General features: G+C 62.8%; 205 protein-coding genes and 2 tRNA genes (1 of these 207 only partly in view). 47 read left to right on the forward strand and 160 right to left on the reverse strand.

Features of this window, described 5'->3' with window-relative positions; all coding sequences use genetic code 11:
- Window positions 1-304 (forward strand): IS3 family transposase (locus tag HMPREF0762_RS07520; protein WP_006363029.1); only part of this gene is annotated, 304 nt, incomplete at its 5' end.
- 626 nt (window positions 305-930) lie between these two features.
- On the opposite strand, the gene HMPREF0762_RS07525 is transcribed toward HMPREF0762_RS07520, so the two are convergent.
- Both HMPREF0762_RS07525 and HMPREF0762_RS07530 read right to left on the reverse strand, forming a co-directional pair.
- Window positions 931-2067, reverse strand: a complete 1137-nt coding sequence (locus HMPREF0762_RS07525; protein ID WP_006363032.1) for an N-acetylmuramoyl-L-alanine amidase family protein — start codon at window positions 2065-2067, stop codon at window positions 931-933.
- A gap of 361 nt (window positions 2068-2428) precedes the next feature.
- Window positions 2429-3634, reverse strand: coding sequence for an N-acetylmuramoyl-L-alanine amidase family protein (locus HMPREF0762_RS07530; protein ID WP_006363033.1), 1206 nt, complete (start codon window positions 3632-3634; stop codon window positions 2429-2431).
- A 295-nt stretch (window positions 3635-3929) separates the two neighbouring features.
- Here HMPREF0762_RS07530 and HMPREF0762_RS07535 point away from each other — a divergent pair, with 295 nt between their 5' ends.
- Both HMPREF0762_RS07535 and HMPREF0762_RS07540 read left to right on the forward strand, forming a co-directional pair.
- On the forward strand, window positions 3930-5294 hold the full coding sequence (locus HMPREF0762_RS07535; RefSeq protein ID WP_115314242.1) for a CDP-glycerol glycerophosphotransferase family protein: 1365 nt from the start codon (window positions 3930-3932) through the stop codon (window positions 5292-5294).
- Window positions 5295-6611 carry a CDP-glycerol glycerophosphotransferase family protein gene (locus tag HMPREF0762_RS07540; RefSeq protein WP_006363035.1) on the forward strand — a complete coding sequence of 439 codons (1317 nt, stop codon included), beginning with the start codon at window positions 5295-5297 and terminating at the stop codon, window positions 6609-6611.
- Window positions 6612-6707: 96 nt separating this feature from the next.
- On the opposite strand, the gene HMPREF0762_RS07545 is transcribed toward HMPREF0762_RS07540, so the two are convergent.
- The 6 genes from HMPREF0762_RS07545 to HMPREF0762_RS07570 all read right to left on the reverse strand — a co-directional run bounded on the left by HMPREF0762_RS07545 (window position 6708) and on the right by HMPREF0762_RS07570 (window position 12801).
- A complete protein-coding gene (locus HMPREF0762_RS07545; RefSeq protein ID WP_006363036.1) occupies window positions 6708-7733 on the reverse strand; it encodes a zinc-binding dehydrogenase in 1026 nt (341 codons plus the stop codon).
- Window positions 7734-8441, reverse strand: coding sequence for an IspD/TarI family cytidylyltransferase (locus HMPREF0762_RS07550; RefSeq protein ID WP_006363037.1), 708 nt, complete (start codon window positions 8439-8441; stop codon window positions 7734-7736).
- Between the two features lie 95 nt (window positions 8442-8536).
- Entirely contained in the window at window positions 8537-9655 is a 1119-nt protein-coding gene (locus HMPREF0762_RS07555) for an exonuclease/endonuclease/phosphatase family protein (protein ID WP_006363038.1), read from the reverse strand.
- Window positions 9656-9892: 237 nt separating this feature from the next.
- A complete protein-coding gene (locus HMPREF0762_RS07560; protein ID WP_040619440.1) occupies window positions 9893-10519 on the reverse strand; it encodes a class I SAM-dependent methyltransferase in 627 nt (208 codons plus the stop codon).
- 86 nt (window positions 10520-10605) lie between these two features.
- Window positions 10606-12048, reverse strand: a complete 1443-nt coding sequence (locus tag HMPREF0762_RS07565; protein WP_040619441.1) for a DUF4013 domain-containing protein — start codon at window positions 12046-12048, stop codon at window positions 10606-10608.
- A 219-nt stretch (window positions 12049-12267) separates the two neighbouring features.
- Window positions 12268-12801 (reverse strand): adenine phosphoribosyltransferase, encoded by a 534-nt coding sequence (locus HMPREF0762_RS07570; RefSeq protein ID WP_006363042.1) that lies wholly within the window; start codon window positions 12799-12801, stop codon window positions 12268-12270.
- Between the two features lie 219 nt (window positions 12802-13020).
- Here HMPREF0762_RS07570 and HMPREF0762_RS09270 point away from each other — a divergent pair, with 219 nt between their 5' ends.
- The gene (locus HMPREF0762_RS09270) at window positions 13021-13161 is read left to right on the forward strand and encodes a hypothetical protein (RefSeq protein ID WP_156784560.1); all 141 of its coding nucleotides are present in this window, start codon (window positions 13021-13023) and stop codon (window positions 13159-13161) included.
- A 180-nt stretch (window positions 13162-13341) separates the two neighbouring features.
- Entirely contained in the window at window positions 13342-14640 is a 1299-nt protein-coding gene (locus HMPREF0762_RS07580; RefSeq protein ID WP_006363045.1) for an O-acetylhomoserine aminocarboxypropyltransferase/cysteine synthase family protein, read from the forward strand.
- A gap of 82 nt (window positions 14641-14722) precedes the next feature.
- Here the strand turns inward: HMPREF0762_RS07580 and mnmA are convergent, their stop codons facing one another.
- Window positions 14723-15811 carry a tRNA 2-thiouridine(34) synthase MnmA gene (gene mnmA, locus HMPREF0762_RS07585; RefSeq protein WP_006363046.1) on the reverse strand — a complete coding sequence of 363 codons (1089 nt, stop codon included), beginning with the start codon at window positions 15809-15811 and terminating at the stop codon, window positions 14723-14725.
- Window positions 15812-16039: 228 nt separating this feature from the next.
- On the reverse strand, window positions 16040-16969 hold the full coding sequence (gene cysK, locus HMPREF0762_RS07595) for a cysteine synthase A (RefSeq protein ID WP_006363049.1): 930 nt from the start codon (window positions 16967-16969) through the stop codon (window positions 16040-16042).
- Window positions 16970-17176: 207 nt separating this feature from the next.
- On the opposite strand from cysK, the gene HMPREF0762_RS07600 reads away from it, so the two are divergent.
- Window positions 17177-17608, forward strand: coding sequence for an RrF2 family transcriptional regulator (locus tag HMPREF0762_RS07600; protein WP_009076442.1), 432 nt, complete (start codon window positions 17177-17179; stop codon window positions 17606-17608).
- Window positions 17609-17748: 140 nt separating this feature from the next.
- On the opposite strand, the gene HMPREF0762_RS07605 is transcribed toward HMPREF0762_RS07600, so the two are convergent.
- Complete coding sequence (locus HMPREF0762_RS07605) at window positions 17749-18087, reverse strand: helix-turn-helix transcriptional regulator (protein ID WP_006363052.1); 339 nt, start codon at window positions 18085-18087, stop codon at window positions 17749-17751.
- A gap of 148 nt (window positions 18088-18235) precedes the next feature.
- On the opposite strand from HMPREF0762_RS07605, the gene HMPREF0762_RS07610 reads away from it, so the two are divergent.
- Entirely contained in the window at window positions 18236-18448 is a 213-nt protein-coding gene (locus HMPREF0762_RS07610) for a helix-turn-helix domain-containing protein (protein WP_009076072.1), read from the forward strand.
- A gap of 171 nt (window positions 18449-18619) precedes the next feature.
- On the opposite strand, the gene HMPREF0762_RS07615 is transcribed toward HMPREF0762_RS07610, so the two are convergent.
- The 6 genes from HMPREF0762_RS07615 to HMPREF0762_RS07640 form a co-directional block, all read right to left on the reverse strand.
- On the reverse strand, window positions 18620-19357 hold the full coding sequence (locus HMPREF0762_RS07615; protein ID WP_115314241.1) for an RloB family protein: 738 nt from the start codon (window positions 19355-19357) through the stop codon (window positions 18620-18622).
- Window positions 19333-20622, reverse strand: coding sequence for an AAA family ATPase (locus HMPREF0762_RS07620; RefSeq protein ID WP_006363055.1), 1290 nt, complete (start codon window positions 20620-20622; stop codon window positions 19333-19335). The genes HMPREF0762_RS07615 and HMPREF0762_RS07620 overlap by 25 nt, the downstream gene beginning before the upstream one ends.
- A 209-nt stretch (window positions 20623-20831) precedes the next feature.
- Window positions 20832-21476, reverse strand: coding sequence for an anaerobic ribonucleoside-triphosphate reductase activating protein (gene nrdG, locus HMPREF0762_RS07625; protein ID WP_006363056.1), 645 nt, complete (start codon window positions 21474-21476; stop codon window positions 20832-20834).
- Between the two features lie 37 nt (window positions 21477-21513).
- Window positions 21514-23736: an anaerobic ribonucleoside-triphosphate reductase gene (nrdD, locus tag HMPREF0762_RS07630; protein WP_006363058.1), complete on the reverse strand. Its 2223-nt coding sequence runs from the start codon at window positions 23734-23736 to the stop codon at window positions 21514-21516.
- 400 nt (window positions 23737-24136) lie between these two features.
- Complete coding sequence (locus HMPREF0762_RS07635; RefSeq protein WP_040619447.1) at window positions 24137-24805, reverse strand: hypothetical protein; 669 nt, start codon at window positions 24803-24805, stop codon at window positions 24137-24139.
- Window positions 24806-24996: 191 nt separating this feature from the next.
- Window positions 24997-25425, reverse strand: coding sequence for an arginine repressor (locus HMPREF0762_RS07640; RefSeq protein WP_009076386.1), 429 nt, complete (start codon window positions 25423-25425; stop codon window positions 24997-24999).
- 173 nt (window positions 25426-25598) lie between these two features.
- Here HMPREF0762_RS07640 and HMPREF0762_RS07645 point away from each other — a divergent pair, with 173 nt between their 5' ends.
- Together HMPREF0762_RS07645 and HMPREF0762_RS07650 are read left to right on the forward strand one after the other, a co-directional pair.
- A complete protein-coding gene (locus HMPREF0762_RS07645; protein WP_006363063.1) occupies window positions 25599-26870 on the forward strand; it encodes a glutamate-cysteine ligase family protein in 1272 nt (423 codons plus the stop codon).
- A gap of 208 nt (window positions 26871-27078) precedes the next feature.
- Window positions 27079-28308 (forward strand): CapA family protein, encoded by a 1230-nt coding sequence (locus HMPREF0762_RS07650; RefSeq protein WP_006363064.1) that lies wholly within the window; start codon window positions 27079-27081, stop codon window positions 28306-28308.
- A gap of 380 nt (window positions 28309-28688) precedes the next feature.
- Here the strand turns inward: HMPREF0762_RS07650 and HMPREF0762_RS07660 are convergent, their stop codons facing one another.
- On the reverse strand, window positions 28689-28871 hold the full coding sequence (locus tag HMPREF0762_RS07660) for a hypothetical protein (RefSeq protein WP_006363066.1): 183 nt from the start codon (window positions 28869-28871) through the stop codon (window positions 28689-28691).
- 167 nt (window positions 28872-29038) lie between these two features.
- Between HMPREF0762_RS07660 and HMPREF0762_RS07665 the strand changes: the two genes are divergently transcribed.
- On the forward strand, window positions 29039-29338 hold the full coding sequence (locus HMPREF0762_RS07665) for a type II toxin-antitoxin system Phd/YefM family antitoxin (RefSeq protein ID WP_245935523.1): 300 nt from the start codon (window positions 29039-29041) through the stop codon (window positions 29336-29338).
- Window positions 29331-29657 (forward strand): type II toxin-antitoxin system RelE/ParE family toxin, encoded by a 327-nt coding sequence (locus HMPREF0762_RS07670; protein WP_006363068.1) that lies wholly within the window; start codon window positions 29331-29333, stop codon window positions 29655-29657. Before HMPREF0762_RS07665 ends, HMPREF0762_RS07670 begins: the two co-directional genes overlap by 8 nt.
- A gap of 22 nt (window positions 29658-29679) precedes the next feature.
- Here the strand turns inward: HMPREF0762_RS07670 and HMPREF0762_RS07675 are convergent, their stop codons facing one another.
- From HMPREF0762_RS07675 to fdrA, 5 genes are all read right to left on the reverse strand, one after another.
- Entirely contained in the window at window positions 29680-30489 is an 810-nt protein-coding gene (locus tag HMPREF0762_RS07675) for an oxamate carbamoyltransferase subunit AllH family protein (protein ID WP_245935522.1), read from the reverse strand.
- 310 nt (window positions 30490-30799) lie between these two features.
- Window positions 30800-31486 (reverse strand): hypothetical protein, encoded by a 687-nt coding sequence (locus tag HMPREF0762_RS07680; RefSeq protein ID WP_006363070.1) that lies wholly within the window; start codon window positions 31484-31486, stop codon window positions 30800-30802.
- Between the two features lie 13 nt (window positions 31487-31499).
- Complete coding sequence (locus HMPREF0762_RS07685; protein ID WP_006363071.1) at window positions 31500-32195, reverse strand: DUF5058 family protein; 696 nt, start codon at window positions 32193-32195, stop codon at window positions 31500-31502.
- Window positions 32196-32204: 9 nt separating this feature from the next.
- Window positions 32205-33629, reverse strand: a complete 1425-nt coding sequence (locus HMPREF0762_RS07690) for a YlbE family protein (protein WP_006363072.1) — start codon at window positions 33627-33629, stop codon at window positions 32205-32207.
- The gene (fdrA, locus tag HMPREF0762_RS07695; protein ID WP_040619451.1) at window positions 33629-35149 is read right to left on the reverse strand and encodes an acyl-CoA synthetase FdrA; all 1521 of its coding nucleotides are present in this window, start codon (window positions 35147-35149) and stop codon (window positions 33629-33631) included. Before fdrA ends, HMPREF0762_RS07690 begins: the two co-directional genes overlap by 1 nt.
- Before the next feature lie 287 nt (window positions 35150-35436).
- Between fdrA and HMPREF0762_RS07700 the strand changes: the two genes are divergently transcribed.
- From HMPREF0762_RS07700 to HMPREF0762_RS07715, 5 genes are all read left to right on the forward strand, one after another.
- Entirely contained in the window at window positions 35437-36408 is a 972-nt protein-coding gene (locus tag HMPREF0762_RS07700; RefSeq protein WP_006363075.1) for a LysR family transcriptional regulator, read from the forward strand.
- A gap of 37 nt (window positions 36409-36445) precedes the next feature.
- Window positions 36446-37741 (forward strand): MFS transporter, encoded by a 1296-nt coding sequence (locus tag HMPREF0762_RS07705; RefSeq protein WP_040619453.1) that lies wholly within the window; start codon window positions 36446-36448, stop codon window positions 37739-37741.
- 594 nt (window positions 37742-38335) lie between these two features.
- A complete protein-coding gene (locus HMPREF0762_RS09275) occupies window positions 38336-38503 on the forward strand; it encodes a hypothetical protein (RefSeq protein ID WP_156784561.1) in 168 nt (55 codons plus the stop codon).
- On the forward strand, window positions 38500-39420 hold the full coding sequence (locus tag HMPREF0762_RS09495; RefSeq protein WP_006363078.1) for an IS3 family transposase: 921 nt from the start codon (window positions 38500-38502) through the stop codon (window positions 39418-39420). Before HMPREF0762_RS09275 ends, HMPREF0762_RS09495 begins: the two co-directional genes overlap by 4 nt.
- A gap of 145 nt (window positions 39421-39565) precedes the next feature.
- Window positions 39566-41137, forward strand: a complete 1572-nt coding sequence (locus HMPREF0762_RS07715) for an AAA family ATPase (RefSeq protein ID WP_006363079.1) — start codon at window positions 39566-39568, stop codon at window positions 41135-41137.
- Between the two features lie 322 nt (window positions 41138-41459).
- Here the strand turns inward: HMPREF0762_RS07715 and HMPREF0762_RS09445 are convergent, their stop codons facing one another.
- From HMPREF0762_RS09445 to HMPREF0762_RS07725, 3 genes are all read right to left on the reverse strand, one after another.
- The gene (locus HMPREF0762_RS09445) at window positions 41460-41729 is read right to left on the reverse strand and encodes an ATP-binding protein (RefSeq protein WP_006363080.1); all 270 of its coding nucleotides are present in this window, start codon (window positions 41727-41729) and stop codon (window positions 41460-41462) included.
- 125 nt (window positions 41730-41854) lie between these two features.
- Complete coding sequence (locus HMPREF0762_RS09450; protein WP_006363081.1) at window positions 41855-42100, reverse strand: ATP-binding protein; 246 nt, start codon at window positions 42098-42100, stop codon at window positions 41855-41857.
- A 602-nt stretch (window positions 42101-42702) separates the two neighbouring features.
- The gene (locus HMPREF0762_RS07725; protein WP_040619456.1) at window positions 42703-43209 is read right to left on the reverse strand and encodes a hypothetical protein; all 507 of its coding nucleotides are present in this window, start codon (window positions 43207-43209) and stop codon (window positions 42703-42705) included.
- Between the two features lie 210 nt (window positions 43210-43419).
- Here HMPREF0762_RS07725 and HMPREF0762_RS07730 point away from each other — a divergent pair, with 210 nt between their 5' ends.
- Window positions 43420-44307, forward strand: a complete 888-nt coding sequence (locus tag HMPREF0762_RS07730; RefSeq protein ID WP_006363084.1) for an IS30 family transposase — start codon at window positions 43420-43422, stop codon at window positions 44305-44307.
- Between the two features lie 364 nt (window positions 44308-44671).
- Here HMPREF0762_RS07730 and HMPREF0762_RS09280 read toward each other — a convergent pair whose 3' ends face one another.
- From HMPREF0762_RS09280 to HMPREF0762_RS07930, 40 genes are all read right to left on the reverse strand, one after another.
- Window positions 44672-45226, reverse strand: a complete 555-nt coding sequence (locus tag HMPREF0762_RS09280; protein ID WP_147286823.1) for a hypothetical protein — start codon at window positions 45224-45226, stop codon at window positions 44672-44674.
- 192 nt (window positions 45227-45418) lie between these two features.
- Entirely contained in the window at window positions 45419-47875 is a 2457-nt protein-coding gene (gene pheT, locus HMPREF0762_RS07735; protein ID WP_006363085.1) for a phenylalanine--tRNA ligase subunit beta, read from the reverse strand.
- Window positions 47876-47889: 14 nt separating this feature from the next.
- Window positions 47890-48951, reverse strand: coding sequence for a phenylalanine--tRNA ligase subunit alpha (pheS, locus tag HMPREF0762_RS07740; protein WP_006363086.1), 1062 nt, complete (start codon window positions 48949-48951; stop codon window positions 47890-47892).
- 500 nt (window positions 48952-49451) lie between these two features.
- The gene (gene rpmE / locus HMPREF0762_RS07745) at window positions 49452-49943 is read right to left on the reverse strand and encodes a 50S ribosomal protein L31 (protein ID WP_006363087.1); all 492 of its coding nucleotides are present in this window, start codon (window positions 49941-49943) and stop codon (window positions 49452-49454) included.
- Window positions 49944-50195: 252 nt separating this feature from the next.
- On the reverse strand, window positions 50196-52268 hold the full coding sequence (locus HMPREF0762_RS07750) for a class I tRNA ligase family protein (RefSeq protein ID WP_115314240.1): 2073 nt from the start codon (window positions 52266-52268) through the stop codon (window positions 50196-50198).
- A 153-nt stretch (window positions 52269-52421) separates the two neighbouring features.
- Window positions 52422-53642 (reverse strand): signal peptide peptidase SppA, encoded by a 1221-nt coding sequence (gene sppA / locus HMPREF0762_RS07755; protein ID WP_006363090.1) that lies wholly within the window; start codon window positions 53640-53642, stop codon window positions 52422-52424.
- Between the two features lie 56 nt (window positions 53643-53698).
- On the reverse strand, window positions 53699-55447 hold the full coding sequence (locus tag HMPREF0762_RS07760; RefSeq protein WP_006363091.1) for a phospho-sugar mutase: 1749 nt from the start codon (window positions 55445-55447) through the stop codon (window positions 53699-53701).
- Window positions 55448-55667: 220 nt separating this feature from the next.
- The gene (locus HMPREF0762_RS07770; RefSeq protein ID WP_006363092.1) at window positions 55668-56294 is read right to left on the reverse strand and encodes an adenylate kinase; all 627 of its coding nucleotides are present in this window, start codon (window positions 56292-56294) and stop codon (window positions 55668-55670) included.
- Between the two features lie 109 nt (window positions 56295-56403).
- Window positions 56404-57174 (reverse strand): type III pantothenate kinase, encoded by a 771-nt coding sequence (locus HMPREF0762_RS07775; RefSeq protein ID WP_040619570.1) that lies wholly within the window; start codon window positions 57172-57174, stop codon window positions 56404-56406.
- Between the two features lie 147 nt (window positions 57175-57321).
- The gene (coaBC, locus tag HMPREF0762_RS07780) at window positions 57322-58521 is read right to left on the reverse strand and encodes a bifunctional phosphopantothenoylcysteine decarboxylase/phosphopantothenate--cysteine ligase CoaBC (protein ID WP_006363094.1); all 1200 of its coding nucleotides are present in this window, start codon (window positions 58519-58521) and stop codon (window positions 57322-57324) included.
- Window positions 58522-58648: 127 nt separating this feature from the next.
- Complete coding sequence (gene secY, locus HMPREF0762_RS07785; protein ID WP_006363095.1) at window positions 58649-59932, reverse strand: preprotein translocase subunit SecY; 1284 nt, start codon at window positions 59930-59932, stop codon at window positions 58649-58651.
- Complete coding sequence (gene rplO, locus HMPREF0762_RS07790; protein WP_006363096.1) at window positions 59926-60375, reverse strand: 50S ribosomal protein L15; 450 nt, start codon at window positions 60373-60375, stop codon at window positions 59926-59928. The genes secY and rplO overlap by 7 nt, the downstream gene beginning before the upstream one ends.
- A 221-nt stretch (window positions 60376-60596) precedes the next feature.
- On the reverse strand, window positions 60597-60788 hold the full coding sequence (gene rpmD, locus HMPREF0762_RS07795; RefSeq protein ID WP_006363097.1) for a 50S ribosomal protein L30: 192 nt from the start codon (window positions 60786-60788) through the stop codon (window positions 60597-60599).
- A 6-nt stretch (window positions 60789-60794) separates the two neighbouring features.
- Complete coding sequence (gene rpsE, locus HMPREF0762_RS07800) at window positions 60795-61334, reverse strand: 30S ribosomal protein S5 (RefSeq protein WP_006363098.1); 540 nt, start codon at window positions 61332-61334, stop codon at window positions 60795-60797.
- A gap of 15 nt (window positions 61335-61349) precedes the next feature.
- On the reverse strand, window positions 61350-61718 hold the full coding sequence (rplR, locus tag HMPREF0762_RS07805; RefSeq protein WP_006363099.1) for a 50S ribosomal protein L18: 369 nt from the start codon (window positions 61716-61718) through the stop codon (window positions 61350-61352).
- A gap of 20 nt (window positions 61719-61738) precedes the next feature.
- Complete coding sequence (rplF, locus tag HMPREF0762_RS07810; protein ID WP_006363100.1) at window positions 61739-62284, reverse strand: 50S ribosomal protein L6; 546 nt, start codon at window positions 62282-62284, stop codon at window positions 61739-61741.
- 20 nt (window positions 62285-62304) lie between these two features.
- Window positions 62305-62703: a 30S ribosomal protein S8 gene (gene rpsH, locus HMPREF0762_RS07815; RefSeq protein ID WP_006363101.1), complete on the reverse strand. Its 399-nt coding sequence runs from the start codon at window positions 62701-62703 to the stop codon at window positions 62305-62307.
- Between the two features lie 104 nt (window positions 62704-62807).
- Complete coding sequence (locus HMPREF0762_RS07820; protein ID WP_006363102.1) at window positions 62808-62993, reverse strand: type Z 30S ribosomal protein S14; 186 nt, start codon at window positions 62991-62993, stop codon at window positions 62808-62810.
- A 75-nt stretch (window positions 62994-63068) separates the two neighbouring features.
- Window positions 63069-63614 carry a 50S ribosomal protein L5 gene (gene rplE / locus HMPREF0762_RS07825; protein ID WP_006363103.1) on the reverse strand — a complete coding sequence of 182 codons (546 nt, stop codon included), beginning with the start codon at window positions 63612-63614 and terminating at the stop codon, window positions 63069-63071.
- A 121-nt stretch (window positions 63615-63735) separates the two neighbouring features.
- A complete protein-coding gene (rplX, locus tag HMPREF0762_RS07830; RefSeq protein ID WP_006363104.1) occupies window positions 63736-64056 on the reverse strand; it encodes a 50S ribosomal protein L24 in 321 nt (106 codons plus the stop codon).
- A 16-nt stretch (window positions 64057-64072) separates the two neighbouring features.
- On the reverse strand, window positions 64073-64441 hold the full coding sequence (rplN, locus tag HMPREF0762_RS07835; RefSeq protein ID WP_006363105.1) for a 50S ribosomal protein L14: 369 nt from the start codon (window positions 64439-64441) through the stop codon (window positions 64073-64075).
- A 41-nt stretch (window positions 64442-64482) separates the two neighbouring features.
- Window positions 64483-64746 (reverse strand): 30S ribosomal protein S17, encoded by a 264-nt coding sequence (gene rpsQ, locus HMPREF0762_RS07840; protein ID WP_006363106.1) that lies wholly within the window; start codon window positions 64744-64746, stop codon window positions 64483-64485.
- A 15-nt stretch (window positions 64747-64761) separates the two neighbouring features.
- The gene (rpmC, locus tag HMPREF0762_RS07845; RefSeq protein WP_006363107.1) at window positions 64762-64971 is read right to left on the reverse strand and encodes a 50S ribosomal protein L29; all 210 of its coding nucleotides are present in this window, start codon (window positions 64969-64971) and stop codon (window positions 64762-64764) included.
- Window positions 64971-65393 carry a 50S ribosomal protein L16 gene (rplP, locus tag HMPREF0762_RS07850; protein ID WP_006363108.1) on the reverse strand — a complete coding sequence of 141 codons (423 nt, stop codon included), beginning with the start codon at window positions 65391-65393 and terminating at the stop codon, window positions 64971-64973. Before rplP ends, rpmC begins: the two co-directional genes overlap by 1 nt.
- Window positions 65393-66106: a 30S ribosomal protein S3 gene (gene rpsC, locus HMPREF0762_RS07855; protein WP_006363109.1), complete on the reverse strand. Its 714-nt coding sequence runs from the start codon at window positions 66104-66106 to the stop codon at window positions 65393-65395. Before rpsC ends, rplP begins: the two co-directional genes overlap by 1 nt.
- A gap of 4 nt (window positions 66107-66110) precedes the next feature.
- Complete coding sequence (gene rplV / locus HMPREF0762_RS07860) at window positions 66111-66452, reverse strand: 50S ribosomal protein L22 (protein ID WP_006363110.1); 342 nt, start codon at window positions 66450-66452, stop codon at window positions 66111-66113.
- 15 nt (window positions 66453-66467) lie between these two features.
- Window positions 66468-66734: a 30S ribosomal protein S19 gene (rpsS, locus tag HMPREF0762_RS07865; RefSeq protein ID WP_009076267.1), complete on the reverse strand. Its 267-nt coding sequence runs from the start codon at window positions 66732-66734 to the stop codon at window positions 66468-66470.
- Window positions 66735-66761: 27 nt separating this feature from the next.
- A complete protein-coding gene (gene rplB, locus HMPREF0762_RS07870) occupies window positions 66762-67592 on the reverse strand; it encodes a 50S ribosomal protein L2 (RefSeq protein ID WP_006363112.1) in 831 nt (276 codons plus the stop codon).
- A 396-nt stretch (window positions 67593-67988) separates the two neighbouring features.
- The gene (locus HMPREF0762_RS07875) at window positions 67989-70505 is read right to left on the reverse strand and encodes a DNA topoisomerase I (protein WP_006363114.1); all 2517 of its coding nucleotides are present in this window, start codon (window positions 70503-70505) and stop codon (window positions 67989-67991) included.
- A gap of 221 nt (window positions 70506-70726) precedes the next feature.
- On the reverse strand, window positions 70727-71020 hold the full coding sequence (locus HMPREF0762_RS07880) for a C-type lectin-like domain-containing protein (RefSeq protein WP_006363116.1): 294 nt from the start codon (window positions 71018-71020) through the stop codon (window positions 70727-70729).
- Window positions 71021-71146: 126 nt separating this feature from the next.
- Window positions 71147-72562 carry a U32 family peptidase gene (locus tag HMPREF0762_RS07885; RefSeq protein ID WP_040619572.1) on the reverse strand — a complete coding sequence of 472 codons (1416 nt, stop codon included), beginning with the start codon at window positions 72560-72562 and terminating at the stop codon, window positions 71147-71149.
- Window positions 72563-72705: 143 nt separating this feature from the next.
- Window positions 72706-74448 (reverse strand): proline--tRNA ligase, encoded by a 1743-nt coding sequence (locus tag HMPREF0762_RS07890; protein WP_040619460.1) that lies wholly within the window; start codon window positions 74446-74448, stop codon window positions 72706-72708.
- A 118-nt stretch (window positions 74449-74566) separates the two neighbouring features.
- On the reverse strand, window positions 74567-75643 hold the full coding sequence (gene ispG / locus HMPREF0762_RS07895; protein WP_006363119.1) for a flavodoxin-dependent (E)-4-hydroxy-3-methylbut-2-enyl-diphosphate synthase: 1077 nt from the start codon (window positions 75641-75643) through the stop codon (window positions 74567-74569).
- 61 nt (window positions 75644-75704) lie between these two features.
- Window positions 75705-76775, reverse strand: a complete 1071-nt coding sequence (locus tag HMPREF0762_RS07900; protein ID WP_006363120.1) for a site-2 protease family protein — start codon at window positions 76773-76775, stop codon at window positions 75705-75707.
- An 18-nt stretch (window positions 76776-76793) separates the two neighbouring features.
- Window positions 76794-77987, reverse strand: a complete 1194-nt coding sequence (dxr, locus tag HMPREF0762_RS07905; RefSeq protein WP_006363121.1) for a 1-deoxy-D-xylulose-5-phosphate reductoisomerase — start codon at window positions 77985-77987, stop codon at window positions 76794-76796.
- A complete protein-coding gene (locus HMPREF0762_RS07910; RefSeq protein ID WP_006363122.1) occupies window positions 77977-78843 on the reverse strand; it encodes a phosphatidate cytidylyltransferase in 867 nt (288 codons plus the stop codon). Before HMPREF0762_RS07910 ends, dxr begins: the two co-directional genes overlap by 11 nt.
- Window positions 78840-79619 (reverse strand): isoprenyl transferase, encoded by a 780-nt coding sequence (locus HMPREF0762_RS07915; protein ID WP_006363123.1) that lies wholly within the window; start codon window positions 79617-79619, stop codon window positions 78840-78842. The genes HMPREF0762_RS07910 and HMPREF0762_RS07915 overlap by 4 nt, the downstream gene beginning before the upstream one ends.
- A 43-nt stretch (window positions 79620-79662) precedes the next feature.
- On the reverse strand, window positions 79663-80223 hold the full coding sequence (frr, locus tag HMPREF0762_RS07920) for a ribosome recycling factor (RefSeq protein WP_006363124.1): 561 nt from the start codon (window positions 80221-80223) through the stop codon (window positions 79663-79665).
- A gap of 11 nt (window positions 80224-80234) precedes the next feature.
- Window positions 80235-80951 carry a UMP kinase gene (pyrH, locus tag HMPREF0762_RS07925; protein WP_006363125.1) on the reverse strand — a complete coding sequence of 239 codons (717 nt, stop codon included), beginning with the start codon at window positions 80949-80951 and terminating at the stop codon, window positions 80235-80237.
- A 120-nt stretch (window positions 80952-81071) separates the two neighbouring features.
- Entirely contained in the window at window positions 81072-82646 is a 1575-nt protein-coding gene (locus tag HMPREF0762_RS07930) for a S1C family serine protease (protein ID WP_040619574.1), read from the reverse strand.
- Window positions 82647-82875: 229 nt separating this feature from the next.
- Here HMPREF0762_RS07930 and HMPREF0762_RS07935 point away from each other — a divergent pair, with 229 nt between their 5' ends.
- A complete protein-coding gene (locus tag HMPREF0762_RS07935) occupies window positions 82876-83097 on the forward strand; it encodes an acyl carrier protein (protein ID WP_006363127.1) in 222 nt (73 codons plus the stop codon).
- A 36-nt stretch (window positions 83098-83133) separates the two neighbouring features.
- Window positions 83134-84306, forward strand: coding sequence for an NAD(P)-dependent malic enzyme (locus HMPREF0762_RS07940; RefSeq protein WP_006363128.1), 1173 nt, complete (start codon window positions 83134-83136; stop codon window positions 84304-84306).
- A gap of 215 nt (window positions 84307-84521) precedes the next feature.
- Here the strand turns inward: HMPREF0762_RS07940 and rho are convergent, their stop codons facing one another.
- From rho to gatC, 6 genes are all read right to left on the reverse strand, one after another.
- Window positions 84522-86699, reverse strand: a complete 2178-nt coding sequence (gene rho, locus HMPREF0762_RS07945) for a transcription termination factor Rho (protein ID WP_006363130.1) — start codon at window positions 86697-86699, stop codon at window positions 84522-84524.
- Window positions 86696-87376 carry a fructose-6-phosphate aldolase gene (gene fsa / locus HMPREF0762_RS07950; RefSeq protein WP_040619581.1) on the reverse strand — a complete coding sequence of 227 codons (681 nt, stop codon included), beginning with the start codon at window positions 87374-87376 and terminating at the stop codon, window positions 86696-86698. Before fsa ends, rho begins: the two co-directional genes overlap by 4 nt.
- A gap of 391 nt (window positions 87377-87767) precedes the next feature.
- The gene (locus HMPREF0762_RS07955) at window positions 87768-88193 is read right to left on the reverse strand and encodes an FKBP-type peptidyl-prolyl cis-trans isomerase (protein WP_006363133.1); all 426 of its coding nucleotides are present in this window, start codon (window positions 88191-88193) and stop codon (window positions 87768-87770) included.
- A gap of 92 nt (window positions 88194-88285) precedes the next feature.
- On the reverse strand, window positions 88286-89854 hold the full coding sequence (gene gatB / locus HMPREF0762_RS07960; protein WP_040619462.1) for an Asp-tRNA(Asn)/Glu-tRNA(Gln) amidotransferase subunit GatB: 1569 nt from the start codon (window positions 89852-89854) through the stop codon (window positions 88286-88288).
- Window position 89855: 1 nt separating this feature from the next.
- Window positions 89856-91337, reverse strand: a complete 1482-nt coding sequence (gene gatA, locus HMPREF0762_RS07965; protein ID WP_006363135.1) for an Asp-tRNA(Asn)/Glu-tRNA(Gln) amidotransferase subunit GatA — start codon at window positions 91335-91337, stop codon at window positions 89856-89858.
- Window positions 91337-91648 carry an Asp-tRNA(Asn)/Glu-tRNA(Gln) amidotransferase subunit GatC gene (gene gatC / locus HMPREF0762_RS07970; protein ID WP_040619464.1) on the reverse strand — a complete coding sequence of 104 codons (312 nt, stop codon included), beginning with the start codon at window positions 91646-91648 and terminating at the stop codon, window positions 91337-91339. Before gatC ends, gatA begins: the two co-directional genes overlap by 1 nt.
- Window positions 91649-91846: 198 nt before the next feature.
- Between gatC and HMPREF0762_RS07975 the strand changes: the two genes are divergently transcribed.
- Complete coding sequence (locus HMPREF0762_RS07975; protein ID WP_006363137.1) at window positions 91847-92890, forward strand: glycoside hydrolase 5 family protein; 1044 nt, start codon at window positions 91847-91849, stop codon at window positions 92888-92890.
- 33 nt (window positions 92891-92923) lie between these two features.
- Here HMPREF0762_RS07975 and recQ read toward each other — a convergent pair whose 3' ends face one another.
- From recQ to rlmD, 3 genes are all read right to left on the reverse strand, one after another.
- Window positions 92924-94861 (reverse strand): DNA helicase RecQ, encoded by a 1938-nt coding sequence (gene recQ / locus HMPREF0762_RS07980; RefSeq protein ID WP_211204470.1) that lies wholly within the window; start codon window positions 94859-94861, stop codon window positions 92924-92926.
- Between the two features lie 3 nt (window positions 94862-94864).
- Complete coding sequence (ychF, locus tag HMPREF0762_RS07985) at window positions 94865-95929, reverse strand: redox-regulated ATPase YchF (RefSeq protein WP_006363139.1); 1065 nt, start codon at window positions 95927-95929, stop codon at window positions 94865-94867.
- Window positions 95930-96173: 244 nt separating this feature from the next.
- On the reverse strand, window positions 96174-97379 hold the full coding sequence (rlmD, locus tag HMPREF0762_RS07990; RefSeq protein ID WP_322785208.1) for a 23S rRNA (uracil(1939)-C(5))-methyltransferase RlmD: 1206 nt from the start codon (window positions 97377-97379) through the stop codon (window positions 96174-96176).
- Window positions 97380-97536: 157 nt separating this feature from the next.
- Between rlmD and HMPREF0762_RS07995 the strand changes: the two genes are divergently transcribed.
- From HMPREF0762_RS07995 to HMPREF0762_RS08010, 4 genes are all read left to right on the forward strand, one after another.
- Window positions 97537-97908 carry a phage holin family protein gene (locus tag HMPREF0762_RS07995; protein ID WP_006363141.1) on the forward strand — a complete coding sequence of 124 codons (372 nt, stop codon included), beginning with the start codon at window positions 97537-97539 and terminating at the stop codon, window positions 97906-97908.
- A gap of 312 nt (window positions 97909-98220) precedes the next feature.
- Window positions 98221-99015 carry a dimethylarginine dimethylaminohydrolase family protein gene (locus tag HMPREF0762_RS08000; RefSeq protein WP_006363142.1) on the forward strand — a complete coding sequence of 265 codons (795 nt, stop codon included), beginning with the start codon at window positions 98221-98223 and terminating at the stop codon, window positions 99013-99015.
- 284 nt (window positions 99016-99299) lie between these two features.
- Window positions 99300-100601, forward strand: coding sequence for a Y-family DNA polymerase (locus tag HMPREF0762_RS08005; protein ID WP_006363144.1), 1302 nt, complete (start codon window positions 99300-99302; stop codon window positions 100599-100601).
- A gap of 261 nt (window positions 100602-100862) precedes the next feature.
- Entirely contained in the window at window positions 100863-103028 is a 2166-nt protein-coding gene (locus HMPREF0762_RS08010; RefSeq protein ID WP_006363146.1) for a DEAD/DEAH box helicase, read from the forward strand.
- Window positions 103029-103251: 223 nt separating this feature from the next.
- On the opposite strand, the gene HMPREF0762_RS08015 is transcribed toward HMPREF0762_RS08010, so the two are convergent.
- Window positions 103252-104367, reverse strand: a complete 1116-nt coding sequence (locus HMPREF0762_RS08015; RefSeq protein WP_050759705.1) for an ABC transporter substrate-binding protein — start codon at window positions 104365-104367, stop codon at window positions 103252-103254.
- A gap of 151 nt (window positions 104368-104518) precedes the next feature.
- On the opposite strand from HMPREF0762_RS08015, the gene HMPREF0762_RS08020 reads away from it, so the two are divergent.
- Together HMPREF0762_RS08020 and HMPREF0762_RS08025 are read left to right on the forward strand one after the other, a co-directional pair.
- On the forward strand, window positions 104519-105637 hold the full coding sequence (locus HMPREF0762_RS08020; RefSeq protein ID WP_006363148.1) for a FecCD family ABC transporter permease: 1119 nt from the start codon (window positions 104519-104521) through the stop codon (window positions 105635-105637).
- Window positions 105638-105661: 24 nt separating this feature from the next.
- A complete protein-coding gene (locus HMPREF0762_RS08025; protein ID WP_006363149.1) occupies window positions 105662-106447 on the forward strand; it encodes an ABC transporter ATP-binding protein in 786 nt (261 codons plus the stop codon).
- A gap of 249 nt (window positions 106448-106696) precedes the next feature.
- On the opposite strand, the gene fusA is transcribed toward HMPREF0762_RS08025, so the two are convergent.
- The 4 genes from fusA to HMPREF0762_RS08045 all read right to left on the reverse strand — a co-directional run bounded on the left by fusA (window position 106697) and on the right by HMPREF0762_RS08045 (window position 111832).
- Window positions 106697-108766 carry an elongation factor G gene (gene fusA / locus HMPREF0762_RS08030; protein ID WP_006363151.1) on the reverse strand — a complete coding sequence of 690 codons (2070 nt, stop codon included), beginning with the start codon at window positions 108764-108766 and terminating at the stop codon, window positions 106697-106699.
- A gap of 173 nt (window positions 108767-108939) precedes the next feature.
- Window positions 108940-109701: a TM2 domain-containing protein gene (locus HMPREF0762_RS08035; protein ID WP_006363152.1), complete on the reverse strand. Its 762-nt coding sequence runs from the start codon at window positions 109699-109701 to the stop codon at window positions 108940-108942.
- Window positions 109702-109958: 257 nt separating this feature from the next.
- Window positions 109959-111203 (reverse strand): MFS transporter, encoded by a 1245-nt coding sequence (locus HMPREF0762_RS08040; protein WP_040619468.1) that lies wholly within the window; start codon window positions 111201-111203, stop codon window positions 109959-109961.
- 224 nt (window positions 111204-111427) lie between these two features.
- Window positions 111428-111832 (reverse strand): heavy-metal-associated domain-containing protein, encoded by a 405-nt coding sequence (locus tag HMPREF0762_RS08045; RefSeq protein WP_006363155.1) that lies wholly within the window; start codon window positions 111830-111832, stop codon window positions 111428-111430.
- A 425-nt stretch (window positions 111833-112257) separates the two neighbouring features.
- On the opposite strand from HMPREF0762_RS08045, the gene HMPREF0762_RS08050 reads away from it, so the two are divergent.
- Window positions 112258-112491 carry a DUF6110 family protein gene (locus tag HMPREF0762_RS08050; RefSeq protein WP_006363156.1) on the forward strand — a complete coding sequence of 78 codons (234 nt, stop codon included), beginning with the start codon at window positions 112258-112260 and terminating at the stop codon, window positions 112489-112491.
- A gap of 120 nt (window positions 112492-112611) precedes the next feature.
- Window positions 112612-114738 carry a heavy metal translocating P-type ATPase gene (locus HMPREF0762_RS08055; RefSeq protein ID WP_006363157.1) on the forward strand — a complete coding sequence of 709 codons (2127 nt, stop codon included), beginning with the start codon at window positions 112612-112614 and terminating at the stop codon, window positions 114736-114738.
- Between the two features lie 156 nt (window positions 114739-114894).
- On the opposite strand, the gene HMPREF0762_RS08060 is transcribed toward HMPREF0762_RS08055, so the two are convergent.
- The 7 genes from HMPREF0762_RS08060 to HMPREF0762_RS08090 form a co-directional block, all read right to left on the reverse strand.
- Window positions 114895-115377: a hypothetical protein gene (locus HMPREF0762_RS08060; protein ID WP_006363158.1), complete on the reverse strand. Its 483-nt coding sequence runs from the start codon at window positions 115375-115377 to the stop codon at window positions 114895-114897.
- A 34-nt stretch (window positions 115378-115411) separates the two neighbouring features.
- On the reverse strand, window positions 115412-116779 hold the full coding sequence (locus HMPREF0762_RS08065; protein ID WP_006363159.1) for an MFS transporter: 1368 nt from the start codon (window positions 116777-116779) through the stop codon (window positions 115412-115414).
- A gap of 124 nt (window positions 116780-116903) precedes the next feature.
- Entirely contained in the window at window positions 116904-118460 is a 1557-nt protein-coding gene (locus tag HMPREF0762_RS08070; protein WP_006363160.1) for a crotonobetaine/carnitine-CoA ligase, read from the reverse strand.
- Window positions 118461-118542: 82 nt separating this feature from the next.
- Complete coding sequence (caiB, locus tag HMPREF0762_RS08075; protein ID WP_006363161.1) at window positions 118543-119754, reverse strand: L-carnitine CoA-transferase; 1212 nt, start codon at window positions 119752-119754, stop codon at window positions 118543-118545.
- Between the two features lie 118 nt (window positions 119755-119872).
- A complete protein-coding gene (gene caiA / locus HMPREF0762_RS08080; protein ID WP_006363162.1) occupies window positions 119873-121021 on the reverse strand; it encodes a crotonobetainyl-CoA dehydrogenase in 1149 nt (382 codons plus the stop codon).
- A gap of 95 nt (window positions 121022-121116) precedes the next feature.
- The gene (gene aes, locus HMPREF0762_RS08085) at window positions 121117-122097 is read right to left on the reverse strand and encodes an acetyl esterase (protein WP_006363163.1); all 981 of its coding nucleotides are present in this window, start codon (window positions 122095-122097) and stop codon (window positions 121117-121119) included.
- A 73-nt stretch (window positions 122098-122170) separates the two neighbouring features.
- A complete protein-coding gene (locus tag HMPREF0762_RS08090) occupies window positions 122171-123460 on the reverse strand; it encodes an MFS transporter (RefSeq protein WP_006363164.1) in 1290 nt (429 codons plus the stop codon).
- Between the two features lie 747 nt (window positions 123461-124207).
- Here HMPREF0762_RS08090 and HMPREF0762_RS08100 point away from each other — a divergent pair.
- The gene (locus HMPREF0762_RS08100) at window positions 124208-125764 is read left to right on the forward strand and encodes a helix-turn-helix transcriptional regulator (protein WP_006363166.1); all 1557 of its coding nucleotides are present in this window, start codon (window positions 124208-124210) and stop codon (window positions 125762-125764) included.
- A gap of 335 nt (window positions 125765-126099) precedes the next feature.
- On the opposite strand, the gene HMPREF0762_RS08110 is transcribed toward HMPREF0762_RS08100, so the two are convergent.
- The 32 genes from HMPREF0762_RS08110 to infA all read right to left on the reverse strand — a co-directional run bounded on the left by HMPREF0762_RS08110 (window position 126100) and on the right by infA (window position 156689).
- On the reverse strand, window positions 126100-126885 hold the full coding sequence (locus tag HMPREF0762_RS08110; RefSeq protein WP_006363169.1) for an enoyl-CoA hydratase/isomerase family protein: 786 nt from the start codon (window positions 126883-126885) through the stop codon (window positions 126100-126102).
- A gap of 192 nt (window positions 126886-127077) precedes the next feature.
- Window positions 127078-127563, reverse strand: coding sequence for a rhodanese-like domain-containing protein (locus tag HMPREF0762_RS08115; RefSeq protein ID WP_006363170.1), 486 nt, complete (start codon window positions 127561-127563; stop codon window positions 127078-127080).
- 142 nt (window positions 127564-127705) lie between these two features.
- A complete protein-coding gene (locus HMPREF0762_RS08120; protein WP_006363171.1) occupies window positions 127706-130426 on the reverse strand; it encodes a DUF3825 domain-containing protein in 2721 nt (906 codons plus the stop codon).
- 82 nt (window positions 130427-130508) lie between these two features.
- Window positions 130509-130979, reverse strand: coding sequence for a 23S rRNA (pseudouridine(1915)-N(3))-methyltransferase RlmH (rlmH, locus tag HMPREF0762_RS08125; RefSeq protein ID WP_006363172.1), 471 nt, complete (start codon window positions 130977-130979; stop codon window positions 130509-130511).
- Window positions 130976-131557 (reverse strand): NYN domain-containing protein, encoded by a 582-nt coding sequence (locus HMPREF0762_RS08130; protein ID WP_006363173.1) that lies wholly within the window; start codon window positions 131555-131557, stop codon window positions 130976-130978. Before HMPREF0762_RS08130 ends, rlmH begins: the two co-directional genes overlap by 4 nt.
- Before the next feature lie 6 nt (window positions 131558-131563).
- Window positions 131564-132355 carry a 23S rRNA (guanosine(2251)-2'-O)-methyltransferase RlmB gene (gene rlmB / locus HMPREF0762_RS08135; RefSeq protein WP_006363174.1) on the reverse strand — a complete coding sequence of 264 codons (792 nt, stop codon included), beginning with the start codon at window positions 132353-132355 and terminating at the stop codon, window positions 131564-131566.
- Complete coding sequence (cysS, locus tag HMPREF0762_RS08140; RefSeq protein ID WP_040619470.1) at window positions 132356-133861, reverse strand: cysteine--tRNA ligase; 1506 nt, start codon at window positions 133859-133861, stop codon at window positions 132356-132358. It lies immediately after the preceding gene.
- A 141-nt stretch (window positions 133862-134002) separates the two neighbouring features.
- Window positions 134003-134503, reverse strand: coding sequence for a 2-C-methyl-D-erythritol 2,4-cyclodiphosphate synthase (gene ispF / locus HMPREF0762_RS08145; protein ID WP_040619471.1), 501 nt, complete (start codon window positions 134501-134503; stop codon window positions 134003-134005).
- A gap of 12 nt (window positions 134504-134515) precedes the next feature.
- Window positions 134516-135349 carry a 2-C-methyl-D-erythritol 4-phosphate cytidylyltransferase gene (gene ispD / locus HMPREF0762_RS08150; protein ID WP_006363178.1) on the reverse strand — a complete coding sequence of 278 codons (834 nt, stop codon included), beginning with the start codon at window positions 135347-135349 and terminating at the stop codon, window positions 134516-134518.
- A 111-nt stretch (window positions 135350-135460) separates the two neighbouring features.
- Window positions 135461-138058: an ATP-dependent Clp protease ATP-binding subunit gene (locus HMPREF0762_RS08155; protein WP_040619472.1), complete on the reverse strand. Its 2598-nt coding sequence runs from the start codon at window positions 138056-138058 to the stop codon at window positions 135461-135463.
- 364 nt (window positions 138059-138422) lie between these two features.
- Complete coding sequence (gene lysS / locus HMPREF0762_RS08160; RefSeq protein WP_040619473.1) at window positions 138423-139931, reverse strand: lysine--tRNA ligase; 1509 nt, start codon at window positions 139929-139931, stop codon at window positions 138423-138425.
- 102 nt (window positions 139932-140033) lie between these two features.
- Window positions 140034-140501, reverse strand: a complete 468-nt coding sequence (gene greA / locus HMPREF0762_RS08165; RefSeq protein ID WP_174222057.1) for a transcription elongation factor GreA — start codon at window positions 140499-140501, stop codon at window positions 140034-140036.
- Window positions 140502-140600: 99 nt separating this feature from the next.
- Window positions 140601-140861 carry a twin-arginine translocase TatA/TatE family subunit gene (gene tatA, locus HMPREF0762_RS08170; protein ID WP_006363183.1) on the reverse strand — a complete coding sequence of 87 codons (261 nt, stop codon included), beginning with the start codon at window positions 140859-140861 and terminating at the stop codon, window positions 140601-140603.
- A gap of 61 nt (window positions 140862-140922) precedes the next feature.
- A tRNA-Pro gene (locus tag HMPREF0762_RS08175) sits at window positions 140923-140999 on the reverse strand.
- 112 nt (window positions 141000-141111) lie between these two features.
- On the reverse strand, window positions 141112-142392 hold the full coding sequence (locus tag HMPREF0762_RS08180) for a coiled-coil domain-containing protein (protein WP_006363185.1): 1281 nt from the start codon (window positions 142390-142392) through the stop codon (window positions 141112-141114).
- 541 nt (window positions 142393-142933) lie between these two features.
- A complete protein-coding gene (locus HMPREF0762_RS08185) occupies window positions 142934-144085 on the reverse strand; it encodes a coiled-coil domain-containing protein (protein WP_040619474.1) in 1152 nt (383 codons plus the stop codon).
- A 143-nt stretch (window positions 144086-144228) separates the two neighbouring features.
- On the reverse strand, window positions 144229-144972 hold the full coding sequence (locus HMPREF0762_RS08190; protein ID WP_006363189.1) for a peptidoglycan-binding domain-containing protein: 744 nt from the start codon (window positions 144970-144972) through the stop codon (window positions 144229-144231).
- 56 nt (window positions 144973-145028) lie between these two features.
- Entirely contained in the window at window positions 145029-146090 is a 1062-nt protein-coding gene (locus HMPREF0762_RS08195) for a polyprenyl synthetase family protein (RefSeq protein WP_006363190.1), read from the reverse strand.
- A gap of 79 nt (window positions 146091-146169) precedes the next feature.
- Window positions 146170-146254 (reverse strand) — tRNA-Leu (locus HMPREF0762_RS08200).
- 52 nt (window positions 146255-146306) lie between these two features.
- Entirely contained in the window at window positions 146307-147296 is a 990-nt protein-coding gene (locus HMPREF0762_RS08205) for a Ppx/GppA phosphatase family protein (RefSeq protein WP_050759706.1), read from the reverse strand.
- 44 nt (window positions 147297-147340) lie between these two features.
- Complete coding sequence (locus HMPREF0762_RS08210) at window positions 147341-148249, reverse strand: FtsB family cell division protein (protein ID WP_006363192.1); 909 nt, start codon at window positions 148247-148249, stop codon at window positions 147341-147343.
- 335 nt (window positions 148250-148584) lie between these two features.
- Complete coding sequence (locus HMPREF0762_RS08215) at window positions 148585-150054, reverse strand: basic amino acid/polyamine antiporter (protein ID WP_039993392.1); 1470 nt, start codon at window positions 150052-150054, stop codon at window positions 148585-148587.
- A 401-nt stretch (window positions 150055-150455) separates the two neighbouring features.
- On the reverse strand, window positions 150456-151757 hold the full coding sequence (gene eno / locus HMPREF0762_RS08220) for a phosphopyruvate hydratase (protein ID WP_006363196.1): 1302 nt from the start codon (window positions 151755-151757) through the stop codon (window positions 150456-150458).
- 53 nt (window positions 151758-151810) lie between these two features.
- Window positions 151811-152509 (reverse strand): energy-coupling factor transporter transmembrane component T family protein, encoded by a 699-nt coding sequence (locus tag HMPREF0762_RS08225; protein ID WP_006363197.1) that lies wholly within the window; start codon window positions 152507-152509, stop codon window positions 151811-151813.
- Between the two features lie 27 nt (window positions 152510-152536).
- The gene (locus HMPREF0762_RS08230; protein WP_009078025.1) at window positions 152537-152893 is read right to left on the reverse strand and encodes a hypothetical protein; all 357 of its coding nucleotides are present in this window, start codon (window positions 152891-152893) and stop codon (window positions 152537-152539) included.
- A 164-nt stretch (window positions 152894-153057) separates the two neighbouring features.
- Window positions 153058-153684: a 50S ribosomal protein L17 gene (gene rplQ / locus HMPREF0762_RS09515; protein ID WP_006363199.1), complete on the reverse strand. Its 627-nt coding sequence runs from the start codon at window positions 153682-153684 to the stop codon at window positions 153058-153060.
- Between the two features lie 15 nt (window positions 153685-153699).
- Complete coding sequence (locus tag HMPREF0762_RS08240) at window positions 153700-154653, reverse strand: DNA-directed RNA polymerase subunit alpha (protein ID WP_006363200.1); 954 nt, start codon at window positions 154651-154653, stop codon at window positions 153700-153702.
- A 35-nt stretch (window positions 154654-154688) separates the two neighbouring features.
- The gene (gene rpsD, locus HMPREF0762_RS08245; protein WP_006363201.1) at window positions 154689-155285 is read right to left on the reverse strand and encodes a 30S ribosomal protein S4; all 597 of its coding nucleotides are present in this window, start codon (window positions 155283-155285) and stop codon (window positions 154689-154691) included.
- Between the two features lie 21 nt (window positions 155286-155306).
- Window positions 155307-155702, reverse strand: coding sequence for a 30S ribosomal protein S11 (rpsK, locus tag HMPREF0762_RS08250; RefSeq protein WP_006363202.1), 396 nt, complete (start codon window positions 155700-155702; stop codon window positions 155307-155309).
- A gap of 12 nt (window positions 155703-155714) precedes the next feature.
- Window positions 155715-156083 carry a 30S ribosomal protein S13 gene (rpsM, locus tag HMPREF0762_RS08255; RefSeq protein WP_006363203.1) on the reverse strand — a complete coding sequence of 123 codons (369 nt, stop codon included), beginning with the start codon at window positions 156081-156083 and terminating at the stop codon, window positions 155715-155717.
- A 22-nt stretch (window positions 156084-156105) separates the two neighbouring features.
- The gene (gene rpmJ, locus HMPREF0762_RS08260; RefSeq protein ID WP_006363204.1) at window positions 156106-156219 is read right to left on the reverse strand and encodes a 50S ribosomal protein L36; all 114 of its coding nucleotides are present in this window, start codon (window positions 156217-156219) and stop codon (window positions 156106-156108) included.
- Window positions 156220-156470: 251 nt separating this feature from the next.
- Complete coding sequence (gene infA, locus HMPREF0762_RS08265; protein ID WP_006363206.1) at window positions 156471-156689, reverse strand: translation initiation factor IF-1; 219 nt, start codon at window positions 156687-156689, stop codon at window positions 156471-156473.
- A 193-nt stretch (window positions 156690-156882) separates the two neighbouring features.
- Between infA and HMPREF0762_RS08270 the strand changes: the two genes are divergently transcribed.
- Window positions 156883-157326: a universal stress protein gene (locus HMPREF0762_RS08270; RefSeq protein ID WP_006363207.1), complete on the forward strand. Its 444-nt coding sequence runs from the start codon at window positions 156883-156885 to the stop codon at window positions 157324-157326.
- A gap of 214 nt (window positions 157327-157540) precedes the next feature.
- Here HMPREF0762_RS08270 and tsaE read toward each other — a convergent pair whose 3' ends face one another.
- From tsaE to HMPREF0762_RS08330, 12 genes are all read right to left on the reverse strand, one after another.
- Entirely contained in the window at window positions 157541-158008 is a 468-nt protein-coding gene (gene tsaE / locus HMPREF0762_RS08275) for a tRNA (adenosine(37)-N6)-threonylcarbamoyltransferase complex ATPase subunit type 1 TsaE (RefSeq protein WP_006363208.1), read from the reverse strand.
- Window positions 158009-158087: 79 nt separating this feature from the next.
- The gene (locus HMPREF0762_RS08280; RefSeq protein ID WP_174222056.1) at window positions 158088-159029 is read right to left on the reverse strand and encodes a beta/alpha barrel domain-containing protein; all 942 of its coding nucleotides are present in this window, start codon (window positions 159027-159029) and stop codon (window positions 158088-158090) included.
- A 122-nt stretch (window positions 159030-159151) separates the two neighbouring features.
- On the reverse strand, window positions 159152-159958 hold the full coding sequence (gene nadE / locus HMPREF0762_RS08285) for an NAD(+) synthase (RefSeq protein ID WP_006363210.1): 807 nt from the start codon (window positions 159956-159958) through the stop codon (window positions 159152-159154).
- Between the two features lie 24 nt (window positions 159959-159982).
- Window positions 159983-160636, reverse strand: coding sequence for a hydrogenase nickel incorporation protein HypB (hypB, locus tag HMPREF0762_RS08290; protein WP_006363211.1), 654 nt, complete (start codon window positions 160634-160636; stop codon window positions 159983-159985).
- 10 nt (window positions 160637-160646) lie between these two features.
- On the reverse strand, window positions 160647-161003 hold the full coding sequence (locus tag HMPREF0762_RS08295) for a hydrogenase maturation nickel metallochaperone HypA/HybF (protein ID WP_006363212.1): 357 nt from the start codon (window positions 161001-161003) through the stop codon (window positions 160647-160649).
- A 160-nt stretch (window positions 161004-161163) separates the two neighbouring features.
- A complete protein-coding gene (gene tatC / locus HMPREF0762_RS08300; RefSeq protein ID WP_006363213.1) occupies window positions 161164-162018 on the reverse strand; it encodes a twin-arginine translocase subunit TatC in 855 nt (284 codons plus the stop codon).
- The gene (locus HMPREF0762_RS08305; RefSeq protein ID WP_006363214.1) at window positions 162018-162614 is read right to left on the reverse strand and encodes a Sec-independent protein translocase subunit TatA/TatB; all 597 of its coding nucleotides are present in this window, start codon (window positions 162612-162614) and stop codon (window positions 162018-162020) included. Before HMPREF0762_RS08305 ends, tatC begins: the two co-directional genes overlap by 1 nt.
- Before the next feature lie 180 nt (window positions 162615-162794).
- Window positions 162795-163508, reverse strand: coding sequence for a response regulator transcription factor (locus HMPREF0762_RS08310; protein WP_006363216.1), 714 nt, complete (start codon window positions 163506-163508; stop codon window positions 162795-162797).
- Entirely contained in the window at window positions 163505-165232 is a 1728-nt protein-coding gene (locus tag HMPREF0762_RS08315) for an ATP-binding protein (protein ID WP_006363218.1), read from the reverse strand. Before HMPREF0762_RS08315 ends, HMPREF0762_RS08310 begins: the two co-directional genes overlap by 4 nt.
- 6 nt (window positions 165233-165238) lie before the next feature.
- Window positions 165239-165934, reverse strand: a complete 696-nt coding sequence (locus tag HMPREF0762_RS08320; RefSeq protein ID WP_006363221.1) for a TorD/DmsD family molecular chaperone — start codon at window positions 165932-165934, stop codon at window positions 165239-165241.
- A 98-nt stretch (window positions 165935-166032) separates the two neighbouring features.
- Complete coding sequence (locus tag HMPREF0762_RS08325) at window positions 166033-166650, reverse strand: 4Fe-4S dicluster domain-containing protein (RefSeq protein ID WP_006363223.1); 618 nt, start codon at window positions 166648-166650, stop codon at window positions 166033-166035.
- Between the two features lie 15 nt (window positions 166651-166665).
- Window positions 166666-169323: a DMSO/selenate family reductase complex A subunit gene (locus HMPREF0762_RS08330; RefSeq protein WP_040619476.1), complete on the reverse strand. Its 2658-nt coding sequence runs from the start codon at window positions 169321-169323 to the stop codon at window positions 166666-166668.
- Between the two features lie 296 nt (window positions 169324-169619).
- Here HMPREF0762_RS08330 and HMPREF0762_RS08335 point away from each other — a divergent pair, with 296 nt between their 5' ends.
- From HMPREF0762_RS08335 to HMPREF0762_RS08345, 3 genes are read left to right on the forward strand one after another with little or no spacing between them, the layout of a single operon-like run.
- A complete protein-coding gene (locus HMPREF0762_RS08335; RefSeq protein ID WP_006363227.1) occupies window positions 169620-171104 on the forward strand; it encodes an efflux RND transporter periplasmic adaptor subunit in 1485 nt (494 codons plus the stop codon).
- A gap of 10 nt (window positions 171105-171114) precedes the next feature.
- Window positions 171115-171909: an ABC transporter ATP-binding protein gene (locus HMPREF0762_RS08340; protein ID WP_006363228.1), complete on the forward strand. Its 795-nt coding sequence runs from the start codon at window positions 171115-171117 to the stop codon at window positions 171907-171909.
- Complete coding sequence (locus HMPREF0762_RS08345; RefSeq protein WP_006363229.1) at window positions 171906-173102, forward strand: ABC transporter permease; 1197 nt, start codon at window positions 171906-171908, stop codon at window positions 173100-173102. The genes HMPREF0762_RS08340 and HMPREF0762_RS08345 overlap by 4 nt, the downstream gene beginning before the upstream one ends.
- A gap of 134 nt (window positions 173103-173236) precedes the next feature.
- On the opposite strand, the gene HMPREF0762_RS08350 is transcribed toward HMPREF0762_RS08345, so the two are convergent.
- From HMPREF0762_RS08350 to hisS, 9 genes are all read right to left on the reverse strand, one after another.
- Window positions 173237-174874 (reverse strand): InlB B-repeat-containing protein, encoded by a 1638-nt coding sequence (locus HMPREF0762_RS08350; protein WP_006363231.1) that lies wholly within the window; start codon window positions 174872-174874, stop codon window positions 173237-173239.
- 49 nt (window positions 174875-174923) lie between these two features.
- On the reverse strand, window positions 174924-175958 hold the full coding sequence (locus HMPREF0762_RS08355; RefSeq protein ID WP_006363232.1) for a restriction endonuclease: 1035 nt from the start codon (window positions 175956-175958) through the stop codon (window positions 174924-174926).
- Window positions 175959-176016: 58 nt separating this feature from the next.
- Window positions 176017-176700, reverse strand: coding sequence for a winged helix-turn-helix domain-containing protein (locus HMPREF0762_RS08360; RefSeq protein ID WP_006363233.1), 684 nt, complete (start codon window positions 176698-176700; stop codon window positions 176017-176019).
- 12 nt (window positions 176701-176712) lie between these two features.
- A complete protein-coding gene (locus tag HMPREF0762_RS08365) occupies window positions 176713-178047 on the reverse strand; it encodes a glutamine synthetase family protein (protein ID WP_006363234.1) in 1335 nt (444 codons plus the stop codon).
- Complete coding sequence (locus tag HMPREF0762_RS08370) at window positions 178044-178823, reverse strand: type 1 glutamine amidotransferase (RefSeq protein WP_040619478.1); 780 nt, start codon at window positions 178821-178823, stop codon at window positions 178044-178046. Before HMPREF0762_RS08370 ends, HMPREF0762_RS08365 begins: the two co-directional genes overlap by 4 nt.
- A gap of 1 nt (window position 178824) precedes the next feature.
- Window positions 178825-180228, reverse strand: a complete 1404-nt coding sequence (locus HMPREF0762_RS08375; protein ID WP_006363236.1) for a Mur ligase family protein — start codon at window positions 180226-180228, stop codon at window positions 178825-178827.
- 10 nt (window positions 180229-180238) lie between these two features.
- Window positions 180239-182332 carry a glutamine synthetase III family protein gene (locus HMPREF0762_RS08380; RefSeq protein WP_006363237.1) on the reverse strand — a complete coding sequence of 698 codons (2094 nt, stop codon included), beginning with the start codon at window positions 182330-182332 and terminating at the stop codon, window positions 180239-180241.
- 147 nt (window positions 182333-182479) lie between these two features.
- On the reverse strand, window positions 182480-184258 hold the full coding sequence (aspS, locus tag HMPREF0762_RS08385; RefSeq protein ID WP_006363238.1) for an aspartate--tRNA ligase: 1779 nt from the start codon (window positions 184256-184258) through the stop codon (window positions 182480-182482).
- Between the two features lie 77 nt (window positions 184259-184335).
- The gene (hisS, locus tag HMPREF0762_RS08390; protein WP_006363239.1) at window positions 184336-185700 is read right to left on the reverse strand and encodes a histidine--tRNA ligase; all 1365 of its coding nucleotides are present in this window, start codon (window positions 185698-185700) and stop codon (window positions 184336-184338) included.
- A gap of 581 nt (window positions 185701-186281) precedes the next feature.
- Between hisS and HMPREF0762_RS09365 the strand changes: the two genes are divergently transcribed.
- On the forward strand, window positions 186282-186533 hold the full coding sequence (locus HMPREF0762_RS09365) for a hypothetical protein (protein ID WP_006363241.1): 252 nt from the start codon (window positions 186282-186284) through the stop codon (window positions 186531-186533).
- A gap of 115 nt (window positions 186534-186648) precedes the next feature.
- Here the strand turns inward: HMPREF0762_RS09365 and HMPREF0762_RS08405 are convergent, their stop codons facing one another.
- Entirely contained in the window at window positions 186649-189642 is a 2994-nt protein-coding gene (locus tag HMPREF0762_RS08405) for an insulinase family protein (protein WP_006363242.1), read from the reverse strand.
- A gap of 169 nt (window positions 189643-189811) precedes the next feature.
- Here HMPREF0762_RS08405 and HMPREF0762_RS08410 point away from each other — a divergent pair, with 169 nt between their 5' ends.
- On the forward strand, window positions 189812-190660 hold the full coding sequence (locus HMPREF0762_RS08410) for a SurA N-terminal domain-containing protein (RefSeq protein WP_006363243.1): 849 nt from the start codon (window positions 189812-189814) through the stop codon (window positions 190658-190660).
- 140 nt (window positions 190661-190800) lie between these two features.
- On the opposite strand, the gene HMPREF0762_RS08415 is transcribed toward HMPREF0762_RS08410, so the two are convergent.
- The 8 genes from HMPREF0762_RS08415 to glmM form a co-directional block, all read right to left on the reverse strand.
- The gene (locus HMPREF0762_RS08415; protein WP_009077795.1) at window positions 190801-191427 is read right to left on the reverse strand and encodes a DUF47 domain-containing protein; all 627 of its coding nucleotides are present in this window, start codon (window positions 191425-191427) and stop codon (window positions 190801-190803) included.
- Between the two features lie 304 nt (window positions 191428-191731).
- On the reverse strand, window positions 191732-192427 hold the full coding sequence (locus tag HMPREF0762_RS08420; RefSeq protein WP_040619484.1) for an MBL fold metallo-hydrolase: 696 nt from the start codon (window positions 192425-192427) through the stop codon (window positions 191732-191734).
- 81 nt (window positions 192428-192508) lie between these two features.
- Window positions 192509-194851, reverse strand: coding sequence for a RelA/SpoT family protein (locus HMPREF0762_RS08425; RefSeq protein WP_006363247.1), 2343 nt, complete (start codon window positions 194849-194851; stop codon window positions 192509-192511).
- A 14-nt stretch (window positions 194852-194865) separates the two neighbouring features.
- Window positions 194866-198177 (reverse strand): single-stranded-DNA-specific exonuclease RecJ, encoded by a 3312-nt coding sequence (recJ, locus tag HMPREF0762_RS08430; protein ID WP_040619586.1) that lies wholly within the window; start codon window positions 198175-198177, stop codon window positions 194866-194868.
- A gap of 86 nt (window positions 198178-198263) precedes the next feature.
- Window positions 198264-198821 carry an aminoacyl-tRNA hydrolase gene (gene pth, locus HMPREF0762_RS08435; RefSeq protein ID WP_006363249.1) on the reverse strand — a complete coding sequence of 186 codons (558 nt, stop codon included), beginning with the start codon at window positions 198819-198821 and terminating at the stop codon, window positions 198264-198266.
- 8 nt (window positions 198822-198829) lie between these two features.
- On the reverse strand, window positions 198830-199786 hold the full coding sequence (locus tag HMPREF0762_RS08440; RefSeq protein WP_006363250.1) for a ribose-phosphate diphosphokinase: 957 nt from the start codon (window positions 199784-199786) through the stop codon (window positions 198830-198832).
- A gap of 64 nt (window positions 199787-199850) precedes the next feature.
- A complete protein-coding gene (gene glmU / locus HMPREF0762_RS08445; protein ID WP_006363251.1) occupies window positions 199851-201275 on the reverse strand; it encodes a bifunctional UDP-N-acetylglucosamine diphosphorylase/glucosamine-1-phosphate N-acetyltransferase GlmU in 1425 nt (474 codons plus the stop codon).
- 66 nt (window positions 201276-201341) lie between these two features.
- Window positions 201342-202688 (reverse strand): phosphoglucosamine mutase, encoded by a 1347-nt coding sequence (gene glmM, locus HMPREF0762_RS08450; protein WP_006363252.1) that lies wholly within the window; start codon window positions 202686-202688, stop codon window positions 201342-201344.
- 241 nt (window positions 202689-202929) lie between these two features.
- Between glmM and HMPREF0762_RS08455 the strand changes: the two genes are divergently transcribed.
- Entirely contained in the window at window positions 202930-203388 is a 459-nt protein-coding gene (locus tag HMPREF0762_RS08455; RefSeq protein WP_006363253.1) for an S-ribosylhomocysteine lyase, read from the forward strand.
- Window positions 203389-203531: 143 nt separating this feature from the next.
- Here the strand turns inward: HMPREF0762_RS08455 and HMPREF0762_RS08460 are convergent, their stop codons facing one another.
- Entirely contained in the window at window positions 203532-205295 is a 1764-nt protein-coding gene (locus tag HMPREF0762_RS08460; RefSeq protein ID WP_245935518.1) for an FAD-dependent oxidoreductase, read from the reverse strand.
- 166 nt (window positions 205296-205461) lie between these two features.
- Between HMPREF0762_RS08460 and HMPREF0762_RS08465 the strand changes: the two genes are divergently transcribed.
- On the forward strand, window positions 205462-205731 hold the full coding sequence (locus tag HMPREF0762_RS08465) for a response regulator transcription factor (RefSeq protein WP_006363255.1): 270 nt from the start codon (window positions 205462-205464) through the stop codon (window positions 205729-205731).
- Between the two features lie 69 nt (window positions 205732-205800).
- A complete protein-coding gene (locus HMPREF0762_RS08470) occupies window positions 205801-206478 on the forward strand; it encodes a Crp/Fnr family transcriptional regulator (RefSeq protein WP_006363256.1) in 678 nt (225 codons plus the stop codon).
- Here HMPREF0762_RS08470 and HMPREF0762_RS08475 read toward each other — a convergent pair.
- From HMPREF0762_RS08475 to rplM, 3 genes are all read right to left on the reverse strand, one after another.
- A complete protein-coding gene (locus tag HMPREF0762_RS08475; protein WP_006363257.1) occupies window positions 206435-209608 on the reverse strand; it encodes an FAD-binding and (Fe-S)-binding domain-containing protein in 3174 nt (1057 codons plus the stop codon). The genes HMPREF0762_RS08470 and HMPREF0762_RS08475 overlap by 44 nt on opposite strands.
- 344 nt (window positions 209609-209952) lie before the next feature.
- The gene (gene rpsI, locus HMPREF0762_RS08480) at window positions 209953-210345 is read right to left on the reverse strand and encodes a 30S ribosomal protein S9 (protein ID WP_006363259.1); all 393 of its coding nucleotides are present in this window, start codon (window positions 210343-210345) and stop codon (window positions 209953-209955) included.
- Window positions 210346-210347: 2 nt separating this feature from the next.
- Window positions 210348-210785: a 50S ribosomal protein L13 gene (gene rplM / locus HMPREF0762_RS08485; protein ID WP_039993404.1), complete on the reverse strand. Its 438-nt coding sequence runs from the start codon at window positions 210783-210785 to the stop codon at window positions 210348-210350.
- Between the two features lie 602 nt (window positions 210786-211387).
- On the opposite strand from rplM, the gene HMPREF0762_RS08490 reads away from it, so the two are divergent.
- The 4 genes from HMPREF0762_RS08490 to HMPREF0762_RS08505 are packed head-to-tail and all read left to right on the forward strand — an operon-like array spanning window position 211388 to window position 216126.
- Window positions 211388-212527 (forward strand): N-acetyl-gamma-glutamyl-phosphate reductase, encoded by a 1140-nt coding sequence (locus HMPREF0762_RS08490; RefSeq protein WP_006363263.1) that lies wholly within the window; start codon window positions 211388-211390, stop codon window positions 212525-212527.
- The gene (gene argJ, locus HMPREF0762_RS08495; RefSeq protein WP_006363264.1) at window positions 212524-213837 is read left to right on the forward strand and encodes a bifunctional glutamate N-acetyltransferase/amino-acid acetyltransferase ArgJ; all 1314 of its coding nucleotides are present in this window, start codon (window positions 212524-212526) and stop codon (window positions 213835-213837) included. The genes HMPREF0762_RS08490 and argJ overlap by 4 nt, the downstream gene beginning before the upstream one ends.
- Before the next feature lie 18 nt (window positions 213838-213855).
- Window positions 213856-214824: an acetylglutamate kinase gene (argB, locus tag HMPREF0762_RS08500; protein ID WP_006363265.1), complete on the forward strand. Its 969-nt coding sequence runs from the start codon at window positions 213856-213858 to the stop codon at window positions 214822-214824.
- A gap of 9 nt (window positions 214825-214833) precedes the next feature.
- Complete coding sequence (locus HMPREF0762_RS08505) at window positions 214834-216126, forward strand: aspartate aminotransferase family protein (RefSeq protein ID WP_006363266.1); 1293 nt, start codon at window positions 214834-214836, stop codon at window positions 216124-216126.
- A gap of 162 nt (window positions 216127-216288) precedes the next feature.
- Here the strand turns inward: HMPREF0762_RS08505 and HMPREF0762_RS08510 are convergent, their stop codons facing one another.
- The 3 genes from HMPREF0762_RS08510 to HMPREF0762_RS08520 all read right to left on the reverse strand — a co-directional run bounded on the left by HMPREF0762_RS08510 (window position 216289) and on the right by HMPREF0762_RS08520 (window position 219552).
- The gene (locus tag HMPREF0762_RS08510) at window positions 216289-217635 is read right to left on the reverse strand and encodes a C1 family peptidase (protein ID WP_169305438.1); all 1347 of its coding nucleotides are present in this window, start codon (window positions 217633-217635) and stop codon (window positions 216289-216291) included.
- Between the two features lie 197 nt (window positions 217636-217832).
- A complete protein-coding gene (locus HMPREF0762_RS08515; protein ID WP_006363268.1) occupies window positions 217833-218426 on the reverse strand; it encodes a cysteine hydrolase family protein in 594 nt (197 codons plus the stop codon).
- A gap of 151 nt (window positions 218427-218577) precedes the next feature.
- Window positions 218578-219552, reverse strand: a complete 975-nt coding sequence (locus HMPREF0762_RS08520) for a zinc ribbon domain-containing protein (protein ID WP_006363269.1) — start codon at window positions 219550-219552, stop codon at window positions 218578-218580.
- Between the two features lie 365 nt (window positions 219553-219917).
- On the opposite strand from HMPREF0762_RS08520, the gene HMPREF0762_RS08525 reads away from it, so the two are divergent.
- Entirely contained in the window at window positions 219918-221399 is a 1482-nt protein-coding gene (locus HMPREF0762_RS08525) for a DUF1846 domain-containing protein (RefSeq protein ID WP_006363271.1), read from the forward strand.
- 25 nt (window positions 221400-221424) lie between these two features.
- Here HMPREF0762_RS08525 and HMPREF0762_RS08530 read toward each other — a convergent pair whose 3' ends face one another.
- From HMPREF0762_RS08530 to HMPREF0762_RS08540, 3 genes are all read right to left on the reverse strand, one after another.
- Window positions 221425-222312, reverse strand: a complete 888-nt coding sequence (locus HMPREF0762_RS08530) for a proline iminopeptidase-family hydrolase (RefSeq protein ID WP_040619491.1) — start codon at window positions 222310-222312, stop codon at window positions 221425-221427.
- A gap of 103 nt (window positions 222313-222415) precedes the next feature.
- Window positions 222416-222877 carry a MarR family winged helix-turn-helix transcriptional regulator gene (locus tag HMPREF0762_RS08535; protein ID WP_006363273.1) on the reverse strand — a complete coding sequence of 154 codons (462 nt, stop codon included), beginning with the start codon at window positions 222875-222877 and terminating at the stop codon, window positions 222416-222418.
- A 109-nt stretch (window positions 222878-222986) separates the two neighbouring features.
- Window positions 222987-223526: a glutathione peroxidase gene (locus HMPREF0762_RS08540; protein ID WP_040619493.1), complete on the reverse strand. Its 540-nt coding sequence runs from the start codon at window positions 223524-223526 to the stop codon at window positions 222987-222989.
- 314 nt (window positions 223527-223840) lie between these two features.
- Here HMPREF0762_RS08540 and HMPREF0762_RS08550 point away from each other — a divergent pair, with 314 nt between their 5' ends.
- Window positions 223841-224992, forward strand: a complete 1152-nt coding sequence (locus HMPREF0762_RS08550) for a hypothetical protein (RefSeq protein WP_006363276.1) — start codon at window positions 223841-223843, stop codon at window positions 224990-224992.
- Window positions 224993-225001: 9 nt separating this feature from the next.
- Window positions 225002-226078, forward strand: a complete 1077-nt coding sequence (locus HMPREF0762_RS08555) for a metallophosphoesterase family protein (protein WP_006363277.1) — start codon at window positions 225002-225004, stop codon at window positions 226076-226078.
- Window positions 226079-226087: 9 nt separating this feature from the next.
- Here the strand turns inward: HMPREF0762_RS08555 and HMPREF0762_RS08560 are convergent, their stop codons facing one another.
- On the reverse strand, window positions 226088-228664 hold the full coding sequence (locus HMPREF0762_RS08560) for a tetratricopeptide repeat protein (RefSeq protein WP_006363278.1): 2577 nt from the start codon (window positions 228662-228664) through the stop codon (window positions 226088-226090).
- 244 nt (window positions 228665-228908) lie between these two features.
- Here HMPREF0762_RS08560 and HMPREF0762_RS08565 point away from each other — a divergent pair, with 244 nt between their 5' ends.
- A complete protein-coding gene (locus HMPREF0762_RS08565) occupies window positions 228909-230552 on the forward strand; it encodes a class I adenylate-forming enzyme family protein (RefSeq protein WP_006363280.1) in 1644 nt (547 codons plus the stop codon).
- Between the two features lie 13 nt (window positions 230553-230565).
- Window positions 230566-230686 carry the start of a phosphoribosylformylglycinamidine synthase gene (locus HMPREF0762_RS08570; protein WP_006363281.1) on the forward strand. It continues 3605 nt past the right edge of the window, so 121 of the gene's 3726 nt are visible here — the first part of the coding sequence; it begins with the start codon at window positions 230566-230568; the stop codon falls past the right edge of the window.

A 230686-nucleotide genomic window follows, 5' to 3' on the forward strand; every position in this document is an offset into this window, starting at 1 on the left:
CGTCCATTCCGATCGCGGCGGCCACTACCGCTGGCCGGGATGGGTCTCTATCTGCGAGCGGCACGGGCTGGCGCGCTCCATGTCGCGCAAGGGGTGCACGCCCGACAACGCCGCGATGGAGGGGTTCTTCGGCAGGCTGAAGAACGAGTTCTTCTACTACCGCGACTGGCGCGGCGTGAGCGTCGACGGATTCGTCGCGAGGCTGGAGTCCTACCTCGAGTACTACCGGAGGGACAGGATCAGGGAATCGCTTGGGTGGCTGAGCCCGGACGAGTATCGGAGGAAGCTCGGATACGCCGTGTAGGCGGTCCAAGAAATCGTCCGCATCCCCAAACAGCGATTTTTTGTCATCGGCATCGAATTCGATGGTCGAAAAGGGGCTATACCCCCCTTTTTTTCGGACGGAACTTGATGCAGTCGCCAACACGATGCATCGGGGTGGCCGATACCCCCTTTTTACCGCGCGCGACGCATCGAAAGCCGATGTCGGCGACCTAGGATTGCTCGACGTCTGATTCGGTGACGACGAGCCGGACCTCCCATTGCACCATCAAGCTGCCGTCGGCCGTACGGGTTTTCACCGAAGGTTTCTTCCAAGATCCTTGCTGCGGAAGACGGCATGCTCGCTCACCTATAGGAACACGCAATGTCGTCAGAACGTGCAGCGCTATCGGAGTCAGAACATACTACAGCGCTATCGAGATACGCAATGTCGTCAGAACTCGCAGCGCTATCGGAGCATGCAGCGCCGGGATATGCAACGCTGCCAGAACGCGCAACGCCATCGGAACATACGACGCTATCGAACCGAGAAAAAAAGGAACGGCCCCGGTGCACTACCGAGGCCGTTGTCGAAACACGATCTTGGGGCAATCCCCCTCCGCAGGCGATTATCCGCAATCGCCGCACGAGTTGCCGAATTCCTCTCGACTACCCGATCCACACGCCGTTGGATGCGAAGAAGTACCACGTCCCTTTAATCTTGTGCCAGCCCGTAGCCATGCGGCCGGAGCCCTTGAAGTAGTACCAGTCGCCCTTGATCTTCTCCCAGCCGGTGTCCATGCGGCCGTTGTCGGCGAAATGATACCAGTCGCCGCCGCGCTTGAGCCAGCCGGTCTGCACGTATCCGTGCTCGTCCGTGAAGAACCAGTAGCCGCCGAGCGCGAACCAGCCGTTCGGATTACCGGAGTCCTCGTTCCAGGCCAGCAGATTTCCATCCCACATCATCCGAATCTCACCCGAGGCGGCGCCGTTGGACGCGAAGAAGATATCTGCATATTCGATGGCTTCCCCTGTTCCATACAGCCTCTGCCAGCCGGTGAGCATGCGCCCGGATTTGTCGAAGAGGTACCAGCGTCCGTCAATCATCTGATATCCCGTATGCATGCCCCATTCGGAATCCAGGCAATACCAGTAACCGCCGACCTTCTGCCAACCCGTGAGCATGCGCCCGGACTTGTCGAAGAGATACCAATTCCCGACGATCTTCTTCCAGCTCGTCGCCATGTGCCCATATTCATCGACGTAATAGACGCTATCCTCTAGGTGGAGAAACTCATTGGCATGCATGAACCCGTAGTCCGTATCGAGGTAGAACCAGTAGCCGCTGGGCTTCTGCCAACCCGTGAGCATGCGCCCGGACTCGTCGAAGAGATACCAGAGCTCGTTGTACTCCCACCACCCGGTCACCATATGCCCGTGCTCGTCGAAACCGTAGGTATGATCACCGATATCGAGAATTGCGTAAGCATACATGAACCCGTAATCCGGATCGAGGTAGAACCAGTAGCCGCCGGGCTTCTGCCAACCCGTGAGCATGTTCCCGTCGTCGTCGTAGAGGTACCAGTAATCGCCGATCCTCTGCCAACCCGTGAGCACCTTGTCGCCCGCACGCTGCATCTCCGCGCCGTCGGCGGCGGGCTCGTCGGCGAACGCCGGCGCAGGGGCCGCGCACAGGACGGCGGCCGCTAAGAACGCGAAGACCGCCGCAGCGAAGGACACCCTCGAGAAGAAGCTCCCTTTGCTTTCCGAACGCGACATATCGAGCCGCACATCATCGCACGTCATGGCAATCGCCCTCCTTGCCCCGCATCCCCGTCGGCGCCGGCCGGAGCCGGATCCGAGCCCTTCGAGCCGTAAACAGATCGACCGAAGCTACGGCTCCCCTAATGTAATGATAGACCACGTGCAGGAAAGTCGGGGCTAGTCCGCATCCCGTTTCGGCAGATGGACGCATAAAATGGACGCGCGACCCATAGCGCCCTGCGCCCATGGGACATACGGCCATCCTACGGCAAAGCTTGACGCGACGATGCATGATGCACATGTGTCAGAGAAAGACGAGAACGGCGTCTCTCCCAAAAGAAGAGACGCCGGACGGAAACGATCGAATCAACTTGCAAGAAGCATCCGTTGCGGATGCCGGATGTTACTCGACGAGCACGCCGTTGGATGTAAAGAAGTACCACGTCCCATTAATCCTGTGCCAGCCCGTCGCCATGCGGCCGGAGCCCTTGAAGTAGTACCAGTCGCCCTTGATCTTCTCCCAGCCGGTGTCCATGCGGCCGGACGACGCAAGATGGTACCAATCGTCGTCGTCCTCGAGCCAACCGGTGTCCATGCGGCCGGAAGAGCCGAGATGGTACCAGCTGCCGCCGTCCTTGATCCAGCCTGTGTCCATGCGGCCGTTGCCGGCCATGTGATACCAGTTGCCGCCGCGCTTGAGCCAGCCGGTCTGCGCGATGCCCTCCTTGTCCGAGAAGAACCAGGAGCCGCCGATTTCGGACCAGCCGGTCAAGGTCTTGAGGGTTTCGTCGGAAACCAGAAGCTTCCCATCCTTCGTCGTCCTGATCATGCCCGATGCAGCGCCATTGGATTCGAAGAACACGTCCGCGTATTTTGCATCGGGGAATTTCTCATTGACCTTCTGCCAACCGGTAAGCATGTACCCGGAATCGGCGAAGAAGTACATCTTTCCACCGATCTTCTTGTATCCGGTGACCATGCTGCCGCCTTCAGGATGGAGGTAATACCAGAGGTCGCCGATCTTCTGCCATTCGAAGAGCATATGTCCCTGGTCGTTGAAGTAATACCAGTCCTCATAGATCTTCTGCCAGCCGGTCACCATGAGTCCATCTTTATCGAAGTAATAGAGGTCACCACCTATGCTGAACACACCGTCGGCATACATGAAGCCCTTTTCCGGATCCAAGTAGAACCAATACTTACCAGGCTTATACCAGCCGGTGACCATGTGCCCATTTTTATCGTAGCAATACCATTTTCCATCAACCTGATGCCAGCCCTCATGCTTGGCATCGGCGACCGCGGCCGCTTCGGGCTCGATGGCCGCATCGGCCGCAGCCTTGGCAGCGGGCTTATCGGCCTCGTCGTTGTCGGCGGCTTCTCGCTTGCCAGCGCCATCAGGTTCGTCGGCAGCAGGCCTGTCGGCAGCATCAGCCGCGGCGGCAGACCCGCCGGCAGTGCCGGCCGCGGCATCGGCGGCAGGTTCATCGGCAACGCCGGCCACGGCGGCCGCGCCTACAGCCGCGGCACCATCAGGCTCGTCGGCGAGCGCCGAAGCCGGAGCTGCGCACAGGACGACCATCGCGGCCGTCAGGACCGCGAACGTCATCGCATGGATAGGATTCTTTGAAAACGGATGTTCGGCACGTTCCGAACGGGGCACGTCGAGTCGTACATCGTCATATCTCATGGCGATTACCTTTCTATATGTCTCGTGTCTCGGTCGAACTTCGAGCTGAAATCGGCGTCTCTAGGCCGTCAGCCCTTGAAAACCGCAGCCTCTGCACCTCGATGCCATCCGTGCGAAGGCGCGATCCCGGCTAGAATACGCGAATCGCGCTGAAAGATGAACTCACCTATAATTCAATCCGCATGTTTTCCTTTTCATGATCGAGGCACCCCTCATGAGCATTCCTCAAAAGCTCCGCTCCGTCGCGAAGCGCATCGCCAAGGATTCCCTTTTCGGCCGGCGCATTCCCGCCGCATATCGCGCGACGGCCCAGGCGCCCGTCGATCCGCACAAGGTCGTCTTCCTCGAAAACAAAGATGACGACCTGCCTGACAGCTTCGCGCTCGTCGAACGATGCGCACGCGAGCGCTACGGGCTCGACACCGTCTTCATCTCGCTGCATGAAACGAGCGTGCCCCGCACGCGGTACTTCGAGAACTGCGTGGCCGCCGCACGGGAGATAGCCACGGCCCGCTACGTCTTCCTCAACGACGCATCGCAACTCGCAAGCTGCCTGCCCCTTCGCCCCGAAACGAAGATCGCCCAGCTCTGGCATGCCTGCGGCGCCTTCAAGAAATGGGGCATGTCCACAGCCGGTCTCGCCTTCGGCGGCACGCGCGAAGAGCTGCTGCGTCATCCCTACTACGGGAACCTGTCGCTTGTGACCGTCTCGAGTCCCGACGTTGCCTGGGCCTACGCCGAAGCCATGGTGCTCGAGGATACGCCCGGCATCATCAAGCCCCTCGGCGTCAGCCGCACCGACGTATTCTTCGACGACGCGTTCCTCGCCGGCGCCCGTGCGCGGCTCGAACACGCGTTTCCGCAGGCCGAAGGCAAGAAGGTCATCCTGTACGCGCCGACGTTCCGCGGACATGTGAGCAACGCGACCGGACCCGACGCGCTTGACGTCCGTGCGCTCATGCATGCGATCGGCGACGAATACGTGCTGGTCGTCAAGCATCATCCTTTCGTGAAGCATCCGACGCCCATTCCCGACGATTGCCAGGATTTCGCCTTCCTCGACGACGGCAGCCTGCCTATCGACGTGCTTCTCAGCTGCGCCGACGTCTGCATCTCCGATTATTCGTCGCTCGTGTTCGAGTATTCGCTTTTCGGGCGACCTATGGCATTCTTCGCCTACGATCTGGATGAATACAAGGATTGGCGCAATTTCTACTACGACTACGACGAGCTTACGCCCGGCCCCGTGCTGGCCACGAACGAGGAACTCATCGACTACCTGACGCACGTGGACGAGCGCTTCGACGCCGCGCAGGTTGAGGCCTTCCGCGCGAAATTCATGAGCGCCTGCGACGGCCATGCAACCGAACGCATCTGCACCGAGATGTTCGGGGATGCGCCTGCTCAAGACGATGGGCGGAATGGCGAAGAAGCCCGGAGCAATGCGGCTCCCCGACATGCTGGCGCACCGAGCGAACCGCATGGATCATCCGGCTTTTCGAACGCCGAAGCCCCCGACGCGTCCCGTATGTCGCGCGCATCATCAAGCAATGCCGCAGCGGTAGAGAGGCGAGCCTGAATGAAACACGCCGCCATCGCCTGCGCCCGCATCGTCTACAACGGCCTTTACCAGCTCTTCTGCTTGATGTTCACGCGCCGGAACGAAGTGCTGTTCGCCTCGCGCCAGTCGAACAGCCCCAGCAAGGATTTCAAAATCCTGGCCGAACGCTTCGAAGCCGGCGGATGGAAGCCGGCCACGATCACGCGCACGTTCAAGGCGAAGCATGCGATAGCCTACGGCGCTTCGACCATCCGTCAGCTCTATCACCTGGCTCGATGCCGCGCATGCATCGTAGACGGCTACAACCCGGCCGTAAGCCTCGTGAACATGCGCTGCGAAACAAGCGGACGATCGGGCATTCAGGCGAACGCCGATCGCGACGTGCTGGACACTCTCCCGAGCGACGGCCTCGACGACCCGTGCGACCTTCCGAACGGCCACGTAGCGACGACCACCTCACGGGCCAAGGTCGCCCAAAACGGCGCACATGCCGGCACGCCCGACAGCCCGCACGCGCCCATCCACGACGAATTCCCCGAACGCCCCCTGGTCATGCAGATCTGGCATGCATACGGTGCCTACAAGAAATTCGGCTACCAGGCCATCGGCACGCGCGAAGGCCGCTCGCTCGCCGCTGCGCAAGCCGTGCGCATGCATCGCAACTATTCCTGGATCCTCTGCAGCGGCGCATGCAACCGCGGCGTGTACGCGCAGGCGTTCTCCTATCCCGTGGAGCGCGTCGCAGCGCTCGGACGCCCCAGCTTCGACGAGCACGACGAGCTGCGTCGACAGGAGGAAGAGGCCGACCGCGCACGGCGCGAGGAAGGCGCGCGGACAGTCATCCTCTTCGCTCCCACCCTGCGCCGTTCCGACGAATCCCAACACCCCTTCGTCGAGCTCTACGACCATGCGGACGAAGCGCTCGCAGACGTGGATGCCGAATTCCGCTGGTCGTTCCACCCGATCGAGAACCGCGGGCACATCGGGCCGAGCGGCATCGCGTCGCTTATCGGCACAGACATCGTGGTGACTGACTACTCGTCGATCATGTACGAAGGCGCGCTTCTCGGCAAGAAGGTCGTATTCTACGTTCCCGACCTCGATGAATACCTGGAATCCCCCGGACTCAACTTCAACCCGCTCGCCATCGCACCGGGCATAACCTGCACGAGCGAATCCGAGCTCGTCGCGCTTCTCGAGCGCCTGGCGAACAACCCTGGATCCTATGACCGCCAAGCGCTCGACCGCCTGATCGGCGACACGTTCGTGCACCCAGGCGATTCCACGACCGATGCCATCTTCGCATTCATCGAAGCGCATTCGTCCACGCGTTAGGACAGGCACACCAGTTCGATTCGCAGGAGATAACGCTTTAAAAAGGCTTGCAATCCGATGCGCCTCGCGCCTTCACGCGTCGGCGCAATGCATCGCTTAGATATGCCAGCGCATGACCGTCTTGCCGAGACGCTTCTGGATGTCACCCTCGAAGGCCGCCGTCGCATCGGCGATGGAGCGCACGTCGAAGACCTGCCCCACGATGCGTTCGAGGTATGCCGGCACCGACGGCTGCGCCCGGTACAGATCGAGCGTTTCCTGGAAGTCGATGCGCCCCGAACGACTGCTGCCGAACACGCGCAGCCCCTTTTCGAGCACCATGCGCGTGTTGATGGGCACGGCGTTTTCGCTTACGCCCATGAGCGCGATGCAGCCTTCGGGCTGGATATGGTCGATCGCCTGGTCGATGGCGCTCTGCGACCCCAAGCCGCCGGCGCATTCGAACGCATGGGCGACGATGAGGTCGGCGGGAATCGCGTTCGTCAAATACGTGCCGTCGACGAACGTGAAATCGGCAAGCTTGTCCTCGTTGCGGCCGAACACGTAGACCGCGGCGCGAGGAAAGCGCTTCTTGATCAGAAGGGCCGTGATGAAGCCGACGTTGCCGTCGCCCCAGACGCCCACCGACGAGCGATCCGCGTGGGCGAACGCGTCATAGCGTGAAATCGTATGCGTCGCCACGGACACGAGCTCGGTGAAAGCCGCAACGTCTTTGTCGATGCCTTCGGGCAAGGCCACCACGCGATCGGGCACGGTGCGTACGAGCTCCTGCATGAAGCCGTCGGCGCTCGATGCGCGAAACTTGCTCGTGCGCAGGTAGTTCTCGGCGATGACCTCATGAGATTCGCACGGAAGATTCGGAATCATGACGACGGCGTCGCCAGGCGCGTAGGTGCCGGTGTTGTCCAGCACCACTTCCCCGATGGATTCATGGATAAGCGCCATCGGAAGCTTCTCGGCCATGATGGCGGCACCGCGCGTTCCTTGGTAGTAGCGCTGATCCGCGTTGCAGATAGACAGGTGCGTCGGGCGCACGAGCAAGGTGCCTTCATCGATGCTCTCGTCGCGCACAAGCATCTCGAAGCGGCGCGGCGCGGTCAGCTGATACACGGTGTTCAGCATTTAATCCTCGATCCCCAGGAGCGCCTGCGCGATCTTGAGATCGGTCGGATAGGTGATCTTGATGTTGGATGCGGCACCGGGCACGAGCGCGACCTTCCGATCGCGCAGGACGAAGATCTTGCATGCATCGGTCAGAATGGCGCGCTCCTCGTTCGAAAGCGAGGCGTACAGGCTCTTGAGCGCACCGATCTTGAAGGTCTGCGGCGTCTGACCTTGGAACATGCGGCTTCGTTCGGGAACCGCGTCTATCACCGTGCCGTCGACGCTTTCGACGATGGTGTCGGTGGCGGGAATCACGGTGTCGCAGGCATCGTGGGAGGCCATGGCGTCAAGGTTGTCCTTGATGATGCGGTAGGTGACGAACGGACGCACCGAATCGTGCGTGACGAGCACGGCGTCGTCGTCGATGCCGAAGGCGTCTTCGATATAGGCGATGGCGTTCATGATGGTGTCGTTGCGCCGCTCTCCGCCGGCGATGACGACCAGCCGGTCGCTTTTTCCCACGTAGGTGCGCAGGATGTCTTTGGTCGGTTCCACCCAGGCATCGGGGCAGAGCACGATGACCTTCTCGAATTCAGGCATGATCAGGAACTTTTCGACCGTGTACGCGATGATGGGCTTCTTGTCCAGGAGCAGATACTGCTTGGGCTTGTCCTGATTGCCCATGCGCGTGCCGCGGCCTCCCGCCAGAATTGCAGCGAAGTTCATGATGCGTCCTTTCCTGCCCCGTCCGAGAATCAGTCGCCTATTGTATCCCAAGCATGCGGAGATGCTTCGCGTCATGCTCCCGCCGCCGTCGGCTTCTATTCGTTGAGCGAGAACGTGAGCTTGACGGGGTTGTGGTCGCTGAATTCGAATCCCGTATCGATGTTCTCGGCCGCGGCCGTCACGTTGTCCGACACGATGAAGCCGTCGATCGTGGTCGTGTACGTCACGCCCTTCTGATACGGGATGTCGTCGCCGCGGCACGTCGGGACATCGGCAAGGTTGCTCGCCTCGACGACCGAATAGCCTTCGGCCAGATCCTCGGAGGAAAGCGTCGCGACCCAGCTCGGCACCTGCTGCTCGGAAGGATACATCTCAAGGCTGCCGCACAGCGCGTGGTTCCAGTCGCCGCCTGCGATAACGTAGTTGCCCGCTTCGTATTCTTCTTTGAGTACCTGATTGAGCATCGCAAGCTGCTGGGCGCGGACCGTGCCGCCCTCGTCGTACGCGGACATATGGCTGTTAATGAGCACGAGCTCCTTGCCGTTGTCCACGGGAATGCGAAGGACCTCGAAGCAACGGTCGAGATCGAAGAACTTGGCGGGGAACGCATCCGACACCGGATAGCTGCGACGCACCGCGCTTGCGACGTGCGCGTCGGTCATCGTGAGGAGGCCGGCATTCACGATGCCGTGCGGGTCGGTCAGCGGATACGCCAGAAACGCGCTATGGAAGTTCGCCGCGTAGGTCGATCCGTAGCCGGGCATGACGCCCTTGATGGCATCGACCTGATTCACATGATAGCTGCGCGTCGAATCGACGTCCGCCTCCTGGAACAGAGCGAAATCGGGATCGAGGGCCTGGGTGGTCGCGATGGCGCCCTGGGTGCAGGCTTCGACGCTTTCCTTGCTCACGGCCGTGCCATGCGTGCCTTTCTTCGGCGTTCCGTCGGCCATGACGCCTTCGTCCATGAAGAACGTGTAGTCGGGCGTATACGCCCCGAACCCGATGTTGTACGTGGTCGCGGTGTATTCCGTTCCCGCCGACAGCGTCTGCAGGACGTTGGAATCCGTGACGAGACGTTCGTTGTCGTCGATCCGATAGTAGGTGATCTGCATATACGCGACATAGCACCCGACGACGAGCATGATGAACACCAGAAGCGTCGAGATGATCTTGAGCACGGCCCTGAGCGCCGCTCCAAGCGGTTTCGTCATGAACGACCCTTTCCCTTTCCTGCATGCAATGCGTCACCATTCTATATGACGAACACGCAGCATGAACGGAAACGAAGGGACGAGCACGCCGAGCCGCGCCGAAAAGCTGAAATCGGACGGGGCGGATATTGATCCTCGCGTAGGAATACAGCAGGGTGGGCAAGCGTACGCACCGAGCTCTTGAATCGGTACGAAGCGCCAGAAGGACACGGCAGGCCGAAAGTATTGGGGATCCGATCAGGCGCGACGGGCCAGCACGACCATCCAACGTTCGCTCGGATGCGTGCGCACCTCGATGCGGTCGAATCCCGCTTCCTCTAGGAGGGCTGCAAGATCGTCGCCCGTATACATCGACATCCCCGAAAACGATGCGGCCATCTCGCGGTCGGATTCGGCCGTGCCGTCCACCTCGTTCGAGATCATGAACGTGCCGCCGCGACGAAGCACGCGCGCGACCTCGGAAAGCGATCGGCGGATATCGGGCCAGAAATACACGGTCTCGAACGCGGTCGCCACATCGAAGGATGCATCGGCGAAGGGAAGCGCCATCACGTCGCCTTCGACGATACGGCAGGAACCCTGCGCAATGGCCCGTGCATTGAACGAGCGCGATTTATCGACGCTCGTCGGAGCGTAATCGACGCCGGTCACGCTGCCGCGCGGACAGCGCTCGAGCAGACGCGCGACATTTGCGCCGCCGCCGCAGCCGATATCGATCGCATCGGCCGTATCATCGATCGAAAGCTGCGTGAAGCTCCATGCGGAAAGCATCGCGTGACGGCCGCCGTTCATGCGCTCGAGCATGGTCAGGCCGCCCTCCCCTTCGGGACGCGCGGGATTCTGGTCGGGAGGAAGCGCAGACATGGAAATCATCTCCTTATTCGCAGAAAGACGCCGACCGCAACGGAGCGGACGGCGTCTTGGAAGGACATGAGCAACGAGTCGGAAGGTTATTTGCCCGTCTCGTCGGAAGAGGACGCGTCATGAGGTGCAGACGCATCTCCTTCGCCGGCATCCGCATCGACAGGCGACGACGCTGCGGCCGGAGGCGTCGGCGGAACCGCGGGCGCTGCGGCCTGCACGTCGGTGCCGGCCGGAACCGATGCCTGCGCTGGGGGCTCGGGCGCCGAAGGAGCGGCGGGAGCCTGCGCTGCCGAAGCAGGGGCCGTCTGAGGGTCGGTCGGAGAAGCCGGAGCAACCTGTTCAGGAGCAGCCTGTGCGACCGAAGCGACCGGAGCGGTCTGATTTGCCGGAGCAGCTTGAGATTCGGCCGACTCAGGAGCCGCGGCCTGCGGTTGCGGCGCGGAAGCCGCCGTCTGCGGTGCGGCAGCCTGCTGCTGAGGCTGTGCGAAGCCTTGATCCTGCGCGAACGGCTGGTAGCCGCCTTGGGGCTGCTGGTACTGCTGCCCGTATGCCTGCTGCTGATACGGATTCGGCTGCGGCTGGGCATCCTGCTGCGGCTGGCCGCCCTGGGGCTGCTGGTACTGGTTCGGCTGCTGCCATGCGCCGGTCGGGGCGTATCCACCCGGGAGCGGAGCGTCCTGAGGACCCCAGGACGGAACGTTGAACTGCGACGTCCAATAGCCGAGGGCGCGCGTCGTGATCATCTGGAGCCAAACGCTCACGCACATGAGCGCGTATATGAGAAGCGTGAAGACGAGCATGAACACCAGGAAGCCGGCGCCGGCGCTCGCGATCGCCGTCATGATTTCGGAATCGGACATGGTTCCCGAAGACGCGTTGATCACGGGAACGAGAATCGACATCAGGAAGGTGAAGCAGACGATGAAGAACACGAGGCCGAATATGAGACCGAAAATAAGGCCGAACAGGAGGTTCATCGCGAAGATGCGCACGATGCCGTTCGTGTCGCGCTTCAGCATGCTCCAGTCGTTCTTGATATTGAAGCCTGCGGACAGCGAGTCGTAGATGCTGATGCGCATGCTGCCGGCCCAGCCTATGAATTCCACAAGCACGTAGAGCGCAAGGGAGACGAGCGAGAGCAGGAACCCGAGCGCCATGGCGCCGCCGGAAACGGGCGGCACCGACCCGTAATACGACCCGCCGGCCAGCAGCGCGAAGTACCCGCTGTTCGTCAGCATATCGCTGAAGGTCGAGATGATGCCGGGAATGAGCCCGAGCACGAACATGAACACGAAGATGAGCCCGCCGCGCGCCCAGAGCCGCGTATCGTTGTTGCCGAAGATCGTGCGCGGCAGAGGATTGCGCACGTTCCATGCGGCCTCGCGTGCCCATCCATAGAGGAAACCGTTCTGAACGATGGTGCCGAGGATCGGGATCATATCGAGAAGGCCCAGCTTGAGCACGTTCTTGAACCAGCCGGGCGAGTTCTTCACGTCGTTCCATGCGGTCTGGAAGTACTTGATCTGCACTGCGACCACTTCCTTTCTCGTGGCGATGCATGCTGTCCGATCTTCGACGTCGAAAGCCGGCCGCCGAAGGCCGAACGCACGGCGCGGATCGCCTTACAGGGTTGATGATGCTGCCACTATACCGCAGGAGACGAGGTCATCAAGGCCTTGACACCGTATCGATACCGTTTCTTGAAACACCTGTTCACATATGCTTTTCAAAGCATGGGAGGGAGGCGCCTACCTGACCTTCACGAGCGAGAAGACGTCGGCATCCGTCGCGCGTGAAATGCAGGTGCGCGGCTCGAGGAATTCAAGCTCCATCAGGAACCCGAGGCCCGCGAGACGTGCGCCGAACTTCTGCACCAGGCGGATCTGCGCGACGGCCGTGCCGCCGGTCGCCACCAGATCGTCCACCAGAAGGACCACGTCGTCGGCGCACAGCGCATCCGCATGGATTTCCAGACGGTCGACGCCGTATTCAAGCTCATATTCCTCGGAAAGCGTCGCGCGCGGAAGCTTGCCCGGCTTGCGAGCGGGAACGAATCCGGCGTTCAAGCGATACGCCACAGGTGCGCCGATCATGAAGCCGCGCGCCTCTGCGCCGACGACCTTCGTGACGCCTGCATCCTTGAAATGGTCGGCGATCGCGTCGATGACGGCCGAGAATCCTTCCCCATCGGCCAGAAGCGGCGTGATGTCCTTGAAGACGACGCCCGGCTCGGGGTAATCGGGAATGCTGGCGATCTTGCTCTCGAAGTCGAATGCGACCATGAGAATCCTTTCGGGACGCGAAGCCCGCGCGAAGCGGCGCCCATCGGCGAATCAAACCGCGCCATTGTACTACGACTCCGTTCGCACGCGGACCGCCCTTCGTCTCGATCCCGATTGTGAAGACTCCTCCGCATGTTCTTAAAACCTATTGACCTTATTGGTTAGTGGGTTATTGTGTCGTCATCACAGGACGGCACGACGCTCGGAAGGAGGCATCGCATGACCGAGAAGTTCAACACGCTCAACCGAGGCTGCTACGCCACGCACGACATGATCTTCATGCGCGCATCGATGCCTTGCAGGCGAATGCCCTGCTCCCGAGCGAATCTTGCAGTCCTCTTGAGCGAAATCTCCGCCTGAGGGCCGCGCGCGCCGATAGGCATCGGCGAGACCTCGTTCGGGAGGCATACGGGCGCTGCTCCCGGCCTTCCGCATTCATTCGAATCGGATTCGTGGCAGCCGGGAACGCGACCGGGCGCACTGCTTCGCCCTTTTCCCTTTGCATCATGACGAACGATTTCGCATTCGGAGGAACGAACCATGACTGAATACCGATTCGAGACCAAGGCCCTGCATGTCGGGCAGGAACAGGCCGATCCCGCATCCGACTCCCGCGCGGTGCCCATCTACCAAACCACGTCGTACGTCTTCCGCAGCGCGCAGCACGCCGCCGACCGCTTCGGGCTGCGCGATGCCGGCAACATCTACGGACGCCTGACCAATTCCACCCAAGGCGTCTTCGAAGACCGCATCGCGGCGCTCGAAGGAGGCGTGGCCGGGCTTGCCGTGGCATCCGGCGCGGCGGCGATCGCCTACGTCATCCAGGCCCTCGCCCGCGGCGGCGACCACGTGGTCGCGCAGAAGACCATCTACGGCGGCACGGCCAACCTGCTCAAGCACACGCTGGCGCCGTTCGGCATCGACACATCGTTCGTGGATGCCCAGAACCTCGCGGAAGTCGAATCCGCCATCCGAGACACCACCAAGCTCGTCTTCATCGAAACGCTCGGCAACCCGAATTCCGACATCCCCGACGTCGACGCCATCGCGAAGATCGCCCACGCGCACGGCATTCCCGTGGCCGTGGACAACACCTTCGGCACGCCGTACCTGTTCCGCCCTATCGAGCACGGCGCCGACATCGTCATCCATTCCGCCACGAAGTTCATCGGCGGACACGGCACCACGCTCGGCGGCGTGATCGTGGACGGCGGCACCTTCGACTGGGCTGCGTCGGGACGCTTCCCGCAGTTCTCCGAGCCGAACGCCTCCTATCACGGCGTGTCGTTCGTCCAAGCCGCCGGACCGGCGGCGCTCGCCGCCTATATACGCGCCATCCTGCTGCGCGACACCGGGGCCTGCATCTCGCCGTTCAACGCCTGGCTCCTGCTCCAGGGAACCGAAACGCTTGCCGTGCGCCTCGACCGCCATATCGAGAACACGAAGAAAGTCGTCGAATACCTGGCGGCCCAGCCCCTGGTCGAAAAGCTCAACCACCCGAGCCTTCCCGGACATCCCGACCACGAGCTCTACGAGCGCTACTTCCCCGATGGAGGCGCGTCGATCTTCACGTTCGAGATCAAGGGAGGCAAGGAAGCCGCATATGCGTTCATCGACAACCTGAAGATCTTCTCGCTGCTCGCGAACGTCGCCGACGTCAAGAGCCTCGTCGTGCATCCCTACGACACCACCCATGCCGAGCTCACCGCCGAAGAGCTCGCGGACGCAGTCATCACGCAGGCCACCATCCGCCTGTCCATCGGCATCGAAGCCGCCGAAGACATCATCGGCGATCTTGACCAGGCGTTCCAAGCCGTCTCCGACATCGTGGCGGCATAGGCCGGGAATTTCCGAAGGGAGAGGTCGAGCGGACATCCCCGTTCGACCTCTCTTCATTCCCGTCTCGTATGCGCAGAGCCGATCAGAACGTCGAGGCGACGGTGCCGCCGCCGATGACCTCATCGCCCTGATAGACGACGACGGCCTGGCCGGGCGCCGCGAGGCGCGCGGGCGACGCGTAGACGATGCGGACCGTGCCGTCCTGCCTGCGCTCCACGCGCGCCGGATGCGGAGTCTGGCGATAGTGCGTCTTGACCATGACCTCGAAAGATGCGAGATCCTCGGGATCGGCGACCCAATTCCAGTCGTCGGCGACGCACCCGTCGGACAGCAGGGAATCCTTCGGCCCGACGACGAGCGCGTGATCCCGCGCGTCTTTCGCCACCACGTACAGAGGCCCCGATGCGGCGATGCCGATGCCCTTGCGCTGCCCCACGGTGAACGACTCGATGCCCGAATGCCGTCCGATCACCGCGCCCGCCTCATCGCGGATTTCTCCCGGCTGCGGCGTATGGCCGGAATAGCGTTCCAGAAAGCCGACGTAGTCGCCGTCGGGAATGAAGCAGATATCCTGGCTTTCAGGCTTGTCTGCATTGATGAAGCCCTGTTCGGCGGCGATCGCGCGCACCTCGGACTTGCGCATGCCGCCGAGCGGCAGCAGCGTGTGCGCCAGCTGGTACTGCGTGAGCGAATAGAGCACATAGCTCTGGTCTTTCGACGCATCGGCGCCGCGCACGAGGGCGAATCGGTCGCCGCGGCGCACGATCTGCGCGTAGTGGCCCGTCGCCACATAGTCGCACCCCAGGTCGAGCGCCCGTTCAAGCATGCTTCCGAACTTCAGTCGGCGATTGCAGTCGATGCACGGGTTCGGCGTGCGCGCCGTTTCGTACGCGCGTACGAACGGCTTGATGACGGCGTCTTCGAAACGATCGGTGAAATCGATCGTGCGATGGGCTATGCCCAAACGGCGCGCGACGCTTTTGGCATCCTCGACGTCGTCCAGGCTGCAACAGGTACGGCTCGCGCACGAGCGCGCGTCGCGGCCGGGCAGGTCGCTGCCATGCAGGCGCATCGTGGCACCGATGACTTCGTATCCCTGCTGTTTGAGCACGTATGCGGTAACGCTCGAATCGACGCCGCCGCTCATGCCCACCATGACGCGCTTCGTCATCGGCGAACCGCTCCTTCCCCGGGCAGGCTGCTCGGATTGCCCCATGATGCCTCGAGGGCGCACGCGAAGGCTACGCGCACCTCAGGACGCGGCGGCATCGAAGCCGCATGATCCACGCATATCATCATGTGAAGCCTCCTTTCCCTGCCGCATCGCATTCCGCGCATCAAACCATGCGGGAATCGTGCGGAACGCCCGTCATAATCCGCCGAACACCCGAATACCTCCCTATTCGGCGAACAGCGGCGTGGACAGGTACCGCTCGCCCGTATCGGGAAGGAGCGCGACGATGGTCTTGCCCTCGTTTTCCGGACGCTTCGCAAGCTCGACGGCGGCCCAGACCGCAGCGCCCGAGGATATGCCCACGAGCACGCCTTCCAGGCGGCCGATCTCGCGCCCGGTTTCGAAGGCGTCGTCGTTTTCGACCTTGACGACCTCGTCGTAGACGGACGTGTCCAGCACATCGGGCACGAAGCCCGCGCCGATACCCTGGATCTTATGGGAGCCGGACGTGCCTTCGGACAGGACCGGAGAGCTTGCCGGTTCGACGGCGACGACCTTGACGGCGGAATTCTGCTCCTTGAGGTACGCGCCCGTGCCCGTCACCGTGCCGCCGGTGCCGACGCCTGCGACGAAGATGTCGACCGTGCCGTCGGTGTCCGCCCAGATTTCAGGACCGGTCGTGGCCTTATGGACCGCCGGATTCGCAGGGTTGACGAACTGGCCGGCCAAAAAGCTGTTCGGCATCTGGTCGGCGAGTTCCTGCGCCTTCGCGATGGCGCCCTTCATGCCCTTCGAGCCGTCGGTCAGGACGAGCTGCGCCCCGTAGGCCTTCATGAGCAGGCGACGCTCGACGCTCATGGTCTCGGGCATCGTGATGACGACCTTGTACCCGCGCGCGGCGGCCACGGAAGCGAGGCCGACGCCGGTATTGCCGGAGGTGGGTTCGATGATCGTGGCGCCCGGGCCGATCTTGCCGCGCGCCTCGGCATCGTCGAGCATGGCTTTGGCGATGCGGTCTTTGACCGAACCGGCAGGATTGAAATACTCGAGCTTGCCGAGCACGCGGGCCTTCAGGCCCTCCTTCGCTTCGATGCCCTTGAGCTCGAGGAGCGGCGTATTGCCTATGAGCTGGTCAATGGATGTGTAGACGGTCATGGCAGCTTCCTTTCGAGGACACGCAGACGGGTCGTGCCGAAGATGCGTCACTGCATAACCCTATCTACTAAGTAGGTTTAGAGGGATTAAACCTACTTCGAGCAATAAAGTCAAGACGACGGCACGGGGTTCATGATGCGCTTCCCTGTAAATACATACAACCTGGTGATATTATGGGTAATGGAATTGAGAGAAGAGGCAGAGCATATGATGATTTCAACGAAAGGCCGCTACGCCCTGCGCGTCATGGTCGACCTGGCCGAACACATGTCCTGTTCGTACACGCCTCTGAAGGAGATCGCCCGGCGTCAGGAAATTTCGGAAAAATACCTCGAAAGCATCCTCAAGGTGCTCGTGAAGAACGGCCTGCTCGTCGGACTGCGTGGCAAGGGCGGCGGATATCGCCTGACGCGCGATCCCTCGTTGTACACCGTAGGCGAGATCCTGCGCCTGACCGAGGGCGGGCTTGCCCAGGTTCCCTGCCTCGACGAAGACGAATCGTCCTGCGATCGCATGGGATCGTGCCGTACCGTGGAGATGTGGCGCGGGCTCGACAAGGTCATCAACGACTACCTCGACGGCATTACGGTGGCCGACCTGGCAGAACGCATCGACGAGGGAAACTATTACGTGATCTAGGCCGCTGAATGCAGGTTGTGCAACGCGTACGGGCACCTGCCGCCTGCGTCCCGACCATCGGCGTCAATGGCCATGGCGCTCAATTCCCATGCGCATCCTTGCGGCCGCGTCGACGTTTCCGGCATTCAGTTCCGAAAGGCCTATTCCCCGTGCGGATCCTTGCGGCAATCCGGATTGCCCAGAAGGACCGCGCAATAGTCGACGAGCATCTTCTGAGCCTGGTCGGTCAAGGCGTCGAACGATCCGATGACACGCTTCTTCCGTGCAAGCGCCCGCTCCTCTTCCCATGAGATGCGTCCCGCAAGGTAATCGAGGGAGCATCCGTAGATATCGGCGATACGCATGGCGTCGACGGCGCTGATCTCGCGTTCGCCGCGTTCCCACGAGCCGAACGTGCGCGACGGAATGCCGAGCGCACGGGCCGCGTCGTCCTGGCTCAAGCCGGCGTGCTTGCGCGCCTCTTTGAAATTACCCTTCACGAGAACCTCCTTAATACAGGAGATTCTACACGTTAGGTGGCATTACCACAATAAAACTCCAGCGTATAGTGTTGACTTGCTCAATAGGTGCAGCTATATTCATCGTAGTTTACACATTACGTGATTATCGATGAATCGAGGGGCGGACGTGGGCTATGACATGCAGGCAATCGCTCGCCGGATGAAAGGCCTGAGAACCGAACGAGGGCTCGATCAGGCGACGCTTTCCCGCATATCCGGCGTCTCGCTGAACCTCATCCAACAGTACGAAACCGGGCAATCGGCCATGCGCCTCGACACCGCGGCCAGCCTCGCCGAAGCGCTCGGCTGCTCGATCGACGCCCTTCTCTGCAGAGGCTGACGGCACCGCATGCGCATGATCGGCAGAACCATAGGAATGGAAATGCAGTCTAGAAATTGCCCGGATAGCCATCCAAAGGAATACAGTCGAGGCATCGAATCCTAGACGAAGCCTCTCTCCCCATATGCATATGATTCCGACCGAGTATCATCTGTCTGGAAGCACAGCTACTCAATATCCGGCTCTATTCATAAAGAGCTCTCCCGAATCGAAATCGTGTGCATATTCAGGGCGATTGCCCGGAGAAGCCTGAGCGGCAAGATCGTCGAGAAGAAGATCGACGTCTGTCAGTGGATGAGTATTGCCTTTGCACGTATGGTTCGACCGTAAACGGCGCGCATTGCGTACTGCCTCATGAATTCTTGGATACAAAACGTCCATCTTCGGTTTCTTATTGCGACTGCCATATCCAGGAAGAAGCTGGCTTTTAGACAATTCCTCAATCAACTGAGAAGCCGAATCGTACGCGGCGGTTGTATATCTGAAATGGAGAAGAAGCCATAATTCAATGCTTGGATCGCTGACGGCAAGCAAGATGCCGTTCTTTTTCGCTTTCATGAGAGCGTCTCTCATGTTGCTATACCGGCATTCGCTATCTAGAACGATCCACCACCGGTCGACAACGACATCATTGCCCCGGTATGATTCTGTCGCATTTTTCTTTTTTAATTTGATTGCTTCATCGACCATGCCATTTGGATCCGTGCATTGCGCCTTCTTGATGGTGACAAGCTCCTTTGCTATGCCTAGCCTTTCTCTTATACAGCAGAAGTACTCTCGCTCGGTCACAGCGCCCTCGGTAAGAATATACAGACGACTTCCAGGTCGCCTGTTCCCTGGCTTTCTAGAATGAGATCTTCCACTCACGAACATCACTGCCCATCTCATTGTCTGCATCGACCGAAGCATTCAGGCACTACCGGCGTAGCAGAATACCGTCCTACCAGATATCCGCTCGAAATAGCCTCATCAGTCCTCGGTCTGAAATCTGACAAAGGATAAAGGCTGGTGGATCCATTTCGGCTTTTCTCGGTAAACCACACTTGATCACGCCTTAATAGCCCACGCTCTAGAAGACATGGGTTATGTGCAGTGAATATAAGCTGCGCATTTTTCGGATTGCTTTCAGGATTCAAGAACGATTCAATGATCTCTCTTACGATAATCGGATGCAAGGATGAATCTATCTCATCTACAAAGAGGGTTGATCCATACTCTAGAGCTTGCGCAATATGCCCGCTCAATCCGAAAAGCTGCCTTGTTCCATCCGACTCGTCATTAAGATCGACCCGCATGGCGCTTTCGTGGCCGGAATGTTCCAGAACTACGGTCCTGTACTCGTTCATGCTAGGAATTCCCATTGCATCGAAAATGTCTTTGATCTCATCCGGAATGGGCGGAGCAGGTCGAACCTCCACACAAGCTGCTTCAACACCGAGGTCGGCAACTCTCATCATTCCGTTGATGAAAGCCCTCTGGTAATCGGTCCCGCTATCGCCATGAAGGATCTCGCCGGTATAGGGAAAGTCTTCATGCGCATCCAACGCCCTATACGTGTTGAGATCATCGGCAAACCAGTTGACGACCTCGATAGCCAGATCAGAGCTTGGAACGTTCCTATGGTTCGCAATAAGCGACAATACAAGAGCATTGTCGTTTACTAGAGGTTTGATAGCTGATGGAATCCTAAAATACCTAGAACCATTTATCGTCGTTCCTTCCGAATCGGTAGCACGGCTGAACCAGACCTGCCTCATCCCCTTAGGAAAGGCGCATAAGGTTTCGGCAACAATCCGCTTTCTTGTATACGAGAATGCGTATTCGAATCTCGTGTCATGACGGGTCGTGAATACAACGGAAAACTTGGTCGGTTGATCTTGCGTTTTCGTATCAAGACGAAACGGATCGTAGGGAAGAGAATCGTCGGCCGATAGAGAGGAGGACCGCAGTATCATTGTCCGCATCGTTCTCAAGGCACGCCAGATAGCAGATTTGCCCGATGCGTTCGGACCATAGATAGCAGCTGACCGTAGGATTTTCACTCCCGACATACCTGGAAGCTTGGGATCGATAAGCTGATCTTGCGATTCTTTATAGTACTTAATCGCCGTCATCTGAAGTTCGATCGGGTCTTTGATAGAGCGATAGTTCTCGACCTCGAGGCAGATGATCATAGTCTCTTCCTCTCTCTTTATATCTTGTCAAGATACTATCATTTTTGCTGATTTGCCGCAAAAAATCAGTCAGTATGAGCTCATATTGAAGAGCATCTTTGCTCATCGCTCTTACATCGGCCTCTCAAGATCGGCGAGGGAGAAACGTTCGAACCTACCTTGCCGGACCATGCATTATCGAATTCTGAAAAAGAATGCGTGAGTCGACATCAGAAGCTCCGCTTCATCTCGCGCGTCGTGTAGAGAGCGTCGTCGCCCCAGAGGACGACCTCGCCTGACGCGAGCGTCGCCGGCACGTCTATCACGCGCTGGTTGCTCGACCCGCGAAACCTCAGGCCCATACTCTTCTTCGCCTGCACGAACGGGCCGTCCACCAGCACGTCGAGGGTGGCCATGATGCGATCGGTGCATTCGGTATGCCCTGATCCGCGCGTCAGATTCTCGAACGTATGTCCCGAATAGAGCCAGATCGTCTTGTCGGGGAATTCCCGGCGCACGCGTTCGAGGAAATCGACCAGGCCCGCCTGGTTCTCCGGTTCCATAGGCTCGCCGCCGAGCACGCTCAGGCCGTCGACGTACAGAGGGCGAAGGCTTTCGACGATCTGGTCTTGGACGGCGGCGTCGAAGGGATTGCCGGCATGGAAGTTCCATGCCTCCTCGTTGAAGCAGAACGGGCAGTGCATGCGGCACCCCGAGACGAACAGGACGGTTCGCACGCCTTCCCCATTGGCGATATCGCAGTATTTGATCGTCGAGTAATGCATCGCTTCATGCTCCAGCCCGCAGAAAGCGACGCCGCACGCATCGCGCGCAGCGCCGCCTTCAAGTCTTAGCCTGCCGATCCGTGCGCGCATCGCCGACCGCCGGCGGCATCCGGTCGACGTGCCGCGCCTACAGATGCAGGACGCGGTCCTTGATCTCCTGGGTGCGGCCCTGGTTCCAGTACTGGGTACCGATGTAGCCGCAGGTGCGACGCGCAACATTCATCGTCGACTGATCGCGGTTACCGCAGTTCGGGCATTCCCAGACCAGCTTGCCGCCATCTTCCACGATCTTGATCTCGCCGTCGTAGCCGCAGCACTGGCAGTAGTCGCTCTTGGTGTTGAGCTCGGCGTACATGATGTTCTCGTAGATGTACTGGATGACGGACACGACGGCCTTGAGGTTGTCCTGCATGTTCGGGACCTCGATATAGCTGATGGCGCCGCCCGGGGACAGGCGCTGGAATTCGCTTTCGAACTTCAGCTTCGTGAAGGCATCGATCTCCTCGGCCACGTGGACATGGTAGCTGTTGGTGATGTAGCCCTTGTCCGTGATGCCCTTGATGACGCCGAAGCGGCGCTGGAGGGCCTTCGCGAACTTGTACGTCGTGGATTCGAGCGGCGTGCCGTACAGGGAGTAGTCGATGTCCTCGGCTTCCTTCCATTCGGCGCACTTGTCGTTCATCTTCTGCATGACGGCCTTCGCGAACGGCGTGGCCTCCTCGTCGGTGTGGCTGTGGCCGGTCAGGTACTTCACGCATTCGTACAGGCCCGCGTAGCCGAGGGAAAGCGTCGAGTATCCGCCGTAGAGCAGCTTGTCGATGGTCTCGCCCTTCTCGAGGCGCGCGAGGGCGCCGTGCTGCCACAGGATCGGGGCGGCGTCGGACAGCGTGCCGCGCAGGCGGTCGTGGCGGGCGCGCAGGGCGCGATGGCAGAGCTCCAGACGCTCTTCGAAGATGTCCCAGAACGCATCCACGTCGCCGCGGGACGAAAGCGCGACGTCAGGCAGGTTGATCGTGACGACGCCCTGGTTGAAGCGGCCGTAGTACTTCGGCGTGCCCGGCTCGTAGTTGCCGGCGTTGGCCACGTTGTCGTAGCCGTTGCCCGAGCGGTCGGGCGTCAGGAAGCTGCGGCAGCCCATGCAGGTGTAGCAATCGCCGTCGCCTTCGACCTCGCCCTTGCTGAGCTTGAGCTCGCGCATCTTCTTCTCGGAGATGTAGTCGGGCACCAGGCGGCGCGCCGTGCACTTGGCGGCCATCTGCGTCAGGTAAAAGTACGGCGAGCCCTCGGACACGTTGTCTTCCTCGAGCACATAGATGAGCTTGGGGAAGGCCGGCGTGATCCAGATGCCCTCTTCGTTCTTGACGCCCTGGTAGCGCTGCGCGAGCGTCTCTTCGATGATCATCGCGAGGTCGTGCTTCTCGGCTTCGTCCTTGGCTTCGTTGAGATACATGAAGACGGTGACGAAGGGTGCCTGGCCGTTGGTGGTCATGAGCGTGACCACCTGGTACTGGATGGTCTGAACGCCGCGGCGGATCTCGTCGCGCAGGCGCTTCTCGACCACTTCGGAGACGCGCTCGGGCGACGATTCGAAGCCCAGCGTGTTGATCTCGTCGAGCACTTCGCGACGGATGCGCTGGCGGCTGACGTCGACGAAGGGCGCGAGATGCGTGAGCGAGATAGACTGGCCGCCGTACTGGCTCGACGCCACCTGGGCGATGATCTGCGTGGCGATGTTGCAGGCGGTGGAGAAGCTGTGCGGCTTCTCGATCAACGTGCCGGAGATGACGGTGCCGTTCTGCAGCATGTCTTCCAGGTTCACCAGGTCACAGTTATGCATGTGCTGCGCGTAGTAGTCGGAATCGTGGAAGTGGATGACGCCCTCGTTATGCGCGGTTACGACGTCTTTCGGCAGAAGCACGCGCATGGCCAGATCCTTCGAGACCTCGCCGGCCATGTAGTCGCGCTGGACCGAGTTGACCGAAGGGTTCTTATTGGAGTTCTCCTGCTTGACCTCTTCGTTGTTGCATTCGATCAGCGCCATGATCTTGTCGTCGGTCGTGTTCTTCTGGCGCTTCAGGCCCTGAACGTAGCGATAGATGATGTACTTGCGCGCGACTTCGAAGCGATCGAGCTTCATGATCTCGTCTTCGACGAGGTCCTGGATTTCCTCGACGGAGACGGCATGGCCCGCTTCGGCGCAGGCGTCGGCGACGTTCTGGGACGCATAGGAGATCTGACGGTCGGTCAGACGCTGCGCGGCGGGAACCTCCGCATTGGCGGCGGTGATCGCGTTTTCGATCTTGGAGATGTCGAACTCGACTTCCGAACCGTTGCGCTTGATGATCTTCATGGATGCGCTCCTCTTCCTTTTCTCCCTACGGCTTCGCGCCGGTGTCTGAATTGCGTGGTGCACGGGTTGCCCGGATGTCTTCCGGCCGTGCCATGATACGACATTCGAAGCCCATAATGTTCGGCGTTATCCACAAGATATTGTGGATAGGGTGCAAAACTATTCCCATAATTGGTGTAATCGCAGGTCGAAGGCAAAGAGAGGACGGACGTGCCGTTCACAGAATTCCAACGGCATGGAGTTCTTTTGTCGTCGGTGAGCGGCGGAGGGTCGCGGGACCGTCGCGGCACAAAAAAGCCCCAGGGAATGTATCCCCAGGGCAGCATCAGAATGCTCTCGGATGCGAGGCTCTTTCGCCTTAAGATTAAGGAAGCGCTTTCGAATGCGAAGCCTTTTCGCCTTAGGAAGCGCTCTCGGATGCGGAGCCTGCATCCGAGGCGGCATCGTCGGCACCGCCGGATGCGGAGCCGGACCCTATGGCCGAAGAGAGCAGCGCGCCCATGGACCGGGATGCCGCATTGGACGGATCCTCCCCCGCAGCTTCCAAGGCATCGGCCACAAGCCCGTCGGCCTTGGACAGATGGTCGACGCCGCTTTCGTAGGTCTTCTGGACATCGGCGATCTTGGCGGCGAACGCCTCGGCGTCGGCCGAAGAGCCTGCGGCCTGAGCCTCGTTGTAGATGTCCACATAGGCGTTCAGGGCGCTGGAAAGATCTTTGGCGCCGGCGACGTATTCCTCATGCGCGTCGGCAAGATCGGTCGGAGCCGAGATGTCCTCGATCTTCAAAAGGTCGTCGGCGGCCTTCTGCGCCGCGAGCTTCATGGACGCGCCGTCGCCAGCGGCGACGTATTCGGAGAAGCCGGACAGATCGTCGGCCACATCGGCGCCGATGCCGTTGATGGAGGCCATGTAGGCACGGTCGAGCTGGAGCGGCGTGCGGGAATTGTCCTTCGCCTCGTCCGAGCAGCCGGCAAGCGCGAACGCGGCCAGGCAGGCGATCGTCGCCATAGCGACGATACGACGCGACGAAGCCTTCAGGTGGTCTAGGAGGGATGCCTTCGTATGCATGGTCGATTCGATCCTTTCACGTGGATTGCGCTCCATTGTATCAGCGGCGCGCACGCTCGGATGAAACGACGAGGCTCCGTTTCATTTTCGACATGAAGCGCGAAGACGAAAACCGCCGCGAAAAAGCTGAAGGCGGGCTCCCGAACGAAGCCCGCCTTCGCCGATCGCGGAACTGAGGCGATTCCGCTGAGTCAGCTCTTCTTGAGATTGCGGATGATGTCTGCAACACGCAGGGCGTCTTCATCGCTGCGCGTCATGACGAAGACCGTGTCGTCGCCGGCTAGGGATCCTACCACGCCGTTCAGACGCGCCGAGTCGAAGGCGACCGTGACGCCCGAGGCGATGCCCGAGGGGGTGCGCAGCACGATGAAGTTGTTGACGACCTCGACCGTTTCGACGAGTTCGCCCACCATGCGCTTGAGCTGCATGTCTTCGGGCAGCACGTAGTAGCCTTCGCGGGATTTGGCCAGACCCATGCCCGCGATGTCGCGGGAGACCGTCGCCTGCGTGCAGTCGTAACCTTCTTCACGCAACTGTTCCACCAGGTCGCGTTGGGTCTTAACCGTGCCGCGGCGGATGATGTCCCGTATGACGTCGTGGCGCACGGCACGTTTGGTCATGCCAACCTCCTTATGGAAAAACGCAGCTAAGAGACGCTGCATCGCTCGTGGGTCTTTTTGCAGGACTAAAATATACAGGTAATTGCATTAAATTGGTTTAAATTTTCAAAAAACGGTATGAAATTTGCTCAAAGCTGCAAATTTCTGCATATTTCTGAGAGAAAGGCGCGGCCATGGACCAGAAAAACGGGGCGCGCGCGGCCCATGCCGACCAACCGGCGCGCGACGCGAACGTCGCGGCGTTCGTCGCATACTTCCAGAACGGATGCAAGCCGAAGGCCTCCACGCTCGGCGTGGAGATCGAGCATTTCCTCGTGGACAACACCGGCCAGCCGCTCACGTACAGCCAGCCGAACGGCGTCGCCGACGTGCTGCGCACGCTGAGCGCCCGCTATCCCGACGTCAGCATGCACGGCGACGACATCCTGGGCGTCGCGAAGCCGCATATGAACGTCACGATCGAACCGGCCGCACAGCTGGAGATATCCGCCGGTCCCTTCGAATCCATCGCCGACATGCGCTTCGCGCTCGGCGAGTTCGAGCGGGACGTGGCGGCGGCGCTCACGCCGGTTGCGGGCCGCATGGTCGCGCTCGGCTACGACCCGATGCTCGTGGCCGCGGACAAGGAGCTCATCCCCAAGGCGCGCTACGACATCATGAACCGCTACCTTTCGGCCATCTCCCCGTCCGGGCCGCGCATGATGCGCGGTAGCGCATCGACGCAGGTGTCCATCGACTATACGAGCGAAGAAGACGCCGCAGCCAAGATGCGCGTCGCCTCCGCGCTTGCTCCCCTGCTTTCGCTCATGTGCGACAACGCGCCCGTGTTCGAAGGAACCCGCGCGCCGCACCGCCTGATGCGGGCGGAGATCTGGCGGTATCTCGATCCCGACCGCTGCAATACCGTCCCCGGATGTCTGGATGCGGGATTCTCGTTCGCCGATTACGCGAACTATATCCTGGACGTGCCCGCCGTGGTAGCGCTGGACGCCGAGGGCGAGGCGCGCTACGACACGCGCACCTTCGGGGACATCTTCGCCGACCGCACGATGACGCACGCCGATATCGAGCACGCGCTTTCGATGGTATGGCCCGACGCGCGCCTGAAGACCTACGTGGAAATCCGCCCTGCCGATGCGCTGCCGATCGATCTTGCCTGCGCCTACGAGGCGCTTATCAAGGGCATCTTCTACGGACCGGCGCTCGGTGCGCTGGCCGCGGCGTTCGAGGGCGTGGATGCGCAGGACGTGGACGATGCGAAGACGGCGATCATGAAGCGCGGATACGAGGCGGAGACGTTCTCGCGCAACGCCGGCGACATGTGCGACGCGCTCGTGGAGATGGCCTACGAAGGGCTGCCTGCCGGCGAGCGAGGGTTCCTTGATCCGCTGGCCCGGCTCGTGAAACAGCGCATCACGCCGGCCGACGTATCCGAGTTCGCGTAGGGCCTCAAGAAAGGGCCGAAGTCCGAAAGCCGTAGGAACATCGACCGATGAAGCGCGTCCTTCTCGAACAAGAGCAGGGCGCGCCGTTATACTTGGAGCGTCTTCTTCCACGGACGCCGCTAGGCGAAGGGATGCGCGCATGAGGGCCTCCGATGCAGAACATCGTCGTCGACCGACCAGACGGCAGGGCACGCCGAGGACCATCGGCGTGCCGCTAGAGAACGGCGCGCCCGTCGGCGGTTCCCGATGGCTTCCGCTCGTCGCCATCCTCATCGCTGCGACCGTCATCGTCCTGATGGCGTATGCCTGCACGTCGTCTGCCGGACAGGCGGCCAATCAGGAAGCCGAGCCCGCCGCGACCCATTCCGAAAACGATCCCGATCGCGTGACGTTCGTCGCCGTGGGCGACAACCTGCCCGAAGTCGCCATAAGCGAGCAGGCGGATGCCGCCGCGGGAGAAGCCGGCGACGGTCGATACGACTTCCGACCGCTGTTCGCGCCGATCAGGCCCTATGTGGCACAGGCCGACCTCGCCTACATGAATCAGGAGACCCACCTGGGCGGCGATGACATCGGCCCGCAGGGCTATCCGTCGTTCAACGTGCCCGACGCCATGGCCGACGCCGTGGTGGACGCCGGATTCGACTTCGTGGCATCCGCGTCGAACCACAGCTACGACTGGGGGCTGTACGGAGCGCTCGATCATTCCTGCGACGTGTGGAGCAAGCAGCCCGTGGCGTTCGCCGGCACCGCACGCAGCCAGGAAGAAGCGGACACGCTCGCCATCGTCGAGCGCGACGGCATCAGATTCGCGCTGCTGGACTACACGTACGGGCTGAACGGATTCGAGAGATCCGATGTGCCTCCCTATGCCGTGAACTTCATCGACGAGGACCGCATCAGAACGGACGTGGCTCGCGCGAAGGAACAGGCGGATGTCGTGATGGTCGCCATGCACTGGGGCACCGAGAACCAGACGGAGCCCGATGCGGACCAGCTGAAGTACGCGCAGCTGCTGGCCGATCTGGATGCGGACGTGATCCTAGGCTCGCATCCGCACGTGATAGGACCGCTGACCTGGATCGCGAATTCGAACGGAAGCGGGCATCGCACGCTCTGCGCGTATTCGCTCGGGAACTTCACGTCGCACCATGACGCGCCGCACATGATCAATGACCTGGGTGGAATGCTGGCCTGCGACTTCGTGAAGGCGGACGATGGCAGCATAGGGATAGAGAACGTATCGTGGACGCCGCTTGTCATGCATGAACAGGAAGGCGCCTTCGCCGTGTATGCGCTGAAGGACTACACGCCTGCGCTGGCAAGCGCCCACAACGTGCTGTCCGAAGAGGACGACCCCATCGGCTGGATGAAGCAGACGTCGGCCGACGTGGTGAACAGCTTGGGAGACAGCTTCCCGATCGATGCGGGTTTGTGACCCTTCTGCGCAAGCGTCCTGAAAAACCTCTTCGGCTTTTCGCACATCACGACGATCGATGCGTAGGACGCATCGCCTAGAACCATCTCCTCATCAGACACGAATTGCCCTGATGCGGGCGTGACTACCGTGCCGTCCTCCAACCGATCAAGGCTTCTATAGCAACCAGGTCTTTTTCGGGATAATACGTGTATATGAGACCAAATGGGCTCACGACCATCTTGCGAACCCCTTCGCCGAAGACACGAAGAATAGAGTCGGGAATGAGCCTTGAGCCAAATTCCCCGAAAGCCTCCACGTTGTCGAGAGCGGCATATATGTTCGCCTCAACCTTGCACGAAGTCACGCGCGACAGATCGTCGGCGAATCGATCCGAAAACTCAAGCCTGGGCACGAGCAGCTTGCTTCTCCGCAACAGCCGTCATAAGTTCTTCGCGCGTCGAATACGACCGGCCCTCTGCGTAATCGGCGCGCGACGCACGAAGCGCCTCAGCCATACGGAACTCATACAGCGCCTCTTCAACGGCTTCTTTTATCTCGCGATCGTGAACCTCCTGAGACATGAACAGGTATTTCCCTCGCCCATTCTCGGTAATGTAGACGACCTCCTCGTCAGCGATGGGTTGTCTTTAAAACGTGATTCAACTCTTATTCAATACGTAATTCAGTATGTAATTCAATATATAATGAGGCTCAATACTCATTTGAATGAGAGGCAACCGCTATGCCCATGCTTGAAAGACCTCTGCCGATAATCCGCCCCATAACCGACCTTCGCACGAAGCTCAACGACGTATGCGACCAGGCTGTTGAAAATCAAGAGCCTATCGTGCTCACCAAAAACGGAACGCCTGCGTTCGTTCTGATGGACAGCGAAACCTATGAGGCCCGGATCGAAAACGCCCGTGTTCGTGCGGCGCTCATCGAAGCCGAAATAGAAGAGAAGTACCGTCCTGAGACCATTTCGTCCCGAGATGCAGATGATCGGATGCGCAAACTCTTCGAAATTTGGGGGCTCACGTATGCATGAGGTCGAATGGCGACCGCGTGCGCAGCTTGATCGCGAATCCATCGCCATCTATCTCGGCCTCGAATGCAAGAACCCCCAAGCCGCCCTGTCGACCATACAGATGATCGACGATGCCATACGCCAGGTGCAAGCATTCCCAAGCATGGGTAGACGCGTCGTCCTCGAAGACACGGCCCATCATGACTACCGCCGCGTCCTCGCCGGCATGTATGCCGTGTTCTACCGCTTCGACAGCAAGCGCATCGTCGTGTACCGCATCCTGCATCAGCGCAGGGACATCGCGGATTACAGCTTTGTAGACCTAGACGAGGAAGTGTGATGGCAGAACATCCCAATGCCACCTAAGAAGCGGACTGTGAATGTCGCATGGCCGAAGCGCTTAAGGCATCTTGATGAAATGAGCAAGAACACGCTTGCAGCATTGCCACCATTCCCGCAAGCGTATCGGTACCAGAAGTCGACCCATGATTCAAAAGCGTCCTGAAAGATGCCTCGGATGCGCCGGTGCTCATATGCAAATCGCCGCAAAGAACCGCATGAACCGCATCGACCACGCTTTGGGAAAATCGGCCACGAACGGCTGACATAAGGTAATGCTGAGAGATCCTCGTCGTGTTTTGCGCCAGCATATCGACAATCTCGACCAAAGCATATCCTAACCCTCCTGACAGGGAAAACGCTCGAGCGATTGCCAATGCTCCGATGATGAAGTCGTCTCCGGACGGGGTGAGCCCCACGCCTAATCCGACGATCCGAGAAAGCACCAAAGACATTGCTCTCGAAGAAGCGGCAGAAGATGCCATGAGGTCGCAAAACAGCATGCCGTTCGCAACAAGCTCCTTGCTCATCCGCCCATCTACCGACGGACTCCTTGCGAAATCCTCCATGAACGGCGACTGCGCTTTGCCATGAAGGCGAAATGCTTCTCGTATGGAATCCAAGCAGGCTGCTGAAGGCAGAGGCTGCGATCCGACCGAAAGCAAGTCGAGCAACGTTCCGTCAAACGTACCGCAAGACGTTCTAGCGTGCCACGTATGGCGACGCTCCTCATCATCGACGATAACGAGCCTGTAGCATCCACCGTCCTCTTCGACGATACGAAGCGTCTTCGCGCGACGGACGAATATCGGCAGTTCCAGGGCATCGACCACGAGCCCTCCTGGAGCGAAGTCGCACGATCTTGTTCCTATCCACACCGTAGCATCGCGAACCATACTGCCGCATGCATCGCGACAATACTGCAATCGGCAATTCTGCTTGTTGCGGGCCAGCGAACCGCAAGGCATGGAGAAGTTGACGACATGTTCGAACGAAGCGCATGCTCGCATGCTCGCATGCGACTGAGCCGCACAGACCCAATCCCTATCCATGAATTCTATATTGCATGCTTTGATCATAGGCATTCCCGCGCTGCGAGCGAACCGAACGCGGTGACGTCGGCCCACTCGCAGCAATGAATCGCTACGCTTCCTGTTCTTCTCCCTTGATGCGTTTCTTGTATATGATCACGGCCGCGGCAATCGTGGCCACAATGGTGAACACGATATACAAGTATCCGGGTATAACCCCGCCCGCGAAGATGCGGAGAAGAAGGGGCGTACCGATGGCTATAGGAATGACCTTGGGAAACTTGATGGCGAACGTGACCATGAGGGATCCGAACACCGCGGGCGCAACATAGGATTTGACCGCATCGAGAGCCTCTTCGGGCAGAGCGCCTAAGATGAACGTTCCTGCGAAAGCGCCTATGCAGACGAACGCGACCGTGGTGATGGTGGATCCGATGATGGCTAGGGAAGATACCACTTCGGCTTCTTTCGATCCCGGCTCGACGCGCGTCAAATCCTGAGCGACGGCCGCGGCGGGAAGCTTGCTCGTCCCGATATTGCCTGTCAGAAACGCTTCGTAGCTTCCGATGGTGCCCAGCACCGGAAAGAATGTAATGGGCTCGATAAGCCAAATGAAGCCGAACGACGCAGCAATCAACACCACATCCTTGATGATCCAGTCGATCGGCGGAACGATACCGTAGGCAAAGTAGAGAAACGCGACGGGTAAAAACGATGAGATGCAGACGCCGATGAGGGTGATTCGGCCAATGAGATGAACGGGCTTGGTCCAGTTCTTTTCGTAGGTGGCGTTATCCATGAGAAACTCCTATCTAGACAACCATGTGTATGCCGGCGCCCACAAGCGTGCCGAGAATCATGGCGAGTCCGAGACTGTATTCCTTGAGACGCTCGTGCTTCTGCGCAATCTTGTAGAACAGAAGCGTTGCGATGCCGCCGGTAAGCCATGCAGCTACGAAATCGGCGCCCCCCATAAGAGAACCGGCACTCAGGTTGCCATAAATGGCACACATGGCAGCACCGCTGACGATCGCGAGGATGCGCGGATTTCCCCCTTCGACCTTGTTCTTGATTTTCCCAAGCGACTTAGCGAACAGGACGCATGCGACCAAAGACCCCACGCCGTTGAGCCACATGCCGAACCAAGACACCATAAGAGCTTCGGGAGTGTAGTCGGCACCGCCGAACACGGTGCCCGTCGCTTCAGCTCCGATTTGAGCCGCGGCAAGTTCGTTAGAGGCGGACACGATCATGGTCAAGCGCATCCACGTAAGCGGATGCCCAAGAACCGCCATGAGGCCGACCATGACGATGACGATGCCAAGCGCCGGACCTATAGCCGTGATAAGGCCTACGCGAAGCGATTGGGAGCATGTCTTGTCAGGCATGTCCAAAGCCTTCGCCTGCTTCCTTGTCAATCGGAAATAGGCGACCAACTGAAAGGCGATGATCAAAACGGTTACCGAGCAGATGACCCATAGCAATGGGTTGTTGATAATCTCATCCATGATGGCCTCCTAGCAGTTCGTTCCGTATGTTTCTTCAAAAGCAAGCAGGGCTTTCTCGAAGCACTCCATGGGAGGCGCCGTAATGCCCGCGCCGATCTGGCCGATACCGGCAAGCCTATGCACGCTTCCCGTATCGATAACGGGAAGGATGTTTGTTTCAACCACCTTGCGAATGTCGATACCCGTAGGCGACCCACGGAAATCAAGGACGGGCTGAGAGAAGTTGCCGTTCTCATACAACGTTATGTCGTACATCCGCTTGGAGATATCGACCCCTTCGGCCGCCGTTCCCCCGACGAGCTGAACGATTGCAGGAGCACCGCTCAGAGCGAATCCGCCGATTCCGGCGGTTTCGGTTATGCACGAGTCGCCCATGTCGGGATTCGCATCGTCGTCATCGAAACCAGGGAAATACAAGCCGCGAACCATTTGCGCCGGACCGGTGAACCATCGATCCCCCAGACCTGAAACACGAATGCCGAATTCAACGCCATTGCGGCACATAGCGGTAACCATGGAACTGCTTCTCACGTCGCGCGCCGCATCGAGGCACAGTTTGGATGTGGGCATGCTGATGCTGAGGTAATACCCATCGTTTCCGTTGATGAATTCAACCGCACGTTTCACCTTATCGAAGGGCATGCCCGAATCGAGCAGGAGGGGAAACAGGGCACGCAGAAGCATGCTTGTACCCGCCTTGTTGCGGTTATGACCCTCATCGCCCATATGCAGTGCCTGGAACTGCAGCGCCAGCGTGTCGATTCCCTCTTCCGAGGTGCTCAGCGCCGCATGCATGACCTCGCGGAATTCGGAAGCCATCCACCTGAGGCCGTCGATGACCTCGGGAGCATAGGCGCCGTAACGCAACAGCTTCCCGCCCATGCCTTCGGGAACAAGGCAGAAAGCACGATGTCCGCTGGTCTTATCCTCCAAAACTTGAACGACCATATTCGACGAGATGACGCCCGCCATGGCACCTACGGCGTCATGATCATGACAGGGTTCGAAATCTATATCGCCCGAAGCGGCTACTTCTGCCGCCTCTTCAGGAGTGCTCGCGAATCCCTCAAGAATGAGCGCCCCCATGACAGCACCCTGCATGGGCCCGCACATGTTCTCCCATGTGATAGGAGGACCCGCATGCAGAATCAGATTGGGCCGCATACCGGGGATCACGTCTTTTGCCAGCTGGAAATCCACCAGATGAGGACGCACCGAACAATACCGCTCCACGGCAACTCGATTCGCAGCATCTATCTCCGGTGACATGAGCGTCGAAAGGGCTCGGATCAAATCGGGAGATCCTGCGGCGGGCGGCGTCCAATCGACATTAACGCAAGCGACTCCCTGCAATTCGAGGTCATCGCAGAATCGAGAAGCGCCCACGTTCACTACGCGGAGGTCGTCGGAAAACAAAGTCTGAGCGTTTGACATTATCGCAGCCCCTTCACTATAGACGCGGCAAGATTAGCTGCCTGGACATTGGTCTGGCACACCAAGACGCCTTCTTGCGCAAGCATCTCTTCTTGATGCTGCTTGTCCTGCGGATCGGCATCCGTTCCCAAAACGTATGCGATGAACACCATCGTGCGCCCGCTTTCAAGACATGACACATTCGCCTTGTGAATAGCCGGAAGCGCAGCGCCAACGGGGTCCTCATGCGCACCGTAGCCCAGGACGAAATCGAGAAGGATAACCGCAGTTTCGGTATCGGCAGCCTCCTGCGCAATGCGGGCGTTGCGCGTCTGAGGATCAATCATGGGATGAGGCTTGCCCTGAGTGAATGCATCGTCTCCCAGGTCGAGGAATGCATGTCCGCGGCTTTCCGACGAATCGTCAAGAGAAATGGAACCACCTTTCGCCGAGTTCGCATATACGTCAACGTCGGGCAGAGAAGACATAAACGTCATCTTCGCTTCCTCCATGAGCGTGCCCCCGCAGAACAAACCGCGTACATACGATCCATCCGGCATGCAATCGATTTCGATCGCGCTTTCTTCAGGAGCGGAGAACGAGGAGTCGACCAATAGGGCCAACGCATCGACGGCGGAGACGATGTCGCTTTTGAACAGCACCGTTTCGGAAAGGTCTTCTGCGACATCGCCGAGAAAGCAAGCCACTACGGGTTTCGTGGATCGTGCCGCACGATCCCTTACCTTTCTCGCCACGGTTTCATGAGGAGGCTTGGAGATGAGCAGGATATGAGATGTGCCCTCATCGGCCTCGAGAGCATCGAAAGCATCAAGGAACATACGGCCTCCGACTTCGATGCTCAAATCCCTTCCCCCGGTTCCTATGATCTGGCTTACGCCCATTCCCCACGAATCAAGGAGAACTGCTGCCTCCTGGGCGCCGGTTCCCGACGCGCTTACGATGCCGATGCTGCCGCGCTGGACGGCATTCGCGAAGCAGAAGGCGACGCCTTGGAATGCACACGTCCCGCAGTCAGGCCCCATCATCAGCAGGCCTTTGCCATGAGCGAGGTCTTTAAGGGCTATTTCGTCGTCAAGGCTCACGTTGTCGCTGAACATGAGGACATGCAGACCCTTCTCGAGAGCCTTTCGCGCTTCGGCGGCGGCGTATATGCCCGGCACGGATATCACGGCGATATTGGCATCGACATCTTCGGCGGCCCGCGTCAAGGTACGCGGGCGTTCGGAATCACGATCCTTCTGCGTGACCTGTTTTTTCAATGCCGCTTCCAGATCCGCAAGAACATCCTCTTCGCGTACGGAATCTTCGAAGCTGCAGGCGATCATAAGATCGTTCGGCCCGGCATCCCCGATCGAAGAGGCATCGAAGCCTCCGTCGATGAGGATCTGTTTGTTCATGTCGGTTCCCATGCTTACCGAGACGGATAGAATATCCGGCAGGTCATTGAGCTTCTTTGAAATGCCCATGAGGGTGACCGAGTCGTAATACGTATTCTTGCGTACGGAACTCAGGGTTTTCACATTGCGCTCCTATTGTTCGAAGGTGCATTCTTGGAGAGGTGCCTTTCGGGATTTCACTTCGAAAAGAGGATTCTGGAATAGGGCGATCACCACCTTGCTTCGAGCATCGTCGAACACATCGGGCAAGACGTCTTGCTGCAAAGTATAGGAAGGCCCTAAGCAAGGGAACTGAAAATATGCTCATGGCTGTTGTGAAAAATGCTCAAAACCGCGCGGCATGGCGGTTGCTACTATGTTCTTGAAAAACATGCCGTCCCCGCAAGCCTCCATGAAGGAACGATGCTGGTATGGGTCTCAAATCTCAACACCATCTCGATCTCGAGGCCTTACAGACCTTTCTCCTGGTCATTGAAGAGGGCAGCCTAACAGCCGCCGCATCTGCTCTCTATAAAACGCCTTCGGCGGTCAGCTATCGCATCAAGGCGCTTGAAGAATCCCTCGGCATCCAGCTTCTCGAGCGCACGACCCATGCCATCGCTCCTACGACAGCGGGAAAGAGACTTGCCGCCAAAGCGCAGGATCTCCTTGAATTCCATCGCGGTTTCTATGACGAACTCGACGCGATCAAGACGGGAATCGAACCTTCGTTCACTTTGGTCGTCAATAACCTTCTCTATGATGGCGTCGCCGTTGCGAAACTGCTCGCCCATCTCAGCGAAAAGTTCGGATCTGCCGCGCTTAACGTGCAGAAATCCGTATTCACCGGCGTTTGGGACTATATGGTCCATGAGGGAGGATCTTTTGCCATAGGGGCGCCCTCCCACCATTCCATAGACGAGCGCTTCGTCACCACTCCCCTCGGCCTTGTCGAATGGGTATTGGTTTGCTCGCCGAATCATCCCATCTTACGTACGGGGATCGAAGTCGATGGCGATTCCATCAAACAGCATCCCGTTGTGAATATTCAAGACACCTCGACCCATTCCATCGGGCGTCCCGCCTGGCGTCTCGAAGGGCAAGAAGAAATCATCGTTCCCGATCTCGAAACCAAAATTCACTGCCACGTGATGGGCTTGGGCATCGGATTTCTGCCTAAACCCATCGCCGACCGATGGATCGCCGCGAAAAAGCTTCGCGCACTGTCTGCGAAAGACATCATGCGACAGCCTTCTCCCATGTCATACGCAAGAAAAAAGAATGATGACGGACGTATCGGAAACTACCTCGAGCACCTCATAAAGCGAAACCATGAACTCATCCAACCATTTCTTTCTCCTCTAATCGGACAGAACGCATACGGACAAGCGTCAAGCAGATAACTATGCGAACTCGTTTGGACAGCAAGGAGGAGACGCCGTGACTGAATCGGACGCTCATGTGCCGAAAAAGAAACGTATGTTCAGAGTCACCCTAGCAAGCATGTCCGGCACCATGCTCGAATTCTATGACCATTTCGTCTACGGTTCGGCAGCGGCGGTTGTATTCCCCGCGGTGTTCTTCGTATCCATGCCTCCAACCGTAGCGCTCCTGCTATCGCTCGTAACCTATTCGGTAGCCTTCATCGCCCGCCCTTTGGGCGCGTTGGTATTCGGATACTTCGGCGACAAGGTCGGCAGAAAAAACGTTCTGATCGTTGCACTCCTCATCATGGGAGGCGCGACGTTTCTCATCGGATGCTTGCCGGATTACGCGACGGCTGGGTCGTTCGGTGCCGTTGCGCTATGCATCCTGCGCCTTTTGCAGGGTGTAGCCCTCGGTGGAGAATGGGGCGGCGCTGCGCTCATGGTGAACGAGTACACGACTTCGCCAAGACTGAAAAGCATTCTCGGGAGCATAGTGCAGGTCGCTTCGCCATTAGGGTTTCTCTTGGCGAGCGGCACGCTTTCGCTTATATCGGATCTTGGCGGCGAAGCGTTTCTCCTAGGAGGCGGATGGCGCATTCCTTTCCTGGCAAGCGCCGTATTGGTAGTCATCGGGTTCTACATGCGTTTCGGCATCGAAGAATCGCCCGAGTTCCTTGAACGCAAGGAGGAGAGCCGTCCGGCACCGTTGATGGATGTCGTGAAGAACCATGGGAGAGAAGTGCTTCTGGCTATCGGAACGCGCATCGGATCAGACACGGCCTTCTACGTCTTCGCGATGTTTCCCTTGGTCTATCTGCCCCGCATCGGCATAACGAGCGGTTCGGCTTTGCTGGTCGGCGTATTCGCCTCGCTCGGACAGATGGTCGGCACGCCGATCTTCGGCTGGCTCTGCGGACGTTGGGGGACCCGCAAGGTCCTCATCGTCGGCGCCGTCGTCAACATGCTGTATGCGTTCGCGTATATCTTTTTGCTCGACACGCAGAATCCCACGATTATCCTCGCCGGAGCGTTCGTGTCGCTTTTCTGCCTTGCAATGCTCTGGGCGCCGCTCGCCTCTCATCTGCCGGCCATGTTCCCGGTACATGTCCGCTACACGGCAACGAGCATCGGTTTTCAGATGGCCGGCGTTTTCGGAGGAGCGCTCGCCCCGACCATCTGCCTCATGCTGCTTGAAAACACCGGCACCGCGATGAGCGTTCCCGTGTATCTCGGGGCCACGCTGCTGCTCGCGTTGCTCTGCACGATTAAAACGAAGGTTCCGGCACCATCTAGAGAGACGGAATCCTAGGAGCGAACAACGGCTGGGCGTATCGCAATCGGCAGCTCGACGACAAGCATCTTTCGCTCGTCGGAAGGTGCTTGTCCTGGATAACGAAACCCAAGAAAGAGTCTTCAGGTTTCGTTATCCAGGCTTTCGCTCGCTCCGTCTTCCGCCCTTAAATCGGCGTCCGATCCATCTTGCTCGTTCCACCTTTCATCCTTGACTTGGTGTCCGATTTATCTTGCCCAGTCCACCCTTCCCGGACCTTGGGCCTCCGGACGATTTCCTGGACATGCGAAAGCATGAGAGGAGATTATCCGTGTATAGCGAAGAGTTCAGGGCAAAGGCCCTGAAGGTTCTCGAAGAATGCAGCGGATCTTGCATCAAAGCCGCGCGGAGGCTCGGCATCGTCGGCTCCAAGACGCTCCAACGCTGGAAGAACGACCTGGCCGAGCCTCCCCGAAAGAAGCATCGGCATCCGAGCGCCGTTCGAAAGCAATCCATCGCAAAGTTTCTCGAAGGCGGGGTTGCCGTATCCGCAATCGCTAGAGAATACGGGGTATCCGTAACGGCTGTTCGTAATATTCGCAGCGAATCACGTCCGAAGGGAGCACGGACTTCATGGATACGGAAGAACGGATCGAAACTCCCGAGATGGATCCCCCAGGCCTGCCCGATGACGTGGAAGTGCTTGAGAAAAGACGCGCCGGGCCGGAACCCGGCGACGCGATCCTCTCTCAAGTCGTCGGAACGCTGAAAAAGACCCGAGCGTCGACCCGTCGGAGATGAGCGATCGAGAGGAGACGGCGGCGATCGGCGCTTTGAAGAATAGATTTCCGGTCTCTGCGCCGTGCGGGAAGCTCGGCATCCCGCACGGCTCCCATTGCTATGCCAAGGCAGCCTCCTGCGCGCCCGGCCGGCATGCGCGCGACCGCCGGCGAATCCGGTCGGTTTTCGAGGGAAGCAGGGAGGCTTTCGGCCCGGAGCGCATATGGATGGCGCTCGAGCGCGGCGACGACGGAGGCGAGCCAGGATGCACTTCCGAGAAGGCTGCGCGTCGCATCATGCGCGAGGAGGGTCTTGTTGTAGTCCATAACAAGAGAAGGCGCAGATGCAGCCCTTGCAAAGGCGAGATCGGCGCGCATCCCGGCGGCAAAGTCGCGCGCAGCTTCCGTGCGGATGCCCCGAACCGACCGCGGCTTGCCGACATAGCCCAGCTCATCCTCCCGAGCTTCAAATGCTACCTGTCCGTTATTGCGGACCGATGGGAAGGCGGTGTCGCACGAACTGTCGAGAAGCCCGAACGCAGAGCCCGCCGTCCCGCCCTCGTCGAGGCGGTCCGCAGGCTGGAGGGCGACGATCGCCCTGTCCTTCACAGCGATTGCGGGCGTCGTTGCAGGCGGCCTGGACGGATTGGAATATGCAGCGAGTACGGAATCGCCCGATCTATGTCGAAGAAGGCATGCCCGCCGGGCGATGCGGCGTGCGAGGGCTTCTTCGGGCGTCTCAGAAACAAGCTCTTCTACCACAGGTCTTGGGATGGCATTCGAAAACTTCAGCCGAATGCTCAATGGCTATATCACCTGCTGCAATACCCGACGGAGAAAGAAATCTCTGGGATGGAAAAGCCCGGAAGAGCACCGGCTGTTCCTAGGATATGCGGCCTGATGTGTCCAAGAAATCGTCCGGAGGCCCCTTTCAAATAAAATTTGAAAGCCATTCTGGTACGAACTTATGCCAATCTCCCCTTATGCATGACGAAGTCGTCAAATGTAAAAGATAGTTAAAATACTATTGCCCATGAGCAAAGCAGTCAAACGGATACTACGCCCTTCTTTGAAAGACAATAGCATGATTAGAATTGCAAACATCCATTTCATCAACCATCCTGTTCTAGGAGATTTAGAGCTGAATTTCGAAAAAAGAAACGGAGAGACAGCCGATACCATTCTCATTGCCGGAGAGAATGGAACTGGCAAAAGCACGATACTCAACTCCCTTTTTGAAATCGTCTCCTACAAAGCAGAATTTGAAGCAGATGTCGAATTTGAAAAGAACGGCATGCATTTCACTTTGAATTACAGAAATAAACAACTGGCGGATAGAGAGAGTCTTTATGTAAATGATGAATCAGGAATGAGCGAATTGATTATTACGCCATTTTTTCATCAGAAATATCCAACCACAGGAATCTTCTCTGATGTCGATATCAACTTCCACTCACATGACATTTCGTCGGTCACCAGTTCCGTACTAGACGAAAAGAATGCGAGCAGAAGATCATCAAAGGATTTACCTACCGAAATCAATCAGCTAATAATCGATATCCAAGCGCTAGATGATGCCGAGGTTGCCCAGGCTGTCCAAGCGAATCCGGATTCAATAGCTGGCCAGCTTAAAGTAAGCAAGAGAATGTCTCGTTTCACGTCTGCATTTGACAGAATGTTCGATGACTTGAAATATAGCCGTATCAACAATGTCAACGGCAAAAAAACAATCTTGTTCAAGAAGAATGGAATTGAAGTTCCTATCGAAAACCTCAGTTCTGGAGAGAAGCAAATAATATATCGCGGTAGTTTTCTTTTGAGGGATATAAACTCCCTCAATGGCGCTTTTGTTTTTATCGACGAACCCGAAATTAGTCTCCATCCCAATTGGCAAAAGAGAGTAATGGATTATTATAAAAATATCTTCACCAACGAAAACGGTAAACAAACTTCCCAAATTTTTGTCGTCACCCATTCTCCCTTCGTCATCCATAACGAAAGCCGCCGAAACGATAAGGTCATCGTTCTAGAAAGGAATGAAGACAGGGCAATCGTTTCAAAAACCAAACTGGAATACTACAAATGTAGCTCCGTAGAAGCAATTCGGGACGCCTTCTCCATCCACGAGTTTAATTCCTCAATTCCAACTGTTTATCTAGAGGGAAGAACAGATGAAAAATACTTCAATAGGACTATCGGGGTATACAATCTAGAGATTCCCTTCCAATTCAAATGGATCGGCTATTTAGATGAAAGCGGTCAAGAAAGGAATACGGGAAAGGATGCTCTTAACAAGGGATTTGAGTTTCTCGTCGCCTGCAAAACCGAGACCAAGCACGTCTGCCTCTTCGACTGTGACGCAAATAAAATACGAAAACAAACCGGCAGCATATATGCAAAATCACTTCGAACCTACAGCGAAGCAAAGATGAAAAAAGGCATCGAAAACGCACTCGTTCTGGACGAAATCGACATCGACGATTCATTCTATTCCACTACGATAAAACCCGGAGCTTACGGAGATGACGACAGCATCAAAACATTCCAAAAGATGGAATTTTGTAACTATATTTGCAAGATGGACGACGCATCCCTTCGCAAGGTTTTTATCCATCTTCGAGAAGAAATAGATGATCTGAAATCAATCTTTGACTAGAGCATCTAAACCTTACATCCATACGTAAGCTTTTCTAATTCATAGCCTGATGGGAATGCAGATAAAAAACTTGGACTACCAAGGTCCAGGGAGGAGTCCGCATGCACAACGGGAACGTCGGCGAGCTGGCGCTGCGCATGCTCGCCGAAGGGAGGACGCAAGTACCGTCAAGATAATTGCGTACTTTCGGGTGCGTACAGCGCGCTTGACCGATAGTAATTCCACGCAGCGCCGATAGCCGTTCCACACAACACCGACATCGCATTCCACGATACACCAATTGCAAGGAGGGGCACGCGGCCCCTCCTCTCAGACCGATACTTTAGCCGATCCCGCCCATACGCTTGCGCATCGACTCGTCTCCTTCGATATGGATCGTATACGACTTGTACGCTATACGGTCGATCACCGCGTCGGCTATGGCGCCGTTGCCCAGCTTGGCGTGCCGCGCCGACGGCGCGAGCTGGAAGCGCAGTATGAGGGATCCCGTGCGGCCCCTCGCCTCGATGGCCTCCATGATCTCGCGCGCCTCGCTGGGCTTGACCTTCTCGAGCAGCCAGTCGTCGATTGTCAGCAGGTCGCGTTGATGCACCTCTCGCGCTGCCTGAGCCAGCCCTCGTCCTTGGAGACGGTGGGCTCGTCGAGCGGCTCGGGCAGCCACGTGCAGCGGACCGTAAAGAACGCGTTGCGCGCCGCGAAACCGAGCGCGTTCGAGATTCAGGTCTTTCCTGCGCCGCTCGCGCCGGCCACCAGGACGTTCCTGCGGTTGCGCACCCAGCCGCAGTTCGACAGCTCCAGGATGAGTGAGCAGTCCAGCTTGCGGTCGTCATCGTATCGCACGTCGGCGACGCTGGCGCCGGATTCCGGGAATCCCGCCTGCCTCAGGTAGCGAAGGCGCTTGTTGGTGCGCCGGGCGTCCCATTCGGCGTCCACGATCGTCACGAGCCTCTCGTCGAAGCCCATCTCGTTGATTCCGGGCGCGTCCCCCTACTCCCGGTACGCCCTGGCCATCGCCGATAGCCTCATCCGGTGCATATTGTCCATCGTCGATTCGCTTACCATCTTTACCTCCTCACCAGAATTATTCCTGCGCATACGGGGAGCACTGCGATGGATGCATATCCGTTGCATCTGAACATCTAGGAGGCGGCATCGTATGCCGGCATAGGCGAGAGCGCCATGCGTTCCTATGTCAATAGAGCAGACCTGCCGTCGATGCTAGCCGCCTGCGAAAAGAGGGAACAAACGCCCCATAGGGCGCGTCAGGCTGGTCGAATACCTTCGAAGCAAACAGAACTACGCATTCGATACGAGCATCGAACATCCTATAGGCAAAAGGATAGCCTCTCTTGCCAAGAACGAAACACAAAAAAATACAGTAAAAGAGTACTGTGCCATGGATGATTTTGTGCGCATGGATGTCATATACGAGAGCGGAGACGTCGAGTTGCTTCGAAATGATCTGAAGACCATGCGTAGTATCAACGTACATGTGCATGACGCTGCTAGATAAGCCTGCCGATGAATATTGTCGCTACCGCTCAAGAAGCGGACATCGTGACGCACTAGGGGCGGTATTGAGTAAGATTTCCGCAGGTCAATCTCATCTTGCACTCAGTATCTGACATATTTCCGAGCCATCTTTCCCTATTCCGCTGGATTATTTTAATTCTATCTGGAGCGAGATGAAATGAAATGGGTGCAATGGAGCTGTATTCGTCAGGTTTACAGAGGATACCGAGATTAACAAGCGCGGCGGCGTCGCAGTCATCGTCGCAGAGCTTCGCGCATCCGTTCTCAAGGCATTCGAGAACGATCACTTTATTTCTTTTTGAGAGATTCATGCAGACGGCTCTCGTTACGGCGTGCTTTGACGGGACTGCGGATGTATATCGACCGATGACGAATCCGATTATTACGGCGATGAACATGACGATCAGAAACGCAATTGGGTACTGTGAGAGCGCTTCAAACAGATCTCCGAATATGCCCTCACTCGCAATCGTGACAAGGCTTGCTGCGATTATGACGATCCCGCCCAGATGGTCGAACCACTCTGTTGCGTTTCGCACAAGTACCTCCCTTGTAAGATAAATCGAATTATACACGACAGGAGGTAGCGCACGTCATACGCGTGCACGCTTATCTATGCATTCGTCTTCAGAGTTTTTTGTCGGGGCAGTTTCGTCTGATATGAAAGCTTGAATCTTCATTCCGAACGCAACAGCGCAGACGAATAGTGGCACACGGCCGTCCTATACAATGGCGTTTGCGACGACACCATGAATATCGGAGGTAAGCCGATGCGCCGCCGCGCCCATCTTACACTAGCCGAGCGCGAGGACATCATGATCCTGCGACGCGAGGGAGGGAGAATCACGGAGATCGCGGCCGCCATCGGCCGCGACAAGTCGACGGTCTCCCGCGAGCTCGCGCGCAACTCCTGCCGGAGGTTCTATCGGGCTTCGACGGCCCAGGCGCGCTACGAGAGGCGCAGGAAGGCCTGCCGCCGCAGCCGCATCCTCGACGGCGAAAAAATATTCTCACTGGTCAGGGACAAGTTCCTGAAGGAGCGGCGGTCCCCCGAGCAGATAGAGGGGCGCCTTGCGTTGGAACTGGGCGCGAGCCCCGTGAGCGACTCCGCCGTCTGCCGGGGCATCGCCCAGGGCCGATTCGACGGCTGCATCGGCGGGAGGAAAGCGTCGAGGAGGCTGCGCCGCAAGGGAAAGCGCAGACGGGTGCCGGGTGCGGCCGGCGGCGCGTGTCTGGTCGCCAACGTGGACCGAAGAAGCGGCTACCTCGTGGGCGGCAAGGCCGCCAAGAAGGTGTCGGCGCAGGTCAACGAGGTCATGATCGCCTCGCTGGCGGGCATGCCGCCGGCTACCGCGACGCCCGACTGCGGCAAGGAGTTCGCGGCCCACGCCGAGGTGACGACGGCCCTGGGCGTCGAGTTCTACTTCGCGCGGCCGCACCATCCCTGGCAGCGCGGCTGCAACGAGAATGCGAACGGCCTGCTGCGCGAGTACTTCCCGAAGGGCAGGCCTGTCGACGGATTCACCGACGGGCAGGTGCAGAAGGTGTACGATAAGCTTAACCGCAGGCCACGCAAGCGCCTGGGGTATCGGACGCCCTACGAGGTCATGTTCTCAACAGAGTTGCAATTGATTTGAAGATCCAAGGCTTAAAATGATTCATTGTCTCGATTTGACAGGATAACGCACTCGGTATTGAGGCGTGAAAATCCGTTCGACGATATGACGACCAAGTTGCTCTTCAAGACACTGAAGCGCGAACTCATGAATGATCACAACTGCAAAAGAACAGGTAAGATGCAAAGCAGGGCATATTCAAGTGTATTGAGCTCTACTGAAACACAAGGCGCATGCATTAGATGCTGAGATATGTCTTGCCGTGTAAATACGACCGACAATCCGCACAACGACCCTTGAATAATCGTCCAATTTTGGTTGGCCACTCTAGGATTAACAGCATAGAGCGGCACGAAGAAACGTAAGTGTTCTCAAGCATATGCCATCATCTTGATGGTCGCCTATCTTGTAATTTGCTCCAAATACTAGGGATGCTGCTTTCATCGTACAGATCTAACGGGTTCTTGAAGAAACGTCGCTTCAATCTTCCGTCTGTAAGCCGTTGCCAGCACCGATTATTCGAATCACGAAAAGCAAGCTCATAGGCAATGATCCCAGTTGTTCGCCTATCACCCAAAGGCTGGTCTACCGCATAGATTCCGGGCATGAGTGTAGCAACCTTCCTTCTAAATGAAGGGTCGACAATAAGGCTGCCCCGATCTTTCATACCATATGTCCCACGGTTGAGCAGTTCCATAGCCTCCCCCAAGTCAACCGGTCCGATATCGGCATTAATGACAACAGAACTGACTATTATTTCAAATACGGGCTGAAGGCTCTGGTTAGAGAGAATTACTTTTCCATCTTCGTGCCATGCAGAGACCTTCGACGCTTGTTGCATAGCCGTATCGACATATGAGCGCCATATATTATGTACCGTCGCAGCCAGAGTCACTAATGTTCCAATCGCTGTCAATAAAAGTGCAGCAGTTGAAGACAATTTTCACCCCGTTACAATTTGAACTCTAGGTAATTCAAATGTTCAAACCATAAACACCATCGACAAATAGTCTCTCTATAAATGCCAAGCTCAAAACAATGCCTTGTCCAATCACTCAGAAAATGCAAGTGATACGAGAAGGTGTATTCCGAGCCATCTTGATAAGCCTAATATAGTAACTGTAGATTACATCTACCGCACCTCAGCCCCGGTCGCCCTACAGACCTTCGCACGCAGCTTCTCGTGCGCCTTATCTACCTCATCGCTGGTCAGCGTGCGATCGGCCGCGCGATACGTGAGCGCGTAGGCCATCGACTTCTTCCCCGGCCCGACGTGCTCGTCGTCGCGGTACACGTCGAAGAGCCGCGCGCCTTCCAGCAGCGCCCCGCCGGCCGACTTCATGCACTGCATGAGCTTCTCATCGCTCACGCCCTCGTCCACGACGAACGCGATGTCGCGCTGCACGCCCGGGAACTGCGGCACGTCCACGTAATCCCTCGCCGGCCTCATGTCGCGCTCGAGCGCATCCGCATCCAACTCGAACGCCACCACCGGTGCCTTCGCGCCGTACGCCTCCACGGCCAGCGGATGGATCTCGCCCACCCAGCCGATCACGTCGCCGCCCGACATCATGACGGCCGCGCGGCCCGGCTGCAGGTGCGTCGCCTCGTCAGCCCCGAGCGCCTTGAACTTCACCTTGGGAAGCGCCAGTTCGCGCGCCACGTTCTCCAGCACGCCCTTGCCATCGAAGAAATCGAACGCCGCAGGCTCCGCATTCCACGCCTTCGGGCCCATCGCGCCCGCCAGCACACCGGCCACGCGCCTCTTCTCGCGCGGCTTCTTGGATCCCTCGTGCGCGAAAAACACGGTGCCCACCTCGTAGAGCTGGATATCGGCCACGCCATGGCTCTGGTTATACGCCACGCTGCGCAGCAGGCCCGGCACGATCGAGCGGCGCATGAACGCATGGTCGGCATTCATCGGGTTGATGAGCTCCGCCGCCTCGCCCATACCCTCTTCGCGCATGCGCAAAAGCTCCAGATCATCCCCGCCAGCGAACGAATAGGTCATCGTCTCGTTCAGGCCCGACGCCGTCATCGCGCGATGCACGATGCGTTCGCATTCCTGGCGCCGCGTGCGCACGCCTACGCGCCCGCGACCGGCCGGCAGCGTGGATTCGATGCGGTCCATGCCGTAAAGACGCAGCACCTCTTCGTACAGGTCGATCTCGCGCTCCAGGTCGGGGCGGAACGTCGGCACGGTCACGCGCAGGACGCCCTCGGCATCCCCTGCCGAAACCGTGCACCCCAGACGCGTGAGCGAACGCGTGATGAAGTCGACCGGGATGGCGGCTCCCATCATCTTCTGGAAGCGCTCGACGCGAAACGGCAGCACGAGAGCCTGCGCATCCGCGTGCGCCCACACATCCACGCGACCTGCGCACACCGTGCCGCCTGCCACCTCGGCGATAAGCGCGGCGGCATAATCGCTGCGCTCATCGATGCCGGCATCGTCCACGCGGCGCTCGTAGCGGATGGACGAATCGCTCATAAGCCCCAGGTTGCGGCTCGTGCGGCTCGTATGCGCCGGGCTGAACGTCGCGGCTTCGAGCAGGATGTTCACCGTGTCCTCGGTCACTTCCGAATCCAGCCCGCCCATGACGCCCGCAAGCGCCACCGCGCGCTTCGGAGTGGCGATGACCGTCATATCGGGCGTGAGCACGCGCTCTTCCCCGTCAAGCGTCGTGAGCTTCTCGCCTGCATGGGCCGCACGCACGATGATGCGCGCCGCGCCGTCTTCAAGGTCGAGCGCGTCGAAATCGAACGTATGCAGCGGCTGCCCCAGCTCGAACAGCACGTAGTTGGTCACGTCCACCACGTTGTTGATGGAACGCTGGCCGATGGCGGCAAGGCGTTCGGCCAGCCAGTCGGGCGACGGCCCCACCTTCACGCCGCGGATGAGGCGCGCCGTGTAGCGCGGGCTTAGGGCCGCGTCGGTCACCTCGACGCTCACCTGGCCGTCGATGCGCTCGTCGGATTCCTGGAGCGCGCGTTCCGGCATGCGGAAATCCACGTCGTACATTGCGCCCACCTCGCGCGCGAAACCCACGACCGACAGGCTGTCGGGACGGTTCGGCGTGATTTCCAGATCGAGCACCGTATCGGTCACGCCCTGATACTCGGCGAAGGGAACGCCCACGGGCGCGTCTTCGGGAAGGATCATGATGCCCGTATGGTCGCTGCCGAAGCCGAGCTCGCGCGCAGAGCAGTTCATGCCGCACGACGCCACGCCCCGCAGCCTCGATTTCTTGATCTTGATGCCGCCGGGAAGCTCAGCGCCCACGAGCGCCACGACGATATGGTCGCCCGCGTTGAAATTCTGCGCGCCGCAGACGATCTGCAGCGGCTCGGGCGCGCCGTCGGCCCCGAGGTTCGCCTCGCCCACATCCACCTGGCAGACCCACATATGATCGCTGTCGGGATGCGCGTCCTTGCTGATGACGCGGCCCGTCACGATATGGTCGAACGCATCGCCCAGACGCTCCACGCCTTCCACGCCCGTGCCCGTCAGATCGAGCCGGTCGCAGAACGCCTGCACGTCAGAGGGGACCTCGACGTATTCGGAAAGCCACTTCAGAGATATCTTCATGCCCGTCTCCCCTCTTAGAACTGACGCAGGAACCGCATGTCGCCGTCGAGCAGCATGCGCAGGTCGGGAACGTTGTATTTGAGCGCCGCGATGCGCTCCACGCCGATGCCGAACGCGAAGCCCGAATACTTCTCGGGATCGATGCCGACGAAGCCGTAGACGTTCGGGTCCACCATGCCGCAGCCCAGCACTTCGATCCAGCCGGTGTGCTTGCAGAAGCGGCAGCCTTCGCCGTGGCAGATGCCGCAGCTCACGTCCACCTCGGCCGAGGGCTCGGTGAACGGGAAGTAGTGCGCGCGGAAACGCGTCCTGCGGTCTTCGCCGAAGATCTGCTTGCACAGGTAATCGAGCGTGCCCTTCAGGTCGCCGAAGGTGATGCCCTCGTCCACGACCAGGCCTTCGATCTGATGGAATTGCGGAAGGTGCGAAGGATCGGCCACGTCGCGGCGATAGACCTTGCCCGGCGCGATGACGTAGATCGGAGGCTTGCGGTCCTCCATCGTGTGCACCTGCACGCCCGAAGTCTGGCTGCGCAGCAGCACGTCGGACTCGCCGCGCACGCGCGAGATGTCGCCCGAGCGATCGACCAGATAGAACGTGTCCTGCATGCCGCGCGACGGATGGTCGGCCGGCGCGTTCAGGGCTTCGAAGTTATAGTAGTCGGTTTCGGCCTCGGGGCCGGTCACGACCGAATAGCCCATGCCGAGGAAGATCTCGGACACCTCTTCGATGATGGAGGTGATCAGGTGGCGCGAGCCGATCTGCTGCGCGCGGCCGGGAAGCGTCACGTCCACGGCCGCAGCGCTCATGCGGGCCGAAAGCTCTGCCTGCTCAAGCGATGCCTTGCCCGCCTCGAGCGCCTGCTCGACGGCGACGCGCACCTCGTTAACGGCCTTGCCGACCGCTGCACGCTCTTCCTTGGGAACCTGCCCCATGCTGCGCAGATACCCGGTCAGCGTCCCCTTCTTGCCAAGCACGCCCACGCGCACCTGCTCGAGCGCCGACGTGTCGCCCGCTGCGGCGATCGCTGCGAGGGTTTCGTCCTTGAGCTGGGAAAGCTCGTCGACCAATGCCATGTCACGCCTTCCTTCCTCCTGCGACGAAGCATGTCCGCCGCAGCGTCGAACCGACGCGCGCCGATGCCGCGCGTACCTGTTCGCCCCATCAAAAAAGCCTCTCTCGCCTCAGAGCCCGGACGAATCCGGAATCCAAGGACGAGAGAGGCTCTCGCGGTACCACCCTGGTTGATGCGCGGCGACGAGAACGCCGTGCGCATCCGCTTGTCTGCCCTATGACGGGAGCGCCCGTCGCAGCCTACTTGACGTCCGCACGGTCTGCAAGACCGCACCCCGTGTTCAGCCGCGCTGCTCGGAAGGGAATCGATACCGGGCGACGACGGAAGCCTTCCAGCCGAGGGGCTTCTTCTCTGGTGTCGCGCCGCATGGCGTCGCTGTCTTCGTCAACGCATGTGCTCGCGCAAGTATAGCGCAAGGAGGAAGCGCCCGCCCGAGACAGCATGAAAAAGACCCGCCGAAGCGGGTCTTATCTCGTGCGATATATGCGGGCCGAACCCGTGTTACTCGGCAGCGGCCTCGGTAGCCTCGGCCGGAGCTTCGACAGCCTCAGGGGCGGCTTCGGCGGCAACCTCTTCAGTAGCGGCGGCTTCCGCAGGAGCGGCTTCCTCGGCGGCGGCAGCAGCGGCAACGGCCTTGGCGGCCTCTTCCTCGGCCTTCTTGGCGAACTCGGCGGCACGGGCGGCCTTCGCGGCGGCCTTGGCCTCGCGCTCGGCCTTCTTCTTGGCCTCGGCCTCGGCGGCAGCGGCGGCCTTGGCGGCCTTGCGGGCGGCTTCACGCTCGGCGACGGCGGAAGAAGCGCTGCCGAACTTGTTCGCGAAGCGCTGGACGCGTCCGCCGGTGTCGATCAGCTTCTGGGTGCCGGTGAAGAACGGGTGGCAGGCGTTGCAGATCTCAACGCGCAGCTCGGGCTTGGTGGAGCGGGTGGTGAAGGTGTTGCCGCAGGTGCAACGGACTTCGCACTCCATGTATTCGGGGTGGATTCCCTGCTTCATGATGGGTTCTCCTTTTCATGCCTTGGTTTCCGACCAAGGCGAGACAGCCTGGGAATGATACCACAGGGCGCAAGAGCGGAGAAGACGGCTTCTCGCTGCACGCCTTCCCGCCATGAAACGCACAAGCCGCACCGCGACGAGATGGAGCCGCGACGAACGCAGGCAGGCGCGCCCCGCTGTCCTGAGCATGACCCGCCACGGCGACCGGTGAAGAAGCCATGGCGGCCATCCGACGCAGAAAGGCGGCCGCCCCTATTTGAACTGGCTCGGATGCTTTCCGAAGAAGTCGGTGCGCGGCGGCAGCTCCTTGACGGCATGGACGCCGGACGCGGCCTCGTCCGCATCGCAGAGCTCGGCCATGGATGCGAACGGCGCATGCCAGCTGAACACGCGCTCGGGCGCGATCTGCAGGTATTCGGCGATCATCTCGCAGCCGGCGGGCGCCACCGGATGCATGAGCAACGCGCAGACACGCAGCAGGTAGAAGCTGTCGGCAAGCACCTGGCGGCGCGCCGCATCGTCGTCGGCATGCTCCGCATCGCGGATGCCGTCGGCCCAATGCTTCTGCGCGGCGCGGATGAATTCGTCCATGAGGCTCATGACCGCATGCAGCGATGCAGCCTTCATCAGGCGCTCGTATTCATGCAAAGCCGCATGTGCGCGCGCCACCACGTCGGGCGCGGGTGCATCGAGCGGCATCATGCCGTCGAAGTTCTTGGCCGCCTCGTAGAAGCAGCTGCGCGCCAGGCGATTGAACACGTTCGTGAGCAGCGCGCCTTCTTTGAGCACCGGGTCGGCGACGCGCGGATCGGCGCGCTTGGCCTCGTCGGGGTCGAAGGGCTTGGGCTTGAAACCCACCGACTTCTGGTCAAGGCCGAGCGCGAGCCAGTGCGCGCGCAGTTGGTCGACCGTGTACCAGTCGAGCAGCTCGTCGGCCGAAGGCGGCTTCGTCGCGCCCGAGCTGGACGCCTTCGTCTTGCCGAACAGGATGTGATGGTTGGCGATCAGGCGCGTCTGGCGCAGCTCGTCGCCCGACGGATAGGCCTCCATGCGGTCGCCCTCTTCGAAGGCCGCCCAGAGCGCCGGCTGCACCACGCCGTAGAAATACAGGTTGTCCTGGCCGATGAACTGATAGACCTGCGCGTCGTCGGAGCACCACCAGTCCTTGAAGGCGCTCCACGCATAGGCGCCGGGATCGGCCTGCGCCGCGCTTCCGCACGCACCCGACTCGGCCCGGTGCAGCAGCGCCGCGATGGAGAAGCTCACGGGAGCCCAAAGGCTTTCCGGCCAGCACCAGCACGTGAGTCCCGACACGCCGTCCATCTCGGGAACGGGAACGCCCCAGGCCACGTTGCCGGACAGGCGGAACGGCACGAGCGTCTTGCCCGTGCGGATCTTGAGTCCCGCATGCAGGAGCGCGTCGCGCGCGGCATCGCGGTCGTCGATCGAGGCGAATTCGATCGTGAACGACTGCTTGCCGCCTTCGGCCTCGTGGAATTCGTGCGCGGGCAGGGCGAACGCCAACGCGCGGTAGTCGTCCTGAAGCTCGTTCTTGATGTAGATGACGGGCGCTGCCAGAAACTCGCCCACGGCTTTGGACACCACAGCGCGCACATCGGGATCGGCCGCGTTGTCGGCGTTCACGCGGGCGATCTGCTCACGGAAATTCGGCAGGTCGAAGTACCAGTTCTCGACAGGACGCATCTCGGGCGCCTTGCCGGACACGGCGCTGATCGGGTTGATGAGCTCTTCGGGCGAGAACTGATGCCCTAAGTCGCATTCATCGGCGTAGGCCTTCTCGGATCTGCAGCCCTGCACCGGGCAGTGGCCCGTCACCTGGCGTCCGTTCAAGAAGACGCCCGCTTCGGGATCGAAGAACTGCAGCGTGCTGCGGCGCATGAGGTGCCCGTTGGCATGCAGGCGGTCGAAGACGCGTCGGGTGAGGCGTTCGTGGATGCCGGCGCTCGCGCCCAGGCACGACCCCTCGTAGACGGACAGGCTGATGCCGTACGCGTCAAGCGTCGCCTTCTGGGCATCATGGTTGCGGCGGACGTAGTCGACGATGGTGCCTTGGAAGGGCTCCTCCGTATCGGAGCCTTCGCACGCCTTGCGATAGCCCTCGTCGATCGGAGAGCCGTAGCAGTCGGTGCCCGACACGAAGAGCACCTCGTCGGCCCCGATGCGGTCGCGCAGGAAGCGCGCGTAGGCGTCGGCAGGGACGAAGACGCCGGCCACGTGGCCGAAATGCAGCTTCTTGTTGCCGTACGGCATGCCCGCCGTGACGACCGCACGGCGCGGCCATTCGATATCGGAAACGTAGTCCATGCGATGCTTCCCCTTATGCATTCGTAAACCGATACGATGAATCGCGCATGTTCGGCAGCGCCTTCGCCCGTCGCCTTCGCCCGAGACGGGATGCGAAGCCGGCTGACGGCAACCTCCGAAAGGCGACCTCAGGCCGGGGCGAAACGGCGCGCCCTACCTGACCGTATGCGCCTCGTCGAGCTTGGCAAGGGCGGCGGCCAAGTCGTCCGCGCTGATGGAAACCTTCGTCGAGCCCGAGATGCCGAGCAGCGACGCCAGGTCGGACCGCGAAGGATCGGCATCCACGACATCGAAGTCGCCCTTGATGCCGCCGAGCTCCGCAGCCTTCGCGAGCGCGTCGTCGTAGGTGCCGATCTCGTCGGCAAGGCCGTTGGCGACCGCGTCGTCGCCGGTGAATTCCATACCCGTGGCAAGTTCCTGGACCTGGGCGACGCTCATGCCGCGCCCCGAGGCGACCGAAGACACGAACTGGGCGTTGATCTGGCTGACGAGATTCTGGTAATACTCCCGCTCCTCGTCGGTCAGCGGACGCGTGCCGTACGACGAATCCTTGGATTCGGCCGATGCGATGCTGTTCACCTTGATGCCGAGCTTATCGAGCAGCTCGGATGCATCGTAGGTCTGCATGATCGTGCCGATGGCGCCGATGGCCGTCGAATGGTTGACGTAGATGTAGTCGGCCTGACTCGATATCTCGTAGGCCGCCGAACAGTTGATGGACGCGCTCGACACCACGATAGGCTTGTCGAAACCAGCGATGAGCTGAGACATCTCTTCGCCTGCGGTAGACGTGCCGCCGCCGGAATTGACGCGCAGGACGACGGCCTTGATATCGTCGTCGGCTTCGACGCTCTTGAGCGCCGCACGCAGGCCCTCGGGGCTGCAGGCGCTGCCGTCGTATCCGATGGTGCCGCTCATCGTGATGACCGCCACCGAATCGCCGTAGGTCGAAAGGCTCGAGGCGTCGCCCGCCGATCCGATGGACGAAAGCGAGCCTATCGCCGCAGAGCACGAGGCGGCGCCGATGCCGAAGATGAGCACGATGGCCGCGGCCACGATGCCGAGCGCGATCAGCCCGCTATGGGATTGCTTCGCAGGAGCGGCCGCGACCTGGGCGGCCGGAGCCACCGGAGCCGCGAAGCCTGCCGCGGGCGCCGCCTGAGGCTGCGCATATCCAGGCTGTTGATAGGGCTGGAAGGCCTGCGGCTGGAATGAGGCAGGCTGGCCTGCGGTTTGGGGCTGGCCGTTCTGCGGCCGATCGGCGGCTTGCGCCTGACCCGCACCCTGAGGCTGCCCTGCGGCCTGCGGCGGCGTCGGCATGCCGAAACCCTGATTCGTTCCATCGTTCATGGGGTATGCCTTTCCTTCGTCCATACGTCCCTATGGTATCCGATGCCGCGCACGCGTCATGCGAGATGCCCGCAGATTCATCAGGCGAGCAGCATGCGGGCGGCGGAATCCAGGTGCTCGAGCAAGGCCTGCGCCTCGCCCTGCGTCGGCGCCGCGGCGAAGACGTAGGCCTTCACCTTCGGCTCCGTGCCGCTCGGACGCACGATGACCTTGCAGCCCGCCTCGAGCCGCAGCTCGATGACGTCGGCGGCAGGCAGGACCTGATGGCCGGAATCATGGCCCTCGCCCTCCCGTCCACACGCCGCCCCGCATGACGCCCCGCCCACGACCGGCATGGGAGCGCCTGCCGCGTAATCCACGATCTTCTCGACCGCGAGCCCTCCCAAGCGCGTGGGCGCCGAGGCGCGCAGCCCTTCCATGATGCGGCGCATCGTCGCCGCGCCGTCGGCGCCGGGGAATTCGACCGAAATCGTGCGGTTGAGCACATGGCCGAAGCGGCTATAGAGCTCATCAAGAGCATCGATCAGGGTGCGCCCCTGCGCACGGCAGTCGCGCGCCATCTCGCAGATGAGCATCGATGCGACGACGGCGTCCTTGTCGCGCACGTGCGTGCCGGCAAGGTATCCGTAGCTCTCCTCGAACCCGAAGAGGAAATCGGATGCGCGGCCGGCGGTTTCGAGCAGGCCGATCTGCCGGCCGATGTACTTGAAGCCTGTCAGCGTGCGGCGCAGCTCGAAGCCGTACGCGCGCGCGAGCGCATCGACCATGGACGTGGAGACGATCGTGGTGACGGCGACGCACCCGTCCAAGCCGCCCTGCGCGTCGCGACGGGCGCGGGCAAGGTAGTCCAATAGCAGGATGCCCATCTCGTTTCCGCTGATAAGGCGATACGCACCCTGATGGCGCACGGCCACGCCGACGCGGTCGGCATCCGGATCCGTGGCGATCAGCAGATCAGCGTCCGTCTCCTCGCAGAGCGCCAAGCCGCGCTCAAGCGCCCCGCGCGTCTCGGGATTGGGATACGGGCAGGTCGGGAAATCGCCGTCGGGCACCGCCTGCTCCTCGACGAGCGTCACGTCGGACACGCCGATGCGCTCGAGGATGCGTGAAACGCATTCGAGGCCCGTTCCGTTCAAGGGCGTATACACGACGCTCAAGGGGCCGCGCGCATCGGAGGCCGACTGCGCGGCAACGGCATCGATGAACGCATCCACAACCGCGTCGTCGATCCACGAGACGAGACCCGTGCGCACGGCGTCGTCGAAATCCATGCAGCGCACGTCATCGAAAGGATCGACCGCATCGATGGCTGCAGAGATGTCGGATGCGGCCTGCGAAGCGATCTGGCAGCCGTCCGCGCCGTAGACCTTGTAGCCGTTATAGGCCGCGGGATTATGGCTCGCCGTCACGTTGATGCCTGCAGAACAGCCCAAACGGCGTACCGCGAAGGAAAGCGCCGGCGTCGGCTCGATGCGCGGGAACACGAGCGCGCGGATGCCGTTGGCCGCCAGAACGCCGGCGATGCGGCGGACGAAGGCTTCGCCCCCGTTGCGGGAATCGCGCGCGATGGCGACCGACGGCGCATCGAAGCGTTCGTTCAAATAGCGCGCAAGCCCCTGCGTCGCGCGGCCGACGGTGTAGACGTTCATGCGGTTCGTACCGACGCCCAGGATGCCGCGCAGCCCGGCCGTTCCGAACGAAAGATCCCGATAGAAGGCATCTGCCAGATCCTCGGACGATTTCCGTCTCATGTCGGCAAGGTCGCAGGCAAGCTCGGGGTCTTCCACGCGGCGCGCCCATAGATCGGCGAGGCTTTCGATATCACGCATCCGAACCTTCTTTCATCGACGGACGTTCTGGAAAACGCCGGCACGGGGCGAAGCCATGAAGCGATGCGGCCGTGAAGGCCGCGATCCGCGCGGCCGAAACCCGCATCCGCGAAACGCTCGGATGCGCACCGCCACGAGCGGGACATGAAAGGGTGCGAACCGAAACCGGTTCGCACCCTTGAAACCTCGGATCGCCTTCGACCGAACGCATCGACGCGGCCTAGAGATCGAGCAGCGCCTTGACGTCGGCATAGACCGTATCGACCGGACGGTTTCCGTCGACCGTCAGAAGCAGGCCCTTGCCTTTGTAATAGTCGATGAGCGGAGACGTGCTGCGCTCGTAGACGGACAGGCGGTTGCGCACGGTGGCTTCGTTGTCGTCGTCGCGCTGGTACATCTCGCCGCCGCACTTGGGGCAGGACGCGTCGGCCACGGTGCCGATGGCGCCGCAGTCTTTGCAGCAACGACGCGAGGTCAGGCGGTCGACGATGGCGTCGAAGGGCACGTCCACGAGCAGAGCGCCGTCGAGCGGACGCTTGAGTTGGGAAAGCAGCGCGTCCAGAGAGACGGCCTGGGCCGTTGTGCGGGGGAAGCCGTCCAGGATGAAGCCCTTGGCGGCATCCGGTTCCTGCAGGCGCTCGTTCATCAGGTCGATGATCAGGGAGTCGGGCACGAGCTCGCCGGCGTCCATGTAGGACTTGGCCTTCTTGCCGAGTTCGGTCTGGTTCTTGACCGCCGCGCGGAGGATGTCCCCCGTGGAGATGTGCGGCGTGCCGAACTCTTCGACGAGCTTCGCGGCCTGCGTGCCCTTGCCGGCACCCGGCGCGCCCAACAGTACGATATTCATGCGCGAACTTCCTTTCTGTCGCTACGGTGCATCCATTGTATCAAGCGCGCAGGCCGCATGTTCGCGTCGGCGCGCCGATTGATACGACGCACAGATTGCCTCGCGGCTCCTACCCCGCGTTCAGCCGATAGATATCCCAAAGCCCTTTGAGCAGCAGGTCGGCATCGTAGACGACCGGACGGCGGCATGCCGGGACGATAAGCTTGGAGATGCCGCCGGTCAGTATCGCCGTCACGGATTCGCCCAGCTCGTCCGACACGCGATCGACCAGGCCGTCGATCATCGCGGCGTTCGCGTGCACGAGCCCCGAGCGCATGCTGTCGACCGTGGTGCGGCCGATGAGCCCGCGCGGCTGCTCGAACTTGACGAAGGGAAGCTGCGACGCCGCGGCCGTGAGCGCGTTCTGCGAGATGGCGACGCCCGGCATGATGATCGATCCGATGTAGGCGCGATCGGCGCGCACCACCGAGCAGGTGGTCGCCGTGCCCAGATCGAAGATGCAGAGCGACCCTTCGTATTCGTTCACGGCGCCCACGGCATCGGCGATCATATCGACGCCCAGGCGGTCGGGCGTGTCGATGTCGATGTCGATTCCCAACGCAAGACCCGTATGCACGATGAGCGGGCGGACGCCCGTCTTGGCTTCGACGGCCGCGGACATGGCGTCGGTGAGTTCCGGCACGACCGAGCTGACGATGGCGCCTTCGATGGCGTCGCGCGCGAACGTATGGGAACCCATGACCGATTCGAACGCAGCCATGAATTCCTCGACCGTCAGGCGCTTGTCGGTCGGCATGCGCAGCTGCCAGGTCAGGCGTCCGCGCCCTTCCATAAGACCGAGCGTCACGTTGGTATTGCCGATATCCACGATGAAGACCACGTTCGTTCCTACCTTCTCGTACTGCATGTTCGAGCCGAATGCCAGGCGCTTCCGTTCGCATGCCCTGGGCGATGCCCTCTGCGCGAAAAACGATGTCGAGGCGCACCAGGGATGAAGCGGAAACGGGGAGGCGCTTGACACCCGAGATCATCCCGTCGCGGCCAACTCCGGCGAGAACAGCTCGTCGAGCAGACGGCCTGCGGCTTCGTCCTTCGAGAGCATCGGCAGATCGATCTCGCGCTGCGCCGTGATGAGCGTCAGGCGGTTGGTCGGCGTCCCGAAACCCGCACCCGTCTCGCGCAGGCTGTTCGCCGCGATCATGTCCACGCCCTTGCGCACGAGCTTCGCGCGGGAATTCTCAAGGACGTCGTCGGTTTCCATCGAGAAGCCGCATAGACGCGTCCCCGGCGTACGATGCGCGCCGAGCCAGGCCAGGATGTCCTGCGTGCGTTCGAGCGGCAACGACAGATCGCCGTCCTTCTTCTTGATCTTCGACGCGCTGCGCGTCGCGGGACGATAGTCGGCGACGGCGGCGGCCATGATGACGGCGTCGGCCTCGGACGCGCGCGACGTCACGGCTTCGAACATATCGGCTGCGCTTTCAACGCCGACGACCTCCACGAAGCGCGGGGCCGGAATGTCGACGGGGCCGCTTACGAGCGTGACATCGGCGCCGCGCAGCATCGCCTGCCGCGCAATGGCGTATCCCATGCGACCGGTCGAACGATTGGTCAGGAAGCGCACCGGATCGAGCGCTTCGCGGGTCGGCCCGGCGGACACGACGATGCGCATACCGGCAAGGTCTTTCACGCGCACGCTCGCGCGCACCGCCCAGTCAACGAGCTCGTCGACCGAGGGAAGCTTCCCTTCGCCCTCATCTCCGCAGGCGAGCATGCCCGAGGCAGGAGGAATGACCACGATGCCTCTCGATGCGAGCGCGTCGAGGTTCGCCTGCGTCGCGGCGTTGCGGTACATGTGCACGTTCATGGCCGGGGCGACCAGCACACGCGCACGCTCCATGCGCGACGCGACGTACGACACGCAGCCGGCATCGACGGCGTGCGCGAGATGCGCGACGGTATTGGCCGAAGCCGGAGCGACGATCATGAGGTCGGCCTCACACGCAAGCGCATCAAGGACGGATTCGCGCCCGGTCGCAGCCCCCACGACCACATGGTGGCGGGACAGCACCTCAAGCGTCAGATCGGATATGAAGCGCGCGGCGGCATCGGTCATGAGCACGCGCACGTCGCATCCGAGCTTCACGAGACGAGACGTCAGGTCGGCGGCCTTGTAGGCAGAGATGCTGCCCGAGACGCCGACGACTATGGTCTTTCCTGAAAGCACCGTCTCCCCTTTCGATCGACGACATCGCCCGCGGCATTCCGCATGATACCCGAAACGAAAAGCGCCCGCCTCCGAAGAGACGGGCGCGTGCGCGCAGCGCGAAGGCGAGCTGTCGCCCGAGGGCGGCCTACTTGAAGAAGCCTTCGTAGTTGTGCATCTTGAGCTGCGATTCCACCTTGTTCATCGTGTCGAGCGCAACGCCGATCATGATGAGGATCGACGTGCCGCCGAGCGCCTGGATCAGCTGGTTGTCCGTGAAATAGAACAGGATGGCCGGCACGACGGCGATCAAGCCGATGAAGATGCCGCCCGGCAGCGTGACGCGGCGCAGGACGTCGTGGATGTAGTCGGTCGTGGCCTTGCCGGGGCGGATGCCCGGGATGAAGCCGCCCTGCTTGCGCAGGTTCTCGCTCATCTCGTCGGGGTTGAACACCATCGACGTGTAGAAGTACGCGAAGAAGACGATCAGGATCATGGTCAGGACCCAGTTGACCGGACCGGTGCTGAGCGAGTTGGCGAACGACGTCAGCCAGCTGACATTGAGCAGGGCCGCGATCTGCGCCGGGAAGTAGATCAGGGCGCTTGCGAAGATGATGGGGATGACCCCCGCCGCATTCACCTTGAAGGGAATGTAGGTGGACTGCCCGCCCATCATGCGACGGCCCTGGACGCGCTTGGCGTAGTTGACCGGGATGCGGCGCTGGGCGCGCTCGACGAAGACGATCGCCGGGATGGTGAGCGCCACGACGGCGATGATCAGGATCGTGACCGCGAGGCCCATGCCGAAGTCGCCCTCGGTGTTGATGCTGCTCGCGATCGAGCCAGGCAGGCGCGAGATGATCGACGTGAAGATGATGAGCGACATGCCGTTGCCGACGCCGCGCTGGGTGATGAGCTCGCCCATCCACATGATGAACGCGGTGCCGACGACCAGCGTGACGATGACGATCAGGTCGGTGACGATTTCGGGGATCTCGGTCGTGAAGACGACGCCATAGGCGCTGCTCTTGAAGAGGAACAGGTAGCCGACGGCGTTGATGAGGCCGAGGCCGAGCGTCATGAAACGCGTGACCTGGGTGATCTTGCGACGGCCGGTCTCGCCTTCCTTCGCCCAGCGGCCCACGCTCGGGATGACGCCCTGCATGAGCTGCATGATGATCGATGCCGTGATGTACGGCATGATGCCGAGCGAGAAGACCGAGAAATGCGAAAGCGCGCCGCCGGTGAAGAGGTCGAGCATCGACATGCCGACGCCTCCCCCGCTGGTGAACGAATTCGCGAACTCGTTGAAGGGGATGCCCGGCACCGGCACGAACGCGCCGAAGCGGTACAGCGCCAAGATGGCCAAGGTGAACAGGATCTTATTGCGCAGATCCGGCACCTTGAATGCATCAACGAGAGTCTTTAGCAAAGCGGTTCAACCTTTCCTCCGGCCGCTTCGATCTTGGCGGCAGCGCTGGCGGAAACCTTGTCCACCTTGACCGTGACGGCCTTGGTGATGTCGCCGTCGCCGAGAACCTTGACGAGGGCGGTGTTCTTCTTGATGATGCCCTTCGCGACGAGGGCGTCGTGATCGACGACGTCGCCGGCCTCGAACTTCTCTTCGATGCGGGAGACGTTGACGGGCAGATATTCCACGCGGTTGATGTTGCGGAAACCGCCCAGCTTCGGCAGGCGCATCGCCAGAGGGGTCTGGCCGCCTTCGAAGCCGGCGCCCTTGCCGCCGCCTGCGCGGGACTTCTGGCCGTTCATGCCGCGACCGGCAGTCTTGCCGGTGCCCGACGCGGGGCCGCGGCCGACGCGCTTGCGGTTCTTACGAGAGCCTGCAGCAGGCCTGAGATCCTTGAGTTCCATACAAAGCTTCCTTTCGCTTTTCTCAACGGAGGAAATCCTCCGTTTCAGCCAGCAGCTCGCTCGCTGGCCAACTTCATAGGCATGCGACCTTCGGGCGCGATGCACCGCCCAGCCGCATAAGCTTGTACATGATACACGAAGTGTCCGTCCTTAGCACCGAAGAACACGGGAAAAGAAAAAAGCCCGCCGAAGCGGGCTGTGCGTTCGCCGTGCGAGGAGGTTTAGATCTCTTCGACTTCGACGAGATGCTTGACCTTGAAGATCATGCCGCGGATGACCGGCGTGTCCTTCTGCTCGACCACGCGGTTGATCTTGCCGAGGCCCAGGGAGCGAAGCGTCTGCCCCTGGTCGTACTTGTAGCCGATGGACGACTTGATCTGCTTGATGCGCAGAGTCTTCGTAGCGTCTGCCATGAGCCCTTACGCCTCCTTCTTTTCGGACCAGCCGTAGATCTTGCCCACGGTGATGTTGCGGCGCTCGGCCGTCTCGGTCGCGGACGACATCATCTTGAGGCCTTCGGCGGCCGCCTTGACGACGTTCATCGCGTTGTCGGTGCCGAGGGACTTGGTGAGGACGTCCTGGACGCCTGCGAGCTCCATGACCGCACGCACCGGGCCGCCGGCGATGACGCCGGTACCGGGGGTGGCGGGCTTGAGAAGGACGCGGCCCGCGCCAAACTCGCCGATGATTTCGTGCGGAAGGGTCTTGGCTTCGGTCAGAGGAACCGTGAAGAGGTTCTTCTTCGCGTCTTCGATGCCCTTGCGGATGGCGATGGGCACTTCCTGGCTCTTGCCCATGCCGACGCCGACGGTGCCGTTGCCGTCGCCGACCACGACCAAGGCGGTCAGGCCGAAGCGACGGCCGCCCTTGACGACCTTCGACACGCGGTTGATGTAGACGACGCGTTCCTGAAGCTCGGGAACAGCGCTCTGATTCTTTTCTTCTTTACGAGGAGTCATCTAAGCTACCCTTTCTTAGAACTTCAGGCCGGCTTCGCGGGCGCCGTCGGCGAGAGCCTTGACGCGACCGTGATAGAGGTTGCCGCCGCGGTCGAAGACGATCTCGGTGATGCCTTTCTCGAGAGCCTTCTTGCCGACGATGCCGCCCAGGGCGGACGCGCCCTCGACGTTCGCGCCGGACTTGCCGGTGGCCTTGAAGTCTGCGCCGAGGGTGCCCTCGCCGTAGAGAGTCTTGCCAGCAACGTCGTCGACGAACTGGACATAGATGTTGGAGTTGGAACGGGTGACGCAGAGGCGAGGACGTGCGGCGGTGCCGGAGACCTTGCCGCGCACGCGACGGTGGCGACGCGCCAGCCCAGCTTGTTTCTTCTGAAGCTTGTTCATCTCAAAATCCCTTCACGCGGCTATTTCTCGGCCTTGCCGGCTTTGCCTTCCTTGCGGCGGACATGCTCGCCCTCGTAGCGGATGCCCTTGCCCTTGTACGGCTCGGGCTTGCGCCACTTGCGGACGATGGCCGCGGTCTCGCCGACCCTCTGCTTGTCGATGCCGCGCACGACGATGTGCGTCTGATCGGGCACCTCGAAGGTGATGCCTTCGGGAGCCTCGACCACGACGGGATGGGAAAAACCGAGCTGAAGATCGAGCTTGCCGCCCTTGAGGGAGGCGCGGTAGCCGACGCCGACCAGCTCGAGCCTCTTTTCGAAGCCCTTGGTCACGCCTTCGACCATGTTCGCGATGAGCGCGCGCACCAGACCGTGGTACGCACGGTTCTGACGCTCGTCGTCCGGACGGGTGACGACGATCTCGTCGCCTTCCTGAACGACGGTGATGGCCTCGGGATGCACATAGGAGAGCTCGCCGAGGGGGCCTTTGACGGCGACCGTGCGATCCTTGATGGTGACCTCGACTCCGGCAGGAACCGGAATGGGCTGCTTACCGATACGGGACATATCTAGCTCCTTTCCTTTCCTTACCAGATGTACGCGATGACTTCGCCGCCGACGCCCGCCTTGCGCGCATCGCGGTCGGTCATGACGCCCTTGGAGGTGGATACGATGGCCGTGCCCAGACCGCCGAGAACGCGGGGCAGCTCGTCCTTGCCGGCATAGATGCGCAGGCCGGGCTTGGAGATGCGCTTGATGCCGCGGATGACCTTGGCCTTCTTCTCGCCGTACTTCATCGTGATCTCGAGGATGTCGCGCGGCTGGCTTTCGATGACGTCGAAGCCCTGCACATAGCCTTCCTCGGTCATGATGCGGGCGATTTCGACGAGCTTCTTGGAAGACGGCATGGAAACCGTCGGCTTGCAGACAGCGTTCGCGTTGCGCACGCGCGTAAGCATATCTGCGATGGGATCGTTCATAGTCATGTGGGGTTTCTCCTTTGACTCGTGATGAGCAAGCCGGAGGTACGCAAGGGCGCCCGTGACGCATACGCCTTACCGGCAGGCACACCGACCGTGACGTTTGCCTTCTACCAGGAAGCCTTGGTCACGCCGGGGAGTTCGCCTTTGAGAGCGAGCTCGCGCAGGCAGACGCGGCACAGTCCGAACTTGCGGTACACCGAATGGGGGCGTCCGCAGCGGGTGCAGCGCGTATACGCGCGCGTCGAGAACTTAGGCTCGCGCTTCGCTTTGGCGATCATCGACTTTTTTGCCATTCTCTCCTTCTTTCCTTACTTGTCGGGCGGTTTCGTGCGAAGCCGCCGTTCGAAGCATGCTGAGTGGGAAGTGTACTACTTCTTGAAAGGGAATCCGAGCGCGCTGAGAAGCGCCTTGGCTTCTTCATCGGTTTCCGCGGTGGTCACGAACGCGATGTCCATGCCGCGGGTGCGATCGACCTTGTCGTACTCGATCTCGGGGAAGATCATCTGGTCGGTGATGCCGAGGCTGTAGTTGCCGCGGCCGTCGAAGCTCTTCGGGGAAACGCCGCGGAAGTCGCGGACGCGAGGAAGGGCGAGGGCCAGCAGGCGATCGAGGAATTCCCACATGCGGTCGCCGCGGAGCGTGACCTTGCAGCCGATGGCCATGCCCTGGCGGATATGGAAGCTCGCGATGGACTTCTTGGCGCGGGTCACGCAGGGCTGCTGGCCGCTGATGACGCGCAGATCGTTCATCGCGGCGTCGAGCTGCTTGGAATCGGAAGCGGCTTCGCCGACGCCCATGTTGATGACGATCTTGTCGAGGCGCGGGACTTCGTTGATGTTGTCGATCGAGAGTTCCTTCTCAAGCTGAGGAACGATCTCGGACCGGTACTTTTCCTTCAGACGAGGTGCAGTCATCGCACATTCTCCTTTTCGATGAATTAAACGCAGGATTGCCGACCCTGCGTCCCATGCCGGATGCCGGCAGGGGCCATGGAACGGGGCCGAACGGTTCGGCCCCGACGATTACGCGATCGAACTAGTCGATATCGCAGTTGCCTGCCTTGCTGACGCGGATGCGCTTGCCGTTTTCATCGCGGCGGATGCCGATGCGGGTCGGCTTGCCGGTCTTCGGGCAGACGAGCATCACGTTGGACACGTGGATGGGGGCCTCGACGCGCGTGATGCCGCCCTGAGGGTTCTGCTGGGTGGGGCGGACGGCCTTCTTGACCATGCCGCAGCCTTCGACGACGACGCGCTGCCTGGTCGGGATGGCACGGAGAACGACGCCTTCCTTGCCCTTGTCCTTGCCCGCTATGACGACGACCTTGTCGCCCTTGCGAATACGCATGCTGTTCATATCCTGTGCACCTCCCCTACAGCGTCTCAGGTGCCAGAGACACGATCTTCATGTACTTCTTGTCGCGCAGTTCGCGTGCGACGGGCCCGAAGATACGGGTGCCGCGAGGGGCGCCGTCCTGGCCGATGAGCACGGCGGCGTTCTCGTCGAAGCGGATGTAGCTGCCGTCCTTGCGGCGGATCTGCTTCTTGACGCGCACGACGACGCAGCGGACGACTTCGCCCTTCTTGACCGAGCCGTTGGGAGAAGCTTCCTTGACGCTGCAGATGATGACGTCACCCAGGCCAGCGTAGCGGCGCTTGGAGCCGCCGAGGACCTTGATGCACTGCACCTTGCGAGCGCCGGAGTTGTCCGCAACGTTCAGCATGGTTTGCATCTGAATCATTGTGAAATCCTTCCGATACTAGATCACGCAGAGGGCGCGAACTATTTGGCCTTCTCGATGATGCGGACGAGACGCCAGCGCTTCATCTTGGACAGAGGACGCGTCTCCATGATCTCGACGGTATCGCCGACGCCGCATTCGTTCCGCTCGTCATGGGCATGGAACTTCTTGGTGGTCGTCATCATCTTGCCGTACACGGGGTGCGGCTTGCGCGACTCGACCTTCACGACGATGGTCTTGTCATTGACCGCGCTTACCACAACGCCCTGACGGACCTTGCGGGAGTTACGGGTTTCTTCACTCATCGATCCCACTCATCCTTATTTCGACGCGCCGGCAGCGGCGATCTCACGAGCGCGCATTTCGGTCTGAATGCGCGCGATGTCCTTCTTGACCTGCTTCACGCGAGCCGTATTGTCCAACTGGCTGGTTGCCATCTGGAAACGCAGGTTGAACAGCTCGGCGCGGGCCTCCTTGAGCTTCGACGTCAGGTCGTCGGAGGAAAGCTCACGAACTTCTGCAGCCTTCATTATTCAGCAGCCTCCGTTTCCTTGGTCACGATCTTGCACTTGATGGGCAGCTTGTTGATGGCGAGACGGAGCGCTTCGCGCGCGACCTCGTCCTCGACGCCGCCGATCTCGAACATGATGCGGCCGGGCTTCACGACGGCGACCCAACCCTCGGGGTTGCCTTTGCCGGAACCCATGCGGGTCTCGGCGGGCTTCTGGGTGATCGGCTTGTCCGGGAAGATGGTGATCCAGACCTTGCCGCCACGCTTCATCTCGCGGGTCATGGCGATACGCGCGGCTTCGATCTGGCGGTTGGTGATCCAGTGGGCTTCGAGCGCCTGGATGCCGTATTCGCCGTGGTTGAGCCTGGTGCCGCCCTTGGCCTTGCCCTTCATGGAGCCGCGCTGCACCTTGCGGTGCTTCACGCGTTTAGGAGCTAGCATTATTTAGCACCCCTTTCGTTGCGGTCGCCACGGCGGCCGCGGCTCGGGCGCGAGCTGCCCTCGAGGGCCGGCTGGGGAACCTTGCCGCCCGGCAGCATTTCGCCATGGTAGATCCAGACCTTCACGCCGATGGAGCCCATCGTCGTGGAGGCGGTGGTGAAGCCGTAGTCGATCTTGGCGCGCAGGGTGTGCAGAGGCACGCGGCCTTCGCGGTACCACTCGCGACGGCTCATCTCGGCGCCGCCCAGACGGCCGGAGCACTGGATGCGGATGCCGAGCGCGCCGCTCTTGCGGGCGGACTGGACGGCCTTGCGCATCGCGCGGCGGAAGGCAACGCGGCCTTCGAGCTGCTCGGCGATGGAGCGGGCGACCAGCGTGGCATCGAGCTCGGGGCGCTTGACCTCGATGACTTCGATGTTGACCTGGCCGGTGGCGACCTTCGCGACCTCCTTGCGGAGCGCGTCGATCTCGGCGCCCTTCTTGCCGATCACGACGCCGGGACGGGCGGTCGTGACGATGATCTTGGTCTTGTCGCCGGCGCGCTCGATCTCGATCTTGGAGACGGCGGCGCGGGCGAGCTTCTTCTCGAGGAAACGACGGATGGCGAGGTCGTTCTCGAGGGTCTTGGCGTAATCCTTATCGGCGTACCAGCGGCTGCGCCAGTCTTCGGTGATACCGAGGCGGAAGCCGGTGGGCATTACTTTCTGGCCCATGCGATTATGCCTCCTCTCGGGGTGCGACGATGACGGTGATGTGGCTGGTCCGCTTGCGGATCGGCGACGCGGAGCCCTTCGCGCGGGGGCGGAAGCGCTTCATCGTGGGGCCTTCGTCGACGAAGGCGGCCTTGATGAAGAGATTCTTGTCGCTCATGCCGTGGTTGTTCACGGCGTTGGCGACGGCGGAGTCGATGACCTTGCCGACGGTCTCGGCGATGGCGCGCTCGGAAAACGCGACGATTTCGCGCGCACGCGGGATATCCTTGCCGCGGACCTGGTCGACGACGATGCGGGCCTTGCGGGGGCTCACACGCACGTACTTAGCAGTGGCTCTTGCTTCCATGAGTGCTTACCTCCTTTATTTCGTCTTCTTGACATGGCCACGGAAGGTGCGGGTCGGGGCGAATTCGCCCAGCTTGTGACCGACCATGGATTCGGTGATGTATACGGGGACATGCTTGCGGCCGTCGTGGACGGCGATCGTATGCCCGACCATCTCGGGGAAGATGGTGGAGGCGCGGGACCACGTTTTGATGACGTTTTTCTCGCCGGAGGCGTTCATGGCCTGGATGCGGCCAAGGAGACGCGGTTCGACGAAAGGACCCTTCTTCAAACTTCTGCTCACGTTCTCTCCTTAACGTAACGTCGCGCGCTACTTCTTGCGGCGACGGATGATCAGGCGGCTCGAAGCCTTCTTGGCGTTGCGGGTGCGATGGCCCTTGGTAGGCACGCCCCACGGGCTGACAGGATGGCGGCCTGCGGTCTTGTTCTTGCCTTCGCCACCGCCGTGCGGGTGGTCGACAGGATTCATGACGGTGCCGCGGACGGTCGGGCGGATGCCCTTCCAGCGGTTGCGGCCGGCCTTGCCGATCTTGATGTTGGAGTGCTCGGCGTTGCCGACCTCTCCGATGGTGGCGCGGCAGGTAAGGAGAACGCGACGCATCTCGGAAGAGGGCATGCGGAGGATGGCGTAGTTGCCTTCCTTGCCCATGAGCTGAATGGAAGTGCCTGCGGAACGGGCGAGCGCGGCGCCGCGGCCGGGCTGGAGCTCGACGGCGTGGATGAGCGTGCCGACGGGGATGTCGGCGAGCGCGAGCGCGTTGCCGGGCTTGATGTCGGAACCGGTTCCGGAGGTGATGGTATCGCCGACCTTCAGGCCCTTCGGGTGAAGGATGTAGCGCTTCTCGCCGTCCGCGTAGTGCAGAAGGGCGATGCGGGCGGAACGGTTCGGATCGTATTCGATCGTGGCGACCTTGGCGGGCACGCCGTCCTTCCTGCGCTTGAAGTCGATGATGCGGTAACGGCGCTTGTTGCCGCCGCCCTGATGGCGGGTGGTGATGCGGCCGTAGTTGTTGCGTCCTGCCTTCTTGGGCAGAGGCGCAAGCAGCGACTTCTCCGGCGTGCTGGTCGTGATCTCTGCGAAGTCAGAGACCATCTGGAAGCGACGGCCGGGGCTGGTCGGCTTGTACTGCTTGACTCCCATGTCTTTCCTTTCTTCGGCTTCCCATCGCACGCCGGAACCCGACGCACACCGAAAGCCATCTTCGCGTTCGTGGGACCCGATTGTCGCTTGACCTGCATATGGGAGGTGCAGATCTACGGCTCCGAGTTGCCCACGCGCCCGGGTGTATCCATACAGAACCAGACGCAACCGAGCATTATAGATGCGAAAAGCAGGTCGTGCAAGGGACGCGCGCGTCTCCACACAACCTGCTCCACCTGGTCGCCATGCGTTTCGCCGCTGCGCGGACCGAAGCCGAGGCCTTGGGCATCGTCATATCGGGAATGGATGCGTTTCGCTGCCGCGCGGGCCGAAGCGCCATAGCCGCCCTCGCCTTCGCGTTGGCCAAATGCGTTTCGCTGCCGCGCGGACCGAAGGCTACTTCGCCTTCGACGCCGATCGCGCGCGTGCGCGGCCCTTGGCCTTGGCCCCGCCCTTGGCCGCGCCCTTGCGCGCGCCCGATGCCTTCGCCTTCTCCTCCTTGCCGGGGCAGCCGAAGTTGGGGCAGAGCTTCCAGGGGCCGCGCGCCGTCGTGACGACGACCAGAGGGGCCCCGCAATCCGGGCAGGCCTCGTCGGTCGCCGTCAGCTTGCCCGTCGCGGGGAGCGGATAGCTCGTCTCGCATTCCTCGTAGTTCTCGCAGCGGATGAAGCGCTTGAGCGTGCGAGGGTTCTTCGTGGCGACGAGCTTCTTGTCCAGGCCCTTCGCGGCGCAGGCCGGGCACGTCCCGACCACGAGATCGGGCTCGACATTGGTCGGGCAGCTCGGATCGATGCACTGGACGCGCGGCTTGGAGCGGAAGGCCGTGACCTTGATCTGGGGCATGCCGCAGGTCGGGCAGCGCTCCTCCATCGATTCGATCTTGCCCTTGGGCAGCGGATACGTGACGTCGCATTCCGGCCATCCCGCGCAGCCGATGAACATGGAATGCGTCTTGTTGGATGCGCGGATCTGCAGGTCGCGTCCGCACTTGGGGCACGGGCCCACGTATGCGTCCGCAGCGACCGCGTCGGCGAGCGCGTCCTTGACCTCTTCCTGGTGCGGCAGAAGCTCGCGGAGGACGTCGTTCAGGATGTCGCGCGAGAGGTCGACGACATCCTGCCGGGTCTTTTCGCCCTCGGCGATCCTGTTCATGTCCTCTTCGAGCGTGGCCGTCATGTCGGGGCTCGTGATCTGGGGCGCGAACTTGCCCAACGCGTCGCAGACCGCGATGCCGAGCTGGCTCGGCTCGATCGGATCGTTCTGGATGTACTTCACCTGGTACAGGCGCTCGATCATGGACGCGCGCGTGGCCTTGGTGCCGAGCCCGAGCTTCTCCATCTCCTGGATGAGCACGCCCTGGGAATAGCGCGCCGGCGGCTGGGTCTGCTTCTTCTCGCAGGCCGCGCCTTTGAAATCGACCGTCTGCCCCTGCTCGAGAGGCGGGAGCTGGACATCCTTCTTGCGGCCGTACGGATAGATGGCCCTGAAGCCCGGCTTCTGCGTGATGACGCCGCTCGTGTCGAACGGCTCGGAGTTCACATCGAACGTGACCTTCGTGTTCTCGGTGATGGCGGACTCGGAGAGCGTGGCGAGGAAGCGGCGGGCGATCAGGTTGTAGAGCTTCCACTGGGCAGGATCGAGCGAGTCGGGATCGGCCGGCGCCGTCGGGTAGATGGGCGGATGGTCGGTGGTCTCCTGCTTGCCGCGCGTGGCGGAAAGCGCGCCCTTGGACAGGAGCTTCTGACAGTACGGGGCGTATGCCGGGACCTTCGAGAGGACGCGGACGACATCGGCCAGGTCGAGCGAATCGGGATAGACCGTGTTGTCGACGCGCGGATAGCTGATGATGCCGGCCATGTAGAGGCTCTCGGCGAGGCGCATCGTGCGCGCGGGCGACAGGCCCTCGTTGGCGGCGGCGGCCATCAGGCTCGTCGTGTTGAACGGGGCCGGCGGGGCGATGGTGCGCCGACGTTTCTCGATCGCCGACACCCGGGCGGAATCGACGCCCTCGATATGCGCCATGACGGCATCGGCTTGGGCCTTGTCCGAGATGCGCTTCTGCGCGTACGTGGCTTCGAACTCATCCGCCCCATCGGCGAACAGGCCCTTCACCACCCAGTAATCCTCGGGCACGAACGCCATGCGCTCGCGTTCGCGGGCGACGATGAGCGCGAGGGTCGGCGTCTGGACGCGACCGGACGAGCGCACGTTGCCATACCCCGCGAACTTCACGATGGTCAGAAAGCGCGTGAGCACGGCGCCCCAGATCAGATCGATGTCCTGACGGCTCTCTCCCGCTTGCGCGAGGTTCACGTCGAGCGGGACGAGGTGCGAGAAGGCATGCTCGATCTCGGGCTTCGTGAACGCGGAATAGCGGGCGCGCGCGACGGGGACATCGGGGTTGACCTCTTGGATGCAGCTCAAGGCGTCGGATCCGATGAGCTCGCCTTCGCGGTCGAAGTCGGTGGCGATGATGATCTCGTCGGCCTTCTTGGCGAGGTTCTTCAGGCTGCGGATGATGTCCTTTTCCTTGGGAAGCTTCTCGATAGGCGCGTAGGTGAGATACGGGAGCGTGTCCATCTTCCAGGTGTTGAGCGCCACGCCGTCGGCCGTGAAGGGCTTGCGCTTGGTCTTGAACGGAGGCTTCGGAAGATGCGCGGGCAGCGTGGTCGGGAAGACCTCGCCGTCGGCCGTGACGGCCTGCCAGCCTTTGGACTTCTTGTAGACGATCGAAGGGACGAAATCGGGTTCGAGGATATGGCCGCGCAGGCCGATGCAGACCCATTCCTCGCCGTCCACCGTCAGGCGGTAGACCGGCGTGCTATAGACCTTGTCGGCTTTCGGGCGCGTGCCTCCGAGCAGCGACGATATCTGCTGGGCCGCGTCGTTCTTCTCGGTTACGACCAATTTCACGATGAACCCTCCGATTCATGCCATGCGCGTGCGTGCGCATCGTGCGGCGGGCAGGGCGAACGCAGGCCGCGACGAAGTTTGAAGGATTGTCAGGATACACGATTTTCCCTGCGTGTCGAACATTGCACGCACGTGGGCGTCGGCAGAAACCGGGAAGGCGGACCCTCGGGCCCGCCTTCCGCGTCTCGATCCTCTGCGAAGCGCCGAAACGGGCGCGACGGTTAATCCTGGATGCTCTTATAGAACGTCGATTCGTCGAAGACGTCTTCTATCTTCTTTCCGTCAAGCCAGGTGAGACCTAAGAATTCGCTCAACGTGGGGACGAGGTCCGAACAGTCGGTGAAATGGCCCTTGTCGTTCATGACCGCGCAATCCTGAGCTCGCCAATACCCGTCGGTATGGGTCAGGTAGTACGACCCGCCCTCGACGTCCATGAAGATGCGCGTGTGGGCGCGCAGGTAATTGGAGAACTCGTCGAATGAGATGTCGAGCGTCTCCTCGGCCTTCTGACCCATGGCTGGCTCCTATCTTTCGTCAGAGACGGCGGCCTTCGATGCCGCCGTCATACCTTGCGGCCCCAATCTTACTATATGCAGAGAATCCGTTGGCCCTGAATGACATGCGTTTCGGGGTCGTTTCGCCTACGCCTTCGTACGGAGGATATCGCCCGGCGAAAGGCGCACGGACGCGGCGCACGAATAGCACTCCATCGTGCGGTTCGCCACATCGACCTTGACGAGATGCCCGCCCGGACGCGCAGGGTCGGGGCCGAGGATGGAATCGGGCGCATCGCGGCGCACGTCGGTCAGGTCGAAATCGGGAGGGGCATGCCATACGAGGTCTTTCACCTCGAACGATTCGATCGGAGCTGTCGGACGCAGGGCTTCGACGACGTCGCCTTCGGCAAACCGGTTGCGGCAGACGAGAGAGGCTCGCGTGCCGGACGCGCGCGTATCGCCTCGCGCTGCGGCGGCCGCGCGCTCGGAACCGATGCATCCGGCGCCCGGGCCGCCGGATGCTTCGGCAGACGGAATCCGACCGGTCCCGAATGCGGCCGCATCGATCCCCGCGACGCGCGCCACCATGTGGTAGGCCCGCACGTACTGGTCCGATACGGCGTTCTGACCCGGATCGCCGTAGTAGAACCCCGTGGAATAGGGCCTGTGGCTCACGGTCTCGAGCTCGGAAGCCCACACGGACGCAGGTTCGCCGTCGAGCACATGACGGTAGGCGTTCACGACCGCGGCGACGTAATAGGCGCCCTTGGCGCGGCCCTCGATCTTGATGCTCTCGACGCCGGCGGCCGCAAGGTCGTCGAGGTGCTCGAGCATGCACATGTCGTTCGAGCTCATGATGAACGACTCGGCAGGGGCGGACGCGTCGACGCCGCCGGCTACCGGCGGTTCCTCCTCGATGTCGAACGACTGCCCGGGACGCGTGCGCTCCACGAGCGTATATCCCCATCGGCATGGCTGCGCGCAGTTGCCCTTGTTGGCGCCGCGTCCGTCGCCGACAAGATAATCGCTGATCAGACAACGTCCCGAATAGGCCATGCACATCGATCCGTGCGCGAACGCCTCGATCTGCATGCCCTGGGGCAGGCGCCGACGCATCTCGGCGATGGCCGAAAGGCCCATCTCGCGCGCGACGACGATGCGCGTCACGCCGAGCGAGGCGTACAGGCGCGCCGCGGCGGCGTTCATGACGGAGGCCTGCGTGGACAGATGGATGGCGACGCGCGGAGCCGCTTCGCGGGCGATGGCGATGGCTCCCGCATCGGCGACGATGAACGCATCGACGCCCGCGTCGGCCAGCATCGCGAAATAGCGGGGCAGGTCGTCGGTATCCGCGTCGGACATGATGGTGTTGACCGTGACGTGCACCGCCGCGCCACGCGCATGCGCGAAGGCGACGGCACGCGGAATATCCGCTTCGGCGAAGTTGTCGGCGCGATGGCGCATGCCGTAGCGCGGCGTGGCCAGGTACACCGCGTCGGCGCCGAACGCGACCGCGCATTCGAGCTGTTCCCAGCCGCCTGCCGGCGCAAGCAATTCCATCCTCGGCATCCCCGTTCGAGATTCGTCGACATCGTATTCCCGAGCGCCGTGCGAAGCGCTGCGCACGGAAGGCTCGAAACGCATGATTCGCCCGCGTCGGGCGTCCGTCCGTGCGAATGCGCGCTCGACGCGGGCCCGCGCCTCTAGGAAAGGACCCGCTCGACGGCGGAAAGGACCTGATCGAGAGCCACCGATTCCTTCTCGCCCGTCGCGCGGTCCTTGACCTCGACCACGCCCTCCTTCAGGCCGCGCTTGCCGACGACCACCTGGACCGGCCAGCCGATCAGGTCGTTGTCGTTGAATTTCACGCCCGCGCGTTCGTCGCGGTCGTCGATGACCACCTCGAGGCCCGCATCGGCCAGCGCGCCCGCAAGCTCCTCGGCCGCGGCCGTGACCTCGTCGGGTTTCGGCGACAGGGGGATGACGGCGACATGGGCCGGCGCGATGGCGGCGGGCCAGATGATGCCGTGCTCGTCGTTGCGCTGCTCGACGGCCGCAGCCATCGCGCGCGACACGCCGATGCCGTAGCATCCCATGATGAACGGCTTCTCCGAGCCGTCGGCATCCATGAACGTGGCGCCCATGGCGCGGGAATATTTGTCGCCGAGCTTGAAGATCTGGCCGACCTCGATGCCGCGTGCGCTGCGCAGGGGCGAGCCGCACTGCGGGCACGCGTCCCCTTCGCGCACGGTGCACAGATCGCCCCAGGCATCGACCTTGAAGTCGTCGCCTTGGGCGGCGCCGACGAAGTGGAACCCGTCCTCGTTCGCGCCGACGACCCAGCGCTCGATGCCCTTAAGGCTCGCATCGGCCGCGACCTTCACGCCTGCCGGCAGGCCGACCGGTCCCATGGATCCCTTGACGAGCCCCGCGTCCTTCATCTCGTCGTCGGTGAGGGGCGCGAAGCCTCCGAGGAGGTTCGACGCCTTATCTTCGTTGACCTCGTAGTCGCCGGGAACGAAGAGCACCCAGACGGTGCCTTCGCCGTCCTTGCCCGAAAACGCCTTCATGCAGGCGGCGGCGGGAATGCCCAGAAACGCCGCCAGCTCGTCGATCGTATGGACGCCCGGCGTAGCGACCTTTTCCCGCACGTCGCCTGCGGGCATGCCCTCCTTCGCGCGCATGTACGGCACGGGAGCAGGCGTGCAGGCGGCGGCCTCGACGTCGGCCGCATAGCCGCAGTCGCAATAGACGAGCTCGGCCTCGCCGTTATCGGCGAGCACCATGAACTCCTCGGTGCCGCCGTCTCCGCCGATCTGGCCCGCATCGGCCACGACGACGCGGTATTCGAGCCCCATGCGGTCGCAGACGTTCTCGTAGGCCTCGCGCATGCGCTCGTAGCTCGCGTCGAGCCCCTCGCGGTCGGCATCGAAGCTGTAAGCGTCCTTCATGATGAATTCGCGGCTGCGCAGAAGCCCGAAGCGGGGCCTGCGCTCGTCGCGGAACTTGAGCTGGATCTGATAGAGGTTGCGCGGAAGGTCCTTGTAGCTGCGCAGCTCGTTTTTGACCAGGTCGGTCACGACCTCCTCATGCGTCGGCCCAAGGCAGAACTCGTTGCCGTGGCGGTCGGCCATGCGCAGCATCTCTTCGCCGTACGCCCCCCAGCGGCCGCTTTCGCGCCAGAGATCGGACGACTGCACGAACGGCATCAGGATCTCCTGGGCGCCGTGGGAATCCATCTCCTCGCGGATGATGGACTCGAGCTTGTTGAGCACGCGCATCCCCAGGGGCAGAAACGAATACAGCCCCGACGCCTCCTTGCGCAGCATGCCCGCGCGATAGAGCAGCTTCGCCGACGTGACGTCGGCATCCGCCGGATCCTCCTTGATCGTGGGCATATACAGCTCGCTCATGCGAAGCAGGGTGCGTGTGCGAAATGAATTCATCGTCCGGTCTTTCTCGTCTCGTCGGTCGGATTCGGGGCCGTCGGGCCCCGTTCATTCGAAATGGATGCCGCGCCGTGCGCACGAAAGAGGCGGCCTGCGCGCCGGGTCGCGACGCCCGTCAGAGCTTGTCGATCTCTTCCATGAGGGTCTCGACGATATCGCCTTCATCGACCTTGCGCAAGGTGGAGCCGCCCTTGAAGATGACGCCCGCGCCCGCGCCGGAAGCCACGCCGATATCGGCGCCCTCGGCCTCGCCCGGGCCGTTCACCACGCAGCCCATGACGGCGACCTTGAGAGGCTTCGCCGACGTGGCCAGGCGCTCCTCGATCGCCTTGGCGATAGGGATCATATCGACCTGGCAACGCCCGCAGGTGGGGCAGCTGATGATCTCGGGGCCGCGACGGCGCAGATCGAGCGCCGAAAGCAGCATCCAGCAGGCGCGGACCTCGGCCGTCGGCTCGTCGGTCAGCGAGATGCGCATCGTGTCGCCGATGCCCTCTTCGAGCAGGATGCCCAGGCCGCTGGCGGACTTGACCACGCCCTGAAGCAGCGTCCCGGCCTCGGTGATGCCGATATGCAGGGGGATCTCGGGGATTTCCCGCGCGAGCACGCGATAGGCGCGCACCGTGGTCATGACGTCGTGCGCCTTGGCGGACACGACGATGTCGCCGAAGCCGCGGTCCTCGAAATGACGCACGTACTCCTTGACGGACGCGGCCATCTTCTCGGGAAGCGTCAGGTCGGTCCGCGCCTTCAGGGCGTCGTCGAGCGACCCCGCGTTCACGCCGATGCGGATGGGGATGCGGGCCGCGCGAGCCGCATCGATGACGGCGTCGGTCTTTTCCCACGATCCGATGTTGCCTGGATTGATGCGCAGCTTGGCCGCGCCGCGACGGGCGGCCTCGATGGCGATCCCCGCATCGAAATGGACGTCGGCGACGATGGGAAGAGGGCTTTTGCGGCATACCTCCTCGAAGGCGTCCAGACAGGAACGCCGCGGGATCGCCATGCGCACGACCTCGCAGCCGACGGCCTGGAGGTCGGCGATCTGACGGAGGTTGGCCTCGACGTCGGTCGCAGGCGCGTTGAGCATCGACTGCACGACGCACGGGGCGCCGCCGCCGAGAGGCACGCCGCCGACGGACAAGCGCCGCGTGCGCTGGTTCGGCTTGAGCGCCGTGGCCGTTGGTTCCATAAGACTCCCCTTCCCGCCTGCATCGCGCAGGACGGACGTGAAACAGGCGCGCGGTGCGCCGCTACATCTCACCGAATATGAACCGATGGATGTCCTGATTCAACATGACGACGAAAAAGACCAGCATAAGGGCAAGACCTGCGAAGGTCATGACGTTCATGGCCCGATACCCCACCACGCGGCCGGTGATCTTCTGGAAAACCTCGATGACGAAGCGCCCTCCGTCGAGCGGAGGGATGGGCAGCAGGTTCATGATGCCGAGCGACACCGAGATCATCGCCATGAAGAACAGGAACGCGAGCGGACCGGCATCGGCGTACTGCTTGGACACGACCGCCATGCCGATGACGCTCACGGAATTCGACATGGTGTCGGAAACGGTGGCGGGATTGAAAAGCCCCGCCACGGCGATCACGACCTGGCCCATATACGCGAAGCTGCCGAGCACCGCCTGCCAGACCGGAATCGTGACGTGGTTGAGAGCGCCCTGCGCATCTGCCATGTCGACGCCGAAGACGGAGTAGACCGCGACGAAGGCGACGACGACGAACAGCAGGTTCATCGCGATACCTGCGAGCAGGATGACGCTGCGCTTCCAGAACGGCAGCGAACGGTAGGTCTGGGCCCGCTCGCGCATATACAGCTCGTGCGCGTCGTCGAAGGCGCGCGGAGCGCCCTCGGCGAGGGCTCGTCCGCTCGCGGCGTCGCGCGCGGCACGGGTGCGGAAGACGTTGTGCGCATCGGCGCGCTTCGGCCCGACGACGCAGCCCCATTCCTCGAGCGCGTAGAAGGTCTCGACGGCCTCCTCGGTCGTGATGCCGGCTTCCGCGGCGAAATCGTCGGCGTAGACGGTGCCGCGCGAGGATATGAAGGCGAGCGCGCGCTCCATATGCGGATTCTCGGGGCCCGGCTCCATGCCGCAGACCTTCGCGTATCCGCCGAGAGGCACGGCCGTCACACCGAAGCGCGTGCCGCGCCAGGTGAATCCGATGCTCGGACCGGGCAGGCCGAGCATGAACTCGGTCACGCGCACGCCGAACGCACGCGCCGCGAGGAAGTGGCCGCCTTCGTGGATGAAGACGAGCGCTCCGAGCGCGACCGCCAGGTAGAAGACCATGAGAATGACGTTCATGCGGATGCGGCCTTTCGTTTACGCGTGCGTGCGCGCATCGTCGAGGAACGCGCCTGCCTGCACGCGCGCCCACGCATCCACGCGCGAGAGCTGGTCGAGGCTTTCCACCGCTTCGACCGCATGGGCGTCCATGACGTGCTCGACGCAGGAGGCGATGTCGAGCCAGCCGCAGCCTCCCGCCAGGAAGCGCGCGACCGCGACCTCGTTGGCGGCGTTCATGGCGCAGGGCAGCGTCCCGCCCGTGGAGCCCGCGCGGCGCGCGAGCGCGAAGCAGCGGAACGTCTCCTCGTCGACGGGATAGAACTCGAGGGAACCCAGACGCGTGAAGTCGAGCGGCTCGACCGGGGCGTCCCAGCGATCGGGATAGCTCAGGGCGAACTGGATCGGAATGCGCATGTCGGTCGTGCCGAGGTGCGCCTTCACGCTGCCGTCGGAATATTCGACCATCGAATGGATGGCGCTCTGGGGCTGCACCACGACGCGGATGCGGTCGTAGGGCATGTCGAACAGGTGGTGGGCTTCGATGACCTCGAGGCCCTTGTTCATGAGCGTGGAGGAATCGACCGTGATCTTCGGACCCATGTGCCAGGTCGGATGCGCGAGGGCCTCCTCGAACGTGACGTCGGCGAGCTCGCCGGCCGTCTTGCCGCGGAACGGGCCGCCCGATGCCGTGACCCACAGCGCGCAGACCTCTTCGGGACGTTCGCCCAGAAGGCACTGGTAGATGGCGCCGTGCTCGGAATCGATGGGCATGAGGGCGCCCGGACGCCCGGCCTCCTCGTCCAGCGCGCGGGCGAGCGGCATGATGAGGTCGCCGGCGACGACGAGGCTTTCCTTGTTCGCGAGCGCGAGCTGCGTGCCGTGGCGCAGCGTCTCGTACGAAGCGCGCATGCCGGCCGCGCCGACGAGCGCGTTCACGACGCAATCGACCTCGTCGAGCGCGACGAGGTCGACGAGGGCATCCGGCCCGAACGATACCTCGGCCCCTTCAGGCAGGGCGTCGAGGGCCGGCGAGCCCGCGAGCGCCTCGTCCCCGAACGCGATGCGGCGCACGCCGAATTCCGCGGCCTGCGCCGCGACGGCATCGACGCTGCGATTCGCCGCGAGCGCGACGATCTCGAGCTTGTCGGGATGGCGTCGGACGATATCGGCCGTCTGAGTTCCGATGGAGCCCGTGGACCCCAGGATCGCGATGCGCTTCTTACAGGACATAGGGGATGCACCCTCCTCCGAACAGCAGGAACGCGGAGACGAACGAAACCGCGATCATGGAATCGACGCGGTCCATCATGCCGCCGTGCCCGGGCATGATGGTGCCTGAATCCTTGACGCCGGAATTGCGCTTGAACCGGCTTTCCGCAAGATCGCCCAGAATGCCGGCGAGGCCGCAGAGGACGCCGAACGCGGAAGCCTCCACGAACCCCATGTCCACCGGCGGGATGAGCGCTATGGCGCACCACACCCCCACCGACGCGACCATGCCGGCGATGAAGCCTTCCCAGGTCTTCTTGGGCGAGACGCGCGGCGCGAGCTTGTGCTTTCCGAACCTGCGGCCGATCAGATAGGCGAAGACGTCGTTGAGCCAGACGCCGCACATGATCCCGAGCACCAGGATGCCGCCCCAGAACCCGGGGACCGCTTCGCGCACGAGCAAAAAACCGCACGGCAGGAACCCCGCGTAGAGCGCGACGAAGATGGACGCGCCCACGTCGACGACGCGCGAACGGGAATAGAACACGTACCAGATGAGCAGCGCCAGAATGAGGGACGTGGACAGCACGCCCACGCCCACGAAGCCGTACAGCCACATCACAGGCGGATACAGCACCGCCGCGACGATGCCGAGCAGATCGTTGGGGCGCTTGGCGTCATGACGCAGCAGCCCGAAGAACTCGTACGAGACGAGCCCCGCCACGATGCAGAAGTACACGAGGGTCGTGACCGTGCCGGCAAGTATCAGACCGACGGTGAGGACGAAGTAGACGGTCCCCGACGCGAAGCGCACGCCGAGATCGCTCTTCTTCGCCGGTCTGCGTCTCTCGCCGGTTCCTTTCGGGCCTTCGGTCATCGAACGCCTCCGAAGCGGCGGTCGCGATGCTGGAAGTCAAGCAGGGCGCGCAGCAGCTCGTAGCGATCGAAATCGGGCCAGAGCACATCGGTCACGTAGAACTCGGCGTACGCGACCTGCCACAGCAGGAAGTTCGATATGCGATGCTCTCCCGACGTGCGGATGACCAGGTCGGGATCGGGAATGCCGGCGGTGTAGAGGCCGCGTTCGAAGAGCTCGGGGGTGACGTCGCGCGCCTCGCCCCGGCCCGCCGCCGCGACCGCCGCATCGGCGACGGCGCGCACCGCGCGCATGATTTCCTCGCGCGAGCCGTAGTTCACCGCGACGTTCAGGGTCATGCCCGTATTGCCGCAGGTCTGATCCCACGCGCGCCCGAACGCGGCGCGCGTGTCCTCCGGAAGGAGCGACAGGTCGCCGATCGTGCGCACGCGCACGTTCTCTTCATCCAAGCCGTCGACCTCTGCGAGCATGGTCTTCGCGAAGAGGTTCATGAGCCCGACGACCTCGTCGTCGGGCCGCTTCCAGTTCTCGGTCGAGAACGCGTAGACGGTGAGATATCGGACGCCCGCGTCGGAGGCGCAGCGTATGGTCTCGCGCACGGCTTCGATGCCGGCCTTGTGCCCGCGCAGCCGATTGAGCGCACGCTTCTTGGCCCAGCGGCCGTTGCCGTCCATGATGACGGCGATGTGCTCGGGCACGCGCGCCTCGTCGAGCGCCTCGGGATCGAGATCCGTCGGCGGATCGGGGAATATGTCGGTTAAGGCCTTATGGAACACGACGTCCTCCGTACGATGGGGCTCCGATCGAGAGCTTCGAAGCCTAGATGGCCATCAGCTCGGCTTCCTTCTTCTTGAACATCTCGTCGACCTTCTTGATGTAGGAGTCGGTCAGCTTCTGGATGCTCTCTTCATCGCGGCGCGCGTCGTCCTCGGATATCTCGGACGCCTTCTTGAGCTTTTCGACGGCGGCGTTGGCGGCGCCGCGGGCCTTGCGCACCGCGACGCGGCCTTCCTCGGAAAACGTCTTGCACTGTTTGGCGAGGTCGCGACGACGCTCCTCGGTGAGCTGAGGAAACGGCAGACGGATGACGCTGCCGTCGTTCGACGGCGTGATGCCGAGGTCGCTCGCCAGGATGGCGGCCTCGATCGCGCGCACCATGGATTTGTCCCACGGCTCGATCGTGAGCATATGGGCGTCGGGGACCTTCACGGCGGCCATCTGGTTGACCGGCGTGGGAACGCCGTAGTAGTCCACCTTGACCTTGTCGAGCACCATCGCGTTCGCGCGCCCGGTGCGGACGCCGGCGAAGGCTTCCTTGAGGTTGGAGAGCGCCTTTTCCATGCCCTCCTCGGCCTCGAGCATGATTTCCTCTTCGTTCATCCTGATTCCTCCTAATAGACCAGGGTACCGACGTTGTCGCCCTTGAGCGCGCGACGGATGTTGCCCGGCGCGGTCAGGTTGAAGACGAGCAGGGGCATATCGTTGTCCTTGCACAGCGATATGGCAGCGGCGTCCATGACGTTGAGCTCCTTGGTCAGGACGTCGAGGTAGCTGATCTTCTCGTAGCGCGCGGCATCGGGGTTCTTCGCCGGATCGGAATCGTAGATGCCGTCGACCTTCGTGGCCTTCATCATGCAGTCGGCATCGATTTCGCAGGCGCGCAGCGCAGCCGTGGTGTCGGTGGTGAAGTAGGGGTTGCCCGTGCCGGCGGCGAAGATCACGACGCGGCCCTTCTCCATATGGCGGATGGCGCGCAGACGGATGTAGGTTTCCGCGACCTGATGCATCTCGATGGCCGACTGGACGCGGCTCACGACGCCGGCGCGTTCCAAGCCGTCCTGCAGCGCAAGGGCGTTCATGACGGTCGCCAGCATGCCGATATAGTCGGCCTGCGCGCGGTCCATGCCGTTCGCGCTGCCCGCAACGCCGCGGAAGATGTTGCCTCCGCCGACGACGATGGCCACCTGCACCCCGTCGTCGACGACTTCCTTGATCTCGACGGCGAGGGAATCGATGACTTTGGGGTCGATGCCGTAGCCGGCGTCTCCCATGAGGGCTTCGCCGGAAAGCTTCAGAAGCACGCGACCGTATCTATACCCGTCTGGCATGTATGGGACTCCTTTCACGCGATTGCCGCTATCTTACGATAAAAGGAAGGGAGCCCGCAGGCCGCGAGCCCCCTTCGCGCGTTTTTTCCGCAGGCGTGGCGCGGGAAAGAAGGTACGGAGCTATCGGAGCAGCTGATCGAGCAGGCCGCCCTGGTCCCTCCGGCCGTTCTGGCCGTACCCGTCGTTCGGCCCGTAGCCGTTGCCGCCGTAGCCGTTCTGGTTGCCCCGGCCGTTCTGGCCGCGGGACGATTCGCCGGCGGAAAGATCCATCTCGTCGGAGCCGAGCGTCACCGAGACGGTCATGTCCTTGCCGTCGCGGTTCAGCCCCACCTCGGCGGTATCGCCGGGATACATCGAACGCACTGCGATCATGAGCTCTTCGGGCGAAGAGACGGGCTTCCCTTCGAACGAGGTGATGACGTCCCCCTCCTTGATGCCCGCCTCGGCGGCGGAAGTGCCTTCGTAGACCGAGGCCACGTAGACGCCGGAATCCTCCTTGATGCCGTAACGGCCGGCCATCGAGCTGTCGATCGCGGACATGGAAACGCCGAGCTGGGCATGCGTGGGAGTTTCGCCGTTCATGATCTGCCGGGCGATGTTCATCGCGTAATCGACGGGGATGGCGAATCCGACGCCCGAGCTCGATCCGGACTCGGAGGTGATCATCGAGTTGATGCCGACGAGCCTGCCTTCGGAATCCACGAGCGCGCCGCCGGAATTGCCCGGATTGATGGTGGCGTCGGTCTGGATCATGTTCGGATAGACGATGGGCCTGCCGGTGGACTGGTCGGTCATGGTGGTGGAGCGCTGGAGCGCCGACACGATGCCCTCGGACACGGAATTCTCAAGGCCGAAGGGGTTGCCGAGCGACATGACCCAGTCGCCCACCTGGAGGTCGGAGGACGACCCGATCTCTATCGGCGTGAGGCCCGTGGCGTCGGCCTTGATGACGGCGATGTCGGAAGACGGGTCGCTGCCGACGAGCTTGGCATCGTACTCCGTCCCGTTGATCGTGGCCTTGAGGCTTTCGGATCCCTCCACGACGTGATAGTTCGTGACGATGTATCCGTCCTCGGTCAGCACGACGCCGGAGCCGAGGGACGAAAGCTGGGACGACGAGGAGTCGGAACCCGAATGGGGGGCCTCCAGGCCTTGATGCGACCCGGAGCCGGAGGTGTAGACGTCGATGCTCACGATGGAGGGCAGCGCCTTGGAGGCGACGGCCGATGCGAGCGTCGCGTCTTTCCCGTTGACGTTGATGGTGGTCGCGCCCTTGGAGGAAGACGCGGCAGGAGCCGCCGGCGCCGTCAAGGAGCCTTCCAGCGATTCGTGGGGCATGAAGGCCTGGTAGGTGGCGAATCCGCCGGCCCCGAGGGCGACAGCGAGCGCGGCGCCCGCGAATCCTGCGGCGAAGGTGCGGCCGAGGCCCGGCGTGCGTGCGGGAGCCGCGTGCGCAGAGGCGGCAGAAGCGCCGGGACGGTCCGTCATGTCCGGATTCCGCCAGCCGGCGGTCTGCGCGGGACCGGCCGAGCCGAACGGCTGCTGCCCGGCGCACTGCCCTTGGGCGTACGATCCCTGCGCGGGCGCAGGTCGGCCGGATGCGGGATATGCGGAAGGATTCTGAGTCTGGAACGCGGGGGCCGAAGGAGGCACGGGACCGTTGCCTTGGCCCATCGGATTGGTTTCGCCTGCCATATCGATCACTCTCTTCTCTTGGAATTCGATCTTACTGTGAAGATAGCGAAGGCGTGCGGGGCACGGGGGCGGCAGGGCGCTTTTGACACGCCGCCGTAAAGCAAGGCGCATCGAACGAGGGCAATTGCACCACATTTTCGGCAAATATCGCGCTGAACTCGCGCAGCCTGAAACCGACCTGGAAGCTTGCGTTAGAATGGCTTCATCATCACCTCGGGAAAGGACGTCCATGGACACCCTCGCAACCATCAAAGCGATTCTCAACGACCGTCTCGACATCGACCCGGAAAGCGTCACCGAGACGTCGACCTTCGCCTCTCTCGGCATCGACTCGCTCGACATGGTCGAGCTCGTCTGCGAGCTCGAGGATCAGCTCGGCATCGATTTCGGCGAACCCGAAGGCATCGATGACATGGCGCAGCTCGTCGCATACGTCGACGGCCTCAGGTAATCGGCCGAACGGACTCGAAGAGATAGAGGCACCCGCATGGATACGAAGCAATTCGCGTTGGACCGGCACGAAAAATGGGCCGGCAAGATCGAGGTCATAAGCCGCGCCGAGGTCAAGACGCCGGATGATCTGGCCGTCGCCTACACGCCGGGCGTCGCCGAGCCGTGCCTCGCCATCGCCGACGACGTCGACCTCTCGTACGTCTACACGCGCCGCGCCAACCTCGTGGCCGTCGTCACCGACGGCAGTGCCGTGCTCGGACTGGGCGATATCGGGCCTGAGGCGGGCATGCCCGTCATGGAAGGCAAATGCGCCCTGTTCAAAACGTTTGCCGACGTGGATGCCTTCCCTCTCTGCATACGCAGCAACGATGTGGACGAGATCGTCGACACCGTGCACCTCATCGCCGGCAGCTTCGGCGGCATCAACCTCGAGGACATCGCGGCGCCGCGCTGCTTCGAAATCGAATCGAAGCTCAAAGAGATCTGCGACGTCCCCGTCTTCCACGACGACCAGCACGGCACCGCCGTGGTCACCTGCGCGGCGCTCATCAACGCCTGCGCATTGACTGGCCGCGACCTGGATGGCATCCGCGTGGTGTTCAACGGCGCCGGCGCGGCGGGCATCTCCATCGCGAAGCTCATGCTGCGCCTAGGCGTCGAGGATATCGTGATCTGCGACCGCAAGGGCGCCATCCACGCCGGACGTTCAGGCCTGAATTCCGAGAAGGAAGCGATCGCCGAAGTCACGAACCTCTCGAAACGCGCCGGATCCCTCGCCGACATGCTCGAAGGCGCCGATGCCTTCATCGGCGTGTCCGCACCGGGCGTGGTCACGCAGGACATGGTGCGCTCGATGAACGACAACCCGATCGTCTTCGCGATGGCCAACCCCATCCCCGAGATCCTGCCCGCCGACGCCCGCGCCGCCGGCGCAGCCGTCGCCGCGACGGGACGCAGCGACTTCCCGAACCAGATCAACAACGTGCTTGCCTTCCCCGGCATCTTCCGCGGGGCGCTCGACGTACGTGCGAGCGATATCAACGACGACATGATGGTAGCGGCGACCTACGCGATCGCCGATCTGGTCGATGACGCGGCACGCTCGGCGGACTATGTGATCCCCGGCGCGTTCGACGAACGCGTGGCGCCGGCCGTGGCGCGCGCGGTCGCGCAAGCCGCGCGCGAGTCCGGAGTCGCACGGCTCTAAGGCCGAACGAATGCGGAACGCCGCATTCGTTCCGACGAAGGCAATCGACAGGGATGTAAGAAGGCCAGGAGGCCCGATGCGGGCTTCCTGGCCTTCTTCCTTACAGGATGTTTCAGTTTCGCTTCAGGGGATGCAGGAGCGAAGGTGCACCGTCTTCCTCGGAGACGCGCCTTCGCGATGAAGCCGCCTTCCGAACGAAAGATCCGGAGCCGGCGTCAGAATTCGAAGTTCTCCGTTTCGCGCGAGGTCTGGGCCTTCTTCGCGGTGCGGATCAGGAATTCCTGGTTGTTGCTGGTCTGGCGAAGCGATTTGATGAGCATGTCCATCGCGCGCTCGGTGTTGTTCATGTTCGCAAGGATGCGGCGCACCGCCCAGATGAGCGGAGCCTCCTGAGGATTGAGCAGCAGGTCCTCCTTGCGCGTGCCCGACGTGACCGGGTCGATGGCCGGGAAGATGCGGCGGTCGGCCAGGCTGCGGTCGAGCTTGAGCTCCATATTGCCGGTGCCCTTGAATTCCTCGAAGATGACCTCGTCCATCTTCGATCCGGTGTCCACCAGGGCGGATGCGAGGATAGTCAGGCTTCCGCCGCCCTCGATGTTGCGCGCGGCGCCCAGAAACTTCTTCGGCGGATAGAGCGCGGCGGAATCGACGCCGCCGGACAGGATGCGGCCCGAGGCCGGCTGCGCCAGATTGTACGCGCGGGCGAGGCGCGTCAGGCTGTCAAGCAGGACCACGACGTCCTCGCCGTTTTCGACCAGACGCTTCGCGCGTTCGATGACGAGCTCGGAGACGACGATATGGTTTTCGGTCGGCATGTCGAAGGTCGATGCGATGACCTCGCCCTTGATGGAGCGCTGCATGTCGGTGACTTCTTCGGGACGTTCGTCCACGAGCAGGCACATAAGATGCACTTCAGGATTGTTTGCGCTGATGGCAGCCGCAATATCCTTCAGGATGGTGGTCTTGCCGGCCTTCGGGGGCGACACGATCAGACCGCGCTGGCCCTTGCCGATCGGGGACACCAGATCGATCACGCGCGCCGTGGTGGTGGAACGTCCGTGTTCCATGCGCAGGCATTCGTTCGGGAAGATGGGCGTCAGGTCGCCGAAGCGCGGACGTTGGCCGAGCGCGTCGACGGGCGTGCCGTTGACGGTCTCGACGTTTTGGAGCGCCGCGTACTTATCGTTCGGGCGCGTCGGGCGCGTCTGGCCTTTGACCAGGTCGCCCTTGCGCAGCCCAGTGCGGCGGATGAGCGCCGCGCCGACGTAGACGTCGTGCTCGCCCGGCAGATAGCCGTTCACGCGCAAAAAGCCGTAGCCGTCCTGCATCACGTCGAGGATGCCCGTGGCTTCGATGATGCCGTCGGCCTTCTTGGAAGCCTCGAACACGACTTCGACGAGTTCGGCCTTCTTCAGGCCCAGGTACGCGACCTCGAGCTCGGCGGCCTTCTCGCGCAGCTCGGCCACCTTCATGGCGGCGAGGTCTTCGCGGGAGAAGGTCGGCTGCATCGGCTGGTTCTGGCCGTTGCGGCCGCGACGTTGGTGACGGTCGTTGGCGAAGCGGTCGTTGCGGCCGGGACGGTTGTCGGAGCGGTCGAACTGATGGCCGTTCTTGCTCGAACGCTGCCTGCCGTTGCCGGCCCGATCGTTGGCGAAGCGGTCATTGCGGCCGGGACGGTTGTCGGAGCGGTCGAACGAGGAGTCGCGGCCTTCGCGATTGCGCTCCTTGCGCGGGGAGCGACGCTGGTCGCGAGAATCGCCTACGCGCTCGGCGCCTTCACCGTTCGCCGGCGCCGACGGCGCTTCGGACGCGTCCTTGGCGGGAGCGATCGCGGCATCTCCGCTTTCGATCACGCGCGGCGCGCGGGTGCGACGGCGCGAACGCATCTCGCGGGGCTGGATATCCTCGTCGGATACGGCGGCCACAGCCGATGCAGGCAGAGGCTCCGCCGCTGCGGGCGGCGTGGGGCTCTCCTTGCGTGCGGGTTCGGACACGGCCTGCGCGGATACAGCGGGCGCAGGAGCAGCTTCCTCGGGCCTGACCTTGCGCGGACGGCCGCGACGGCGCTTCGGTGCTTCGTCGGCGGGCGTTTCCGCAGCCGAAGCGGCATCGGCATCGGCGGCGACCGGAGCCTTAGCCCTGGCACGCCGAGCGCGCGCCGGCTCCGCCTCGGTCGTAGGAGCGGCGTCCGCGGCTGCGGCCGCATCGACCGCTACCTTGCGCGGACGGCCGCGGCGGCGCTTCGGCGCCTCGTCGGCGGGCGCCTGCGGGGCAGCCACGACGCTTGCGGCGGAATCCTCGGCCTTCTTCGTGCGACGAACGCGTTTTCCGGGCTCTTCGCCCGTCGAAACCGAAGCGGCGGCTTCAGGCGAAGTCAGCTCTTCTTGGCTCATGCGTTCACGACCTTCTCCCAATCCTTCATGAACGATTCGAGGCCGCGATCGGTCAGAGGATGCTGGACCATCTTCTTGAGCACGCCGAACGGTACCGTGGCGATGTCGGCGCCCATGAGGGCGGCTTGGGTCACGTGGTTGGCGCTGCGGATGGATGCGGCGATGACCTCGACCTGTTCGCCGTTGACCGTGTTGTCGGAATAATCGTAATTGCCGATGGCGGTAACGACATCTTCGAGCTGGGCCAGCCCGTCTTCGGAGATATCGTCGAAGCGGCCGACGAACGGCGAGATGTAACGCGCGCCGGCACGAGCGGCGAGGATGGCCTGCGGGACCGAGAAGCACAGCGTCATGTTCACGCGGATGCCCTCGTCGGCGAGCGTGCGGCATGCGGCCAGGCCTTCGACCATGGTCGGGATCTTGACGACGACGTTCGGGGCGATGGATGCGAGGATGCGGCCGTCGCGGACGATGTCGTCGCGCGTCATGGCGACGCTTTCCGCGCTGACCGGCCCGTCCACCGCGTCGCAGATGCGGGCGATATGGTCATGGAATCCGTCGATCTTGCCGCCGATGCGGGAGTAGAGCGTCGGGTTGGTGGTCACGCCCGCGAGCGCACCCCAGCTGGCGGCCTCTTCGATCTCGTCAAGATCGGCCGTATCCAAAAAGAACTTCACGTCTTCCTCCTTCGAAGGATGTGACGTCGAATGCCCAAGACGAGAGAACGCGTATCCGACCTGCATGCCTTCGCCTGAGACGCGAAAGCCCGTTCCAGATGGGGCGAAGATTCCAACCGCAGTCGGCCGCAATGCGCGCGTCGTTTCGGGGGTATATGCGATGGATTGTGCGGCGAATCTTGCAAGAATGCGCCCATGAACACGTCAGGGCATCCGACCTTGATGTCGAACGCCCTGATGATAGCATTCATCCTCCGCATAACAAGCCGCGTCGGAGAAAAATCGCGGGAGATTTCCGCCCGCAGCCCCGTCTGCGTCCGAAACCCGCATCGATTCCGACGTGCGGACGCATGGTGCGAAGAGCCGCGGTCGGCCTCGAACCTTCCTTCGGCTAGTCGACGACCTCGACGAGCTCGATGTCGAAGTTGAGGTCCTTGCCGGCGAGCTCGTGGTTCATGTCGAGCACGACCTCGTCGATCGTGACGGACGCGACCTTGGCGGGCATAGGGCCGTACGGGCTGTTGAAGTACACGGTCTGCCCAACGGGAAGCTGATCGGCGTTGGGGACCTGGTTCGCGGGAATCTTTTGAACAGCCTGCTCGTTATATTCGCCGTAGGCATCCTTGGCCGGGATATGGACCGATTTCTTCTCGCCGATCGCCATATCGACGACTGCCGCATCGAAACCGGGAATCATCTGGCCGGCGCCGCAGGTGAATTCGATAGGCTCGCCGCGATCGTAGCTCGAATCGAACTGCGTGCCGTCGTCGAGAGTGCCGCGATAATGCGTCTTGACCTTCTTGCCTGAATTGCTCATGGATCTCCAATCGATACGTGAACGTAATGCCCGCCATCATACTCGATGGCGGGCATGCGTCCGGGTGCGGATCGGCGATTCCCGAAGGGGCCTTACTTCAGCTTCTGAGCAAGAATCCGATTGATGACCTTGGGATTCCCTTGGCCGCGCATGGCCTTCATGCACTGGCCGACGAAAAAACCGATCAGCTTCGCATTACCCGCGCGATACCGTTCGACGGCATCGGCATTTTCGGCGATGACTTGGTCGATCACGGCTTCGATAGCAGCGGTGTCGCTCACCTGCCTCATGCCGCGCGCTTCGACGATGGCGGCCGGGTCGGCATCGTCGTCGATGATGGCGGCGAAGACCTCCTTGCCTTGCTTCGACGAGATGTCGTCGGCAGCCAGAAGCTTCACCAGATCGCATGCGCGCTGCGGCGTGAGCGGAGACGAGGCCAGGTCGAAATCGGCATCCGCATTCATGCGCGCGGTCACGTCGTTGATGACCAGGTTCGCGAGCGGCTTGGCGAGCGAGACGTCGTTCGCGCAGGCCATCGCGGCCTCGAAGAAATCCGCGGTCGCGCGATGCTCGATCAGGTGGCGCGCATCATAGGCGGACAGCCCGAAGGCGTCCCGATAGCGGCGCTTCTTCTGGTCGGGCAGCTCGGGCAGGCGCGTGCGCACGCCTTCGATGAATTCGTCGGACAGGTCGAAGGGAGCCAGGTCGGGTTCGGGGAACAGGCGGTAATCATCGGCCGTTTCCTTCACGCGCATGACGATCGTGCGCTTGGCTGTAGGATCCCAATGGCGGGTCTCCTGGTAGATGATGCCGCCCTCTTCGAGCACCTCCGCCTGGCGGCGGATCTCAAAGGCCAGGCCGTCGTGCAGGTTCTTGAAGGAGTTCATGTTCTTGAGCTCGGTCTTCGTGCCCAGCTGCGCCGTTCCGCGCCGACGGAGCGACACGTTGCCGTCGCAGCGCATGGATCCTTCCTCCATCGAGCAGTCGGAGATGCCGATGGCCAGATAGATCTGGCGCAGCTTCTCCATGAACAGGCGTGCTTCCTCGGGCGTGCGCAGGTCGGGCTCGGTCACGAGCTCTATGAGCGGCATGCCTGCACGGTTGTAGTCGACCAGGCTGTGCGTCGCCCCGGCGATACGTCCTTCGTCGCCGCCGATATGCACCATCTTGCCGGCATCCTCCTCCATATGGATGCGCGTGATGCCCACGTGCGCGACGTAGCCGTCATCGGTCATCGTGACGTTGCCGCGGCTCTCGCCCGGCCCAAGGCCGTCCACATCGATGCGTTCGGCCACGCCTGCGCCGTCGACCTCGAAATCCAGGCTCCCCCGCATGCAGAAGGCGATGGGGCCCTGCGTCGTCTGGAAGTTCTTGGCCATGTCGGGATACATGTAGTTCTTACGGTAGAACATCGAATGCTTCTCGATGTCGCAGTTCGTCGCCAGGCCGGCGAGCACGATGGATTCGATGGCCGCCTTGTTGGGCACCGGAAGCGCGCCGGGAAGGCCCAGGCACACGGGGCACGTATGCGTGTTGGGCGCGGCGCCGTGCTCGAGCTTGCAGCCGCAGAACATCTTCGTATCGAGCGTCGTGAGCTCGGCATGGATCTCCAGACCGATCACGGCCTCCCAGTCCTTGAGAACTTCTTCGAGCGCCTTCACGCTACTCACCTGCCTTGAACGCGGGAGCGACGCCGGCCGCGCCGTACGCGCGCTCCAGAACCGCGGCCGCACGGAACATATTCCGGTCTTCGAACTGCGGAGACACGAGCTGCACGCCGATGGGCATGCCCGTGTCGGCACCTAGGCCGACCGGCACGCTCATGCCGCCGTTGCCCACGATGTTGATGGGCACGGTGAAGATATCGGACAGATACATCTGCGCCGGGTCGGACAACGCGCCGAATTCGAACGCGGCATGCGGGCTGGCCGGCATCAGGATGACGTCGCACGATTCGTACGCGCGGGCGAAATCCTGAGTGATGAGCGTGCGCACCTGCTGCGCCGGATAGTAGTACCGATCGTAGACGCCGGCGGAGAGCAGGTAGCTTCCCAAAAGGATGCGGCGTTTGGCCTCGGGGCCGAAGCCGGCGGCACGGCTCGCTTCCTGCTGAGCGCCCAGATCGGCATGGCCGGGCTCGCAGGCGCCGTAGCGCACGGAATCGAAACGCGCGAGGTTCGAGAATGCCTCGCAGGGACCGAGCACATAGTAAGCGCTGATGGCGGCTTCGGAATGCGGGAGTTCGACATCGACGAGGGTCGCGCCGGCGGCTTCGAGGGCGCGCGCCGCCTCGGCCGTGCGGGATGCGACTTCGGACGTGAGGCCGGAAGCTTCCATGAAAGCGCGGACGATGCCCACGCGCATGCCGCGCACATCCTGGGCGGCCGCCTGCGCGAAGCCGGCCGGCGCATCCTGGGACGTGGAATCCAGCGGATCGCGGCCCACGAGCGCATCGAGCGCCGACGCGGCGTCGGCAACCGTGCGGGCGAACGGACCCACCTGGTCAAGAGAGCTGCCGAAGGCCACCACGCCGTAGCGCGACACCATGCCGTAGGTGGGCTTCACGCCCACGACGCCGCAGAAGGCGGCCGGCTGGCGGATGGAGCCGCCTGTGTCGGAGCCCAACGTGACGGGAGCCATGCCCGCGGCGACCGCGGCGGCCGAACCGCCCGACGACCCGCCGGGCACGCGGGCGAGGTCCCACGGATTGCGCGTGACGCCGAACGCGGAGTTCTCGGTCGAGGAGCCGAAGGCGAACTCGTCCATGTTGAGCTTGCCGAGCGGCAGGCAGCCCGCATCGAGCATGCGCTGCACGCAGGTGGCGGTATAGGGCGCGACGTAGCTCTCGAGCATGCGGGACGCGCAGGTGGTATGCGTGCCCTTCTGGTTCATATTGTCTTTGAACGCGACGGGGACGCCGGCAAGCGGGCCCAGATCGGCGAACGTGCCTGCGGCGATGGCGGCATCGATGCGGTCGGCGGCATCGAGCGCAAGCGCATCGGTGCGCTCGAGGAAGGCGTGGATCTTGGGCTCGGCGGCATCCATATGGTCGAGATGCGCCTGCGCGACCTCGCGTGCAGAGAATTCCTTGGAGGCAAGCCCCTCGCGGGTGCAGGCCGCGGTCATATCGGTCAGGTGCGCCATCACTGATCGCCTCCGCCTAGGATCGCGGGAATGAGGAAGCAGCCGTCCTGCTGCTTGGGCGCGTTCGCAAGGGCCTCTTCCTGAGTGAAGGACGCGCCGGATTCGACGTCTTCGCGCATCACGTTGGACAGCGATCCGATCGGGTGGAATGTGGGTTCGACGCCGTCGAGGTCGAACCCGCGAATGGGCTGAAGCGTATCGATGATGCTGTTGAGGTCGACCGTCATCTGGGCGGCTTCGGCGTCGTCCAGGCCGACGCGCGCGTACGTGGCGATGGAGCGCACGTCTTCCTCGGTCAGATAGTTCGGCATATGGAATCCTTCCGTGCCGCCTCGTAGGTGCTGCCGGACGGCCGCGGCCGCGCTTCGGGCGAAAACGCCCGGGCGCACGTGTTGCAACCTGACATGATAGCAAATGGAGGCAGAGCGAAGACGGTCGGAGCGTTCCGCCGCCATCGCCTCCATGCCCGTACGCAAGCCTTGCGAAGAACGCGATGCGCGGAACCTTCGATGTTTGCGCTCCTGGCTGCCGGCACGTACAATCGAGGCGCCCGTCAGCCCGCTCCTGCCAGTCGAGGGAAGGTGCCCGCGATTCCCGATCTCAGCCGCCGCAGATTCCTCACGATCTCCGCCGCTGCAACGCTTGCCGGCGTAGCCGCCGTCGCGACGAGCGCCTGCGCATCGCACACGCGCGGCGGCACCGAGATGCCGTCCCGCATCTTGCGCGGCGTCACCGTCGACTCCCTAGACGACATCGAAGAAACGGCAGCCGTCCTTTCATCGAGCGCGAACCGCCTGACCGTACGCCTCATCATGGATTCCGAACGTCCGCTCGAAGACTGCGTGCGAGCGGTCGCGGCCTTGAAACCGCACGCCGACATCATGATCCAGGTGATCGATTCCACCGATCTCCCCGATCGCTCGGCCTCATGGATCGCGAAGCGCACCCGGGACGCGATGGACGCCTTCGGCGACGACATCACGCTCTGGGAAATCGGCAACGAACTGAACGGCAGCTGGGCCGGAAGCTCCCCATCGCAGATCAACGCCAAAGCGCGCGCCGCCTACGACGTGGTTCGCGCAGCCGGCGGCAGAACCGCCGTCACCTTCAACTATTGGTCCTCCCACGACTGCTACGATCAGCCCTGGGAGGCGACCCTCCCCTATGCGCGGCAGGCGGCGGCAAGCGTTCCCGACGTGGACTGCGTCTTCCTCTCGGTCTACGAAACGGCGTGCTCGCCCGCCCAGCACCCGAGCGCCGAAGAGCTGGCCTCTGCGCTGAACGGCCTCGGCGAGATATACCCTGACGCCTGCCTGGGCATAGGAGAGATCGGGGCCCAAGGCGTCGACGACGGACTTGCGTCGAACCCCTCGATGCCCGAGAAAGAGCGTCTGGCAACCTACTATTACGGGCTCCACGACGATATCGCCGCGCAGGTAGGCCCCCGTTACGTCGGAGGATACTTCTGGTGGTACTTCTACGAGGACGCGGTCGATACACCGGAGGAATCGTCCTTGTGGCCGACTTTGGACGCGCTCCTGAACGACCTGTGAGGATGCTGCCGAGCCTTCGGATCCTCGCCTGCCCTACATCTCTTGACGCCAGGCGGCTATCTCGGCGAGGAAGGCATCGCCGTAGGTACGCATCTTGCGCGCGCCCACGCCGTTGACCTCGAGCATCTCCATCTCGGTCGAAGGCATCCTGTCGCACATGCCGTGCAGCGTGCGGTCGGTGAACACCATGTACGGCGCAAGCCCGCGTGCGGCGGCGATGCTCTTGCGCAACGCGCGCAGGCGCTCGAACAGCGCGTCCGAGCCGACGCCCGCACCTGCGCCCACGGCAGCGAACGACCCGGCCGATCCCGGCTTCCGCAGATGGTCGGCCTGCGCATCGGGCGTGCGACGCGGCACCTTCACGGAAAGCGAGAAATCCTCCGCATCCACGGCCCCGGCGCGCGCTCCCAGCCCGACCGTCGGGTATTGGCCCGCGGAGATGTCCAGCACGCCCTCGGTCGCCAGCAGCTCGATCACGTCCTTCACCGCAGACGCCGTCGCACGCACGCTCCCGTAGCTCGGCAGCGCATCGAATCCGCCGTCCGTCACCTTCTGGCTCTTCGACCCGCGCACCACGTCGGCGATGACGGTCTTGCCGTACGGATACCCCAATTCGCGTACGCATGCCACACAGGCGCGGGCGACCTGCGTCATATCGATCGAGGCGAAATCCCCCTGGCAGTTCGAGCAGTTCCCGCACGGATCGGCCGGCACGTCGTCGCCGAAGTAGGCGAGCATGCACCTGCGCAGGCATCCCGTCGTGCGGCAGTAGGCGATCATCGCATTCAGAAGCTTGACCTGCGCCGCATGCACCGCCCGCGCCTGTTCTTCGGTCAGATTGCCGTTCTCGGTCGGCGTGTCGATGAAGTAGCGGCACGTGGAGATGTCCTTGTCGCACCAGAGCAGCAGGCATTCCGACGGATCCCCGTCGCGACCGGCGCGGCCGGCCTCCTGGTAATACGCCTCCAGGCTCTTGGGCATGTTGTTGTGGATCACATAGCGCACGTTCGACTTGTCGATCCCCATGCCGAAGGCGTTGGTCGCCACCATGACGAGCGCGTCGTCGTCGATGAACCGCTTCTGGTTCTCGGTGCGCTCGGCCGGCGAGAGCCCCGCGTGGTACGCTGCCGCCGAGAAGCCATGCTCCTGCAGGAACGTCGCCGTTTCCTCCACCTCGCGGCGCGTCGCGCAGTACACGATGCCGCTTTCGCGCCGATGCGCGGCGACGAACGACGCTATGCGCATTCGTTTGGCCTTCGGGTTCATCTGCTCGACGGAGAAGCGCAGGTTCGGACGGTCGAACCCCGTGACCACGACCTCGGGATCCGTCAACCCTGCAAGGCGCACGATGTCGTCGCGCACCTCTTCGGTGGCCGTGGCCGTGAGCGCGATGACGGGCGGGCGGGTCCCGCGGGCAGCGCCGTATGCGTCGATGAATTCGAGGATCTCCAGGTAGGAAGGTCGGAAATCCTGACCCCACTGCGACACGCAATGCGCTTCGTCGATCGCGATGAGGGGAACCTCCATGCCCATGACGAAGCTGCGGAACGCCGGGTCGGACAGGCGCTCGGGCGCGACATACATGAGGTCGTACGCGCCGTCGCGTGCGCGGCGCATGATCTCGGCCTGCACGGCCGGCGAGAAGCTCGAGTTGATATACGACCCGCGTACGCCGGCGTCGACCAGCCCGCGCACCTGATCGTGCATGAGGGACACCAACGGCGAGATGACGAGCGCCAGCCCCGGCATGACGATGCCGGGGATCTGGTACGTGAGCGACTTGCCCGCGCCCGTCGGCATGACGCCGAGCGCGTCGCGCCCTTCGAGCACGGCGCGAATCAATGCCTCTTGGCCAGGCCTGAAGCTATCGTACCCATAGTACTTGCACAGCGCTGCCTTCGCGTCGTCCATGAAGGCGCGACGGGAACGGGACGACGAGGCGGATGCGCCGCGCGCATCGACGGACGGCATGCCCTAGACGTTGAACTTGAAGTGCATGACGTCTCCGTCCTGCACGACGTAGTCCTTGCCCTCTTGGCGCAGGCGGCCCGCCGCACGGCAGCCGGCTTCGCCGCCGAGGCTCACGTAGTCGTCGAACGAGGCCGTCTCGGCCTTGATGAAGCCGCGCTCGAAATCGGAATGGATGACGCCGGCGGCCTGCGGCGCCTTCGCGCCGACGGGAATGGTCCACGCGCGCGTCTCGGTTTCCCCGCTCGTGAAGTAGCTCTGAAGCCCGAGCAGGCCGTATGCTGCACGAATGAGACGTGCGAGCCCGCCTTCCTCGATACCGAGCTCTTCCATGAACATCTGCGCGTCTTCCGCATCAAGCTCGGAAAGATCGGCTTCGATCTTGGCGGAAATGGGAACGGGGCGCTGCCCGTCGATCTCCGGGAGCTCGACATTGACGGAACCTTCGTCCACGTTCGCGATGTACATCATCGGCTTCATCGTGAGCAGGCACAGATCCTTCACGGCCGCGGCTTCCTCGACGGACAGGCCGAGCGTGCGGGCACGATGGCCTTCGTTCAGGCCTTCAGCGACCTTCTTCGCGACCTCGAGCTTGAAGGCGCCGGCCTTGTCGCGGCGCGCTTCCTTCTCCAGGCGCGGAATGGCGCGTTCGAGCGTGCCGAGATCGGCCAGGATGAGTTCGGTCTTGATAGTGTCGACGTCGCTGCGCGGATCGACCTTGTGCGCGACGTGCTCCACATTGGGGTCGGAGAAGAACCGCACAACCTCGCAGATGGCATCGGTTTCGCGGATGTTCGCGAGGAACTTGTTGCCCAGGCCCTCCCCTTGGCTGGCGCCGGCCACAAGACCTGCGATGTCCACGAATTCGACCGTCGCCGGCACGATCTTGGCCGGATGGTCGATCGCAGCGAGCGCGTCCAGGCGTGCATCGGGCACGGCCACGATGCCGACGTTCGGGTCGATCGTGGCGAAGGGATAGTTGGCCGCGAGGCCTCCCTTTTTGGTCAGGGCCGTGAACAGCGAGGACTTGCCCACGTTGGGCAATCCGACGATGCCGATGGATAAGGACATGGAATCACTCCTTGGAGAAACGCGGTCGCGTGCGCCCCATCTTACCATTGCGCGGATGGCGCGCAGGAAGGATTCGGATATGAATTGTGTACAACCGAATTTGCATGAATCGATGCAAGGAAGCCGTGCGTACTGATGAGAATCTATATCTGTATTGATCGACGATGAATAAAGTCTGGTCACCCGACGCTTGGAGCGACTCCATCCGGTGGCAAATCTCCTGCAGGTCGCACTACGGCGACCATTAGCCCTCGAGCACGAAGCGGGCGATCGTCTCCACGTGCTCGGTATGGGGAAACATATCGACCGGCTGCAGCGTATCCAGACGATATCCGTGATCGCATAGGTATCGGGCATCGCGCAGCTGCGTCGCAGGATTGCAGGACACGTACACGATGCGCCGCGGCGCGAGCAGGCACGCTGCCTTCAGGAAATCGGGCGTCGCCCCTGCGCGCGGAGGATCCATGAACACTGCGTCGACCGACCCGCCTTCCGCAGCAAGCCGTCGCATGAACGCGCCCGCGTCGTCGGAGAAGAATTCGGCCGACCCGATGCCGTTGTGCCGCGCGTTAGTGCGCGCATCGGCCACGGCATCCATTCGCTCCTCGACGCCGATCAAGTGCTTGGCACCGGGCTTCCCGTCGATTCCTTTCGCCGCCACAAGCCCGATCGTGCCCGTGCCGCAGTACGCGTCGAGGATGGTCTCCTCGCCCGTCAGGCCCGCCATCTCGACGGCGGTACGGTACAGCACCTCGGTCTGCTCTGAATTCACCTGATAGAACGACCGTGACGAAATGCGGAAGCTCAGCCCGCACAGCTCGTCCAGGATGAAGCCGGGACCGTAGATCGTGCGTTCCTTGTCGCCCATGATGACGTTGGTGCGCCGCGTATTCACGTTCTGAACCACCGTCGTGATCTGCGGATGCCGGCGCACGAGTTCCCGTGCGAGGCGCTTTCCTGCGGGAAATGCCTCGTCCCGCGTCACAAGCGTGACCATGACCTCGCCCGACGCATGGCCGACACGCACCTGGGCATGGCGCAGGAAGCCCGTATCGGCATCTTCGTCGTACGGCTCGATGCGCAGCTTCGGCATAAGCTGGCGGACGGACTGGATGATCGCCTTGGCGACCTGGTTCTCTATCAGGCATTCGCTCGAATCGATGACGCGATGCGTGCCGCGCTCGTACATGCCGCAGAGGATGCGCCGGCGACGCGCCTTGCGATCGTAGACGCCCACGAAGGGCGAGACGACCTTGTTCCGATAGTGCAGCGGCATATCCATGCCGAGCACGGGCGCCACCTCGAGCCCATCGAATTCGGCGAACAGGCGTGCGACGGCTTCGCGCTTGCGCGCGAGCTGCCGGGCGTAGGGCACCCGTAATTCGGTGCATCCTCCACAGCGGCGGTCTATAGGACAGGAATATGCGGAGGCTTCGGTCATGCGGTGCATTGTAGCGCAGCGCACGTGACCCGACCGCGACGCGACGCTCGTTCACGGTCGCGCAACGCTTGGACCAAAGCAGCCCCATGCTTCCGCGTACGTGCGATAATCCCGGAAACGCACGTCGAGCGCGCTCGACCCCGAAACACGCTGAAGGAGCAGAACCATGGGTTTCATCGGACGCTGGATCGCCACCGCGATCGCCGTCGCCGCGGCGCTGTGGATCGTCCCCGGCATCGGCCTGGACAACACCACGAGCACCTGGGTGGCCGTCGCCATCGTAGGGCTCATGCTCGCGCTGCTCAACGTCTCGGTCAAGCCCATCCTGCAGATCGTGAGCCTACCCTTCTCCGTCCTCACGCTCGGCATCTTCTACCTCGTCATCAACACCGTCGTCCTCTACCTTGCATCCGGCATCGCCAACGGGCTGTTCGACGTGGGTTTCGTGATCACGAATTTCGGGTCGGCGTTCTTCGCGAGCATCATCATCAGCATCGTGAGCTCCATCGTGAACGGCATCACCGGCTCGGAATCGTAGAGGCTCTCCCTCAGCGCGAAGGATGGCTGCGATGTAACGAACGGATTGCCGGCAGCGAACGTGAATCCGTCCGCACGGCTTCGTCGCATCCATGGCGCCGACGCGGTGCCATAACCCGCGGCCCATGGCGGTTTTCGTATGCCATCATGCATATTTATTCGGGTTTAACCTGGGTTTAACGGTCTTTTTATGCAAAATTACGTGAATTATTCCGTATTTTATTCATCTAGAGGGTATACAATCATGGGCGTGCAAAGCGCTTGCGAAGACGTGCCGAAGGCTGCAAGCGCACCCATTGAGAGAGGATAGGACATGAACTTCACCAACGTCATCGTTCGCCGTCCCGGCGCATCGCTGTGCGACGGCATCACCAGCGCGCCCGAGCTCGGCCAACCCATCTATGAAAAGGCGCTCGTCCAGCACGACGTCTACATCGAAGCCCTGAAGCAGTGCGGCGTCGAAGTCACCGTCCTTCCCGCGATGGAGGAATATCCCGATTCCTGCTTCGTCGAAGACACCGCGGTCATCACCCGCAAGGGCGCGATCATCGACAATCCGGGCGCCGGCAGCCGCAACGGCGAAGCCAAGGAGATGGAACCCACCATCCGCCAGTTCTTCGACGACGACCATATCAAGCGCATCGTGTCGCCCGGCACGCTCGAAGGCGGCGACGTCATGATGGTCGGCGACACGTTCTATGTGGGCCGCTCCGCCCGTACCAACGAAGAGGGCATCCGTCAATTCGCCGAGATCCTCGAAGGCTGGGGCCTTGCGTGCGTCGAGGTGCCGCTGGAGCTCGTGCTGCATCTGAAGACCGGCGTCAACTACCTTGAAGACAACAACATGCTGGTTTCCGGCGAATTCATCGACAAGCCTGAATTCGCCCAATACAACCGCATCGTCGTGCCCGAAGAGGAAGCCTACGGCGCGAACTGCATCTGGATGAACGGCACCGTCATCGTACCCGAGGGCTATCCGACCGTGCTCAAGGCGGTCCGGGACCTCGGCTATACGACGATCGTGGTGGACACCTCCGAGTACCGCAAGATAGACGGGGGCCTTTCCTGCCTGAGCCTGCGCTTCAACCCGAATCTGGTCGACGAGTAGCCGCCGATGCTCCACCCGCGGGCGCGCATGCTCAGGCGCGTCCGGCGACCACCGGGGATTCCTGAGCACGGACGAAGGGCTGTGCGACCGCGCGGCCCTTCGTCGCATGCGGTCCTCGTTTCACCGAGGGCCGCGGCGGACGGGACGGGCGGATTTCGCGATGCCCGATTCGCGCACGATGCAGGCGATGCGCCCGGTGATGCCGCGCTCCCTCTTTTCCCCTCTCTCCCTCCTGGAGCATGGTATCATGCATATAGAACATTTGTACGTATAAGGGGGCGGGAATGGACGGTGCCCGGGAAGGCGGCGCGCATGACGAAGGGCGCTCGTATCTCTGCATAGACTTGAAATCGTTCTACGCCTCGGTGGAATGCGTCGAACGCGGTCTCGATCCCATGACGACCGATCTGGTGGTCGCCGACCCCGAACGCACGGACAAGACCATATGCCTGGCCGTCTCGCCCTCCCTCAAGGCGAAAGGCGTGCGCAACCGTTGCCGCGTGTTCGAGATTCCCGAAGCCTTCGACTACCTCATGGCGCCTCCGCGCATGGCGCTCTACATCGAGTACTCCGCGAACATCTACGCCATCCTGCTGCGCTACATCGCGAAAGAGGATATCCACGTCTACTCGATCGACGAATCGTTCATGGACGTGACGAGCTATCTCCCCTATTACCATACCGATGCGATCGAGCTGGGAGAACGCATCCGCGAAGACATCGTGGCGCAGACAGGCATCCCGGCTACCTGCGGCGTCGGCCCCAACCTCTTCCTCGCCAAGGTCGCGCTCGACATATCGGCGAAGCGCAGCCCCAATTTCTTCGGCGTCCTCGACGAAGGGCGCTATCGCGCGACGCTCTGGAACCACACCCCCATCACCGACTTCTGGCGCGTGGGCGCCGGAACCGCGCGACGCCTGCACGACCTGGGGATAGACACTATGGGCCAGCTCGCGCTCTACCCCGATCGGGACAGGCTCTACAACATCTTCGGCGTGGATGCGGAAATCCTCATCGACCATGCCTGGGGCATCGAGCCGGTCACGATGGACGACATCAAGGCCTATCGGCCGCATTCGAAATCGCTCACGAACGCCCAGGTCCTCAGCCGCCCCTATGCATACGAGGATGCCCGGACCGTCATCAAGGAGATGTGCGACGCGAGCGCGACGGACATGGTGGCGCAGGGGCTTACGGCGGATTCCCTGACGCTCGGCGTGCGGTACGACAGAAACGAGCGGGGCCTCATGCTCGACGACGGAGGAACGTCGAGGCTTTCCTGCCCTACGAATTCGCGACGGGTTTTGATAGACGCCGCCATGGACGTCTTCGGCCATCGCGTGGACCCAAGGCGCTCGATCCGCTACCTCATGATCACGTTCAACGGCATAGCCGACGAAGACCGGACGCAGCCCGGCCTCTTCCGCGCGGCCAGCGTCCAAGAAGAGCGGCGACGTCAGGAAGCCGTCGTCGGCATCCAGCGGAAATACGGGAAGAATTCCCTGTTCAAAGGCATAGATCTGCTGGAATGCGCCACGCAACGCGAACGAAACGGACAGATAGGAGGCCATAGGAGCGGTGCATGATCCGAAACGAAGAGCCGCATCGCGCCCCCGCATGAGCAGGGCCCGGCGCGCGAAGATATTCATGCCCTTCAATCCCCTCAAGGGATTCCAGGAAGCCCTGCGCGAAAAGGAGCGCGAGGCGGAAGCGGCCTACCGGAAGGCCGAGAGCGGAACGCCGTGGGACGATGCGTAGGTTCATACATCCTATCTGGTATTTCATGTTTATAGCGTGTACGCGCCCCGCACACGGCCTGCGACAGGCATAATGTGCTGTCTCACGGGATGCCCCACGCTCCCTATCCAATCGGGCGGAATCAACCCGAACGCACTCGCTACAAGGAGAACATCATAGCTACTTTCAATGACCTCGGACTTTCCGAGAAGGCTCTCTCTGCCGTCGTCGACCTCGGGTATTCCGAGCCGACCCCGGTTCAGGAGAAGGCCATCCCCGTCGTGCTCGAAGGGCGCGACCTCATCGCAGCCGCCAAGACCGGCACCGGCAAGACGGCCGCATTTTCCCTTCCCACCCTGGACCAGCTGAGGTATCGAGCCGACGACGAAGGTCCGCTCATGGTCATCGTGACGCCGACGCGCGAGCTTGCGCAGCAGATCGCCGATACCTGCGCGCCCATCGCCCGCCGCACGAACCACAGCACCGTCGTGCTGCTCGGCGGCGTCGGATACGGCCCCCAGATCAAGAAGCTCAGGGCCGGCGCCGACATCATCATCGCGACGCCGGGGCGCCTGCTCGACCTCATGCGTCAGGGCGCGGCGGACCTCGGCAACGTTGAGAAGCTCGTCCTCGACGAGGCCGACCGCATGCTCGACATGGGCTTTTGGCCTCAGGTCAGCGAAATCGTCGATGCCATCCCCGCCGAACGCCAGACGCTGCTGTTCTCGGCCACCATCGACCGCTCACAGGACAAGGTTATGTTCTCGCTGCTCAAGGATCCCGAGATCATCGAGATCGCCCATCGCGGCGATGTGGCCGACCTGATCGACCAGTACGTCATCAAGACCGATCGCCGTTTGAAGCCCGCCCTGCTCAACTCGTTCGTCCGGGAACGCGGCGGATTCCGCGTCATCGTGTTCACGCGCACGAAGGGCGGCGCCGACAACTGCACGAAACGCCTGCGCAAGATCGGCATCGCCACCGAGGCCATCCATGCGGACCGTTCCCAGGCCCAGCGGGCCCGCGCCCTCGACAACTTCCGCGAGGGCAAGACGCACGTGCTCGTCGCCACCGACGTGCTTTCGCGCGGCATCGACGTGCCCGAAGTCGACTACGTCATCAACTACGACCTGCCCATGATGCCCGAGGACTACGTCCATCGCATCGGGCGCACGGGCCGCGCCGGCGCGCGCGGATACGCCGTGTCCTTCGTCACGCCCGATACCCGCAATCTGCTGAAGAGCATCCAGAAATTCATCGATCAGACCATCGAGGTCCTCGATTTCGCCGTGAGCGACGACGCGATGGAGCCTGTCGGCGAAGACCATGCGCTCGCCGGCGTCGTGGACGATGGAAAGGGCGCGCGCGGCGGACGCGGCAAGAAACGCGGCAAGGACGACCGCGGTCGCGACAAGGACCGCAAGAGGGGTCGCAACGGCAAGCGCGGAAAGCGCGACGACGACGCCCGCGGCAAGAAGGCGAAGAAGGACCGCCGCAAAGCATCGAAGGCGGATGGTCGTTCCGAAGGATTCGAGCACGTGGACGTGCATCGCGACGAGCGCTTCGACGCGGATTTCGACGCCAAGTTCAACAAGAAGTCGAATGCGGCATTCGCCGAAGGGCGCGATGAGAAGCGCTCTCGCAAGAACGGCGACAAGAAGCACCACGGCAAAGGGTTCGGGAAAGACGGCAAGAAAAAGAAACGCGCAGGCGCATCCGACCGTGATCGCGCGGCCCTGAACGCGGCGGCCGACTCCTTCGGCGGCGGACGTTCGCCCCGCCCCAAGGGCGATCATACCTACGATTACGCGGCATTTTCCAAACCGAAAAGGCCCAAGGCGCCCAAGGGGGAACGATTCGGCGATTCGAGCAGGTTCGACGACGAGCGTCCCTCCTTCAAAAAGCATGACGGGCGCAAAGGCTTCGGCAAGGGCGCATCGAGCGATCGCGGCAAGAACGACCGCTACCGCTCCGACGATCGCTTCGGCCGCAAGGATTCGAAACCCTCGAACGGTTTCGGCAGGGACGCGAAACGCGGAGGCGATGCGCGCGACCGCAAGCCCTTCGAAAGCAAGGTAGGACGCGGGTTCGGTTCCGCCCGCCGCTCCGAAGGCGAAGGCCGCTCCTTCGGCCGCCGGGACCGCGATAGCCAAGGCGCTTGGAAGCGCAGCGGCAGGCCTTCGATGGGAAGCCGCCCGAACGGCGGCAGGCCGGGACGTCCCAAGCGCGGCGGATCGGCCGGCGGCCCTCGAGGCCGAGGTTCCAACGCGCGGTAGCTCCCATCGGGCATGCCTGTAGCTGCATGCCCGATGCATACGATACGAACGGCGGCCCCGCTTGATGCGGGGCCGCCGTTCGTGTGCGGGTCTTCGATCCGAAACGGGCAGGCACGATATCACGCGACCGGATCAGCTCTCGTCCTGCAAACATCGCCCGTCGGATCGCGAAGCCGGAGGAAGCATCGTCCCGTGCGCGTTCCCCCGCCTTATCGGCAGGCGGCTACGCGGGCTTTTCTCCCGCGAGCATCATCTGCGCCTGATCATCGGTCATGGCGAAGCCATAGAACAGATCGTAGAACTTCTTGACCTCCTTGACCATGTCGATGTCGGAGAACGTGTCGGGGTTCAGAGCCTTGGCGGCCCACAGAACCTGCAGCGCTTCCTCTCCGGAATAACGATCCCAAGGGAACACGCCGGACGGATTGGCGTATACGGCGCCGTTCTGCACGGCCTTCACGCCCGTCCATGCGCTGTCGGCCTTCAGGGCCTCGACCTGATCGGGGGTTCCGGATCCGATGATGATGACATCGGGATTCGCGCCGATGATCTCTTCCTCGGTTATTTCGATGCGGTTGCCGTTCTGCTCGATCGCGTTGACGCCGCCGGCGAGCTTGATCCATTCGTCGACGATGGTGCCCCTGCCATCGACCATCTTGTAGTCCTTGCCGTTGACGATATGCAGGACTTTCGTCTTGTCGGCGTCGGCCACGTCCTTCATGCGCTTGGCCACGAGATCGGTGTTCTCGTCGAGCATCTTCTCCCACTCTTTGGCGATGTCCTGGGCTTCGCTGCCGAGGATCTGCGCCGTCAGAGCGACGTCGTTGCGCAGGCCCTCGTAGTCCTGGAACATGACGTTGACGGTCGTGAGACCCTGCTTGCGAGCGTTCGCGGTCACCTCTTCGTCGGACGTGAACACGACATCGGGCTGGAGGCTCAGGGCCTCCTCGTAATTCACTTCGCCCGCGCCGCTTCCCGTGACCAGCGTTTCCACGTCGTTGATCCTCGGATACACGACCTGCACCCACGCGCCCTTCTTGAAGTTCTCGGTCGTGCCTACCAGCTTGTCCCCTGCGCCCAGCATGAGAACCACCTGGTTGTGCGCATGCCACAGATCGACGATCGTGTTGATCTTCGTCGGAATCTCGACCTGATCGCCCTTAAGGTCGGTGATGGTCGTCGTCGTGGCCTCAGGAGTCGCGGCTCCGTCGGAAGAACCTTCCGAACCCGAGTCGGACCCTTTCGCGCAACCGAACAAGCCGGCGAACACGCCTGCCGCGGCGACTCCCGACCCGATCTTGACGAACTGCCTTCTCGAGATCTCATCGTAGCGTGCCATGAATTCCCTCCCTCTTCGACCATCCATGAATCCCGCATGCAAGGCCCTATGCATGCTGGATTAAGTATATTATTTTCCTATGAGGATATACACAAGCTTCTGCCGTCGTTTTTCGAGCAGTGCGAATTGCAAGGATGATTCGGAGACGCATATGACAGACGTCGAAAAACCCGCCGAGACGCCCGAAGGCATGCGGACCGCACGTTCCGGGAAGACTCGGCCCGGAAGGTTCGCCGCCGAAGACGCGACCGTCGAAGGCGCACGGCAGATACCCCTCGGCATCGTCCTTGTCGCATGCGGGATCGTCGTCGTCCTGCTCGCCGTGGCCTCGCTCGGCATCGGCCGTTTCTCGATCGATGTCGGCACGACGCTCGCCATCCTCGCGTCGCCGTTCACGGGACAAGAAGCGACCTGGACGCCCAATGAATACAACGTCATCATGAACATCCGCCTGCCGCGCGTCGTCGCCGCCTTCCTCGTCGGTGCGGCGCTCGCCCTGTCGGGCGCTTCGTATCAGGGCGTATTCCAGAATCCGCTGGTTTCGCCCGACATCCTCGGCGTGTCGTACGGCGCATGCGTCGGCGCCGCCCTGTCGATCCTGCTGTACATGAACACCTGGCAAACGCAGATCTTCGCGTTCGTCGGCGGCTTGATCACCGTATTCGTCACCGTGAATATCCCGAAGCTCATGCACCGCCGATCGAACGTGATGATGGTGCTTTCCGGCGTCATCGTGGGCGGGTTCATGTCATCGATCCTCGGCCTCATGAAATACGTCGCCGACCCCGACACGCAGCTTGCCGAGATCGTGTACTGGCAGCTCGGATCCATCGCGAAAGTCGACTTCAAGGTACTTGTCTACACCGCCCCCGTCATGATCGTCGCCGCCGTCGTGCTCGTGGCCATGCGCTGGCGTCTGAACCTCATCTCATTAGGCGAGCAGGACGCGCGGTCGCTGGGCGTCGACCTGAAGCGCGAACGCGCCGTCATCATCGTCGCGTCGACGCTGCTCACGGCAAGCGCGGTCTCGATCGCCGGCACCATCGGCTGGGTCGGCCTCATCATTCCGCATGTGACGCGGCGCATCGTAGGTTCCGACAACAAACGGCTCATCCCCACGGTCATCCTCGTCGCCGCCGCGTTCATGATGGTGGTCGATCTGTTCGCCCGCAACATATCGGGCTACGAAATACCGCTCGGCATCCTGACGGGCCTCGTCGGTGCGCCCATTTTCGGCTATATCCTGATCAAGCAACGCGATGTCGACTAACGAATCCGTCTGAAAGGCTTGCGCATGGCACCCTTGATCGAAGTCCAAGACCTCGCGTTCCGCTATTCGAACCGTCGCGGCGACGTGTTCAGAAACGTATCGTTCGCCGTCGAGAAGGGCGAGATGCTCACATTGCTCGGACCGAACGGCGCCGGGAAATCGACGCTGCTGAACTGCATCGCGGGCTTGGCGACGCCGACCGGAGGATACGTGAACGTGAACAGACGTCCCGTCTGCGATTGCTCGGCGCGCGAGCTTGCCGCGCATATCGGCTACGTGCGCCAGCATATCGCCGTGACATATGGCTATACGGTACGTGAATACCTGGTCATGGGCGCCGCACCGCGCATCGGCATGTTCGCCGTGCCGAAAGAGGAGGATTACGAGCGCGTGGAGAGCACCATCGCCGAGCTCGATCTGAAAAAGCTCGCCGACCGCACCGTGTCGCACCTTTCGGGAGGCGAGCGCCAACGCGTCGCCGTGGCGCGCGCGATCGTGCAGGATCCTGAAGCGATCCTCTTCGACGAGCCCACGAGCGCGCTTGATTTCGGCAACCAGATCCGCGTCTTGCGCACATGCAAAGAACTGACCGAACGCGGGTACGCCGTGGTCATGACCACGCATAATCCCGATCAGCCCATCCTTTTAGGCGGGAAGGTCGCCTTGCTGAACGCCGACGGCACCCTGGCCGTCGGCGATGCCGCAACCACCTTGACCAGCGCGCGCTTAAGCGAGCTGTACGGCACCGAACTGCATCTGGCCTATGTGGATGCGGTCGACCGCATCGCCTGCGTGTCCGGCAGACTGTGAACGCATGCGGCACCGGCGCTTTCAGGCCGCACCTATCCAAGCCGCATCTATCGCGATCCTTCCTGCACGCGAAGAATCGCCATCGCCGCATTTCGTTCCCTCTGCATAGTCCGACTTCGCCTTGACGCATGAAAAAGGGCTCCGGCCTGCGCCGGAGCCCTTCGAACACGAAACGGCGTCGCCGAACGAGGCGCCGCATTCGGCGATGCCGATGCAGAACGGCGCCGCACAGGCGCGCTGGAAACGCGCCTAGTTCCCCGCAGCCCTGCGTGCCTGATACGCTTCCACGAGCTTCTTCTGGACGTCGAACGGCGCCTGCTCGTAGCCTTCGATCTCGATGGAATAGCTGCCGGTGCCGCGCGAGAGGCTGCGTAGGTCCTTCGCATAGGTGACGACCTCGGCATACGGAACGCGCACCATGATGACGGTATTTCCCCAGTCATCGGAATCGGTGCCTATGATGCGGCCGCGGCGCGTGGACACATCGCCCATGACCGGACCGGCGAATTCCTCTCCGACCACGATGCTCATATCGGCCATAGGCTCGAGCACCACGGGATCGGCCTTCTCGCATGCGGCCCTGAAGCCGATGCGCGCGGCGGTCTTGAACGCCATCTCGTTCGAGTCGACCGGATGATACGACCCGTCGTACACGGTGCACTTGATGTCCTCCATCGGATATCCCGCGAGGAACCCTTCGAGCATGGCTTCCTGAACGCCCTTGTCGACGGCAGGAACCAAGCTGCCGGGAATGGCGCCGCCCTTGATCGCATCCACGAATTCATAGCCCTTGCCGGCATTCGGCTCAAGACGCAGCCAGCAGTCGCCGAACTGGCCGGAGCCGCCGGTCTGCTTCTTGTGGCGACCCTGCGCCTCGGCAGCCTTGCGGATGGTCTCGCGATACGGGATGCGCACGTCGACGAGCCTGACGTCGATGCCGGCCTGTTCCTTCAGGCGGTTGAGGATGGTCTCGACCTGCGCCTCGCCCATCGTCGTGATGACGGTCTGATGCGTCTCTTCGCGACGCTCGACGCGAATGGTCGGGTCGGTCTCGGTCAGGCGGGCCAGGAACGTGCCGAGCTTGCCTTCCTCCTTCTTCTCGGCGGCTTCGATCGCCACCGGATACAGAGGCTCGGGGAATGGGAGCGGGGCGATTTCGACGTCGCCGGTATGAGAAAGGGTGTCTCCCGTGCGGGTCTCGGTAAGCTTGGGGATGACGATGATGTCGCCGGCGAACGCGCTTTTCACGTCGCGCGTCTCCTTGCCGACCATGATATCGATGTGGCCGATGCGCTCCTTCTTGCGCGTGCGCGCGTTGATGAGCTCAACGCCCGGCGCGAAGGTGCCCGAGATGATCTTCACGAAGCTCAGACGGCCGACGTACGGATCGGACAGGGTCTTGAACACGAAGCCCGCGGGCTGCTGGTCTTCCTTGGTGACGCGGATCTCGCCGCCGTCGGCCAGCGCGATGGGGCCGTGCGCCGTCGGATGCGGGAAGTAGGTGCAGATGTCGTCCATCAGGCTCTTGATGCCCTGAAGGATGATGGTCGAGCCGACGAACACGGGGATGAAGAGCTCCTGGGCGATGGCCTTGTCGAACAGGCTTTCGAGCTCGGCCTGCGTCAGCTGCTCCTCGCCGTCGAGATACTTCATCATGAGCTCGTCGTCGGCTTCGGCCACCAGATCGCAGAGCTTGTCGCGCGCGGCTTGCGCCACGTCGGCGTATTCGGGCGGAATCTCCTCGACGCGATCCTTGTCCCCGTCGATGTAATGCGCCTTCATGCGCAGAACGTCGATGATGCCGCGGAATTCGCGATCGACGCCGATGGGAATGGTGACGGCGCCCAGACGGCTGCCGAAGCGCGCATGAAGCTGCGCCATGATGACGTCGAAGCTGGCGTTCTCGCGGTCGATATGGTTGACGAAGACGGAGCGCGACAGGCGCATGTATTCGGCTTCGTGCCACAGACGCGTGGTCATGACCTGCGGACCCGCAACGGCATCGATGACGAACATGGCCATTTCGGCGGCTTCCATCGTGGCGAGCGTATCGCCGATGAAATCGGGATGGCCCGACGTGTCGAGCAGATTGATCTTATAGTCGTTATAGGGAATAGGGGCGATGGAGGTGCTCATCGTGAACTTGCGCTTGATTTCCTCGGGATCGTAGTCCATGCAGGATTTGCCGTCGTGGGTCGTGCCCATGCGCGAAGTCTGGCCGGAAATATAAAGCATTGCCTCTGCCAGGGAAGTCTTGCCCGCACCATCCTGTCCGACCAACACGATGTTGCGGACATGCAAGGTCTCAGGAGCTGCCATGAAAACCACCGTACCTTTCCAGGTTCGCCCTTTCTCCGGTAATTTCGGATGGCTCGAATTCTACCCCATTACGTTCACAGATAACACACAGATGAGGTCGGGCCCGTGGAGAAGCGACGGCGGGTTCGGGTTTCGAACCATGGATGCAAGACTTAGAACCATAGGTTCGGAGCTTAGAACCATTCCCTCTTCGCGCAGACGTAGAGCTGCTCGAATTCCAGCTGCGAACGCGTCAGGTACAGAATGCCTTCGATGACGCCGATGATGCCCATGGCGATGCTGGCAAGGCCGAAGGTGACCGTCCCTCCGAGCAGCGTGATGCCGAGCATGATGAATCCGGGCATCGGGTAGCCCAGATAGAACTTATGGATGCCGAGCCAGCCGAAGAAGATGGCGAGAAGCCCGGCGACGACGTGATCCTTCTGCGCGGGCGCGGGATCCCGATACCCGTAGGGCGGATAGGACGCGGGACCGGACGCCTGGTATCGAGAGGCCTGCTGCCGGTATCCGCAGGGGGCGCCCGAAGGCTGCGCCGGGCCCGGCTGCTGAGCCGCAGCCTGATACGTCGGCTCCGGCTGCCGATACGCGTACGCGTCCGAAGGCCGTTGGAAAGACGGGCCTTGGGCGGAAGCGCCGCCCGCAGCGAACGGGCCGTGCGGCGCAAAGGATTGCGGGGGCTGCGGCATGCCCTCGGAGAACGGCTGGGCGGGCGCCTGCTGATACGAAGGGCCCGGGACACCGGCTCCGGGAGCTGCGGGCGGCGTCGAGGCGGCCGGAGCGAACGCCGCATCCTGGGCGGGCTCATCCGCGGATGCCGGAGCCGAAGGCGCGTCCGTCGCCTGAGACGACAGCTCATCGATACGGGATTGCGCTTCCGCGATCCGGGCCTTCAACTCTTCTATCTCATCCTCAGCGGACCGGGGCATATCGCTCATGAGTCGCCTCCTCGTGTATTCGTGAGGCACATCCTAGCGGGGACGGCGATGAAAGCAAGCGGCTCCGGAAGATTCTCCGCCTTTCGTCAACGCTCCGTTGCCTTCCGGGCACAAACCGCGAGGCGAAGCTCGTCCGGGCATGCGGACGCATGGCGCGGGAGCGCGGCGCCGAACCCGCTGCATACGGCGCGCCGCGGCGCGCGAGACGTCTTCCGAAATCTCCGCCCGCTCAGGACGGCATCCGCGTGGCGCCTTCCCTACCCTTGGGAAGCCCCGTCGGCGCGCACGGAGTCCGGAACCTTCCACATGAAGACGAATCCGACGGCGAACAGGAGCACGAGCGAAAACACGCCGATCGAGCTCATGCCCGTGAGCACCGTGATCGTGCTGACCAGGAACGTTCCCATGACCGAAGCGTACTTGCCGAAGATGTCGAAGAAGCCGAAGTACTCGTTGGCGTGCTCCTTCGGCACGAGCTTGCCGAATTCGGACCGCGAAAGCGCCTGGATGCCGCCTTGGAACAGGCCGACCATGATGGCGAGGATCCAGAACTCGACGGCGCTGCGCAAGAAGAGCGCCGCGAAGAACGTGATGAATGCGTAGCCCAGAATGCCCACGAGCAGCATGCGCTTGGTGCCGAAGCGGGCGCCCATGCGTCCGTAGACGATGGCCGAGGGGAAGGCGACGAACTGCGTGACCAGAAGCGCGAGCACGAGCTGGGTCGAACTGATGCCCAGATCGGTGCCGTAGCTCGTGGACAGGCGGATGATCGTATGCACGCCGTCGATATAGAAGAAGTACGCGAGGATGAAGTAGCGCAGCGACGTTTCGCCCCAGATGTTCTTCAGCGTCGCAAGCAGGCCCTTGAACGAGTCCGCGAAAAGACGCTCGGGGCGTTCCTTGAAATGCGACTGATGCACGTTGCGCATCAGGGGAATCGTGAACGCGATCCACCAGAGCGCCGTGATGGCGAAGGCGAGCTTCATGGCCGTCGGCGTGGACAGCCCGATCGACCCCGCACCCAGCACGAGCCCCAGGCACGCGATGAAGGGCACGGTGCTTCCCAGATAGCCCCAGGCATAGCCGTTGCTGGAGATGATGTCGAACCGGTCTTCGTCGGTGGCGTCCACCAGAAGGGCGTCGTAGAAGACCATGGACGAGTTGAGCATGATGGACGCGATCACGTACACGAGCAGGAACACGAACGCGCTCGAAGGCAGACCGAGGGCCACGCAGGCGACGGCGCCTGTGCCCACCGTGCCGGCGACGAACTTCTTGCGCATGCCCTTCATGTCGGCGAGGCTGCCGAGGACGGGCATGACGAGCGCGATGGCAAGCGATGCGATGGTTTCGGCGTATCCCCAAGCCACAACGATGTTTCCTGTGGCGATCGAGCTGAAATAGACCGGGATCAAGGCCGTCGAGAGCAGCACGAACGCGGAATTGCCCACGTCGTACATGATCCAGCTCTTCTCCGCCTTCGTCATCTTGCGAATGGCCACGTCGTTCCCCCTCGTCGGTTCGCGCCGAACGGCGCTGCGGATAAGCAGCGGGAGGGATTATACCGTATAGGGATGCGCGGACGGGACGGCGCGGCGCCGGCGATGCGGACGAGGCGCTTCGCACGCAGCCTCAAGCCGGCGCATGCGCGACGACGGCCGTCACGCTGCGCAGGAACGTCCGTGCGCGGCGTGACGGCCGTTCAGCCGCAAGCCCGATGCGTCGCTCAGTTCTCCGCGGCCTCTTTGGGAAGGCGGATGATGTAATAGCCGGCCGCATCGACCAGGGATTCGACGGCATCCTGATCGAGAGGCTGCTTCGAGCGAACCGTGGCCTTGCGGCTTTCGAGGTCGACCGTGGCCCAGACGTCCGGCAGGCTGTTGATGGCGTTCTCGACCGCGCGCGTGCAATTGCAGCAGGTCATACCACCGATCATAAGCTCGAGCGCATAGGGATAGTGCGACTCGTCGGTGTCTTCGACCGTCACGTTCGCGAACTTCTTCGCGTACGGTTTCGTGGATCCGCCCCCGCAGCACCCCTTGTTCCCGAAATACACGGCGAACATGCGACGCCCGGCGAAGAACGCGAGCACGACGATGACGGCGACGATGACCAAAGTTGAAGCATTCATGAAGAAACTCCTCTGAAAACTACGGCATTTCACGGGTCCGCGACGGGCGCATGCGCACGGCTGCGACGCGCCCATCCGTGCGTCGGCGCGCGATACGCGCACTCGATCGCACCCGAGTCTAACATTTCGCGGCGCAAGTTACCTGAATCTGCACCTTTCGGCTGAACTCGCGCGACGAATCGCATCGCGCCCAAACCTGGAAACACGTTCGAAACCCTGCCGCGGCCCTAGAGGAAAAGTTACCCAAGTGTACCGCATACGTGCATTTGACCTGCATATTTGTTAGAAAAGGATGACGCTTCATGTTTACCGCGATTAACCGCTGCGCGTGTGATATAACACTGCCAAGAGATCGTTCGCGACCCTTTCGAAAGGCTGCGTCCGACCTTCACGCAGACACGACACCTAAGAGAAAGGATGCGGATATGTTCGGAAAGAAGGAGTGGGGCTTCATCGGGTGCGGTTTCCTCATCGGCACCCTCGGCCTGAAGGCCCTGAAGAGCGAGCCCGCGCGTAAATGCTATGTCCAAGGCGTCGCTGCCGGACTGCGCGCCAAGCAGAGCTACGAAGACATCGTCGAGCAGGCCAAGGCCGAGGTCGACGACATCGTCTCCGAAGCCAACTTCATCAACGCCGCGCCCGAGGCCGAGGCCGAATAACCCGGCCTGACCGCGCCTCGCGCGGACGTTTCACGAATCGGCTAGCCCTCGCACGAGGCTAGCCGATTCTCGTCAGGAGGGCCGCCGCCCGCACGCACACGCATCGCAAGGAGCTGCGACATGCAGATACGCATCATGAAGGAATTTCCCGGGCATATGCGCCTCGGGCTCGCCGGTCGCGTCCCCGAACGCGATATCGACGCGCTCATCACCGTCGCGCACCAGTGCATGTACGTGACCAAGGTGCGGGTATACGGACGCATAGCGCAGATGACGGTCGAGTACACGCCTGTCGAGGGCGCGCGCGGGTCGGTCATCGGGCACCTGTGCTCGATCGGCCCCGAAGACATCGAGAAGGCCCGCAGCGAATACGCCATCACGCTGGCCCCGCGCGCATACCGCCTCTTCCTGAATCTGGCGAACCTCATCGGCGCGTACTTCGCCAAGCGCTGGTTCCTTCCCGCGCCCATCCGCGCGGCCTTCACGGTCGCCGCGTTCCTGCCGTTCCTGAAAGCCGGCATCGACGAGCTGCTCAAAGGGCGGCTGACCGTCCCCGTGCTCGACGCCGCGGCGATCGCCATGTCGTTCGTCAAGAAAGACCCCGCGACGGCCGGCGAGACCATGCTGCTGCTCAACGTCGGAGAAACGTTCGAGGAATACACGCGCGCAGCGTCCGAGAACGAGCTCATCACGTCCCTGCTCGACATTCCCGAGCGCGCGCAGAAGATCGAGGACGACCAGGAGATCTCCATCCCGACCGTCGATCTTGCGGCGGGCGATCTGATCGTCGTGCGCACCGGCATGGCCATCAGCGTCGACGGCGTGATCGAACGCGGCGAGGCCGCCGTCAACCAGGCGACGCTCACCGGCGAGCCGCTCGCCATCCCGCGCGGCGTCGGAGACGATGTGTACGCGGGCACAACCGTCGAAGACGGCGAGATCTTCGTGCGCGTCAAATCCGAGGCGGGCGACACCCGCCTGCGCAGCATCGTCACGATGGTGGAGCAATCGGATGCCTTGAAATCCGAGGCGCAGTCGCGCATGGAGCGCATGGCGGATCGGATCGTGCCGTACAACTTCCTGCTCGCAGGCATCGTCGCACTCGCCACGCGCGACCTCGTCAGGACGTCGGCCGCCCTCATGGTCGATTATTCCTGCGCGCTCAAGCTGACCGGGTCGGTGGCGGTCATGACCGCCATGAGCAACGCCGCCAAGATGGGCGTCATGACGAAGGGGGCGAAGCACTTCGAGACCTTCGCGAAGGCCGACGCCATCGTCTTCGACAAGACCGGCACGTTGACGGAAGCCACGCCCAAGCTCGTGCGGATCGACCCCATCGTCCCGGAATGGCCCGAGGAGGAGATCCTCCGTCTGGCCGCCTGCCTGGAAGAGCATTTCCCGCACCCCGTCGCGCGCGCCGTCGTGAACGCCGCCGCCGAACGAGGCATCAAGCATCGCGAGCGCCACGCCGAGGTCGAATACATCGTCGCGCACGGCATCGCGTCATCGCTCGGCGGCAAGCGCGTCGTCATCGGATCGCGCCACTTCGTCGTGGAAGACGAGCACGTGAAGATTCCCTGCGCGCTCGTCAAGAAGCTCGAAGACGACTTCCACGGGCTCTCCCCGCTCTATCTGGCGGTCGACGGCACGCTCGTCGGCGTCCTGGGGCTCCAGGATCCGCTGAAGGACAATGTGAAGGCCTCCTTGCATATGCTGCGCACGCTCGGCTTCAAGAAGATCGTCATGCTTACCGGCGACGCCGAGAAGACGGCGGAGCGCATCGCGGCGGAGGCCGGCATCGACGAATTCAGGGCCAACATGCTTCCCGAGGACAAGTTCGCCTATCTCGATGAGCTCAAAGCCGAAGGCTACGTGGTCGCCATGGTGGGCGACGGCGTGAACGACTCCCCCGCCCTTTCGAAGTCCGATGTGGGAATCGCGATGGGCCAGGGCTCGGCCATCGCCAAGGAAGTCGCCGACATCGTCCTGACGGGATCCGACCTCGAGAGCATCGTGAACCTGCGCAAGCTGAGCCAGGGTCTGATCGAGCGGCTGGACGGCTCGTTCGTCCGCACGATGGCGTTCAACTCCGCGCTGCTCGCGCTCGGCATCGCCGGCGTCATCACGCCCCAGACGTCGTCGCTCCTGCATAACGGATCGACCGTGGCCATGGGGCTTGCCAACACCAGGAACTACATCTCCGTGCCCGAACGGCCGCAGATCCTCGTCGAGGGCGAAGCCGTTTAAGCCGGCGAAGGGCCGACGGCCATGCAGACGCGCATGGACGAAAAAGGGGGCGAAGCCTTATTGAGCCGCACCCCCCCCCCAGATTTGAACCGCACCCCCCAGAACCAGAAAGCCATTCGTTCCGGGATTCGGGGGTGCGGTTCTTCATGCAGGCGATCACATGCCGAGCCGACGCACGGCGGCATCCAGCTTGCGCTCCCCGTCGGGCAGAAGATTGCGATCGGTCATGAACGCGACGACCGTGCGCGCATCGCGCGCATGCCCGTCTTCGATCAGCATGCGCGCGATGCGCTCCATGAAATCGATCCTCGCCTCGAGGGCTATGTTCGCATCGAGGTATCGCTCGCATTCGCCCATAAGCCCCTTCACGCTTCCGCCGTCGCGGTACGCGTCGATGATGCGCTCGCCCGCCGCCCGCGCATCCTCTTCGGAGCGCCGCGCCACGAACTTCTGAAGGATCCAGAAGACCGCGCCCACGACCGCGGCGAGCGCGAGGACGAGAACGGCCAGGCGCGCGCGGAAGTTGTCCGGGAATGCGACCATGGCCCCGACGACGGCCGCGATCGTCCCCGCAAGCACCAGCACGACGATCGCGATCATCTTCTTGTTCCGCGCATCGAGCGCTATCCTCACGTCCATATCGCACGCCCTTCCATGCCTGAGATGCCGACCCTCACAAAGAGCTCGACTCCAGAAGCGTCTGCCCTTTGGTCTCCGGCGCCATGATATACGACAGCACCAGCCCTGTCCCCACGAGCCCGGCCGCAACCAGCATCGTCGCACCGATCCCGAAGGCTTCCAAGAACAACGGCATGCCGTAGGTCGACGCGATCGTGAAGATGCGCGTGAAGGCGATGGCGATGCCGACCGCAGAAGCGCGCACCGAAGTCGGGAACAGCTCGTTCGGATACAGCCACTGCAGGATTCCCGGCCCTCCGCTGAAGAAGGCGTAGAGCCCGAAGGCGGCGATGACGACGTACATCGGGGCAGTCGGCCAGATGCCGAGGACGAGCAGCCCGACGAACATCATGGAAAGGCTGAGGATGACGAGCTTCCTGCGGCCCATGGAATTGAGCCAGAACATCGCCGGTATCGTTCCCACGAGGAAGAACAGGCTCACGGCGCTTTCGCCGAGGATGGAGGCCCTGCCTTCGCCGAGCCCGAAGGCGGACATGATGTCGGGGCCGAAGATGTAGATCGCATACATCGGCACGACCTGGCACATGATGAAGATGGCGACGTAGAGCATGCGCTTGAGGTATCCGCTCGCAAGCAGCCGCCCCAGAGGAATCTTCTCCGTGACGTCTTCGTGCGGAATCTCGACGCCCGGGCCGTAGATGTCCTCGACGATCTTGCGCGCTTCCTCGACCCGCCCCTTCTGGGCGAGCCAGATGGGCGATTCGGGAATGCCATGCCGTCCGATGAGCAGGACGGCGCAGGGAATGACCGCGCTTCCAAGCATCCAACGCCAGCCTCCGTCGACGGAGTACAGGGCGTATCCGACGAACGCCGCCACCGTGGCGCCGAGGTACCAGGCCGCGGAAACGGCCCCCATGGAAATCGCCCGGTGCTTGCGCGGCGTGTATTCCGCGATAAGCGACGTGGCGATCGGATAGTCCGCTCCGACGAAGAGGCCGACGGCGAAACGGGCGGCTATGAGCAGGGCAGGGGTCGTCGCGAAGACGCTTAGGACCGAGAAGACCCCGATGGCGATCACGTCGAGCGTGAACATGCGCTTGCGTCCGATGGCATCGGTCAGATACCCGCCGAATATCGTTCCGAAAAGAATGCCCAGCATGACCGAGGCTCCGACGGCTCCGCTCTCGAACGGCGTCAGATCGAACATGGGTTTGATCTGCGTCAATGCCACGCCTATCAGCGAAAGGACGTATCCGTCCAGAAACGACCCTCCGCTTGAGAAGATCGAGACGCGGCGTAAAAACGGAGTCATGGGAACATCGTCGATGACGATGGAGGGGTCGGAACGGTCGGACGAATCCGGCGGACTCACGACCTTGGTTTTGCCTTTGATATCGCTCATGAACGCATCACTCCTTGTCGGATTCGGCGCGAACGCGGCGCGCCGGGAAACGCCTCTCCTTCCGATGCAAAACCGCAGCGCCTGCCGTGAAGCGAAACGCGCTGACCCATCGATGCGAAAAGACCTATTCTTCGCGCAAGAGCTTCTTGGCGACCTTCCCCACGCTCGTCTTCGGAAGGGCATCGACGAAGGCGACGAAGCCCGGAACCTTGTAATCCGCGAGACGCTGCGCGCAGAACGACCGGATCTCGTCGGCCGAGACGTGCGCGCCGGCTTCCAGCGCCACGAACGCCTTCACGGCCTCGTCACGCACAGGATCCGCGACGCCGATGACGGCAGCTTCCTTCACCTGGGGCATTTCCATGATCGCATGCTCTACTTCGGCGGCGGATATGTTCTCGCCCGCCCGCTTGATCATGTTCGAATCGCGGTCGACGAAGAAGAGCCATCCGCGCTCATCGAAGACGCCCACGTCGCCGGTATGGAGCCATCCGTCGCCGTCTAGCGCCTGCGCGGTCGCGGCCGCATCCTGATAGTACCCTTTCATAAGCGTCGTTCCGGGAACGCCTTGGATACAGATCTCCCCTTCTTCGCCGGAAGAGGCGCATGAGCCGTCGGCGCGCCTCACCTCGACGGCGTATCCGATGCCGACGCGCCCGACCGAAGGCCACGGCCCCCGCTCGAAAGGAGGCTCCGTCGCCACCCAGCAGATGGATTCGGTCAGCCCGTAGCAGTTCTGAAGACGCGCGCGGAACCGATCCTCGAAGCGATCCTTCTCCTCTTCGCTCAAAGGAAGGTAGTACTGGACGCTTCTCAGGCGATGGTCGCGCTCGTGCGCATCGACCGGCTGCATCAGCGTGGTCTTCACCATCATGGACACCATCTGGGTGAGCGTGGCGCCATGGCTTACCACCTGGGACCAGAACCTTCGCGCGCTGTATTTGGCCACGAAGACGAGGGTCGCTCCTGCCGCGAGCACGGGCGTCAGGGCGGCGAGCTGGAAGTTCGAATGGAACGCCGGCATCGTCGTCAAGAAGACGTCGTCTGGCCGCATGGCATGCTGCCAGCATCCGTACTGCCCGCTCAGCACGAAATTGGCATGGGTCACCTCCACGCCTTTCGGCGCCGAGGTCGTCCCCGACGTGAACATGATCTCGACGACGTCGCCGCTTGCCTGGGGCCTGACTTCCGACAGCACGTCCGATTGCCGCGCGACCGCGGCATCGAAGTCGATCGATCCGGGCGAAAGCGTTCCGTCCGACGCGTGGCTCACGTACAGACGGGGCATGGCATACGATCCTTCGCGCCCATCGTAGTATTCCTGGAAATCAGGGTCCGTGATGATGCGCCCTATGTTGCAGCGTTCGATAACGCGCACGCATTCATCCAGCTTATGCTGGATATTCAACGGCACTGAAACCGCGCCTGCCTCGGTGATGGCGAAAAGGGCGGCGATCGACTCCGGAGAGTTGTACAGCTGCACCGCTATGTTCTCTCCCGGCCGCACCCCGTCTTCGATGAGGAAGTTTGCCATACGCCTCACGTACGCGTAGAACTCGGCATACGTGAACGACCTCGTCGAAGCGTCGCATGCCTGGAAACGCAGGAAGCACCGATCGCCGCAGCGCTCGACGAGCCCTGTCCACCAGGTACGCAATGTCTCTCTGTCGGACAGACGCATGACGCCTTATCGCCCCCTTTGTCGATCGCGGCCATGACGTATGCGGGCCGGCCGCGCACGGGCCGACCCGCGGAAAGGCGCGCTACGCGGTCTTCACGATCCCTGCGGCCTCGAGGTCTGCGATCTGCTCGGGCGTATAGCCGATCTTCGCAAGGACGTCGGCCGTGTCCGCACCCAGGGAAGGCAGCGGACGCCAGACCTGGCCGGGCGTCTGCTGGAACTTCGGGAAGACGTTCAGGCCCTTGAACGTGCCGCCGTCTTCCATCTCCCATTCGAGCCAGTTCTCGCGCAGCTTCATGTGCTCTTCCTCGACCAGATCGGGGAATTCCTTCACGACCTGGGCGGCGATGCGATGCTCGGAGAAATCGCGCTCGATGTCGAACTTGCTGTGCGCGAGGCAGTAGGCGTCGAGGCGCGCCTCGATCTCGGACGCATGCGGGTTCGAGAGCCACAGGGCGGAACAGTCTTCAGGAATGTCCTCGGTCCCCCAGAGATGGCCGAGCCCGATGGTCTCGAGCAGGTACTTGTTCTGGCTGACGCCGTACAGGCACAGCCCGATGAAGCCGTCTGCGCAGGCGTATTCGCCGATGCCGCAGAGATTCTGGTTGCGGGCACCGGGGCGCGGCCAGACGATTCCTTCGTTCAAGTAATCGACCAGGTAATACTGGCCCATGGTGAGCAACGTCTCGTACATCGCGAAATCGATGCTCTCCCCCTGCCCGGTGCGGTCGGCCTTGCGCAGCGCCGCAAGCGTGGCGCTGAGCAGCATGAGCGAATTGATGTAGTCTCCCGTGTACGGACCGGGATTCATCGGCTGCTCGGGCGTGCCGTTCTGGCTCATGTAGCCCGAATACGCCATGACCGTCAGGTCGTAGGCGGCGCGCTTGACCATGCCCGGATCGCCGGTCTGGCCGAAGCCGGACACATGGGCGATCACGAGCTTGGGATTCGCCTCCCACAGGAATTCATCGGTAATGCCCTTGCGCGCCCACGTGCCGCCCTTCGACGCCTCGATGAAGATATCGGCGTCGGCGACGAGCCTGCGGATGATCTCCTTGCCCTCATCGCTGAAGTAGTTCATCGAAACGGAACGCTGGTTGCGGCGCTCGGCCTGCTTGACCCATTTCGTGTCGCGCACGGTGTCGCCGGCGCCGGTGTTCTCGAGCCAGACGACGTCGGCGCCCCAGTCGGCCATGAGGTCGCACGCGCGCGGAACGGCTTCTTCGACGGCTGCGTACACGACTTTCACGCCATCAAGGACGCCGAACGAAGGCTTCTCGGTTGGAAGTGTCATGGTGTGGTCTCCTTACTCGTATGAAGGCGGAGCGCGACGTGCCGTCGTCGCGCGCATCGGCGAGGCCTCGGCGGTCGCGCTCCGCGCTCTTCCCGAATCGCTCGATGGACGTGCGGGCCTACGGGCGGAACGGCTTGATGGCCGCCTTGCCCGCGGTGAGGATCATCATCTCGTCGGTGCCGCCGGATACGCGATCGACGCGCAGGTCGCGCCAGATGCGGTTGACCCGATGCTCGCTCGCGACCGCGATGCCGCCCATGATCTGCATCGCATCGTCGACGACCTCGAAGGATGCGTTCGCGCAGTAGTACTTGCATGCCGCGGCCGCGCCAGCGTCGTAGTTCCCCGCGTTCCTGTCGGCGTTCCAGGCCGCCTCGTACAGCATGTGCTTCATGGCGTCGAGCTTGATCTTCATGGTGCAGAACTTCAGCGTGTTGAGCTGGAAGCGGGCGATGGGCTTGCCGAACGCGATACGCTGCCAGGCGTGCTTCGCGGCATCTTCGAACGCGCAGATCGCCGTACCGTAATCGCAGGCGCCGACAAGCCAGCGTTCGAAATTGAAGTCGGCGATGCCGCGGTTGAAGCCGTTGCCTTCCGTGCCGAAGAAGTCCTTCTCCTCCATTTCCACATCGTTGAGATAGACCTCGCAGCAGGAATCCATGCGAAGGCCGAGCTTGGGCAGCGGGGACAGCTCGATGCCGGGCTTGGACATATCGACGAAGAATTCGCTGATGACATCGGGGTTATCGGCATCGCGGCACATGATGATCAGATACTTGACGCCCTTGGACGACGTGATGAACGTCTTGGTGCCGTTGAGGTAGATCTTCCCATTGCGGCGTGTGTAGGTCGTGGTCAGGCCGCCGACATCGGAACCCGCGCCGGGCTCGGTGCAGGCGGAGTTGAAGATCTGCTCGCCTGAGCCCAGGGAGCTGAGGATGGCGTCGATCTGCTCAGGCGTGCCCTCGCGCAGGATGGTCGTGAAGCCGGTGAGCTCATAGAGCACGTAGGTCGGGGCGCCGTAGCGGCCGAGCTCCTCGTAGATGGCCATGAGCGTGACGTTGGGGTCCTCGAGTCCGAGCCCGCCGTGCTCCTCCGGAAGAAGGATCCTGTCGAACCCGAGGTCGCAGAGCGCCTTCGTCCATCGCAGGGGATACGTGTGATTCTCGTCGCACTCGTGGAAATACGTCTCCCAATTCTCGCTTTCCATGAGGTCGCGATAGCTCTCGACGATCAACTCCTGCTCATCGGTCAAACTGAAGTCCATGGAGGTCCTCCTCTAGTATCGGGGGGCGCGCGTTGCGGCGCGTCGTCGGATGAGCCGGCGCCTGCGGGCCGTAAGGCCCGCTGCCGGCCTTCTTGCTAAGCGAACTCGTGTCGCCGTTTCCAAAAATCGACGCTGTGCTCGATGCAGACGTTGGCTTCGTCGAGCATGCGCGTGTGATGGATGTAGGCATGCAGGACGCCTTCGAAATTCTCATAGACGTTGGGAACGCCCATCTCGTCGAGGATCGCATGCAGGCATGCGCTGTCGTCGCGCAGAGGATCGAGCCCGGCTGACGCGATGTAGCAGCCCGGCATGGACGTCTTGAGATCGTTCGAAAGCATGTCGTAGTACGGGCTGCCCAGCGCCTCATCCGTCAGGTCGCCTATCCAGCACGAATCGTAATACGCCAGATCTTCCTTGCTCAGACCGTCGATGGAGGATCCGAAGAGGCGGCGGGAGCACGAATCGCGCAGGCCGTAGTAGCCGTAGTAGAGCAGCAGGGCCTTCACGTACGCGTTATCGCCCACCTCGTCGCGAAGCCATAGGTTGGTCGCCATGGAAAGCACCGCGCCGCCCGAGTCGCCGGCAAGCGAGATATCGTCGCCGTCTATGCCGAGCTCGGCACCATGCTCATGGATGTGCCGCGCCGCCAGCGCGCATTCCCGGATATTCGTCGGGAACTTCGATTCGGGAGACAGATGGTAGTCGACGCTCGCGACGACGGCATCCGTCCCTGCGGCGATCAGCCGGCAGACGCGGTCGTGGGTATCGCAGTTTCCCACGACGAACCCGCCCCCATGGATGTAGACGATCGCAGGGCGCGCCTCGACCGATGCGGTCGGACGATACAGACGCACGCGGAACGGGCCTGCCGGGCCTTCGAGGGCCATCTCTTCGGTAGAGGACATCACGGGGCCGCCTTCGTTCCAGAAACGGCGCTCCTTGATGTAGTTCGCACGCATCTCGTCGTATCCGACATCCGTCGCGAATGCATCCTCCACGAGCTCTTTCTGTTTGCGCACGACGGCCTTCATCTGATCCGTCATGAGAGGCATGACATCGAGCTTGTTGTCCATAAGATCTCCTCTCCGTCTCGGATGCGCGTCGGCCGTCGAAGGTTCGAGGCGGCCGACGCGGACGTGATGCCGGTTATTCGGTGCCTTCGGTTTCGATCTGCTGGGAATGCTTCTTCACGGTGCGGAGAAGCATGGCCAGACAGAAGATCCCGATCACGGCGAGAGCGGTTTCGATCCCGAAGATCTGCGGATAGGCATCGAGGCCTTTCGCATCGATCATCGAGCCGTACCAAGCGTGGATGAACATGTCCGGCATGAAGCCGATGACGGACAGCAGGCCGGTGGCCGTACCGAAGATGCGCATCGGCATCTTGATCTCGGACAGCGGGGAAGAACCGATGGAGAAGGCGCCGTAGGTCGTGAAGCCGAATAGGACGACCATGGAGGCGACGACGGCCACGCCGGCAGTGGTCGGCATGATGATGAAGCCGATGAGCAGGCCGATGGAGAGCAGGAAGCAGATGACCATGGCCTTGGAAGCGCTCTTGATCTTCGTCGCAAGCCAGCCGACGACCGGACCGGCGAGCAGGCCGATTCCGTAGGTGCGGATGAGGCCGATAACGTTGACGAGGGTGTCGTCCGCGCCGAAGGCCTGCGTCATGTAGGGCGTGGTGTACGTCGCGCCCTGATAGACGGAATACACGAAGAACATCGTGAGCGCCGCCCAGATGACGCCGGGCCACTTGAACGCCTCGACGGCATCCTTGAGATCGAAGAGACCGGAGTTCTGGCTGATCTCACCCTTGAAGTCGGGAATCAGGATATAGGACAGGACGCCCATGATGAGCAGGATCGCGCCGAGGAAGACGATCATGACGCGCACGCCCGTGACGGCGTCGGCAAACGATGCGACGATCGCGGTGTTGACGAGGCCGACGACCAATCCCGCCAGGCCGTAGATCGAATAGCTGATGCCGATCTTCTGAGAGTATTCGTTTTCCTCGCAGCACAGGCGGATGACCTTGTAGCGGGTGCCCCACCAGATGAGAATCGAGGTGACTCCCATGCCGAGGAAGATGATGTAGCAGACGACGAGGGACGGAAGCGCGGCGTAGACGAACGTGAGAGCCGCCGTCCCGACGAAGCCGACGGTCGCAAGCGTGCGCATGCGGAACTTGTCGGCGACGATGCCCGAAGGCAGGTAGCAGACGACCGCCGCGATGCCGTACATGGAAACCATCATGCCCAAGTCGGCATTGCTGCATCCGATGGCCTGCATCAGGGGATCGTAGAAAATGTTCTTCAGATACATCGGCGTGTATACGACCGATGAACCCATCGAGATCAGAATGATCAGGAACCACTTGTGAAGTCCGGAGATATCTTTGTAGGTGACTTCACCCTTGCTCTTTGCAAGCAGCATGAGCCTTCCCTTCTTCGAGTATGCAATGCATCCAACCCTGCAGCTCCCCGATTCCTTATAGGCCCGTCACCGTAAAGGAATAGGGGAGATGCGCTCGCAGGACGGGACCGCCGCCTCTCTCGCCTCCCTTCGCCGCGTGAGGTCCCCTTCACGACGCGCCACGGAAGAACGTCCATCCATTGCCGTCCTTCCGGCGTCGTTTTATGGAGATTCTCCACATGGAGGATTCATGAAGCATCGCTCGAAAACGAGTAATGGCCGATTACTTAGTTTTCTAGTACGCAAGATGATGTGCTTTTCATTTCATACGTCAATATATTGTGTATGGTGATGCGATTTTCGATCCGGGCCTCAAAGCCGAAACGCAACCCGAACGTCCGTGCCGCCGTGAAGGACCGAACGGATCGAACCTTTCGCAATCCTCGGGACGCGCAGCCGTTCCTCTTCCGTCGGAGGAGGAACGGCTGCGCGAGAAGCGCTGCGCCGCACGGTGCATGCCGGCATCGAGCGCATCGGCTGACGAAAGCCGATCCGTTGAAAGCCCCGTGCGAAGGAAAGGCGCATTCTCCTTTCCCGTTTCCCGATGACAGAACGTCGCCGGGGTGGTTTAATCTAATGAACCCGTCAGCACCAAGCTCGATGAATCTCATATCCCATCCGTCACGAGGCGCGGCTCCATAATTCGACGCGGCCTGCCTCTGAACCTCCGATGCATAGGGGAACGCGAAGAAGGGATTGGCAGTCGCTATGGCCGACCATCAGATGAAATCCAGAAAATCGCACGAGGGGGCCGCGCAGGATTCCTGCGTCCTGACGGATAAGGCCGCCGCGAAGAAGCGCAAGCCGGCCATCACGCTCTACGTGGGAATATCGCTCATCATCGCATGGTTTCACTGCATATGGTTCGTCCCGAACGCATATCTGAACGTTGAGCTGCTCGCGTGGCAGGTCACGGTGGCCTGGCTCGTCATGCTCGCCTCTTCGACCCTTGCCCTGTTCGTCACGCCCCTGCTTCTGCGCAGCGAACGGCACCTCTCGGACGTGAAGCCTCTGCTCTACGTGACGCCTGCGGTCCTTTCCCTGGGAGGGCTCGCGCTCTGCCTCGGCATCTCGACCACGGAAAACCCGGTCATGACCATCGCCTTGCCTATCGCGCTCGGCATTTTCAACGCGCTGCTCTGGATCCAATGGGGCGAATGGTACGCGACGATCAAGGCGTCATATCATATCGGACAGGTCGCGCTGACCGTGAGCGCCGTCGTGCTCTTCTCCCTCGCGGCGACCATCGTCCTGCCGACGCTGGCAGGCGACGCGTTCGTCGCGCTGCTGCCCATCATGTCGAGCTGGTGTCTGATCCGCATTCGCACGAGCGCGACGTGCCTCGACTACCCCAAGCCGCTCCCCCAGAACGAACGGAGCAAAGGATTCAGAAACGCCCTGGTCGTCGGAGGAATCTGCATCAGCGCATGCGCTGCATGCTACTTCGTGGTCGCCATCATCCCCGTGCCCGACCTGGCGTTCGGAGATTCGACGTTCACGGTCGGCGCCTTGGTCGGAGGCACCGTCTTAGGCGTGATAGGCGCATTCGGGAAGCTGTCCCGGAAATTCGACATCTATCGTCTGTTCCCCTGGATGCTCGCATTCGCGACCATAGCCGTCATCCTCTATGCCGCGAACGACGTCGCCTTGTATCTTCCCGCCTTCCTTACGGCGCTGACCATATCCCTCATCTGCGAGATCCTGCTCCTCATGTACATCGGCGTCCTCTCGTCGAACGGGTATATCAGCCCCGCGACGGCATTCGGCTTCTCCGGCGGCTTCGCACGCGCCGGCATACTCGTCGGCAACGGCATCGCCGTCGTCTTCGAGCACAACGCCGCCCTTGAGAAGCTGCTGCTCACCCCGGTGACCATGGCGTTCATGATCATCCTCGTCGTGCTCATCATCCCGCTCGTGCGCCGCGAATACGCGATCGCCGCGCTGACCGCCCCCATCGACTCCCTTGCCGAGCTCGACCTGCAGATCGAAGCCGTCGCGAAGGAGTTCGGCCTGTCCTCGCGCGAAAAAGACGTCCTTTCGTACGTCGTGCGCGGATACACGGCCGAAGCGATCGGCAAGCAGCTCTTCATCTCCAGCTACACCGCGCAGACCCATATCCAGCACATCTACGCGAAGACCCAGATCCACAAGCGGTCCGATCTCATCGACTACGTCACCAAGCGCAAAGTGCCCGCCGGAGAAACAGCGCCGACGGACAGGGCCGCGATCGACACGCTTCCCGACTACTGGCCGTTTCCCTCGTAGGAGGGCCGCGGGTCGCGACAGAACGAGAAACCTGATCGCAGGTTGCGCCCGAACGGGAGGCCTGATCGCGGGTCGCGCCAGAAGGAAGGCTCGTGCCGCCCGCAAGGCCGCGCGTCGAAGGGACGCCCGCATCGAGGCCGCCGTGCCGAGCTCGCATCGCGAAAACCCCCGTTCGCGCATTCCGTGCCTAGATTCCTTGCGCCGCATATGCGCACGACGAATCCGGCCGTCGCCCTCTTCGATCGCCATCGGATGAAGGGACACACGAAAAAAGGAGGGATGCGCGCCCTGCGCACCCCTCCTTTCGATGGGCTTTCGTATGCGCCGATCGAAGCCTAGCGGCCGACCCAGACGGGATCGCGTTTCTCGACGAACGCCTTCGGCCCCTCGATGCCGTCTTCGGTCTTCTCGAGGAACCGGTACGCGGCGTCGCTGTAGCGCATCGCGTCCTCCTCGGACATCTGGTCGGCGGCATGCACGACGTACTTGGTCCATTTGAGGGCGAGCGGCGCGTTCTTGAGGCATTCCTCCGCGAGCTCGATCGCCTTGTCGAGCACCTCCTCGGGAGGAACGACGTAGTTGATCATGCCGAGCGCCTTCGCCTGGTCGGCCTTGATGCGGCGACCGGTGAGCAGAAGCTCCATGCAATCCTTGCGGTTCACGTCGCGCGCCATGCGGACGAGGCCGCCCGTCGAGGCGATGATGCCCAGGCCCACCTCGGTGAATCCCATCTTCGCGCGTTCGGATGCGACGACCATATCGCACGAAAGGGCGATCTCGAGACCGCCTCCGGCCGCGGAGCCGTTCATGGCGCAGATGACGGGCTTGGAGCACAGACGCGCCGTCAGACCGCCGAAGCCGTGCTCGGTCACGGTCTGGCATTCCCCGCCCGCAGAAAGCTCGCCGAGGTCTTCGCCCGCGCAGAACACCTTGCCGGTGCCCGTGACCACGATGGCGCGAACCGCCTTGTCGGCCTCGGCATGGTTCATGATGTTCTCCATCGCCGCGGAAGTCTCGCCGTTCAAGGCGTTCGCGACGTCGGGACGATTGATGCGAATGACGAGAAGTCCGTCTTCACGCAGTTCGGATACGACCGTATCGGTTCCAAAGTAATCCGCCATGTCTCCCTCTTCCCTCTCTCTCGATATGGAACTCTCTACTGCGGATTCTATGTCCAAGACAGAGGGAAGCGCCTACCTCGAAACGAACCAAAGCAGGCGCTTGCGTAAATACTTAATTTTTCATTAGTCATCTGAACAGGACGTTCTCAGACCGCCAGAGAACGGGGGAATCCGATCATACCGAGAACGGGTTCAGTCCTCGGCATGATCGTGCCCGCAGCTGCAGGCGCGATCATGGCCATGCCCTCGCGCATGTCCGGTCTTCCGAGCTGCTGCGACGGCCGCCTTATCCGCTTCGAGAAGCTTCTCGGCCCGTTCCTGAGCGCTCGTCACCACTTCGCCGTGCCAGCCGCCGATGCCGCCGGCGTCGTACACGTTCATGTATCCGAGCGCCTCCATATGCTCGACGGCACGCGCGCTGCGCTGGCCGCTTCGGCAATACAGCACGATCACCGATGCGTCGTCGGACAGCTCCATGCCCCGCGCGTGCGCGATCCCATCGAGCCCGCGTTCGGCGATCGCTTCGTCGTACAGGCAGTCGCAGATGTCGTCCACGGCCATGTTCCCCGCTCCGGGAATGTGCCCCTCATCGAATTCCGCACGCGTGCGCACGTCGACGAGCAGCATATGGGGATCTTCTCCCAGCAGGTCTTCGACCTCGGCCATATCGATCTTCATGGTGGTTCCTTCCTCGTCGTTCGACGGCGCCGTGCAGATCCTTCCGCCATGCACCCACGCATACGGGCGCGCGGCGAGGCCCGATGCACGCCTGGCTGCCCAAAGCACGCTGCGCCATGCACGCGGGCAAGGCTCATCCGACTCAGGCTTCGGTCTCGCCCTCGGGATCCTGCCCGTCGTCATCGTCGTCATCATCCATCTCGTCGACGATCGTCGCCGGCGACAGCCAGTCGATGTACGGGCGGCACACCAGACGCGCGTCGCGATAGGCCTGCACCATCGTGATGATCGTCTGCCCTTGGTAGTTACCCGATTTCTGCAGTTCGACCACGAGCGCGACGTCGGGGATGTTGTCTTCGGTCAGGTTCAACGGCAGCAGCAGGTTCATGTTGTTGGTCCGCGGATAGTACGCAGGCACAGCCGTCTTGTAGTTCCAGCGCACCTGGCGGCGCGCGATGTCGATCGCAGCGTTCACGCTATTGCTCAAGCGGCTGAACAAGCGCGACTTCGTGGAAATGATGGTGCGCAGACTGTCATACGCCTCGGCTTCCGCCTCTGCGTCCGGGGCCGATTCGATATCGGCGAGCACCGCCATGCATTCTTTCGACGAGGCGAGCTCGTCGCGCAGGAATTCGAGCGGCAGGCGATGGATGTTGTCGATGACGATATGCTCGATGTCGCACACGATCTGGCGGTCGAGATCGAACAGCAGGTCTTCCTTGCGCGACAGGTAGCTCGCCGGCTGCGGAAGCGGGTTGAGCTCGCGCACGAGCTGCTTGCCGTAGCGTCCCGTGCCCGCCGTGCAGAAGCTCGTGAACGACCAGGGCTGGAAGGCCTCGGTCTTCTCGTTGCGCTCGAAGCAGGCATAGATGTCGTCGTAATGGGTATCCACGAGCCCGGTGTTGAACGCGCAGAACGTCTCGTCGGACGAATAGCCGATCTTGTCCTCGAGCGTCAGGCGATAGAACGTGTAGCGGATGTAGTTGCTCAGGATGGTGTATCGGCGCGGAGCGGCGTCGGCATCGCCGTTGAAGTCCCATGGCTCCGGAAGCGCGATGGCCGCGAGGCTCTTCAGGAAATCCTTCCAGTGCCCCAGATACGCGAAACGTTCGAACACGCGTGCGGGTGCGTAGCGGCGATTGCGCCTGATCGTGGAGCGCAGCACATCGGATGCCGCCACGGATTTCTGCTGGCGTCCGCGCGATCGCGAAGCCGTCCTTCCTGCAGCGGGCTTGGCATCTCCCGACTGATCGGATGTTTCGGCGCCCTGATCGGCGGAAGCATCCTCTTTCCGCTCCGCATCGCCGCGACCCCGGCCCCGGCCGCGGCCGCCGCGCCTGCCGCGGCGCGAAGAGGACGGAGCGGACGCTGCTTCAGGCGTTGCCTCAGATGCCGATTCGGGCGCGGATTCGGAAGACGCGGACGCATCGGACGCAGGCGCCTCGACGGTTTCCGCAGGTGCAGACGCGCTCTTGCCAGACGCGACGGGTGCCCCGGGCGCCTCGGGCGAGGCGACGCTCTTCTCGGACGAGGGTGCGGCCGCTTCGGACGCAGAGGCGCCTTCGGCCCCGTCGGCGGCATCGTCCGATTCCGTCCCGGTCTTCATCTTCGTGGAGGTGCGGCGACGCGTCGTGCGGGTGCGCGCGGGCTTCTTCTCGGCCTCGGCTTCCGTATCGATCGCCTCCGTGTCGGAGGCGGGAGCATCGACCGACGAAGGTGCGGCCTCTGCCGCTTCGGCCGGCTCGGCATCGGCGACCTTCGCCTTCGGAGCGGCCTTCCTGCGCGTGGTGCGCCGCGTCTTCTTCGCCGGCGCAGACTCAGGCTCGGCAGCAGCATCGGCAGCCGCGGCAGAAGCCGCTTCGCTTTCGGACGCAACTTCGGCGACGGCATCGGCGACGGGTGCCGCCGCGCCGTCGGACGCAGCCGTCGAGGCTGCGTCCGAGCCGGGATTCACGCGCTCCTCCGCATCGTCGGATGCGGCAGACTTCTCGGCCTCGGCCTTCTTGGCCGTCTTGCGCGTCCTGGTGGTTTTGGCGGCCTTGGTCGTCCGGGTCGCACGTGCGCGCGCGGGCTTGGCGGGTGCGGACGTTTCATCGGACGCGTCCTTTTCCGCTTCTTCCGCAGGCGCGCTTTTCGCGTCGGCCCCCTCGGCATCCGAATCCGCAGGCGTGGCGCTTGAAGCGGATGCGGCATCGGACGCGGATGCAGCCGAGGCCGAAGGCGCCTCGGCCTCGTCGACGGCCGGCTCTTCCTTCTTCTTGCGGGAACGCGTCGCACGTGCGCGTGCGGGCTTCTTCGGGGCTTTTTCAGCCGGTTCTGCCTCGGGCTCGGCCTGAGCCTCGACGCTGGGCGCGGGCTCTTCGGCTGCGGCGGTCTCGGAAGATGCCTTCGCAGCGGCTTCCGTCGCAGGAGCTTCGTCGGAATCCTGCGCATCGGTTGCGGAATCGTCCGACGCTTCCGATCCGTCGGCATCTTCCGAACCGGCGCCGCCGGCCGCATCCGGGCGCGGGCTTCCAGTCTCCGCAGCGCCGTCGGCCGCATCCGCGGCATCGGCCCGATCGGGCTCCGCCGAAGCGTCGGGTGCATCGAGTGCGTACCCAGGCGCCTCATGGAGGATGAAGGTCGACTGGAACTCGCCGCTGATCTCGCGCGATGAAAGCGTCACGAACTCGAGCTCGGCAAGCATCGTGCGCAGCTTGATGAAACCGTACGATTCCTTGTCGATGCCTTCGCGCACGAAGCACCACCCGAGATTCGCAAGCGGATATTCCTCCTCGAACGTGAACGACTTGGTAAGGATCCGGTAGATATGCTGCGCATCCTCGAATGACAGCGTAGGAGGCTGCGTGTTCTTCGACGGCACCTTCTTCTCCTTTTCGATAGGGCGGCCTCCTGGCCGCCGATGCGGCCGACGAGGCCGCGCGACATGCGGCACGGAGCCGCGATTACTTGTGGTACGGTTCGTGCCTGCTGATCTTGAAGGCACGGTAGATCTGTTCGAGCGCGACCACGCGCGCGAGGTTGTGCGGCAGCGTGATGCGGCCGAACGACACCCGTTCGTCCGCACGGGCGCGCACGTCCGCGCTTACGCCGTCGGATCCTCCGATGACGAAGGCGACGTCGCTTATGCCCGAGAGCTTGAGATCGTCCAAGCGGGCCGCGATGTCTTCGCTTGAAAGCGCTTTTCCCTGGATGTCGAGAAGGATCACGTGCGCGCGCGACGGCAGCGCATCCAGAATCCCCTTGCCCTCAAGCGTGCGGGACGCCTCTTCGCCCCCGCAGATCCGCGGGTCGCGATCGGGGACCTCTCGCACAGCGAGCGTGCAGTATCCGCGCAGACGCTTGATGTATTCCGCGCACGCATCCGCCCAGAAGTGCTCCTTGAGTTTGCCGACGGCGACGACTTCGATGTTCATGCGGTTCCTCTCGGAGAGCCTCCGCCCGCAGCGCCCAGCGAGTCGCGCAGGGCGGCGAGTTTCTCGGCCATGCCCGGCGACAGGCGTTCGGCAACGGTGTTCTTGACGGCTATTCCCGGCGCTTCGTCGAGGGAGCGCTCGTGCTCGTCGCGCGCGACCGCTCGGCTGAAGCCGTTCGCGCTCATGCGATCGACCCCGAACCCGAAGACGGTATTCTGGACGGTCGCGTCGCTCGTGACCACCATGACCTCGATGCCGCGGTCGCGCGCGTCCCGGCTCAGCTTCTCGATGACGCGGTCGGCGCTGCTGCCTGCGGTGGAAAACACGATGCGGACCCCGGCGACCTTCTCGCCCGCATCTCCCGGCGGCTCGTGGTTGCCGTCGAAGACGATGACGGCCTCGGCATCCCCGCCCGCATACATGACCACGTCGTTGATCAGCGCCTCGCGTGCGCGGTTGAACGCATCGTCGGCGAAATCGGGGTTCGGCCCCGCATCGCGCAGATGCAGGTAGCGTTCCCCCGAACGCAGGACGTTGTATCCGTCGATGATGAGCAGCTTGCGGCGCGTGCGTGCCATGGACGCCTATGCCCGCCCCGCCGGCGCGCCGGCCGCGGCCTCTTCGGCGCGCGCCGTGCACTGGCGCAGCCATTCGTACATGACCGCCGTGGAAGCCTGCGCCACATTGAGCGAGCCGACCTTGCCTTCCTGGGGAAGCTTGACGAGGAAATCGCAATTGTCCTGCATCAGATGGGAGATGCCCGATCCCTCGTTGCCCATGACGAGCGCGATCTTTCCGTAGAGAGGAGCCTTCCAGACCGTATGATGCGCCTGCTCGGAGGCGCCGGCCACCCAGAAACCGTTCTTCTTCAACCGCTCGAGCACGGCATTCAGGTTCGCGACCTGGGCGATCTTCAGGTGGTTGATCGATCCGGCAGAGCTTTTGTACGTGGCCGCCGTCACCGAGACGCTGCGCTTGTTCGGGATGATGATGCCGCTCGCGCCCACGACCTCGGCCGAGCGTGCGATGGCGCCCAGATTGCCGGCATCGGTGATATGGTCGAGCACCACGACGAGGGCCGCGCCGCCATGGTCGACCGCGTGGCGTTCCGCCTCGTCCAGGATGTCCGACGGGCTTGCATAGCGATACGGGCCGGTCTCCGCCATGACGCCCTGGTGGCTTCCGCGTTCGCTCTTCGCATCCAGCTCCTTGCGCGGAACGGGAACCACCTCGACGTCGAACTTGCGCGCCTTGCGCAGGATGTCGGCGACCTGGCCGTCGCGCTTGAGGTTGTCGGCGATGAGCACGCGACGGATCGGCATCTCGGAGCGCAGCGCTTCGATGACCGGTCGCTTCCCTTCGATGTAATCGACCATTTAACGGTTTCCTTCGTACGTGACTTTAGCGCCCTGCGGCGTGTCTTCGATGACGAACCCGAGCGCGCCCATGCCGTCGCGCACCGCGTCGGCGACCGCCCACATCTTGGAAGCGCGCGCCTGAGCGCGCGTCTCGAGCAGGGCCTCGACGGCGGCCTGCGCGTCGTCGCCCTCAAACGACGCGATCTCGCGCGCAAGCGCCACGACTTCGGCAGGATAGGCATCCTGCGCGTCCGTCGCACGTCCCGGCACATCGATGCCGAACACGCCGAAGAGCTCGACGACCGCATCGCGCGCATCGGAGGCGGCTTCGATATCGCCCCGCCCGAGCGACGCGGTGCCGAGCGCGGCGTTCACATCGTTGATGCAGGAGAAGAGCGCCCCGAGCGCGCCGGCGGTGTTGAAGTCGTCGTCCATCGCGGCGACGAACCCTTCGCGCAGCGCCTGGAGAGGAACGGAAAACGCCTGCGTGCCGATTCCCTCCCCTTCGACGGGATGCTTCACGAGCCAGTCCATGCGGTCGATGAAGTTCTCCACGCGCTCGAGCGAAGACGCCGCCTCGTCCAGACGCTCGTCGTTGAAGTCGAGCGGGCTGCGATAGTGCGTCTGCAGCATGAGCATGCGCAGGACGCGCGCGTCGGTCGTTTTCAGGACGTCGCGCAGCAAAAGGAAGTTGCCCAGGCTCTTGGACATCTTCTCCTGGTTGATCTGCAGCATGCCGCCGTGCATCCAGTAGTTGCAGAACGTCTCTCCGTACGCGGCTTCGGATTGGGCGATCTCGTTTTCATGGTGCGGGAAGACCAGGTCGGAGCCGCCCCCATGGATATCCAGCGGAAGACCCAGATACATGCGGCTCATGGCGCTGCATTCGATGTGCCAGCCCGGACGGCCCTTGCCCCACGGGCTGTCCCAGCTCGGCTCGCCCGGCTTCGCGGCCTTCCAGACGGCGAAGTCGAGCTCGTCGCGCTTGCGCCCTTCGAGCCCCTGCCCGTCGGCGCGCAGCTCGCGATGCCCGCCCTCGAGATCGTCCACATTGCGGTTCGACAGCGCGCCGTAGGCGGGAAACGACCGCACGCCGAAGTAGACGTCGCCTTCGACTTCATAGGCATGGCCCGCATCGACGAGACGTCCGACCAAGTCGATCATCGCATCGATCTCCTCGGTCGCGCGCGGACGGATGTCGGGATCCAGCACGCCCGCCGCATGCATGTCGGCGATGAATGCCTCGGTGTATTCGGCGGCCACCTCCGCGGCGCTGCGCCCCTCTTCGTTCGCCTTCTTGATGATCTTGTCGTCGACGTCGGTGACGTTCTGGACGAACGTCACATCGAACCCGCGCCACATGAGATAGCGACGGATGACGTCGAAGCTGATGAAGGTGCGCGCGTTGCCGATATGGATGTAGTTGTAGACCGTCGGGCCGCAGACGTACATGCGGATCTTCCCCTCCTCGACGGGATGGAAGTCGCGTTTCGCATGGCTCTGCGTATCGTAAAGTCGAATCATGGGCATCCTTCGCTCGCAAAGGCTCGTGACGTGCGGAGAAACCGGCGTCGTGGGCACGGGATATCGTACGATAGAAAAGGCGCGCGACAATCGCGCGCGCCATCATTCTAGAAAATGGTCGCAGGTCGGCAGGGCTTCGCGCTAGACGCGCGCCAGCAGGGCGACCGCCTGCGCGGAAATTCCCTCGCCCCGTCCTTCGAATCCCAGATGCTCGGTGGTCGTGGCCTTCACGCCGACGGCATCGGCGGTGACGCCCAAGGCCCATGCCAGGTTCTCGCGCATCCGGTCGCGATAGGGCGACAGCTTCGGCGCCTGGGCGGCGACGACGCTGTCGACGTCCACGATCTCGAATCCGAGCTCATGGACGCGATGCGCCGCCTGGGAAAGAAGGGCCAAGGAATCGGCCCCGGCGAAGGCCGGATCGGTATCGGGGAAGAGTTCGCCGATGTCTCCGGCGCGAGCGGCCGAAAGAATGGCGTCGGCGATGGCATGCGCAAGCACGTCGGCATCGGAATGCCCCGCGAGCCCGCGCTCGTACGGGATGTCGACGCCGCCGATGACGAGCTTGCGGCCTTCGGCGAAGGCATGCACGTCGTAGCCGATGCCGATCCTCATGCTGAATGCCGACTTGGTGGTTTCCATGCTGCTCATCTCCTAACGTAGGGACGTTCCCTGAACCACGGCGGAAAGCACCGTGTAATCCTCGGGCACGGTCAGCTTGATGTTGTCGCGTTTGCCTTCGACCACGAGCACCTTCCCGCCCATGCGCTCGAGCAGCGACGAATCGTCCGTGCCGAGAAAGCCGTCGCGCAAGGCGCCGGCCTGCGCGCGACGATAGACGCCGGCGCGGAAGACCTGGGGCGTCTGCGCGTTCCAGAACATCGTGCGGTCGGGCGTGCCGACGATCGCGCCGTTCTGCACGACCTTGAGCGTGTCGATGGCGGGCGTGGCGACGATCGCGCCGTCCGCGTCGATGGTGCCTTTGAGGGTGTTGATCGTGTGCTCGATCAATGCCGGGGTGATGAGAGGACGGGCGCCGTCGTGCATGGCGACGAACTCGAATTCCTCGGGCGTCGCCTCCAGGCCGTTGAACGCGCTTTCCTGGCGGGAATCCCCCGCAGGGGCGAGCGCGATGGGCGTGACGAAGGGATACGGCTCGATCGCGCGCGTGCGGTATTCCTCCATGCGCTCCTTCGGACAGACGACCACGATGAGCCCGATGTCTTCCACGAAATCGAATGCGGAAAGCGACCAGGACAGCATCGGATGGCCGTCGATGCCGACCATCTGCTTGCCGCCATCGGCCCCGAACCGCTGGCCCGAGCCGCCCGCCAGGATGATGGCCGCGACCTTGGCCTTCCTCCCTACTTTGCCGTATCCGGAAAACGCCAGGGAGAACGACCATTCCGCATCGTCGGCCGCAGGATCGACGAGCATCTGCGGATGTTGCACGGGATCATGCACCCCGCCTGGGAAAACGTCAGACATTGCGATCTGCTCCTTACCATCATGTCCCTTAGGCGAAGCGCGATCGCATGCGATCTTGCACGACGGCCGCGCCGACCGAGAACGCGGCCGTCGCGGCGTGCCGATGATCCTTTAATCCGCAGCGCCGCCCTGCAAGCCGCCCGCCGACGGCGCGACGCCCGCATGGCTCAGGTCGAACTGCGGCAGCAACGATTCCGCCTCGCGAGCAATACTATCACGTTTGCGCGGAGCAGGGATCGCGCCCTCGCCCGGCGTGAATACGAGCTTCTCGCCGTCGAAGTCGACGTCGATGACCGATCCGTCGACCCAGGTTCCTTCGAGGATCTGCTCGGAGATCGGATCCTCGAGCAGGCGCTGGATGGCGCGGCGCAGCGGGCGGGCGCCCATGGCCGTGTCGGTGCCTTCCTTAGCGATGTGATCGCGTGCGGCCTCGGTCAGGTTGATCGTCATGTTCTGTTCGATCAGGCGGTCGCGAAGATCGGCGACCATGAGCTCGACGATCCGGGCGATCTGATCCTTCGTGAGGCTCTTGAAGACGATGATCTCGTCCAGACGGTTCAGGAACTCGGGACGGAAGAGCTTCTTGAGCTCGCTCATCACGCGGCTCTTGATCTCCTTGTCGGACAGGCCGACCTGATTGTCGGGAGCGAAGCCGAGCGGCGCGGAAGCCACGATGTCGCGAGCGCCGACGTTCGAGGTCATGATGATGACCGCGTTGCGGAAGTCGACCGTACGGCCCTGGGCGTCGGTCAGGCGACCTTCCTCGAGAATCTGCAGCAGGATGTTGAAGACGTCGGGATGCGCCTTCTCGATCTCGTCGAAGAGCACGACCGAGTACGGATGCTGGCGCACCGCCTTGGTGAGCTGACCGCCCTCGTCGAAGCCGACGTAGCCCGGCGGCGAGCCGATCAGGCGGCTGACCGTGTGCTTCTCCATGTATTCGGACATGTCGAACGAGATGAGCGCCTCTTCGCTGCTGAACAGGAACTCCGCGAGCGCTTTGGAAAGCTCGGTCTTGCCGACGCCCGACGGCCCGAGGAAGATGAACGATCCGGCGGGACGGCGCGGATCCTTCAATCCGCTGCGGCTGCGGCGGATGGCCTTCGAGAGCGCCGTGACGGCTTCTTCCTGGCCGATGATGCGCTCGTGGAGCACGCCTTCCATGCGCAAAAGCTTTTTCGCCTCGTCTTCGGTGAGGTCGTGCACGGGCACGCCCGATGCAAGGCTCACGACCTCGGCGATTTCGGATTCGCCGATCTCGGACACGATGGCGTCGGCTTCTTCCTCGGCCTTCTTCTGCGCCTCGTCGCGCTTGGCGGTCAGCACCGTCTCCTCGTCGCGGAGCTTGGCGGCCTTTTCGTATTCCTGCTTGGCGACGGCGTCCTCGCGGTCGTTGCGCACGCGGCGCAGCTCGTCATCGAGCTTGAGAACCTCTTCAGGAAGCACGCGGTTGCGAATGCGGGCGCGCGCCCCGGCCTCGTCCATCACGTCGATGGCCTTGTCGGGCAGGAAGCGATCCTGGATGTAGCGGACCGACATGGAGACGGCCGACTGGATGGCTTCGTCGGTGTACCGGACATGGTGATGCGCCTCATAGCGGTCGCGCAGGCCCTCGAGGATGCGCACGGCCTGTTCCTCGGACGGCTCGCCGACCGTGATGGTCTGGAAGCGGCGCGCGAGCGCCGTGTCCTTTTCGAGGTGCTTGCGATATTCCTCGGTGGTCGTCGCGCCGATGACCTGGATTTCCCCACGAGACAGCGGCGGCTTCAGGATGGCGGCCGCATCGATGGAACCTTCGGCCGAGCCGGCGCCGATGATCGTATGCATCTCGTCGATGAACAGGATGACGTCGCCGGCCTTGATGACCTCCTTGACGACCTTCTTCAGGCGGTCTTCGAATTCGCCGCGATACTTGCTGCCGGCCACGAGTGCGGACACGTCGAGCGTGATGACGCGCTTGTTGCGGATGATGTCGGGAACCTGGCCCGCGGCGATGAGCTCCGCAAGGCCCTCGGCCACGGCGGTCTTGCCGACGCCCGGCTCGCCGATGAGCAGCGGGTTGTTCTTCTGGCGACGCGAAAGCACCTGCAGCACGCGCTCGATTTCGGCAGAGCGCCCGATGACCGGATCGAGCGTGCCGCGGCGCGCCTTCTTCGTGAGATCGGTGCCGAATTCCTCGAGCATGCTCGAGTCGCCCTTGGGATCGGCGCCGCTGAAGAACGGCATGCCGGGTGCGACCGGAGAGGGCTTGCCGACCAGGTCGTTCAGTGCGGAGCGGACTGCATCCGCCTCGATGCCGAGCTCCGAGAGGACGCGAAGCGCGCCGCAGGAGTCTTCCCGCAAGATGCCGAGCAGCAGATGCTCGGTGGAGATATAGGTCTGGCCCATCTGCATGGCCTCGCGCAATGCGTTTTCGAGGATGCGCTTCGCAGCGGACGAGAACGACAGGCGCGTCTTGCCCGTCTGCCCCTCAGGCGCTTCGACCGCATCCTTCTTGGATTCCTCGGTCCTGCGCGCGGCGACCGCGCGCGCCTTGTCGTAAACGATACCGACTTGGCTGAGCGCCTGCGCCGCCATGCCCTCCGGCTCCTGGATGAGCCCGAGCAGAAGGAATTCGCTTCCTACTTCGGCCGCACCCAGGGCGCGTGCCTCGTCTTGAGCGAGAATCAGGACATGGCGCGCCTTGTCGGTGAACTTTTCGAAAGCCATGTGCTTCACCTTTCCGTTCGGCTGCATGCTGCGGAATGCCCCGCATATGAATGCCCTGCAGCCCCAGTTTTCCGTTTCAGTCTAATGCAGGCCCGAAGCATCGGGGCGGCAGGCGCGCCCTTTATCATGGTTCTGCAACGACTTCCACGCATGCTTTTCATATTTTCTAACACTATACGACTTAGATTTTATGGCATGCAAGCATGCAATACGGCGTTGCCGTACGGTTGCCGAACGTCGGATCCGCCTCGCACGGCCGCACGAGGCATGACGGTCCGTAGACGGAAAGGCGCGCGTATGCGATCTGCGCGCCTTCGAATGCGCCATGGAGAAGCGCCGTTATGGAGAAGAACCGCCCGTGCGCCTACTTGGCTTCGGGCCGCATGTGCGGGAACAGCAGCACATCGCGGATGGTCTCGGAATCGGTCAGGAGCATGACCAGACGATCGATGCCCACGCCCACGCCGCCTGCGGGCGGCATGCCGTATTCGAGCGCGCGGATGTAGTCGCTGTCGTATTCCATGGCCTCGTCGTCGCCGCCGGCTTTCGCCTCCATCTGGGCTGCGAACCGCTCTTCCTGATCGATCGGGTCATTGAGCTCGTTGAACGCGTTCGCGTACTCATGGCCGCAGATGAAGAGTTCGAAGCGATAGGTGAACTCGGGATTGTCGGGAAGCTTCTTCGCAAGGGGCGAGATCTCGAGCGGATGCTCGGTCACGAACGTCGGCTGAACGAGCTTGTCTTCGACGAAGGCCTCGAAGATCTCGGAAATGAGCTTGCCCTTGCCCCACGATGCTTCGATGGAAGCGCCGCCGCGCCGCGCGATGGCCGCGAGGTCTTCCCACGAACGGTCCATGCCGACCTCTTCGCCCGCGTATTCGCTGGCAAGATCGCACATCGTGCGCGTGGTCCAGGTGCCGGACAGATCGATGGCCCGCCCCTGGTATTCGACCTGAAGCGTGCCGCAGGCGGCCTGGGCTGCAGCCTGGATCATGCCGCGCGTCAGGTCCATCATGCCCTCGAGATCGGAAAACGCCTGGTAGGCTTCGATCGTCGTGAACTCAGGATTGTGATAGGGATCCATGCCTTCGTTGCGGAAGATGCGCCCGATCTCGAAAACGCGCTCCAATCCGCCGACGAGCAGGCGTTTCAGGGGAAGCTCGGTGGCGATGCGCAGATAGAAATCCATATCCAGCGCATTGTGATGCGTGACGAAGGGACGGGCGTTCGCGCCGCCCATGATCGGCTGGAGCATCGGCGTCTCGACTTCGAAGAAGCCCTGCGACTCCATATAGCGGCGGATGGCCGAGACGATGGCGAACCGCTTCACGAAGGTATCGCGCACATCCTGATTCATGACCAGGTCGACATAGCGCTGGCGATAGCGGATTTCCTTGTCGGAAAGGCCATGGAACTTCTCGGGAAGCGGACGCAGGCTTTTGGAAAGCAGGCGCACCGACGTGGGCGCGACGGAGAGCTGGCCCCGACGCGTGCGGATGACGGTGCCCTCGGCGCCGACCCAATCGCCGACATCGAGGTCTTTCACATCGTCATATGCTTCTTCGCCCAAGATGTTGACGCGACAGAAGAGTTGGATGTCGCCCGTGAGGTCGCGGATCACGATGAAGGCGATCTTGCCCTGGTTGCGAATCGCCATGATGCGGCCCGAGACCTTCACCACGTCTTCGGTGGACGCTCCGTCCTCCAGATCGGCGTACGCCTCCTCGAGATCGCGCGCATGATGCGAGTATTCGAAGCGGGAACCGTACGGGTTCTTGCCGGCAGCGATGAGGGCGGCTCGTTTATTGCGGCGGACCTCGATGGGATCGTCTTCGATTTCGGCGCGCTCGACGTCGGGATTGACTTCGGTCATCTGGAATTCCTTCGCTCGCATCCAGCACGACGCCGAACGGCATGAGGGGCATGCGGCGTCATGGGAAACCTGCAGGATCGATCGGCGATGCAGCCGACGGGCTTAGTGCTCGATCTTGACGATATCCATTTCGATGACGCGGCCCGTGGGGCCTTCGGCCGTGAAATGGTCGCCCTTCTTGCCGCCCAGGAGAGCCGCGCCGACGGGGCTTTCGTTGGAAATCTTGCCCGAGGAGACATCGGCTTCCGCCGCGCCGACGATGGTGAAGACGCGCTCGCGGCCGCCCATGTCCACGGTGACCGTGCTGCCGATGTTCACGCGGTTGGAGCGCTTGGGGGCTTCGACCAGAACGGCGTTGGAGAGAATGTCGTTGATCTGCGCGATGCGGGCTTCCATCAGGCCCTGCTCGTTCTTGGCGTCGTCGTATTCGGAGTTCTCGGAGATGTCGCCGAACTCGCGGGCGACGCGGATGCGCTCGCCGACCTCCGCGCGCTTCTCGGTTTCGAGGAAATGCAGCTCTTCTTCGAGCTTCTGCTTGCCTTCGGGAGTAAGGACGATTTCGTTAGCCATGTTGATCCGCGCTTCCATTCGTATCCTGCGGGCCGAGGCCCGGTACCAAAAAAGGCATGCCGACGAATCGGCATGCCCACTCGAATTGCATTGCGAGCGTTATTCTTCGCTCGTCGAGTCGCCGTCGGTTTCCGCGGCTTCGGAGCCGGAAGCCTTTTTCTTCTTCTTGCGAACGGGCTTCTCTTCCTCGGCGACCTCTTCCTCGAGTTCCTGCTTGCCGCCGCCCATGCCTTCGCGCAGGTTCTTCACCGTGCGACCGAGGGCGCTGCCGAGCTTCGGAAGGTTCTTGGGGCCGAAGATGAGGAGTGCGACCGCCAGGATGATGAGGAGCTCAGGCATTCCCAGGCCAAAAATTTTCATTCTTCCTCCAAGCGTTTTCGCTCAACCGACAAGGATGAACGCTCGATTGCATGCGAGAGCATGGTCGGGACGACAGGATTTGAACCTGCGGCCTCTGCGTCCCGAACGCAGCGCTCTACCAAGCTGAGCCACGTCCCGACTTCCCGCAAACAGCACGGGGTATGTTACCACAAAGCCCCGAAGGGCGACGTCGCTTTAGAAAACCTCCGCAAACGACGAGGACGCCCCGAAAGGCGCCCTCGAAGGCTTCTTAATTCCAGCGCAGGGCCGCGGTCCAAGGGTTCCACCAGGATGCCGAGCAGTACTGCACCACCTTGCCCGGCAGCGGGGCGTGGATGTAGCTTCCCGCGCCGGCCGACGCGCAGATCGCCACGTGGCCGTCTTTGTACAGAACGTCGCCCACCTGCGCCTGGCTCGGCGAACCGATCCAGTCGGCAGACGCGTACTGGGCATCGGTCGTGCGCCCGATCCACCTGCCCGTCGCCTCTTGCCAGCAGTAGCTCGTCAGGCCGGAGCAGTCGAGGCCCACGCCCGGCTCGGTGCCGCCGTAGACATACGGAACGCCGAGCTGGCTTTCCGCCGCTGCAAGGATCGCGGATCCGTAGGAGTTCGATCCGCCTGAGGAGGAACGGGACGAAGACGAGTCCGACGAATGCGAATGAGACGGGCTCGAAGGCCTCGAAGGAGCCGAGGGGCGCGAGTCCGAATCCGAGCCTGCATCCGGATCGGAATCCGAATCGGAGTGCGAAGGCGCCGCAGGGGCGGAATCCGACGAGCTCGACGATGAGGACGAACTCGAACCGGATGTGGAGCCGGAATCCGAAGAACCGCCGCTCGATGCCGCAGGAGCCGATGCGCCCACGGATGCCGCGGCGCTCGCGGCCTCCGCGGCGGCGGCCTGCTGTTCCTGTTCGAGCAGTTCTGCCACCTGGGAGTCGAGAGAGTCGACCTCGGCCTGGTACTGCTTGATCAGGGCTTCGGCGTTCTGCTTTTCGGCATCGGCCTCCTGAAGCTTCTGATCGGCCGTGGCGGCGGCCTGGGCGTAGGTTTCCTTCTGTATCTCGTTGTCGACGCGCAGGTCCTTCGTCTGCGCGACCATGTCGGCGTCCTGGCTGTTCATATCGGTCAGAGCGTCCCAGTTCCTGACGAAGTCGTCGAACGACGACGATCCCAGGAAGATATCGAGGAAGGTGGTCTGCCCTTCGCGATACATGCTGCGGGCGCGCGTGCCGAGGCGGCTCTGGAGATCCGCGATCCGCGCATCGTTCTCCTCGATGCGCGTCTGAGCGTCGTCCATGCTGGCAACGGCCGCATCGTAGTCTTCGAGCGCCTGGTTGTAGGCATCGGACGACTTGCCCAGCCGGACGGTCATATCGTTCAGCTTGTCACGCGCGGCGCTTGCGCGCGCCTTCACGTCGGACGTTGCAGGATCGTCAGCATATGCGCCCTTCGGCAACGCAAGCGCGACGCCGAACGCCGCCGCTCCGCCGAAGAAGGCCCGCCTCGTCAATGCTGCGTTTGGAGTGTTCATAACGAGTCCCTTCGAATATGTAGGCCCGGCATCGGATACGCGACGCCAAGCCCGTCGAGCATACCAAATCCCGAGACGCCTTTCAAAGATGCAGATGGCACGCCTCTTTTTCTGCATCGCGCATACGCGCGGCGCATGCGTTGGGCCACCCACCATATGCAAGAGACGCCGGCGATGAAGCCACGAGATATTGAGAAAGCGCACGTACCGAACTTGCACGGCACACAAGAGGAATCCTCTGCACGCATCGCGAAAAAATATTTCCGGCACGCCCTTTTACAGAAAAAGGCGACAAATCGCCCGATGCCCGCAGAAAAGACGGACTGCAGCCTCTGAAGCTTCGCAAGAAGCTCAGGGTTCGGAAGATCGGAAATCGCATGCGGCACGAGCATGGATCCTTGGCGAATCGCCTTCACGCAACGCCGCCGTCCGTATCGGCATCCACGCGGAAAAGAGGACGCGGAGCCCTGAGAACGCAGCGGGGTCACGACGCTCGGATGCCGAAGCCGACCCTGCCCTGCAAAAACGAATGCGGAAAGCCTTACCAGCGCAGCGCGCAGTAGAAGAGATTCCAGCTGGCGTAGCAGACGCTTTCGCCAGGACGAGGGGCATGGATGTATTCCCCGCCGCCGGCCGAGGTGCAGATGCCCACATGATTGCCGCTATACAGCACGTCGCCCGGAAGGGCCTGGGAAAGAGGCAGAACCTGATGCGCCGTGCCGTATTGGGCGCCCGTGGTGCGCCCGATGTTGATGCCGATCTGCGCATAGCAGTAGCTCGTCAGGCCGGAGCAGTCGAAACCGGCCGGCGTGGTGCCGCCCCACACGTACGGCACGCCGATGAAGCCCGCCGCGATGTCGATGACTTCGGGGTGGGAAGACCCGCCGCCCGAAGAGTTCGAGTGCGAAGAAGACGGCTTGCTGGACGAAGAGTCGTCGGAGTCGTCGTTCGCGTTGTTGGATGAATGGGAGGATGGCGAAGACGAGGAAGACGACGTCGTCGAGGATGAAGAGCCTTCGTTCGACGAAGGCGTGAACGAAGCGGCGAGCTGGGCGGCCTGGGCCTCGGCGGCAGCCTGGCGCTCCTGCTCCACGAGCGCGGCGACTTCGGCATCGAGGGAGTCGACCTCGGCCTGGTACTGCTCGACGAGCTTCTCGGCTTCGAGACGGATGCTGTCGGCCTCGTCCATCTTCTGCTGAGCGAGGGTCGCCTGGTCGGCGTATTCCTTCTCCTCGGCTTCATTGGCTTTGCGCAGGGCCTTGGTCTCGGCGACCAGATCGGCGTCCTGGGCGTTCATTTCCTTGAGCGCATCCCAGTTCTTGACGAAATCATCGATCGTGGCCGACCCGAGCACCACATCCAGAAACGTGGTCTGACCGTCGCGATACATGTTGCGCGCGCGGCCGCCCAGGCGATCCTGGAGGTCGGCGATGCGGGCGTTGTTATCGTCTATGCGGTCCTGAGCCTCTTCCATCTTGGATTCGGCGGCGTCATGCTGGGAAAGCGCGGTGTAGTAATCATCGGACGCGGCTTCGAGCTTCGACTGCATGTCGTCAAGCTTCACGCGCACGGCGTCGGCTTGAGCTTGAACGTCGCTTGAGGTGGGGTCGGCGAATGCGATGCGAGGTGCGGCGAGTGCGGCGCCGAAAGCGGCGGCACCCCCGAGAAATGCCCGGCGAGAAAATTGCGTCACGTAAGACTCCTTCACGTCAGTACGGGAAGCGCAGGTATCGACTCGTCCAGCCTATCAAAAGCATGCGCGACGGATTCCGCCGCCCGCCATTTATCATCGAGTTTCCTCATAACGATGTACACGCTCGATGAACGGGGCCTTTGCTATGAAAATGCCACGCAGAAGGCATCGAGCAGGGCTATTGCGTGATGATGGGCGGATTTGTCGAACTCGGGCGAGTCTTCGGCGGCATCGGGGACGGAAACCTCGACGGCGATGCGCAGGGGCGCTCCTTCCTCGGCCTTCTTCCGCGCGACGTCGATGGCGCCCGAAACGCGCACGGCGAGCGATTCGGCATCGCCGCAGCTGACGCGAGGAACGCCTTCCTCCATGCCCTCTCCTTCGAGCACGATATGCGTGAGCAGCATGGATGCGTCGGGGACGACGAGCAGCGTCTCCGCGGAAAGCATCTTGGAACGCGGATTGGTGGCAAGCGCCAGGTTCGAAAGGTACGACGCGATCTTACGCGTGAAAGAACCTGTTCCGAACAGGCAGACCGCATGATGCTCGAGAACGTCGGCCGCACGGGCGAATCCCATGTACGAACTGGTTTCGAGCGTCGGTTTGTCGGCCCAGGCGCCATGCAGGTGCTTGAGGGTGTCGTAGGTCTTCACGCCTGCGATGCCGTCGGACACGAGACCCATGTTCACCTGGAACTTGCGCAGCGCTCCTTCCGTATAGGCGCCGAAGGTCCCGTCGACGCCGCCGCACGAGAACCCGAGCGCGCCGAGAGCCGTCTGGAGATCCTCGACGTCTTCGCCCTGGAACTGGGGCGTGCGCAAGTACAGGAGCCTGCCGCCCAAGGCGATGGATTCCTGGTCGTTGTCCTGGCGATGAATGGTCTGCATGGAAGGTTCACTCCCGTTCGCGTGCGGCGGGCAGGACGCCCGCCGACGATCCTCGGTTATTTCAATCGGTTCACGAAGTAGTCGGCCATGGAAATCAGGAGGGAGCGGGCCGGGCTCGGACCGATGAGGCCGACCAGACGATCCTTGGCGATGTTCGTCAGGTCTTCGGCATAGGCGCGCGCGTAGTCGATCGAGCCGCTGGCGCGCATGATGGCGACCGCCTCGCGCAGCGTATCGGCATCGGTCGTCTTCGCCGAGAGGATGTCGACGAGCCGACCGCGATCCGCAGAGTTCTGCAGGGCATGCACGACCATGAGCGTGCGCTTCCCCTCGGTGATGTCGCTGCAGAAGTCCTTGCCGACCACGGCGGGATCGCCCTCGATATTGAGAAGGTCGTCTTGGATCTGGAATGCGAGGCCGGTGTCGAGGCCGTACGCGCGCAAGCCTTCGATCTCGGCTTCCGATCCCCCGCCGACGATGGCGCCGACGGCAAGCGGCACGGCCCCTGAATAGTGGGCGGTCTTGTGCGTCGCCATGACCAGGTAATCCTCGGGCGTGATGTCGTAGCGCTCGTCGCGGGCCCAGCCCAGATCGAGTGCCTGGCCTTCGATCGTGCGACGCGTCATTTCGATAAGCTCGGCGATGACGCGGACCTTGACGCCGTCTTCCAGCAGAGGATCCCGCACCACGGTGCCGTTGACCAGGGAAAGCCCGAGATCGCCCATATTGATGGCAAGACCGAGGCCCTGCGTGAGATGCAGGCAGGGCTCGCCGCGGCGCAGCGTCGCCTCGTCCGCGATGTCGTCGTGGATGAGCGCGGCGGTATGGAAGTGCTCGATGGCGGCCGCGGAAGAGACCGCGCGCCGCACGTCGCCGCCGACCGCCACGCAGGCGGCCAGGCAGATGAGCGGACGATGGCGCTTGCCGCCGTTTCGGCTGTAGCCGAGCAGCGGGGCGTAGAGGTAGTCGTCCATGCCGTCGTGCGAGCCGCTCGGAATGAAGTCGTTCACAAGGTCGCCGACGACCTGCGCATAAGAAGAGAGGTATTCCTCGAACGTCTCGGGAGGATTGACGACCCCGGCAAGCAGATCGTCCACCAGTGCCGCATGTGATTCCATAGAAGGCGTACTCAAAACCAGATCTCCTCAAGACGAAGCGCGAACCGAAGCCGTCGTCCGGATGCGCATGCGCCCTATATGGTAGGAGCGGTGGGACTCGAACCCACAATCCCGAAGGCGAAGGATTTTAAGTCCTCTGCGTATGCCGATTCCGCCACGCTCCCGCATGCATCATGCCAGACAAAAGGCCATGATAGCAAAGGAGGGCCGTGCCTTTCACGCCATGCGGAAGTCTGCACGAATCTCGCCAAGGCCGCGCGCGGCGTCCAAGACGATGCCGAGCAGCAGATCGGCTTCGCTTGCGCGGAACGAGCGCGCACCGAGCATATCCATCACGGCGGAGAGAATCACGAGCCCCGAGGGAAAGACCGAGGCGCGCTGCGGCTGCAGGCCCGGAACGCGCATGCGCGCCTCGAGCGTGAGCGCGCACATATCGCGCGAGACCTTCTCCAATTCGTCCCTGGTCACGACTGCGCCATGCACGCGTTCCCGATCGTAGGGCACCAGACGATCCCGTACCGCGACGACGCTCGTCGGCGTTCCCGCCACGGCCACGAGCTCGTCGATCGGGCAGGCCCGCAGCGATGCGCGCAGGAAATCCGCCATCTCGGATTCCACCCATCCACGCGCGTCCGCGATCTGTCGCGGCGCAGGGGGATCGTCCGCGAGGAAGCGTTCGGCCATGCGGCGGCAGCCTACGTCGAACGAGCGACGCGCGCTGATGTTCACATGTGGAACCATCTGGTCGGGAGCGCCTTCGGCACGCCCGAAGACGACCTCCGTCGATCCGCCGCCGATGTCGACCACGGCGACGTTGCGCCCGCGATACCCGTTCGCGGCGCCGAGGAACGAAAGCTCCGCTTCGCGTTCGCCGGGGATGACGCTCAACGTGATGCCGATGCCTTCGAGGCGCGCCGCGAAATCGGCGGAGTTCTCGGCGTCGCGGCTTGCGCTCGTGGCGACGGCCACCACCCGATCGACCGGAACGCCCTCTTCTCCGCAGGCGTCGATTCTCCGACGGTACTGCGCGATTCGGCCGATCGTGCGATCGATCGCCTCTGAGGACAGACGGCCCGTGGCATCGACGCCCTCGCCGAGGTTGGTGATGACGCTCATGCGTTCGACGGGACGAACGCCGGATGCATCCACATCGGCAATGAAGAGCCGGCTCGTGACCGTCCCGATATCGATGGCTGCGATTCTCATGCGTGCTCCTCGGTCTTGCTGCGCGATGGCGGGCATGCGGCGCCCTACGAACCGGATGACGGGGAGGACGCATCCGTATCGGATGCGCCTTCGTCAGGGCCGTACGGATAGTCGAACATCTTGTCGAGCAACGGCGAATACCATGTTGCCGGCGCCTTCACCTCGGACGAGACGACGGCGGAATGCACGGCGTCGTTCGCGTTGGCGGATTTCTTGTCGTCAAGCCCCTTGACCACGACCGCCTCCTCGCCTTCCGACACCCATCCGAGCTGCGAGCGCGCTTCGTCCTCGATGCCCTCGTCGGTCTTGAGCGCCTCGATATCGTCGGTCATGGCTTCGTTGCGCTCGACGACGGCCTGGTACTCGGCTTCGGCCCGCTGCTCGTCGCGGACCTGCGTATAGAGGCTCTTCGCCGGGGAATACAGGAACAGGCCGGCGAACGCGACGACGCCGACGACGACTGCGACGATGAACAGGGCCGGCGGTCCGTCTCGACGTGCGGTGCGCGAGGCAAGGCGCGACGAGGAGGCCCGCGCGCGCGACGGATCCCCATCGAGCTCGCTTATCGCGCGGCGATGGGAACGCCCGAGCTCGCCGCGATAGAGGGCCGCACGAGACGACGATGCGGGCGCATCGTCCGATCCGAACTGCCTGTCGAACATGCGCGACGCCCGTTCCTTGCTGCGCCGGCGGCGCTTCGTCTCGGTGTCGGAGGAAGCGTTGCCGGAATACAGCGCCGCACGAGGGGTGCCGTCGGCGCCGGCGATGGATGAGCGCGCCGATGAACGCGAAGAACCCGCACCCGCATCCTCGTACGCGGAGGAAAAATCGGCTGGGATCCCGCCATCGTCGAACGCCGGCGTCTCCGGCGCACGGGCGCCCGCGCGCGACGAGCGTCGGCGGCGCGCATGCGCTTCATCGAAGGAAATAACGTTATCCCTGTTCGTTGGCATATAGTAAGAACTCCTGATGGCGTGGTGCGTTAAGATGCCGTGATTGCGCCGCGTAACCCCTTTATGGTATCAGCCCGCACGGTTTCTCGCTGCGCACGCGAGGAATTCCCTAAAACGAGCGGGACGGAGCGACGATCGGGAAGAACCGGTTCCTCGAAGCCGGGGATCCATGAAGCGAACGGATGGACGCCGCACCCCGCCCCTGAACGCGCAGAACAAGCCGAAAACAGGTCGGCGACGAACGTGGCCGTGATAGCATCCACCCTCGAACGCACAGAAAAGCCCGGGCCTCAGAATCGAGGCCCGGGCATGCAATGCTCGTGGAATGCCTGCGCTTAGGGAACGATGATCCCTGTCGCGATGCAATACACGCTGATGAAGAAGAAGATCACGATGACGGCCGCCATGATCTTGTCGCCCACGTTCGGCAGGATAGGCTCGTTGCGCTGCTTCTCGCCCAGGATGTAGAGCGCAAGACCGGGACCGATGAAGATCGTCGTGATCATGAAGTACGCAAGGCCGCCGGAATAGATCAGGAAGATCGAATAGATGGCGCCGATGATCGCGATCACGCGGTAGAAGTTGATACGCCCTGCGCTCAGGCCGTCAATGCCGTCTTTCTTGAACGTCACGAAAACGAAGTAGAACGCGCTGAAGAAGTACGGGATGAGGATCAGCGACAACGAGACGTTGTAGAAGAACTGGTAGGTGGATGCCGAGAAGATCGTCGCGATCAGGAAGAGCTCGACGATGCCGCACGTCAGCGTGACGGTGAAGATCGGCGCACCTTTGTCGTTGTGCTTGGCGAACTGGACCGGCAGGACGCCCTGCTCGGCGGCTTCGAAAGCGCTCTCGGACGAAAGCAGCGTGTAGCCGAGCATGGATCCGAGCAGCGAAAGCGCGACGCCGGCGTTGACGAGCATGGCGCCCCACGGACCCACGACGGCTTCGAGCACGCCCGCGAGCGCCGGGTTCGGGAGCTCGGCGAGCTCTTCCTGCGTCAAAACGCCCATGGACAGGATGGAAATCATCAGGTACAGCGCCAAGATGCACACGAAGGCGACGACGGTCGCGCGGCCGACGTCTTTGGAGTACTTGGCGCGCCCGGAGATGGCCACCGCGCCCTCGACGCCCAGGAAGACCCAGAGCGTGACGCTCATAACGCTTACGATCTGGTTATACACATCCCCGCCGTTGAATGCGCCGTCGGCGGTGCCCCAGAAGTTGCTCATGAAGATCTGCGGGTCGAATTTCATGGCGAAGATGATGGCGAACAGCGCGACGAAGATCGGGACGATCTTGGCGATCGTGGTCACGATATTGACCGAAGCCGCTTCCTTCACGCCGCGCGTGACCAGAAACCAGCAGATCCAGACGATGATGGAAGCGCCGATCATGGACGGAAGGTTGTTTCCCTCTCCGAAGACCGGGAAGAAGTACCCGATCGCCGCGAACAGGAGCACCGTATAGGAGACCGTGGCCATGAAGGCGCTGACCCAGTAGCTGTATGCCGAGACGAAGCCCATGAACTTGCCGAAGCCCGCACGCGCATAGCTGTAGATGCCGCCCGTCAGCTCGGGCTTGAACCTATTGAGCCCGTAGAAGCACATCATGAGCGCAAACACGCCGATGCCGCAGATGAGCCAAGCGATGAGCACCGCGCCCGTATGCGCGCCGGAATGCGCCATGTCGCCGACCATGGTGAACACGCCGCCGCCGACGACCGCCGTGACGATGGCGGCGATGAGATGAGGCATCCCCAGGCCATTAGGGTCGTTGACCCGCAAGCCTTCCCTATCTGCCATGCTGAAAACCCGCTTTCTTCGAATGAGACGAATGGTGCATCCTGCCGCGCCCTCTTCGCACTGCATGCGCGCCCGCGGATCGGCGAATCGGCAGACCCTGCAGACGGCGCACGCGCATCATGCGCTTCGCGGCTTGCTACACAATACTACGGAGACGGTTGCGCGGTATGCATGAAACGCTAGATTTTTCGATATTTTTTGCATCTATATGCATATTTTCTAGATTTATTACAGGTTTACGCATTCGAATACCCTGATGGGAGAAAGGGGCGCCCGCAGCGTCGAGCCAACGGTTTATGCATACCGTGGCGGGCTATACATGCTGTAGCGCAACGAAGCCGACCCTCTTCCCGAAGGCCGGCTTCATCTTCGATCGATAGGCTCGACGGACCCGCCGCGCGTCAGCGCTCGGAGGCGTCGATGTTGTAGAACGCCCCGAGACCGGCGTAACGAGCCGTGGCATGCAGCTCCTCTTCGATGCGAATGAGCTGATTGTACTTCGCGACGCGATCGCTGCGGCACGGCGCGCCGGTCTTGATCTGCCCCGCATTCACGGCAACCGAGAGGTCGGCGATCGTGGTGTCCTCCGTTTCGCCGGAACGATGGCTGATGATGCAGGCATACCCGGCCTGCTTGGCCATCTGGATGGCATCGAGCGCCTCGGTCAGCGTGCCGATCTGGTTCACCTTGATCAGGATGGCGTTCGCGACGCCCGTTTCGATGCCGCGCGCAAGACGGTCGGGATTCGTGACGAACAGATCGTCGCCGACGAGCTGGACGCGATCGCCGATGCGATCGGTCAGCATCTTCCAGCCTTCCCAGTCCTCTTCGGCCATGCCGTCTTCGATGGAGACGATCGGATACTTGTCGACCAACGCCTCCCAGTAATCGACCATCTGCTCGCTCGTGTATTCGACGCCTTCGCCCGCCAGCACGTACCGGCCGCGTTCGGCATCGTAGAACTCGGTGGATGCCGGATCCATCGCGAAGAGGATGTCGACGCCGGGCTTGTAGCCTGCTTCCTCGCACGCCTGGATGATGTAGGCGAAGGGCTCTTCGTTCGTCCTGAGGTTCGGAGCGAAGCCGCCTTCATCCCCAACGCCGCCGCCGAGCCCGGCTTCATGCAGGACGCGCTTGAGCGCGTGATAGATCTCGGAGCACCAGCGCAGGGCCTCCGCGAACGACGAGGCGCCGACCGGCATGATCATGAATTCCTGGAAGTCGACGTTGTTGTCCGCATGCACGCCGCCGTTGAGGATGTTCATCATGGGCGTGGGAAGCAGGTGCGCATTCACGCCGCCCAGATATTTGTACAGCGGCAGATCGGCGGATTCCGCGGCGGCGCGCGCCACGGCGAGCGATGCGCCCAGGATCGCGTTCGCGCCCATGGCGCCCTTGTTGTCCGTGCCGTCGAGCTCGAGCATCTCGGCATCGAGGGCGCGCTGGTCGTCGGCGTCCATGCCGACGATGGCCTCGGCGATTTCATCGTTCACGTGATTGACGGCGGTCTTGACGCCCTTGCCCAGGTAACGGCCTTTGTCGCCATCGCGCAACTCGACGGCCTCGAAAGCCCCGGTCGAAGCGCCGGACGGAACGATCGCGCGGGCGAAGGTGCCATCGTCCAACGTGACCTCAACTTCGACGGTCGGGTTGCCGCGGGAATCAAGAACCTCGCGACCGTAGACATCGAAAACGACGCTCATAGGATGAAGCCTCCTTGCTCGGATTATCACGACAGGAAAATTCTATCAGGTTGCTAGAGGAAGATGCCGCACGCGAGCATCGCGGCGCCACCCGCGACGGCGAGCGCGACGGCGGCCGGATCGCTTCGCGAGAGCCGTATGCTGCTGCGGACGCCGGCACCGAAGCATCGGGCCTCCATGGCGTCCGCCAGCGTCGCGGCTCTTCGGAAGGCGACGACGACCAGCGCGACGAACGCACGCCCCCAGGCGAGCACGCGCGCATGAGGAGGCCCTGCATCGAACGCCGCGCCGCGGGAAGCCTGCGCTGCGACCAGGCGGGCAAGCTGGATATGCAAATCGGGGATAGCCCCGAGCGCGATGGACGTCATCATGCAGAAGTCGTCGACGGGAAGACGGAACCGCCTGAGGGGCGCGGCGAAGCGTTCCATGGCCGCCGCGATGGAATCCGGGGAACAGGCCAGCACGAGCGCAATGGCGCCGAGCGCGAGCAGATACGCCTTCGCAGCGTAACGAGCGCCTTCGAGCGGATCGGTCGAAGCATGCGCCCCGACGACGAAGAGGGCGAGGATGAGCACGGGGACGGAAGACGCGAAGAGTCGGCGCGCCGGCGCGCGCGAAGCGATGCAGGCACCCGCGAGCATGAGGGCGAATGCGCCCAGCCCCCGCCATCCATGCGTCGACAGCACCCCGACCGAGAAGCAGAAGGACCATCCGATCGCGTAGCGAGCGTCGATATGCCGGCGTTCGTTCATGCCGCCCCGCCAAGCATCCGTCGTCCGTTACGCGTCAGCGTCTTCTCCAACCACGGGTTCTGCGGGAACGGGCTTCGTTGCAGGCTTGACCGTGCTCGTGACCTTCTCGGCGACCGCCTTGCCTGCGTCGGCCATATGGTCGCCGATGTTCTTGGCGGCATCGATCGCCTTATCGGTCGCGTCCTTGGCGTCGTCGATCATGCCGGGAGCAGCATCGACCGCGTGATCCACGAGATCGCGCGTCTTATCGATGGCGCTGTCGACCACTTCGGGGGCGCTTTCCTGAATCTGGTCGATGACCTTGTCCGAGGCGACCTTGACGTCTCCCGCGAATTCTTGAGCCTTATCGATCGCTTCGTTGATGAACTTCCCGATCTCGGTCATGGCGAACCTCCTCGTACGCATGCGATTATGCTGCTTCGTCCATCCTACCACTCAGACGAAAAGAGCGTCCCGAAGGACGCCCTGAAGGCGCATGCGGCTCTGAATATGGGAAAGGGGTTGCAGCGGACGCTGCAACCCCTTCGCGCATGCGATTCGCATGAAGGCTATTCGGCCTTCTTCTCCTCGGCGGCAACCTCTTCGGCAGGCGCCTCGGCCGCCTCTTCCGCAGCAGCCTTATCAGCCTTATCGGCCGCCTCTTCGACGGGAGCCTCCTTTGCAGCAGCTTCCTCCGCGGGAGCCTGGACGGCTTCTTCCGCGTCGGAGGCCGGAGCCTCATCCTTGGCATCGACAGGCGCCTTCTCGGCGGCCGGAGCCTCGGCCTTGGCCGGCTTGGCGGCCGCAGGAGCGGTCTTGTCGGCCTTCTTGCGCACCGGTTCGGTGCAGAGTTCCATGATCACCATGGGGGCGTTGTCGCCCTTGCGGGGACCGAGCTTGTAGATGCGGGTGTACCCGCCCTGACGATCCTGGAACATGCCCTGCGCGACCTTCTCGAAGACCTCGCGCACGAGCTCCTTGTTGCCGAGCGCGGCGATGGCGAGGCGGCGGGAATGCAGGTCGCCCCTCTTCGCCCAGGTGATGATCTTGTCGACGTCAGGACGGATCTCCTTGGCGCGCGACTCGATCGTCTTGATGCGATCGTTCGTGAACAGAGCGTCCACCAGGGACTTCTTCATAGCCTTGGTATGGCTGGAATCGGTGCCCAGCTTACGGCCCTTAACGTTATGCCTCATCGTTTATCTCCCCTATTACTGCTTCAAGTTGAGGCCCATCGAGATCAGCTTGTCCTTGACCTCTTCGATGGACTTCGCACCAAAGTTACGGATGTTGAGCAAGTCATTCTCGGAGAACTCGACCAGCTGCCGCACGGAATGGATGCCGGCGCGCTTCAGGCAGTTGTAGGAGCGGACGGAAAGGTCCAGATCCTCGATCTGCTTGTCGAGCTCGGCGTTGGATTCCTGGCCCTCCGGCGCGAAGATGGACGGGATCTCGCCATCCTCGTCTTCGCCGGCGATGTCGGCCAGGGCCATGAACGAGCCCATGTACTGGTTGATGATGTTGGCGGCACGGCACACGGCCTCGTCGGGCGTGATGGAGCCGTCGGTCGCAACCTCCAGCACGAGCTTGTCGAAGTCGGTGCGCTGACCGACGCGCGTGGAGCTCACGTCGGCGGTGCAACGCTGCACGGGCGAGAACAGGCTGTCGACATGGATGATGCCGATCGGGTCTTCGCTGCGCTTATTGCGCTCGGCGGGAACGTACCCGCGGCCGACGCCGATGCGGATCGTCATGTTCAGCGTGCCGCCGTCGGCGACGGTGCAGATGACGTGCTCGGGGTTGACGAGGGTGAATTCGGTCGGAACCTGGATGTCCGCACCGGTGACGGTGCAGGGCCCCTCGACGGAAACGGTAGCCGTAGCTTCGGTGTAATCCTCGGAAAGTGCCTGGAAGACCAGGCCCTTCACGTTGAGCGCGATGTCGGTGACGTCTTCGATGACGCCCTCCGCCGTCGTGAACTCATGCTGCACGCCTTCGATCTGAATGGCGGTCGCGCGGGCGCCGTCCAGGGAGGACAGCAGGACGCGACGCATGCAGTTGCCAAGCGTGTAGCCGAAACCACGCTCGAGCGGCTCAACAATGAAGCGAGCGATGGTGTCGTTCACTTCTTCTGTTGTGACAGTTGGCCTCATGAACTCTGCCATAGTCTATAAGCCTCCTCTAAAGCCGCGAATCATTACTACTTCGAATAGAGCTCGACGATAAGCTGCTCTTTGATATCCAAATCGATCTGATCGCGGTTAGGAAGCGCGAGAACGCTGCCCTGCAGCTTCTCGATGTCGACCTCGAGCCATGCAGGCACCTGGACGCGTTCGTTGGATACGAGCGCGCTCTTGATGACGAGCAGATCCTTGGCCTTGGGGGCCACGGAGACGAGGTCGCCGGGACGGACGCGGAAGGACGGGACGTCGACGCGGCGGCCGTTCACCAGGATATGGCCGTGGGTCACGGTCTGGCGGGCTTCCTTGCGCGTGCGGGCGAACCCGAGGCGGAAGACGACGTTGTCCAGGCGGGACTCGAGGATGCGCATCAGGTTTTCGCCGGTGATGCCGCTCATGCGCTTGGCCTTGCGGAAGTAGCCGCGGAACTGCTTCTCGAGAACGCCGTAGATGAACTTGGCCTTCTGCTTCTCGCGCAGCTGGATGGCGTATTCGCTTTCCTTGCGGCGGCGCTGGGGCTGACGGATGGATTCCTTCTTGCTGCTGTAGCCCAGAACGACGGGATCAATGCCGAGCTGACGGCAGCGCTTGAGAACCGGAGTTCTATCAATTGCCATAATTACATGATCCTTTCTTGACTACACGCGACGACGCTTGCACGGACGGCAACCGTTGTGCGGGATGGGGGTGCAATCCTGGATGCTGGTCACTTCGAGACCGGCGGCCTGGAGCGAACGGATGGCGGTCTCGCGGCCCGAACCGGGGCCCTTGACGAAGACGCTGACCTTCTTGAGGCCGTGCTCCATGGCGTTCTTGGCAGCCTGCTCGGCAGCCATCTGGGCTGCGAACGGGGTGGACTTGCGGGAGCCCTTGAAGCCGACCGTGCCGGCGGAGTTCCAGGAAATCACATTGCCCTGAGGATCGGTGATGGATACGATGGTGTTGTTGAACGTGCTCTTGATATGAGCCTGTCCGACCGCAATGTTCTTGCGCTCGGAACGCTTGACGCGCGTACGAACGTTTTTCTTAGCCATGAGTCAGACCCCTTATTTCTTCTTGCCGCCGATTTGACGCTTGGGACCCTTGCGGGTGCGGGCGTTGGTGTGCGTGCGCTGGCCGCGAACGGGAAGGCCCTTGCGGTGGCGCAGGCCACGGTAGCAGCCGATCTCCATAAGGCGCTTGACGTTCTGGGAAACCTCGCGATGCAGGTCGCCCTCGATCGTCATGTTCTGATCGATGTACTCGCGGATCTTCTGCAGGTCGTCTTCCGAGATATCCTTGACGCGGATGTCGGGGTTGACGCCGGTAGCTGCGATGATTTTCTTGGCAGAGGTGTCACCGATGCCGTAGATGTAGGTCAAGCCGGTCTCGATACGCTTTTCGCGAGGTAGGTCGACACCAAAAAGACGTGGCATATTGCTTTACCCTTCCTCTTTCTTAGCCCTGGCGCTGCTTATGACGGGGATTCTCGCAGATGACGAGGACCTTGCCATGGCGTCGGATGATTTTGCACTTGTCGCACATCTTCTTGACCGAAGGACGTACCTTCATGTTCGTCTCCTTTGAATGTGCAGCTCCCCGACAGTGACGGGCCACCGGGAAAACCATTCGATACTACGTATACTTCTTTTATCCACCACGCCCAGCCGCAGGCGATGATTTTCAGTGCGTATGCGCCGCTTCGCGCAGCGCGCATTCAACGAAAGGATGCCGAATCGCTCGGATTCCAAGCATGCGAAGAAGGCGACGTTCACACAAAGCACAGACAATCCATGCCTTGCGCGACCTCGTCGCCGCAGACGCTACTTGAAGCGGTAGGTGATTCGACCGCGATTCAGATCGTAGATGGAAAGCTCCACCGTGACCTTGTCGCCAGGAAGGATCTTGATGTAATGCATGCGCATTTTGCCTGAGATATGAGCCAGGATCTTATGCCCGTTCTCAAGCTCGACATTAAACATCGCGTTCGGGAGCGCCTCGAGGACGGTCCCCTCAAGTTCAATGACGTCTTGCTTAGCCAATAATCTTCCTTCGTCTCTTCGTTGATAACGCAGCAGCGGGACATATTATCAAATTTTTCAGGAATTTGCAGGTGATGCGTCACCGACCACGCGTGCGCCACATTTCGACTTCTGGCGCGAGGCGAAAAGGAACGCTCGCGCCGAGTGCTAGAATGGAAATGCACCTGCACGTCGATTTGAGGAGTTGTTCTCCATGCCCAAGCAGTACAAGCGCGTCTTCGCGGCGCTCGACGGAGGAAAGACCCAGAACCATGTCGCCGAACGTGCCATAGAGCTCGCGGCGACCGAAAAGGCCGAGCTGGTCTTCGGACACGTCGTCGATTCCGTCCCTTACGAGGCCGCCGGAACCGATTTCGCCGCTCTTGCCGACGAAATGCGCGTCAAGCTCGAAGAATCCATCGCACCGATGCTCGAAGCCGCGCGCTCCAACCCCGACATCCCCAGCGTCCACGTCATCGTGAAGGCCGGCCGCATCACCGAGACCTTGGCCGAGCAGATCATCGAACCGTACGATCCCGACCTGGTCATCTGCGGGGAACGCGGGCTGTCGAACATCAAGTACGTGTTCGTGGGCAGCGTGTCCACCTACCTGATCCGCAACCTGCGCTGCGATATCCTGGTGGTGAAGGAGAACTAGGATCGGCTCGCCGCACGCCGTCTGAACGCATTCGTGCGCACAATCGCGAAGGGCGTCTCCCTCCTCGATCCGAGGAGGGAGACGCCCTTCGCGCATCATCGGGCCCCCGCACGATGAAAGGCTCCTGGGTGCGGAGGATGGGCGGGATCGGGCGCCGATATCCTGCACCCGATTCTCCCTCGGATCCCTCTCAAGATCCTCCGACGAGCCGCTTCTAGAGCCTTTGCGCAAGGCCTTCGAGGAGCGCTTCTCCTCGAAGGCCGGCGGACGTGATCACTATCTCGCGCACGCCGTCGGACCGGACGCTGAAATCGAGGAGAAGGTGGTCTTCGGGGCACGCTTCGCAGAATTTATCCGCCCATTCCACGACCGAGACGCCGTCGCCTTCGATCGTCGCGAAGTAATCGATGTCATCGAGCTCGCCGGCATCGTCGAGCCGATACAGGTCGAAATGGTACAGCGGGAGCCGCCCGCCCTCGTAGGAGCTCATCAAGGTGAAGGTCGGGCTCGTCGGAACCTCGCGGATGCCGAGCGCCGCCGCAAGCCCCTGGGCGAAGTGCGTCTTGCCCGCCCCGAGGTCGCCTGTGAGCAGCAGGACGTCGCCCTCTTCGAGCGCAGGCGCCAGAAGCGCGGCGAGGCGCTGCGTCTCCTCGACCGACGCGCTTGCGTAGCTGATGCCCATGGAACGGATCCCTCCTCGTGAAAAGGGGCGAGGCGAATCGATCGCCCCGCCCCCTCGGAATCGCATGCGACCGTGCGGCCTACAGGCTGAAGTCCGCTTCGCCGTCGAAGACCTTGACGGCCTCTTCGACGCTGGCATCGGCCAACGTGATGGCGGAGATGGCCTTGGTCAGACGAACGGCTTCGTCCAACGAGCGCTGATGGATGTTGCGACCGGTGGCGTTGCCCACCGCGTTGCCGATGTGGATCTGATCATGCAGCTGGGACAGGAAGACGGGGGCGTCGACCGTGGAGCCGCCCGCGCACACCAGACCGGTGCGGCCCGCGGCGGCGGAGGCGACGGCGAGGTTCTCGGCAGACGTCTTGCCGTCGGATGCGACAGGAGGATTGACCTTCACGAAGTCGGCGCCCAGGCACAGCGCGACGCCTGCGGCGCCCGCGATGGTCTCGGGAGCCTTCTCGCGGTCGCCGACGGCCTTGCCGCGAGGATAGATCCAAAGCACGACGATCAGACCTTGGGCATGCGCCTCGGCGATGAGCTGGCCGGCTTCGGAGAGCATGGTGGATTCGTATTCGCTGCCGAGATACAGCGTGTAACCGAGGCCGACGATGTTGACGCCCGCCTCGCGCATGGCCAGCACGGCTTCCAGGTCATGCAGCTGGCCGCTGTACGGATCGTCCTGGGAGGTCTTGACCAGATTGGTCTTGGAATTCATCTTGACCAGGTAGTTGACATCGGGATAGTCGGCCGCATAGCGGGCGATGAGACCGCGCTGGCCGGCCATGACGCCGCAGACGCCCTGGTCGGCGATCTTGAAGAGGTGCTCGGGGTCGAGGTCGGCGATGTCGATGCCTTCGCCGTAGAAATCGCCGTTCATGTGCTCGACCTTCTGGTCGCAGGCGAACAGCATCAAGCGGCCCGTGCCGCGGGTGGCGGCCATGTAGTTGTCGATGTAGGCCTCGCGGGCGTCCACGAGAACGTCGACGGGCACCTTGACCTGATCACGAGTGATCTTGGGCATCATTTCCTCCTCATAGTCTTTGGCGCGGGCGGTTGCTCGCGCCGATGCGGCGGCAGCGCGGAAGGCTGCGGGCTCCAGTATAGATGATGCGCCGGCGGCTTCAATCGGCAGCGGCGCGCAGCTTAATACGGAATACGCGGGCAGGGCGGCTCCATCTCGCGCTTGAACGCGTTGGCTTTCACGCGTGCGAGCATGCGGTCGACCTCGGTCGGAACGAAACCGAGCTCGACGAGCCCCTCGCGGTCGACACCGTGCTCGATATGCTCGATCAGCATGGCATCGAGCGTCTCGTACGCGCCGAGGGCATCCTCGTCGCGCTGATCGGGCGCAAGCTCTGCGCTCGGAGGTTTGATGAGCACGTTTTCGGGGATGGGCGCGGCGAGCCCGGAAGCTTCCGCCTGTTCGTTCACGAAGCGCGACGCCGCGAACACATCGGTCTTGTACAAACCCCCGATCGGAGCGAAGGCGCCGACCGTGTCGCCGTACAGCGTGGAGTATCCCATCATGGCCTCGGATCGGTTGCCCGTGTTGACGACCAGCCAGCCTGTCATGTTGGAGATGGCCATAAGAATGATCATGCGGCATCTGGCCTGGGTGTTTTCAGCCGCGACGCCTCCGAATCCGCCCATGTGCTCGGACAGGATGCGCCCGAACGCCTGGAACGGCTCGTTGATGGATATCTGCTGCGTCTCGATGCCGAGCGCGCGCGCGAGCTCCTGGGCGTCGATGAGCGAATGGCTCGTGGAATACGGGCCGGGCATCAGAACGCCGTGCACGTGCTCGCTGCCGAAGACGTCGCAGCAGAGGCAGGCGACCAGGCTCGAATCGATGCCGCCCGAAAGCCCGATGACGACATCGGTCGCGGACGTCTCTTCGGCGAAGTCGCGCAGCGCGTCGACGCAGACGCGGTGCTTTTCGGCGATATCCATAGATGGCTTCCTCCTGATATCGGCTTACTGAACGGCTCGGATGCGCGCGCGCAGCCAATCGGCCCAAGCGTCGACCCCATCGCCTTTCGTCGCGGCGATCGGAAAGATGGGCGCCTCGGGATTGAGCTGGCGCACCGCGTCGGAGAAGGCGTCTGCGTCGAAGTCGAAGACGCCGAGGGTATCGACCTTGTTGAGCACGATGGCCTCGGCCGCCTGGAACACGCCCGGGTACTTGAGGGGCTTGTCATCGCCTTCGGGCACCGACAGGATCATGACCTTGCTGCCCTCGCCCAAATCGAAGTCGGTCGGGCATACCAGGTTGCCGACGTTCTCGACGATGATGAGGTCGAGGCTTTCGAGGTCGAGCACGTCGACCGCACGCCGGACCATATCGCTTTCCAGGTGGCAGGCGCCCCCGGTGTTGATCTGCACGGCCGGGATGCCCTGGGCGCTGATCTTCGCCGCATCCACGTTGCTCGCGATATCGCCTTCGATGACCGCGATATTGAATTCGTCGCGCAGGGCCTCGATGGTGGCGAGGATCGTGGAGGTCTTCCCGGAACCGGGGCTGGCCAGCAAATCGACGACGAAGACATGGTGCTCGGCGAACAAGGCGCGGTTGGCGTCGGCGAGCCGATCGTTCTTGTCGAGGATGGGCTGCTTGAGATCGATCTTCATGACATGCTCCTTACTCGGGATCGGGAATGTCGACTTCGATGGATTCGATGCGCATCTCCCGGCCTTCGATCAACCGGCCTATGCCCCCGCATTCGGGACACAGCATATGGAAGCGATCGTGCACGTAGACGTTGCCGCATTCGGCGCACCGGCTCTTCGGCTCGATCATGTTCACGACCAGCTCGGCCCCCTTGAAGAACGGCTCCTGCTCGGTGAGGACCTCGAAGGCGAAATGGAGCGCATCTTCGATGGCCTCGGTCATGACGCCGACGGAAAGCGTGACCTTGAGCACGCGGGTGGCGCCGGATTCGCGGGCTGCCTGAGACACGCTGTCCACGACGCCGGTCATGATGCCTAGTTCGTGCATGGCCTTCCTTTCGATGCGGAAGAAGGGCGACCAAAGCGCCCTCCTCCCATAGTAATCCGTCGTATGCGATTATGTTACGGCTCGCATGTTTTTTCACAACCGACCATGCGATCGGCACGATGAGGCGAGCGTTTCCGTCGACCGACGGCCGGACGGCGCGTCAGTCCTCGTCGTCCCCTAAACGTTCGCGAATCTTCCGCTTCTGGATCTCCCATTGCTCGGCCCAGTCGCGCTGCTCCTCCGCTTCGCGCGCGAGCTCTTCCTTCTGCTCCTTCACGCGGCTGCCGAGCACCAGGCGGGCGACCAGCAGGCTGAGCTCGTAGAGCACGAGCAGCGCCGCGAACATCAGGAGCATCGTGACCGGCGAGGCGTCGAGCGTGACCATGGCGGCGATCACCATGAGGGTGATATAGACGGTGCGCCAGGACTCGCGAAGCTTCGCATAGGGAATGACCTCGAAGACGACCAGGTAGAACACGATCAGCGGCAGCTCGAACGCGAAACCGAACGCGATTTCGAAGTTGATGATGACATCGACCCACGACCGAGCGTCGGGAAAGATGGACGCATACCCGCCTGCCTGGTCGGTCAGCCACTCGACCGCAGGATTCAGGATGAAGCCGTAGCAGAAGACGGTGCCCAGGACGAAAAGGGCCACGCCCACCGCGAACGTGGGGATGAACCACTTGCGCTCGCTCGGCTTCAGGGCCGGAAGGAAGAACGCCAGGACCTGCCAGATGATGATCGGCATGCAGGCCATGATGGACACCCAGATGGAGACCTTGAAGCGGATGGAGAACGATCCGAACACGTCGAGGACGTTCAGCGCGACGGAGCCGTCGGGATTCTGCGGCATGAAATCCTTGATGGGTTCGAACATGAACTGGATGATCGTCGGCGTGGCGAGGTAGAACACGCACATGGCGACGAAGAGCACCGCGACGATGCGGACGAGGCGCATGCGCAGCTCGCCCAGGTGCTCGAAGAGCGGCATGCGCGCCGGACCGATAGGCATTACGCATCCTTCCTCTCGCTCGAGGCTTCGGCGGCTTCGGCAGGCTCATCCGCCGCGGCAGGGGCGGCGGGTTCGGGCTTGGGCGCCGCGGTCCCGAAGATCTCGTCGGCAAGCGCATTCTCCGCGGAACGCGCGGCGGCGACCTCTTCGGCGGCTGCCTCGTTCGCGGCCTTGCGGGCGGCCATGATGTCCTTATGCATGTCGGGAGCGGCTTTGGCGACCGTGGTGCCGGCGGCGGCAGCGGCGGCGTTCGCCTCGTCGCGCACCTCTTTCGCGGCGGCGTTCGCGGCATCGCGCTTCTTCTTCTCGGCACGTTCGCGGTCGTACTTGGCCTTGCGGGCGGAGAAGGATTCCTTCTTCTCGACCTTGGCCTTGCTCGTCTTATCCATGTCTTTCAGGGGATTCTTGATGGGATCGGCCGCCGCAGGGTCGAAGACCTCTTCCTTGACGACCTTGTTCATCTCCTGCTGGGCGTCTCGGAACTTGGCGATGCCTTGGCCGACGACCTTCGCGATCTGGGGCAGCTTATCGGGCCCGAAGATCAAGAAGCCGAAGAGGAGGATGAGAAAAAGCTCGGTTCCGCTTAGTCCAAACACATTGACCTCTCAGGATCGTGGCGATTAACCGCACGATTCTAGCATAGGCCGCCTGCGACGAACCACCGCTGCCAGGGAAAGCACACAGGGGGATGCATGCCCCTCCGCCGCACGCCGTGCCGTCGGGAAGCCGCGCGCGGCGCATGCGCCGTTGTCGCAAGGCTGACGCAGGGCCGCACGTCAGGCCCCGGGTTCCAAGCGATCGGCAAGCTTGTATCCCACCCGCCACACCGTCAGCACGTAGCGCGGCTTGGACGGGTCGTCTTCGATCTTCTCCCGGATCTTGCGCACGAGCACCGTGACGGTGTTCGGATCCGCGGCCTCGCGATGCTCCCAGAGCGCATCTATGATCTGCTCGCGCGTGAAGACCGTCCCGGCCTCGGACGCAAGGAGCGCGAGGAGCTCGAACTCCCTCGAAGACAGAGCGACGGCCTCGCCGCGCAGGCGCGCTTCGTACTTTTTGAAGAACACCTCGAGGTCGCCCACGCGAAACGACCCCTTCGCCCGCGCGTCCGTCGCAGCGGCGGCGCGGGCGCGACGATTGAGCCATACCTTCACGCGCAGCACAAGCTCCTCGGTCAAGAACGGCTTGACGAGATAGTCGTCCGCGCCGCTGTTGAAACCGACGCTCTTGTCGACGATGTCGCCTTTGGCGGATAGGAAGACCACGGGCACGCGGCGGCCCTCGCTGCGGATGAGCCTGCAGACGTCGAAACCGTTCATGTCCGGAAGCATGACGTCAAGGACGAGCACGTCGGGCCGTTCGCGGCGCAGCATCTCGAGACCTGCCGCGCCGTTGTCGGAGCAGCAGTAGTCCCATCCCTCGCGCGCGGCTATCTGGCCGACGAGCTCGCGCAGGCTTTCATCGTCGTCGATAAGCATGATCTTGCTCATGATCCTCCCCCTTCCGACGACTCCGACCCGGTGCGCGCCACGGTGACGACGGGAACGCGCACGACGAATTCCGATCCCTCGCCCGGCCGGCTCGTGAGGGACACGTCGCCGCCGAGGATGCCCGCGAGGTCCTTCACGAGGGAAAGCCCTAGGCCGCTTCCCCCGAAACGCCGCGCCGTGGACATGTTCTCCTGGGTGAATCGCTCGAATATCAATTCGTGCTTATCGGCCGGAATGCCGATGCCGGTATCCCTGACCTCGATGCGCACGAACCCTTCCTCGGCATCGCGCGCGACCGCGACCGCAACCGAGCCTCCTTCTCCCGTGAACTTTATCGCATTGTTCACGAGATTGCTGAGTATCCGGCGCAGCTTCTCCCAGTCGCTCATGACGAGCGGAACCTCGGAAGAGACGTCGCTCGTCAGCGCGATCCCCTTCTTCGAGGCGAGAGGCGCGAGCGATTGGACGACCATGCCGACGAGGTCGGAGACGTCGATAAGCTCGATGCTCACCTCGTCGCGCCCCGATTGGATGCGCGCGGTCTCGAGCACGTTGTCCACCATCTCGAGCAGGATCTGGCCGTTCTTCTCGATCTCGTCGAGCTGGCGGCGCGATTCCCCTCCATCGCGCGGAACATGCGTATCGAGCAGATCCGCGAAGGCTATGATCGAAGTCAGAGGCGTGCGCAGCTCGTGGCTCACGATGGCGAGGAAGTCGGTCTTGTACTGGTTGTCCCGCTTCAGGCGCTCGTTGACGCGTTCCACGTGCGCACGCTGCTCCTGAAGCTGCTCCATGGCCGTCCGAAGCTGGTCGGTGCGCTCTCCCACCTGGCTTTCGAGGTTTCCGTACAGCACCGATAGGGCCGACGACATCGAATCGAAGTGCGCGAAGAGCGTATCCATCTCGCGGGAATCGAAGACGCCGATCGGGGCTGCGGCCGTGTGCGCCCGGGACGGATCGGCATCCACGGCGCGCAGGCTCGCGCCAAGGCTTTCGAGAGGACGCACCACCATCCAGCTCAGCGCGAAGTACACGGCAATACCGAGGATGAGCATGATGAGCAGGAAGAACATCACGTTGTTCCAGACCGAGGCCATCATGTTGTCGAAGTACAGGTCCGTCGGCACGATGATGCTCATGGCTCCGCCGACATCGCCGATCTTCCATCCTTCCTTCGGATGGCCGGTCGGATCGATCTCGCCGGCAGGCTCGCCATGGCATTCGGCGCAGTCCTTGGTCACGCGCATCTCGGAAACGTAGCGAAACACGTTCCGGCCTTCGTATTCGGTGAATCCGTAGTATTCGTCGTCCCGCGGGTCGGCCTCGAACTGCCTGAGGGCCGCCTCCTCGAATTCGTCGGGCTCGGCGTTCGAATTGCGGGGATCGAGCTTGGTGAAACGGATCACGGTATCGGAATGCTGGGAGAACAGTGCGGCGACGGACTTGCCCGCAAGGGCGCAGTGAAGCCCTTTGTAATCGTACGCGCCGGTCGAATCATGGTTGATGGTGTATTGGTTGGCGGAGACGAACGACCAGGTCGCATCCATCTCGGTCGTCAGCATGCGGGCCTGCTCGACGATCTCGGATTCCGTCATCGCAAGCTTCTCGTGATAGGTCCAGGCCGTGAAGGCGGCGAGGATCAGCACGAGAATGGCCGCAAGGAGACCGACCACCTTCACCTTGAGCGAAAGGCGCGAGACCCGACGCGCGAGGACATCGAGCATGGGCGCCTACTCGTTCCGGCGCGAAGGGTCGAAGGGGGCGGCAGAGGCGCGGGCGCCGATGAGGGCGGCCACGGAATCGACGGTCGCGGATGTCAGGCGCGCGAATGCCCGGTAATACGGCGTATGGGCGCTCGCGGCCATCGCATCGAGAAACGCATGGACGAACACGAGGACATGGTCGGAGAAGAACGTGCGCAAGTCATCGACGATGTCTTCACGTTCCTTGCCCATCGATGCCGCGGAGCGCGAAAGGAGGTCGGACACGAAGGCGAGCTCGAGGCCGAGGTGATCGTCGGGAACGGAGGATTCCATGGAGACTTCGACGCCGTACGAGCGATACATCGCGCGAACCTCGTGCATGAAAGGCCCGCAGAGCGTGCGGTCTTCGGTCCGCCATGCGGATTCGTACGGAGAGGCGCCGCTGACCGCGACCATGTAGAAGAGATGGGTATAGTCGCGCCTCAGATCGTGGAAGAGCGCATCGAACGCATCCGCGTCCCCGTCCCCCCGTGCAAGCTCGTCGACGATGACGCGCGCGTCGTCGGGCGAGACGCTGACGAACGGTTCGTGCAGAAACGCATCGCGGCCTTCCACGAAAAGCTTCAGGACGTCTTCGTCGACGTTTCTCAGCAGCGCCCCGGCGCACACGTCGCATAGAACGGCCGCCGCCCTCAGCGCGTCGGCTCTGATCGGTTCGCTCATGGCGCATCCCTCCTTTTTCAGTCCATCATGATGCAGGCGGGCCCCGGACGCAAGATGCGGCCGAGGCCCGCCATGAAGCAGAAGCGCATCGATGCAGGCTATGCCGTCGGATGCTCCAGCTCGAGCGGATTCACGATCTCGCCCCCGCGCGAAGCGTCGCGATGCGGGGAGAAGACCACGTTGGGGCCCGTCGAATCGTCCAAAGTGCCGAGCGTGTCCACGTCGCCATGCGCGGCGCGCAGATCGTCGATGGGGCCGAATTCGATGGCGCGCACCGGGCAGGCGCTCGCGCAGGCAGGATCGGGGCGGCCGTCTTCGGTGCGGTCCGTGCAGAAGACGCACTTATGCGACAGGCCGTCGGAAAGCTTGACGGGATGGTTGTACGGACATACCTGCTCGCAGGTCATGCAGCCTATGCAGATCTCCTTGTCGTTGTTGACGATGCCCGTTTCCTCGTCTTTGGCCATGGCGCCGGTCGGACAGTTCTTCACGCACTGCGGATCCGCGCACTGCCCGCAGGTCATGGATACGTAGTATCCGAACGCCGCCCCCACGTACGCTCCCTGTCCGTCGGCCTGCCACTCGCCGCCGCCGAATTCCCAGACCTTGCGGAATTTCTCGGGCACGGTCAGGTCGTTGCGGTCGAAGCAGGCGACCATGCAGGCCTTGCAGCCTATGCAGATGTCGGTATTGACGTAAAAGCCCATCTGAGTCATTGAAGAAGCACCCCCTTATGCCTTCTCGATCTTGCAGAGATTCGTATGGACGCCGTTTCCCTTGGAGATCGGCGTCGGACGTTGGCTCGTCAGCACCGAGATGCAGCCGCCGCGATCGACGACGCTCGGATCGCCGAGGGTCTTCGGATCGCGCGACGCAGGATCGTACCAGGCGCCTTGCGGCAGAGAGACGACCCCGGGCATGATGCGCGCAGTCACCTTCGCCGGCACCTCGACCGTGCCGCGCTCGGTGGAGACGCGGACCGTATCGCCGTTCGCGATGCCGAGCTTCTTCGCGTCGCCCGCATTGATCCAGAGCTGCTGAGGATGAACCGACTCGAGCCATGCGACGTTCCCGTAGCTCGAATGCGTGCGGGACTTCGTATGGTGGCCGATAAGCTGGAAGGGGTAGTCCTTCATCGCCGCATCGTCGCCGTACGCCTCCTTGGCGACGTACCAGACGGGCAGCCCGGTTATCTGGTCGTATCCGTCATCGGGGATCACGCCGCCGCAGGTCAGATCCCACTGCTTCGACAGATTGTACGCCTGCTTGCTGAAGACCTCGTATTTGCCGGAGGGCGTCTTGATGGCCTCGGGCTTGGCGATCGCGGGCGTATGCTCGTCGGTCTGCTTCCACAGGCCCTTCTCCTTGAATTCCTCGAAGGTGGCGCCGATATCGTCGCCGGCCTCCTTGCCCTGTTCCCAGAGCCATTCGACCCAGTCTTCCTGGGTTCGTCCCTCGGTGAAGTCCTCCTCGACGCCGAGCTCGGCAGCGACGAGGCGGCAGACTTCGTAGATAGGCTTGCATTCGAACATCGGGTCGATGGCGGGACTTTCGCAGCAGGCGAATCCGGTCCAGGCGGTGCCGCCCTTGATGATGTCGGTCTCTTCGTAGGACGTGGTTGCCGGCAGGATGTAATCGGAGATCATGGCCGTGGGCGTCAGATAGATGTCGTGCGTCACGACGCAGCGCAGGCCGGAATCCTTCTCGTCGGGAAGATTGAAGATGCGCAGGCAGTCGTTGACGTCGGCATGCTGGTTGAGCATGACGTTGCTCGCGTAGTTCCAGATGAACTTGATCGGAGCCTTGAGCTTGATGTCGCCCGGCTTGCGCGCATAGGTCGTGGCGCCGGTCGCATCGATCGTGCGCACGCCCCAGGTGCGGTCGTCCATGACCGTGTAGTCCTCGATCGCCTGGTACCAGTCGAAGAACGAGATGCAGGTCTCGACCGAGTTCCTGTCGGCGAAGTTCGGCAGATTCGCGGGAATCTTGTACGGCACGCCGCCCGTGCCCTCGCGCGCGCCGGTGCCGCCGCCGGAAATGCCCACGTTGCCGGTCAGCGTCGCGATCATCGCGACGGAGCGCGTGACGTTGCCGCCGTTGGCATGGCGCTGAGGGCCCCAGCCCTGGATGGTCGCCGTCGGGCCGTCCATGTACAGATCGGCGAGCCAGCGGATGGTGTCGGCGGGAACGCCGCAGATGGCGGACGCCCATTCAGGCGTCTTCTCGCCGGTGCCCCTGTAGGCGCCGGCGCCCATGAGATAGGCCTCGTAGGACATGTCTTCGTCGATGGAAAGGGCGCCGTCGGCGTCGAAGCCCATGAACGCGTTGCTCGTCGGCTCGCCCTGCTTCACATCGTCGATGAACGTATCCGAGTAGAACCCGATGAACTTCTCGCGAATGAACGACTCGTCGAGCCTGCCCTCCGTATGGAGATAGTGCAGCATGCCGGCGACCAGGGCGGGATCGGTGCCGGGACGGACGGGCACCCACTGCGTTCCGACGCCGATGGCGGTATCGGACAGATGCGGGTCGATGACGACGATGTTCGCGTCGGGATTGTTCTCCTTGACCCACGTGATGAGCCAGACCATGGCAGAGCCCGACATGCGGGTGTTCGCGGGATTGTTGCCCCACAGCACGATGTTCTTGGAATTCACGAGGTCGGTGACTTCGTTGTTCGACCAGGCGTCGCCGTTGAACAGCGGGAGCTCCCAGGTTATCTGGCCGGTCGAGTAGTCGCAGTAATGCCTGAGGTAGCCGCCCCAGCAATTCATCATGCGCGCAAGCGCGGTGACGTCGGGAGCCCAGGACTTGGAGACGGTGCCGCCGAGCTGGCCCGTGCCGTACTGGATGTAGAAGGCGTCGTTGCCGTACTCCTCCTTGACGCCCTTCATGATCTCGGCGATTTCGGAAATGGCCTGATCCCAGGATATCTCCTCGTACTTGCCTTCTCCGCGCTTGGTGCCCTTCACGCGTTTGAGCGGCTTTTGGATGCGCGTCTCGTTATAGATGCGCTGGCGGTTCGAACGGCCGCGCAGGCAGGAGCGCATCTGATAGATGCCGCCCGGCTTGAAATCGTCGGACCCGTCCACGTCGGTCGAGACGCGCACGACCGTTCCGTCCTTCACGTACAGCTTGAGCGGGCAACGGCTGCCGCAGTTCACATGGCAGCCTCCCCAGACGACCGAATCGTAGGCGAACGGCTCGGTCGAAAGCGACTGGTTCGACATGCCGTTCTCGTCGAGTTCGAGTGCGGAAGACGAAGCCGTGTCATCTTTCTTGGCGCATCCCGCCAAGACGGCGCCCGCTCCGAATACCCCGGCCGCCGTCACGAACGACCGCCGAGACATGCCGGATCCGCACGCACGCGTGTCCGCGCTGCTTCGCATAGCAATCCCCCCTTATTCAGATATGCATTCCCCCAATGCGCATCAGGATACGGGGTTTTCGCAGGAACAGCCATAGAGCAGAACTTCTCGATTCATTGCATGTTTCTTATCGAACCCTTGCATCGCAGGTCCGAGATGCCGTGCCGGTACCGAAAGGAAACCGTAACCAATCGTTTACCAATGTTAAGGTCCGACGTAAAGGGACCATGCGACACTATGCGAATATCGCATGCGTCGTACGCAGGACTTCGCATTGCAGGGATGCGCGATCGCGCCGTACGGAGAAGGAGAAGCGAATGCCTCGAATTGGAAAGAAAGGCGCCGAATCGGATGCAGGGTCCGCAGGCGCCGACACGAAAGGGATGCTCCCCGTGCGTCCGGCCGATGCCGGAACGACCGCGGCGTTCGACCTCGGCGGCGACGACGGCATCCCGACGAGCGCGCTTGAGATGATCGAGAGACGCAAGAAGACCAAGCGCCGCAAAAGGATCATCACCGCTGGGATCGTCGTAGGCGTGCTCGTCATCGTCATCGCAGGCATCGTCACGCTCGCGCGCATGGGCGCCGCGGCGGCGGGAGCTGCGGCCTACGAAGACGCCCAGGTGACGCGCACCGACTTCGAATCCACCGTCTCGGCGTCCGGCGCTATTCAGCCTATTTCGTCCGTCCAGGTCACACCTGAGGTCGACGGCATCATCTCCAATGTGTCCGTGTCGGTCGGCGACGAGGTCGAAGAGGGCGACACGCTCTTCACCCTGAAGAACGACGACCTCGACAAGGGCGTCGACGACGCCGAGCAGCAGGTGAAGACCGCGAAGAACGGGGTCAGATCGGCCCAGATCGCGCTCGACAAGGCCAACGACGCCTACGCCGATGCCACGAAGACGACGACCATCGATGTTCCCGCCTCCGTCGATATGGACGGCGACGGCCTCGACGACGAGACCCACGAACCTGCGCACGACGCCTATACGAAAACGACCGAGCCCGATCAATCGGCCGTCGACGCGGCGGCGCAAGGCGTGAGCGAAGCGAAGATCGGGGTGGACAACGCCAACATCTCGCTTGCGACCGCGCAGACCGCTCTGTCGCAGGCCCAGAAGAAAGCCGATAAACGCACGGTCACCGCCCAGAAGGGCGGAACCGTCATCGACGTGAAGGCGCAGGAGGGCGCGGCCTTCGGCGCTGCGCAGGGAGGATCGGCGGCGAGCGCCCAGGGCTCCCTCGTCACCATCGCCGACCTTTCCCAGATGCGTGTGACCGTGCAGGTCAACGAAGTGGATGTGAACAAGCTTTCCGTCGGCCAGACCGGCAAGGTCACGTTCTCCGCGCTTCCCGACGTCACGCTCGACGCGACCATCGACCGCATCGCGACGACCGCGACCAGCGCGTCGCCCTCCCCGTCCTCGGGCGAAGGCGCGTCAGGCGGCACGGGCGTCGTCACCTATGCCGTCGAACTGGTCATATCCGATCCGGACGCAAACGTTAAGCCCGGCATGACCGCCAACGTCAAGATCGTCACCGAACGTTACGAGAACGTCCTGACCGTTCCCGCCGCCGCGCTCGTCGAGAAAGACGACGGCACGACGGCCGTCACCGTGCCATCGGTCGATGGCGGCGATGAAGGCCCCGCTCAGGCGACCGAAGAGCGCATCGTGACCGTCAAGGCCAAAGACGCATCGACGGCGGTCGTCGAAGGGGACCTGAAGGACGGGGATACGATCCTCATCCCCGTCTCCACGGGCGCCGACGCCGCGGCGGGCGCAGCCGCAACCGCTTAGGGGCACGCCCATGTCAGCATTCAGTCAAACCGCACCCGTCGCCCGATCGGGCGACGGACCGCGAAACGGCCGAGAGCAGATCGTCCTCGACGTGCGCAATGTCCATCGCGTCTATGAGATGAAGGCGGGGTTCACGCATGCGCTCAAAGGCGTGTCCCTGACCGTGAGCAAGGGCGAGTTCCTCTGCATCATGGGCCCGTCGGGCTCGGGCAAGTCGACGCTCATGAACACGCTCGGCTGCCTCGACCGCCCTACCTCGGGCAGCTACTTCCTCGAGGGGCTCGATGTCTCCAAGCTCGACGACGACGGCCTGGCCGAGATCAGATCCACCCGTCTCGGCTTCGTGTTCCAGTCGTTCAACCTGCTGCCGCGCGCCACCGTGCTGCGCAACGTGATGCTTCCGCTCATCTATTCCGACTGCCCCGTCTCCGAGCGGACGCTTCGCGCCGTGAAGGCCCTCAACGCCGTGTCGCTTCCGGAAGAGTACTTCGATCATAAGTCGAACGAGCTTTCGGGCGGGCAGATGCAGCGCGTCGCCATCGCGCGCGCCCTCGTCAACAACCCGGCGCTCGTGCTCGCCGACGAGCCGACCGGCAACCTCGACTCGGCGACGGGGCTCATGGTTCTCAAGACCTTCAGGCGCTTGAGCGATGCCGGCAAGACCGTCGTGCTCATCACCCATGACGCCGAGGTCTGCGAATGGGCCGACCGCGTCGTGCACATTCGCGACGGGAAGCTGCTGACCGACGAAGAGGAGCGCGCGGTCGTCGCCGCGAGCCATACCGATGGAAGGGGGCTGACATGAAACTTCGAGATCTTCTGCTGGAGACCTGGTCGGCCCTCACAGCCAACAAGGGCCGCAGCATGCTCACGATACTCGGCATCGTCATCGGCATCGCGGCGGTCATCACCATGACCGCGCTCATCGGCGGCATCAAGCAGTCGCTCGTCAGCGAGCTGGGCCTCAACCAATCCCGCGCCGTGATGATCTATGCGAATGCCGGACGCACCGTCACGGTCGACGAGCTTGACAAGATCTCCCAAGGCATCGGGAAATACGAGTACCTTTCCGGAGCGCAGGGATCTTCTGCCCAGCTGACCTCGGGCAAGAAGCAGACCAGCACCACCGTTCTCGGCGTCGGGAAAGGCTTCGTCACCGCGAACGGCGGCAAAATCGTCAGCGGGCGCGACTTCACCGATGAGGAATACGCCTCGGGAGCCATGGTCGCCCTGATCGAGAAGAACACGGCGAGCAAGATCTTCGGCGCCGACACGAATCCCGTCGGCAAGGCCATGAGCATCGGAAACGACCAGTATACGGTCGTCGGCGTCGTCGAGATGTCGGGGCTTTTGGGCGGTTCGTCGGGAGCGTGGGTTCCCTTCAACACCAGCGCCACCCGTCTCACGGGCAACAACGGCGTGGACTCCATCGTCGGATACGCCAAAGAGGGCGAAGACATGGGCACGGTTCAGCAGGAGACCAAGAAATACCTGCAATCCTATTTCAATCTGCCTCCCGATCGGGCTCAGGAAGAGATCTACGTCGAGACCATGGAATCCGTCCAGAACCAGCTCGATTCGATGCTCATGGCGTTTCAGATCATGATGACCATGGTCGCGAGCATATCGCTGCTCGTCGGCGGCATCGGCATCATGAACATGATGCTCACCAACGTGACCGAACGTATCCGCGAGATCGGCCTGCGCAAGGCCCTGGGCGCCCGAAGCGCCGACATCACGAAGCAGTTCCTCATGGAATCGGTCGCGCTCTGCCTGTCGGGCGGCATCATAGGAACCGTGTTCGGATATCTCGGCGCATGGGGTCTGGCGCAGGGCGCGGGACTGTTCCTGCCCGGCATGACCGTCACGCCGGCGTTCTCCGTCGCCACGGTCGTCATCGTCGTGGCCATCTGCACCATCATCGGCATCGTCTTCGGCTACGGGCCGGCACGGCGCGCCGCCAAGCTCGACCCGGTCGAAAGCCTGCATTACCAGTAAGGGTCCATGCAGCGCCGCCCTGCAAGGCGAGCCGGCAAAACAGACATGGACACGCAGGGGGCGCGGCCCGAAACCCCGGCCGCGCCCCCCTTGCATCTCCATCTCTGCATGCGATTCGCGCGAACGATACGCGCCTAGCTCATGCGCCGCCGCAGCAAGGCCCCTACGAGCAGAGCACCGGCCGCAACCCCTGCGGTAAGGAGCGCAAGGGGAAACACGGAATCGCCGGTTTGCGGCAAGATGCCGCTCGACTTCGCCTTGGTCGTGGACGCAAGTGCCTTCGGAGACGCCGGTTTCGGCGCCGGCATCGGTTTCTTGTCGTAGACGGCATAGACCGTCATATCGCCGTTGACCACGGTCGAGCCGTCGAACGCATCGCCCGTGCCGTCCTGCGCGGTGTTCCATCCTTTGAAGACGTATCCGTCCTTGGAGGGATTCGCGGGCATGGATTCGTCCGTCAGGGCGTCGCCGTCGATCGTCTTGCCTCGCTCGGCCTTGACGGAGGCGTAGGTGTCGCCATCGTTCACGAAGGTCACGGTGCAAGGCTGAGAGGCATCGACCCTGAAGCTGTAGGTCATGAGATTGGGTTTGTCGGCCGGAGCGGCCGCGTCGCGGCCGGCATCGTTCTGCTTCGCGGCGAAGAGCATGGGGATGCGGGCATACCAATGCTTGTTATCGTATTGCGCGGACGTATCCTTGTTGATGATCGCATCGTTGCTCGAGGAGCTCACGACCTCGTGCGCACCGTATGCGTAGGCGACCACCGTGCTGTCCTGGTCGCGCGCCACCTGGTCGGTCACCTTGAGACCGTCGATGCTCAAGGTCGCGGACTGCACGTTCTGAATGCGCGCATACAGATCCTTCAAGGGCTCGTATTCCCCGTGAGGCTTGAGGCGCGCCTTCACCACGAGCCTCTTGCCGCCCCTCTCTTGCGTGGCGCTCAAATCGAAACCGTCTACGCCCGTAAGCTTGTAGGCGGTCGAGTCGGTGGCTTCGAGGCCTTCGGGCAGATCGAGCACGAAAGCGAACGCGCCGTCCGAACTCGCAAGGCCGTTTTCGGGCAAGTCGTTGAGCATCGTGTAGTATGCCGGGAACTCCGAGTTGATGACCGCCAACAGAGCGGTGTTGCGCACCCGTTTGAACATATCGAGATCGAGCTTGAGGTCGAGATTCACGGTATCGCCCACCTCATGCTTCACGACAGCGGTGCTTGATTCTCCACGTTCCTGGATATCGCCGCGGATGTTGTAGTCCGTCGAATCGACGGTCAGCACGTCCGTTTTGTAGTCGAAGCCATAGGGATTCCACTGCTTGCCGCCTTGCCAGTGGTTGAGCGCAGGATCGGCCGGCTCCTTATGGGGAAGGTCCATCGAATAGAGCGCCCAGTACTGCGCGATGGATTCTTTGAGATCATCTTCTGCCGCTTTGTCCGCAATGATGCCCGCATCGGGGAAACCGGGCATGTAGTACTCATGCGCGACGTCGTCCGACCACTTGAGCCTGCTGTTCTGGAAGTAATCGACAAGGTAGGCGGGCATGACGCGATGCAGGCCGGACTCATCGGTATACCAGCAGAGCTCTGCCCAGTAGTTGCCGTCGACCTGAGCCTTGTACTCATCGGGAATGGGCTCTTCGGCCTGTGCCGGCGCGGCGGCGATCGGCGAGAGCGCAAGCACGAACGCGACGGCGGCGCTTGCGAGCGCGCATGCGCCCAGCCATGAGCCATGCAAGGCGCACGCGGCATGTGCCTTATGCCCTGAACGTTGTTGCATGATGCCCCTTTCTTCGTTTCTGAAATGTTTCGTATTCTCTCGTAAACATTCAGAAAAGGCAACGATGAGGGTCTGCCGCGCCGTCCGACATGCCCATGCGGACATCAGGCGGAAGCTGCGCGACGAAGTCGCCATGATCGAGGCGTCCGAGCTCGATCATCGAAGGCATGCGATCGCGAGGACCCGCCGACATGCCCGCCTCGTCCAGAAAGACGACGAGCGCGCCTCCGTCCATGAGGACGACGCCCGCCTTTTCCGCATATTCCCGCGCATTCTTGGAGAAGCGGCCGGTCGTGACGAAATACATCAGGTCGGCGCGTTCCGATTCGTTCGCGCCCACGAGCTTCTGAATGGCCGGCCGCCCGACGGACGACCGCTCCGGGTCGTAGCATTTGCACTCGACGATGCCCGTCTGGCCTGCACGGCCTATCCGCGCATCGAAGCCTCCGTCGTTCGTGCGCGCCGTGGTTTTCGCCTGCCATCCGTGCGCACGGAACGCTTCCGCCACCAGACGCTCGAAGCGATGCGGTTCATCGACGAAGCGATCGTGCACGGCCTGCGCGCTGAGGCGGATGTGCGAATCCTCCCACGCGTCGCGCCCGCGCATCGCCTTATCGATCTCCAACCGGTGCTGCGCAACCTCGTGCCCATCGGCGCGCAGCGCCCAGGCGACGGCATAGACGTCCTCCGCGCCGCGAACATCCGGCGTCTTCTCGCTCGAGATGCGCCAGTCGTCGATATCGACGAAACTCGGTGCAGAGACGAGCCGATTGCCCGCATACCGCCGATCGCGGGCACCATCCTTGTTCGCCTGTTCCCAATACGGGACATGAAGCGTCATCTTGCCTGGGCGGACGAGCATGCCCGGACGGACGTCGATCTTGCAGGGTTCGAGAAGACGGGCATCAAGATGATACAGCGCGGCAAACCGCGCCATGAGAGCCTTCTGCCTGCGCAAATACGCACGACGGCGAAGTCTGGCCATGACGAAGGCAGCACCCGCGATGATAAGAACGACGCCCGCAATGATAAGAATGCCCGCAAGCATGACTGGAATAAACGCGATGAAAGAATCCACCCGCATAGCTCTTTCTGAAATCCGATGCGTCCGACGACCCGAGGGGAAGCCGGTCGCATCGCCGCTAGTTCGACCAGAGGTATCCGGCGCCGCGGACGGTTTCGATGCGCTGCGCCACCTCAGGGCCGAGCTTCGCGCGCAGACGTCTGACATGCACGTCCACCGTGCGCGACCCGCCGTAGTAATCGAAGCCCCAGACCTGGCTCAGCAACACCTCGCGCGAATAGATGCGATCCGGATGCGTAACCAGGAACGACAGCAGCTCGTATTCCATGTACGTGAGATCGATCGGATCGTCGCCCACCTTCACCTGATAGGTGGCGAGATTGATGCTCATAGGGCCGATCTGCAGGAAATCGGCGTCCGACGTGGCTTCGCCCGGCCACAGCAATCTGCGGCACCGGAGCTTCAGCTCTTCGTCCGACGCCCCTTCGCACGCGAAATCGAAGGGCATGCGCACGGGAAACGAGGTATCGGGCAATGCCGTGCCGTTCACGAGAGCGAGCAACGCCGACCGCCCTGCCCCATCCCGCAACGATTCCTCGAGCGCGGCGAAATCGACCGGCGTCGACGTGGCGTCGACCACGAACAGGTCGATTCCCGATCCGAGGCCCCGATGCGCGGCAAGCGCGTCGGAAAGCGGGACTTTCAACACGCTGACCTCGGCATCCATATGAGCGAACAGATCGCGGACGCGCGACGGCGCAAGCGCTTCGCCGCATGAGACGGCTATCGTCTTCCTATGCATGCGTCCGCCTCCTCACAGCTTCGACAGATACCGGTCGATTTCCCATCGCGACACCTGGCTTCGGTATTCCTCCCATTCGGCGCGCTTGGTGGCAACCAGGTAATCATGCACGTAATCGCCGAGGATGTCACGCATGAGGTCGGACGCCTCGAATGCATCGACGGCACGGGAAAGGTCGGTCGGCAGAGGATCGATGCCGAGCGCGGCACGCTGCGCAGGCGTCATCGAGAACAGATCGCTTTCGACGGGTGCCGGCAGCGGAAGCTCTTCTTCGATGCCTTTGAGCCCCGCACCGAACGTGACGGCCAGCGTCAGATACGGGTTGGCGGCGGAATCGGCGTTGCGCAGCTGGATGCGTGCGGAGATTTCCTTGCTCGGCTTGAAGCGCGGGATGCGCACGATGGTGGAACGGTTGCGATTGCCCCAGGAAATATGCGTCGGTGCGTCGAATCCCGTGACGAGCCGCTTATACGAATTCACGTACTGATTCGTGACCAGCATGAATTCGGGAGCGTACTTCAGAATGCCCGCGATGTAGCGCTTCGCGAGCGTGGAAAGCCCGTAGCCGTCGGGGTCGTTCGCATCGTAGAAGGCGTTGCCGTCTTCGGTCAGAAGCGACTCGTGCACGAACATCGCGCTGCCCGAGACGCCGGTCAAGGGCTTGGGCATGAACGAGGCGTGCACGCCATGGGCGCTTGCGATCTCCTTCACCACCAGACGCGCGGTCATGACCGCGTCGGCCGCGGAAAGCGCATCGGAGAAGCCGAGATCGATCTCGTGCTGCGACGGCGCGTCCTCATGCAAGGACGCCTGGACGGGAACGCCCATCTGCTCAAGCGTCAGAATGGTTTCCCGACGCAGGTCGGAAGCGTTGTCAAGCGGCGTCAGATCGAAATAGCCGCCGCAATCGATGGGCTCGGGAGCGGCCGCATCTTTGAAATAGAAGTACTCGAGCTCGGTGCCCGCATTCAGGATCAGGCCCTTCTCGGCGCCGCGCTTGAGCACGTTCATGAGGATATGGCGCGAATCGCCGATCGAAGGGACGCCCTCCGGCGTGCGGATATCGCAGAACATCCTGGCCACGCCCTTGTCTTGAGGACGCCACGGAAGCACTTGGAATGTAGACGGGTCAGGAAAGACGAGCATGTCGGACTTCTGGTCTTCGCGCTTGACGCCGTCGATCGCCGATCCGTCGAACCCGATGCCTTCGACCAGGGCCTCTTCCACAGCCGAAGGCGTGATGGCGAAGCTTTTCAGATTGCCGAGCAGATCGGTGAACCACAGTCGGATGAAGCGGATGTCCCGCTCTTCGATCTGCTTGTTGACGTAGCGTATGGTGTCGATCATGCGTCGGTCCTTTCAACGATGCCGAGACGGCGCGCCATCACGCGGTTCGCTTCGAGTTCGACCGCGTCGTCGAGCGAGGCGAGTTCGACCGCGTCGCCGCGCCGCTCGAACGCCTGCTTCAATAGATAGTCTGCCACCTGCGGATTCTTAGGCAGAAGCGGGCCGTGCAGATAGGTTCCGATCAGATTTCCCTGGTGAACGCCCTCGAAGCCGTCTTCGCCGTTGTTGCCGAACGCAGAACCGAGAACGCGGCCGAGCGGACGTGCGCCCGAACCCAGCGCGGTGCGTCCGCCATGGTTCTCGAACCCGATGATGGGCATCGGGCAGATGTCGCTCTGAATAGCCGCGTTGCCGATCAGGCGTCCCTCGCCGCGCACCGTTTCCATATCGACGATGCCCAGGCCCTCGACGGCGGTATCGCCCATGACATAGCTATGGCCGAGGAACTGGTATCCTCCGCACACGGCGAGCAGGACGCCTCCGTCGGCCACATAGGATGCCAGCTCGCGACGCGCTTTGACGATCGCATCCTTCACGATCAGCTGCTCGCGGTCGGCGCCCCCGCCGAAGAAGACGATGTCGGCCTGGGCGAAATCGGGCATCTGCCCGGCATCGACGTCGCGCATCGTGACCTGCCGCACGAGAACGGGAAGCCCCCGCCATGCAAGGCGCCGCTCAAGCGCGATGACGTTGCCGCCGTCGCCGTACAGGTTCAGAAGCTCGGGAAACATATGCAGGATGACGAGCGGCCCGGCCGCACGCGGTGAAGGCGCCATGCTATCGCTCCCCTTCCGCATCGGCCGAGACGGCCGGCACCCCGCCGGCCAACGCGGCAACCGCGCCAGGATCGGCGGCGATCGCATCGATCTGGCGGCGCACCTCGGGAAGCGCCGTGTAGTTCGCGATGACGTAGACCTTCCCGTCTTCGGGAGACGTCGCATTGAGCACATCCCGCACGTCGGAGACCACGCGCGCATCTATGCCCGCGTACTTCAGGCGCACCTGCATGTCGTGCGCGCGCGAACCGCCGACGAACGCCTTCAGCCCTTCGATCTTCGACCAACGTTCGAAGTCGATGTCGAAGAACCAGGAGACGTCGCGGCCGTCGGGGTCGTTGTCGTTGACGAACAGGGCGAGCACGCGCCCTCTCTCGGTGAGCACGATGCCGATGTTCTGGTTGAACCCGGTCGGATTCTTCGCGAGGTTCGTCATGACCGCACGGTTCCCCAGCTCGTACGTCTGAAGACGTCCGTTTTCCGGATGATAGGCGCTCACGGCGCGCTGGAAGCCTTCGAAGGACACCAGGCCGGAGAGCATGGAGACGGCATAGGCCGCAAGCACGTTGTAGAGCATGTAGGTGCCCGTCTGCCCCGTGCGCACCTGGCATCCGTCGATGTCGAACACCAGCTCGCCGGCGTCAAGACGTACGTTCTTCGCCTCGAAACGCAGGTCGGGACGCTTCCACCCGCACTGCGGGCAGCGATACGAGCCGAGCTGGCCGTAGTGGATGTAATCGTAATCGAGCTGCGCCCCGCATGACTGGCAGAAGCGGCTTTCGCTGATGCGGTCGGCCGCAAGCCCGAGGTCGCTCGATATGCCGAACGCGACCTTGGGATTGCCGATGCGCTCGGCGATGCCGGCGCAGAGCGGGTCATCGCCGTTGTAGACGAACGCGGTTTCAGGGCTGGACGCAAGCGCGCCTGCGACGACGTCTTGGATATGGTCGATCTCGCCGAATCGATCGAGCTGGTCGCGAAAGAGATTGAGCAGCAGGAAGAACCTCGGACGCGCCTTCGGGACGACGAAGCGCGTGTACATCTCGTCGCACTCGAAGGTGGCGATGGGCACGTCGCTTTCAGCCGCCGCGCCGACGCGCACAGGCTTGACGAGCATCGACGTGACGACGCCCGATTCGAGGTTGTTTCCTTCGCGGTTGCAGCGCAGAGGACGTCCGCTCGTAGCCAGGCAGTCGGCGATCAGGTTGTTCGTCGTCGTCTTGCCGTTCGTTCCGGCGACCACCGATACGACCTCGGTCGATTCCGTCAAACCCGCAAGCACGTCGCGGTCGAGCCGAAGCGCGATGCTGCCGGGAATGTTGCCGGCGGCACGATGCATGAAGGTCAGGCCGGCCCAGCGGGCCGACCTTCCCATGAACGCGGCGAAGGAGGAGCGTAAACGCATGAGGCTCCTTTTACATGTAGAAGAGGATGTCGTCGTAGGTAGGAACCGGCCAGTAGTCGCGCGCGACGATGGGTTCCATCGCGTCGACGCTCGCGCGCAGGCGCTCCATGAGCGGCGCGATCGTGTGCGCATAGGAGTCGGCCTGCTCCTGCGCGTCCGCAAGGGCGCGCGTCGCATCATGGGCGTCGCGCAGCGCGCCGATCCCCTCGTAAATGGCATCCACGCCGGCGAGCAGCATTTCGAGCTCACGACGCTCGTGAGCCATCGAGGCGGTGGGCTGCGCGCCTTCGATGGTCGTGATACCCTTGGCGATCTTCGTCGCATACGCGCTGATGACCGGCAGGTACGTACGGCGTGCCATCCGCAGCATCGTAGTGGCCTCGATATTCATGAGCTTGTTGTACTTCTCGAGCTTGACCTCGTAGCGGCTGCGAACCTCGGGCTCGGTGAGAACGCCCATCTCGCCGAACAGATCGATGCTCTTCTGGCTGACGAAGCATGGCAGCGCATCGGCCGTGGTCTTGAGATTGCTCAAGCCGCGACGTTCGGCCTCGCGTTCCCACTCCTCCGCATAGCCGTCGCCGGAAAACAGGATGCGGGTATGCTCGGACAACGTCTTGCGCGCGTATTCGAGCGCGGCGTGCTCGAACGAGACGCTCGTGTCGCGCGCTTCCATCGCATCGGCGAAATCCTTCAAGGACTTCGCGACGGCTGTGTTCAGAATGAGGTTCGCATCGGACACGTTCTGAGAGGATCCCGGCATGCGGAATTCGAACTTGTTGCCGGTGAAGGCGAACGGGCTCGTGCGGTTGCGATCGGTCGTGTCGCGATCGAAGGTCGGAAGGACATCGACGCCGAAATCGAGCTGGGCATGGGATACGTGGCCGGCGAGCTGGCCGGACACGAGGCCCTCGACGACGCCCGACAGCTCGTCGCCCAGAAAGATGGACACGATGGCCGGCGGCGCCTCGTGCGCCCCGAGGCGATGGTCGTTGCCGCAGGACGCCGTCGACATGCGCAGCAGGTCCTGGTAATTGTCGACCGCCTCGATAACGCAGGTCAAGATGACAGCGAACTGCAGGTTGTCCTCGGGTGCATCGCCCGGGTCGAGGAAATTCTCGGATTCGGACCCGAACGACCAGTTGTTATGCTTGCCCGATCCGTTGATGCCCTCGAAGGGCTTCTCGTGCTGGAGGCAGACGAGGTCGTGGTGCGATGCGAGCAGGCGCATCTCCTCCATCGTGAGCAGGTTCTCGTCGACCGCGCGATTCACGTTGCAGAACACGGGCGCGAGTTCGTGCTGGGCGGGAGCGACCTCGTTGTGCTTGGTCTTCGCAGCGATGGCGAACCCCCAGAGCACGTCGTCGAGCTCCTTCATGAAGGCGTTGACCGTCGGGCGGATGGCGCCGAAATAATGCTCGTCGAGCTCCTGCCCTTTGCAGGGCGGTGCCCCGAAGAGCGTGCGGCCGCACATGATGAGGTCCTGGCGTTTGGCGTAGACCTCCTCGGGTATGAGGAAGTATTCCTGTTCGTTGCCGACGTTGACCTGAATGCTTGACGGATGCTTGCCGAAGAGCGCGAGCACGCGCTTGGATTGCTTTTCGATGGCCGAGATGGAACGCAGAAGCGGCGTCTTCTTGTCGAGCGCTTCGCCGTTGTACGAGCAGAACGCCGTCGGAATGCAGAGGACCTCGTCCTTGATGAAGGCGTAGCTCGTCGGATCCCAAGCGGAATAGCCGCGGGCTTCGAAGGTCGCGCGCAGGCCGCCCGAAGGGAAGCTCGAAGCGTCGGGCTCGCCCTGGACGAGCTCCTTGCCGGTGAACTTCGTGATGGCCGTGCCGTCATGGCAGGGCTCGAGGAAGGCGTCGTGCTTTTCGGACGTGATGCCCGTCAGAGGCTGGAACCAATGGGCGTAATGCGTGGCGCCGTGGCTCAAGGCCCATTCCTTCATGCCGTGGGCAACGGAGTTCGCGACCTCGAGGTCGAGCGGTTTCCCCTGCTTGATCGTCAGATTAAGCTTCGCATACGTATCCGAAGGAAGGTATTCGCGCATCACCTGGTCGGAAAAGACCGTCGTGCCGTAGCGCTCTGAAAGGTTCCTCATCGATTGGCTCCTTGGGACCGGGATGAACTTCCTGCATCATACCGCACGCCCTGCGCAGACGCGTTGCGCGCGGGTTAACGGAAAGCGGCGCGGCCGGCACCCGAAGATGCCGGCCGCGGCCGAGGCCGCCGTGCGACGGCGCACGCGTTACAGCAGACGCAGGCTCACGTCTTTGAGCTGGCGACCGGACACGGCCGAGGGCGCGCCGGTCATCGGATCCGCAGCAGAAGAGGTCTTCGGGAAGGCGATGACGTCGCGGATCGATTGCTTGCCCGCAAGCAGCATGACCAGGCGGTCGAGCCCGAGCGCGATGCCGCCGTGCGGGGGCGCTCCCAGCTCGAGCGCATGGATCAGGTGCCCGAACTTGCGCTCCATGTCCTCGTCGTCCACGCCGCAGCGCGCGAGCACGCGCTTCTGCAGCTCGGCATCATGGATTCGGATGGAGCCGCCGCCCATCTCGAAGCCGTCCATGACGATGTCGTAGGAATAGCTTCCGCACGCCAGCGGATCGGTTTCGATCTTATCCCAGTCCTCGCGGGGGATCATCGTGAAGGGATGGTGCTCCGCCGCGTACTTCTTCTCGTCCTCGTCGAACTTGAACATCGGGAAATCGACGACCCAGAGCAGCGCATGGCCTTCGCGATCGATGCCCAGGGCGTCCGCCATATGCAGACGGAGGGCGGACAGCACCGCGCTTGCGATATCGAAGGAATCGGCGGCGAACAGAAGCAGGTCGCCCGGCTCGACGCCGGCGGCTTCCTTGATGGCGGCATGGACCTCGTCGCCCAGGAACTTGATGATCGGGCTCTTCTCCTTGCCGTCGGCGGTATAGGCGATCCAGGCCATGCCCTTGGCGCCGTTGTCGGAAGCGACCTTGGCGAGCTTCTCGATCTCGCCGCGCGACCAATCGCCCGCGCCCTTGGCGTTGATGCACTTGACGACCCCGCCCGCTTCGACGGCCTTGGAGAACACGCCGAAGCCGCAGCCTGCGACGATATCGGTCAGATCCACGAGCTCCATACCGAAGCGCACGTCGGGACGGTCGCAGCCGAATCGGTCCATGGCCTCTTTCCACGGCATGCGCGTAAGCGGGAACGCATGCTCGACGCCGGCAGCGGCGAGCACTTCCTTGAACACGCCTTCCATCATGTCCATGACGTCGGTCTCTTCGACGAAGGACATCTCGATATCGACCTGGGTGAACTCAGGCTGGCGATCGGCGCGCAGGTCTTCGTCGCGGAAGCAGCGGGCGATCTGGTAGTAGCGCTCGATGCCGCCGACCATGAGCATCTGCTTGAACTGCTGGGGGCTCTGCGGCAGCGCGTAGAACCTGCCCGGGTTCGGGCGGGAAGGAACCAGGTAGTCGCGCGCGCCCTCGGGCGTCGAGTTCGCGAGGATGGGCGTTTCGACCTCGATGAAGCCGCGTTCGTTCAACGCGGAGCGCATCGCCTGCGCCACGATGTGGCGCAATTTGATGGACGCATACATCTCGGGACGGCGCAGATCCATGTAGCGCCATTTCATACGCGTCGTCTCGTCGGTTTCGATGCCGTCTTCGATGGAGAACGGCGGCGTGACGGACGTGTTGAGCACCTCGATCGCGGAGGCGAGGACCTCGATCTCGCCGGTCGGCATATCGGGGTTCACGGCTTCGGCCGCGCGGGTGCGCACCGTGCCGGCGACCTTGAGCACGTATTCGCGGCCCAGATGCTCGGCCTTGGCGAAATCCTCGGCGCTCACGCAATCGGGATCGACGACCACCTGGGTGTAGCCTTCGCGGTCGCGCAGGTCGATGAAGATCAGCCCGCCGTGATCGCGCGTATGCCATGCCCAGCCGCACAGGACGACCGATGCGCCGGCATCGGCCGCGCGCAGCTGACCGCACGTGCGGTCGTGCATGCTGTACTCGTTCAGAAAATCCGTCATGGTCGTGTTTGCTCCTTATCGTGTTCGAAAAAGCCGGGCGCCTGCGCGGCACGCGGCTGGAATGCCCTGGATGCCGCCTACCCCTGCGTGGGAGCCGCGAACGTCGAATCGTCCACGACGTCGCCGCTGAACCGCGAGAGCAGCTGCTTGCTCTGCTCGATCGATGCCGTGCGCTCCTCGTGCGTGACCATGTCGCGCACCACCACCTGGCCGTGCTCCAGCTCGTCGGGACCGACGACGATGACCTTGCGGGCATTCATCTTGCCGGCGGCTTTGAACTGGCTCTTGAGGCTCTTGCCCTGATGGTCCATCTCGACGCGCAGACCGGCGTCGCGAGCCGTGCGCACCAGATCGAACGCGACCGATCGGACCGTCGCGTCTACGCAAGCCACATAGAGATCCACGTAGGGAGACGCCTCGGCAAGCGCGCCCGACGCTTCGAGCGCGAGCATCACGCGTTCGTACCCGAGCGCGAAGCCGAGCCCGGGCGTGGGACGGCCGCCTACCGTTTCCGCGAGCTTATCGTAGCGACCGCCGCCGCCGATGGCATTCTGAGCGGCATCGATGGCGTTGGACTGCACTTCGAAGACCGTGCGCGTGTAGTAGTCGAGGCCGCGCACGAGCGTCGGATCCTCCTCGTAGGCGATGCCCGCGACGTCCAGATACGACTTCACGGCCTCGTAGTGGCTGCGGCAGTCGTCGCACAGATGGTCGGTGATCCTGGGCGCCGATGCCATGACGTGCGCGCATGCCGCGTTCTTGCAATCGAACGCGCGCAGCGGATTGGCGTCGGCGCGGCGGCGGCATTCCTCGCACATCTCATCGGCATGGGACAGGATGTGATCGCGCACCATGGCACGGTAGGCGGGGCGGCAGCGCTCGTCGCCCATCGAGTTGACGTAGAGGGTCATGTCGGATGCGGGAATGCCCATCTTCTCGTAGAAGCGCACGAGCATGATGATCATCTCGGCATCGGCCGTAGGCTCGGTGGAGCCCAGGCATTCAGCGCCGATCTGGTGGAATTCGCGCAAACGGCCCTTCTGGGGGCGCTCGGCGCGGAACATCGGGCCGGCGTAATAGAGCTTCGCCGGCGTAGCGCCCTGCTCGACCAGATTGTGCTGCACGACGGCACGCACGACGCCTGCGGTGCCCTCGGGGCGCAGCGAAAGGCGCGACTTCCCCTTGAGACCGGCATCGGTACCCGCCTCGAGGCTGCGGCGGTAGTTCTCGCCGCTGCGCACGACGAACATCTCTTTGTTCACGACATCGGTGGCTTCCCCGATGCCGCGCGTGAAGACCTCGGTCTGTTCGAAGATCGGGGTCTCCATGAAATCGTAGCCGTAGGCCGAGAAGAGCCTCGCCGCGACATCCTGGGCATGCCGCCAGTGACGAGCTGCGCCGGGAAGCAGATCGACGGTTCCTTCCGGTGAGTTGTATGCCATGGAAGATCCTTAGGTTCCAAGAAAACACGTAGCTTGGAATTTTAGCACCTGTTCTGGGCTTTGCGCAGGACGTGCGGACGCTACCACAGGCATATCATCACTTGGATGCTGCAAGGGGGATCGAGCGCGGGCGCATGCGTGCGTACGTACGGCACCGAGCGCAGGCGCATGCGTGCGTACGTACGGCACCGAGCGCAGGCGCATGCGTGCGTACGTACGGCACCGAGCGCAGGCGCATGCATGCATATGTACGGTTTCGAGCGCTGGAGCATGCGTGCGTACAGCGACGACGGTGCGTCTCCTTCCCTTCCGCAGTGTCATAAAATCCAAGTTTAGTGGCATTTTGCTTGTCGCATGACTCATCGCATACCATAGAATAAACAACATATAGTATGATTATATAATTTATATGCCATATATTGAATTATGAAAGAAGGAACGGCTGCCTTTCATATCGCAAGAAGCGCCTCGATGCCACTAAACTCCTTTATTCTGGCACCGAGACCCGAAACGCTTGCGTTTTTTCGCACAACGTCGATTTTTTGGTCGAGTGGGCCCCGTCGGGGGATGAACCTCGTCGAGTGGACCTCGTCGGGTGGTGGGCCTCGTCGGAGGATAGGCCCCGTCGAGTGGTGGGCCCCGTCGGGGGATTGCCCGCAAACGGCGTCAGATGCCGCGGGCGGCAAAAACCGCAGAAGGAGACAGCGTTCGCGACGACGTTCGAGACGACGAACGCGACAGCGTTCGAGACAGCGAGCGCGACGGTGTTCGAGACGGTGTTCGAGACGGTGTTCGAAACAGCGTTCGAGACTCATCGCGCCGACAGGGGCTAGACCGCCTTCCGCTTTTATCCAACGTCATCCCCGCTTCAGCATAGACAATCCGGAACATCCGCGTCGGACATGGGAATCAGTCCCAAACCGACACGGATGCCCAGACAGACGGGCTCTATTCGTTGAAGAGGTCGACGACCGCAAGGTCCGTCTTCGCCGCCTTGATGATGGCTTCGTTGCCGAAGACGCAGACGGCGCCATCACGCGCGATGGCATCGAGGCCCGCGGCGTAGCCGCGCAGCGTCTCGGGCGTCGTGGCCAGGATCTCGTCGCGCCGCCGCGCGCGGGCATCCGGCGCATCGCCGCGGAAATATGCCTGGTCGCTGCGGCGTGCGATCTGCCTCGGCTTGACCGGCGCATCATGGCTCGCCGTCGTGCTGACCACATAGCCTTCCATCTCATCGGCATCGGGCGAGAATTCCGCAAGCCATGCGCCTGCGGCGTCGAACCGCGCGATGGTGCCGTCGATGCCGGGGTCGCGGTACGAATGGAAGCGGGCCGAACCGGTCGCCGCGCGACGGAAGCCCGTGCCGTACGCCCCGCCCTTCACGCGCACCTCGTTCCACAGATAATCGAACGAAAGCGCCGACGAGAGCACCGCCCACGAACCTGAATGCCGCGTGCACCCGGACACGTCCGCGCCCTTGGCGACATAGGCGACATCGGTCGGAACGATGAAGGCCTCGTTCTTCACGCCCGTGAACGGGATGCGCAGCGGCCGCCCGTCAGCGCCCATGGCAAGCCCCATATTCCCCGCCGCTTTCCAGAACGCCGCACGATCGGCATCAGGGCCGGTGAAGCTCGACATGAGGCCGCGCATCGTGAAGGCGCGGGCGCGCACGTCGTTCAAGCGTTCGTGCAGCTCATCGAACCGTTCGTCGAAATGATCGATCAAATCGCGCAGGAACCGATAGAAATCGACGCCGCCCATAGCTTCCTGCACCGCGCCCGACGGTCCTTGGTACGAAGCGAGGCGACGGCTCGCCGCGGCATGGCCGTTGGCGGCGAAGTCCTGCTCCATGGAAACACGGCGCTGCACGAGGATGTCGCGGATGCGGCCGGCGTCGTCGAAGCGCGTGGACGACCAGATGTCCTGCGGAATGGATGCAAGGCTTCCCACTTCCTCGGACAGCGCGCTCGCGGACACGACGAGCTTGAGCTCGATGCGCGTCGGATCGTCGACATGCTCGACGATATCCGTGAACGCACGCAGCGACCCGAGGCGCGAACGCGTGCGGACGTCGATGTCCGCAGCGGACAGCCCGTCTGTTCCCAAGCGTCCGAGCAGCGACGTCAGAATAGAAATGTAAGGCAGGTCCTCCCACGTCAAGCGGTTGATATCGAAATAGTGCGAAACGTAGTCGATGCGACGGGTCGGAAGGTCGTGGTACAGATAGGGCGCGGATGCGTCCATGAGCAGGCGCGGCGCGGGATCGGGCGTCGCGGGACCGATGTCGGAGATGTGCAGCACGGGCAGGCATGCGAGCTCTTCAGGGGAGTCGGGCCTCTCCTGCAGCTCGCGCAGCATCGCGACATCGGCGCGGATGGAGGCCTTGTCGCCGTCGGACAGCGACGCCAGACGCTCGGCCAGCTCGCGCGCCTCGTCCCCCTCCCCTTCCTCTGCCTGGGGACGGATCTCGACCAGCGCCTTGTGAACATTGCCCGGCACAAGCGCTTCAAGCACATCTTCGAAATACCCGTCGTCAAGGCCGGCGCGCATGCGTTCGAGCGCCGCTTCGTAGCGCAGGTATGCAAGGGGGTCATCGTCGTCGTAGAGCCACCCCGCCATGACGTTCATGGCAAGCGGCACGCCGTCGGCCATGCCGCGATCGCGTTCGCGCAGGCTGAACGCCATCTGCGAAAGCGAGGCCTCGAGCACGTCGCGCGCGATGCCCTCGCGCGCAAGGCGCGCGGATTCCTCCTCGATCACCTCGAGGAAACGGCGCGCCGCACCTTCGTGCGCGCTGCGCACATAGAACAGCGCGACCGGCTGCGCCTGCGAATCCATGAGATAGGCCGAAACGTCGCCGCCGAGGCCCTCGTCGAGCAGGCGGCGCTTGAGAGGCGACTCGTTGCCGCCCATGAGCGCGTCGAGAAGGATGTCGCAGGCGAGCACGCGTTCGAAATCGTGCGCCTGCCCGATCACGTAGCCGGCGCCGACGCAGGCGTTTTCAGGAGCGGTGTCCATCGGCACGACGGCATCGAGCACGCAGACGGGCGCCTGCGCGCCGATGGCGTTCGGCGCGGCTTGCGTGCGCGGACGCGCGATGGACAGATAGCGTTCATCCAGGAAGCCGAGCACCTGGTCGGCATCGATCGCGCCGTACAGGATGATGAACGAATTATCCAGGCGGTAGTGGCGCGCATGCGTATCGAGGAAGCCTTCGTAGGTAAGCGTCGGAATGGCGCGCGGATGCCCGCCCGACTCGAACGCGTAGCAGGTGTTCGGGAAGAGCGCATGGTTCATCTCGCGCACGAGCACGCTTTCCGGGTCGGACAGCGCGCCTTTCATCTCGTTGAAGACGACGCCGTTGTAGCGCAGCGCCTCGGGAACGTCGGGAGCCGAGGACGAGGTCGGCGCGATGGGCGCATCGGGACCGTCATCGGCAATCGGCGCATCCTGCGCATCCGACGCAACCGGCTCAGGTGCGCCGTCAAGCTCGTAGTGCCAGCCCTCCTGCTCGAAGATCGCGCGCTTTTCGTAGATGCGCGGGTTCAGCACGGCGTCCATGTATACGTCGATAAGGTTGAGCAGATCCTTGTCGTTGGTGGACGCCACGGGATACATCGTCTTGTCGGGGAAGGTCATCGCGTTCAGGAACGTCTGCATGGACGTGCGCAGCAGGTTCACGAACGGCTCTTTGACCGGATACTTTTCCGATCCGCACAGCACCGAGTGCTCGAGGATGTGGAAGACCCCGGTGTCATCCGCAGGCGGCGTCTTGAACGTGATGGAGAACGACTTGTTCGCATCGTCGTTTTTCAGGAATGCGAGGCGCGCGCCGCTTGCAGCGTGGCGCATGACGATCGCCTGTCCGTCGATTTCGGCCACGTCTTCGACCGTTTCGACCGTGAAACCATGAATCTCCTGATAAGGATGGAATTCCATAGGGATGCCTTTCAATCGCAGGTTGCATGTGGACTATAGCACGGCAATCGGCCTCCGCAGACGCGGCGACGCCGGGCCGCGCCGCTTCATCGCCCGCAGGAGCGCTCTTCGAAACGCATGCGGACGCGCGCCGTATAATGAACCTCGCGACACGATCGGAAGGACGCGCATGAGGGTCGAATGGATAGATCAGGATGCAGAGGCGTTCCGCATGCTGTATGCGCACATCTTTCTGGATGCCGAGGACGTGGATACGCACGTCGGAGCGGCATACGAACGCCTCGCCCGCATCCTGAAATGCGACGCAGAGGCGGCGCGGGAACGAGCCCAGGTCATGCTCACCGATTCCGAGATAGAGCGGTTCATGGCGGAAAGCGTCATGGCGCGCGTGGCCGACGACCTGGACGCCGATCTGGATGTTCCCACGATGTACGCGCCGGCCTGCGAGCGTCGCGATCCATGCCGCGAAGGAGAGCTGTTCTCGTTCGCCGTGAAATACCTGCTGGTTCCCGCGATGGAGCTCGATTTCGAGAGGCCCATCGTCCTTGCCGAGGGCGACGACGAGAATGCGCGCATCGATGCGGCGCTGTCCGCCCGCATCCATGGCGAAATCCCTCAGGCGCACCTGAAGCTCCAGATCGATGCCGTGCGCACGGAATTCCGCGCCGAACTGAAGCATCGCGGCATCACCAGCAAGGAATACCGCATGCAGCGCCGTCTGAAGCCGCAGGAGCTCGTCGATGAGCTGCACGATAAGGCGTGCGAACGCGTGAAGCGCGACACGGCGCTCGAACTGGCCTTCAAAGCCTCGGAATCGGAGCCGGACGCGCTCGAGGGCCGCATGAACGGCCTGCTCGTCGCCCAAGCGAAGGGCACGAGCCAGTCAGAAGACCTGCGCCGCGACATGAAGGACGCGGGACGCCTCTACCTTCTTCGACAGCAGGCGCGCCGCGATATCGGCTTGGATTGGATCAAACGATCGGTCGTGATGAAAGAAGGGGCGGCGCAACCCGAATAGCCGCACCACCCTTGAAGATTCGCTCCGTTCCCGCCGGATCCTTCTCGCACGGATCTTCGCGCGCAAGAATCGAGAAGGCCCCTGCCTGCGGCGGTTCGACCATGCAGGCTTTCATCCAAGGATTCCGCCGGATCGTAGCCCTACGAATTCTTGAGCAAGATCGTGCCCATGATGTCGGAGACATGCTCGCAGGCGTCGATCGCGTTCTCGAGGCGCTGGTAGAGCATATCCCCTACATGCACCTGGATGGGATTAGTCGAATTGGCGTACAAATCGTGCATCGACCGGAAGAACAGCTCGTCGCCCTCTTCCTCGATGCCGGCGATGTCGTCGATGAGCCCCATGATCTTCTTGGACTTCTTGAAGTTGCGGAATTCCTTGAGGGCCGCGCAGAGCGCCTTGGTGCTCTTGCGCAGCAGCTTCGCATAATCCTTGAGCTCTTCGGGCAGCGTTTCCACGTTATGCATGTAGAAGCGCTGGATGGTGCCTTCGAGGTAGTCGATGACGTCGTCGAGGCCCTTCGTGATCGTGATGATGTCGTCGCGATCGAGCGGCGGCATGAAATCGACGGCAAGGGCGTTGAAGACCTCATGGGCCACGACGTCGCCCTCGTGCTCGATATCATGGGCCTTGTCCACGAGATCCTTGAGGCCGTCGACCCCGGGATAGTCGTCCACCGCGTCGCAGAGGATCTTGACTTCGCGCGCCGCAAGATCGGCCTGGCGCTCGAACGCATCGAAATAGTTGAACCGCTTCTTATGAGCCATCATGGTCCTTCCGAACACCGTTCACAGGGCGCATGCGCGCGCCAGTCGAGAGATTAGCAAAGTTGCACGTCGGCGCGCAATAGCCGGATATGCCCCCTGGGAAGCCGTTGCCGATACGTTTTCTGCATATCGAGCGCGTCGCGCAGGAACGGGCCCTGTCAGAGGTCCGACGCTCGCCCGCGTCCGCCGGGCAGACGAGCGTCGTCGAGATACGGCACATCGTCAAACCGCGCCCGCACGCGCCCGCCGGGCAGACCTCGCATCCCCCGCAACGAACACGCCGCCGGCTCTGCGTTCGACGCCCTTAGAACGCCTCGATCGTGCGATGACGCTCCATGCCGATCGTCGTGAGATTCTCATGGCCGGGGAAGACGATCGTCGCGTCGGGCAACGGGGCGAGCTTCTCGCGCATGCTGCGACGCATCTCCCGGGCGCTTCCGCCCTCGAAATCCACGCGGCCGGTCGCGCCGCAGAACAGCGTGTCGCCCGAAAGCAGGATCCCCGGCTTCATGACGCCCGCATCGTCGGATGCCGCGGGAAGGTACAGGCAGATGCCGCCTTTGGTATGACCCGGCGTATGGATGACCCGGAATTCGAGCGACCCGACCCGAACGACGTCGCCGTCCGCGACCTTTCGGTCCACAGGAACGCCCTCGATGAAGGGATGCTCGGGATCGTAGGGATTCTCCTGTCCGCGCTCGATGAGGCCCGCATCCGCCGCATGGCAGATGACCTGGGCGCCCGTACGTTCGACGAGCTCGGGGAGCGCCGCCACGTGATCGTGGTGGTTATGCGTCAGGACGATGCGTTCGAGCGTGAACCACCCGAGCGCCGACATAATGGCATCGGGATCGCCCGACGGATCGACGACCATGGCGGGCGCGCCTTCCTGCCGGCCGTCCGAAACGATAAGCGTGTTGTTGTCGATCGGCCCGATGACCAGAATGGTCACGGGAACGCAACCTTCTTCGCAGCGGAGAATGCGCGTACAGGAAACCATGGATGCCCCTTTCTTGGAATGCGCCGGCACGGCGCGATCGTTCGGAACGCGTCGGGGCCGCGGCATGCGACCCCGCACGTATCAGTGATGGCGGATCGATTCACCCGGCAGCATGCGGCGCGCCTCGAAGACGCCGTTGATGCCGCGCAGATCGGCAAGCACCTTCTCGATATTGGATACCTGGGACACCTGGAAGAGATAGCGCATCTCGACGAGGCCGTCCGTATGGCTCGATGTGCTCGATGCGAGCACGTTGACGCCCGTGTCGGAAAGGGCGTTGATGATGTCGCGCAGGAGGTTCATGCGATCGATCGCGCCGACGTAGACCTCCACCTGGTACGACGTTTCCTTCGAGGGCGCATCCTCCCATTCCACCTGAATGATGCGGCCCGATTCCTGCAGCAGCGCCTTGGCGTTCGGGCAGTCCGCACGGTGCACCGACACGCCGCGGCCGCGCGTCACGAAGCCGATGATGTCGTCTCCCGGAACGGGGTTGCAGCATTTGGACAGGCGCACCGGGGCATCGTCGAGGCCGGTGACCACGATGCCGTTGGGCGCATGGGCTTTACGCTTGCGCGCACGCTTCACCGTCGTGAGCATGGGAACCGACGCGACGCCGGTCACCATCGAAAGCTCGGGGGCCGCATCTTCGTCAGGCGTGGGATCGAGGATCTCGAGCAGGCGGTTCGAAACGTGCGCCACCTTCTCCTTGCCCGCTCCGATGGCGACGAGCATATCGTCGACGTCTTTGAATCCCATCTGCTCGCAGACCTCGCGCTGGGCGCGCACCGACGCGGTCGACCCGAGGCCGAATCCATGCTTCTTCAGCTCGTGCGCGAGCTTGTCGCGCCCCGCCAGAAGGTCGTCGTCGCGATTCACGCGCGAGAAATAGGCGCGGATCTTGCTGCGTGCCGAAGGCGTCTTCGCAAGCTTGAGCCAATCGCGCGACGGGCTCGCGCTCTTCTGCGTGAGGATCTCCACGCGGTCGCCCATCTGCAGCTCGTAGGAAAGAGGCACGATCGAGCCGTCCACCTTCGCGCCGACGCAGTGGTTGCCCACCTCGGTATGCACGGCGTAGGCGAAATCGATCGGAGTGGCGCCCGAACGCAGGCTTATGACCTTGCCCGCCGGCGTGAAGACGAAGACCTCGGTCGGCGCGAGGTCGACCTTGAGCTCGCTGAGGTATTCACGCGAATCCTGGGTCTCGTCTTGAAGGTCGACCATCTGGCGCAGCCAGGCGATCTGCTTGTCGAAGGCCGCATCCGCCTTGGCGCCCTTCTCCTTGTAGCGCCAGTGCGCGGCGATGCCGTATTCGCTCATGCGATGCATGTCCTCGGTGCGGATCTGCACCTCGAGCGGCCGGCCCGACGGACCGATGACCGTCGTGTGCAGGCTCTGGTACATGTTTATCTTCGGCATGGCGATGTAGTCTTTGAAACGGCCCGGCATCGGATGCCACCGCGAATGCACCGCCCCCAACGCCGAATAGCAGTCTTTGAGCGTCTTCACGATGATGCGGACGGCTATCAGGTCGTATATCTCCGAAAAACCCTTGCCGCGCTGGGTCATCTTCATATTGATGGACCACAGGTGCTTCGGACGGCCCATGATGCGCGACTCGATGCCGAGCTCGTCCAGATCGCCCGTGAGCGTGTCGATGACGCCGGCCAGGTAGTCCTCGCGATCGGCGCGCGATTCATCCACCATGCGCGCGATGCGGCGGAAACGCGTCGGCTCTAGATAGTAGAAGGCGAGATCTTCGAGCTCCCACTTGATGGAGCCGATGCCGAGACGGTGCGCGATGGGCGCGTAGATCTCCATCGTCTCGTGCGCCTTGAAGATGCGGCGGTCCTCTTTAAGCGCCGACAGCGTGCGCATGTTGTGCAGGCGGTCGGCAAGCTTGATGACGATGACGCGGATGTCCTTGCTCATAGCGACGAACATCTTGCGGATCGTGGCCGCCTGCTCGTCGGTCAGGCTCTCGACTTCGATCTTCGTGATCTTGGTCACGCCTTCGACCAGCTGCGCAACCTCAGGATTGAAGGTTTCGGCCAATTCCTCGTCGGTGACCTCGGTGTCTTCGACCGTATCGTGCAGAAGGGCCGCGGACAGCGTGTCCACGTCCATCTTGAGGTCGGTCAGGATGATCGCGACCTCGATCGGATGCTGCACGAACGGCTCGCCGCTCTTGCGACGCTGGCCCTTATGGGCGGCGGCGGCGAAGCGGTATGCGCGTTCGAGCTGGCCGAGGTCTTCTTCGGGAAGATACGTCCCGGCGAGTTCGGAAAGCTTCGCGAACCGTTCGTCGGGAGTCGTGTCCGTGTCAGAGGCCGGGGCCGATGCCGCCTCGATGGCTGCGGGAAGCACGGCCGCCCCCGTCACGATGTCTTTGGATCGCATGGAACCGCTGCTCGCGTCTGTCATGGAAGCTCACCTGCCTAACCCTTCGTGCCTGGGAGGATAGGACGCACGATGCGTCCATGGAGATCGTCGGGCGATGCGCCGATCGCCCAATTTCGGAAACGGCCGAACGTCTCCCGCTCCTCCATGCCTTCTCGATAGTACACGCTGTCGGTCAGCTCGACCTTGCCGGCCCCGTCGTTCATGCGCACGCGCCGCATGCCGTCGTCCGCATCGTCATCCACGCAGATGAGCTCCAGCTCCTCGAACACCTTCAACGCGCTGCGGCAGGCGTCGGCGCCGAGGGTCGCGCGGCCGCATCGCTCGGCGAGGATCGCGTCCGTCAGCACGGCACCCTCGGGACCTGCATCTTTCGTTGCGCGTTTGACCTCGCGATACGCCTGCGCCATATCATCATGCGAAGGCGCCGCCGCGGAAAGGATGCGCGCGCACGCGTCGGCGTCGGCACGCCCGAAGAGCGCATGGACGCAGGCGTTGGCGCCGTCGCGTCCGGCGCGGCCGCTCATCTGGTTGAATTCGATCTCGGAAAACGGCATGCCGTAGAGCGCCACGTGGCGCACGTCGGGAATGTTGACGCCTTCGCCGAACGCCGACGTGCAGACGAGCACCTTCAACACGTTGTCTCGGAACAGCGATTCGATGCGTTCGCGCTCGTCGCGCGAAAGCCCCGCGTTGTAGAAGCCGATCTGCATGGCGACATGCGGCGCGAGCTCGCGCAGGCGCCGTGCGAGATCGACGGTGCCGACGCGCGAGTTCACGTAGACGATGGTCTTCTCACCCGACGAGATGACGCTGGCAAGATAGCTGTCTTTGTCCCTCAGGCCGCGGCGATCGTCGAACAGCAGGTTCGGGCGCGTCGTGTCGTCGAAGATGGATTCGTCGATGGAGAAGACGTCGTCGGCCGTTTCCGCGACGACGGTGGGCGCCGTGGCCGTAAGCGCGAGGACGACCGGATTGCCCAAGGCTTCGACCAGCGAGGAAAGCCCCGCATAGGCGATGCGCCTGCGCGCGCTGCGTTCGGCCATGTGATGGGCCTCATCCACGGCGATGAAGCCGAAATCGCCGCTTGAAGCGAGCCTTTTCGCATGGCATTGCGCGAATTCAGGCGTCGTCAGCACGATGTCGACGCTGCCGTCGGCGATACCCGCGTAGATGCGCTCGCGCTCGGCCAGGTCCGTCTCGCCCGTCAGGGCCGCCACGCCGATGCCGAAAGGCTGAAGCGTCTCGGCCATATGGAAGCGCTGGTCGGCGATAAGCGCACGCAGCGGGTAGACGAACAGGCTCGCCCTGCCGTCGCGCAGCGCGATGCGCGCGGCATGCGTCTGGAAGATGAGCGACTTGCCGCGTCCCGTTCCCATGACGGCGAAGGTGTTCTTCCCCGCCTCGAGGGACGCAAGCGCGCGGATCTGCGACTCATGCAGGGATTTCGACCCGATGAGGGTATCCACGATGCCGTCCACGAGCACGTCGGGGTTGTCTGCGGCGACGCGGCTCCAGTACGCGCGCGCCTGGACGGCCTCGGCGTCGGGAGAGAAATCGACCTCGACGTCATGGGCCGGGCGATCGCCGTTGAATTCGTCGTACATCTCGCCGACGAATTCGATGTCGTCCGCAGGCAGGCAGGCGCGCATGGCCGGGCAGAGCGCGAGAGGTTCGATGGACTGGAGCATGGCCTTGACCTTGCGGCGGCCGCGCCACTCGTCCACCTGCGCTTCGAAGACCGCGTCGACGACGCATCCGCAGGAGATCAGATCCTCGATGCCCGCAGGATGGAACATGATGCCGTCCACATGGTGGATGCCGTCGGTCAGCGTGCAGGACAGATGGTTCTTCGCGGCGCCGACGGCACGGCAATTCGATATGCGGACGTTGCGCGCGATCAGGCGCGGAGTGGGGTTTTCCTGCCCGAACGGCGCCAGGCGCTCCAACGCCTCGACGGCATCGATGGTAAGCTCGCCCAGACGGACGTCGGCATCGATGGACAGCAGCGGATGGAAGCTGCTTTCCGGCAGCGCATCCATATAGGCGCACAACCGCTCGGTGAATTCAGGGAGCTTGTCGGCCGGAAGCGTGACGCCCACGGCGGCTTCATGGCCGCCGAAACGCGTAAGGATGTCGGAGGTCTGCGCGACGGCTTTGAACAGATTGACCTGACCGACGCTGCGGCCTGAGCCGCGCGCTTCATCACCTTCGATGGAGAAGAGGATGGTCGGCACGCCGTATTTACTGACCAGGCGCGATGCGACGATGCCCTTGACGCCTTCGTGCCAGCCTTCGCCCGAGACGACGAGGGCATGCTGCCCATGGTAGATGTCCTCGGCCTGCGCGAGGGCGACTTTTGCGAGGTCGGCTTCGATAGCGCGGCGCTGGTCGTTGACGGCATCGAGCCGAGCGGCCTTCTCGGCCGCGGCATCGAAGCCGTCTTCCATCAGAAGCTCGGCCGCCAAATCGGCGTTGCCCATGCGCCCTGCAGCGTTCAAGCGCGGGATGAGGGAAAACGAGAGATTCGTGGCCGTGAGCGGCTTGCCGGACACGTTGCAGACGCCGACGAGCGCCGCGATGGACGGACGGGGATGTTCGTTCATGCGCGCCAGACCGTCGGACACGAGGGCGCGGTTCTCCCCGACGAGAGGCATGAGATCGGCCACGGTGCCGAGCGCGGCGAAGTCGGTGAACGAGCGCCAGAGGTTCGGCTTGCCGAAGCGCGCCCCCAATGCCTGGACCAGCTTCAGCGCAACGCCGACGCCGGCGAGGATCGAGCTTTTGCAGCCCGGATCGGTCTTGGGGTCGCAGACGATGCATTCGGGCATGCTCTCGCCCGGCTCATGATGATCGGTGATGACGACGTCCACCCCGAGCTCGTTGAAACGCCGGGCCTCCTTGCCGTTCGAAATGCCGCAGTCGACCGAGACGACCAGGTCGGGTTTCGATTCGAGCGCACGGGCGATGGATGCCTCGCTCATGCCGTAGCCTTCTTCGAACCGGCGCGGGATGAGCCAGCACGCATCGCCGTCGAGGGCCCGCAGACCGCGCGTGAGCACCGTGGTCGCGGATATGCCGTCCAGGTCGAAATCGCCGAAGACGAGGATGCGCTCATGCGCGCGCAGGGCCGCCTCCACACGATCGGCCGCTTCCTGCATGCCGGGGATCGTATAGGGGTTCAGCCAATCGCGCTCCAGGTCGGGAGAAAGGAACAGGCGCGCGTCCTCGATCGTCTTCACGCCGTGGGACACCATCGTGGCGGCCACGAATCGAGGGAGGCGGAACTCGGACATAAGCACTGACACCGCGATGGGACAGGCGTCTTTGATTTCGAACTGCGCTGACATAATGCTCGCCATCTTCAATCATGCGTCGTGTATTGCCCCTCATTGTCGCATATTTGGAAGACGGCGCGGCCAGCGCCATGCAAAGCCTAATTGTATTCTTGCTGGGTCTTAGCCAGTCCATGCTCGAGAAAATAGAGAACGGCCTGGGATCCCAGATGGGCCGCTTGCTGGAAATCGTCCCAGGCTTCCTTCCTCGGCGTGCCGAGCACCCAGTCGACCACCGGCATGCGCCCGGGAGGACGTCCGATGCCGATGCGCACGCGCGCCCAGTCCTTCGTCTGAAGCTTCTCGGCGATGGACTTCAGACCGTTATGCCCCGCAAGCCCGCCGCCGAACTTCACGCGGATGGTGCCGGGATCGATGTCGAGCTCGTCATGGATCACGACGATGTCGTCGGGCGTCGCCCCGTAGGCGGCGGCAAGCTGCTTGACCGGGCCGCCGGATGCGTTCATGTAGCTCTGCGGCTTGGCAAGCACGATGTCTTCGCCCCGATAGGCCGTTTTGCCCGTCAGCGCGCCGCATTCGGACTTCCAGTAGCTGACGCGCAGCTCGCCGGCTAGAAGGTCGATGACTTCGAATCCGGCGTTATGCCTGGTATGGGCGTATTCTTCCCCGGGATTGCCCAGGCCCACGATCAGATGCATGCGCGCACCTAGGCGAACAGCCCCGAGACGCTGCCGTTCTCGTAGACGTTCTTGATGGTCTTGGCCAGAAGCGGCGCGACAGAGATGACCTTGATCTTGCCGGTCTGGCGATCGAGGGGCACGGGAATCGTATTGGTGACGACGACTTCCTCGATGCAGGAGTTTTCGATGCGGTCGAAGGCGGGACCGCTCAGGATGCCGTGCGTGGCGCAGGCATAGATGCAGTCGGCGCCCTTGGCCTTCAATGTGTCGGCGGCCGCGACGAGCGAGCCGCCCGTGTCGATCATGTCGTCGTTGATGATGCAGATCTTGCCGGTGACATCGCCGATCAGGGCCGTGATCTCAGCCTGGTTATGGCGCGGACGATCCTTGTGCATGATGGCGATGTCGGAATCCAGCAGCAGCTGCATCTTCTTGGCTTCCTTCGCGCGGCCCACGTCAGGCGAGACGATGCAGAGATCCGCCGGGTCGAAGCCCTTCTTCTCGAAGTAGTCCACGAAGATCGGCATGGCCGTCATGTGGTTCACGGGCACGTCGAAGAAGCCCTGGGTGGCGGATGCATGCAGATCGATGCAGATAGCGTTGTCGATGCCGGCGACGGAAAGCAGGTCGGCGACGAGCTTTGCCGTGATAGGTTCGCGCGGAGCGGCCTTGCGCTCCTGGCGCGAATAGCCGTAATGCGTGATGACGGCCGTGATCGAGCGGGCGGATGCGCGCTTGGCGGCGTCGATCATGATAAGAAGCTCCATGAGGGCGTCGTTGATGTGCTCGCCCGCGACGGACTGGATCAGGAACACGTCGGAACCGCGCACGCTCTGCAGGTAGCGGACGTAGATCTCTCCGTTGGCGAAGGTCTCGCGCTTGATGTTGCCGAGCGCCACGCCCAGCTCGCTCGCGATTTCCTCGGCCAGTTGAGGGTTCACCGAACCTGAGAAGAGGGAGAGGTTCTTTACCATGTCGGTCATGTCCAAGCGCTCCTTTACGCGATTCCCGTATGCCGTATCAGCGGATTCCAGAGTACCTTACTTTCTACCGAGACGCAGGCGTGCCATGAGGCTTCGCGCGAGACTTCAATTTCTCCATGTGGCGCGATGCCCAGCCTTCGATCTGACGCTGCTCGGCGCGCTCGAGCGCAAGGGCGTCGGGCGCGACGTCGCGCGTGATGCAGGACGACGCGCCGATGACGGCACCGTCGCCGATGGTCACGGGCGCGACGAGCATCGTGTCGGAGCCGATGAAGACGCCGTCGCCGATCGCGGTCCTATGCTTATGCACGCCGTCGTAGTTGCAGGTGATCGTGCCGGCACCGATGTTGACGCCCTCGCCCATCGTCGTATCGCCGATATAGGAAAGGTGCGGCACCTTGCTGCCCGCGCCGATCGTGGACTTCTTGATCTCCACATGCGTGCCGACCTTGGCCCCTTCGCAGACATGCGCCTCGGGACGCAGGTACGCGCGCGGACCGCAGGAGGCGCCGTCATCGACGACGGCGGAGACGGCCACCGTCTCGTCCACGGTGCAGCCCTCCCCCACGACCGTATCGGTCAGGCGCGTATGGGGGCCGATCACGCTGCCGCTCTCGATGGAAGTGCTTCCCAGAAGCATGACCGAGGGAAGGAGCTCGACGTCGGCGGCGATCGTGACGTCGGGTCCAATGAACGTGGAGGCCGGATCCCACATCGTGACGCCGGCGGCCATATGGCGCGCATTGATGCGTTCGCGCATCGCGGCGGTCGCCTGCGCGAGCTGGACGCGGGAATTCACGCCCAATGCCTCGGATGCGTCGTCGGCAGGAAGCGCGATCACGGCCCGACCGGCATCGCGGCAGATCTCCAGAACGTCGGTCAGATAGTATTCCCCCTGGGCGTTGTCGTCGCCCACCTGCTCGAGGGCGTCGAAGAGCATCGGGGCGTCGAAGCAGTAGAAGCCGGAGTTGCATTCGGTGATGGCGGCTTGATCGGGCGTGCAATCCTTCTGCTCCACGATACGCATCACGTCATCCGAGCCGGCGGCGCGCACGATGCGTCCGTAGCCGGTCGGATCGGGCATGTCCATGGTGAGCACGACCACGGCAGCGCCCGCCTCTTCGCGGCGCGCGATAAGCGCGCGGATGGTTTCGGGCTTGATGAGGGGGCAGTCTCCTGACAAGACGACGAGCGATCCCCCGCGCACCCGGCCGTTTTCGGAAAACGCTTCACGCGCGGCATTGACGGCATCGCCGGTGCCCAGCTGGCGCTCCTGCATGACGATGCGAACGTCGCCTTCCACGAGGGGCCGCACTTGATCGGCGCCATGCCCGAGCACCGCGACCACGTCGTGGATGCCGGCGGCGCGGGCGGCATCCACGACCCAGCGAACCAGAGGCACGCCGAGAATCTCGTGCGCGACCTTGGGCTTTGCGGATTTCATGCGAGTGCCGGCCCCTGCAGCGAGAATGAGCGCCTGAGCTTCCATGGAATACCTTCTTACTGTACGGGCCTTCGAAGACGCCTGTCCGAAAGCCGGATGACGTTTCTGGAGTTACGCGAGCTCGCGCTCGACGACGGCGGCGATGGATTCGGCGCAGCTTCGAGCGATCTCTGCGCGCGAAGCCTCCACCATGACGCGCACGACAGGCTCGGTGCCGCTCGTGCGCACGAGCACGCGGCCATCCGAACCCATCCGAACTTCCGCGGCGGCGACGGCATCGCGCACGGGAACGCAGCCTTCGAGCGCGTGCTTGTCGCGCACGCGCACGTTGACGAGCATCTGGGGAAAGCGCTTCATGATCGCGATGGCGTCTTCGACCGTGCGGCCGCTGCGGCGCACGGCGCAGAGGAACTGGCAGGCGGTCATGAGACCGTCGCCCGTGGAATTGTAGTCGAGCAGGATCATATGCCCCGACTGCTCGCCGCCGAGAGCGAACCCGCCGGCGAGCATCTCCTCGAGCACGTACCGGTCGCCCACCTTGGTCTGCTTCACGGCGATACCCAGATCCTCCATGGCGCGCACGAAGCCGAGGTTCGCCATGACCGTGGAAACCACCGTGTCGTGCGGAAGACAGCCGCGCATCTTCATATCGCGAGCGATGACGGCTTCGACGATATCGCCGTCGATTTCCACCCCGTCCTTCGACAGGAGCATCACGCGATCGGCGTCTCCGTCGTGCGCGATGCCGACATCGGCGCCCGAGGCCGCCATGACCTCGCGCAGCGGGTCAAGGCAAGTGGAGCCGCATCCGACGTTGATATCCATGCCGTCGAAATCGTCGTGCACGACCGTGACTTCGGCGCCCAGGCGACGCAGGGCCTCGGCGCTCGTCAGGGACGAGGCGCCATGGCCGCAGTCGAGGGCGACATGCAGGCCCGAGAAATCGATGCCCTGGGATGCGACGGAATCCACCGCATGGAGGATGTAGGTTTCCGCCGCGTCTTCCAGCTCTATCGCGACGCCCACGCCCGCGCCGACGGGCAACGCGTCGCCGTCGAGGGCATCGAGGCCTCCGGCCTCGACGAACGCTTGGATATCGTCCTCGACGGCATCGGGCAGCTTGAAGCCCTGCGCATCGAAGCACTTGATGCCGTTGTATTCGGGCGGATTGTGCGATGCGGAGATGACGATGCCGCCCGCCGCGCGCATCTCGCGCACGAGCAGGGCGACGGCGGGCGTCGGCACGATGCCCGCGATCAGGGCGTCTCCGCCGGCGGACGCGATCCCGGCCACGAGCGCGGCCTGCAGCATATCGCCCGAAAGGCGCGTATCGCGTCCGACGACGATGGGAGATCCCATGAACCTGACGGCCGCTTGGCCGAGACGCATCGCGAGCTCGCAGGTGAGCTCGGCGTTCGCAACGCCTCGGACGCCGTCCGTCCCGAAGAGTCGTGCCATGAAAGGGTTCCTTCCCCCGAACGCCCCTTTCGAATGCGCGGCGACGAGACGCGCTGCGCAAGAGGCTGCCGATGAAGCCGCCGGAAGCGGCCGGAATATCCGATAAGCGCAGCCATTTTAGCATCACCGCACGCACGCGGCGAATCCCTTGGAATCCGCGCATTTCATGCGCGCGGCGCGCAAGGAGGGGTCAGGCGCGTATCATGCGGTTCAACGATAGATTCCCGTCAGGAGGCACGCCATGGAACTCAAGAAGATCGCAAGCTTCCAGGTCGACCATACGACGCTCGAGCGCGGCATGTACACGTCGCGCGTCGATGGCGACGTCGTCACCTATGACATCCGCTTCAAGCGTCCGAACAAGGGCGATTACTTCACGACGGGCGCCGCCCACACGCTCGAGCACCTCTTCGCGACGTTCGCCCGCAGCGGAGAAGACTCCGACCGGGTGATCTACGTCGGCCCGATGGGCTGCCGCACCGGCTTCTACCTGCTGTGCCGGGATATGAAGCCCGCACGCGCCATCGCGCTCACGCAGGAGGCGTTGGCCTTCATCGCGGACTACGACGGCCCCATCCCCGGCGCGACGGAAGTCGAATGCGGCAACTACCTTGACCAGGATCTGCCCGGCGCACGGGTGGAAGCCGCCGAGATGGCGTGCGTGCTTGACGGCTGGACGCCGGAAAAGCTGGCGTACTAGCGACATGCGGCACAACCGCATGCGATGAGGATAGGATCTGCGAAGCTCGCTCCTCAAGATTAGAACGAAGAGGCGCGCTCGATCGGATGCCCTAACCGAACGGCGCGCCCCTCGCTCGATTCGCTACTTTTCGCCCCGCTCCTCTATTTCCCGCCCAATACGTGGCCGATGGTGTAGCCCATCAGGCAGTTGCGGGTATGGCTTAAACAGTTCAGGTTATGCGGGTAGGTGTTGTAGAACATGCCGCCCGATGTGAGTCCGGCAGCATACAGACCCGGTATGGGACGATGCTCGCGATCGAGCACCTGGCAGTCCGTGTTCACCAGCAATCCGCCCGCCGTGCACAGGCCATCGGCATATTCCTTGGTCGCATAGAAGGGCGGGGTGTCTATGCTCGCCATCATATGGCCGGGGAAATTGAAGTCCTCGTCCTTGCCTGCGGAAGCCATTTCATTCCAGCGGGCGATGGTGGCCACGAACGCGTCCCGCGGCACGCCCATCATGTCCGCCAGCTCCTCGAGCGTATCGGCCTTCATATCGGTCTTCGTCGCCGCGCCCACCCATACGTCCTTAGGACCGTAGCACGAGCTTGAAGGCGTCCAGATCTTGTCGATCTTCTCTGCGATGGCACCGTCGACGATATAGAAGTCATACGTTCCGGGCTGCGCTTGGATGGCCATAGCCAAATGGCCGTACGGTTCGTATTCGGCCGTGAAGCGACGGCCCAGCTTATTCACGCGCAGATACGGCATGAGCTGCTCGGGATCGAGCATGATGGCTTGCGGGAAATCGTCCTCGGCAGCGCCTACGGCAAGCCCCATCCGATGCCCGTCTCCCGTATTCCCCATGGCTGCCGTCAGCCAATGCCCGGGAATGCCGCGCGGACGGCAGCGCTCGCGCAGCATCTGCTCATTATATTCATAGCCGCCAGTCGCAAGCACCACGCCCTTCGCGCAGTTGTACTGTTCGTACGCCTCGCCGCTCTTCACGATCACGCCCGTCACGGCGCCCGCATCGTCGGTCACCAGCTGCACCGCCGGCGTCTCGTACCGAATCTCCGCACCGGCATCGGTGATGAAGCCTGCGAGGATCTTCGCCAGATCGGCAGGAGCATACGGAAGATTCAACGACGTATTCCACGACCGGCCGTATGCGGTCTTGTCGTATTCGTCGCGGAAATCAGGAAAATCCCCCGCAGCGAACGTAAGCGGGTAGTCATCGAGGTTCTGATTGTCGAAATGACCGACATACCAATCGACAGCCTCGCCGTTGGTGTCCAGGAAGTGCTTGTAGAGCGCTATGTCTCCTTGGAAAGCCGAATCGATGACGGCGTCGGAAAGCCAGGCCTCTTTATCGAAGCTCATACCCCAATGCTTATGCAGCATCGAATCGGTGCCGCCGATGGTGGCGGAGTTGTAATTACCGAACGGGTTCTTCTCCACGGCGACGGTATTCAGCCCCGCTTCGGCGCAGGCAAGCGCCGCTGCATCCCCGGCGGGACCGAGTCCGCAGACCACCACGTCCACGTCATGCGTGGCAACGATCCGCGAGGGGTCTACCGGTTCGGACTCGAAGGCGACTTTACCCTCACCGGCGGCATTGATCGAAACCTCCTCAACCACCGGCCATACCGCCTGGCTCGGATCAAGCGTCTGCATGCTTCCCATGCCGGCGGAATCCGCAGCCCCGGTTGAAGAAGCCGACATGGCAGAAGCGCCGCTTCCCGACGCCGGCGCGTCTTTCGCGCAACCCACGATGCCGAGCGCGGCGGCCGTCGCACCGGTGGTGAGCGCCGCTTTCAAGAAATTCCTACGGCTCAGCTCCGACCCGCGAACGGCACCATCGCTGCCGACCGATTCCTGATCGGACACCGATTCCCAACCGTGCATCGAATCTTGTCCATTCATGACATGCCTCCCTCTGACAGTTCGAGCGACTCCCTTACGTTCGCCCGCCATGCCGCCATCATGCCCGAGCCGCACGCTGAGCATATCCACCGAAAAGGTAGATATTTCCATGAACGCTGTTCGAATGGGTAGAATGAGCCTTCCATACGAAGGACGGAGGCGTTTGATGGAAGAATCCATCGGTTTCGTCGAACAATCTGACCGCCTATCCGCCGCATTCGCGCGCACCATAGGTCTGACCCCGAGGGAGGCCGAGATCTTCCTCTTGCTTGCACGCGGGCGAAGCATGCCGCGCATCGCCCATGAACTCGTTCTTGCCGAAGGCACCGTGAAGACCCATGTGCGCCATATCTATCAGAAAGCAGACGTTTCCCACCGGCAGGAGCTTATCGATAGATACTCGACATTCCTCAACGAAGCGAGGCAGACGCATTGATCCGATCGACTGCGCATGGCGACGAATGGATGCCATGGCTGTTCAAAACGACATCGCAAGGAGGATTCCATGCGTTCGGACATCGAGACCGACTTGAGCGGATCGCTTCCGGTCTGGAACGCGCTTGACGAGCTTGATCGCCGCTTGCTCGTCGAGCATGCGCATGCGCTGCATTTCAGCGCCGGCGCGCATGTCCACGGCATCGGAGACGAATGCATCGGCGTGCTGCTGGTGAAGACGGGTTCTCTGCGCGCGTACATGCTTTCGCCGAAATCCGGCAAGGAAATCACGCTCTTTCGGGTCGCAAGTCCCGACACCTGCGTGCTTTCCGCCGCATGCATCCTGCGCATGATCACGTTCGACATCTTCGTCGACGCCGTCGAAGACAGCGACGTCCTCGCCATAGATTCGGAGGCCTACCTGAGGCTGATGGAGCATTCGAGCGAAGTCGAGGCATACACGTACCGCCAGGCGGCCGAACGCTTCAGCGACGTGATGTGGATCATGCACCAGATCGTCTTCATGAGCTTCGACGAGCGCCTCGCCGTATTCCTGCTGGACGAGACGGCGCGCTCGGGCTCGCAGGCGCTGCATATGACGCACGATGAGATCGCACGCCATATGGGAAGCGCCCGCGAAGTCGTCTCGCGCATGCTCAAGTATTTCCAGCAAGAAGGGCTCGTCGACCTTTCTCGCGGATGCATCACGCTGCTCGATCGGCAGCGGCTTCACACGATCGCGTCGTGACGACGGCATCGCGGGTCAGATCGACATGTCCCGTCTTCAGATACTCGATGAACAGAGGGACGAGGTAGGGAACCAGTTCGGGAATATAGGTCGGCATGAGCGAGCCCATCGTCTTGGGAAGCAGCTCGGGCATGAGTTCGGCCATATCGGGTGGCATCTCGCCCATGAACGCTTCGACGAGCTCGATCATCTGCGGCATGACCTTGCCCATGATGGCAGGTGCCATCCTCGGGAACAGGACAGGCATCATCTTCGCCATGAGCGCAGGCCCTCCGGGAAGCTGCGCCATGGCGCGCATCATCGGCCCCATGCCCGCCGGCATGGCATCAACCATGGCTCCGAACAGCGGCACCATGAACTCCGCCATGGCCTTGCGATCCATAAGACGGATGAACTTGTCGAAATACCCCCACATATAGCTTGTGTATACGTCCGATTTGGGAATATCATGCCCGGCAGCGACGGCGGTGACGCGAGCGAGGTCGTCGATCTCGAGCGGCAGGCCGAGCTTGTCGGCAGAATCTCGCAGCTGCACCTGGCAGCAGGGGCATGCGGCGACCACCGTATGCGCGCAGGCGCTGCACGCTTCGCCGAGGCGCATGCCGCCCAGCACCGGCCCCGTCTCGATGTCGCTCACGAGCGTGATGACCGAGCCGCAGCATATACCCTGTTCGCGGTTGTGTTCCATCTCCACGTAATCGATGCCGGGAATAGCCTTGATCATATCGCGCGGCGGTTCGTAGATGCCCTGCGCGCGACCCATGTGGCATGAGTCGTGGAACGTCACCGTCTTGCCGTCGAAGGGGTTTTCCGTAAGCTTGAGATCGCCGCGTCGGATTGCAGGCGCGATGAGCTCGGAATAGTGCATGGCCTCGATCTCGTAGGGTTCGCCCAGGCGTTCCGCCTCCTCGCGATAGAGATCTTTCCATACCAGCGCGCAGGCGGGGCACGAGGTGACCACCGTCGTGGCGCCGTGCGCGCGTGCCGCCGCCACGTTCTCGCGGTACATCTTCTCGAAAAGGTCCCATTTGCCGGCCATCTTCATCGGGATGCCGCAGCACTGCTCATCGGTCCCTAGATACGTCACCCGATAGCCGGCGTCCTGGAGCAGGCGGATCGTCGCCTCGGCGATGTCGTTTTCCACGTAGCTCGCCGTGCATCCGGCGAAGTACAGGATGTCGGCCTGCGGTTCGATCTTCGCGGCCACATCCGCGGGAACCCAATCGGCGCGGCGATCGCGCTTGCCTGCCCAGATATCGCCCTCGCCCTCGAGCGCGGCGGCCATCATCTCGAAAGGCGGGAACGTTCCCTTCTTCTGCTCATGGACGAGCTTCCCGCGCAGGACCATGCTGTCAGGTTCGATAGGCAGCTGCAGCTGGCAGCGCGTATCGCAGCGTTCGCAGGTCGTGCACCGCATGACGGCGTCGATGGCGTTGCGATCCCAGCTATCGCGCCCCCGGTAGATGTCGTCGATAACCGCATAGCGGCCGCGCGGCGACTGGCTCTCCCAGCCACGTCCGGCATACTGCTCGCACGTGCGCACGCAGTACCCGCACCGGGCGCACGCATGCGCCGTGTAGGCGACCTCTCCCGGTATGCCGTGCCGTTCAGGCCCCAGGGCGCTCGCGTCGTAGGGCTTGGGCTTCGCCGCATTGGCGATCGGCCGTATGGCAGGTTCGAGAACCGAGGCGATTCCCATGAGTCGATCGAGCGTGCGACCGCCCTCCCCGCGCAATGCGAGCACTTTGCCGGGATTCATGATGCGTTGGGGATCGACGCGTTCCTTGAATCGTTCGAGCGAACGTAGCCGCTCGCCGCCGAGCACGGCGGTCGCCTGGCTGCGGAAGTACAGGCCGGTGGAATACGCGCTGCCCCCATGCCGTCGGGCGATCCTGATGGCGGAAAGCGCGAGCGCGAAGGCGAGGTTGAACGAGAACCTGCGATCATCGTGGGGGATATAGCCCAGCAAGACCACGTCGCCGCTTTTCGTGTACATGCCCTCCATGACGAAAGGCTGGCGGATGTTCCTCTCGATATCGCCAAGCGTGGCCGCCAGCCCTTCGCGCGGCACGATGACCTCGGTCGGAACGATGGAGGGACCGATGCGCTTGAGCTTCATGGTATTGGCCCGATCGGCCCATTCGTGCACCGCAGCCTCATCGTCCAGACGCTCGGCGCCGCACGCGGCGACGATCTCCGCAAGCGCAGGATCGATCGCCTCTGCACGGGAGCAGGGGAAGGCGATCATCACGAGATAGGATTCTGGCAGGCCGCGCTCGATCGCCGCAAGCCGCTCCTGTTCCGCCTTCTCGTATTCGTGGCAGCGGCGCCCCGGCAACGCACGCTTGAGCCTGACCGATGTCGGATTAAGAAAAGAAACCGACCACATCGGCAGCTCCCGTTCGCGAATGAGCGTCAAGCCCTTGTCGAGCGCTTCGATGGAAGGAAAGGACATGAGGCGCACCTCGGTCTCCTCGAGCGGGCGCGCTTTGAACGTGACCTGCGTGATGACGCCCGTGATGCCCTCGGCGTCGGCTATGCCGTCGCGCAGCTCTTCATCCGCGCATTCCCGAACGCTGCCATCCGGCAGGACGACGCGGGCGCGCAGGACGTTCTCCTTGAAAAGGCCGTATTCGTACGACCCGAACCCGCTGCCACCCTGAGCAAGCCATCCCCCAACGGTCGAACTGGGAAAGCTCGAAGGATACATGCAGAGATCGAGCCCTTGCGCTCGTATCTCATAGGCAATGTCTTCCCAGACTGCGCCTGCCTCGCAGGTGACTTCGAGCGTTTCGGCATCGACGGACAGGATCCTGTCGAGCCCCGACACATCCATGACAAGCGCGCCTTCGCGAGGCTGGACGCCGCCGTAGCCGCTCGTGGATGCCGCACGAGGAACGACCGGCACAGCGTGCTCGCCGGCCTTTCGCAGGATCGCGACGATATCGTCTTCGGTGCGCGGCCGCACGACCGCCCCTGCCGTGCCTGTATTGACGAAAGGCCCTATCAGAGACGGCATCACACCTATGTCGCGAGAATAGAGCCTGCATTCGCGCGGGTCGGCGCTCACGCGTCCTTCCCCTACGATATCGACGAGCTGCTGTACGAAATCCTGGCTTACCCGGCCCATTGCCGTCCCCCTTCCCCTGCGCATCCAGCGCGGTTCGACGCGTGGCGCGGTATTTCCGACGCATCCAACTGTGCGCCTGGAAAGGGAACGCTGTCGGTGACTTCGTCACTGAGCCGATACGCACGCGACTGGCATGGAAGCCGAATCGACGGCGGGCGAATCGCCGAGATCAACGCCATCGAGGCTGAACGCCGGTTTCTCCGGCAAGGTTGCTGCGAAAAAAGCGGGGCTCGAGCTTGAGCCGGAGCCCGTATCGTTCTTGCCTGTGCTTTTCTCTCCCGCATACGAAAAGAGCCCTCCCGAAGGAGGGCTCTCGATACTGCAAGGGCAGCGATCGATGCGCGTTAGCGCTTGCTGAACTGCGGGCGCTTGCGGGCTTTCTTCAGGCCGTACTTCTTGCGCTCGACCATACGGGGGTCGCGCGTGAGGAAACCGGCCTTCTTGAGCTCGGCACGATAATCGCCGGCATTCAGGAGGGCGCGGCTGATGCCGTGGCGCAGAGCGCCGGCCTGGCCGGAGATCCCGCCGCCGTTGCAGCGGGCGATGACATCGAAATGACCCACGGTGTCGGTCACCTTGAAGGGGGTCGACGCGAAGCTGACGAGGGCTTCGCGGCCGAAGTACATGGCGGCGTCGCGGCCGTTAACCGTGATCTTGCCGGTACCGGGAACCAGACGAACGCGTGCGACGGCGTTCTTGCGACGGCCGGTGCCGTAATACATTGCTTCACCTGCCATGATTAGTTCTCCTCAATCTTGATCTCGCGGGGCTTCTGAGCAGCATGCGGATGCTCGGCACCGGCGTACACCTTCAGCTTCATGCCCATGGCACGACCAAGCGTGTTCTTCGGGAGCATGCCCTTGACCGCGTGCTCGATGACGCGCTCAGGATGCTTTTCCATAGCCTCCTGGAAGGTTTCCTTCTTCAGTCCGCCCGGATGGCCGGAATGGCGATAGTATTCCTTGCTGGTGACCTTGGTGCCGGTGACGCGGATCTTGTCGGCGTTGATGATGATGACGAAGTCACCGGTGTCGACATGAGGCGTGTACTGCGGCTTGTTCTTGCCCTTGAGGATGGTGGCAGCCTTGGTGGCGACGCGGCCAAGAACCTGGTCGGTCGCATCGATAAGGACCCACTCGCGCTCAACCTCTTGCGGCTTTGCGTAATACGTCTTCACTATGTCCTCCAATAGGTGCGTTCATAATCAAAAGTGCCGCGTCCGAACCGCCCGGGTCCCACCCCGATGCCGATGGTCGAAGGCCTGGACTCCTTCTCGCATCGCGTCCTGTACGCAGCGTGTACGGGGCTTTTGAAAGCGAACTTCAGCATTGTATGAATTCGCTGCGCGAGCGTCAATGAAAAGCGCCGTGAATCGCATCGGGCCGCGATGCTTTCCCACATGAAATCCATGAGCCTTGAAGATCGATGGGCGGCGAAAGAAACGAAGCTCTTCTCGGCTTCCGGACGAACGCCTTCCTTGAAAAAACCGATCGAATATGCCGTTCCCCGTTCGATTCATACCGAATTTGTGTGTATATATGCATTATTACTGAATATTATTACATTTTTATTCATTTTTATTATTATTTAAACATAAAACTTTTATGCACTTGATCAAAAAATGATATGATCCATGTGCATGGAAGGCATCCCTGGAAGAGACGTTCGAGCGGCGTGGTCGCAGAACCGACAGGCGATGGTCTTTCGCGGGGAAAGAACTCCCGGCTTGAGGCCGACCGCCTCTCGTCGATGCGACGCTGAAAAGAAGGAAGAAGGGCCATGGCTACGGCAGCGATCATAGGCGGAGCCGGATACGCAGGAGCGGAACTCATAAGGCTTCTCGATCGACATCCCTCGTTCGACCTGCGCGTCGTTACATCAGACGCCGACGCAGGCATGCCTGTCGCCGACGTCTACCCCGCGCTTGAAGGCATCGTGCCCGACACCTTCTCTCCGCACGATGACCCTGCGGCCCTCGAATGCGATGCGGCCTTCCTCGCCGTCCCCCATACCGCGGGCATGAAGCATGCGCGCCGCCTCGTCGAAGCGGGCGTCGCCGTGATCGACCTGTCTGCGGACTTCCGCCTGCCGCTTGAAACCTACGAAGCCGCCTATCGAACCGCGCACGCCTGTCCCGATCTGCTCGCACAGGCGGCGTTCGGCCAGCCGGAACTCAACCGCGATGCGCTTGATGAGATGCACGACCGCCGTATCGCGGGATTTCCCGTCATCGTCGGGTGCGCAGGTTGCTTCCCCACCGCCGTCGCGCTTGCGGCCGCCCCCGCCTTGCGCGCAGGGCTCATCGATCTCGCCTTCCCCGTGATCGCCGACTGCCTGTCGGGCGTGTCGGGCGCCGGCAGGAAACCGACCGCGCGCACGAGCTTCTGCACGGCGAACGAAAGCATGGAGGCTTACGGGCTGCCGCGCCACCGTCACGAGCCCGAGATGGAGATGGAGCTTTCCCTGGCGCTGCCTCGCGATCCGGGCGACGACCGTCCGGGATGCCCGCCTTCCCGCGTGGACGCGCCGGGCCTTTCGGCGTCCGCGCCGAAAACGCCGCAGGTCATGTTCACACCGCATCTCGTTCCTGTATCGCGCGGCATGATCGCGACCGTGCACCTGCGCCTCGGCTCCCATGCCGACCCGGCGCGATTCCGACGAGCCTACGAAGACGCCTACGCCTCAAGCCCGTTCGTCCGCGTGCTGAAGGAAGGCGCGTCGCCGAGAAGCTCCTCGGTCATGGGCACCAACGATGCCCGGATCGGGCTGTTCCCCGATCGGAAGGACGGCTGGGCGACGGCGGTCTGCGCCATCGACAACCTCGGCAAAGGCGCCGCCGGCCAGGCGGTTCAAGTCGCCAACATCGTATTCGGCTTCGACGAGAGCGAAGGACTGCTCGGATTGGCAAGGGCGCTATGAGTTTCACCACGGACTTCTACGATATCTCCGATCTGATGCTTGAGACGCAGGTCGAAGCAGAGGGCGTCGCGTTCGAGCCGCTCGCGCGCGGCGGCGTGACGAGCGCGCGGGGATTTAGCGCGGCCGGCGTCGCCGGAGGCTTCCGCGAAAACGAACCCGAACGGCTCGACCTGGCGCTCATCAGGAGCGAAACGGTCGCGCGCTGCGCCGGCATGTTCACGCGCAACGAATTCTTCGCAGCACCCGTCGCCGTCTGCCGCGCGCATGCAGCGGCGGGAAGCGCCCGCGGCGTGATCGTCAATTCAGGTCGCGCCAACGCCGCGACCGGCACCGTCGGGCTCGGCAACGCCGAGGAGATGGCCCGCATGGGCGCCGAGGCCATCGGCTGCCTTCCCGAAGAGGTGCTCATCGCCTCGACCGGAGTCATCGGGCAGCAGCTGCGCATGGACAAGCTGAGCGATGCCGTCGACGAGGCCGGACGTAAAGCATCCCCCGACGGAGGCCACGATGCGGCCTGCGCGATCATGACCACGGATACGCATCCGAAGGAATTCGCCGTGAGCTGGCAATCCAAAGACCCCTCCTTCGCCGGCACGACGTTCACCGTCGGCGGCATGGCGAAAGGGTCGGGCATGATCATGCCGAACATGGCCACGATGATCGCCGTGATCGCGACCGATGCGCCGCTGGGCCAGACGGCCTGCCGGCAGGCGCTGCATCCGGCGGTCGATACGTCGTTCAACCGCGTGACCGTCGACGGGGATTCCTCCACCAACGACACCTGCCTGCTGCTCGCGAACGGTGCGGCCGTCGAAGGAACCGGCGCGGGATGGATCGAGCCGGGCAGCCAGGCCTACGCCGAGGCCGCCGCAGCGATCAAGCTCGTCTGCACCACCCTCGCGCGCGCGATGGCGGCCGACGGCGAAGGAGCCACGAAGCTCGTCACCATACACGTGAAGGGCGCTGAAAACGACGGGCAGGCCGAAGCCGCCGCGCGTACCGTCGCGAATTCCGAGCTAGTCAAGACGGCTATCTTCGGACATGACGCCAACTGGGGCCGCGTCGCCGCCGCGATCGGGCGCAGCGGCGCGCATATGGACCAAACGCGTATTTCAATCGACTTCCTAGGCATCCGCGTGTTCGATCGGGGGCTTCCAGCCCCCTTCGACGAGGAACGCATGCTCGGGCTCTTCGAAGACGACGAGATCCTCATTTCCGTCGACCTGGCGCTCGGCAATGGAGAGGCCACGATTTGGACCTGCGATTTAAGCCACGAATACATCACGATCAACGGTTCGTACCGCAGCTAACGGATCCAAGGGGGCACCATGCAATACGCTAAGGATATCGATCGCGCAGGCGGCGAAGAACGAGCGCACACGCTGATCCAGGGCCTGCCGTGGATCAAGAGCGCCACCGGCAAGACCATCGTCATCAAGTACGGCGGCGCCGCGATGGAGAATGCCGAGCTCATGACCAGCGTCATGACCGATATCCTGCTGCTGAAGCTCATCGGGGTCAATCCGGTCATCGTGCATGGAGGCGGCAAGGCCATCAACCGGATGCTCGCCGCTCTCGGCATAGAATCCGTCTTCGAAGGCGGTCTGCGCGTGACCGACGACGCCACGATGGATATCGTGCAGATGGTACTGAAAGGCCAGGTGAATTCCCAGCTCGTCAACGAGCTCAATCTGCATGGCAACATCGCCGTCGGCATGTGCGGAAACGATGCCGGAACGCTGAAAGCCGTACCCATATCGCCCGAACTCGGCCGCGTGGGACACATCGTCGAGGTCGATACGCGCCATGTCGAGGACCTGATCGAGGGAAACTACATTCCCATCATCGCGAGTCTCGCTGCGGCGGCCGATCCGCATGACGAGGGCGTGTTCAACATCAACGCCGACGTTGCAGCTGGAGAGATAGCCGCGGCCATCCACGCCCATAAGATCATCTTCCTCACCGACGTGGACGGCCTCTATGAAAACTATCCCGATCCGGGTTCCTTGATCGCAAGCATGACGCAGGAAGATGTCGAGGGCCTCATCGATTCCGGGAAACTCGCGAGCGGCATGATCCCGAAGATCCGAGCCTGCACGCACGCGCTTGGGGAAGGAATCCCGCGCGCGCATATCATCAACGGCACCATCCCCCATGCGCTTCTGCTCGAACTGTTGACCGACCAAGGCATCGGCACGATGATCGCCCGATCGGACAACGCGGACGACGCGAAACTGAAGCGCCACGCGCTCGCCGGCATCGCGACGCGCCTGATCGAAAACCTTCCCAAGGAATAGGAGCCTCTCATGAGCCTCTCTGAGCAGCAATCCCTCGAATCCGTCTACCTCATGCCGACATTCGCCCGCAAGCCGGTCGAGTTCGTCGGCGGATCGGGCATGACGCTGACCGACGACGAGGGAAAGACATACCTGGACTTCGTCGGCGGCATCGGCGTCATAAGCATCGGACACTGCAATCCCGTGCTGGCCGATGCGATAGCCGACCAGGCGCGCACGCTCATGCACGTGAGCAACTACTACTACATCGAAGGGCGCGGACAGCTCGCGCGCACGCTTTCCGACATGGCGAACGCAGGCTGCAAGTCCATAGGCGATGCTTCCATGAATGACGCGCCCGAATTCTCCATGACCGAGTCCAGAGCGTCATCAGAAAGCGCCTCCGCCGGGAATTGGCGCGTCTTCTTCTCCAATTCAGGAGCCGAGTCCAACGAATGCGCGATCAAGCTGGCGCGCCTGCATGCGAAGAGGGTCGGACTCGGCCCGCTCGTGGTCACGCTCGGCAACGGCTTCCACGGACGCACGCTCGCGACCCTCGCGGCCACGGCGCAGCCCGCCAAGCAGGAAGCTTTCCAGCCGTTGCCCGTAGGATTCATCGACACGCCCCTCAACGACGTCGGCGCGCTGCGAAAGCTTTTCGCCGCGCATGAAGGCGATATCTGCGCCGTCATTCTCGAGCCCATCCAGGGAGAATCGGGCGTACACCCCTGCACGGCCGCATTCATGCAGGAGGTCCGTGCGCTCACGAAGACTTCAAGCGCGCTCATGATCTGCGACGAGGTGCAATGCGGCATCTATCGCACGGGCCTACCGTTCGCGTTCCAGAATTTCGGCGTGATCCCCGACGTCATCACCATGGCGAAGGGGATCGGAGGCGGCATGCCCATGGGAGCCGTCGCTGCACGCGGCGATCTGGGGCTCACCTTCGCCCCGGGCGACCACGGAACGACCTTCGGCGGAAGCTGCCTGGCCGTGGCCGCGGCGAACGCGACGCTCGACTACATCCGGACGCAGAACGTGGGCGAGAACGCCGAAAAGGTCGGTGCCTATCTGCGTGAGCGGCTGGAAACGCTTCCCCACGTCAACGAGGTGCGCGGCATGGGGCTCATGAATGCCGTCGAATTCGACGGCGCGATCGATGCCCCGAAGCTCGCGCTCGCGGCGCTCAAGGGCGAGCCGGGACTCGTACTGAACTGCACCGATTCGCATACGCTGCGCTTCCTTCCGCCCCTGACCTGCACGCGCGAGAATGTCGATGCGCTCATCGACGGGCTGGCGAGGCTTCTGGAAAACCGTGCTTGAACAGGCGGTGCCCCAAGGTGTTGCGGCGCGTGCGCCGCGATGGCAGCCTATGGACCGGTCAGGCATGGCAAGGGGCGGCGGCTCGCAAGAACCGCCGCCCCTCATCTCTTCCCTAAGCATGTTATGCCGATTTCAGGCTTTGCACCCAGCTAGCTCCACGCTTTACGCCAGCGCGCCCAGCGGATCCCAAGGCGCGAGCACGATGGGTTCGGTCGACTCATAGGCCGTCCGGGCCTCGTCGGACAGGTACTTCTTGTCGACGACCACCTGGTAGACGTATTCGTCGAACCAGCTGTCGGCCAATGTGTCGAAGCCGTCCTTGCCGTGGTCCTTGCCCCAGCTGTTCTCGACCTTCCACAGCGACGGCGTGCCGTCGGCGTCCAGGTTCACGCCCTCGATCGTCATCGCGTGCGTCATGACCGACTCTCCGAAGTCCAGGCGGTCGGCCTTAGAGAAGCCGGCATCCACGTCGAAGCCGAACAGGCTGTCCGCATCCACGGACGTCAGGTCCATGATACCGTCGGCCTGCAGGAACGACTGGTCGACGTCGCATCCGAACCACACCGGAAGCCCGTCCTTGAGCTGTTTGATGGCGGCTTCCTTCAGCGCGGCGGGCTCCAGATTGACGTAGCGGACGCCGCCCGCCTCGACCACGTTGCCCAAACGATCGACCGTATAGGTGCGCCCGTAGGGCTTGTCCGCCGTCGGCGCGGAAATGACCGAGATGTAGTCGTCGAGGTTCATCTCGACGGTCTCGGCGAAGAATTCCTGGGGCGTGAACGATCCGGCGAGCACGAGCTTGTCGTCTTTGTCGCGCAGACGGACGCTGAAACGCGCGGGAGGCTCGCCCAGGCAGATGGTCAGCATGTCCTGGATATGCGCGAGCATCTCTTCCTTTTGGGCGCGCAGGGCATCCGTATCCGCGCCTCCGTCGTGGGCGCGACGCAGAACCGAAGCGCATTTCCTCAGATAGCGCGTCAGATACGCATCCATCTCATGCGTGTTTTTCGAGCAGGCGGTCTCGGGCATGGCTTCTTTGGGCACCGCGCCGTACTTCTTGACGAGCGCACGGAACATATCCCATTGCCCGCCGTCGCCGACAGGATCGGTCAGCAGGAAGGCCACCAGGCGGCCGTCGCGCGGCTCGTCGGCGGTATCGATGATGTTTTCCAGGAACCAGTTGCTCTTCTCGAGCTTGTCCCAGAACAGCGGGTAGGCCTGCGAGAATTCGAAGGTCTTCAGGCCGTATTTCCCGATGACGCGCGCACGCATCGTGTTGAGCGATGCGAACATCCAGCATCGGCCCGAGCGCTGCTGGTCGGTGCGATCGCCCTGCTTGACCTCGATGTCGAAGGTCGTGGTGTTTCGGGCGACGGCCTCGGGCACGCGCGCGGCCGCGCGGATGCCTTTGCTCGTGACGGCGTTCTTGGCGACGATATTCGCACGGTCGGCGGGAAACGCCTCTTTCGCGCGATCGATCAGTTCGAATGAAATAGCGGCATTCGGCATGAGCCGGCTCCTTTCTCGCATCGCGCCGACAGTGATGATGCGTCGGCGCTTCCCTTGACGCCCTGCACCATACCACGCGCGCAAGATTCCGCGCCGCCGACGCCTGCCCGACGCCGCGCTGCCGCCGGCGACGGCGCGGCGCGCGATCGTGCGACGAGGCATCGGGAGACGCGTGTGCGCATCGGCCGCAAGAACCGTCAGGCCAGGTAGCCGAGCACCGTTTCCGTCGAGACCACACGGCTGTCATAGCAGCGCGTGAAGTACTCGAGCCCCGCCTCCTGCGTGCCGATGAGGAACGTCGCGCAGGCATCCCCCGCGACGATCGTCTTGTACGTGCGGAAATACGCGCCTGCAAGCGTGTGCTGCACGCAGATGTTGGTATCCATGCCGAACACGATGAGCGTGTCCACGCCGAGCTCGCGCAGCGTCAGATCGAGATCGGTCTGGAAGAATCCGTCGTAGCGGCGCTTGGGCACGATGATGTCGGACGGCTGCAGGTCGAAATCCGCGAGCGGCTGGGCGGATTCGCTGCCTGCGACACCGTGGTCGCCCCAGAGCTCGAGTTCCGCATCGAAGCGGGAATCATGCGCATCGTCGGAGAAGATAACGGAAACGCCCTTCGCGCGCGCCGCCTTCACGATGCGCACAGCATTCGCCGCCGCCGCTTCCGTGCCGGGCGTCGGCCCTTCGCACCCACCGAGGATATCCACCACGACCACGGCGCAACGAGCCAGGTCGACCTTGTCGGACTGCTGCCATGGCGTCTCTTGCGCCACCGGTACGTATGCCATTGCTCTTTCTCCTTATCGAACTATTCGAACCATTCGGACATCCAGGAACCGGCAAAGAAGCCGGAACTGCCGGGCCGAAACCGCCGGAAGGCCGCCGATCGGTCGCCGTCCGGGCCTTTCCCTCAACCCGCACGACACCGCACCGGCGCCGTCACGAGGCCGATCCCCCGAGCGGATGGCCGCTCACGGCCTGCCAGGCGTCTTCGACCGAAGACCCGAGATCGCATCCGAGCACGCGTGCGAACAGCCCGCTTCCGATGCCTTCGTCGGTGGCCGCCATGCAATAGGCCGTTCCATCGGATATCCTGCATGTGACCAGGAATTTCTTACCCGAGCTCGCCTCTGCGACGGCGACGACGGAATCATCGTCGGGACGGATGGAATCGACGATCGCGAGCGGACACAGCCCCCGAAGCGCATCCGATGCCGTCCCGTATCCGGGGCTCGTCAGCACGAATGCGGCATTCAAGCCGGTCATCGGGACGCCGGAGGCGAGAGCGCCCTTCGGCGCGGGCGAGAAGCCGCGGCCATGATCGTTCGCCGGCACGACGAGGCCGAAATTCGCGCCGTCGCTGCGCGCCCACCCCGCAAGCGCATCGTCGTACGCATACCCCTGCGCATCGAGCAGCGCAGCGAAATCCGTTCCCGTCATGCGGGCGACGGCGGAAAGCGTGACGTGCCCCGATGCGTTCACGTCGGCAGCAGGATCCTCGGGAGACGGCGCAGATGCGGCATCGCCGCGGGATACGCCGGCCGATGCGTCGTCCGTCTTCCGCGGTTTGCCCGCCGCGTCAGGCGACGACAGCCCGCCTTCCTCTGCAGAATCGGGCTTGGACATGGAATCCGCCGGCGCCGGCAACCCCGAGAGCGCCGAGTCCGTGCCGGACGGACCGGGATCGCCCTCGCCCGCATCGTGGCGAGCCCCCAGCACCATGAACGCCACGGCCAGCATCAGCACGACCGCGGAGGCCGCGATGAGAACCGCGCGGCGGCGGCGATGGTCGGCAGGAAGCATGCGCGAGAGCATGGTCTGCCGCGCATGGGCGGGACGCTCGAACGTATGGCCGCAGTTGTAGCAGCCTCGAGCCCCCTCTTCCGCCTCGACCCCGCATTCGGGACATTTCATCGCGCATCAGCCCTTCTGCCGAACGTTCTCGTCCTGTGCCGAATATAGCATACGCGCCTGACGGCCACGGCCGGCCCGCGGCGGGCGCGCCCCATGCGCCACATAACGTCGACATACGCATAATGCCTGGTGAATTTCCTATCTGCACGTCGGCGCCCCCTGCCGTCCCGCACATCAGGCGAAATCTTTCGGCATTCCGACGATTCGTTCGACCGGGCAGCCCCGCCCCTCTATAATCGGCATGTCGCGCTCGCGCCCCCGGCGCCGGGCCGCACCGCGAGACGCGACCGAAAAGCCTTCGGGGCCGCCGCCCCTCGGGAAGAAGCCTCGGCGCCGGATGGCGCCCGGAAAGGGGAACGCACGCCATGCAGATCGGATTCGACAACGACCGCTATATCGATATCCAAGCGAAGCGCATCCGCGAACGCATCGGGGAATTCGGCGGCAAGCTCTATCTTGAATTCGGCGGCAAGCTTTTCGACGACTACCATGCCTCACGCGTGCTGCCCGGCTTCGAGCCCGACAGCAAGCTGCGCATGCTCAAGGCGCTCGTCGACGACGTGGAGATCATCCTCGCCATCAATGCGAACGACATCGAGCGCGACAAGGTGCGCGGCGATCTGGGCATCACCTACGACGAAGACCTGCTCCGTCTCGTGGACATCTTCCGCGACATGGGCTTTTTCGTGGGCAGCGTCTGCATCACGCGCTATACCGGCCAGCCGAACGCCGCCGCGTTCCGCGCACGCCTTTCGACGCTCGGCATCAAGTGCTACGTGCACGGACCCATCGCCGGCTACCCGCACGCCATCGACCATATCGTGAGCGACGAGGGATACGGCACGAACGACTACATCGAGACCCAGCGCCCGCTGGTCGTCGTCACCGCCCCCGGTCCCGGCAGCGGCAAGATGGCGACCTGCCTCTCCCAGCTCTACCACGAGTATCGCCGCGGCGTGAAGGCGGGATACGCCAAGTTCGAGACCTTCCCCGTCTGGAACCTCTCGCTCGACCATCCCGTGAACATCGCCTATGAGGCTGCGACGGTCGATCTGGGCGACGTCAACGCGATCGACCCCTTCCATCTGGAATCCTACGGGGTCTCGGCGGTCAACTACAATCGCGACATCGAGGTCTTCCCCGTGCTCAAGGCCGTCATGGAGAAGATCATGGGCACCTGCCCGTACAAATCGCCCACCGACATGGGCGTGAACACGATCGCTTCGGCCATCATCGACGACGATGCCGTGCGCTCCGCCTCTGAGAAGGAGATCGTGCGCCGCTACTTCAAGGCCGCGGCGGCCATGCGCCGCACCGGATCGGGCGAAGAGGAGACCGCGAAGCTCGACTTCCTCATGCGCAAGGCCGGCATCGACACGAACCTCTCCCCCGCCCACAGCGCCGCCCTGCTCAAGGCGGAGACGAGCAGCGGACAGGCGGGCGCCATCGAGCTGCCCGACGGGCGCGTCGTGACCGGCAAGACCTCCGCGCTGCTCAACGCGCCGTCGTCGGTGCTGCTCAATGCCCTGAAAGCGCAGGCGGACATCGCCGATGACATCTACGTGATCAGCAACGACGCACTCAAGCCCATCTGCTACCTGCGCACCGAGCGCCTCGGCCACAAGAACCCGCATCTGCACCCGAACGAGACCCTCATCGCGCTTTCGGTGAGCTCGCTCACCAATCCCCTGGCCGCCACCTGCATCGAAGCGGCGGAGGGCCTGCGCGGGTGCGACGCGTACTTCTCGTCCATCATCACCGACGAGGACGAGCGCCTCTACCGCTCGCTCGGCATCAACGTCTGCTGCGAGCCTCGCTACGAGACCAAGCGCTCCGACTTGGATTAGAGCCGAAAGGCGCGCCTTATGCGCCTTATTCGTGACGGCTGATGAACTCCTCGACGGCGGCCATGTATTCCTTGCCGTGCGTCGCATTGCCGACATGCGCCGCACCCTGGATGAGCGTCCATTCGCAGTTCGGAATGAGGTCGTAGCCTTCCTTGACGACCAACGGCGACGCCTCGTCGTTGGTGCCAGACAGCATCATGGTCGGCACCTTGATGTTCTTGACGTCCTCGCGGATATCGAAATCGCGCATCTTGCCGGTGACGACGAATTCGCTCGCGCCCTGCATGACCATGTAGCATTCGCCGACGTTCTCTTCGCTGAATGCTTCTTGGACGTAATCGGGCCAGGGTTCGACGCCGACGACATGGCGTCGGTAGTATTCCATGTACGCGGCCTTCGCGGCAGGCGTGTCGTAATCGCCCGTGCGCTCGGCTTCGGCAATGGCTTCCTGCATGTCCTTCGGCATGTATTCGATCAGGCGATTCGCTTCGGAAAGCCAGGTTGCGATATTGACCGGCGATCCATTGATGACCATGGAGCGAATTCCTGCATCGTCCTTGCAGGCGCACATCATCGCGAGCATGCCGCCCCAGGAATTGCCGAACAGGTGGAAATCGTCGAGCCCGAGCGCATCGCGCATCGTATAGAACTCGTCGATCCACAGATCGTAGCCGTAGAAGTCGTCGTCCTGGTGCGGGATGTTCGACTTGCCGCACCCGATCTGGTCGTAGAAGATGATCTGACGGCCGTAGAGGTCGGCCATGTCGCGGTAGTTCAGCAGATAGAGATGCGTATCGCCCGGACCTCCGTGGAGGATGAGCAGAGGCTTCTTCCCCGACCGGCATTCGCCGTAGATCTCGTAGTACGTCTTGAAGCCCCGATAATCGACGTAACCGCTGCGCATTTCCGCCATGGCGCGCTCCTTCGACATGCGGCCGCGCGGTGCCGGGAATTCCCCGAAACCGCCTCGTCCGCGGCTGATGAGAATCGCCCTTGATTATACGATGCCGTACAGCCTACTCGGATGCACGCACGTTTTCGATGACCTTCTCGAGCAGTTTGTGCAGCTGAACGGCGTCTTCGGTATCCAAACCGACGCATCGGCCCATCTCGGGAGGCACGTTCATGGCCGTGGCGCGCAGATCCCGGCCTTCCTGCGTGATGGTCACGACCACCTTGCGCTCATCCTTATCGGAACGTTCGCGCTCTATCAGGCCCTTGGCCTCCATCTTCTTGAGCAGCGGCGTCAACGTGCCCGAATCGAGGAAGAGCCGCTCGCCGAGCTCCTTCACCGTGATCGTTTCCTCTTCCCACATCACCATCATGGCGATGTACTGGGTATACGTCAGGTCGAGGTCCTTGAGCATGGGCGTGTAGCGACGCACGACCTCCTTCGAGGCGGCGTACAGGGGAAAGCACAGCTGATTGCTCAAAAGCAGGGGGTCGAAACGACGATCGGTTTTGGAATCGCAGGTCATGACGGGCCTTTCTCGTAGGTGCCCACATACGCGGAAGGCGAGCCTTCCCGGCCGAGGCCGTTCGGATCCGCTTCGCATATGGTCCCGGCGCCGGGATGCGGAAAACGGGTTAGAGAATCGCGGCGACGGCGGATGCGACGTCGTCCATCTTGGCGGTGGGCTCGAAGCGGGCGATAACCTCTCCTTTGCGGTTGATCAGGAACTTCGTGAAATTCCACTTGATGTAGGCCTTGTCGCCGAATTCCTTGTCGACCGACTTGGAGACCCTGTTCATCACGACCGCCTTCAGGCCGTTGAATCCCTCGAACGGCTTCTCGGCGGCGAGGGCGACAAAGAGCGGATTGGCGTTCTCGCCATTGACCTCGGTTTTCTTGAACTGCGGGAATTCGGTGCCGAATTTCATCGTGCAGAACCGATGGATCTCGTCGTCGGATTCGGGCGCCTGGTTGGCGAACTGGTTGCAGGGGAAATCGAGTATTTCGAACCCTTTGTCGCGATACTTCGCATAGAGGGCCTCGAGATCTTCGTACTGAGGGGTGAAGCCGCAGCCCGTGGCCGTGTTCACGATGAGCAGGACCTTGCCCTCGTAATCCTTCAGAGAGACCTCTGATCCGTCTTGGGCGGTGACCGTGTAATCGTAGCAGCTCATCGTGGCTCCTTCTTTCATATGCGCCGAGCGATATTTGAATTTGAAACGATTCAATTGTATGCAATTATTCTAAAGCGTCAAGCGGTTCTTGGAAATTATTCTCGCGCGCCCGCACTCGTCGTCCGCCCTTCGCCGGGCATCGGCGCATCGGAAACGGGAGCGTTCATGACCTGTGTATAATCGGGAGCATCCGGGGCGTCCGGATGCAGATCGCCGCCGAACGCGCCGCAGGGTCGCGCTGCACGCGCGAGCCCGAGGCATCGCCGCACCGTGCGCAACCCGCTTCGCCATCGCATCGTCCGAAGGAGAGCCCCATGGCAGACGCACCGAACCAGGGAACGCCTTTCGATCAAGGCCAAAACGTCCCTCCGGCACCTGACGCGGTTCCCTATCCTCCTGCCGGAGCCTATGCGGCCCCTCAGCCGCAGCAGCCCTATGGGGCGGCGCCCGCCGATCCGGCATCCGCCGGATACCATGCCGCAGGCCCGGCATCGCCTTACGCGCAGGCGTACCAGCAGCCCTATGGGCAAGGCTTCAACCAGCAGCCCTGCAGCCAGGGTTTCGGTCCGCAGCCGTACGGCCAGCCGACCCCGCCGAGCGCCGGCCCTGCCCAGGAAACCGGCACCGGGCTGTTCGTCCTCAGCATCGTCGGTTTGATCCTTTCGCTCATCGCCCTCAGCATCCCGGGGCTCATCTGCGACATCGTCGCGCTCGCGAAGGCCTCGGCGGCGGAAAGGGCCGGACGCGCCACATCCAAGACGAAGCCCACCAAGATCATCGGCATCATCGGCATCGTCGTCGGCTCTGTCGTCACCGTTTTCGCGCTCGTCATGGCGCTTATCTTCGGCGCGCTCGGGGCGGCCCTCATCTCGGCCGAGCAGAGCGGCGCGCTCGACGATGCGCTCGATGAGATAACAAGCGACCTCGACGCGGATCTGAACGGCGGCGTATACGGCTCCCATTCGCCCATCCCCGCCAACGTCGATCTTCAGTGGATCGGCGGGGACGGCGTCGGATACCTCGACATCCCCGAATCCTGGATGCCCTTCCAAGACGTCACCCTGGATGAAGAGGCGGCGAGCGGCGTCATCGCCTACTGCGATCCCGACACCTCCTACGTCTCCCCTCGGTACGGCGGCGTCGAATACTCGACCATCGTGAGCATGTCCGGTTTCTACTCGAGCAAAGAGGATATGGCCGCGCAAGTCGTGTCGTACAACGAAACCCAGGGCATGTATACCGGCGTCAAGCAGAGCGCGACGGTCGTCGGCGGACGTGACGCCATCATGGTCGCGTCCTCGTATATCGGAGACGATCCCGCTGACGACAAAGCCTATCGCGAGTACTTCATCGACTATGCCCGGGGCGAATGCACCTATATCTGCTTCGAGGCGTCGCCCGACGATATCGACGAGGTGTCGAGCTACGTGCAGACCTACGTTCCCTCCAAGCCCGCGAACGCGTAAGACCGCCGCATGACCGTCTATCTGACCGGGGACACCCACGGGCATTTCGAGCGCGTCGCGCGCTTCTGCGAAGCCTACGGGCTCACGTCCGACGATGTCGTGATCATCCTCGGCGATGCCGGCGTCAACTATTTCGGCGAAGGCTCGGCCCGCGACCGTGCGTCGCGCGCGCTGCTCGGCGGACTCGCCCCGACGTTCTTCTGCATCCACGGCAACCATGAGATGCGCCCGCAAAGCCTTTCCTGCTATCGCGAGGCTTCATGGCGCGGCGGCACGGTGTTCGTCGAAGACGCCTGGCCGAACCTCCTCTTCGCGAAAGACGGCGAACTGTTCGATTTCGACGGCGTGCGCGCCTTCGTCGTCGGCGGCGCCTACAGCATCGACAAGCGCACGCGTCTGAAGGCGGGTCTGCGCTGGTTTTCCGACGAGCAGCCCGACGAAGCCACGAAGCGCCTGGTCGAGGAGCGGCTTGAAGAGATCGGATGGGATGTGGACGTGATGATCACCCATACCTGCCCGTTCCATCTGGAACCGCGCGAGGTCTTCGTCGCCGGCGTCGATCAGTCGATGGTGGACACGTCGACCGAAAAATGGCTCGACGATATCGAGCGCCGCCTTTCCTATCGACAATGGTATTGTGGGCATTTCCATACATCGAAGCAGGTCGGATCGTTTCGCATCATGTTCGAGGACTGGGATGTCCTCTGGCCGCACGGCGGCATCTCGTTCGATCCGGCGCGCTACGGGGCCGCGACCGAACCGGACCGCCGCACGCCCGCCCAGCTGGCACGCGACCTGGATATAGACGTCGATATCGTGCGCAAGGCGCTGGCCGAGGCCGACGGGCTGCATAAGGATGCCCGGGGCGTCGAAGTCTGTCGGGAAACGCGCGTCGGCACGTTCATCGGACGTCGTTTCTGGGAAAGGACCCATCCTGAAGACTTCCCCTACGGGCAGTGCGAGTCCTGCCGCCGCTGGTTCATGAAGCGCAGGCTCCGCATCGCCGATATCGAAGGCACGCCCGAGGAAGACCAGCCCCTCGTCTGCCCCGACTGCCACTTCGGCATCGGGAGGCATGCGGGCTAGCGGCCCGCTCTACCCTCCGGCGACGGAATCGTCCCGGTCGCCGAGCCCTTCGCCGACCGCGTCCGCCACGGGCGCGTCGGCCGCCGCGGTATCGGAATCCCCCTGCCCATGCGCGCGTTCGAACGTCGATACGAGCGATCGCGCCACGGAGAAGATCACGTCGCTACCCGAGAATTCCGCCAATACCGAAACCAGCGCATGCGCCGGCAAGATCAGATTCGCGTCGAGCAGCGCGATGGCTGCGCCCACGATGCGGGATACCGCCTCCTGCGGCGGAATGTCGCGCAAGCCCGCACGCCGCAGGACGGCGTCGCGCTCGCGTTCGGGGAAAACCTCTTCTCGGCCCATCTCGCCCATGAGCTCGCGCATCTCTTCGCGCGCAGTGCCCGCGACCGGCCCTTGGGATCCTACGGTCTGATACAGCGCCAACGCGTGATCGAGCTTGCCGTTCTGCCAGAGCGCGAATGCGAGACGGTACTTCACGACCTGACGCTCCTCGGCGCTCACGCACACGGCGATCGCCTTGCGCAGAATCTCCTCGGACCTCTGGAAATCCCCCGCCTCGACGACGGCGTTGACGAGCTCGAGATACGATCGGACCGTAGAGGGCGACATGCTGACCAGCGCTTCCGCTCGCCCAATCGACCCCTCGGCATCGCCCATCGACCGATAGATCCGCGAGAGGTGCAGCGTGGCATCGTACACGGAATCGGGCACGTTGACGAAGCGTTCGCCGTCGTTCGACGTCATCAGCCCGACGATCTCGCGCCCGGCAAGATCCTGGCAGTACAGAGGCGTGCGTCCGTCTTCGAGATCGACCGGTGCCTGGTCGAGAATCTCTTCGAGAAGCGCGCTCGCCACGAGCGGGGAATCCTCCGCATCCTGCACGGCTTCCCAGACGCGCGCCTTCGCCAGCCGCTCCCCATCGGTTTCGAGGAATATATCCAGGTCGCGGACCTTGTCGGCATGCAGGAGGCTTTTCGCCTCTTCGGGAATGGGACGATCGTCGACGGCTATGTCGACACGACGGGCGCCGAGATCGACGTCGACGGGATCGACGAGGCGCAGCGCTCCGGACGCATCGAAGGCGACATGGCATTCAACCGGGCGCACGAGGTTGATGAGGCTCGGAGCGTCCCAGGTCAGCTCTTCGGATGCGATCTCGTCGAGGCGAGGCCCCGTCGTGCAGACCGGCATGAACGACAGGCGGTCGAACGACATCGAGAGCTCGACCTCGTCGGTTTCGCGCGCTGCGGGCCCGCTCGCGCTCACCACCGCTTTCATGATGCCGACGCTCGATGTGAAGGCGCAGGCGGCGAGCAGCGCCGAGAGACGGACCGCATAGGCCGATCGAGCCCAGTTTCGGTTCTCGGACACGTCGGTCCAGGTTCCGCGCGCCCCATCGCCCCGTGCGCCGGATGCGCCGTGCGACGACCGCACGAACCAGCGGTCGGGAAACGCCTCGGCATCGGGAAGCGAGCACCGTATGGCGAAGATACCGGAGGCGGCATCGCAGTCGAATGAATATCCCATGCGAAACGGCAGCGCCAGCCTCTCGACGGCGCTCGCGAACCGCATGCGCACGTCCCATTCCCCGCCCTTCGCGCAGGAATGCCCGTACAGCTCGGAAAGCCCGTAGCCCTCATCGCCCTTGCGGGCGACCTCGAGGATGCTCTGGCAGATGCTGCGGATGCAGCGCCAGTCTTCGATGCAGCACGCGCCCTCGTCGAAAAGCGATGCCATGCCCGCCCCGTCGATCGCGCGCGCCGCAAGCCCGATGAGGCGCAGGCGATTCAGCGCCCCTTCGACCGCCAGGACGGTCGCCATCTCCTGATCATCCAGCTCGTCGTAGACATGGATCCAGGAAAGCCCGGTGAGCCAGATGAGCCCGAGACGAAGATCGTGCCGAGCGGCGATGGGCCTGATGCGCCGAGCGCCGGCGGCGAGAAGCGCCTCGGAGGCGTAGCGTTCGAAACCGCTGACCGAAGCGGAATCGTAGGGACGCAGCGCGAAGGCGTCAAGAACGTCGGGCAGGGGCAGCGCCGGCGGCAGGGCATCCTCGAGGATGCCGGCGATCGTGGCCGCATCGCCCGCCTGGGACGCGCGTTCGCGCGGAAGATGCACATATGCGAGGAACGACACGCCCAGAAACGTGCGTACGTCATAGAACCCTTGGTCGTAGGGACCGATTTCCATATAGGAATCCCGGAAGCGCAGCAGCGTGCCCGTGGCGCCGGCGCTCACTTCGTAGCCGCCGACCGGCAGCATGTCGGACCCGGCCGTCGAGCGGATGAGCACGCTGCCGTCGCCGCGGCCGACGAGTCCGGACAGCACCAGGTCGGGCGTGCGCGCAGGCCGCGCAGCCAGGGGCTCGTCGCACGCGTAGGCGCAGTTGCCCGCATCGAGCCAGGCCAGAAGCATGCCCTCGCGCTTGCCCGTCATCTCCATCAGATAGCCCCATCCCCCTTCGGGCTGGCGGCACCCATTCCAGACGACGGCATAGGACTTCGCCGGATCCTGACCGGGAACCGGCAGGATGCTCTGGTATTTTCCCAGCACGGATAGCTTGATCGCGCGTTTGGGCATGAAGGCACCTTCTCTATGCGTCTTGGAATGCACGGATTCCCATTGTGGCAGAAATCAACCGACGATGGAAACCGGCGGCCGCGGCCGTCTGCGCCTCGCCGCACGGCTATACTGGTTCACCACCTGCACGGAGTCGCCGCGCGGCTCAGGGGATGGCGAAGCCGGCCGCAGGGAAGGCGGCTCGCGCCGAGCCCGAGCGCGCCGACACGGCAGGCAGCGCCGACGTCTAGAATCGAGAAGACCTATGCCCATCACCGATTTCCTCACGAAGAACGCCGCCTTCTATCCGGACGACGTCGCGCTCGTCGAGGTGAATCCCCGGATTCGCGAGGGACGCGGAACGTCGTGGCTGGAATACGACCTGGTCGAAACCAGCCCGGCCAAGCGATATCGCCGTGAAATGACCTGGCGCGTCTTCAACGAGCATGCGAACCGCTTCTCGCATCTGCTCCTCGATGCCGGCGTCACGCGCGACAGCAAGGTGGCCATCCTGCTCATGAACAGCCTGGAGTGGCTTCCCGTCTACATGGGGACGCTCAAGAGCGGCGCCATCGCGGTCCCGCTCAACTACCGCTATGCCGCAGACGAGATCAAGTACTGCCTGGAGCTCGCCGAGGTGGACACGCTTGTGTTCGGCGAGGAATTCATCGGGCGCATCGAAGACATCGTCGACGATATCCCGCAGGTCAAGCGTCTCTATTACGTCGGCGAGCGCTGCCCTGGCTTCGCCGAGAGCTACGATGCGCGCATCGGCCACTTCACGCCCGAGGAGCCGCGCGTGCGCATCGAGGACGCCGATTTGGGCGCGATCTATTTCTCGAGCGGCACGACGGGCTTCCCGAAGGCCATCCTCCATCGGCATGCGAGCCTCATGCGCGCCGCCGTCACCGAGCAGAAGCACCATGGCCAGACCCATGACGACAATTTCCTCTGCATCCCGCCGCTCTATCACGTCGGTGCCAAGATGCATTGGATGGGAGGGCTGGTCAAAGGTGCGAAGGCCGTCATTCTGCGCGGCGTGCGCCCCGATTGGATCCTGCGGACCGTGTCCGAGGAGCAGTGCACGATCGTCTGGCTGCTGGTGCCGTGGGCGCAGGACATCCTGGACGCGATCGATGCCGGCGAGGTCGACCTCGCCGATTACCGCCTCGACCAGTGGCGCCTCATGCATATCGGCGCGCAGCCCGTTCCACCGAGCCTCATCAGGCGTTGGAAGTCGGTCTTCCCCCATCATCAGTACGACACCAACTACGGCCTGTCCGAAGGCATCGGACCCGGCAGCGTGCACCTCGGCATCGAGAACATCGACCACGTGGGCGCGATCGGCAAGGCCGGATACGGCTGGCAGGCGGAAGTGCGCGCGGACGACGGCAGCGTCGTCGAAGCCGGATCGGGCGACGTGGGCGAGCTCTGCCTCAAAGGAGACGGCGTGATGGTCTGCTATTACAACGATCCGCAGGCGACCGCGGAAGCGCTGCGCGACGGCTGGCTCTACACCGGAGACATGGCCGAGGTGGACGCCGACGGATTCATCTGGCTCGTCGACCGCCGCAAAGACGTCATCATCACCGGCGGCGAGAACATCTATCCGGTGCAGATCGAGAACTACCTGCGCACCAACGACGCCGTCAAGGACGTCGCGGTCATCGGCCTGCCCGACCCGCGCCTCGGGGAAATCGCCGCCGCCGTGGTCGAGGTCAGGCCCGGCCATGCGCTTTCCGAGGACGACCTGGCGGAGTTCTGCGCCGCGCTGCCGCGCTACAAGCGTCCGCGCCGCTACATCTTCGCCGACGTGCCGCGCAACCCCACCGGCAAGATAGAGAAACCGCTGCTCCGCAAGACCTACGGCGGCTTCGATCGCCTGGTGGAGCTCGAGAACAACGAATAGGAAGGCAGATTCCATGGTCTCTCGCGTCTACGTGGAGAAGAAGCCCGGGTTCGATGTCGAGGCGCGCCGGCTCGCACGCGAGCTGCGCGACATCCTCGGCATCGCACGCCTCGAATCCGTGAGGCTCGTCAACC

Source organism: Slackia exigua ATCC 700122 (genome assembly GCF_000162875.1).
GTDB lineage: Bacteria > Actinomycetota > Coriobacteriia > Coriobacteriales > Eggerthellaceae > Slackia > Slackia exigua.

Coding starts and splice junctions, on each gene's coding strand:
- HMPREF0762_RS07525 (WP_006363032.1), bottom strand. CDS start 2,067: ATGACGTGCGATGATGTGCGGCTCGATATGTCGCGTTCGGAAAGCAAA.
- HMPREF0762_RS07530 (WP_006363033.1), bottom strand. CDS start 3,634: ATGACGTTCGCGGTCCTGACGGCCGCGATGGTCGTCCTGTGCGCAGCT.
- HMPREF0762_RS07535 (WP_115314242.1), top strand. CDS start 3,930: ATGAGCATTCCTCAAAAGCTCCGCTCCGTCGCGAAGCGCATCGCCAAG.
- HMPREF0762_RS07540 (WP_006363035.1), top strand. CDS start 5,295: ATGAAACACGCCGCCATCGCCTGCGCCCGCATCGTCTACAACGGCCTT.
- HMPREF0762_RS07545 (WP_006363036.1), bottom strand. CDS start 7,733: ATGCTGAACACCGTGTATCAGCTGACCGCGCCGCGCCGCTTCGAGATG.
- HMPREF0762_RS07550 (WP_006363037.1), bottom strand. CDS start 8,441: ATGAACTTCGCTGCAATTCTGGCGGGAGGCCGCGGCACGCGCATGGGC.
- HMPREF0762_RS07555 (WP_006363038.1), bottom strand. CDS start 9,655: ATGACGAAACCGCTTGGAGCGGCGCTCAGGGCCGTGCTCAAGATCATC.
- HMPREF0762_RS07560 (WP_040619440.1), bottom strand. CDS start 10,519: ATGTCTGCGCTTCCTCCCGACCAGAATCCCGCGCGTCCCGAAGGGGAG.
- HMPREF0762_RS07570 (WP_006363042.1), bottom strand. CDS start 12,801: ATGGTCGCATTCGACTTCGAGAGCAAGATCGCCAGCATTCCCGATTAC.
- HMPREF0762_RS09270 (WP_156784560.1), top strand. CDS start 13,021: ATGACCGAGAAGTTCAACACGCTCAACCGAGGCTGCTACGCCACGCAC.
- HMPREF0762_RS07580 (WP_006363045.1), top strand. CDS start 13,342: ATGACTGAATACCGATTCGAGACCAAGGCCCTGCATGTCGGGCAGGAA.
- mnmA (WP_006363046.1), bottom strand. CDS start 15,811: ATGACGAAGCGCGTCATGGTGGGCATGAGCGGCGGCGTCGATTCGAGC.
- cysK (WP_006363049.1), bottom strand. CDS start 16,969: ATGACCGTCTACACATCCATTGACCAGCTCATAGGCAATACGCCGCTC.
- HMPREF0762_RS07600 (WP_009076442.1), top strand. CDS start 17,177: ATGATGATTTCAACGAAAGGCCGCTACGCCCTGCGCGTCATGGTCGAC.
- HMPREF0762_RS07615 (WP_115314241.1), bottom strand. CDS start 19,357: ATGCTTCGGTCGATGCAGACAATGAGATGGGCAGTGATGTTCGTGAGT.
- HMPREF0762_RS07620 (WP_006363055.1), bottom strand. CDS start 20,622: ATGATCATCTGCCTCGAGGTCGAGAACTATCGCTCTATCAAAGACCCG.
- nrdG (WP_006363056.1), bottom strand. CDS start 21,476: ATGCGCGCACGGATCGGCAGGCTAAGACTTGAAGGCGGCGCTGCGCGC.
- nrdD (WP_006363058.1), bottom strand. CDS start 23,736: ATGAAGATCATCAAGCGCAACGGTTCGGAAGTCGAGTTCGACATCTCC.
- HMPREF0762_RS07635 (WP_040619447.1), bottom strand. CDS start 24,805: ATGCATACGAAGGCATCCCTCCTAGACCACCTGAAGGCTTCGTCGCGT.
- HMPREF0762_RS07640 (WP_009076386.1), bottom strand. CDS start 25,425: ATGACCAAACGTGCCGTGCGCCACGACGTCATACGGGACATCATCCGC.
- HMPREF0762_RS07645 (WP_006363063.1), top strand. CDS start 25,599: ATGGACCAGAAAAACGGGGCGCGCGCGGCCCATGCCGACCAACCGGCG.
- HMPREF0762_RS07660 (WP_006363066.1), bottom strand. CDS start 28,871: ATGTCTCAGGAGGTTCACGATCGCGAGATAAAAGAAGCCGTTGAAGAG.
- HMPREF0762_RS07665 (WP_245935523.1), top strand. CDS start 29,039: ATGCTTGAAAGACCTCTGCCGATAATCCGCCCCATAACCGACCTTCGC.
- HMPREF0762_RS07670 (WP_006363068.1), top strand. CDS start 29,331: ATGCATGAGGTCGAATGGCGACCGCGTGCGCAGCTTGATCGCGAATCC.
- HMPREF0762_RS07680 (WP_006363070.1), bottom strand. CDS start 31,486: ATGGATAACGCCACCTACGAAAAGAACTGGACCAAGCCCGTTCATCTC.
- HMPREF0762_RS07685 (WP_006363071.1), bottom strand. CDS start 32,195: ATGGATGAGATTATCAACAACCCATTGCTATGGGTCATCTGCTCGGTA.
- HMPREF0762_RS07690 (WP_006363072.1), bottom strand. CDS start 33,629: ATGTCAAACGCTCAGACTTTGTTTTCCGACGACCTCCGCGTAGTGAAC.
- HMPREF0762_RS07700 (WP_006363075.1), top strand. CDS start 35,437: ATGGGTCTCAAATCTCAACACCATCTCGATCTCGAGGCCTTACAGACC.
- HMPREF0762_RS09275 (WP_156784561.1), top strand. CDS start 38,336: ATGGATACGGAAGAACGGATCGAAACTCCCGAGATGGATCCCCCAGGC.
- HMPREF0762_RS09495 (WP_006363078.1), top strand. CDS start 38,500: ATGAGCGATCGAGAGGAGACGGCGGCGATCGGCGCTTTGAAGAATAGA.
- HMPREF0762_RS07715 (WP_006363079.1), top strand. CDS start 39,566: ATGATTAGAATTGCAAACATCCATTTCATCAACCATCCTGTTCTAGGA.
- HMPREF0762_RS09450 (WP_006363081.1), bottom strand. CDS start 42,100: ATGGGCTTCGACGAGAGGCTCGTGACGATCGTGGACGCCGAATGGGAC.
- HMPREF0762_RS07730 (WP_006363084.1), top strand. CDS start 43,420: ATGAATATCGGAGGTAAGCCGATGCGCCGCCGCGCCCATCTTACACTA.
- pheT (WP_006363085.1), bottom strand. CDS start 47,875: ATGAAGATATCTCTGAAGTGGCTTTCCGAATACGTCGAGGTCCCCTCT.
- pheS (WP_006363086.1), bottom strand. CDS start 48,951: ATGGCATTGGTCGACGAGCTTTCCCAGCTCAAGGACGAAACCCTCGCA.
- rpmE (WP_006363087.1), bottom strand. CDS start 49,943: ATGAAGCAGGGAATCCACCCCGAATACATGGAGTGCGAAGTCCGTTGC.
- HMPREF0762_RS07750 (WP_115314240.1), bottom strand. CDS start 52,268: ATGGACTACGTTTCCGATATCGAATGGCCGCGCCGTGCGGTCGTCACG.
- sppA (WP_006363090.1), bottom strand. CDS start 53,642: ATGGACGAAGGAAAGGCATACCCCATGAACGATGGAACGAATCAGGGT.
- HMPREF0762_RS07760 (WP_006363091.1), bottom strand. CDS start 55,447: ATGCGTGATATCGAAAGCCTCGCCGATCTATGGGCGCGCCGCGTGGAA.
- HMPREF0762_RS07770 (WP_006363092.1), bottom strand. CDS start 56,294: ATGAATATCGTACTGTTGGGCGCGCCGGGTGCCGGCAAGGGCACGCAG.
- rplO (WP_006363096.1), bottom strand. CDS start 60,375: ATGGAACTCAAGGATCTCAGGCCTGCTGCAGGCTCTCGTAAGAACCGC.
- rpmD (WP_006363097.1), bottom strand. CDS start 60,788: ATGGCAGACGCTACGAAGACTCTGCGCATCAAGCAGATCAAGTCGTCC.
- rpsE (WP_006363098.1), bottom strand. CDS start 61,334: ATGACTCCTCGTAAAGAAGAAAAGAATCAGAGCGCTGTTCCCGAGCTT.
- rplR (WP_006363099.1), bottom strand. CDS start 61,718: ATGAACAAGCTTCAGAAGAAACAAGCTGGGCTGGCGCGTCGCCACCGT.
- rplF (WP_006363100.1), bottom strand. CDS start 62,284: ATGTCCCGTATCGGTAAGCAGCCCATTCCGGTTCCTGCCGGAGTCGAG.
- rpsH (WP_006363101.1), bottom strand. CDS start 62,703: ATGACTATGAACGATCCCATCGCAGATATGCTTACGCGCGTGCGCAAC.
- HMPREF0762_RS07820 (WP_006363102.1), bottom strand. CDS start 62,993: ATGGCAAAAAAGTCGATGATCGCCAAAGCGAAGCGCGAGCCTAAGTTC.
- rplE (WP_006363103.1), bottom strand. CDS start 63,614: ATGACTGCACCTCGTCTGAAGGAAAAGTACCGGTCCGAGATCGTTCCT.
- rplX (WP_006363104.1), bottom strand. CDS start 64,056: ATGAACAGCATGCGTATTCGCAAGGGCGACAAGGTCGTCGTCATAGCG.
- rplN (WP_006363105.1), bottom strand. CDS start 64,441: ATGATTCAGATGCAAACCATGCTGAACGTTGCGGACAACTCCGGCGCT.
- rpsQ (WP_006363106.1), bottom strand. CDS start 64,746: ATGAGTGAAGAAACCCGTAACTCCCGCAAGGTCCGTCAGGGCGTTGTG.
- rpmC (WP_006363107.1), bottom strand. CDS start 64,971: ATGAAGGCTGCAGAAGTTCGTGAGCTTTCCTCCGACGACCTGACGTCG.
- rplP (WP_006363108.1), bottom strand. CDS start 65,393: ATGCTAGCTCCTAAACGCGTGAAGCACCGCAAGGTGCAGCGCGGCTCC.
- rpsC (WP_006363109.1), bottom strand. CDS start 66,106: ATGGGCCAGAAAGTAATGCCCACCGGCTTCCGCCTCGGTATCACCGAA.
- rplV (WP_006363110.1), bottom strand. CDS start 66,452: ATGGAAGCAAGAGCCACTGCTAAGTACGTGCGTGTGAGCCCCCGCAAG.
- rplB (WP_006363112.1), bottom strand. CDS start 67,592: ATGGGAGTCAAGCAGTACAAGCCGACCAGCCCCGGCCGTCGCTTCCAG.
- HMPREF0762_RS07880 (WP_006363116.1), bottom strand. CDS start 71,020: ATGGGTCAGAAGGCCGAGGAGACGCTCGACATCTCATTCGACGAGTTC.
- HMPREF0762_RS07885 (WP_040619572.1), bottom strand. CDS start 72,562: ATGGAATTGCTTGCGCCGGCAGGCGGCTGGGAACAGCTCGAATGCGCG.
- HMPREF0762_RS07890 (WP_040619460.1), bottom strand. CDS start 74,448: ATGAATTCATTTCGCACACGCACCCTGCTTCGCATGAGCGAGCTGTAT.
- ispG (WP_006363119.1), bottom strand. CDS start 75,643: ATGGAACCAACGGCCACGGCGCTCAAGCCGAACCAGCGCACGCGGCGC.
- HMPREF0762_RS07900 (WP_006363120.1), bottom strand. CDS start 76,775: ATGAACGTCATTCTCATGGTCTTCTACCTGGCGGTCGCGCTCGGAGCG.
- dxr (WP_006363121.1), bottom strand. CDS start 77,987: ATGTCCTGTAAGAAGCGCATCGCGATCCTGGGGTCCACGGGCTCCATC.
- HMPREF0762_RS07910 (WP_006363122.1), bottom strand. CDS start 78,843: ATGACCGAAGGCCCGAAAGGAACCGGCGAGAGACGCAGACCGGCGAAG.
- frr (WP_006363124.1), bottom strand. CDS start 80,223: ATGAACGAAGAGGAAATCATGCTCGAGGCCGAGGAGGGCATGGAAAAG.
- pyrH (WP_006363125.1), bottom strand. CDS start 80,951: ATGCCAGACGGGTATAGATACGGTCGCGTGCTTCTGAAGCTTTCCGGC.
- HMPREF0762_RS07930 (WP_040619574.1), bottom strand. CDS start 82,646: ATGGCAGGCGAAACCAATCCGATGGGCCAAGGCAACGGTCCCGTGCCT.
- HMPREF0762_RS07935 (WP_006363127.1), top strand. CDS start 82,876: ATGGACACCCTCGCAACCATCAAAGCGATTCTCAACGACCGTCTCGAC.
- HMPREF0762_RS07940 (WP_006363128.1), top strand. CDS start 83,134: ATGGATACGAAGCAATTCGCGTTGGACCGGCACGAAAAATGGGCCGGC.
- rho (WP_006363130.1), bottom strand. CDS start 86,699: ATGAGCCAAGAAGAGCTGACTTCGCCTGAAGCCGCCGCTTCGGTTTCG.
- HMPREF0762_RS07955 (WP_006363133.1), bottom strand. CDS start 88,193: ATGAGCAATTCAGGCAAGAAGGTCAAGACGCATTATCGCGGCACTCTC.
- gatA (WP_006363135.1), bottom strand. CDS start 91,337: ATGGCGCACCTGACCGATATGACCGCGGCCTGCACCCGCGAGGGGCTT.
- gatC (WP_040619464.1), bottom strand. CDS start 91,648: ATGCCGAACTATCTGACCGAGGAAGACGTGCGCTCCATCGCCACGTAC.
- HMPREF0762_RS07975 (WP_006363137.1), top strand. CDS start 91,847: ATGTTTGCGCTCCTGGCTGCCGGCACGTACAATCGAGGCGCCCGTCAG.
- recQ (WP_211204470.1), bottom strand. CDS start 94,861: ATGCCGTCCGTCGATGCGCGCGGCGCATCCGCCTCGTCGTCCCGTTCC.
- ychF (WP_006363139.1), bottom strand. CDS start 95,929: ATGTCCTTATCCATCGGCATCGTCGGATTGCCCAACGTGGGCAAGTCC.
- rlmD (WP_322785208.1), bottom strand. CDS start 97,379: ATGCACCGCATGACCGAAGCCTCCGCATATTCCTGTCCTATAGACCGC.
- HMPREF0762_RS07995 (WP_006363141.1), top strand. CDS start 97,537: ATGGGTTTCATCGGACGCTGGATCGCCACCGCGATCGCCGTCGCCGCG.
- HMPREF0762_RS08000 (WP_006363142.1), top strand. CDS start 98,221: ATGAACTTCACCAACGTCATCGTTCGCCGTCCCGGCGCATCGCTGTGC.
- HMPREF0762_RS08005 (WP_006363144.1), top strand. CDS start 99,300: ATGGACGGTGCCCGGGAAGGCGGCGCGCATGACGAAGGGCGCTCGTAT.
- HMPREF0762_RS08010 (WP_006363146.1), top strand. CDS start 100,863: ATGCCCCACGCTCCCTATCCAATCGGGCGGAATCAACCCGAACGCACT.
- HMPREF0762_RS08015 (WP_050759705.1), bottom strand. CDS start 104,367: ATGGCACGCTACGATGAGATCTCGAGAAGGCAGTTCGTCAAGATCGGG.
- HMPREF0762_RS08020 (WP_006363148.1), top strand. CDS start 104,519: ATGACAGACGTCGAAAAACCCGCCGAGACGCCCGAAGGCATGCGGACC.
- HMPREF0762_RS08025 (WP_006363149.1), top strand. CDS start 105,662: ATGGCACCCTTGATCGAAGTCCAAGACCTCGCGTTCCGCTATTCGAAC.
- fusA (WP_006363151.1), bottom strand. CDS start 108,766: ATGGCAGCTCCTGAGACCTTGCATGTCCGCAACATCGTGTTGGTCGGA.
- HMPREF0762_RS08035 (WP_006363152.1), bottom strand. CDS start 109,701: ATGAGCGATATGCCCCGGTCCGCTGAGGATGAGATAGAAGAGTTGAAG.
- HMPREF0762_RS08045 (WP_006363155.1), bottom strand. CDS start 111,832: ATGAATGCTTCAACTTTGGTCATCGTCGCCGTCATCGTCGTGCTCGCG.
- HMPREF0762_RS08050 (WP_006363156.1), top strand. CDS start 112,258: ATGTTCGGAAAGAAGGAGTGGGGCTTCATCGGGTGCGGTTTCCTCATC.
- HMPREF0762_RS08055 (WP_006363157.1), top strand. CDS start 112,612: ATGCAGATACGCATCATGAAGGAATTTCCCGGGCATATGCGCCTCGGG.
- HMPREF0762_RS08060 (WP_006363158.1), bottom strand. CDS start 115,377: ATGGACGTGAGGATAGCGCTCGATGCGCGGAACAAGAAGATGATCGCG.
- HMPREF0762_RS08065 (WP_006363159.1), bottom strand. CDS start 116,779: ATGAGCGATATCAAAGGCAAAACCAAGGTCGTGAGTCCGCCGGATTCG.
- HMPREF0762_RS08070 (WP_006363160.1), bottom strand. CDS start 118,460: ATGCGTCTGTCCGACAGAGAGACATTGCGTACCTGGTGGACAGGGCTC.
- caiB (WP_006363161.1), bottom strand. CDS start 119,754: ATGACACTTCCAACCGAGAAGCCTTCGTTCGGCGTCCTTGATGGCGTG.
- caiA (WP_006363162.1), bottom strand. CDS start 121,021: ATGGACTTCAGTTTGACCGATGAGCAGGAGTTGATCGTCGAGAGCTAT.
- aes (WP_006363163.1), bottom strand. CDS start 122,097: ATGGACAACAAGCTCGATGTCATGCCTCTCATGACGGATCAGATGAAG.
- HMPREF0762_RS08090 (WP_006363164.1), bottom strand. CDS start 123,460: ATGCTGCTTGCAAAGAGCAAGGGTGAAGTCACCTACAAAGATATCTCC.
- HMPREF0762_RS08100 (WP_006363166.1), top strand. CDS start 124,208: ATGGCCGACCATCAGATGAAATCCAGAAAATCGCACGAGGGGGCCGCG.
- HMPREF0762_RS08110 (WP_006363169.1), bottom strand. CDS start 126,885: ATGGCGGATTACTTTGGAACCGATACGGTCGTATCCGAACTGCGTGAA.
- HMPREF0762_RS08115 (WP_006363170.1), bottom strand. CDS start 127,563: ATGAAGATCGATATGGCCGAGGTCGAAGACCTGCTGGGAGAAGATCCC.
- rlmH (WP_006363172.1), bottom strand. CDS start 130,979: ATGAACATCGAAGTCGTCGCCGTCGGCAAACTCAAGGAGCACTTCTGG.
- HMPREF0762_RS08130 (WP_006363173.1), bottom strand. CDS start 131,557: ATGGCACGCACGCGCCGCAAGCTGCTCATCATCGACGGATACAACGTC.
- rlmB (WP_006363174.1), bottom strand. CDS start 132,355: ATGGTCGATTACATCGAAGGGAAGCGACCGGTCATCGAAGCGCTGCGC.
- cysS (WP_040619470.1), bottom strand. CDS start 133,861: ATGATTCGACTTTACGATACGCAGAGCCATGCGAAACGCGACTTCCAT.
- ispF (WP_040619471.1), bottom strand. CDS start 134,503: ATGGAAACCACCAAGTCGGCATTCAGCATGAGGATCGGCATCGGCTAC.
- ispD (WP_006363178.1), bottom strand. CDS start 135,349: ATGTCTGACGTTTTCCCAGGCGGGGTGCATGATCCCGTGCAACATCCG.
- HMPREF0762_RS08155 (WP_040619472.1), bottom strand. CDS start 138,058: ATGGCTTTCGAAAAGTTCACCGACAAGGCGCGCCATGTCCTGATTCTC.
- lysS (WP_040619473.1), bottom strand. CDS start 139,931: ATGACCGAAGTCAATCCCGACGTCGAGCGCGCCGAAATCGAAGACGAT.
- greA (WP_174222057.1), bottom strand. CDS start 140,501: ATGGCTAACGAAATCGTCCTTACTCCCGAAGGCAAGCAGAAGCTCGAA.
- tatA (WP_006363183.1), bottom strand. CDS start 140,861: ATGAAAATTTTTGGCCTGGGAATGCCTGAGCTCCTCATCATCCTGGCG.
- HMPREF0762_RS08180 (WP_006363185.1), bottom strand. CDS start 142,392: ATGAACACTCCAAACGCAGCATTGACGAGGCGGGCCTTCTTCGGCGGA.
- HMPREF0762_RS08190 (WP_006363189.1), bottom strand. CDS start 144,972: ATGCAGACCATTCATCGCCAGGACAACGACCAGGAATCCATCGCCTTG.
- HMPREF0762_RS08195 (WP_006363190.1), bottom strand. CDS start 146,090: ATGGAATCACATGCGGCACTGGTGGACGATCTGCTTGCCGGGGTCGTC.
- HMPREF0762_RS08205 (WP_050759706.1), bottom strand. CDS start 147,296: ATGAGAATCGCAGCCATCGATATCGGGACGGTCACGAGCCGGCTCTTC.
- HMPREF0762_RS08210 (WP_006363192.1), bottom strand. CDS start 148,249: ATGCCAACGAACAGGGATAACGTTATTTCCTTCGATGAAGCGCATGCG.
- HMPREF0762_RS08215 (WP_039993392.1), bottom strand. CDS start 150,054: ATGGCAGATAGGGAAGGCTTGCGGGTCAACGACCCTAATGGCCTGGGG.
- eno (WP_006363196.1), bottom strand. CDS start 151,757: ATGAGCGTCGTTTTCGATGTCTACGGTCGCGAGGTTCTTGATTCCCGC.
- HMPREF0762_RS08225 (WP_006363197.1), bottom strand. CDS start 152,509: ATGAACGAACGCCGGCATATCGACGCTCGCTACGCGATCGGATGGTCC.
- HMPREF0762_RS08230 (WP_009078025.1), bottom strand. CDS start 152,893: ATGACCGAGATCGGGAAGTTCATCAACGAAGCGATCGATAAGGCTCAA.
- rplQ (WP_006363199.1), bottom strand. CDS start 153,684: ATGAGGCATAACGTTAAGGGCCGTAAGCTGGGCACCGATTCCAGCCAT.
- HMPREF0762_RS08240 (WP_006363200.1), bottom strand. CDS start 154,653: ATGGCAGAGTTCATGAGGCCAACTGTCACAACAGAAGAAGTGAACGAC.
- rpsD (WP_006363201.1), bottom strand. CDS start 155,285: ATGGCAATTGATAGAACTCCGGTTCTCAAGCGCTGCCGTCAGCTCGGC.
- rpsK (WP_006363202.1), bottom strand. CDS start 155,702: ATGGCTAAGAAAAACGTTCGTACGCGCGTCAAGCGTTCCGAGCGCAAG.
- rpsM (WP_006363203.1), bottom strand. CDS start 156,083: ATGCCACGTCTTTTTGGTGTCGACCTACCTCGCGAAAAGCGTATCGAG.
- rpmJ (WP_006363204.1), bottom strand. CDS start 156,219: ATGAAGGTACGTCCTTCGGTCAAGAAGATGTGCGACAAGTGCAAAATC.
- HMPREF0762_RS08270 (WP_006363207.1), top strand. CDS start 156,883: ATGCCCAAGCAGTACAAGCGCGTCTTCGCGGCGCTCGACGGAGGAAAG.
- tsaE (WP_006363208.1), bottom strand. CDS start 158,008: ATGGGCATCAGCTACGCAAGCGCGTCGGTCGAGGAGACGCAGCGCCTC.
- HMPREF0762_RS08280 (WP_174222056.1), bottom strand. CDS start 159,029: ATGCCCAAGATCACTCGTGATCAGGTCAAGGTGCCCGTCGACGTTCTC.
- nadE (WP_006363210.1), bottom strand. CDS start 159,958: ATGGATATCGCCGAAAAGCACCGCGTCTGCGTCGACGCGCTGCGCGAC.
- hypB (WP_006363211.1), bottom strand. CDS start 160,636: ATGAAGATCGATCTCAAGCAGCCCATCCTCGACAAGAACGATCGGCTC.
- HMPREF0762_RS08295 (WP_006363212.1), bottom strand. CDS start 161,003: ATGCACGAACTAGGCATCATGACCGGCGTCGTGGACAGCGTGTCTCAG.
- tatC (WP_006363213.1), bottom strand. CDS start 162,018: ATGCCTATCGGTCCGGCGCGCATGCCGCTCTTCGAGCACCTGGGCGAG.
- HMPREF0762_RS08310 (WP_006363216.1), bottom strand. CDS start 163,508: ATGAGCAAGATCATGCTTATCGACGACGATGAAAGCCTGCGCGAGCTC.
- HMPREF0762_RS08315 (WP_006363218.1), bottom strand. CDS start 165,232: ATGCTCGATGTCCTCGCGCGTCGGGTCTCGCGCCTTTCGCTCAAGGTG.
- HMPREF0762_RS08320 (WP_006363221.1), bottom strand. CDS start 165,934: ATGAGCGAACCGATCAGAGCCGACGCGCTGAGGGCGGCGGCCGTTCTA.
- HMPREF0762_RS08325 (WP_006363223.1), bottom strand. CDS start 166,650: ATGACTCAGATGGGCTTTTACGTCAATACCGACATCTGCATAGGCTGC.
- HMPREF0762_RS08330 (WP_040619476.1), bottom strand. CDS start 169,323: ATGCGAAGCAGCGCGGACACGCGTGCGTGCGGATCCGGCATGTCTCGG.
- HMPREF0762_RS08335 (WP_006363227.1), top strand. CDS start 169,620: ATGCCTCGAATTGGAAAGAAAGGCGCCGAATCGGATGCAGGGTCCGCA.
- HMPREF0762_RS08340 (WP_006363228.1), top strand. CDS start 171,115: ATGTCAGCATTCAGTCAAACCGCACCCGTCGCCCGATCGGGCGACGGA.
- HMPREF0762_RS08345 (WP_006363229.1), top strand. CDS start 171,906: ATGAAACTTCGAGATCTTCTGCTGGAGACCTGGTCGGCCCTCACAGCC.
- HMPREF0762_RS08350 (WP_006363231.1), bottom strand. CDS start 174,874: ATGCAACAACGTTCAGGGCATAAGGCACATGCCGCGTGCGCCTTGCAT.
- HMPREF0762_RS08355 (WP_006363232.1), bottom strand. CDS start 175,958: ATGCGGGTGGATTCTTTCATCGCGTTTATTCCAGTCATGCTTGCGGGC.
- HMPREF0762_RS08360 (WP_006363233.1), bottom strand. CDS start 176,700: ATGCATAGGAAGACGATAGCCGTCTCATGCGGCGAAGCGCTTGCGCCG.
- HMPREF0762_RS08365 (WP_006363234.1), bottom strand. CDS start 178,047: ATGATCGACACCATACGCTACGTCAACAAGCAGATCGAAGAGCGGGAC.
- HMPREF0762_RS08370 (WP_040619478.1), bottom strand. CDS start 178,823: ATGGCGCCTTCACCGCGTGCGGCCGGGCCGCTCGTCATCCTGCATATG.
- HMPREF0762_RS08375 (WP_006363236.1), bottom strand. CDS start 180,228: ATGCGTTTACGCTCCTCCTTCGCCGCGTTCATGGGAAGGTCGGCCCGC.
- HMPREF0762_RS08380 (WP_006363237.1), bottom strand. CDS start 182,332: ATGAGGAACCTTTCAGAGCGCTACGGCACGACGGTCTTTTCCGACCAG.
- aspS (WP_006363238.1), bottom strand. CDS start 184,258: ATGACGGATTTTCTGAACGAGTACAGCATGCACGACCGCACGTGCGGT.
- hisS (WP_006363239.1), bottom strand. CDS start 185,700: ATGGCATACAACTCACCGGAAGGAACCGTCGATCTGCTTCCCGGCGCA.
- HMPREF0762_RS08405 (WP_006363242.1), bottom strand. CDS start 189,642: ATGGAATTCCATCCTTATCAGGAGATTCATGGTTTCACGGTCGAAACG.
- HMPREF0762_RS08410 (WP_006363243.1), top strand. CDS start 189,812: ATGAGGGTCGAATGGATAGATCAGGATGCAGAGGCGTTCCGCATGCTG.
- HMPREF0762_RS08415 (WP_009077795.1), bottom strand. CDS start 191,427: ATGGCTCATAAGAAGCGGTTCAACTATTTCGATGCGTTCGAGCGCCAG.
- HMPREF0762_RS08420 (WP_040619484.1), bottom strand. CDS start 192,427: ATGGTTTCCTGTACGCGCATTCTCCGCTGCGAAGAAGGTTGCGTTCCC.
- HMPREF0762_RS08425 (WP_006363247.1), bottom strand. CDS start 194,851: ATGACAGACGCGAGCAGCGGTTCCATGCGATCCAAAGACATCGTGACG.
- recJ (WP_040619586.1), bottom strand. CDS start 198,177: ATGTCAGCGCAGTTCGAAATCAAAGACGCCTGTCCCATCGCGGTGTCA.
- pth (WP_006363249.1), bottom strand. CDS start 198,821: ATGCATCTGATCGTGGGCCTGGGCAATCCCGGGGAAGAATACGCCCAT.
- HMPREF0762_RS08440 (WP_006363250.1), bottom strand. CDS start 199,786: ATGACCGACATGGTAAAGAACCTCTCCCTCTTCTCAGGTTCGGTGAAC.
- glmU (WP_006363251.1), bottom strand. CDS start 201,275: ATGGAAGCTCAGGCGCTCATTCTCGCTGCAGGGGCCGGCACTCGCATG.
- glmM (WP_006363252.1), bottom strand. CDS start 202,688: ATGGCACGACTCTTCGGGACGGACGGCGTCCGAGGCGTTGCGAACGCC.
- HMPREF0762_RS08455 (WP_006363253.1), top strand. CDS start 202,930: ATGGAACTCAAGAAGATCGCAAGCTTCCAGGTCGACCATACGACGCTC.
- HMPREF0762_RS08460 (WP_245935518.1), bottom strand. CDS start 205,295: ATGAATGGACAAGATTCGATGCACGGTTGGGAATCGGTGTCCGATCAG.
- HMPREF0762_RS08465 (WP_006363255.1), top strand. CDS start 205,462: ATGGAAGAATCCATCGGTTTCGTCGAACAATCTGACCGCCTATCCGCC.
- HMPREF0762_RS08470 (WP_006363256.1), top strand. CDS start 205,801: ATGCGTTCGGACATCGAGACCGACTTGAGCGGATCGCTTCCGGTCTGG.
- HMPREF0762_RS08475 (WP_006363257.1), bottom strand. CDS start 209,608: ATGGGCCGGGTAAGCCAGGATTTCGTACAGCAGCTCGTCGATATCGTA.
- rpsI (WP_006363259.1), bottom strand. CDS start 210,345: ATGGCAGGTGAAGCAATGTATTACGGCACCGGCCGTCGCAAGAACGCC.
- HMPREF0762_RS08490 (WP_006363263.1), top strand. CDS start 211,388: ATGGCTACGGCAGCGATCATAGGCGGAGCCGGATACGCAGGAGCGGAA.
- argJ (WP_006363264.1), top strand. CDS start 212,524: ATGAGTTTCACCACGGACTTCTACGATATCTCCGATCTGATGCTTGAG.
- argB (WP_006363265.1), top strand. CDS start 213,856: ATGCAATACGCTAAGGATATCGATCGCGCAGGCGGCGAAGAACGAGCG.
- HMPREF0762_RS08505 (WP_006363266.1), top strand. CDS start 214,834: ATGAGCCTCTCTGAGCAGCAATCCCTCGAATCCGTCTACCTCATGCCG.
- HMPREF0762_RS08510 (WP_169305438.1), bottom strand. CDS start 217,635: ATGCCGAATGCCGCTATTTCATTCGAACTGATCGATCGCGCGAAAGAG.
- HMPREF0762_RS08515 (WP_006363268.1), bottom strand. CDS start 218,426: ATGGCATACGTACCGGTGGCGCAAGAGACGCCATGGCAGCAGTCCGAC.
- HMPREF0762_RS08520 (WP_006363269.1), bottom strand. CDS start 219,552: ATGAAATGTCCCGAATGCGGGGTCGAGGCGGAAGAGGGGGCTCGAGGC.
- HMPREF0762_RS08525 (WP_006363271.1), top strand. CDS start 219,918: ATGCAGATCGGATTCGACAACGACCGCTATATCGATATCCAAGCGAAG.
- HMPREF0762_RS08530 (WP_040619491.1), bottom strand. CDS start 222,312: ATGGCGGAAATGCGCAGCGGTTACGTCGATTATCGGGGCTTCAAGACG.
- HMPREF0762_RS08535 (WP_006363273.1), bottom strand. CDS start 222,877: ATGACCTGCGATTCCAAAACCGATCGTCGTTTCGACCCCCTGCTTTTG.
- HMPREF0762_RS08540 (WP_040619493.1), bottom strand. CDS start 223,526: ATGAGCTGCTACGATTACACGGTCACCGCCCAAGACGGATCAGAGGTC.
- HMPREF0762_RS08550 (WP_006363276.1), top strand. CDS start 223,841: ATGGCAGACGCACCGAACCAGGGAACGCCTTTCGATCAAGGCCAAAAC.
- HMPREF0762_RS08555 (WP_006363277.1), top strand. CDS start 225,002: ATGACCGTCTATCTGACCGGGGACACCCACGGGCATTTCGAGCGCGTC.
- HMPREF0762_RS08560 (WP_006363278.1), bottom strand. CDS start 228,664: ATGCCCAAACGCGCGATCAAGCTATCCGTGCTGGGAAAATACCAGAGC.
- HMPREF0762_RS08565 (WP_006363280.1), top strand. CDS start 228,909: ATGCCCATCACCGATTTCCTCACGAAGAACGCCGCCTTCTATCCGGAC.